Here is a 230,686-nt window from a genome sequence, read left to right on the forward strand (position 1 = left end):
TCTGTTCATACGTTACAGATTCGCGGTAGGCGGCAACAATGGCATCGGGCGATGGCACATTGGTACTGATACCTTGCATTTCGTAATACAAGGCATGCAAAAACAAAGAGGCTATATTACGGGTTAGCGGATCGCCGCCATTTAAATTAACCGCTTGCTTTAAGGTGCCGCTGTAGCCGTGTAGAAAAATGCTACTAAACTGTGTGTCCTGGTAAATCTTAATATTCAGCCAGGATTTGTGCCAATGGCTGAGCTTTACACCGCTACTCTTATAAAAAAAAGCACCTTTGCCATCTGCAGCACCGTATTTCTTTTTTTCGAAGTACAATTTAGCACTGCCATGCGAATCAAAGGTTTTCCGGCAGCTGTCGAATTTTTCCGGTTGCACCGATTGCATTTGCGAAGCGGTTTCACTTAAGGTGCAATTGAGCGTACTGCTGCCCCAAGCGGCTTTACTTTTCAGGGTAAGCAGCACCGGCAAACTGCCTAAACCAACACGCAGCAGAAACTTTCTTCTACCGCCTTGTGTCGTCTTTATATCCTTATTGTCAAACTGTTCCATTTGCCTGTTCCCTTAAACACACTGCCCGAAGTGTAGTGCTGCATCCATGCAAGATCAAATCCAATACTATAAACTCATGTTTTATAGCGCATAAACAATCAATACTTAGCTAAAACAGCGTGCATTGTAAAAAAATCTGACAATCAGCGGCTGCATTTAGGTAAGGCTGATGCTGCCTTACGTTCATTATAGGTTTTCATTGCCGCCGGCATTTTTTCGCGTAAGTCTTTGATCCGTGTTTCCGGCAGCGGGTGTGTTGACATAAATTCCGGCGTACCGCCACCGCCTGCTGCAGCCATATTTTGCCATAAGTTCACCGCCTGGCGTGGTTCAAAACCGGCTTTGGCCATCAAGTCCAGGCCAATAATATCAGATTCAGATTCATGCGCCCGGCTAAAAGGCAGCGCAACACCCAACTGTGCACCCAAGCCAAAAGCGGTCATTAGTTCCTGCTGATAGCGCACGCCGTAGGCTTTCATGCCGGCATCGCCTAACGCCAGTATGGTTTGTATGCCCTGATTAGTCGATAAACGCTCGTTACTGTGGCCGGCTATCACATGGCCTATTTCATGGCCAACTACCGCAGCCAGTTGGTCCTGATTTTCAGCTACTTTTAACAAGCCGGTATATACGCCTATTTTGCCCCCCGGCAGCGCAAAAGCATTGACCTGATCAGAGTCAAACACCACAATTTCCCAGCTTTGTGCCCTTGTGTTGTCAGGTGTTACCGCCAGTAAACTGTTGGCCACGCATTTCACATAGTTGTTGGTTTTTGCGTCCTTAGCAATCGGTGTTTCCGCTTTCATCGTTTCAAAAGTTTGCGCCCCCATCTTGCCCAGGTCAACATCGTTAAACAGCATAAGTTGCGACCGACCGGTTGGCGACTGGGCACAGGCCACGATCAGTACGCTGCAGGTTGCGCCAAGCAATAACTTTTTAAACATCAATATATCCTTATCCGTTGCAGTAGCAGGGAAAACGTTCTCAGCTTTTATTGTATCTGCTGAAAAACAAAAAACCACCTGCGGGTGGTTTTTCATTAGCGTTTAACTGGTTAAATCATCAAAGAACTTTTTCACACCATCAAAAAAGCCTTTTGATTTCGGCCGGTGCTTGGCCTCACCGTCTCCCGCCATACTGTCATCCAGTTGACGCAGTAAGTCTTTTTGCTTATCACTCAGGTTAACCGGCGTTTCGATCACAACCTTACAGACCAGATCACCCACGCCGCCGCCGCCACGTACCGACTGTACGCCTTTACCACGTAAGCGGAACATTTTTTCGGTTTGCGTTTCTGCCGGAATTTTCAGCTTAACGCGACCATCCAGCGTCGGTACATCAATTTCGCCACCCAGTGCCGCAATAGTGAAACTCAGCGGTACATCGCAGTACAGGTTATTACCATCACGGACGAAAATCGGGTGCTCTTTTACATGTACCTGCACGTAAAGATCGCCTGCCGGTGCGCCATGCATACCTGCTTCACCTTCGCCGGTTAAACGAATGCGATCGCCGGTGTCTACCCCGGCCGGAATTTTCACCGACAGGGTCTTGGTTTTCTCTACGCGGCCTTCGCCGTGACACTTGCTGCACGGATCGGGAATGATCTTACCGCGGCCATTACAGGTTGGACAGGTTTGCTGTACAGCAAAAAAGCCCTGACGCATGGTAACCTGGCCGGCACCGTGGCAAGTTGGACAGCTCTTGGCTGAAGTGCCTTTTTTCGCACCCGAGCCATCACAACTATCGCAACCGACCATAGTCGGTACTTTAATATCGACCGATTTGCCGCGTACCGCTTCTTCCAGGCTTAACTCCAGGTTGTAGCGTAAATCTGAACCGCGCTGCGCCCGCGATTGGCCACGACGGCCACCGCCACCGAAGATATCACCAAACACATCGCCGAAAATATCACCGAAATCAGCACCGCCAGCGCCACCTGCACCGCCACGGTTCGGATCTACCCCGGCATGGCCATAACGGTCATAGGCGGCGCGTTTTTGTTCATCCGACAACACCTCATAGGCTTCCTGGACTTCTTTAAACTTCTCTTCCATGGCTTTATCACCCTGAGTACGGTCGGGGTGAAATTTCATGGCAAGGCGTTTATAAGCCTTCTTGATGTCTTTATCGTCAGCGCCTTTAGCGACACCTAATACTTCATAATAGTCACGCTTGGACATAGTTCCCGCTCAGTAAATGTCTTAATGCCAAAAGGCTGGCACCAGGCCAGCCCTTATACTTCAGCCAGATTACTTCTTATCGTCTTTGACTTCTTCAAACTCAGCGTCAACCACGTCGTCGTTACCATCAGCTTGCTGGCCTGCATCGCCGCCACCCTGCTGGGCTTTGGCTTGTGATGCTTCCATCAACTTCTGCGAAGCCTGGATTAACGCCTGCGATTTTTCATCGATAACGGCCTTGTCGCTACCTTTCAGTACCGCTTCCAGCTCTTTGATTGCCGTTTCAATTTCTTCTTTATCATTTGCGGCTAACGCATCACCCACTTCTTCCAGCTGTTTGCGGGTGGCGTGAACCATCGCATCGGCCTGGTTACGGGTTTGCACCAGCTCTTCAAACTTTTTATCGTCTTCAGCGTGCGCTTCAGCATCACGTACCATGGCCTGAATTTCTTCATCGGTTAAACCCGAGTTGGCCTTGATGGTGATCTTCTGCTCTTTACCGGTGTCTTTATCTTTAGCCGATACATGCAAAATACCATCGGCGTCCAGGTCGAATACCACTTCAATTTGTGGCTCGCCACGGCGACCGCCGCGAATACCTTCCAGGTTAAACTGCCCCAGTGACTTATTATCAGAAGCGCGCTTACGCTCGCCCTGCAGCACGTGAATCGTTACCGCTGACTGGTTGTCTTCCGCGGTAGAGAACACCTGCGACTTTTTGGTCGGAATAGTGGTATTTTTCTCAATCAGCGCCGTCATTACGCTGCCCATGGTTTCAATACCCAGTGACAGAGGCGTAACGTCCAGCAACAATACGTCTTTTACATCACCTGACAGTACCGCGCCCTGAATCGCCGCACCTACTGCTACAGCTTCATCCGGGTTTACGTCTTTACGTGGCTCTTTGCCAAAGAAAGCGGTTACCGCTTCCTGTACTTTTGGCATCCGCGTTTGACCGCCCACCAGGATGATATCGTTAATTTCACCTACGCTTAAATCAGCATCTTTCAGTGCTTGCTTCAGCGGCTCGATAGTACGCTGAATTAAGTCTTCTACTAAAGATTCCAGCTTGGCACGGGTTACTTTGATGTTCAGGTGTTTCGGGCCTGAGGCATCAGCAGTAATGTACGGCAGGTTCACTTCAGTTTGTGATGCTGACGACAGCTCAATCTTGGCTTTTTCCGCAGACTCTTTTAAGCGCTGCATCGCCAATGGGTCGTTACGCAGGTCAATGCCCTGCTCTTTTTTGAATTCTTCAACTAAGTAGTTGATTAAACGGTTATCGAAGTCTTCACCACCTAAGTGGGTGTCACCGTTAGTGGCCAGTACTTCAAAAGTTTGCTCGCCATCAACATCGTCAATTTCAATGATAGAGATATCGAAAGTACCGCCACCTAAGTCATATACCGCAACTTTGGTGTCGCCTTTCTTTTTATCCATACCATAGGCCAGCGCCGCAGCGGTTGGCTCGTTGATAATACGTTTAACATCTAAACCGGCAATACGGCCGGCATCTTTGGTTGCCTGACGCTGTGCATCGTTAAAGTAAGCCGGTACCGTAATTACCGCAGCCGTTACCGCTTCACCTAAGAAATCTTCTGCAGTTTTCTTCATTTTTTTCAGCACTTCAGCTGAAATTTGCGGTGCAGCTAACTTTTTGCCTTTAACTTCAACCCAGGCATCGCCATTATCTGCTTTTACGATAGCGTAAGGCATAATTTTGATGTCGCGTTGTACTTCTTCGTCTTCAAAGCGACGGCCGATTAAACGCTTAATGGCGAATAAGGTGTTTTTCGGGTTAGTAACGGCCTGACGTTTTGCCGGCTGGCCCACTAATACTTCGCCGTCTTCAGCATAAGCAATAATAGAGGGCGTAGTACGGGTACCTTCAGCGTTTTCTAATACGCGAGGTTTGTCGCCGTCTAATACTGCTACACAAGAGTTGGTTGTACCCAAGTCAATACCGATAATTCTGCCCATAACTACACTCCACTTAATAATCTGAACAATCACAAATTGCGTTGAGCGATTAATGGGGATTAGCCCTGATCCATTCAAGGTTATTAGATTAAAAATTTTGCCATCTGCGCATTTAATCCGGTTTTAGCGCCGGTTTAACGCTGTTATCTGCCGATAACGGTTAACTTATCCAGCTTTACCTGCCTATAATAGCCGCCATCTGTAGCATTTATTTTGAGGGTGTTGTTATGCCATTACTCGACAGTTTCACCGTAGACCATACCATTATGAAAGCCCCGGCTGTGCGCGTAGCGAAGAAAATGAACACGCCTAAAGGCGATGCCATCACGGTATTTGATTTGCGTTTTTGCGTGCCGAATGAAGAAATTTTGTCGGAAAAAGGTATTCATACGCTGGAGCATTTGTTTGCCGGTTTTATGCGCGACCATTTAAATGGCAACGACGTAGAAATTATCGATATTTCGCCGATGGGCTGTCGCACCGGCTTTTATATGAGCTTAATTGGCACCCCGGACGAGCAACGTGTAGCCAAAGCCTGGCAAGCGGCGATGGATGATGTGTTGCATGTTGCCAGCCAGAGCGATATTCCTGAGCTGAATATTTACCAGTGCGGCACGGCGCAAATGCACTCGCTGGAAGAAGCTAAGCAGATTGCCAAGAATATTCTTGACCGTGGTGTTGGTGTTAACCGTAATGACGAGTTGGCCTTGCCGGCTGAGATTTTAAATAAGCTGTAATACTTAGCGGCGTCAGTTCAGGACATGTGTGTTGGCTTCAATTGCCAACAACACGAAAAGACGCGGCGAGACAACTGACAACTAAGAAAAGCGTCTGTGGCAGGGATGCCACAGAGGAGCCTACAGGGAGGTATCTACGGCGTCTTTTCGTGTTGTCAGTTGTCGACCCGAAGCTGAATCCCGATGACTCACTTCAGTTAAAAACCCGCTAAGAGCATTGATCCAGCAGATACACCAGATGCTGATATTCAATACCGCTATAGCGTGATAAACCAATTTCACAAGTCCGGCTGCTTGACACCCCTTGTGTACAGCCAGTTACCTGCTGCTGTAAACCAGACAGCGCCGAGGCATTCAACTGTGGCAGGACAAAACCTTTATCCCCGGCAAAGCCGCAGCAGCTAATACCTTCCGGTATCACGACGTTATTACTGCAGGCAACGAGCAGCCGCTGTAGTTTACCGGCCTGGCCCAACTGGCTGGCACTGCAGGTAATATGCAGCGCTACCGGCCCGGCAAGCGGCGTAATATCCAGCTTAGGCAGCACCTGATCATGCAGAAAGTCGACACTGTCATAGATCCTCAGCCGCGGGTCTAATTTGCCGCGCAAAGTTAAACTGCAGGGGCTGGTATCAGAAAACACCGCAATGTCGCCGTTATTACTCACCTTCAGCAGCCACTGCTCCAGCTCGCGCTGTTTAGCCTCTGCCGCAGCAAACTGGCCCTTGGATTGAAACGGCATACCGCAGCATTGGTTGCCAAGACCCTCCGGCACGATCAGCTGATAACCTGCCTTAGCCAGTAAGTGGGCACTCACCTGCTGCAAACTGCGTTTATCTTTGCTATTAGCCTGGGGCGCCATAACCCGGCCTGAGCAACTGGCCAGATAGATCAGCGGTTTTAATGCGGTGTCAGGAGCCGGTTTATTTGCTGCACTGCTGTAGTTCGCTGTTGGCATAGCGCTATGCCATTGCGGTAACAATTTGCCAAACACATTACCAAGGCGCAAACCCAACCGGCTGATACCGGCAACAGCACTAAAATGCCGGGCAAGAAAAGCCGCCAAACCTTGCCATGGCCGGTTATATTCTGCCCGCAACTGCCGGGTAAGGTCGCCGGTATTAATGCCCACCGGGCAGGCAGTACTGCACATGCCACAAGCGGCACAGGTGTCGTTACCGGCATACTGATAAGCTTTATTAAGTTCAGCCAACCGCTGCGGCTCATCACCATTGCGTTGTAAACGTGAAATCTCGCGCTGGGTAACTATACGCTGGCGTGGCGTTAGCGTTAATTTACGTGACGGGCACACCGGCTCACAAAAGCCGCATTCAATACATTTATCTACCAGCGGGTTAGTCGCCGGCAAGGGTTTTAAGTTTTGCAGATGCAACTGCGGATTATGGCTTAGCACCACCTCAGGGTTCAGAATATGCTGCGGGTCAAGCAAGGCTTTAATGCGCCACATCAGTTGGTAAGCCTCAGCGCCCCACTCCAGCTCAACAAAGGGCGCCATATTGCGGCCGGTGCCATGTTCAGCTTTCAATGAGCCGCCAAACTCTACCGCCACAAGTTGCGCTACTTCCTGCATAAAGGCGTCGTAACGGGCTACCTGAGTGGCATCATCAAAACTCTGGGTAAAGACAAAATGCAGATTACCTTCCAGCGCATGGCCAAAAATAATCGCCTCGGTGTAATAATATTTATCAAACAGCTGTTGCAGCCGTGACACCCCTTCTGCCAACTGCGCAACCGGAAAGGTAACATCTTCAATAATCACCGTAGTGCCGGTTTTACGCACCGCCCCTACTGCCGGAAAAGTGCCTTTTCGGATAGCCCATAACTGGTTATATACCGCAGGGTCGGTACTGAATTCCACTTGCTGCTCCAGCTCAAAGCCGGCCAGACTGGCCGAAATCTGCGCCAGTTGCTGCTGTAACACAGTGCCGTTTATTGCCGTACTTTCTATCAGCAAAGCACAGGCATTATCAGACAAGCCCTTTACCCACGCCGGCATACCCGGTTTATGCGCTACTGAGCGCAGGCTGCGCCGATCCAATAGCTCTACCGCCGATACCGGCTGCTGTTTTAATACAGTTACCGCACGGCAGCAGCTTGCCACCGACGGAAATACCAGCAGGCTGCTGGCCCGGTGCGGATAATCCGGCACGGTGTTGTAGGTTACGGCGCTGATAAAACCGAGGCAGCCTTCAGAGCCGACCATTAAATGGGTCAGGATATCAATTGGATCGGTAAATTCAGTTAACGCATTAAGTGAAAAACCGGTGGTGTTTTTTAAGCGGTATTTATGGCGGATTTTGTTGCTAAGCTCGCTGTTGGCCCGGGTTTGTGCACCCAGTTCAGCCAGTTCAGCCAGCAATTCACTGTGGCTGTGGCGAAACGCCGCCACGCTTTGCGCATCTTCAGTATCCAGCACGGTGCCGTCGAATAACACCAGTCGCATTGCTGAGAGCGTATTAAAGCTGTTATGCGCCGTGCCGCAGCACATGCCGCTGGCGTTATTAGCCACTATACCGCCGATTTTGCAGCTGTTAATCGATGCCGGATCGGGGCCGATTTTGCGCTGAAATTTTGTCAGTACACTGTTGGCTGCCGCACCAATTACACCCGGTTGCAGCCGTATTTGCTCACCTAAACCACGTACTTCACGCTGCTGCCAGTTTTCGCCCAGTACCAGCAGCACAGAATCGGTTACCGCCTGGCCGGATAAACTGGTGCCGGCGGCGCGAAAGGTTAGCGCCACCTTAAATTCGTTTGCCAGCTTTAGCAGCGCCACCACTTCGGCTTCGCTTTCAATCCGCAGCACTAACTTGGGCAGCAAACGATAGAAGCTGGCGTCAGTGCCGTACGCAAGCGTAGCGATAGGGTCGTCAAAATAACGCTCAGCCGGAATAAGCTGTTTAACGGCCTGGATAAACTGCGCTTGCATGCAAACCTCTGGCTGGAAACACTGAAGGTAGATTAACCGATAATACGGTATTCTCTTAAAGCTTGCATAAATTTTTTGCCATAAAAATCAATTTATGAATAATTTATTCAAATATACCATTGGTCAGCCGACGCGGTTCTACCTCGCAGGGCCGCGCCGGCACAGTTGCAGTGCTAAACCCCAGGGATCGCGTAGCATGGCCAGGTACGAGCCGTCGTTCAGGTGTACGTCGGTAACATGGCTGGCGCCGGCGGCGATTAAGCGGGCACTGTCGGCGACCGGATCAGCTGATACCAGCGCCAGATGCAAAATCAGCGGGTCCATACTGGCGTAATCAGGTACCTGATCGGCCGGGTTGCAGTAAATTTCTATCATCATGACGCCGCTGTCATCGGCGAGAAAATGTGTTTGCGCTGCATCATTTAATGCGCGTTTTAAACTAAAGCCCAGATGCTGCCTGTACCAGCTGGCCATTTGCTGCGGTTGAGCAACATTAAAAGCGACATGTTCGATACGCATAACTTAAGGTTCCTGTGGTTTGTTACCAGCCGGAATAAAGCTGTCCAGCCAGGCGTTGATATTGTCTGTTGGCACGTCCAGCGCGCGGTACACCGGTGCGATGTGCGGATAGCCCCCCACTTGCTGCTGGCTGTCGATAATGCGGCCATCACGGTTGAAATAACTTTGCACTATGCGCCGCTCAATAGCGTCGCGTTGCCAGTATCGTGCTCCAACAACAGGTAACAGCTGCTGTTCAACCTCTTTTGCCGGCATAACACTGATGCCCAGCGGCCACACCGGTGCTGCGGTTAAACGCTGTATCACGCCGGCAGTGTCGTACATGGCTTTGTCATCGAGGTTAAAGGTCAGGTTATCCTGCAGATAAGCATCACCGTGATAGGACACCAGGGCTAAATCTGAATAAGAATCGCGGCCATAGCGCAGCACATTACCGACAACTGCCACCTGCGGATTCTTTGGTGTATAAGCGGTATGCGTCCATTCGTTATCAATAAAACCCAGCTTTACGGCATTGGCGTCGGCGTTGTAAATAATATTGTTCAGCACCACGCCTGTGGTATGGGCTTTAAAGTACGGGTTACGCCGTGCGTTATGGGCAAACAGGTTACCAATAAAGCCAATGTGGTGGCTGAAATCATGCACCAGCGCGCCTTTACTGTGTTTGCCTTTAATATGACTGGCGTAATCCAGCGCTTCGGCCAGAATATTGTGGCGGAAGCTAATGTGCTTTGAGGTAGCCGCCGCGCCTTTATCGCGCGGGCCGGATGCTGACACCAGTTCGTCTGTGGCCCAGCTTATCGAGTTATGCTCTACCAACACATTGCAGGCTTTGCTGCCGGTTACCGCTATGCCATCAGTGTCCCAGCCGGCACGCTTGGGCAAACCGGCATCGCCCGGGCGGATATGTAAATGCCGTACTATGACATCATGGCTGATAATCCGCAGGCCGCCTTTAATCAGCGTAATGCCGGGATCCGGCGCAGTTTCACCGGCGATGGTCAGGTACGGCTGGTTTATTTCCAGATTAGTGCGCTGAAGATCTATCACCCCGGCCACTTCAAATACCACGATGCGCGGCCCGCTGTGTGCCAGCGCAGCAGCCAGAGAGCCGGGCCCGTTACGGTTCAGGTTGGTTACCTTCAGCACCACACCACCGCTGCCACCCGGCGTATCGAGGCCAAAGTTAGTGCAGTGCTTATCTGCTGCAGCCTGGTCATACTCTGTCAAAAACTCTGCCGCAACGCTTTGATACCAGCCATAACCGCGTTGGCGTTCCAGCGACACCCGGCTGACATCGCTGTAGGTTTGGCCGTCGCGGTCGAAGAATACCGGCTGACCGGTTTTAATGTCGTAAAAGCGGGACCAGATCACGCTGCCAGGGCTGTCGATCAATGACAAACGGCCCTCGCTGTCGCGGTGGCGGTCTTTGTCACTGATCTGCTTATCCCTCAACCAGTTGGCCGCCTCAGCCAGGCTTTGTGCTACGCTGGGGTAATCTGGCGCATAACGTAGCAACAACTGCAGAATTTTTGCACTTTCACTGCTAACCAGTGAAGCTTTCTCATACTTACGCGCCGTTACCGGCTCACCCGTTAACGGATGATGCTGCGCGCCCCACACAGTGCGCTTGCCGTCGACGACGACCTGATTAGCCAGCAACCAATCGACCGCCCGATAAAACGCCGCCGCAGCAGCGGTTTTAGTACTGTCGGCCAACATAGCAAAGCGCGGTTCATTGGCCACCTGCCACAGCAGTTGCATCAGCTGATACAGGGCATGGTCGTTCAACGTTATGGCATCATGATAACCACCACGTAGCGGATAAGATTGCGGGAAACCGCCATTGGGGTACTGCGCTTGTAACACCAGCGCCACACCACGTTCTATCGCCTGCACGATATGTTGTTGCAGTTGCGGTGTTGCTTGCGGGTAAAAGTCAGCCAGCCAGTGCAATTGTGTACTGGTGGCATCGTTATCAAAGGTAGGTACATACGTGGGTTCAGAGCCAAACTGCTGGCCGGATTGCCTGGCAATACGCATATCGGTGCGCTTGCTCCAGCCGCCGGATGGTGTTTGAAAGCTCAATACTGCTTCGGCTTCATTGGCATTGCTGATGCCGGTTAAGCCAAACTGATTGTGCTTTATTGCTGCTGTTGCCGGCCTGCCCTGCTGTTCGGCCGCCAGCGCTGTTGCATCTTGCTGCAGCACTTGCGCTGATTGGGCTAAATACTGCTGCCACTGTACAGATAACTGCTGCCCCTGCCAGTAATTGGCCGCCCAAACGGGCGACCACGGCAGCACACACAAGCAGAGTAGCAAACGGCTAATCTGAGCGTATGTGCCTGACATCAGAAAGAACCCCGTACACCGAGTAAGTATTGTCGTCCTGTTAGTAAATACTCATAAGGCCGCGGGGTATATACATCGCTCCATTGCGTATTGGCAGCGTTGGTCAGGTTAATGGCTTCAAAACTGAACGACAGAGTTTCACTGAATTTATAACGGGCAGAAAAATTCAGCTGAGCTTTATCATCAATTCCACGACCAAATAAGCCTTCATCACGGTACTTATTCAAATACTCTTTGATATAACGCTCACGGAAATTATACGAAAAACGGGCACTGAATTTTTCATACTCATAGTACAAGGTAGCATTGTAAGTACGTTTTGACGTTTCCTCAGCCATTAGTGTCACTTGCTCGCGGCTAAGCGGGTCCGTTACATCTTGCTCATAATCAATCAGCGTCAGGTTAGTTTGCAGACCAAAGCGATTAAATGGTGCCGGTAACATCGTAAAAGGCTGCTGATAAATAAACTCTAAGCCTCTTACAGTTTCACCCGGTGTATTAATCAGTTGCGACACATCCCAGGTGACCGTAGCCGGATCTCTGTCGCCAATGTCGATGCCTAATTGCGCCAGTTGTTGTGCACTCAGTACTTCTTGTCGCGTCCCCCTGCTCAGACCAGTCATATCCTTATAGAAGAAGGCCACAGCCAGTAGCGCTTCGTCGTCAAAATACCATTCCAGACCTAAATCCAGTTGATCTGCTTCGTAAGGCCGTAAGGTAGGGCCTGCGCCTAATTGTATCGTTGCGGTATCATTATTGGCGCTACTTGGCCGGGTTACTCTGATGGCTGATGCTAAATCACTTAATGGCGGCCGGGTAATGGCTTTAGATAAGCTAAAACGCCCGACTAAGTCATCGGTAAGATCATAAGCCAAATTCAGGCTTGGCAAGAAATCTTTGCCTTCACTAAGGGTATAGCGCCAACCATAACCGTCAGCAAAGTTAGCCCCTTCGCCACGGCCTGCGGTATAACCGTCGGCATAAATATGATCAAGATTAATAATGCCGGAGGTGTTTTTATTGTCCAGGTAACGGCCACCAATATTACCGCGCAGCTCGCGCCCCGCCAGTTCTAAACGGAAGTCCAATTGCAGGTAAGCACCGTTGACCCGCTCTTCAATATCATAAGTGCTGTTATAGCGCTCTTTGGCTGCAAAAAAGGCTTCATTTTTAAAGCCGTCATACACTTTACCGTAATCAGTGGTTAACCAACTGTCTGCCGATAAAGACGAATTAGCCGGCACTGTTGCCGCATTACCAAAATACTGTCCGGCTTGCGATAAGGTTAACGCATAAAGATTACCCGCCGTGCGGCTGGCATCAAGCTGTTGCACCATTACCTCGGCTACTTCACCGCTGGTGCGGTTGGTTTCCCTGTTCAGCGAGCGCCAACCATTGTCACGCTGTACATTAGCAGTATTAAAGGTACGGTGGTTTAAACCCCACTTTAAGGTGTATTGCTCGTTCAGTTCATAGGCAAAATGCAGTGACACATTTTTGTTTTCACTGCCAATTTGCTGATTGCGGTTACGCACCAAGCCTAAACTGTATAAATCAGGGTTTAGCATCAGTTGCTCTAACTCTGCCTTGCTATAGCTGCTACCAAAGGCTTGTGCCGGAGCAAAAGCAAAAGCCGGCATATTCATATTCATGCTGCCACTACCGATTGCTGTGCCGGTTTGGCCAATCAGGCTTATCGGGTCGATAGCACTGTCGTAACTATAGGCAAAGGTAGAATCGAAACTATCTAAGGCAAAGGTGCGCTGGTATGGAATATCCAAATCAGATTTACCCATGCCAAGCAGAAAATTCATCTTTAACTGTTCGCTCAGATACCAATCACCACTTAGCGTAAATTGCTTAAAGGTTGAGTTTGACACATCCTGCCGTGCTTCTGAGCGGATAGGTACACCGGAAAAGGTACCTGCAACAATGGTATTATTACCATCTACGATCAGGTTTTCAGCGTATATGTCCGTCTGGCTTGAGACGTTATTGCGGATCAAGGCTGAATACTGGAATTCATCCATCGTATTGTCCAGCGTGGCATACAGCACATCGAAATTCAGTGTTAAATCATCTATGGGCCGGTACTGAAACGCCGCAGTAATACCCAAGCGCTCTTGCTGCTTATTAAAAATGGAGTAACGTGGCAACCTGGGCAGCCACAGTCCTTCCATATTCTCATTGGTATAAACCCCTTTTGGCGAAAGCTGGGTAACTGGCGCCGCGGTGAGTTTATTCTCGCTGCCATCCACAGCCCAGGCCGGGTTATTTACCGTCCAGCGGCCGGTTGTTACCCCTTCACTTTGTACCAGGCCTTCTGAATAAGCTGCAGACACCAACACGCCAAACTTATTGTCCCAGTTCTTACTAAACATTAAGGAGGCGCGTGGCGTCACCTCTTCTGCCACATCGTTATAACGGGCGTTCAGGTTGTAAGCAAACTTAGTATCCTGATATTGAAATGGCCGTGCCGTTTGTAAATTGACATTACCGGAAATACCGCCGTCTTCTAATTCGGCAGACAAGGTTTTATTAATATCAATTTGGGTAAACAGCTCTGAGGCAAAAACGTTAAAATCAAAGGCGCGGCTTTTATTAGAACCACCGGCTGCATCGGTAGCAGCACCGGCTGACGCCGACTCCATCCCATTAATGGTGGTTTTAACGAAAGTAGCACCTAAACCACGTAAGCTGATTTGCCGGCCTTCCCCGGCATCTTGTTCAATGGCAATGCCCGGTACCCGGGCTAAACTGTCTGCCACGTTTAAATCGGGAAACTTACCCAAATCCTCTGCCAGGATCACTTCTTTGGAACCGACCGCATCGCGCTTGGCCATCAATGCCACATTTAAACTGCCTCTAAAACCGGAGACCTCGATAATCTCAATATCATCTTCCTGCAGTTCGGTTTTTGTTTCAGCTTCCTGTGCCACAGCCGGCGACGATGGAGCAAAAGCCAGCGCCGGCGCTAAAGCCAGCAAAACTGCAGTAGCCAGCTTGTTATATTTAACGAGTTTCTTCATATACCCTGTTGTCCTTTTTATTGTTTAAGTTACTCCGGTGTGCCTGGCAAGGTCCCGGTCTGACTACTGCATAACCCGCCAATGCCACCGGTAGCAAAAACGGGTAAATTGAAAACGGTTAGCCGGCCATTAAGCGGTTGGCTACTATCCCGGTCAAAATAAAAAGTCGGTCGATAAAAAGTGCGAACTGCGCGCTTTTACCATCTGTTTAACAAAGTCGATATCCGCTTGCTGATATTTCGCCGCCACTAAGGTAGGCGTAGAGAATTGACGCAGTGCATCCACCACCGACAGCGTACCTTCGGCGGAATCTTTGCGGCCGTTAAACGGAAAGCTGTCCGGCCCGCGTTGGCACTGGCTGTTGATATTAATGCGGCCGACCTGGTTAGCAAAAATATCTACCAGTTCACCCACTTGCTGCGGGTTTTGGCCAAAGATACTCAGCTGTTGGCCAAAATTAGAGTTCACCACATAATCAATTACTTCATTGATATCGTTATAGGGCACCACCGGTACCAGCGGGCCGAATTGTTCTTCGTTATACAGCCGCATACTGCTGTTTACCGGATATAACAGCGCTGGGGTAAACAATGAAGCAATGGTTTCGCCCCCTCCCGGGTTTTGCAACTTAGCGCCTTTACTTAGTGCATCTTGCAGCAACGCGGTTAAAAACTGTGTTTTGCCAGGCTCCGGCAGCGGGGTTATCGCTACGCCTTGCTGCCACGGCATACCGGCTTTAAGCTCGCCGATAGCGCTTGATAGTTTATCTACCAGCTCAGCGGCGCGGCTGTTATGCACAAATAATACTTTCAGTGCAGTACAACGTTGGCCGTTAAACGACAAGCTGCCGGCCACGCACTCCTTCACCGTGCGGTTCATATCGGCGTCGGGCAAAATAATGGCCGGGTTCTTGGCATCCAGCCCCAGCACAGCGCGCAGCCGGTGCGGTTTGGGGTGCATACGTTTTAAATCACTGGCACCTTTATTGGTGCCGATAAAGGCAAACAGGTCAATTTTGCCGCTTTCCATCAGCACACCAACAGTTTCGCGGCCACGGCCGTAAATAATGTTGATCACGCCGGGCGGGAAGCTTTGTAAAAACGCCTGCAGCAGTGGCTGAATAAGCAGCACACCGTATTTTGCCGGTTTAAAAATTACGGTGTTACCCATGATCAGCGCCGGGATCAGCGTGGTAAAAGTTTCGTTCAGCGGATAGTTAAACGGCCCCATACACAGTGCCACGCCTACCGGCACGCGGCGGATTTTGCCTAAACTGCCCTGCTCAATAATAAAGTGGCTGGCGTCTCTGTCCTGCTGTTTTAGTGCTTCGATGGTATCGCGGATATAGTCACAGGTACGGTCAAACTCTTTCGCCGCATCGGGGTAAGTTTTACCGATTTCCCACATTAACAGCCGGATCACTTCAGCGCGCTGCAGTTGCATTAGCCCAAGGAATTTCTCCACATGCTGAATACGTTCCAGCACCGCCATCGTTGGCCAGGCGCCACGGCCTAAGTCGTAGGCTTTTACCGCACTGTCGAGCGCTTTTAGTGCAGTTTCACCATCTAGTAATGGCGTATGGCCCAGCAACACTTGCTGTAAGCTGTCGCTATTTCGTATATAAATTGGACTGACCACCGGGCTAAGTTCACCCTGCCACTGCACCAACTCGCCGTTTAATAAATAGTCGCGCTGGGTTATCTCTCCTTTATGGGCAAACTCTGCCGGTATATCAGCGGCTTGCGGAAAAACTGTTGCTAAACTCATGCCTTGCTCCTTCTAACACTTATTGACTTGGTTGTTAGTCAGGGTCAGATGCGACGCTTGCCCGGCTTTAGCCAGATCTTGTTATGTTGCTTTGTACTGGTACCAATGCTGGCTTCACAGTTAAGGGAACGCAAAGACGTCGTGAATACCTCCCTGTAGACTCCTCTGCCGCATCCCTGCGGCAGACGCTTTGCTATACCCTTAACTGTTTCGCTTTGTTATTTCGGTGATACATCAATCGTTAGCTGTGCGCTTCGGGGTTCCAACCTGCTTCTGACGTTTTGCCACAGCGAGAATCGGTTTGCTGTAAGCTGACCGTTGAAGGCATGGATGCCTGAATCGAGCCTACAGGGACGTATTCACGGCGTGTCAGCGTGAGCAAACCGGTTCGTGCCGAAGCCACTAAACCCTCGGCTACTTCACAAACACTGAAGGCCGGTTCTGCGCCCAAAAGCCGTTAAAGTGATCCTTGCCGACAATAGCGCCGGTATGCTCAACAACAAAACCGGCTAAGCGAGCAGCAAACTTCACTGCATGCTGCGGTGCTATACCACCTAAACGCGCGGCCAGATAACCGCCGTTAAACGAATCGCCGGCTGCTGTGGTATCTACCACCTTCTTTACCGGGTGCGCCAGCGCAGTAAAACCCTGCTGCTGATAACGACCGTTAATACCGTTTTTGCCATCTTTAACAATAATCTCCGCCACACCCAGCTCCGTCAGCTGCGCTACCACATCACCCGTGCTTTGCGCTTCAAACAATACACGGTGATCGTCCAGCCCCGGCAGCGCCACATCGGCTAAGCTATAGGCCTGAATAAAGGCCGCTTTGGCCGCTTCAGCATTAGGCCACAGCGCCGGGCGGTAATTAGGATCAAACACAATCTGGCTACCATCGGCTTTTAACCGGCTTACCAGCTCAAACAATTGCGCTCTGTCGCTATCGGATAAAATCGCCAGCGTAATGCCGGAGAAATAAAACATATCGCAGCCTTTAATGGCATCGTAACTAAGCTGAGCATTAAAGCATTGCAATACCTGTTTAGCCGCCGAGCTGTCGCGCCAGTAGACAAAACTGCGCTCGCCAAAGGCATCGGTATTAATCATATACAGGCCGGGCCGGGCAGTTTTGGTGCGCAGCATCAGGCTGGTGTCAATTTTCTCCCGCTCTACCGCCCGTACCAGCTTGTCGCTGATAAGATCAGTGCCCACTGCAGTAAAAAACTGCACATCGACCGGGTTTTCACAGGTGCGCTTTAAATACACCGCGGTATTAAACACATCACCGGCAAAATTTTGATGATAGACATTGTCGACCAGCTGATACAGCTCGACCATGCACTCACCCATAATGACAATACGCTTGCTCATGCCGTGCTCCTTAAGCTGCGGTTTTAATCTGTCTGGCAGTAGCGGTTGCTTCAGCAGCCAGTGCGGTGATCTGGCTCCACTGCTGTGCTTTTACCAGATTAGCCGGCGTTAGCCAGGAGCCGCCCACCACAAACACATTTTTCAGCGCTAAAAACTCAGCCAGATTATGCTGGCCAATACCGCCGGTGGGGCAAAATTTTACTTGCTGGAATACACCACTCAGGGCTTTTAGCATTTCAATGCCACCGGATAAATGCGCCGGGAAAAACTTAACCTCGCGCAAACCATATTCGTACGCCATAGCAATTTCTGACGGTGTCGCCACACCCGGTGCCAGTGGCAGGCCGGTATCGATCATCGCTTCAAGCAACTTCGGCGTGCTGGCCGGGCTGACCAGAAACTGCGCGCCGGCATCTTTACAGGCATTGGCATCAGCTGCCGATAATATAGTGCCGGCGCCGACCAATAAATCCGGCAAGGCGGTGCGGATAGCGGTAATCGCTGCTAAGGCCTGGCGGGTGCGCAGCACGACTTCTACCGAGCCTACACCGCCATCGGCCAGTGCTTTGGCGATGGCGACAGCTTCATGCGGCGTGTCGGCCTGAATAATGGGTAATAATGCCGGCCCCCTGATCACAGAAGAAAGCACGGACGACAACAATGGGGGTAAAGACGACATCAAACGACTCCTGCAAAAGCGGCCAGCGCAGCGGCTGGTCGGGCAACTAATTGCTGATAAGCAGTATGCACTGCAGCAAAAAAGGTTTTATTTAAACTCAGTTCCGGCGGGAACACCGCATCCACCGCTAAAAACAGCGCCACGTCAGTATCGGCATTGCCATTGCACTGTGCTGCCACAGCCAGCAGTTGCTCTGCTAACGGGTCGACTAATTTTTCGTTATCACTATGGCGTTTAACAATAAAGCGGCACCAGGCTGCGATGGCAAACGCCAGTTTGTCGATCGCTTTACCGGCGGCCAAGTTGTCGCTAATGGCAGGCAAAATACGCATCGGTAGCTTTTGCGAGCCGTCCCAGGCAATTTGCGCCAGCAAATGGCGGATAGCCGGGTTACGAAACCGCGCTAATATATCCTCACTGTACTGCTTAACATCCAGCTCAGCCGGTGGCGTAAACGATGGCATAATCTCGTCGCTTATCATCTGCTGAATAAACTGCGTCAGCACTTCATCCTGCATGGCATCGAATACGGTTTCATAGCCAAGCAAACAGCCAACATAAGCCAGGGTGGAATGCGGCGCGTTGAGTAAACGCAGCTTGGCTTTTTCAAAAGCAGTGACATCCTGAGCGTAAATTACCCCGGCTTGCTGCCAGGCGGGTCTGTCAGCCGGTAAAATATCTTCGACAACCCATTGCACAAAGGCTTCGCGCTTAATCGGCCAGTTATCCTGTACACCCAGCACCTGTGCAACCTGCGCTTTAATGGCGTCGTCGGTGGCCGGAGTAATACTGTCGACCATAGTGCAGGGGCTGATCAGCTGCTGGCTTAACCAGTTAGCAATAGTGGGGTCTTTTTGCTCCGCAAAGGCGATGAGTGCATTACGCAGCTTATGGCCGTTGTCGGTAAGGTTGTCACAGCTGATCACGCAAAACGGCGCTATATTGGCCTGATAACGCGCGGCCAATGCGGTAAACAGCAAGCCAATGGCGGTTATCGGTTGGCCGCTACCGCTTAAGTCTTGTTGAATTTGGCTATGGTTTAAGTCCAGCTTACCACTGCCGTTTAAGCAGTAACCTTTTTCGGTAATGGTCATGGTCACGTATTTGGTGCTGGCGGCAGTTAAGCGCGCTAATACCTGGCCGTACTGCTCGCTGGCGATCAGCACTTCCTGCACCGAGCCGATCACCTGATAGCTTTGCACAGCATCAAGCACGGCCAGGGTATACAAACCATCTTGCGGCGATAATGCCTGGCTGACATCAGGTGAGCGCATTGATACGGCGCTGATGGCCCAGTCGCCGCCAAATTGCAGTGCCTGTTCGGTATACCAGGCCTGATGGCCGCGGAAAAAGGCGCCGGGGCCTAAATGCACTATGCCGATTTGCGGCTTTTGCTCTGCCAGCCGGTAGGCCGGAATTGGCAGCTTGCCGTTTAGACTCGCCAGAGTCTGATTATTTAGTTGTGTCATTTGTATCCTTGCCTTAGTCGCGCTGTCTGGTCTTGGCTCCGCGGTCAGACAGCACAGTAAGACTCGTTCATCTGCGGCTTCACTCAGTAACAGCACACAAAGACGCCGTGAACCCCTCCCTGGGGGGCTCCTCTGCCGCATCCATGCGGCAGACGCTTTGTTTAGCTGTTACTGAGCTTCGCGGCTAAGTCCGTGTGTTGCCCACAAAGCACATTACTTTAGTTGATACGCTTTCTTTACCAGGCCATAGGTCAGCTCGTAGGCTAACTCGCCGGCTTCTTCTTCGGTTAAACGGTGCTCGGCCACTAAGCCTGCCAGGAAGCGGCAGTCGATGCGCCTTGCTACGTCGTGCCGTGCCGGTATCGATAAAAACGCCCGCGTATCGTCGTTAAAACCCACAGTGTTATAAAAACCGGCGGTTTCAGTTACCTGATGGCGAAAACGCAACATGCCTTCCGGGCTGTCATGGAACCACCAGGCCGGGCCGAGTTTTAATGCCGGGTAATGGCCTGCCAACGGCGCCAGTTCACGGGCATATGTGGTTTCGTCCAGTGTAAACAGAATGATGTTTAAGCTGGCTTCGTTGCCGTATTTCTGCAGTAAAGGTTTCAGGTTTTGTACATATTCGGTCGGGCTGGGGATATCCGCGCCTTTATCGGCACCAAAACGCTCAAAAATCACCTGGTTGTGGTTACGGTGTGCGCCGGGGTGAATTTGCATCGTCATGCCATCTTCCAGGCTCATGCCGGCCATTTCAGTCAGCATCTGGCCGCGGAACAGCTCGGTTTCTGCCGGTGTGGCTTTACCGCTTAAACAGCGTTGAAACAGCGCGGCGGCGTCTTTCATTGGTAAATCGGCGGTAATAGCGGTTGGGTGGCCGTGATCGGTAGCGGTGGCGCCATGCTCGCGAAATACAGCGCGGCGCTTGCGCAGTGCTGCCAGATAACCCTGCCAGCTTTTTGTGTCTTCACCGGTAATTTCGCCCAGTTTAGCCACGTTAGCGGCAAAATCAGCGCGGTCGGCGTCAACAACATCGTCAGGGCGGAAGGTAGTAATAACGCGGGTTTCAAAGCCGGTGCCTTTTAGTTTGGCGTGGTGTTTTAAGTCGTTTAACGCACCTTCGGTGGTGGCAATCAGCTCGATATTAAAACGCTGCAACAGCGCCCGCGGCTTAAATTCCGGCTTAGCCAGTTGGGCATTAATGCTGTCGTAGTAATGATCAGCGGTTTCTTCGCACAGAGTTTCGGTTAAACCAAATACATCGTGAAATACCGTGTCGAGCCAAATGCGCGACGGTGTGCCACGAAACAGGTAATAGTGTTTGGCAAAAATATGAAAGATTTTGCGGTAGTCACCCTCAACTACGGCGCCGTCTTTACGGCGGATGCCGAGCTCTTCGAGCTTAATGCCCTGGCTGTACAACATACGAAACACATAGTGATCCGGCAGCAGCAATAACGCAGTGGCATTGTCCCAGTTGGCGTCTTCAGCAAACCAGCGTGGATCGGTATGGCCATGCGGGCTAACGATCGGCAAGTCTTTAATTTGCTGATATAAACGCCGGGCGATATCGCGCACCACCGGATCTGACGGAAATAAGCGGTCCGGGTGCAGTTCTAAACGACGACTCTGTGCCATTTTCAAGTCCTGTTATAAAAAGTGTTTAAATTCAATATCTGTTCTGATGTTACGTATCAGAGCGTCACGCCATTTTTCCAGATGGCAATTTCGCGGTTATCTGACTGCTCGTTGCGCGTAGCTTTGCCGGAAGCAACATCGATCAGATAACGGAAAAAGTCATGGCTGAACTGCTCGGCGTCCCGGCCTTTTTGCAGCAGGCCGCCGGCATCAAAATCAATCCACTGCGGCTTGCGTGATGCCAGCGAAGAATTGGACGAAATTTTAACGGTTGGTGCCGGAAAGCCCAGCGGCGTGCCGCGGCCGGTGGTAAACAGCAGCAAGGTTGCGCCGGCGGCGGTTAAGGCGGTGGATGACACCGCATCATTACCCGGCCCTTCCAGCAGGGTTAAGCCACTTTGGCTGGCCATATCGCCATAACGGATCACCTGGTTTACTACCGCCGAGCCACCTTTTTGAATGGCGCCGAGCGATTTTTCTTCCAGTGTGGTTAAGCCGCCGTCTTTATTGCCGGGGCTCGGGTTTTCATACACCGGCTGTTTGTTGTCGATAAAGTACTGCTTAAAATCATTTACCAAGGTCACAATATCGCCAAACACCTGCTCGTTTTGCGCCCGCGCCATAAACACCTGCTCGGCGCCAAACATTTCCGGCGTTTCGGTCAGTACTACTTTGCCATTACCGGCGGCGACTAAATCGGCAATGCGGCCGACCAGCGGGTTAGCGGTTAAACCGCTTAAGCCGTCAGAGCCACCACATTTCATGCCCATAACTAAATCTGACACAGGGCACGGCGTGCGTTTATCGCTGCGCATCTGCGCCACCAGCTCTGCTACTGCAGCTAAGCCCTGCTCTATTTCATCTTCCACCTGCTGGGCATTAAAAGAGCGGATGCGGCTTAGATCAACACCTTCACTTGCGGCCAGTAACTTGCTCAACTGGTTGTTTTCACAGCCCAGCCCCATCACCAACACCGCACCGGCATTGGGGTGTTGAATAAGCCCAGCCAGTAAACGCCGGGTATGGTCTAAATCATCGCCCAGCTGCGAGCAGCCAAACGGATGGGTAAAAGCATAAATACCGTCGATATCATCGCCGTACAATTTGCGTGCCTGTTCAGCCACCCGCATGGCGGCGCGGTTAACGCAGCCAACGGTGTTGATGATCCACAGCTCATTGCGGGTGCCCACTTTGCCATTGGCACGGCGATAGCCCATAAATTCAGTTGGTAAACTATCAGGAAACGCCAACGGCTGCGCCTGGCAGCCGTCGTAACGATAATCAACCTGGCCGCTGAGTTTAGTTGCCAGGTTGTGCGAGTGAATATGCTCACCGGCTTTAATATCAGTAGTCGCCGCACCGATGGCAAAGCCGTATTTAATGACACTTTCGCCTTTGGCAATATTCGTCAGCGCCACTTTGTGCCCGGCCGGTATGCTCTGCTGCGCGGTTAACTGCGCAAACGGCTCGGGCAGCGCCACACCCTGCGTCAGCGGTTGCAAGGCCACCACCACGTTGTCGCGTGGGTGTACCTGCAACACCTGCAATTGCTCGCCGATATCTGCCGGGGTATCCAGCCTGGTACTGCAACCTGGTTTTTGCTCTGTGCTCATATTCAGCCTTCCTGCACCTTGTCTAGCGGTGGCAAACTGGGGTTAAAAAAACGCGTTGTTCGGGACTGTAGCAGGTGGAAACCGGCTTGCCCTAAACCAACCGTTGACGGCATGGATGCCGGAATCGAGCCTACAGGGACGTATTCACGGCGTGTTGGTGTGGGCAAACCGGTTTTCGCCCCCGTGGCTGCAACCACACTCATACCAGTCATAATGTTAATGCTTCGCCATTTAAGGTTAGATCGACCGCATCAATCTGCGCGACATTCTCCAGCACACCCAGGCTGGCGGTCTGGTTAAACTGCACATGATGCAAACTGACACCGCTGATCGGCGCCCGCTCAAAACCACGCAGCAAAAACGCCCGCTGGGCTTTTTGCACGCGTAAATTACTGATATGCAAATTCTTTACCTGCGGCAAGTGCGAACCGGCATCGCCTTCTTCGTAGAAGAAGTTAATCACGATAGCGTCTTTTACTTCGCCGATATCAATATCGCGGATATAGATATTTTCGATTAAGCCGCCGCGTACCGAGTTGGTTTTAATACGAATGCCGCGCTCTAAATCCGGGCTGCTCATCCGGCAGCGGCGGGCGAAAATATTACGTGCGCCACCGGAAATTTCGCTGCCCAGCACCACACCACCGTGGCCGGCACGCATCATGCAATCCTGGATCACCACATTTTGTACCGGTGTTGCCAAACGGCGGCCATCGTTATTGCGGCCGGATTTCAGCGCAATACAATCATCACCGGTATCAAACAAGCAGTTTTCAATTAATACCCGGTTGCTGGACTCCGGGTTGCAACCATCAGAATTCGGCCCGTGGCTAACGCAGTTAACGCCGCGCACTATGACATCTTCTGACAGCACCGGGTTGATCAGCCAAAATGGCGAGTTACGAATAGTAATACCTTCAATCAATACCCGCTTACAGCGGTATGGCTGAATAAATGGCGGCCGTAAATAGTTGTTGGCAAATACACGCTGACTAACCGGTACACCAGCTTCAGCCATATCAAACAATGGCGTGCGGGTATTAGCCTGATCGGTTTTCGCGTCCAGCTGCCATGGCGTATGCTTCCATTTGCCTTTCCACGGCCACCACTGCGTATTGCTGCCATTACCCTCCAGAATACCCTCGCCGGTAACAGCGATGTTTTCCTGCTCAAAGGCGTAAATCAGTGGCGAATAGCCCATCAGCTCTACGCCTTCCCAACGGGTAAATACCGCCGGTAAGTAACGCGCTGGCTCAGGGTAAAACGATAACAACGCATCTTTTTGCAAGTGCAGGTTAACGTTCGATTTTAAATGCACCGGCCCGGTGTTAAAGCGACCGGCCGGCACAACCACGCGGCCACCACCGGCAGCGGCACAAGCGGCAATAGCCGCATTAATGGCGGCGCTACTGTCAAAATCAGTTGAAGCTTTGGCGCCAAACTCAGTAATCACAAAATCCCGTTTGGCAAACTGTGTCGGTGCTATGGCGGCAATAATGGCATCGGCCTGTTGCCACAGCACTGCATCGGCAGCGTCGCTGGCAGAGGTTGTTACAGCAGACACAGCCGAACAGCCACTTAATGACCATACTGATAAGCCCATTCCTGCCAGGCCTAAGGTTTTTAAATGTTGCCGCTTTTGTCTGTCTGTCATCGGTTACCTCTGGTGATGCTAAGCTGGCGTGCTCAGTCTGTTTCCGTTAGCAATTGTTACTATAATAACCAATTTGCCACCGGTGGCAAGTAAATCGGCAAACTTTTTGCCAACGGTGGCATAAAAGTTTGTTTCGTTTAAACGGTTAGCAAAGCGGCTTAGTCACTGCTGCCGGCTACGCGGGCAGTCGACTCACGTACCACTAAGGTAGGCGCCACTTTTGCTGCGACATTCGATGCAGCTTTGTCGTTGTTTTCTATCGACATAATCATTTTACTGGTGGCCAGCAATGCCATTTGCCGTACCGGCCGTTTAATGGTGGTTAATGCCGGTATCACGCGCGAGGCCAGCATATTGTCATCAAAGCCGGCTACCGATAACTGCTCCGGTACTTTAATGCCAAGACTGTGCGCCACCTTTAATACCCCGGCAGCCATTTGGTCATTATTGGCGAAAATGGCAGTTGGTTTTTCCTCTGCCTGCAGCAACTGGCGCGCGCATTCAATACCGGTCTCATAGGTGTTGTTACCTTCGATAATCCAGTCCGGGCGAATTTTAATGCCATAGGCAGACAGCCCTAACTGAAAACCTTCCATCCGTTCGGTTGACGATTTATAGCGCTGCGGCCCGCTGATAAAAGCAATACGTTCATGGCCAAGCTGGGCAAAATAACGTGCCATCTCCGCCGCCGCAGCCCTGTCGTCCGATACCACTATATGCTTGGCTTCATCCAGCGCCACTGAGCTTAATCGAACATAAGGGCTGCCGGATTCTTTTAACGCCTGCGCCAGGGTTTCAGACTCAGATACCGGCGGCAGTACAATAACGCCATCGAGTTTGGAGCGCTGCATAAAACGCAAACAGTCCTGCACCAGGGTTTCACTGCGATAGCGGCACGGGTGCACTACCAGCTCGTAGCCAAGGTTAGAACAGACCTCCAGCACACCACGCTGCACGTCATCCAGATAGAGTGCATCGGGGTTATCATAAATAAGGCCAAGCAGATAAGAACGGCTGGACGCCAGACCTCGCGCCTGGGTGTTGGGTGAATACTTTAACTCGCTGATCACTTTTTCTACCCGGGTACGGGTAGCATCACCAACACTGAGCGAACCGTTAATAACCCGTGATACCGTGCGTTTAGACACGCCGGCAATACGGGCAACATCGTTTATCGTGGCTTGTTTTTGCATAAGTCTCATCTTATTGACCACGCGCGCTGTTGCCGACCAATTGTGGCCGGTAAGTGCTGAGCGCGATATCGATTGCCGTTTGCTTTACGCTGGCAATCAGGTCGGTGTGGACTTTTTTTGCGAACAACGCCAGAGGCCCGGTAATGCCAACAGCTGCCACTACCGCCCCCTGACTGTCACGCACCGGTACCGCCAGGCAACGCACATCGTCGTGGTATTCCATTTCGTCGCTAGCATACCCGCGTGCCAGTACCCGCTGCAACTCTGTTGTTAACTCATTTGGTTGCACCAGGCTATGTGAAGTGCGGCGCTTAAATAAACCGGCGGCCGCTAAACTGTGTAATTGGTCAAAATGATGAAATGCCAGAAACACCTTGCCGGCAGCGGAGCAGTTAAAATCGGCAATGGTGCCGGGCCGGGCCGCCAACCGCAGCGGATTCGGGCTGTCGCATACCTCTACCAGCAAAGCACCCTTGGCATGGGCCAGGGCTAAATGGCTGCTTAGCCCGGTAGTCAGGGCCAGTTGCTGCAGCATCGGTAATGCCTGCTGCTGCAAACGCTGCGAGCTGAGCAAACTCAGGCCCATTTTAAACAACTGCGCCCCCACCAGATAGCGCTTACCGTGCTTTTCCAGCACCTGCTCCTGGCACAGCGTTTGTAAAATGCGAAATGCCGTAGTGCGCGGCACCGCTAAGCGCTGCTCCAGTTCGGTTAAACTCAGGCCCTGGTCCGACTCTGTCACCAGCGACAGAATACGACAAGCATTGGCCAGATTGGGGATCACGTAGCTTACCATCGGTTAACTCCTGAGTTTACCATCTGTTGAAAGCCCGCCGGGTTCACAACCCAGCCAGTTAAAAGCCAAACTGCTGTGGCAACCATTCACTGATCGCCGGTACATAGGTTACCAGCATCAACACCACAAACATTGCCAGATACAGCGGCATTAATGGCCGTATAATCGACTCAAGCTTGGTTTTGGCAATGGCGCAGCTGACAAACAGCACACTGCCCACCGGCGGTGACACCAGGCCGATGGATAAATTCAGCACCATCATAATGCCGAAATGCAGCGGGCTCATGCCCAGCTCTACCGCCACCGGCAGAAAAATCGGCGTGAAAATCAACACCGCCGGGGTCATATCCATAAAGGCGCCGACCAGCAATAAAATCAGGTTAATCATCAGCAGGATCAGCAACGGGTTGTCACTAACGGCCAGCATGGCAGCACTTATTGCCTGCGGAATTTGCTCATAAGATAAAATCCACGACATCGCCGACGAGGTAGCAATTAACGCCAGCACAATAGCCGTGGTTTCGGCAGCTTTCATTAAAATAGCCGGCAGCTCAGTGGTGTTAACTTCACGGTAAATGCCTACCGCCAGGATCAGCGAATACACCACCGCAATAGCACCGGCCTCAGTGGCGGTAAATACGCCGCTGACAATGCCGCCGATAACGAGGAAAATCATAAACAGGCTGGGCAAAGCTGCTGCTACCTTTTGTACCACCAGCTTCAGTGGTAAACGTGCTCCCACCGGATAACCCTTTAATTTGGCATACCCGGCACACACCAACATCAGCGATGCGCCCAGCAAAATACCCGGCAGATACCCGGCGATAAACAGCGCCGCTATCGACACCCCACCGCTGGCAATGGCATAGACAATCAAAATATTGCTCGGTGGAATAAGCATGCCGGTGGTGGCCGCGGCGGCGGTTACTGCCGCACTGTAATTCACGTCGTAACCCTGCTTTTTCATCTCCGGCAACATAAAGCTGCCAATAGCCGAGGTGGCGGCTACAGCTGAGCCGGATATGGCGCCAAAGAACATACAGGACACCACATTAACCAGTGCCAGGCCGCCCGGTAGCATGCCCACCAGCGCCATGGCGCATTCGATTAAACGCTTGGCAATGCCGCCGCGGCCCATAATAAGCCCGGACAAGACAAAAAACGGGATCGCCAACAGCGCAAAGCTGTTAATACCGCCGGCCATGCGCTGTGCCATCGTCGTCACCGCCGGCATAAAGTCGACGCTGAGCAGTATGGTCGCCAGAGTGGCTAAACCAATACAAAATGAAATAGGTACGTTTAACAGCAATAAGCCGAAAAATACCAGCAACAATACCAGAATGGCCATTTCCATCAGTGCATCCCCTCAACTTGCTGCATCGGCTTATGCGCCAGCATAAAGTACAGCTGGCACAGGCCATAAAACGCAATCAGCAGCCCGGATAGCGGCAGCACAGTGTAGATATATGCCATCTTAATATTCAGCGCCGCTGACATCTGGTTCAGCTCCCAGGTCAGCGCCACCAGGTTACCGCCGCCCACCACCATCACGGCGATAGCGAAAATTACCACCGACGCTGTCAGCACCATCGCCAAACGCCGCTGTATTGCCGGCGAAAACTTCTGCGTAACGATATCCAGGCCCAAATGCACCCCGGTACGATACGCAAAGGCCGCCCCTACCATACCAATCCAGATCAGTAAGGTGCGCGACAATTCTTCTGTTATCGAACTGGGCGCATTTAACACATAGCGTGACACCACCTGCCAGCACACTACCAACACTATGGCGGCCATTAACGACGCCAGAAACCACTTCAATACGCTATCAACCCAATGCACTAACTTAGTCATGGCTTTGCTCCATTTGCGCGCCCACTTCGGCAATTTGCTGCAACAAAGGCCCGATATCGGTTTGCTGTAAGCTTTGATGAAAGGGCGCCACAGCATCACGAAACGGCTGCTTATCCGGGTAAATCACCGTGACACCGGCGGCTTTTACCGCTGCTAAAGCATCATCAGATACCTGTTGCCAGGCGGCACGCTGATAAGCAATCGAATCATTTGCCGCCTGTTGCAGCCACTGCTGCTGCTGTGGGTTTAAATCCTGCCATACCGGCAAGCTGACAATCAGCACATCCGGCACCGCGGTGTGCTCGTCCAGGGTGTAGTATTTGCTCAGCTCATAATGGCGCGATAAGTAAAAACTCGGCGGGTTATTTTCTGCGCCATCAACCACGCCCTGCTGCAGCGCGGTGTACAGCTCGCCCCAATCTACCGGTGTGGCGGCGCCGCCCAGCGCCTCTACCATCCGCACCGCAGTTTGGCTGGCCAGTACGCGGAATTTTTTGCCACGCAAATCGGCCGGGGTATGAATTTCGGTATTGGTAGAGTAAAAACTGCGGCTGCCGGCATCGTAGTAGCCCAGGCCACGTAAGCGCGCCGGCTGCAACGCCAGCAACAGTTGTGTGCCGGTTTTACCGTTCAATATCCGCCACAGGTGGGCATTGTCATTAAAAATATAGGGCACGCTGAATACGCGCATTTGCGGTGCAAAGCTTTCCACCGAGCTGGCCGATACTTTGGTCATCGCCAAACTGCCAATTTGCAGCAGCTCAACTAATTCGCGCTCATTACCAAGCTGGCCGCCGCTGTATATCTCTATTTGCATAGCGCCGTTGGAATAGTGCTCAAGGCGCTCGCCCATCAGCACCATGGCTTTGTGTACTACATGTTCCTGATCCAGCGCATGCGCCAGACGCAAGGTGGTAACATCCTGCTGTGGCTTGCAGCCTGCCAGCAGCCCAAGGCTAACCAGCAGCATGGCGCAAGCCTGCCGGGTGAAATTTTTCATAACTCGTCCTACCCTGTTGCCGGGAGCGGCACGTCTTACTGCATGCCTTTACTTAATGCCTGCCAATGGCAGGCACGTATCAACGTGTTAGTGCAGCCATTACTTCATTGCACTGGCCGGGAATTTATCCATATCGTGGTAATCCAGGTTCTCACCGGCCATGCCCCAGATAAAGGCATAGTTGCTGGTGCCACACCCACTGTGGATAGACCAGGCCGGCGATACCACCGCCTGCTCATTGGCGACCCAAATATGCCGGGTTTGCTGCGGTTGGCCCATAAAATGGCACACACGCTGCTCATCACCGAGGTTAAAATAGAAATAGGCTTCCATCCGGCGATCATGCTGATGCGCCGGCATGGTGTTCCATACACTGCCGGGTTTGAGCACCGTTAAGCCCATTTGCAACTGACAAGTTTCAACCACGTCATTAATCATCAGCTGGTGAATAGCACGCTCATTCGAGGTTTCCAGCGCGCCCATCTGCAGCACGGTGCAGTTATCCATTGTCAGATGTTTAGTGGGATACGCATGGTGCGCCGGGGCGGAATTTAAATAGAATTTGGCCGGCTTGGTACTATCAGCACTGTGAAAGCTGACCTCACGTGCGCCCATGCCAACATACAGCGCTTCGGTATTTTTCAGCTCGTAATCCGTGCCATCAACCGTTACTGTGCCGCTGCCGCCAACATTGATAATGCCCAGCTCACGGCGCTGCAAAAAGTACTGTGCTTTAAGTGGCTCCGGTGCGTCCAGCTTAACCGCTGCTTTTACCGGCACGGCGCTGCCGACAATGACCCGCTCATAGTGGGTGTAACACAGCACCAGTTTGTCGGCCTGCATCAGGTTGTCTACCAGAAAATGCTGGCGCAGCTCGTCAGTATCGTAGTGCTTTACGTCATCCGGATGGGTCGGATAACGGCTCTCAAATAAAACAGTCATAAAAACCTCAATTTAAAAATAAAAAGTGTCAGCGAGCCAGCCAGCCGCCATCTACTGCTAATACATGACCATTGACGTAATTAGCTGCGTTGGAAGCCAAAAATACCGCCGCGCCGGCTAAATCTTCCGGCTCGCCCCAGCGACCGGCCGGAATACGCGCAGTAATAGCTGCATTACGCTCTGTATCAGCCTGCAGCGCTGCAGTGTTGTCGGTACTGAAATAGCCCGGTGCAATAGCATTAACCTGAATATTATGTTGCGCCCATTCATTGGCCAGCGCTTTAGTTACACCGGCAATAGCATGTTTGCTGGCCGTGTAAGCCGGCACGGTAATACCGCCGCTGTAGGATAACATCGAGGCGATATTAATAATTTTGCCCTGCTTGCGTTTAATCATCTCTGCGCCCAGGCGCTGGCTCAGTAAAAAAGCCGCATCTAAGTTCACTGCTATTACTTTATGCCACTCATTCATCGGGAACTGATGCGCCGGCGCACGAAAAATAGTACCGCCGCAGTTCACCAAGATATGCACCGGCCCTTGTGCCAGCGCTTGCTGCGCCAGTTGCTCTACTGCCGCTTCGTTACTTAAGTCAGCCGCCAACGCGCTGGCCTTGCCGCCGGCACTATTGATAGCTGCCACGGTGTCAGCGCTGCCATCTGCGGTGGAACTGGCACACAATACTGTGGCACCGGCCTGTGCTAAGGCTACCGCTATTGCCCGGCCTAAACCGCGACTGGCGCCGGTCACTAAAGCGGTCTGTCCTGCCAGTGAAAATAAGCTTGCCATAGGGCTCTCCTGTTAGCTCGTTTAGCCCGTTGCAGCAATAGAATTGTTCAAATATGGAACAACTCAAAAAATCAAATGCGGCAACAAACCTTTAAAATTAGTCACTTAAGTAAAATTGACATAATTCAGTTACAAATTACACTGATTTAACACCTATCAATAATTGACAGATTTTAGTTGATGGTGTTAGCTTTTTGCCATCGGTGGCACAAAATTGCAAGTTTTTTTTGCCACCGGTAGACAAAGCATATAAGCTGAATACAAAACAAGCAAATCGACAGGGAGCAGAAAGCTTTGCTCCGAAAAAAACTTAAAGCCCGGCATGACCCGGGCTACGACAACAAGTCAATTCAGGACGAGGTGAACACAGATGGCTTATCGCAATACACAATTTCGCCCGACTAAACTGGTACGGGCGCTTACCCTGGCCGGTTTAGCAACGATTCTCGGCGCGGCGCCGGCACTGCAGGCACAACAAGCAGAGCAGCAAACACCGGCACAAGTGCAGGAAGAAGATATCGAAGTGATCACCGTTACCGGTGGCTTTCGCGGCAGTTTAGCCAGCGCCCTGAACCAGAAGCGCTTTGAAACCGGCTCTACCGATACCATTAAGGCCGAAGATATCGCCGACTTCCCTGATTTAAACTTAGCTGAATCATTGCAGCGCATTCCGGGCGTGGCAATTAGCCGTGCTGCCGGTGAAGGCCGGCAAATTTCGGTGCGCGGCTTAGGCCCGGATTTTACCAGGGTGCGCATTAACGGTATGGAAGCCCAGTCTACCAGCGGCGGTACCGACCAAATTGGTGGTGCTAACCGTGGCCGTGGCTTTGACTTTAATACTTTCTCGTCTGATTTATTCAGCGAACTGACAGTACGTAAAACGGCTTCTGCCAATGTTGAAGAAGGCTCGCTCGGCGCCACGGTAGACCTGCGCACCGCGCGGCCGTTTGACTACGACGGCTTAACCTTTGCCGCTAACGTGCAGGCCGGTTACAACGATTTATCCGAAGAAGTCGACCCTAAAGCGTCGTTTTTAGTCAGCAATATTTTTGCTGACGGCAAATTCGGCGCCCTGTTTTCACTGGCGATGTCCGAGCGCAATGTCAAAGACGAAGGCGCCAGCACAGTACGCTGGGATAACGTTAACGACTTTGGCCGCTACCAGGGCGTAGAACCGACAGAAGCAAACCCGGTGATTCCGGAATTAGACGCTATTAACGACGCCTTCCGCCCGCGCTTACCGCGTTATGACTCATACACCCATAATGTAAAACGCACCGGTGCGGCAGCCGCCTTTGAATTCCGCCCCAGTATGGAAACCCGCTTTAATCTGGATATTCTGTACGCCAAAGACGATTCAACCCGTAATGAAATTTTTACCCAGGGTATTCTGAACGGTAACAGCCAGGCCGCACGCATGAACGTGCTGGACTACGAAATTGATGACAGCAATACCGCAACCTACGCGGCGTTTGAAAATGCCACTGTGCGCAATGAAAACCGTTACGACGAATTGGGCACCGAGTTTTTGCAATTTAGTTTAAGCGGCCAGCACCAACTAACCGACAACCTGAAAATTGATGGCATGATTGGCCGCGCCAAGTCCGAGTTTGACAACCCAATCCAAACCACTGTAGTGATGGAAAAAACCGGCGTTGATTTTAGCTATGACTACCGCGGAAGCAAGCGTCAGGCACCGGAGTTATTATTTGGTAGCGGCGTGTATCAGACGGATGACTGGACTATCAACAGTGTGCGCTTACGCCCGCTGGGCGCAGAAAATACCTTTGATAACGCTGCCCTGAACCTGGAATATGTGCTGAGCGAAAGCCTGACGCTACGCGGCGGCCTGCACTATAAAACCTTTGAATTTGAAACTCGGGAAGCGCGTCTTGGCAGTGAGGGTGGCCTGGCGGGTACGCCGGGTATAGCTATGCCGGCAGGTTTGATTACCAGCTACAACTCCGGTTTAGGCTCACAAGGTGCCTGGCTGGTACCGGATCTGAATGCCTTTGCAGCTGAATATGATATTTACAGCAATACCGGCGATTTTGAAGTCAGTATTGAAAACCGCCTGGTAGATAACTACTCTGCCGAAGAGAAAACCTTAGGCGCTTATGTACAACTGGCGTTTGAAACGGAAGTGGGCGATACCGTAATTCGCGGTGATGTTGGCGGCCGTTATGTAAAAACTGATCAATCCTCTACCGCTTGGGCAAAACTGGGTGGGGTGGATGAGTTAATTACCGCCAAGCATGACTACAACGACTTTTTACCGTCGTTAAATCTGGTGTTTGAACCTTTAGAAGACGTGATTATCCGCTTTGGTTATGCTGAAGTAATGGCCCGTGCCGGGTTAGGCAGCCTGCGGCCTAACGTGTCGGTGTCAGTATCCGGCGGCTCGCGCAGTGTCAGCGGCGGTAACCCGACGCTGGAGCCTACCAAAGCCAAAACCTATGACTTAGGCTTAGAGCTGTATTTTGACAACGAATCGCTGTTAGGTGTAGCCGTGTTCCGTAAGGAAATCGACAGCTATGTGCAGGGTCTGCGCGAAACCAAGCCCTTCACTGAAACCGGTTTACCGATTCAGGCAGCGATTGATGCCTGTAATGCCGGCCCGGGTTATGGCGAAGATTGTAATGAAAACGTAGAGTGGCAAACCAATACGCCGTTAAATGGCCCCGGCGGTAACCTGTATGGCTTTGAAGTACAGTACCAAATGCCGTTTACCTTTTTACCGGAGTTCTGGAACCGCTTTGGTTTTATCGGTAACTTTACCTATGTTAAAGCCCAGCTTGACTACGTAAATGCCGACGGCCAAATTCTGGCTACCCGAGACCTGCAGGGTTTATCAGAAAACACCCGCAGCGCCACACTGTACTACGAGGATGATAAGTTCAGTGCCCGGGTATCACTGACCGACCGTTCTGAGTATCTGACTAACGCTATCGGCCGCAACAATAATGATATGGAAGGCACCAACGCCACCCGTAATATTGATGCTGCGCTGTCGTATCAGCTAACCGACAAGTGGAAAGTCAGCCTGGAAGCACTTAACCTGACGGATGAGGTAGATGATCAATGGGTAGATTCCAGCGGTAACCGCTTAACCTACTACCATGCTACCGGTCGTCAGTATTACCTGGGCGCACAGTACAAGTTCTGAACCAGGTTCTGATGTAACAGCCGCTATGCCCGCCATAGCGGCTTTATTTACTCCCGAAAAACGCTGAGCCACGGCAGGCCGGTTTTATTTGGCATGGACGTACGAATTGTAATAACAGGTATTTTATGGCCCGCATTCTTTTTGGCAAAACCTTGTTAAGCCTGAGCATTGCCGCTGTTGTCAGCGCCTGCTCACCACAACCTGCAGCCACAGCACCAACGGCTGTTAGCAGCAACATTGCCAGCCTTAGTGTCAGTAATCCCTCGACCTTTGCACGTAAAGAGCAAATCCTGCTGCTGCCCTTTAGTGATCTTGGTGTAACTGCCGACCAGGCGCAGGCGCTGGTCGCAGTGAGTGGCAACAATACCGTGGCATCGCAACTGATAGACCACAGCGGCGATGGCAGCAAAGACAGCCTGCTATTACAGTTTGATTTAACCGCCGCAGAGCACAAACAACTGCAGATTGTGAATGATCAGGCGCGCTTTAGCGCACTACAGCTACCCAAACGCACGCAGGCAGAAATATCGCATAAAACCGGCGGCCAGTGGCAGGATGCTAAATACATAGGTGGTGAGTTTCAGAACGTCACTGAGCTGACGCCTCCGCCTCAGTATACCGATCATTCCGAATGGATCCGCTACGAGGGCCCTGGCATAGAATCCGATAAAGTCGGCTATCGCATTTATCTGGATTGGCGCAACGGCTTTGATGTATTCGGTAATAAAACCGGCCAGCCGGTGCTGCACCAGGTCGGGCTGGACGGCTATAAGTCGTACCATGAAATGGCCGATTGGGGCATGGACTTATTGAAAGTCGGTAAGTCGCTTGGTGCCGGTGGTTTTGGTTACTGGGATGGCGACAAGGTGCAACTGGTATCCAAACTCAGTGGCCACACCGCCAAAGTGATTGAAAACGGCGCTTTGTACTCTGCACTGCAAATTCAGTACAAAGACTGGCAAATTGCCGGCAAAACCACCAACTTAACCGCTAACCTGGGCATGACCGCCGGTAGCCGCTTAGTGCACACCCGGCTCTCACTTAGCGAGCCACTGGACAATATCGCCATTGGCCTGGTGCGGCTGCCCGATACCAAGGTGCTGCATGGCAAATCAGAAATTACCGGCCACAGCTGGACCTATCTGGCCACCTGGGGTGAACAAACGCTGACCGGCAGCAACGATAAACTGGGTATGGCGATTTTGTACAAGCGCGGTGCCAATAAACAGCTTACCGGCGATGAACACAGCCATGTTGCGGTAATGACGCCGGCCGGTACAGAGCTGGAGTATTATTTCCTCTCGGCCTGGGACGGTGAGCCGGGCGGCATTAAAACTGAAGCAGAGTTTGTTGAGTATCTTGAACAGGAAGTGGCAAAACTGACGCTGACGCCGAGGCTAACGCTGAAAACCGCCTTATCTGAGCAGCAAAAGTCCGGTGAGCTGACGGCAAAAGTGGCATTGGATTGGAGTGAGCGTTTAGCTGCCAGCGAAATGACGCGGCAAACACCTTACTATGCTTACGGTGGCTGGGATTATGAGCGTAAGCGGCCCAGCAAGTGGGAATATACCACCGGCCTGCAGCTGCAAGCCTATGACGATCTGCTGAAACTGCGGCCAAACCCACAGTGGCAACAAGTACTGAGCGATGTTATCGACTCTTTTATCACTGAGGATGGCGATATCCGTACTTACAAAATCAGCAACTACAATATCGACAGCTTAAACAGCGGCAATATGCTGCTGCGTGAATACCAGCGCAACCCTAAACCAGAGTATAAACAAGCGCTGGATTTGCTGCGTAAACAGCTGACTGAGCACCCGCGCACCAGCGAAGGCGCTTTCTGGCACAAACAGATTTACCCGCATCAGCTGTGGTTAGACGGTGTTTATATGGGCATGCCGTTTCTGGCAAATTACAGTAAAGCGTTTGAGCAAGGCCATGCCTTTGATGAAGTGGTGAAAGAATTTACCATCAGCCGTGACAAACTGCGGGATCCCAATACCGGCTTGTATTATCACGCCTGGGATGAAGCCCGCGCGCAGGATTGGGCTGATAAAGACACCGGCCTGGCCAGTCAGTTTTGGGGCCGCGGTTTAGGCTGGTTGGCGATGGCGCTGGTGGATGTACTGGAGATTATTCCTGAAGAGCAAACTGAATTGCGTCAGCCGTTGCTGGATATGAGCGCCGAATTAGCCGAAGCACTGGTAAAGGTGCAGGATGGCAAAACCGGTACCTGGCACCAGATTTTAGATAAACCCGCTGCACCGGGCAATTATTTGGAATCCTCGGCCAGCAGTATGTTTACCTACTTTTTTGCCAAAGGCGTAAATAACGGCTATCTGGATGCGCGCTATAAAGCGACAGCCATCAAAGCCTATCAGGGCCTGGTAGATGAATTTATTCTGGTGCATCCGGATAACAGCATAAGCTTAGTCAATACCTGCCAGGTAGCAGGCTTAGGTTTTGGCCGCGACGGCAGCTATAACTATTATATGAGCGAGCCGGTGTTTCGTAACGATGCCAAAGCCAACGGCCCCTTTATTATGGCCGGTGTGCAAATGGCTAAACTGCTTGGTACTGACTAAGTTTCTTCCTGTGTTTAGCCGGTAAATCACCTGAACGAGAACCGGCTTACCCTAAACTAACCGTTGAAGGCATGGATGCCTGAGTCGAGCCTACAAGGATGTATTCACGGCGTGTTAGTGTGGGTAAACCGGTTCGTGTCAGATGCTTAAAACTTGCCGCCGGCTGCCTTTTTTGGAACCTGATACTATGCAACTACGCCTCTGGTCTTTGTTATTTCTGCTATTTAGCACAACCAGCTTCGCCGATATAATCCGCCTGCAGGTGGCGCAAAGCGGCGACGCGCCGTTTCGCAGTATTCAGCAGGCGATAAACAGCCTGCCGGATAACGACACTCAAGCCATTATTCAGATTGGCCCCGGGGTGTATGCGGAAAAAATTTATCTGACCCGCAACAAGGTCGCGCTGATTGGCGCAGGAATGGATAACACCGAAATTCGCGTCGCCGAACTGCGCACTAACTGGCTAAAGCAGCACCCCAGCGATTGGGGCGCGGCGGTGGTCAATATCCGCGCCAGCGACATAGCGCTACTGAATATCAGCATTGTAAACAGCTATGGCGAGCTGACCGGTGATAACGAACACCAGTTTGCCGTGCGCGGCTTTGAGCAGGCCACCCGTATTATCACCGCCAATTGCCGTATTATTGCCGGCGGCGCTGATACCTTAAGCCTGTGGAATAAAACCGACGGCATGTATTACCACGACAACTGCTACTTTGAAGGCCATACCGATATGGTTTGTCCGCGCGGTTGGGCGTTTTTCAGTAACAGTACCTTTATCAATAAAAAAGCCTACGCTACTTTGTGGCACGACGGCGAGTTAAACCAGCAGCAAAAAATGGTGGTGCGCGACTCACGCTTTGACGGCGTGCCGGGCTTTATGCTGGGCCGGCGCCACTATGATGCGCAGTTTTACCTGATTAATAACCAGTACAGTGCCAATATGGCCGACAAGCCGATATTCCGCCACACCTACCCGACCGAGCCACAACGCGACCGCGCTAACTTGTGGGGCGATAGATATTACTTTAGCCATGCTGATGGTAAGCAAGTTCTTTATCCGTGGCTTAAAGCCAATTTGGCCGCGCATCCACAACAACTGTCACCGGAGCAGATCACTGCTAAGTGGACCTTTGCCGGGCGCTGGGATCCACAGCTGCAAGTCAAAACTCTGCTACAACTGAATAAGGAATAACAAATGAAATACCTGCTTATGTTGGCTTTATCCCTTGGCTTTACTCAGGTACAGGCCTCAGAGATTAAACCGCTAAAACTGCATCTGGTGGGTGACTCCACCATGTCGGATAAACCTAACCTGGCCTACCCAGAACGCGGTTGGGGCCAGCTGTTGCCGCAGTTTTTACTGCCGCAGTTAACCGTAGTTAATCATGCCGCCAACGGCCGCAGTACCCGGCGTTTTCTCAATGAAGGCCGCTGGCAGTTGCTGTTAAGTGAGCTGGGCCGGGGCGACTATGTGCTGATCCAATTTGGCCACAACGACTCAAAACAGTCAGACCCGGCGCGGTATGCCGCTTTTGACAGTGATTATCAGACATTTTTACAGCAGTTTATTGCCGATGTGCGTCAGCGTGGCGCCACGCCGATGCTGGCCAGCTCGATTTGCCGGCGTAACTTTGCAGAAGATGGCAGCTTAAAGCGTGATTTAGCCGACTATGCCAACGCCGCGGCGCAAGTAGCCAAAGCCGCAGAGGTCAGTTTTTTTGATCTGCAACAGCACAGCTGCGGTTTGTGGCAGCAACTGGGCAAAGACGCCAGCCAGCCGTATTTTATTCAGGTACCGGCCGGGTTATATCAAAAATTCCCCGACGGTAAAGTGGATAACACCCATCTGACATTGCAGGGCGCCAGCAAAATAGCGCAATTTTTTGTGCAGGAGCTGAAAAAACAGCAGCATCCGCTGGCCAATTACGTGTTCCGCGAATTGCTGTAACAACATAAGCTCAGCCAGGCGGGCAAAGCTTAATAATTGTCTCTGTACAACAAGTTAGGTACTATGGCGCGGCAGTAACCGGCTGTTAAAAAGGATAGTACATTATATGAAAGGTTTTCCCGCCATGCTGAAAATAGCAGTGTTCAGCATGCTTGCTTTTATGCTGCTTGCCTGCCAGTCTGACACCGCTAAAAATGTCACAACACTCACACTCAGCAGCAGCGATGTAACACTGGACACCGCTTTTCCGCAACGTTTTGCCACTGTTACTGCTACCGCACGCGACAGTGAAGGAAAACTGCTACGCAATGCCACTATTGAATTCAGCACTAACCTGGGTAGTTTTAGTGACAGCAGCTTAAGCCGCAGCGTTAAAGCCACCACCTCGCGCGGTGATGCCAGCGGCGAAGGTGAAGGCCAGGCTAAGGTCAGGCTGTATCCGGCAGCGGATGCAGGCACCGCCACGGTGACAGCCTATGTTAATGGCTACAGACAAAGCCTCGCTTTAACCATTGCAGGCACACCCACAACGCCGCAACCACAAACACCTGCCGGCGTTGCTTTAAACGTCACGGAAAAAGCGCTGCTGGTTGCCGGTGTCGGTGGCAGCGACAGCAGCTCTGTTACGCTGCGTTTACTGCAAAGCAATGGTGACCCTGCGCAAGATGCTGCCGAAGGCGTTGATAATCTGCAAGTCAGCTTTATCAGCCAACCAGGCGGCGGCGAATACCTTACCGGCCAGAACGCAGCGAACGAGGTAGTGCAAAGCGACAATGTCATTAGGGTAAATAGCAGAAACGGCACTGCGGTATTGACGCTGAATGCCGGCACCTTGCCCGGTGTAGTGGAACTACAAGCAGAAGCACTGGATAACAACGGCAACAGCTACTCACCAGCGGTGATCACTACAGTGTCTGCTGTCAGCATTGCTTCCGGTCCGGCGCATTCTATTGCTGTCAGTTACCCAATCCAGAATGCTATTACCGATCTGGGCAATGGTATCTACCGGCGTATAGGCGGCTTACTGGTTACCGACCGCTACGGCAATAAAGTGTCTAATGGCACTGTGGTTAACCTCGGTGTGCTGGACAGCGTAATGTTGTCCAACACTGCACCGGTAATTAACTATGGTTTTGCCAGCAGCGTTGCCGACAATGCGGCGACAACCAGTGCCGGTGTCAGTACTTTATCTGATGCCGGTAACAGCCTGTTCAGCAGTGCTTATATTACGCGCAACAGCAGCGAGCGCTATATCGAACCAAGCGACAGAGTACTGATATTAAACGCTCAGGCGGCAGATAAAAGCCGCTTTGTTGCTGCAAAACCACAACAGGTATCGGAACTGAGCGTTAACCGGCCCTATACCGCTAACGCCACAGAGCTGAGTTATATCGTCGGTGCGTCTTTGCTGGGTGCTCAGGTATCCGGCGTCGACCCGGACAAAACAGAACTGGTCAGCGGCCAGGCGGTAACCGTTGATGGCAATGCCACCTTCTACCTGACCTATCCGGCCAACCGCCATACTATTCTTACCGGCTGTATTGATCCACTGGTTGATACAAGGCATCAGCCGGCCGGTTCCGCTCAGGTTTGGCTGGTGGCCGGTGTCAGCAACAGTGGTGCCACCACGCTGAACAATCAGGCTTGTTTCAGCGCTATGCGCGGGCTGAAACTGCTTACATTGTCCGGCAACACTGATTTGTCAGAGTCGGCTACAGTACTGCTGCAGGCGCTGGATGCAACGGATATTGAGCTGCCGTTTTTGAACATTAACGCCACTGTTAGCTACAGCAAGAATGATGGTGGCTTAGATGTAGCGGTGGCCAATTGTCAAAGCAGAGCGGATAAGCGCACTGACCTGCAAGGGCAATGCAATTTGCCAGTATTGATTACTGGCGGCGCAAGCGGAGACAGCGCAGAGCTGTCATTAAGCATCGGCCAGGACACGCCACTGCAAATCAGCATTAAGATTCCGTAACAGCTTGATAGTACAGTTTAAGCAAAAAAACCGGCATCAAGCCGGTTTTTTTGTTGTAACAGATACTGTGGTTTAGTCCGGAGCTTTAGACACACCCACCATGGCCGGGCGCAATAAGCGGCCGTTTAACTCGTAGCCCTTTTGCATCACGAAAGTAACGGTATTAGGTGCCACGTCGGCAGATGGCTGAATGCTCATGGCCTGGTGATGCTCAGGGTTAAATGGCTGGCCCTGCGGGTCAATTTGGTTTACGCCATATTTGGCTACAGTATCGAGGAAGCTTTTCAGCGTTAGCTCAACCCCTTCCACCACCCCTTTTAAGCTGTCATCAGTACGGTCAATAAAGCCCAACGCCCGCTCCAGGTTGTCTACTACCGGCAGCAAGTCGCCGGCGAATTTTTCCAGCGCAAATTTATGTGCTTTTTCCACGTCCATACCGGCACGCCGGCGCACATTTTCAGATTCTGCCTTAATCCGCAGCAGCAGATCCTGCTGCTCTGCTACCTTTGCGTTAGCATCGGCCAATTCGGCTTCCAGTTTGGCAATTACCGCCTGCTCGCCCGACAGCTCTACGGTGTCGGCATGCTCATTGCTGGCCTGAGTTTGCTCTGTGCTGTTGTCAGTTGGCTGTTGTTGCTCTGTCATGCGTTACTACTCCCAAATTAAGTAGGTGTATTATGGGGATGCTTGCCGCCGATTCAAGTTTAAATTTAATTGTCGGGCACAGGCTTCTACTAAGGGTATCAAGCGCGCGTAGTTCATCCGCCGCGGTCCCAACAAGGCAATAAAGCGCTGTGGCTGGCTTTGATAACGCTGCGCTATCAGGCTGACATTGGCCAGCTCAATAAAACCGGACTCTTTGCCCAGTAATAACTTGGGTTTGTCATCCAGGGTCAGGCTTTGCAATAAACGAATTAAGCCCTCGGGCCGCTCCAGCATATCCATCACTTGCTGTAAGGCCGTATTTTGCTGATATTCCGGTGTTAACAACAGCTGGTGCTGGCCGAAAATAAGCGGCTGGTGCTGCTGCAGCTCATCTAAACTGAGCTGACCCAACACTTTTTGCAGCAATTGCTGACAAAGACCGGCTTCATTGCGCACTATAGCGCCCAGGCGCTCAATGCCATCCTGCCACTGGCCCCCACCACCGAGCGCGGCATTTAGCAAGCACAGTACTTTACTCAACGTGTTGTTATCTATCGCACTTTCGCAATGCAGTACGCGGTGCAAAATATCGCCGTCTTCATCAATTACCACCAGCAACAAGCGGTCACTGGCCAGGCGGACTAAATCAATTTGCCGCACAATACGGCCATCGGCCTTGGGCGCACTGACAATAGCGACAAAGCCGGTAAGGTTGGTCAGCAACTGGCCGGCCTGCTGGCATAATAGCGAAATAGGCAGTTGCGGTGTAATTTTACGCTGCAGTTCGTTAATCCAAAACCCTGACAACGGCTGCAACTGCAGCATTTTATCAATGAACAAACGAATCCCGGCCGTGGTAGGAATACGCCCGGCCGAGGTATGCGGCGAGCGGATCAAGCCTTGTTGCTCCAGCGCCATCATGGTATTGCGCACCGTAGCAGAGCTGACCGCCAATTGGACATTATCCGCCAGCAACTTTGACGATACCGGCTGACCGTCTAACAGGTACTGCTCTACTATCAGCTTTAAAATCAGCTCGGGTCTGCTCAGGCTTAACGTCATGCGCCACACTCGTTTTATTCTTGTCAACGGATATGGGGGCAGCAGGTTTTAATTCAAGCGCTACAAGCATCTGGTTTGCACCGCGTCCTGCCGTTATACTGCGTTAACGCCGTGCAAGGAAATCGTTATGCAACACGCCTTTACTACCGTTGGCCTGATTGGCAAACCACATCACCCGGGGGCTAACCACACCCTGGTTAGCCTGTACAATTTTCTGCAACAACAAGGCCTGACGGTCTATGTTGAAGAGCGGGTCGCCGAATCGTTGGCGCTGCCCGGCGTTGAAGTGCTGGATCTGGTGGAACTGGGCAAAAAGTGCGACTTGGCCATAGTGGTGGGCGGCGACGGCAATATGCTCGGCGCAGCCAGGGTACTGGCGCGCTTTGATGTGGCGGTATTGGGGGTAAACCGCGGTAACCTGGGCTTTCTCACTGATTTGGCGCCGGAAGATTTTCAACAACCGCTGAGCGAAGTACTGGCCGGTAACTTTGTTACCGAAAAGCGTAACCTGCTGGAGATCTCCGTACACCGTCACGGTACGGTAAAAAGCAGCAACAGCGCAGTAAACGAAGCCGTGCTGCACGCCGATAAAGTGGCGCATATGATTGAGTTTGAAGCCTATATTAATGACGAGTTTGTCTACAGCCAACGCTCCGACGGCTTAATCATCAGCACCCCTACCGGCTCTACCGCTTATTCGTTATCCGGCGGCGGACCGATTTTAACCCCGGATTTAGACGCCGTTTGTCTGGTGCCGATGTTTCCGCACACCTTAAGCAGCCGGCCACTGGTGGTGTCCGGCAGCAGTGAAATCCGCTTAAAAGTGGCCAGCACTAACGACGCCCACCTGCAAATCAGCTGCGACAGCCATGTTATCCTGGCGGTAATGCCCGGCGATGATATTTATATCCGCAAGCACCCAACGCCGCTGCGGCTGGTGCATCCGCCCGGTTACAGCTACTTTCATGTGCTGCGCAATAAATTAGGCTGGGGCAGCAAACTTTATTAACCGCCTGCTTGCTAAGTAGCCAATACCTGTATAAAGTTACTGTATAAATAAACACTGTTATTTTCACCAGTAACTTTAACCTGTTCAGGTCTGGAGCATCGCATGCTGTGTCATCTGCATATCAGTAACTTTGCCATTGTTCGCGCGCTGGAAATCGATTGGGCCGGCGGCATGTCTACCATTACCGGCGAAACCGGTGCCGGTAAATCTATCGCTATTGATGCGTTGTCGCTGTGTTTGGGCGAGCGTGCCGATGCCAGCGTGGTGCGGCCCGGCGCCGATAAGGCTGATATCGTCGCCAGCTTTGACGTCAGTAAACTAACGGCGGCGCAAAAATGGTTGGCAGAGCAAGACCTGGCCATGGGCAGCGAATGTATAGTACGGCGTGTGGTAAGCAATGAAGGCCGCTCGCGCGGTTATATCAACGGTGTGCAGGTACCGGCACAACAGTTAAAAGCGCTGGGTCAGCATTTACTCAGCATTCATGGCCAGCATGCGCATCAGCAACTGCTGAAAAACGATTACCAACGCCAGCTGATCGACGCCTTTGCCGGCCATGCCGACACTTTAGAGGCTACCCGTACCGCCTGGCGCGGCTGGCAGCAGCTGCAGCGCGAATACAGCGAGCTGCAGCAGTCGCAACAACAACGCGATGCCCAGCGCCAGCTACTGGAATACCAGGTAGCTGAACTGGATAATTTCGCACCGCTGGATGCTGAATATCCTGCCCTGGAAGCCGAACACAGCCGCTTAAGCCATGGCCATACTTTGCTTAGCCAAAGCCAGCAATGTCTGCAACTGCTGTATGACGATGAGCAGCAAAATATCTATCAGGCGCTGTCTGTCGCCGCCGCGCAGTTAGAACAGCTCAGTGCGCTGGACCCGGCGCTGCAAAACATTCAGCAAATGCTCAACGATGCCTTAGTGCAAACCGAAGAGGCCAGCCGCGAGCTGCGTCGCTACGCCGATAAAGTAGAATTAGATCCCGAACGCCTGCAGCAGGTAGATGAACGCCTTAGCCTGTGGCTGAATTTGTCGCGCAAACATCAGGTAGCACATGAAGAGCTGCCGGCACTGCATCAGCAATTGTCCGCGCAGTTGGCCAGCCTGACCGGCGATGATAAACGCCTGCTGCAATTGGCCGCAGATATCGACAGCGCCCAACAGCAGTATCTGGCACAGGCGCAGCGGTTAAGCGAACAGCGGCGCGAAGCGGCAGCAGCGTTAAGCCGCCAGGTCAGCAGCAGTATGCACGAGCTGAGCATGGCCAATGCGCGGTTTGAAATTGTGCTTAGCCCACTGGATGCTGAGCACGCCGGCGCTAACGGTACCGACGCTATTGAGTTTCAGGTATCAACTAACCCAGGCCAACCACTGCAGGCGATGCATAAAGTGGCCTCCGGCGGCGAATTGTCGCGTATCAGCCTGGCGATCCAGGTTATTTTGGCTGACAAAGTTACCACGCCGACATTAATTTTCGACGAAGTGGATGTTGGCATCAGTGGCCCGGTAGCGGCCGGTGTCGGCCGCTTATTGCGCCAGTTAGGCGACAGCACGCAAATTATTTGTGTTACCCATTTGCCCCAGGTCGCCAGCCAGGGCCATCAGCAATTGTTTGTTGAAAAGTACACCGATGGCATCGCTACCGAGACACGGATGCGCACCCTGAACGATGAAGAGCGGATCAGCGAAATTGCCCGTTTGCTGGCCGGTGAGAATATCAGCGCCAGCGCGCTGGCCAACGCCCGCGAACTTTTATGCGCACCGGTAGTCTGAAAGAAGGTTTTTCACCACGCTTGTCATAGGGTATGATGGGCGCAATCAGATAAAGCAGATGTGACAAATGAAAGCAGTGATTAAAACATTAGTATTGGTTGCCGGCTTAATCAGCCTTAGCGCCTGCAGCAGCTGGGTATACCGCATTGATATTCCGCAGGGTAACTTTTTAGAGCAAAAAGATATCGACAAACTGCGCGTGGCCATGACCAAAGAGCAGGTTAAGTATGTGCTGGGCTCACCGGTGGCCGACAATGCCTTTGACAATAATACCTGGCATTATTTTTACGCCCTCAAAGGCGGCCGTGGTAACAACTTTGAAAAACAACTGATCGTTGAATTTAAAGACAATAAGCTGCAAGACATTAGAGGCGACTTTAACAAGTCTGCCGACTTTAATACGCCGCTGGATATTTAACTGCGGCGGTTAAGCAAAGAATTAAGCAAAAAAACCAGCATTATGCTGGTTTTTTGTTATTCTGCGCCGGCTTTTACCTCGTGTGGCCGGCCACCGGTAACTTTATCGGCACGGCCCTCTTCTTTGGCTTTCTCGGCGCGGCGACGGCGCAAGTCTTTCGGATCCGCTATCAGCGGCCGGTAAATCTCCACTCTGTCGCCGGCTTTTAACCGCTCGTCCAGCTTGACCGGCCGGCTCCAAATACCTACTTTTTGCGCGTCGAGGTCTATGTCGGTAAATTGCTGCAATATGCCGGACTGTTCAATGGCTTCGCGCACCGTGCAGTGCCGGCTTACTGACAAGGTAAGTAAACTCTGGCGCTGTGGTAAGGCGTAGGCCACTTCTACCGTGATTTGCTCAGCCATGCTGCTCTCCGTATACCTGTTTGGCCCGCTGTGTAAAAGCCTGCACCATAGAGGCGGTTACCTCAGCAAAAATTTTGCCAAAGGCAAACTGCACCAGCTTGTTGGAAAACTCAAACTCCAGTTTCAGGATCACCTTGCAGGCGCTATCGTTTAGTGGTTGAAACTCCCAGCCGCCTTGCAACTGTTTAAACGGGCCGTCAACCAACTGCATGGCAATACGCTGATTCGGGTAAAGCGTGTTGCGGGTGGTAAAAGTATGGCCGATACCGGCCTTGGAAACGGTAAGCGATGCCACCATCTCTGTTTCAGACCGGCTGACAATGCGGGCAGAGCTGCAACCTGGCAAAAATTGCGGGTAGTCAGGTACGGCGTTGACTAAGTCAAACATCTGCTGCGCGCTGTAAAAAACCAACGCACTGCGCTCAATTTGTGGCATACTCTATCCCCTTAAAATCCGCCGCCGATTGTAACAGAATAACGCGCTGCAACAAGGCTTGAGCCATCGCTGACCCATAAAACAGAGCTGCGACAAATAACCAATTATGAGTAAAAAACAAGTTAGTAAAAACAAAAACGGCACCATAGCGCAGAACAGAAAAGCACGACACGAGTACTTTCTGGAAGACCGCTATGAGGCGGGCATGGCGCTGCAGGGCTGGGAATTAAAAAGTATCCGCGAGGGTAAAGTTAACCTGTCCGATTCTTATGTCATTTTACACAATGGCGAAGCTTTCCTGCTGGGCGCGCAAATTCAGCCGTTAAACAGTGCCTCCAGCCATGTAGTGTGCGACCCTGAGCGTAGCCGCAAGTTATTACTGCACAAACGCGAACTGGATAAATTAATTGGCTTAAAAGAGCGTGAAGGTTTTACCCTGGTCGCCACCGCCATGTACTGGAAAGCCTGCTGGGTTAAGCTGGAATTTCATTTAGCCAAAGGTAAAAAAACCTTTGATAAGCGTGACGATATTAAAGACAGAGACTGGTCACGAGAAAAAGAACGCATGATGAAACACAGTAAACGTTAAAAGATACTTGAAACTTCTGTCGCCCAACCCCATCTAACTAAGGCGACAGGAACAACGGCTAAGCGTTAAAGCAAAGTTGTACCAAGCTTCCCTTGTGTAAAGCAAGCCTGCTGCGTACAATAGCCAAACACTGTAAGTGTAAGTGTAACACCACAGAATTCGGGGCTGATTCTGGATTCGACGGGATTCACGAACTCTTAGGTGCATGCCGAGGTGCGGTAGGCCTCGTAAAAAAACCGCAAAAAACTAGTCGCAAACGACGAAACATACGCAATCGCTGCTTAATAGGCAGTAGATAGCTCTTCCCCTCACGCATGTCTGTAAGCTGAGACTCTGGAAGATCACCCCTAACAGAATCGCGTCGCGTCTTCGCCTGGAGACAACACGTTAAAACCAATCAGGCTCGCCCGACGAAAGCCTGCCATTCGGCGCTCATAGGGTTAACTAAATGAATGTGCTAAGCATGTAGTACCGACGATGTAGGTTTTTCGGACGCGGGTTCAACTCCCGCCAGCTCCACCAAATAGCACAAGGCCAGCAGCAATGCTGGCCTTTTGTTTTTCTGCTATTGCTACTTTGCTTGTTGCGCCCTGGCCGCTGATACCGCTGGCTTAGTGGTTACAAATTCTTAATTTTTTTACACGCCGGTTAACCTGAGGTTCTGTTATGGTGTGTTATAGCCATACTCCGACACCTGTGCGTCGGATAGCAGCGGAGTACTTAATGAAACCTGTAAATCTATTAACCGGGTTGTTTTTGCTGACGCTGGCCGGTTGTGCGGCTAAGCCGGAGCAAGCTGAAACTACAGCAGCTGAGGCTACGCAACTAACAGCAAAGCCTGCAGAGTTGTCGGCGGCAGAGCAGCTTAGCAGCGGTAAAACTACCACTATTGAAACATCGCAGGGCAGCATTGAAATTAAGCCTACTGTGGTGGATATGGCCAACCGCGACGACCCGGCAACGCCGGAAGATGAGGCGAAAGAGCAGTACAATGATCCGCTGGAAGGCTGGAACCGGGCCATATTCGGTTTTAACCATGTGGCTTACTCCTATGCGTTGATCCCGCTGGCAAAAGGCTACGAATATGCCGTACCGGATGTGGTACGCAGCAAAATAGGTAATGCGTTTCGCAATATCCGTGAGCCGCTGAGCCTGCTAAACAACCTGGCCGCCGGTGAGGTAAAAGATGCCGGCACTAACCTTGGCCGCTTTTTAATTAACAGCACAGTAGGCCTGCTGGGCTTGTTTGACCCCGCCACCGCCTGGTTTAACTTACCCACAGCGAAACAATCACTGGCCGACACCCTGGCGGGCTATAACGTAGGCCCTGGCCCTTATCTGGTGCTGCCGATACTGGGGCAGAATAATGTGCGCGGCTCTACCTCTGTGGTAAGCGAAGTACTGCTGGACCCATTGCGCCAGGTTACCTCGACACCGGATACCTATTATTTGCAGGGCGTTGACGCCGTTGACAACTTTTCTGACCGCGCCAGGGTGTACGAGACACTGTACCAACAGGCGGATGACCCCTACCTGTATTTTCGCAATCAGTTTTTACAGGGAGTAAAGCGCGATGACGCCTTCAACCAGCAGCAGGAATAACGTCGGCTTCAGCGCCTGGCTGGCACAGCGCATTGTGCAGTTACGGCTGGCAATACTGCTGTTATTTGCCGTATTAATCGGTGCCTCGGCATTTTTTGTGCAGCAGTTTCGCATTGATGCCTCAGCTGAAACCCTGCTGGTAAAAAACAATGCGCTGTATATTAAAACCCAGCAGGCTAATCAGCGCTTTTCACCGGACGAGTTTATTCTGGTGGCGTATAAACCGCGCAACGGCGAGCTGTTCAGTGCCGCAACTTTTGCCGATCTCACCACGCTAAGTGAGCAATACCGCAAACTGCCCAGGGTGCAAAGTGTTACCTCCATGCTCAACGTGCCCCTGCTTACCGATGCGTCTGTGCTGACCACAGATGCCGATGTGTCAGCGCTTAGCTGGCAACAGCAGCAGTATTCGCCGGCACAAATGCAGCAATTGCTCAGCGACCACCCTATTTTTACTGATCTGCTGCTTAATACCGCCGAAGCCGCCGCCGCCATGCAGATTGTGTTTAAACCCGACGCGCAATTAGTAGCGTTGGAGCGCGATATGCTGGCCATTGAGCAACACGCCTTACAGCGTGAACTGAGCGCAGAAGAAAATGCCGCCCTGGCACAGCTGCAAAAACAAGCCGACCCGCTGCGTCAGGCGTTGGTGAAACAGCGGCGCCGGGAAATTGCGCAGATAGAACAGATAAACCAACAGGTGCAGCAGCGCGCTGAAACCTTTAGCGGTGGCGCCTATGTGGTAGCGCAGCATCTGGTGGATATTATCAGCAGCGACTTAACCGTATTTGGCAGCGCCATCGCCATCATTATTGCCCTGCTGCTGTTATTGCTGTACCGCAGCCTGCGCTGGGTACTGTTTCCGCTGTTGGTGTGCACTGTCAGTGTTTGGCTTACACTTAGCCTGTTTGCGCTGTTGGATATTCGCGCTACCGTTATCTCGGCCAATTTTATTGCGCTGCAGCTTATTTTAACGCTGGCGGTGATGATCCACCTTATCGGTGCCTACCGCGATATCGCCCGCAATAACAGTACGGCCAGCCAACAGCAACGCGTAATCATGACCTTAGAGCAAAAACTGGCGCCGTGCTTTTATGCCACGCTAACTACCTCTGTCGGCTTTGGCTCGTTAATTTTCAGCGGTATTCAGCCGGTGGTTGATTTTGGCTATATGATGCTGATTGCCATGCTGCTGACCATGAGTGTCAGCCTGCTGCTGTTCCCTGCTCTGCTTAGCCTGCTGAAAGCTAAGGCCGAAACCGCCGACTACGCCATACTCAGCCGCCTGTTGCAAGCTGTCCGGCGTTTGGTAGCGCGTGCGCCGCTGCGTACGGTGTTTGCCGGCTTGCTGCTGTTTGCCTTGCTGCTGCCGGGTTCGGCGCAGTTAAATGTAGAAAACAGCTTTATTAATTATTTTGCCAAAGATACCCGGGTATACCGCGAACTTAAGTTTATTGATCAGGAGTTTGGCGGCTCTACGCCGCTGGATATTGTTATTAGCCTTGACCCGGCAAAAGCCAAAGCAGATTTACTGCTAAGCGCTGAGCAGTTTAATCAGCTGCACCTGGCCCACGCTGTGGTGGCAGAATTTGCCGCCAGCGGTAATGTAACCTCGCTGGTTAATTTTACTACCCTGGCCAGCCAACTGAACAATGGCAAACCGCTGACAGAGTACGAATTAAACTCTATCTACCTGTTGCTGGAGCAAAAGGTGGTAAACCAACTGGTGGGGGCTTATCTGGCTGAACAGCCGTTGCAGGTGCGTATTGCTACCCGTATTCAGGACACGACAGAGGGACTGAACCGCGAGCTGCTGATGCAACAGCTGCATCAGGATTTACAATCGGTGGGGCTGACAACCGAAGATTACAGCCTGACGAATCTGTTTGTGCTGTATCAGGACATTTTATCGCGCCTGTTTGACTCGCAAATTATGACTTTAGGTTTGGTGTACCTGGCCATGGCCGTTCTTTTGCTGCTGATTTTCCGTTCGTTAAAGATTGCGCTGATCGCGCTGGTGCCAAACATCTGCACTACGCTGGGCATTTTGGGCCTGATTGGCTGGTTGGGTATTCCGCTGGATATTATGACCATTACCATCGCCGCTATCGCTATGGGTATTGCCATTGATGACACCATTCACTTTGTACACAGCTATTTGCAGGCGCCGGCCGCTAAGGCACTGCAACATGCCTTTGCCCATACCGGGCTGGCTATGTTGTTTACTTCGGTGGTTATTGCCGCCGGTTTTGCCGTTTTTGGTTTTTCCGGCTTTTTACCCAGCGTGTATTTTGGCTTACTTACCGCCGCAGCCATGTTAATGGCGTTGGCCGCCGATTTAACCATATTGCCGGCGTTGCTAAGCCGTTTTGTGCCACCGGCAACCAAAGCAGCCTGATACAAAAAGCCGGCAATATTGCCGGCTCTGTTTTAGCATGGCTATGTTTATACGCTAACGTGTAAACGCACGTCGACATTACCGCGGGTAGCATTGGAGTACGGGCAAACATGGTGTGCTTTATCTACCAGCTGCTGTGCTGCAGCTTTGTCCATACCAGGCAGGCTGACGAATAAATCCACATCCAGGCCAAAGCCGCCTTCAATTTTACCAATACCCACTTCGGCGCGCAGGCTAAGATCAGCCGGCAGGGTTTGCTTGCTCTGGCCGGCAACAAACTTCATTGCACCGATAAAGCAGGCAGAATAACCGGCAGCAAATAACTGCTCAGGGTTAGTTGCACCGCCGCCACCGCCTAACTCTTTGGGTGCGGCCAGTTTAACTTCTAATAAACCATCATTGGATTTAGCTGCGCCATCACGGCCGCCGGTTGACGTTACTACTGCTTTATAAAGAATATCCATCGTTATTTCCTCAGTTAAGGTTACCGTTAGCGAACCACTGCATAATAGGCCTAATTAATCTTGCATGCAAGATATTTGCATATAACTTTATTGCCTGAAATATAATTAGTAACGCTATAGGGCTAACAACTAAGTTTGCTACACTGGCACAAAATTGCCGGGTTAATACAGATGAAAAAAACCTTACCACTGGAAGAACAGCTGTGTTTTGCGCTGTACAGTGCCTCTAATGCCGTAGTACGGCTGTACCGGCCGCTGCTGCAACCGTTCGATCTCACCTACCCGCAGTACGTGGTGCTGTTGGCGTTATGGCAACAAGATGATATCAGCCTGGGAGAACTGGGCAGTAAAACCCTGTTCGACTCCGGCACCTTAACGCCTTTGGTCAAAAAGCTGGAACTCAAAGGCTGGTTAAAACGTATGCCGTCAGCACAGGATGAACGGGTTAAAAAGGTCGTATTAACGGTTGCCGGAAAAAACCTGGAAACAAAGGTGGCTACGGTAATGCCGGCACTGCGCTGTCAAATTTCACTCAGTAACGAGCGCTTAATTCAGCTGCGGGCGCTGGCAAGACAGGTTCAGCATGATATTCAACAACTTGAGCAGTGTGCAATCAGCTAAACTTAAGCTATTGGGCTGCGGTATAGCATTTTTGACATTTCGCAACTGAATAACCGCTGAATAACATTTAATTACAGTCGTTAAAAAGTAAAGTTTTTTTCTTGTATTAAAATCATAACTTTAGCGCTGAAACCTTATAAAACCGCGTTTTTACGGCCTTTTCAGGTTTGACGTCTGCGCTAATCGAACGCATAGTAATTCCTGCCTGTGGCTTTGCAAAGGAATTGACTGCGTTTTACCCCCCGGATTTGGTGTTTTCAGGCATAAAGTTCACACAATGTACATATGACTGCCGGACAATAATGGTGGCATTAACCTTTTGGGGCGCGCAATGACTTTGCTTTCCGCAGTACACAATACTGCCTTTATACCATGGCTGGAGCCGGTGCAGATACCCGCAAACCGGGCCGACACGCCACTGCAATATTTTCCGCATTTTTTTCAGGCTGGTCTGGCGCAAAGCGCAGCACAACAACGCGACATCTTTCGTTTACGCCATAAGGTGTATTGTGAGGAAATGGCGTTTGAACCCTGCCGCGCAAATAAACTGGAGCAAGACAGTTTCGACCCGCGATCTTTGCATGCCGGCATCCGGCATTGCGATAAAGACACCCTGGCCGGCACCGTCAGGCTAATTACCTCTGAGAGCAAAGACGAGCTGCTGCCGATAGAGCAGTATTTCGGCCACTGTATTACTAATCCGGTACTAACACCGCATAACTTCGACCGCCGCCACATTTGCGAAATATCCAGGTTGGCAGTACCGATGGAAATCCGCTGTAAACAAAGCATTATGTCCACTGAACGCATAACAAGCCTGAACAGCCGCGAAAGCCAGTGCCGCAGTGCCGTAGCCGTGTCGCTGTACCTGGTGGCCATGCTGATGAGCCTGCAATCTAAGCGGCACCATGTGTTTGTGATGATTGAACCGGCGCTGGCCAGAGTATTAAAGCGGATTGGCATCCATTTCCAGCAAATTGGCGATGTGATCCACTTTAACGGCAAGCGCGCGCCTTACTACATAGATGCCAGAACCACTTACGACACCCTGCAACATGATTATGTCGAACTGGGTAAAGTATTGGCGCAGCAATTGTTTAACGAAAAACCAGCAGCGGCACAAACAGCAGAAAGCGCTGTGGCGGCTGAACTGTGTTTTAGTGCTGCAAGTTAATCCGTTAACACACAGAGCAGCGGCGGCAAATTAGCTTACACAGCTGCCGGACTAAGCGGCAAATACTTACCTTACCCAAGGAGCCGGCTGCGGCACACCTGCAGAATTTCATCTGCCAGCGCGGAATCGTCCGGACAGGCGCGTGACAACGCTATCGCCCCCACAACCTGAGCTAATGTCGCTATTCTGTCGGCTCGTGCTTCGCGCTGCGCACTTTCGCTCAAAGCAGCATCTTTATGCGCCATGGTTGCCAACTGATTTTCAATGCCGGTTAAAAATGCCGCTTTAAGTGACTCCGGCTGACGCGCGGTATCTGCGCACAGTGCAGCCATCGTGCAGCCGTCGCCCGGTGCATCACGGTGCTGCCTTGACAGATATAGCTGCACAAAGTCGGCGATATCAATGTCAGCGGTTTTCACTGCCGACTGAGCAAAACTGCAAGCCGCCGCTTCTGCCATCAAGTCGGCCTTGGACCCAAAGTGCTTATAGAAACCACCATGGGTAAAGCCAGCCGCTGCCATTAACTCGGCTACCCCCACGCCATCGTAACCGCGCTCGCGAAACAACACCGAGGCCGTCTCAACAATACGCTGACGGTTTTCCTGCACCTGTGCTTTTGTCACCTTCATCTTTGCGGCATCTCCTCACAAAATTATGGCCTCAGTATACTTTGATTATGGTCATAATCAAAGTATTTGACATTTTAGATTACAACCATCATCATTAAGGCCGTTCACCATCCATCAACCGGAAAACCTAAGACCACGCCGGGATGATTTAGATAAGGCGCGACAAGCCTTGCTTGCCGACATCAAGATGTCTGAAGCCGCTGAACGCTATAAAACCGCTTAATAAATAGAAATGTAACCGCCTCATACAGACGTTGAAAGGCTAAAAAACTTGTTCAAGGAGTTAAATAATGACCAACAAACTTATAGCGCTGGTTACCGGCGCCTCTTCAGGCATCGGCGAGGCCACGGCCATCAAACTTGCGGCAGCAGGCTACAGCGTCTATGGCACCAGCCGGCGCGGTGCTCAGGCAGGCCAGCATCCCTTTCCGATGCTGGCGCTTGATGTAACGAACGACTCATCCGTCGAAGCCGCTGTTGCTGAACTGCTGCGTCTGGAGGGGCATATTGATGTATTGGTAAACAATGCTGGTTTTGGTGTTGCTCCCGCCGCAGCGGAAGAAAGTTCAATCGAGCAGGCCAAAGCCATCTTCGATACAAACTTCCTCGGTATTGTGCGGATGACCCGCGCAATCGTGCCGCATATGCGCCGCCAGGGCAAAGGCCGGATTATCAATATCGGATCGATCCTTGGCGTAGTGCCCATGCCTTACTCGGCGCTTTATTCTGCCAGTAAACATGCTGTTGAAGGTTACTCGGAGGCGCTGGATCACGAACTGCGTACCTATGGGATTAGAGTTTCAGTGATCGAGCCAGCCTATACCAAGACCCAGTTCGAGGCGAACAACATCGAACCTGATGCAAAGCTCGACGAGTATCAGCAGGTTCGGACGCATGTTACCAAGGTCGTTAACCAGGCAATGTCGAACGCGGACAAACCTTCCGTGGTGGCTGAAGTCGTGTTGAAAGCAGTTCAGGCTCTGCACCCCAAGTTACGCTATACCGCAGGCAAAACAGCCGGCCAGCTGCAATTTTTACGCAGGTTCGCTCCGGCAGCTGTATTGGACAAGGGGCTACGTAAGAATCTGCAACTTGATACCTAAACGGAGAAAGAAAATGATATTCAAACACATCGCAATCTTTACGGCGCTTCTGTACCTCTCCCTAGCAGCCATCTTTATGTTTGCTCCCGATTTTATACTGTCAAGCTGGGGGGTTGATTTCTCATCCCCGGTCGGCTCGGTTGCCCGGCTTGTAGCAGCACTGTGTCGGGGGTAGAAAGATGAAAGCACTTGTCTTAAAACGTTATGGTAAATCCGATCAGCTCGCTTTTGCCGACATTCCAAAACCGACCATCAAGCCAAACGAAATGCTTGTTCAGATCTATGCTGCCGGTCTTAACCCCGTCGACAACAAGATCCCAACAGGCAACTACAAACCAGTTCTGCATTTCCAGCTACCAGCCACGATGGGCAGTGACTTGGCTGGCCTGGTAACTGAAGTAGGCAGCCAGGTGACGCGCTTCAAGCCGGGCGATGCCGTCTTCGCCAGCATCTTCGATCTTGGCACTGGATCACTCGCCGAATTCGCGGTGGTACCTGAAAGCGCAGCGGCGCTGAAACCTATCAATCTGGACTTTGTGCAGGCCGCCTCAATCCCGATGGTTGGCCTCACTTCATGGCAAGCACTGAAGGAACGAGCCAATATTCAGCCGGGTCAGAAGGTGTTTATCCCCGCAGGATCCGGTGGTATCGGCACCTTTGCCATCCAACTGGCCAAGCACTTTGGCGCCAAGGTGGGCACCACCACCAGTACCAGCAACCTTGCCTTAGTACGTAGCCTTGGTGCAGACGAAGTGGTTGACTATAAAAAACAAGAATTTGAAACAGTGCTGCATGATTACGATATGGTACTTGGCACCATTGAGGGAGATACAATCGAAAAATCTATCGACATCCTCAAGCCCGGAAGCAGGATTGTCTCTTTAGTCGGCCCCCTGGATGCCGCCTTCGCCCGGGTCAAGCGGCTGAACTTGGTGTTTAAGTTGGTATTCGGCTTGATGAGCCGCAAAATCAAGCGTCTGGCAAAAAAGCGGGATATCAGCTACTCATTTCTGTTCGTACGTCCTGACGGTGCTCAACTCAGCGAAATCGGCAAACTGCTCGAAGCTGAACAGATTAAACCCGTGATCGATAAGGTGTTTGCGTTTGAGCAAGCAAAAGACGCGCTGGCATATCTTGCTCAAGGGCGCGCCAAAGGCAAAGTGGTGATTAAAATAGTATGAATTTAATACTGTTTGTTCCCGGTTATTGCAGGGCAATATCCGGGGCAAAGTTATTGTTAAAATCTGACGTGCTGCGGTTATAAAGCCCGCTACATAACGCAGGCATTAATCAGCAAAACTGACCTTGCCCATAGTTACGCCCGGTATGCCCTCACGGGCATTGCTGAATTTTTGCTTACCGCCGACTAAACATTCATTCGCCAGTACGGCAAATAATACCGCTTCTTTGGCGTCAGGGTTGATGCCTAAATCTGCAGTGGTTTTAATGCTGACACCCGGCAGGGCCGCCTGAACCTGGCTCATTAACAGCGGATTGTGAATACCGCCGCCGCTGGCGTAAATAACAAACTTATCCAGCTTTGCTGTAGTTTGCTTAATGGCGCTGATGATCATGTCGGCGCTAAAGCAGTTTAATGTGGCCATAATATCAGCATGGCTTAACAGCTCTGTGCCGCTGACCTGTTGTGCGCGGGCCAGATAAGCCAGATTAAACACTTCCGGCCCGGTGGTTTTCGGAAAACCCAGCGCAAAAAACGGCTGTTGTTTTAATGCTTCGAGTAAAGACTCACTCACCTTACCGGCTTTAGCCAAGGCTGAGTCTGCATCAAAATACTTACCCGGGTAATGCTGCTGAATAAACGCATCCATCATGGTATTGCCAGGGCCAATATCGCTGCTAAACACAGCTTCGGCGTCCAGCGTTTGCGGCAACCAGGTGAAGTTAGCTATACCGCCGATATTCAGCATAATGCGGTTTTCTGCACTGCTGCTAAACAATAAATAGTCGCCGTATACCGCTAACGGGGCGCCCTCGCCGCCGGCGGCAATGTGCTTTTGCCGGAAATCACTCAGCGTAATAATACCGCTGGCCATCGCCAGATGATCGCCATCGCCGATTTGCAGCGTGGCATTGCCGTAATCAGGCAAATTATGCTGGCGCTTGGGGCAGTGAAATATAGTCTGGCCGTGGCTGGCAATAATATCGACATCAGCTGCGCTTAACTGCCACTGCGCCAGGCATTGGTTGATCATGCGGCCGTGCTCGAGGCCTATCCACGGGTTTAACAACGTAACCGCCTGCAGGTCTACCTCACGTTTGGAAAACACCGCCTTTACCCGCTGTTTGTAGCTGCTGTCGTAGTCTACCGTGGTGAATTGCAGCAGCTTAATGCCGGTATTAAGGCCATCGCCGCTAAGTTCACACAGTGCCACATCGAGGCCATCGAGCGAGGTGCCGCTCATCAGGCCTATTACCTTACGGCTGGGTTTAGCGGCAATAGCATACAACTGCTGAATATGACTGTGCATGGGCGTTTCCTGTGATGGTTAAAGCTGACAAGCAAACTGTAGCATGAATAATTTATCCGACAATAGCCGCAAAGTAACTAAATAAAATTGCACAAAGCGGTACATTGGGTTATATATTCAGTGAAACGCAAAATTAAACGTATAAAAAATTCATAAACCCTAACCGACATTTTGCCCAGCAACAGGGAGTATACCCGGATGACATCTTACCTCAGCAAAAAAACTCACAGCCAGAACCTGCGCCGTGCCTCTAAACTGGCATTGGCGATCAATCTGGCGTTATTCAGCCAACTTAGCATGGCACAGCAGGCAGACAGCACTGCCGGCGCAGAAAAGACCGAAGTAATCACCATTACCGGCTCGCGTATTGCCCGCACTGAACTGGTGTCTTCCAGCCCGGTGGCGTCGGTAGATGAGGTACAAATTCAGCTCGACCGCGCGGTAAACGTGGAAGACATTACCGCCAAATTACCGCAAGCCGCTGGTGGTGCCAATGCTACCGGCGCCACTGTGGGTGACTCTTTAGGCTCATCTACTATTGACCTGCGCAGCCTGGGCCAAAACCGTACCCTGGTGCTGATTAACGGCACACGCGCGGTACCGTTCAGCTTTCGTAACTCGGTAGATGTAAACATTATTCCGGCCGGTTTAATCAAGCGGGTTGACGTACTAACCGGCGGCGCAGCAGCAGTATACGGTGCTGATGCTGTAGCCGGCGTGGTGAACTTTATTATGGACGACCAGTTTGATGGTGTTGAACTGTCGGCCAGCTATGAAACCGCTGACGGCGGTGGTGAAAAACTCAATACCGAAGCTGTATTTGGCGGTGATATTGCCAACGGCCGTGGCCATATTACCGGCTATATTGGTTACTCTGAACGCAAAGCCCTGCTGGCAGGCGAGCGCAGCTGGGCCATGCAAAACAGCGGCAGCATGATTAACAGCGGCGGTTTTTATACCGACGTTGCCACGGGTAACAGCTTTGGTATCGATGATAACGGCGGCGTCACCGGCGAACGCAATACGGTAAATGTTACCGGTCAGCGCTACCTGACCCAACCGATGGACCGTTTATCAGCCGGGTTGTTCTTCGGCGCTGAACTGAACGATTATGTCGAGCTGTATGGCCGCGGCATGTACGCCAAAATAACCGTCACCGGCGCCGGTGCCAGCGGCCAAACGCCTGTTTCAGTCAATGAGCAGGTAACCTTAACCGCAGACAACCCGTTTATTCCTGCTGCGGCGCGTGATTTAATCAGCTTTGATGCCGACGGCAATGCCGTGGTAAATGTAGAGCGTAACCTCGGCCTGGGCCTGCAAACCACCGAAGCGGTGCGTGAGTCCAGCCAGTTCCAACTGGGGTTAAAAGGTGTGCTTACCGACAGCTTAAGCTACGACATTTACGCCCAGTATGGCCGTACCGACGAAACCTCCAGCATTAACAACAATGCCTATAAAAACAACAACAGCGGTGCCAGCCGTTTTGCGGCGCTGGCCAATACAGTAGATATTTTTGACCCGCTGCTGGATTTAAGCTCATTCAGCTCGCCTTTGCTGTACTCCAACCGCGAGCGCACGCAAAGTGTAATGGCCGCTACGCTGTCGGGTGATTCTGCGCCGCTGTTTGAATTACCGGCCGGCACCGTTAGTTATGCATTGGGTTATGAATACCGCAAAGAAACCGGTAAACAGCTGCCGGGCGACGCGTTCCGTAACGGCACCAGTTTTGCGGCAGTAAGTGTGTTTGATATGGACGCCGGCTTTGACAGTAAAGAAGTGTATGCCGAAGTACTGGTACCGCTGCTGTTTGATAAACCGTTTTTTGACCAGTTGGATTTTGAAGGCGCGTACCGCATTTCAGAATATTCCAATACCGATGCCGAAAACACCTGGAAACTGGGCCTGAACTGGGCGATCAACAGTGATGTGCGGCTCCGCGCCAGCCGCCAAACCGCCTTTCGCGCGCCTAATTTAGGTGAGTTTGCCAGCCCGATCACAGCCTTGTCGCTGGCGTTATTTGACCAAACCAGCGAACAGTTTGTGCCGCGCTTTGCCGGCCGCTTTGACGGCGACCCGTGCTTATTGGGCACCGGCAATGCGGAGCAGTGCGCCCGCTACGGTGCAGCGCCGGCCGGCACGCCATTTGATGCCGCTACCGCCAGCTACACCTTTGGCGGTAACCCGGACATTAAGCCGGAGCAGGCCGAATCCTCTACCCTGGGCGTGGTGTACACCCCGTCTTACCTCAGTGGTTTTGATGTTACGCTGGATTATTACACGATAAAAATTACCGATGCGGTAAGCCAAATTCAACCGGCAGCAGCACTGAAGAACTGTTATATCGACAACCCGGTAGCCGGCAACCCTTTGTGTGATGCAGTGCTGCGTGACCCGCAAACCGGCCTGATCAGCACCGCTATAGTAAATGACTTTAACCTGGCGGCTGTGCGCCAGGATGGTGTTGACCTGGCGGCTAACTATCGCTTTACCGCGCCGGAGGTAATGGGTGGCAGCATGAAGTTGGCGTATCAGGCCACTATTATTACCAAGCAAACACGGCAGAATAACGCCACTGTCGCTGCGATTGACTGTAAAGGCACCTTTGGCAGCGCTTGCTCCGGCGACTTTGCCAGCGTGCTGCAGGCTGACTACAAGCACCGCGTTACGCTGGACTGGAACCGCGACACTGTTGGCGTGCAGTTAGGCTGGCGCCGTATTGGTGAAGTAGAAAATGCGGCCGATCGCAGTATCAGTATCAGCGCACAAAACTACCTTGATCTGGCCGCATCCTGGCAAGCCAGCGATGAGCTGAGCCTGACCGCCGGTATCGACAACCTGCTGGATAAAGCGCCGCCACTGCCGTTATCCGGTGCCAACCACTTTAATACCGTAAGCGACTACCCGGTAACGGGCCGTACCTTAGGTGTTTCACTGCGTTACACACCCGCGTTCTAATCCCGGACCGGTGTTTCCCGGCCTGTATTGCAGGCCGGGCTTTTCAATTTGCTCCGGTCATAATAAGCTGCGGGTTAAAACCGTTTTATTACGCTGTGCTCTGTGCCGGCAAACAGGACTACCGGATGTCTGTACTTGATAAAATTGAAGCCCTGCGCGAGAAGTTTCCCCGCGCCGAACAACAACTGGCGGAATATATCCTCGCTAATCCGCAGCAAATCCGCGATATGCCATCGCAGCTACTGGCACAAATGGTCGGCATCAGCCAGGCCAGTGTGGTGCGTTTCAGCCAGAAGCTCGGCTATAAAGGTTACCCCGATTTTAAATTTGCCCTAAGCGACACCCTACACCTGCAAACCCCGGCTGACAGCACCGCTAAATTACACGGCGAAATTTCGCTGGACGACAATTTCAGTATCATGAGCCAAAAGCTGCTGGCCGGTAAAATTAATGTGCTGCAAAAAACCCATGCTGTTAACCCGCAAGCCAGTTATGAGCAAGCTACCGCACTGCTGCTGAATGCCAAACGCGTGCTGTTATGCGGTAAAGGCGGCTCAGCCCTGGTGGCAAAAGATTTTTCCTACAAACTGCAAAAACTGGGCATGGCCGCATTGGCCGAAACCGACACTCATGTGCAACTGGCCAATATTGCCAACTACACCGGCGAAGATGTGCTGGTGGTGTTAAGCGAGTCGGGCGAAACCGCCGACAGCGTAAAAATTACCGAGCAAGCCGCCATTAACGGCGTGCAGATTATCAGTATTACCGCCTATGGCAATAACAGCGTAACCAAACTGGCCGGGGTAAAACTTTATACCGTGGCTGATGAAAGCTCAGCGCGGTTATCATCGATATTAGCCCGTAATGCCCAGGAGCTGGTGATTGACACCCTGTTTATTCTGCTCACCCAAAGCTGCCCGCAAGGCCGCAAAAAGCTCGCCGCCTCTAACCTGGCGGTAGATACCTTTTTGGCGCGCAAACGCTGATAAATTCATATCTGCTAATATAAAACCACCAAAGCTTGATCCAGCGCATAAGCGCTGGCCGCCTGCGCTTGTATAGTGCTTTGGCTGTACTACTTTATAGGTACTGCCTCACATTAACCTGCGCGCGGAGTATGCAGATGGATATAGTAGACCTGTCACGGTTTCAGTTCGCCTTTACGGCAATGATCCACTTCCTGTTTGTTCCTCTTACCCTTGGCCTGGCCTTTTTGCTGGCAATTATGGAATCGGTCTATGTTATGACCGGTAAAACCATATACCGCGATATGACCAAATTCTGGGGTAAGTTGTTTGGTATTAACTTTGCACTCGGGGTAACGACCGGCATCGCAATGGAGTTCCAGTTTGGCACCAACTGGTCGTACTATTCGCATTATGTCGGCGATATTTTCGGTGCCCCCTTAGCCATTGAAGCCCTAATGGCGTTTTTCCTTGAATCTACCCTGTTTGGTTTGTTTTTCTTTGGTTGGGACCGCTTAAGCAAAGAAAAACACTTAGCGGTAACCTGGCTGATGGCACTGGCCACTAATCTGTCGGCACTGTGGATTTTGGTGGCGAACGGTTGGATGCAACACCCGGTGGGTTCGGTGTTTAATATTGATACCATGCGGATGGAGCTGACCAGCTTTAGTGAAGTAATTTTTAACCCGGTAGCCCAGGTGAAGTTTGTCCACACCGTATCGGCCGGCTATGTTACCGGGGCGGTTTTCGTGCTGGCCATTTCCAGCTGGTACCTGCTCAAAGGCCGGGATCTGGCCTTTGCCAGGCGCAGCTTTGCTATTGCCTCGGCCTTTGGCCTGGCCAGCGCTTTATCAGTTATTGTGCTGGGTGATGAATCCGGCTATGAGCTGGGTGATGTGCAAAAAGTAAAACTGGCGGCAGTAGAAGCCGAATGGCATACCCACCCCGCCCCTGCGGCATTTACCGCCTTTGGCATTCCGAATAAAGACACACAAACCACGGATTACGCGCTGAAAATTCCGGCCGCGCTGGGGCTGATTGCCACCCGCTCGCTGGACGAAGAAGTGGCCGGCATTAGCGAGCTGAAACAAAAACACTTAGCGCGCATTGTGCGTGGCCAGGAGGCCTATGTACTGCTGCTGCAATACCGTGGCGGCGATAAATCTGCTGCTACTGTGGCGCGCTTTAACGAAGTCAGCGCCGATTTAGGCTATGGCATGCTGTTAACGGCCTACACCGACGATGTTGCCAATGCTACCGCTGAGCATATAGCACAAGCGGTAGAAGACTCTATTCCCGAAGTCTGGCCGCTGTTCTGGAGCTTCCGCATTATGGTGGCCTGTGGTGTATCTATGCTGCTGTTGTTTGCACTGGCGTTTTGGCACAGCGCGCGGCGCACTGTGGATAAGCCCAAATGGTTACTTAAGTTCGCTCTGTTCAGCCTGCCGCTGCCCTGGCTGGCCAGTGAAGCCGGCTGGTTTGTTGCCGAGTACGGCCGCCAACCCTGGGCCATAGGCGAAATTTTACCGACCCATATGGCAGTGTCACAACTTAGTGTCAGCGATATCTGGTTCAGCCTGGGCTCGATAATGGTGCTGTACATCATCTTCGTGATTATCGAAATGTGGCTGATGACAAAGTACGCCAAACTGGGGCCGGCGAGCCTGCATACCGGCAAATACGATAGCGAAATTCCGGCCGCGAAGGAGGCATAATATGGACTACGAAGCACTGCGGTTTATCTGGTGGTTACTGATTGGCGTATTACTGATTGGCTTTGCGGTAACCGACGGTTTTGATATGGGCGTGGCGTCGTTGCTCAAGGTGATTGGCAATAATAATGATGAGCGCCGCGTAATGATTAACGCCATAGCACCGCACTGGGATGGTAATCAGGTGTGGTTGATTACCGCCGGCGGCGCTTTATTCGCTGCCTGGCCCACGGTGTATGCAGCCTCATTCAGCGGCTTTTATATAGCGTTAATGCTCACCTTGTTTGCACTGTTCTTACGGCCTATTGGCTTTGAATACCGTGCAAAAATAGACAATGAGCAATGGCGCAGCCGCTGGGATTGGGCGTTAACGGCCGGCTCTGCTGTACCGGCGCTTATTTTCGGCGTCGCCTTTGGCAACCTGCTGCAAGGCGTACCGTTTTATTTTGACGACATTTTACGCCTGCATTACACCGGCAGTTTTTGGGCGCTGTTAAACCCCTTTGCCTTGTTGGCCGGCGTATTAAGCCTGCTGATGTTTGTTAACCACGGTGCCACCTACCTGCAACTGAAAACCGAAGCTGAGCTAAAAGAGCGCAGCGAGAAATTGTCCGCTGTACTGGCACTGAGCTGTGCGGTTATTTTCCTGCTGGCCGGAGTTTGGCTGTATTTGGGTATAGATGGTTATGTGATCAACAGTGTAATAGACACCAACGGCGCGAATAACACCACCGGCAAAAGTGTGGCCATAGCGGCGGGCGCCTGGTTTAGCAACTATGGCAAATGGCCGCTGCTGTGGCTTATACCGGCACTGGGCGTGGCAGGCTTTTTGCTTTGCGCGCTGGCCAGTAAAACACAGCGCCATATCTGCGCTTTTATCAGTTCAGCGCTAGCGATGGCGATGGTTATTTTAACCGCCGGCATCAGTATGTTTCCGTTTGTGATGCCGTCCAGCACTATGCCGGCACACAGCCTGACCATGTGGGACGCCACAGCCAGTGAAACGACCCTGATGATCATGCTTGTGGTGGCCTGTATCTTTGTGCCGCTGATCCTGCTGTACACCGGCTGGAGCTATTTTGTTATGCGCGGGCGCTTAAATGAGCAGCATATCCGTGATAACAGCCATTCACTTTACTGATAATCAGTTGGAAAAAAGGAGCAGCATATGTGGTATTTTACCTGGATTTTAGGCGTGTTACTGGCTTGTTCGTTTGGCATTATTAATGCCATGTGGCTGGAGTTAAAAGGCTACGAAGGTGAGGAGAAACAAGCTGACTAGCGCGCCTGATACTGCAGGCCAGCTCAAGCAGCTGTTGCGGCCACAGCAGCGCCGCTTGCTTGGCGCCCTGGCACTGGCAGTTAGCGCCAGCTTGCTGTTTATCTGGCAGTGTTACCTGCTGTCAACGCTGTTTGCTACCTGGCTCAGCGGCAGTGAACAACAGCCCGGCACGCTGTTAAAAGCGGTCCTGCCCTGGCTGGCCCTGTGCCTGCTGGGGCGGCCGGTACTGCAATATTGCCGCGAGCAACTCAGCCTGCGCGCCAGCCAGCAGATCCGCAGCAACTTACGGCTGCAGTTGCTGACAAAGCTGGCTGCTGCCGGGCCGGGTAAAAGCCGCTACGGCAGTGACGGCAGTTTAAGCAGTAAACTGCTGGAGCAAGTCGATGCGCTGGACGGCTTTATCAGTCGCTACTATGTACAGCGTTATCTGGTATTGCTCAGCCCGGTGTTGCTGGTTGTCGCCACGGTTATTTACAGCCCGTTAGCGGCGGCTATCTTACTGATCACGGCTCCGCTGGTGCCGCTGTTTATGGTACTGCTGGGCAATGCCGCCACTGCGGCCAGCCAGCGCCAGTTGCAATTGCTTAGCCGCATGAGTGGCCGCTTTTTAGATCTGGTTCGCGGCATGGCTACGTTACAACAGCTACAGGCGACAGAGCGCGCCACCCAAGCTGTCGCCGATGCCGCTGAGCACTACCGTGACAGCAGCATGGGCGTACTGAAACTGGCGTTTTTATCCGGCGCTGTGCTGGAGTTTTTCTCTGCGCTGGCCATTGCTTTGCTGGCGCTGTATTTAGGCCTGGGGTTGCTGGGTATTCTGCCCTGGGCCAAAGGCGAGATACCGGTGCCCTACCAGGGCGCGCTGTTTATTTTACTGCTGGCGCCGGAATTTTACGCACCGCTGCGCCAGCTTGGCAGCGATTACCATGCCAAAGCGCAGGCCGAGGCTGCAATTACTGAGCTCAGCCCAATTTTGCACAGCCATGCCTGGCAACACCCGGGCACGCAGCAGCTGACGCTAAGCAGTGCGCCACAGATCACATTGCAACAGCTGCATATTTTAACGGCAGAGCAGCGCCTGCGGCTGGCACCGGTTAGCTTTAGCATACATAGTGGTGGCCGTATTGCCCTGCAGGGACCAAGCGGCTGTGGCAAATCCAGTTTGCTGCATGCGTTGCTGGGTTTTGTACCCTATCAGGGTGATATTCTGATTAACCAACATTCACTGCTGCAGCTTGGGCTTAACCACTGGCAACAGCAGCTGGGCTATATGGCGCAGCACAGCAGCATTGCCGCCGCCAGCATTGCCGATAACCTGCGGCTGGCCGCACCTGACGCCACTGAGCCACAGCTGATAACTGCGCTGCAACAGGTGGAGCTGTGGCCGTTGGTACAACAATTACCGTTGGGCCTAAATACCCTGCTGGGCGAGCGGGGCTTAGGTTTATCCGGCGGTCAGTTACAACGGCTGGCACTGGCGCAGCTGTTACTGCGTGACGCCAAAGTCTGGCTACTGGACGAACCCACCGCACATTTAGACGGCGCCACCGCCTACAGGCTGCATCAGCTGATTGGCACACTGAGCCAGGGTAAAACGCTGATTATCGTTAGCCACCAGCTCCACGGCCTGGACTGGCTGGATAATGTGATCCGGCTGCCCAACCCTGCAGTGGTAACAACCAACGGAGTGCAACATGCCAGCGCCTGAGCCCACTATACGTTTACGCCGTTTGCTGCACAGCCGGCGCAACGCCTGGCTGCTGGCGTTATTGCTCGGGTTGCTGACCTTACTGGCCGCAATCAGCTTGCTGGCGCTGTCCGGCTGGTTTATCAGTGCCGCGGCACTGGCTGGCCTGGCCGCTGTCGGCGCCTACGGCTTTGACTATTTCCGCCCCGCCGCCATTATTCGTCTGTGTGCCATTGGCCGTACCGCCGGGCGCTACGCCGAGCGTTTAACCTCGCACTATGCAGCCCTGGGTTTGTTGAAAGATTTAAGAGTACAGAGCTTTCGTACTCTGGCCGGCAGCCGGTACAGCGGGCGGCACTCTGCCGATACCCTGCAGCGGCTGGTGACAGATATTGATTTGCTCGATCAGTTACCGCTTAAAGTAGCTGCGCCCTGGCTGTGGGCCTGCAGCCTGACGGCGCTGCTATTGTTGTTCTGGTATCTGCTGGCACCGGCGCTGTTATTTGCTGCCGGCCCGCCGCTGCTTATGGCGCTACTGTTGCCGCTGGTTACGCTGCGCCGTGGCATTGCCCTGGCGGCACAAGATACCACTGCCGCCGCCAGCCGTCGCACCATGCTGCTGGAACCGCTGTCGATGCTGCCGGCATTACTGCTATGGCAACGCTGGCAGCATAAAACACAACAATTCAGTTCACAGGACCAGCTTTATCTGGCGCTGCAACTGCGCCAGCAGCAACTGGCCGGCCGCAGCGGCCTGGTACAACAAGGCCTGCTGGCACTCAGCCTGCTGGCACTGCTGTGGCAAGGCGGGCTATTGCTGGCACAACAAAACCTGAGCGTGCCGCTGCTACTCTCTGCGGTGCTGGCGTTGTGGGCGTTGCATGAAGTGTTACTGCCGCTGTGTCAGAGTTTTATTGCGCTGGGCCTGAGCATGGCCGCCCGTGACCGGCTGAACCAGCCGGCAGACACAGATACCACCAACGGCACAGACAAACCGCAGCCCACAGGGCCGTTGCAGTTAAACGTATGTCAGTTATCTGCGCGGCAACATAGCGCCCTGCATGGGCCGGATAATGTCAGCTTTAACTTGCACAGCGGTGAGGTGCTGTTAATCAGTGGCGCCTCCGGCAGCGGTAAAACCACCTTGCTGCAGGCCCTGGCCAATCAACTGGCTTTTAGCGGTGATATCAGCCTGAATGGCTTGCCTTACGCCGAATGGCAACTCAGTAATACTTTGGGGTATTTGCCACAACAGGCCGATATTTTTGATTTAACCCTGGCGCAAAACCTGCGTTTAGCCGCGCCAACCGCCAGCGATGCACTGCTGTGGCAGGTACTGCATGAGGTTGCACTGAAGGACTGGGTACAACAGCAGCCACAGCAACTGGATACCGTTATGGGCGAATACGGTGCAGCGGTGTCCGGCGGCCAGGCCAGACGCATTGCATTGGCACGCCTGCTGTTAACGCAGCGGCCGGTATTGCTGTTGGACGAACCCTTTGCCGGGCTGGACCCTGCCACCACACAGCAGGTGTTGCACGCCCTGCTGCAGCGTCAGCGCAGCGGCTTGTTGCTTATCGTCAGCCATCAGCAGCTTAATGTAGCCCACGCCAAACAGCTGCAACTAAGTGCAAAGTAAAAAACCCCGTACCAAACGGCACGGGGTTGTCAGATAAAAGACAAAGGACAAGGATAGACGTAGTTTGGTGGGAACGTTCAGCTCGCGGGAGAAGTAGCAGATCCTGCTGCTACCCCCCCGCTCACTCGCTCCCGGGAAGTTCCACCAACTCTTCCCGGGCTGCTTACTTTACCGACGCGACGAATTCAGGGTAGGCTTCTATACCACACTCTGACGCATCAACGCCTTCATACTCTGCTTCTTCGCTAACACGGATACCCATTGCCAGTTTCAGCACATACCAGACGATAAGGCTGCAGCCGAATACCCAAACAAAAATGGTTGCCGCTCCCACCAGTTGGCCAATAAAGCTGGTGCCTTCTTTGGTCAGTGGTACCAGTAACAGGCCTAACAACCCTACTACACCGTGTACAGAAATCGCCCCTACCGGGTCGTCGATTTTCAGCTTATCCAGGCCGATAATAGACGCGACCACTAACACACCGCCGATGGCACCGAATATGGTCGCCTGCAGCGCAGTGGGCGTAGAGGGCTCGGCAGTAATCGCCACTAAACCCGCCAGCGCACCGTTTAATGCCATGGTTAAATCCGCTTTACGGAACAACACCACCGACAGCGCCAACGCTGCTATTGCGCCGGCTGCAGCAGCGGCATTGGTGTTCAAAAACACTACGGCTACAGCGTTGGCATTGCTGATATCGCCCAGCTTTAATACCGAGCCACCGTTAAAACCAAACCAACCCATCCACAGTACTAAGGTACCTAAGGTTGCCAATGGCATATTGGCACCCGGGATGGCGTTCACTTTACCTTCTTTACTGTATTTACCTTTACGCGCCCCCAGCAGCAGCACCCCGGCAAGCGCCGCAGCAGCACCGGCCATATGCACTATGCCTGAGCCGGCGAAGTCAGAGAAACCAAAGTCATCGCCCAGTGAATACAAGCCAAATACCGCATTGCCGCCCCAAGTCCATGAACCTTCCATTGGGTAGATAAAGCCGGTCATGACTACGGCAAACGCAAGGAAAGCCCACAATTTCATCCGCTCTGCTACTGCACCGGAAACAATTGACATGGCGGTGGCGACAAACACCACCTGGAAGAAAAAGTCAGACGCGGTTGAATACACGGCAGCACCGGTGAAGCCGTCTTCACGTTCGGCAAAGCTGGTTAGCGTAGCGTCAACATCAACACCGCCAATGCCGCTTAAGAAGAACTCGCCGCCGTACATAAAGGCGTAACCGCATATCAGGTACATAATGCAGGCGATAGAATACAGGGCCACGTTTTTCGTTAAAATTTCAGTGGTGTTTTTTGCCCGCACCAAGCCTGCTTCTAACATTGAAAAGCCGGCCGCCATCCACATTACCAATACTCCGCACATCAGGAAGTAAAAGGTGTCCATCGCATATTGTAAGTGATAAATTTGCTCTTGCATGATAACAGCTCCTTATATGGCTTCAGCGTCAGATTCGCCGGTGCGGATCCGCACAGCTTGTTCCAGGTCGTAAACGAAAATTTTACCGTCGCCAATACGGCCGGTATGGGCAGCTTTCTGAATAGCTTCAATTAAGCGGTCTACCTGATCGTCCAGCGTGGCAATTTCCAGTTTTACCTTTGGCAGAAAATCAACCTGATACTCAGCACCACGATATAACTCGGTGTGTCCTTTCTGACGGCCGAAACCTTTTACTTCTGTTACCGTTAAACCTTCTACCCCAATGTCAGCAATGGCTTCGCGTACATCGTCCAGTTTAAACGGCTTGATGATGGCACATACAAGCTTCATAGCGTTTTCCTTTTACTTTTCTTGTGCGATTGCACAATAGACAAGAAAACCTTGTGCCACTTTTTCTTTTATATTTAATATCAATAAGATAAAAACATAAGCACAACTATCCGCTCAAAAAATGCACCACCATGGTGCAGTTAATCCCTTTGGCTGTGCAGCAAAAAATGCGGCAACTGCCGTATTGCACTGCAAGTAATTACTACTATGCTTAAGGCATTAACTACAGATACTTAACCGTGTCAGTACCCAAGGCTTTTGCTATGTACCGGGTTTTCACCAGGCAGCGCCCGTTATCATTGTTGCGGTTGGCTATCCTCACTCTGGCGCTGTCATTTCCGTTGTATCCGTCGGCTTACCCTGTATCACCATCGACATCACGTTTTGCGCGACTGGATATTCAGCACGGCTTGTCACAAACCACTGTCACCGCCCTGGCGCAGGATAACGCCGGTAATATCTGGATCGGCACACAAAATGGCCTGAACCGTTATGATGGCTTCGCGGTAACCGTGTTCCGCCCCGATCCAACGCTGAGACATGCTATCAGCGATAACTTTGTTACCGCACTGCAGGTGGATCAGCAAGGCGTGCTTTGGGTTGGCACCCTGAACGGCCTGAACAGGTTTGACCCCAAACAGGGCCGGTTTGAAAGTATCCGCCTGGCCGGTGCCGGGGCAGAACAGGTGGTGTTATCTTTGCATTTGGATACACAGCAACGGCTTTGGGTTGGCACTAATCAGGGCCTGGCGCTGTGGCATGCGCCTTCGCAAAGCCTGCAGCGGCAAAGGCATAACAGCACAGAGCCGGAAAACAGCAATATCATCGCCATATCTGCCGACAATGAAGGCCGGTTATGGCTTGGCACACCGCGTGGTTTAGCCCGTTTTACGCCGCACAGTAATCAACTTAACACCGTGCCGGACTTTCCTTTCCCGCATGCCTCGGTGATGGCATTACACCATGACAAAACCGGCCGGCTCTGGGTCGGGCTCGAACATGAAGGCTTGCTGTTGCTCGACCCCGTTAGTAACCACTGGACGCAGATTGCCGTTAACAGCAACGAAATTCGCAGTATTACCATGACAACCGACGGCGATGTCTGGGTTGGCAGCCAGCACGACCTGAGCCGGTTAAGGCTGGTTGACGGCCGCTGGCAACAGCAAACTAACTACTCTCATCAGCGCCATAATCCGGCCAGCCTTGGCAGCGGTAAAGTGGTGTCATTACTGGAAGATCGCGACGGCAGCATCTGGGTTGGCACCTGGAATGGCGGCGTATCGCGGCTTAACCGTGCCAATAACCTGTTTGCCAGTATTACGCCGGACTTGCCGTTAATGGCCGCCGTACGTAACCCCGCCACCATTAGTCTGGTTACCGATAAAGACCGGCTCTGGGCCGGCACCGCAGACGGCCTGTTTCAGCTTAATTTAGCCGATAGCAGCTTTACGCCGGTTGCGGATGACACACTGCGCTATACCTTTTACAGCGCCTGGCCCCGCCGGCAGCACCTTTGGTTTGGCCATGCGCGGGGCATCAGCACACTTAACAAGCAAAGCGGACAGTATCAGGATCTGCTGCTGCCGCCTTCTGTCAGTGCCGGCCCGGTACGGCGGATCTGGGCCAATGCCGGGCAGCTGTGGCTGGCGATAGAGCAGTTTGGTATTGTCATTTTGGACCACAGTGCCAAGCACCTGCTTGCACAATACCCGCTCAGCCGTGCTGTGACCTTTATCCAGCCGTTGGGGCAGCGTTATGTGTTGGTAGGCTCGTATAGTGGCTTATCCTGGTTTGATGCCCGAAGCGGCCGGCTGCTGTTTGAACACAAACTGGCTGCCGGTGGCGATAACAATGCCGCTACCCTGCCGTCGGCACCGATGGCGTACCTGGCCGGCGCGGACGGTCGCCATTGGTTGGCCAGCAATGGCAGTGGTTTATTAGAGCTGTTGGTGCACGACAGCGACATAACGCCGGCTAAAGTCAGTTTTAAGCAGTACGCTGAGCCACAAGGCCTGGCCAGTGGCCAGTTAAAAGCCGCGGCACTGGATAGCAACGGCAATATCTGGCTGAGCACGGCCTTTGGTATCTCGGTTTTTAATCCGGCTACCGCGCACTTTCGCAACTTTGGTTATCGCCACGGCACACTGCGCCGTGACTATATTAACGCCTCTGTTGCCAGCTTTGCCGACGGCACTATTGCCTTTGGCGGTATCGACGGCTTTACGCTGTTTCAACCAGAGCAGGTATTAGCTTATAACGCCAAACCAATTGCCGCACCGGCCATAGTGGCACTGGATATTAACGACGCCGGCGCACAACACAGCAGCCGCGAGGCGATACTGGCAGACATGCTGTATAAGCAGCATAAACTGACGATTCCTGCCACCGGCTCGCGCAGTTTCAGCGTCGGTTATTCTACCCGCGAATTTATTGAAACCGATCAGGTACAGTTTCAATACCGGCTGGATCCGGTATCCGACGATTGGCTCAGTCAGGATAGCGCGAACCGCAGCGCCAGCTTTGAGCGCTTGCCACCGGGACGATATCAGTTAAGGTTGCGCGCCGGCTTAGCACAAACGGGTTGGAGCGACGAAACCCGGCTTGACGTTGAAGTCCTGCCACTGTGGTGGGAAACCTGGTGGGCGCGGGTTTTGCTGCTTAGCCTGCTGCTGTCAGTGCTGCTGAGCTTACATTTTTTGCGTTTAATCCGGCTGAAAAAGCAGCAGGAAGAACTGGCCTGGCTGGTGCGGGCACGTACCGAAGCGCTGAGCGACAGAACCATAGCCCTGGAGGAGTCGAAGAACAAAGCCGAGCAAACGCTGCAACAGCTGGAATCGACGATGAAAGAGTTGGTACGCACGGAAAAAATGGCTGCGCTGGGGCAACTGGTGGCAGGTGTGGCACATGAGGTAAACACCCCGCTGGGTGTGGCATTAACTGCCAACAGCGTGGTGACGGAAGAAAGTGTACTACTACAGAAAAAACTGGCCAGCGGCAATATCCGCCGCCAGGAGCTGGAGGATTATTTGTATAAACTGATCCAGGCCGGGCGTTTGCTGGATCATAACCTGCAACGCGCAGCGCAATTGGTGGCAAACTTTAAACAAGTGTCAGTCGATCGCACCGCCGACAACCAGCGCCGGTTTAATCTGGCACTGTACTTAGACGAGCTGCTGGAGAGCTTAAGTTTAATGTGGCGCAGCCGGCATATCCGCTTACGGGTTAACTGCCCCGACGACATCGAAATGGATAGCTACCCGGGCACTATCGGCCAGATCATTACCAATCTGACGCAAAATGCTATAGTGCACGGCTTTAAAGACTGCGCCAGCGGCGAGATTATTCTCAGTTGCACCAATAAAGAGCAGTGGGTGGAAATTATCTTTGCTGATAACGGCGCTGGTATCAGCAGCGATAACCTGGAGCGGATTTTCGATCCGTTTTTTACCACCAACCGCCACCTGGGTGGTACGGGGCTGGGCCTGCATATTGTGTTTAATCTGATCACGCAAAAGCTGGGTGGCAGCATTACAGTGGACAGTACACAAGGCGCCGGCACCCGCTTTACATTGCTGTTACCCCGCCAGCTAAAACAGCCTTAACGTTGCTGCGTTAATCTGCCAGAAACTGCTGCCATTCGCGCAACAGTTTCAGTAAATCCTCCAGCCCACACTGCGTTTGCATGCCGTGCTCGTCCAGTTGTAAATCATCGTCGGCCAGCTTATCTTGCTGCCGCTGTGGCAACTGCTCAGTGCCGGTGTAAAACAGCGTGTTGTGGCTTAAGGTTACTTCGCCGTTTTCTACCTCCAGCAAAAACTCCCTGCCCTGATACTGCATACTCTGCCGCGGCTTAAGCGCGTTTAATTGCTGTAGCAGCGGCGTATAGGCGTCAGCTTGCTGGCCAAATTCGTCCAGCAGAAAACGGCCCAACACCTCATGCTCTGCCGCCAGCCTGATGCTGAACTGCAAGGTATTGCGATCGTAAATAAAGTCGTATTCCATACTTCTGTTCCATGTTTAAGCAGTAGATGGAGCTTTGCGCGAGCGCGCCTGCATACTCTGTCAGGCTCGCCACAGCAACTCGCCCTACTGCCTGCGGCAGGGCTCAGACACTCTGTGTCGCCCTGTCAGAGATCCAGACCCGCTAAGGTTGCGCAAAGTTGTGACAACCGAACGTTTATCTGTTTGATGGTCATAAAATTGTAGCTGTTCGCCATATATTAGCGAGCAGAAAAAAGGCCTGCAGTGGCAGGCCTTTAGCAGAACAGTGGCGATTACACCGCTTGCTGGATAATCACGTTATCCGCTTTTTTGGTGTACTGCTCCATCCGGTGAAAGTTCAGGTAACGGTAAGTATCGGCCGCGGTGGCGTCGATTTGCTTAGCGTATTCCAGATACTCGGCTACCGTTGGCAGCTTACCGATAATAGAGGCTACTGCCGCCAGCTCGGCTGAGGCTAAGTACACGTTTGCCCCCTGACCTAAACGGTTGGGGAAGTTACGCGTAGAGGTAGACACTACAGTGGATTTCTCCGCGACCCGTGCCTGGTTACCCATACACAGTGAACAGCCCGGCATCTCGGTGCGGGCACCTACTTTACCGAAAATGCTGTAATAACCCTCTTCGGTTAACTGCGCCTGGTCCATCTTGGTTGGCGGAGCTATCCATAAACGGGTTGGCAGCTGGCCTTTGTATTTGTCCAGCAGCTTACCTGCGGCACGGAAGTGGCCAATGTTGGTCATACAAGAACCGATAAACACTTCGTCGATCTTATCGCCTGCCACGTCAGACAGTAAACGCGCATCGTCCGGATCGTTCGGTGCACACAATACCGGCTCTTTAATGTCTGCCAGGTCAATTTCGATAATTTCGCTGTACTCAGCATCGGCATCAGCAGACATCAGCTGTGGATCTTTCAGCCAGGCTTGCATTGCGTTAATACGACGCTCGATAGTACGTACATCGCCGTAGCCTTCAGAAATCATCCATTTGAGCATAACAATGTTTGATTCTAAGTATTCAGCAATAGAGGCATCTGACAGCTTGATAGTACAACCGGCAGCTGAACGCTCGGCAGAGGCATCAGATAACTCAAACGCCTGCTCTACCGTTAAGTTTGGTAAACCTTCGATTTCCAGAATACGGCCGGAGAAGATGTTCTTCTTGCCTTTCTTATCGACGGTTAACAAGCCTTTTTGGATAGCAACGTACGGAATAGCATGTACCAGGTCACGCAGGGTAATACCAGGCTGCATTTCGCCTTTAAAGCGCACCAGCACAGATTCCGGCATATCCAGCGGCATAACGCCGGTAGCGGCAGCAAACGCCACTAAACCGGAACCGGCCGGGAACGAAATACCAATCGGGAAACGGGTGTGTGAGTCGCCACCGGTACCAACGGTATCAGGCAGTAACATGCGGTTTAACCAGCTGTGGATAATACCATCGCCCGGGCGCAGTGCTACACCGCCACGGTTCATAATAAAGTCCGGCAGGGTGTGGTGCGTATCAACGTCAACCGGCTTCGGATAAGCGGCAGTGTGACAGAATGACTGCATGGTTAAATCGGCCGAGAAACCTAAACAGGCTAAGTCTTTTAACTCATCGCGCGTCATCGGGCCGGTAGTATCCTGCGAGCCTACTGTGGTCATTTTTGGCTCACAGTAAGTACCGGGGCGCACGCCTTTCACGCCGCACGCTTTACCAACCATTTTCTGCGCCAGGGTAAAGCCTTTACCAGAATCCACTTTAGCTTGTGGCCGACGGAATTTATCTGAGTGGCCATGGCCTAAGAATTCACGCGCGCGGTCTGTTAAACCACGGCCGATAATCAGCGGAATACGGCCACCGGCGCGTACTTCGTCAATTAATACGTCAGTTGCCAGGCTGAACTCTGCCAGCACTTCGCTTGTGCCATGGCGCACCACTTTGCCTTCGAATGGCAGAATGTCGATCACATCGCCCATTTCCAGCTTGGAAACATCAACTTCAATTGGCAGCGCGCCTGAGTCTTCCATAGTGTTAAAGAAGATAGGGGCAATTTTGCCACCCAGTACAAAACCACCGCCGCGCTTGTTCGGCACGTATGGGATATCGTCACCCATAAACCACAGCACAGAGTTAGTGGCAGATTTACGTGATGAACCGGTACCTACTACGTCGCCCACATAAGCCAGCGGGAAGCCTTTTTTGTTCAGCTCGTCTAACTGCTTGATTGGGCCAACTGTGCCCGGCTGATCCGGGTTAATGCCTTCGCGGGCATTTTTCAGCATAGCTAAGGCATGCAGCGGGATATCCGGCCGTGACCAGGCATCCGGTGCCGGTGATAAATCATCGGTATTGGTTTCGCCCGACACTTTAAATACGGTAACAGTGATTTTTTCCGCCAGCGCCGGCTTGCTTTCAAACCACTCGGCATCGGCCCAGCTTTGTACTACTTGCTTAGCATGCGCATTACCGGCGTCAGCTTTTTCAGTGACATCATGGAAGGCATCAAAAATCAGCAAGGTGTGCGACAGTGCTTTGGCAGCAATAGGCGCCAGCTTGTCGTTGTCCAGCAGGCTGATTAACGGCTGAATATTGTAGCCGCCCATCATGGTGCCCAGCAGCTCTGTAGCATATTCGGCACTGATCAGGCTGCTTGACGCTTCACCGTTGGCCAGCGCGGCTAAAAAGCCGGCTTTAACATAAGCGGCTTCGTCTACGCCCGGTGGTACACGGTTTACCAGTAAATCAACTAAGGTTTCTTCCTCGCCTTTTGGCGGGTTCTTTAACAGTTCAACTAAGGCGGCTACCTGCTCTGCATTGAGCGGTTTTGGCGGGATACCTTGCGCAGCGCGCTCGGCCACATGTTCGCGATATTGTTGTAGCACAGTATGATCCTCTTGGTCGTTGCCGGCAGTCTTGCTACTGCGGCGTCATTCTTAGAATGAATGAGCGTAATTATATGAAAATTCGGGCCAGATTGACATCAGGCCGTTAACCACCCTACTTATAGTGGGTATAAATACGGTGAATACAAAACCGGATGTTATATATTCTTTGTTATAGTGGTCTGACCTCGGCTTGGCGCAAATCTATGTTTGCTCTACGATACCGGTTGCAACACCCGCTCCGGCTCGCCACAGCAACTCGCCCTACTGCCTGCGGCAGGGCTCAGACACTCTGTGGCGCCCAAATCGGGGTTCCAACCTCTATCTTGCAGAGTAGCCTGAAAACAAAAAGGCTGAGCACCTAAGTGCTCAGCCTGTGCATTGTAGCAGATTTTTATTACCCAATGGATTTCAACATGCACCTAGGCATTTTGAAAGACGACGGGTAAATTACCAGATCTTAACGCGCTGTTCCGGCGCAACATACATCGCATCGCCTTCTTTAATATCAAAGGCAGTATAAAACTCAGGAATATTCGGCAACACACCGATAACACGGTAATGTGCCGGTGAGTGTGGCCCGGTGCTTAACTGGCGCTTTAGCGCCTCTTCGCGGTACTGTGAACGCCATACCTGAGCCCAGCTTAAGAAGAAACGCTGCTGACCGGTAAAGCCGTCCAGTACCGGCGCTTCCTTGCCATCCAACGACAACTGATAGGCTTTCAGCGCTACCGTCATGCCGCCTAAGTCACCGATATTTTCACCCAGTGCCAGGGCGCCGTTAATGCTCAGGCCAGGCAAAGGTTCAAACTTATTGTACTGGCCAATTAACTTGGCACCGCGGGCCTGGAACTGCATTTTATCTTGTTCGGTCCACCAGTTACGCAGGTTGCCGTTACCGTCGTATTTAGCGCCCTGATCGTCAAAACCATGGCCGATTTCGTGGCCGATAACACCACCGATACCGCCATAGTTTACCGCATCATCTGCCGCCATATTAAAGAACGGTGGTTGCAAAATAGCCGCCGGGAACACAATCTCGTTATTCACCGGGTTGTAATACGCATTCACTGTTTGCGGCGTCATAAACCATTCGCTCTTGTCGATTGGTTTACCCAGCTTATTGATCATGTCGTCGTAGCCCCAATGGCTGGCGCGGACAAAGTTACCGACTAAATCATCGGTTTTAATTTCCAGGGCAGAATAATCTTTCCATTTATCCGGGTAACCGATTTTCGGTGTAAAGGTGCTGAGTTTTTCCAGCGCCGCAACCTTGGTTTCCTCTGTCATCCACTCCAGCTCTTTAATCGAGATTTCGTAAGCTTTAATCAGGTTAGCGACCAACTGTTCCATCCGCGCTTTGGCTTCCGGTTTAAAGTGGCGCTCTACGTACAGCTTGCCGGTCAACTCACCTAATACCTGGTCTGAGGCATCAACCGCCCGCTTCCAGCGTGGCTGCTGTTGCTCAATGCCGCTCAAGGTGGTGCCGTAAAAAGCAAAACGACGTTCGGCAAAGTTGCTGCTGAGTTTATCGGCGTAGCTGTTAATGGTTTTGCTGGTTAAATAATCCTGCCAGCTTTGTAAGTCTGTGCTGGCCAGCACCTTGGCAAAACCGTCGAAGTAGCCCGGCTGACGCACAATAATGTCAGTTACGCCGGCAAGTTTGGCACCGTTAGCAAAGGCAGCCCAGTCAAAGCTACCCATTTGGCTATCGAGCTCAGTTGCGGCAATTTTGTTATAGGTTTTATCAGCGTTGCGGCTCTCTACCCGCGTCCAGTGATGTTCGGCCAGCGCTTTTTCCAGCACATAAACGCGCTCAGCCGCGGCGGCAGCCTCAGTGTGACCGGCCAGGCTAAACATATCGGTCAAATAGGCTTTGTAATCAGCAATCAGCTTTAATGACGCTTCATCGTCTTTAAAGTAATAATCGCGATCCGGTAAACCCAGGCCGCCCTGGCTCAGATACACGGCGTACTCAGAAGAGTTCTTCGCATCGTTATTAACATACCAGCCAAACGGAATGGCCACACCATCGCGCTGTAAGCTGGCAAATAACGGCGCCAGTTGTGCTTTGTCTGTAACAGCTTTAATGGCGTCCAGTTGCGGTGCCAGCGGGCTTAGGCCCAACTTTTCAATAGTGTCTTCGTCCATAAAGCTGTTGTAGAAACTGCCCAGCTTTTGCTCATCAGAGCCGGCTTTTAAATCGGTACGGGCCGACACTTCATCAATAATGGCTTTAACTGCCTGCTGTGAATTGTCGTTCAGAATATGGAAGGAGCCGTAAGAGGCTTTATCGGCCGGGATCGGTGTTTCAGCCAGCCATTTGCCGTTTACTGCGAGGAAGAAGTCTTCACTGAATTTTACTGCCGGGTCAAAGTACTGCTGATCGATGCCGGATACCAGAGGTGCAGCTTGTGCTGCCGCTGTGTCCGTTTGCACCGCTGCGGTTTGAGTTTGAGTGGTATCCTGTTTGTTACATGCCGTAAGGCCAAGTGCCAGCGCTACTGATGCCGCGGCTAAGGTAAGCTTTTTCATTGTTATTATCCTGAGTGGGTTACATATGTTACGCCGCTCAATACTACGCTGTTGCTGCCAGGATGCCAAACCAGCGACAACACGAAGTTGTAACAAGTTATAAAAACGCTATGATGCTAGTTACTTAATACAAACAAGCCAGACCAATATGGATCAACTGCGCCGCGCCGATCAACTGTTACAGTGGACAGAGCAACAGCAACTCAACACTAACCAGCTGCAACAGGCCGCCGGCCGTTATGCGCTGCAACCGGCAACCGAACTCTGGCTGGCACTGGCCAACCGCGTGTTGCTGTTTAGCAGTGTGGTATTGCTAAGCAGCGCATTGATTTTCTTTCTCGCCCATAACTGGCCATTGATGCATTATTTTGCCAAATTTGCGCTGGCAGGCGCTGCTGTGCTGACAGCCGGTAGTGCCGCCTTTTTCAGCAAGGTGTACAGCCTGTTACAACGTGCCGCTTTGCTGGCTACGGCGATAATGACCGGAGCTTTGTTGGCGCTGATAGGCCAAACCTACCAAACCGGCGCTGATATCTGGCAGCTGTTTGCGCTGTGGGCAGCATTGATGACACCGCTGGTGCTGTTATCCGGCAGCCGCGCCTGTTATTTACTGTGGTTTATGCTGCTGGAGCTGGCGCTGGGCCGCTATCTGCACACTCAGACTGATTTCTTCTGGCTGCCGGCAAGCCCTGTGATGATACTGAATCTGGCATTGGCGAACCTGCTGCTATTGGTATTTGCCGAATTTGCCCTGCCCCGGCTCAGAGTTAAAGCCAATCAAACATTGGTTTGGCTGGCGGCGCTGTTGTTAATAGCGCCGTTAACTTACGGCGCCACTATTGGCGCATGGGACAGCGACTACCGGCCCAACTTGCTGGCTTATCTGCTGATTACAGCCATGCTGACGCTGTGGTATTTACACCGGCGCAGGGATGTACTGTTATTAGCCTTACTAACCTTCAGCGCTATTAGCGTTGCTACCTCGATGCTGGCGCAGTTGCTGGAAAGCGCTGATGAGTTTTTTGCCATGAACTTGTTAGCACTGTTTGTTATCGGCAGCAGCGCCGGCGCAGTGATTTGGCTGAAAAAGCTGCTGCAAGCCCCTGTAGAGACCAGCGTATGAAACCGAACCCAAAGCTTAACATACAGCTCACCACTGAACTCGCCACACAATTGCAGCAAGCCGGTATTGTTGACCAGGCCACCACAGCGCAGCTGCTTAATCCGGCCAGCCCCTGGTGGCTGCAAATTATGCAGGGTATCGCTGCCTGGATAGCATCGATATTTATTATCAGCGCCTTTGTCGGCCCGCTACTGGCGCTGGCAGGCAGCAACCTGGTGTACTTAGTTGCCGGCCTGCTGTTATTAACCGGCGCTATCTGGTTGGCGTTGCGGCCGCAAGAGTTTTTGCAGCATATGTCGGTCGCTGTAGCGTTGGCAGGCCAGGGCTTGCTGGTGTACAGCAGCTATGAACTGTTTGCGCATTCTATCGACGTACCGCGCTATGCTTGTGCCCTTAGCAGCGGGCTACTGCTGTTAAGCCCGCTTAACCGGCTGCATCAGCGCGCCAGTTTAAGCATTGCCATGCTATGTCTGTTGTCGTTAATTGACTCTGCGCCGGCAATAGCCGTTATCAGCTCAGTGCTGGCGGCGCTGGCGGTTGTGTTGTGGTGCAGCCGGCTGCAGTGGAGCGGCTTAGCTTTTGCCGGCCGGATAAAAAGCCTGCTGGAAGTTGCCACTCTGGCTGGGTTCGGCCTGAGCTTATTTGGCCAGTGCCTGCTGTTTATTGACAGCAGCCAGTGGCTGGACAACAAGCTGATGTTAGCCCGCGCCTTATGCAGTGCACTTGGCAGTGTACTGTTGATTGCTACCGTATTTTGGCTTAGCCGGCTGGCCACGGTGCCCAGTCGTCTGGCACTACTGACCTTAACCACACTGCTGTGTGTTTTGCTGTACCCGGCGTCGGGTTTATTGGTGAGCTGCGCCTTAATGCTGGCGTGTTTTTACGGCTGCAGCCGTCGCTGGTGCGCCCTGGCTTTACTTAGCATGCTGTTTGCCGTCAGCCAGTTCTATTACAGTCTGCAGCTTAGTTTGTTGCACAAATCCGGCCTACTGGCATTATCGGGCCTGCTGGTACTGGCAGCCTGGTTATTACTGCAACGCTACCAGCGGAGGTTAGCATGACATTAACGCTGCACAGGCTGGCCATTGCCGCCGCCGTGTTGCTTGTTTTAGCCACGGCCGGCGTGGCAATTGTGCAGTTTGAGCACACGCTGAGAACCGGCCGCGTGGTTAATATAGCTCTGGCGCCGCTGGACCCGCGCTCGATTATGCAGGGCGATTATATGGCATTGGCCTATGCCATTGACCGTGAATTACCCGAAGATGCCGCGCAGTATAAATATGCCTGGCTAAGGGTAGATGCCGAACAACGGGCCGCTTTACACAGCCTGAGTAACAGCTTGCCGCAAGAGCCGCAGTTGGTTGCCGTATTGCTGCGCCGGCGCGACGGTATAGTCAGTGTTGGCCCGAATGCATTCTTTTTTGCTGAGGGCTCAGGCGCACTTTATGAACAGGCACCGTATGGTCAATTGCGGGTAGATGCCGGCGGCAAAGCATTGCTGGTAAGCTTACTGGATGAAAATTTGCATGTATTGGGGGAGAATAGCCGCTGAAACCTGCTCTCTCCGAAGGTCGAATCGGTTTGCCCACGCCAACACGCCGTAAACCCATCCCTGGGGGCTCGTCTCAGCCCGTCCGGGGCTTCAACGGTTGGCTTAGGGCAAACCGATTCTCACTAAAATTATTCGTCGGCACGTTCACACTGATAACAGCCCGGACTACGCGGGCAACTGTTACCGCGCGCACAAATCAGCTGCACCGGCTTTTGTAAGCTGCGTGCCACCCAGTTAATATTCAGAATATTCGCCACACTGGTCAGGGCGGTTTGAATAACTTTGGGCACCCTGGCGCCACCGCTGCTGCCAACACACAAATGCTTTAACTCACCGGCCATACTATCAGCATCTACACCCTGCGCCAGCAGCGCCGGGTTCAAATCGATACCGGCACACAATACATGGGTATTACCGGCCAAATCGCTGACTTTAGTTGACTCGCAGCAGTAAATACGCGGCGCCCCGTTTACATCCAGCAACGACAACTGCGCGCTGCTGGCTACACCTTCTACATCAAACATCCTAAACACCGCCCAGTGCCGGCACGGATCTTCCACCTGGCGCATATTGCCCCACGGCAGCGGTATACCATTGCCGCGATACACCGCTTTAAGTTTACCCGGCGTATAAGCATCAAAATAGTGCCAGTGCGTATAGGGCGATACTGCTGTCATGCGGCGCATCGCCACAGACGCCGATACGCCGGCTTGCTGATGCGTGCTGATCTCATAACCATGGCGGTCCAACAGTTGGCGAAACGGTAACTTGGGACAAAGCAGCGCGCCGGCGAAAAAGCTCGATTCAAAATCGCGCCAGGCGTGCAAAATATCCTGCGGCTGCACCGCAGTAGAGCTGGATAGCTCGTCGTCATGCGCGCCACCTACTGTCATGCTGCTTTTAACGCCGTCTTTGTTGTGCAGCACCGCATGGCCAATATGTACCGCCAACTCGTATTTTAACCGCGTAGGAAAGGCTTTCAGCAGGCTGTTTAAATGCAAGGTAGTGGGTGGGGTAAAAAACGATGTGGAGACGTTTTTTGACAACACCCCCAGCTCATCCAGCAGCTCTTTCGGTGCTTCGGTAAACCAGCTGATCTGCAGCCCAAGCTGTTTTACGATCGCCAGCAACTCGTCTACACTCAGCGGCATACGTTTTTGGCCGACGTCTTCTGCCGCGCGCTCCAGCTCGGGAAAGTGGTTTTGATGGTGCTCCTGATGCGCCCGAATAAGCAACTGGGCAAACTGTTTACCACTGGTACCGGTTTGCGACAGCATTTCCGGAATGGCAATTTGTAAAATATCATTGGAGAACAGAAAGCCCGGCTCCAGCGCCATACCGCTGATACCACCACGGCTGCCTTTCTGTGGCGTTAAATCCTGGCCGTCGTCTTCACCATCGAGAAACCAGTCGATGTCTTTTTGAAATACTTCGGCAATGACCTGCAGCATTTCCACACCAGGCACCCGTTTACCACGTTCAATCATTGACAGATAAGACACCGACGGCGCCTGCTCCGGATCGACACGGATACAGCGGGTGGATAAATCTTCCATAGTTAAGTTATTGCGCTTTCTCAGGTTTCTGATCTTGGTTCCGAGAAAATGCGACTTTCTGAGCAGGCTTTTATTTGCTTTCATTTTGTAAAATTCACACTGTAAAATTTTTATTGTGAAATTATGCTTATTTTTAGCCTAGACTAGTTTTTAACCGATAGCAACTGGTCTGCGTTCTGACAAACGCGACAGAGGTGACGGTCCGGAATCCTGATAGCGCAGCCACAGAGTGTCTGAGCGAACGCGTAAGCGGCAGCGAGTTGCTGTGGCGAGCACAGCAGGAATTGCGGACCAAAGCTTTACACAATTACCAGCAACAAGAGCTGACAAGAGACGAGGATGACATCATGACTACATTGGCCCAACAACACTGCACTCCATCACAGAGCCATACCGCCTGGATGGCGACCGAGCTTAGCGTGATTAACGAGCTGAACCAGCGCCATGTCAAACAGGTAATGGATTACTCAAAAGGCTTTTTAGATAAAACCTTTCCGCTGCAGCAAGGCTCACACAAAGACGTATGCAGTTATGTAGTGTACTACCAACAACTGCTGGCATTTTTTGCCGACGGCAGCACCAGCGGCCTGCAAAACCCGGCGCAGTTTGTTGCCTTAAGCGGCCATCGCGAAGCGCCTTGCTCTATTGTACTGAACAATAATGGCCGCCACGTCGAGCTTATTTTAAACCGCAGCGGCATTAACGGTTGCCAGGATAAAGCCAGCATTGACGATATTCAGCTGCAAACCTCAGAGCCGGATTGCGTCTGGTTTAGCATGGTAACCGGCCGCCAGGTCAGTTGCGCCCACAAAGGCAATAAGCAGTTTACCTGCAAAGACGGCCTGCCGTATTCGCTGGCCTGAAAACTGCGCAGCGGTTAGCCGCCGGCTTGCCGCTGCGTTTAGTCCAGCCGCTTTTTAAAACGCAGTGTGGCAATAAATAGCCCGACCAATGTAAACCCGGCCAGATAAAGCACGTCATAACTGAGTGCCCACCAATGCGCATCACGCAGCACCACCGCACGAATCATCCGCACAAAATGCGTGGCCGGTAATACTTCAGCCAGCCACTGTGCGGCTACCGGCATAGCCGCATAAGGAAACATAAATCCTGACAGTAAAATAGATGGCAGTAAAATAAACACCGTCATCTGCATCGCTTGCAACTGCGTAGCGGCACGGGTAGAAATAACCAACCCCAATGCCAGGCTGGCCAGAATAAACAATAACGTTATCACCACTAGAGACGACCAATATAACGGAAACGGCACAGCAAACAGAAGATGGCCAAGCCCAAGAATAATGCCGGTTTGAATACAACCCACTGCAATATATGGCATAATTTTACCCAACATCAATTCCAGCGGTTGCATCGGTGTTGTGATCAGAAACTCCATATTTCCCTGCTCGCGCTCTCGCACCACCGCTGCCGAGGTAAACAGCACCATCGTCATCGTCAGGATCACAGCAATCAGGCCAGGCACTATATTGACCGCAGTGCGCTGCTCCGGATTAAAGTAGCTAACCACCTGCATCACCGCATCCGGACTGTTGCTGGCACTCATGCCCTGCAAGGTTAGTGGCGCCTGGCTCAGGCTGTTTACCGCCCCGCTTAATAATGGGTCGCTGCCGTCGGTGAGCCACTGCACCGCGGGTTGCAATGATACTCCTTCCTGACGCAGCACCAGACGGCGCTGAAAATCAGCCGGCAGAACAAGCACCGCAGCCACTGTTCCCAAAGTCAGCGCCTGCTCTGCCTGCACCACGCTGTCAAAGCGATGGGTAAACTGCACCACCTGTGATGCTTGCAGATCATATAGCAACTGCCGACTTTGTGCTGTGCCCGCTAAATCTACTACAGCAGAGGGCACCTGGCGTACATCGGTATTAATCGCATAGCCAAAGAGTACCAGTTGAATAAGCGGTATCATCACTATCATTGCAAAGGTAATACGGTCACGCGCCAGCTGGCGTAACTCCTTGAACATAATTGCATTAATTCTGCGCAGACTTGGCATAACCCACTCCGGTTGTAGCAACAAACACATCTTCCAGGTTGGCTGTCACCTGCTGCAACTTGACGCCGGGTACTTGCTGCTGCAACCAGTGTTCAGGCTGAGTCAGTCCCGGCACCAGCAGCACGCGCAGCGTATTACCAATCTGAGCAGTGGAGATAACTTCTGACAAAGACGCCAGCTGTTTGCCCAGTTGCCTGAGGTTTTCGCTCTGCAGCAGAAACACACTGGCGTTAAGCTGACGCATCAGTTGCTGCGGACTGCCATCGGCACGTTTTTGCCCCAGCTCCAGTATCGCCAGGCCATGACAACGTTCGGCTTCGTCCATATAGTGCGTAGACACCAGGATAGTAGTGCCGTTGTCACTGAGATCAAACAACCGCTCCCAGAACTCGCGCCGGTTCTCCGGATCGACCGCCGACGTCGGCTCATCCAGCAAGAGTAACGGTGGCTCATGCAAGGTGGCCGCTGCCAGCGCCAAGCGCTGTTTCTGCCCGCCACTTAAGGCGCCCGCACGTACCTGCTGCTTATCTTCCAGATGGTACAGTGCCAATAGCTGTTTTAGGCGCTGCTGGTACTGCTTTTTACCCAAGCCATAAATTTGTGCGACAAACTGCAGGTTTTCCCGCACACTCAGGTTGTCATACAACGAGAACTTTTGCGTCATATAGCCTATTTTCCGTCGCAGGGCTTCAGCCTGCTGCGGTAACTCACTGCCCAACACCTTTACTTGCCCGGCACACGGCGTCAGCAAACCGGTAAGCAATCTCATCGTAGTTGACTTACCACAGCCGTTCGGGCCAAGGAAGCCGTAAATCGTACCGCGACGAATAGTCAGGTCCAGATTGTTCACAGCACAGTAATCACCAAAATATTTAGTCAGACCTTGGGTTGTAATAACAATATCGCTCATGGCAACTCTACCCTTACCGGCGTGCCACTGCTAAGTGCCGATTCATCAGGCAAACTGATTTCTGTCAGATACACCAGACGACTGCGTTCCTGCTGATGCAGCGCAAAATGCGGGGTAAAAGCCGCGACAGTACTGATATAACGCACTGTGCCGATCACCGCCGCATCACGTCCCTCCGGCCAGACAGATACCTGCTGCCCCAGCGGCCAGTTAGCCAGTGCACTGGCCGGTAAATACAGCCGGGCATAGGCGCTACCCGCTACCGCCAGCGTCAGTAAAGTGTTGCCGGCTTGTACCCGCTCACCGCGGTAGCGCAGTACATCATCGATCACACCATCACGCTCTGCATAGGTACTTTGCTGCAGCAATTGCCACTGTAACTGCTTTAACCGCGCTTGTAGCTGCACTTCCTGTTGTTTGGCGCTTTCAATCTCCTGCTGCCGGTTGCCTGCCAGGGTCTCGGTCAACTGCTGCTGCGCCGCCTGTTGTTCGGCAAGCGCTATTGCCAGGGCTGCATCTGCCTGCTGCACTGCTGCTTCGGTATTCAGTTGTTGGCGCAATAATTCTGCCTGCCGCTGCTGCGTCAGGCGCGCATCGGCCAGTTTTGCTTCAGCCCTGGCCAAATTCGCCCGGGCCAGCGCTCGTTGCTCACTCCGGCTGCCCAATTGCAGCAATTCCAGTTCTGCCTGAGCCGCGGCCAGCCCGGCCTGCACCTGAGCAACCTGCAGTTTTTGCTCCGTTGTTTCTTGTTGCACTAACAGTTGACCGGCCTGCACCTGCTCGCCCTTTTTAACCTTAACGTCGGTTATTACACCGGCTGAAGCGGCATTAATCAGCAACACGTCACGCTCAACGGTGCCAAAAGCAGAGCGTGGCTCCTGCCACTGACACGCAACTAACCCGACGATAACACCTAACAGCAATAGATTACGCATCCGCGCCTCCTGTACTGCTGTTGGCTAAACCGGCAAACAGAGGAGCACTGCAATCGGCAATAGCACTTAACTCCTCCGAAGTGGCGCTGAATTGCAGGATCTGGCGCACCACGTCAGGAATTAAGAACGGAAATACCGCCATCGCCAGAGCACAAATAACCAGCGCCTGACGCCGGGTGCTACCGGCGGGTTCAGCATCACAGGTCAGTTGGGCCAGTAAGTGTTCAATGGCGCTGCGGATCACACCATTAAAAGTGGCGCTGACTATCTGATATTCTGCCGAACCCGGATTATGTAACGCGCGGAAAATCATCCGCGGCAATTCCGGGTACGGTGCCATCATGCGGTGATATTGCTGCACCAGCGCCAACATGTCCGGCTGCTGGCTTTGCTTCGGCACCGCCTGCATCAGGTTTAACATAGGTTGAATGGTTTCATGCAACACCGCCTGAAATAAGCCGGCTTTATTATTAAAGTAGTAACGGATCAGTGCCGGGTTAGTACCCGCCCGGCGCGCGATATTCCGGGTAGTTGTTGCTGCATAACCGCGTTTGCTAAATTGCTGCCGTGCTGCGCTTAGCAAGCGCTCCCGGCTCTGATTGTCTTCTGCAGCCAGCGGCCGTCCGGAGGTGTTTGCCATAATAAAATCAACTTAGTTAACCAAGTGATTAATAGCGTAGCGGCATTTTGCTGCGCCAGACAGCGAAATAATTATCCGGTAGGGCGTTGTTGATTAAAGGCGTTCGGATATCAGTCTTTAGCGGTGTTTCAAGCGCACAACCGCCTGAGACTGCTAAGGGTAGGCCAGTTGATAGCGTTGCAGTAAGGCGTTGTATGCGGCCGAGCTTTTATAGCGCAGCAACGCTTGATCAAACTGACTGACAAACTGTGGCGTAATACTGCTTTGCTTACTGAAGGCGAAGTAAATATCCACGTAGTCCAATGGCGGTTGCAAGACCCGGATTTTGTCGCCGGCTTGCTGTAATTCGGCGGCATGCTGTACATTAATTAATGATGCTATACCCTGCGGCAAGCGTCGCTTCAGCAACAGTTTAAACAACATTGGATCCGACTCCACCACAGCTATTTTGCTAAACACTGCCTGATCCAGCAGCGGTCCGTAGGAGAAATCACGTACCACCGCCACCGGCTGCTGCGCCAAACTCGCCAGATCACCGTCAAACCGTAGTTGGCAAGGCTCAGCACACAGCAGCACTATCGGGTCGCGTAAATAACTTTCGCTACTGTAGTAAAACTGAGCCTGACGCGGTTCCGTTTTATAAAACACCGTAATCACGTCAGCCTTGCCACTGGCAACATGCTGCACCACTCTGCTCCAGGGTAAACGCTGCCACTGCAGCGTAAGCCCCAGCTCGGCAGCCACCACCTGCAGCACCTCCACAGAAAATCCGCTTAGTGTATCGCCGTGTTGATAATAAAAAGGTGGGTAATCCTCTGCTGAAATGGCAACACGCAGAGCCTGAGCCTGTAACTGGCACAACATTAGCAACAGGCCGGCCAACAAAAAAGCACTGTGCCAGAGGATCCAGCGGCGTATTCGCTGTTGTGCGGTATTGCTGTCCATAGCCACAACCTCCTGTCAGGACATAGTTAAACTATAGCAGAGCACCGTGACACAGTTAAAACAATGACAAACCCAACTCGTCAGCCAGCAGGCTGATCAGTTGCATCGCCACCACCGAGTTACCAAAGCGGTTTAGCGGCGGACTCCACGCCGTTATTACACCAAATTGCGGCACTATCGCCACTATGGCACCGCCAACACCGCTTTTCGCCGGCAAGCCCACTTTAAAAGCAAACTCGCCGGACTGATCATACATACCACTGGTAGATAAAATAGCATTAACGCGGTGCGCATCACGCCGGCTACAGATGGATTCGTTACTGTGCGGCTGCACTCCACGATTGGCCAAAAACAGTAACGAGCGCGCCAACTGCTCGCAACTAATGGCGGTAGCGCACTGATGAAAGTAGTGTTCCAGCACCTGTGGTACTTCAGCTTCAATATTGCCAAAGCTTTTCATCAGATACGCCAGTGCCGCGTTACGGTTACCGTGCTCCAGTTCCGACAAATACACCTGCTGATCGGCATAAATGGCTTCAACTCCGGTTAAACGGCGCAAAAAAGTTAAAAACGCGGTTTTACTGGCCGAATAATGGCTTACCAACACATCGGCAACCAAAATGGCACCGGCATTAATGACCGGGTTGCGCGGTATGCCCTGCTCCCATTCCAACTGCACAATAGAGTTAAACGGCTGGCCGGATGGTTCCATATTAACCCGTTGCCACAACTCATCGCCCAGCCGGTTCATCGCCATAACCAGGCCAAAAATTTTGGAAATACTTTGCAGCGAGAAGTTCTGCTGTGCCGCCCCGGCACTATAGACCTTGCCATCCAGCGTCGCTACTGCCACCGCGGCTTGCTGCGGAGCGACCTGCGCCAGCGCCGGAATATAGTCGGCCACTTTGCCCTGGCTATACAGCGGCTGACATTGCGCTAATAACTGCTGTAACAAGGCATTCAGATCGGAGGATTTTTTCATCGACAATTGCCTTATCTGCGTTGTTCCTGTGGCCCGGCAGTATGCCACACCTAAGCAAAGATGTTATCTTGTTTGTCGTTACACCATTTTGCCAGTGGCTAAGCTTGCTGAGTGTGCCGGTTGCACTGTGTTGCTCTGCCTTATTGATGTATTGCCAGAACCTATTATATAGCCGACAGATATGGATTCATTAACACAATTAACCCTGGGAGCGGCCGTTGCCGTTGTCGCTCTGGGCAAACTGCCCGGCAGCAAGGTAAAGGTAGCGCTGACAGGCGCAGTGCTTGGCACCTTACCCGATTTAGATGTGATTATTGATTACGGCGATGTGATCAGTAACATGGTATTACACCGTACAGAAAGCCACGCTGTATTTTATCAAACCTTGCTATCACCGCTATTAGCCTGGCTGGCAGCCTTGTGCTGCAAACAGCAGCAATATTATTTGCGCTGGTTATTAGCGACCTGGCTTATTTTACTTACCCACACCGGCCTTGATGCCATGACGGTGTACGGCACCCAATTTGGTTTACCCTTTACCAATATCCCCTTTGCGGTTGGCAGCATTTTTATTATCGACCCGCTGTACACCTTGCCACTGCTTCTGGGGGTAAGTTGGTTTTTATTGTCACGTCTTAGCTGCGGCTATAAAGCCAATATAGCCGGCCTGGTGTTGTCGTCCGGTTATCTGCTGTGGAGTGTCGCGGCGCAGCAGCATGTCAGTACTATTGCGGCAAAAAATGCACAACAGCAACTGCCGGGTTATCAACAAATGTTGGTCACCCCGGCACCGCTGAATACCCTGCTGTGGCGCATAGTGTTGATGACAGAGCAAGGCTATGCCGAGGGCTTTTATTCATTACTTGATGCTACAGATCAGATTAGTTTTACGCTGGTACCGCAAGACAATACGCTGAAACACCAGTACGCCACGCTTAAGCCGGTGCAGCAACTGCAATGGTTCAGCCGTGGCTTTTATAGCCTGGCACAACACGGCGACAAGCTGTTACTGACAGATCTGCGCATGGGCCAGGAAGGCAGCTATGCTTTTCAGTTCGTGCTGGACCCGTTAACCCCTGCAGCAGTAACTCAGCTACCGATGCGACAGGACACCGCCCGGGCTTTGCCGTGGTTGTGGCAACGCATGCTGGGCACAGCGTTGCCATCGCCTTATGCTACGTCAGCACTTAACCAATGATGTTATAACCGTACCAGTCCGGCTTCATCGGTTGGCTTTGGCCGGACGGGGTCAGGTGAATGTACAAGCCCTGCAGTTGCTCTACAGCGAAGCAGTCATCCAGCTCCAGTAAATTATCTTTGTGCGGGCTGCCGGCACCGGGTAACAACAGCAGCTTTGCCTTGGCCTTCGCCTCAGCAGCCGAGCCGGCCACACACAACATAAAATCATGCTGTTCGGCTATTTTATCTGTGTGATAGCCACCAAAATTGACAAAATATAATTTAACATCAAGGTTTTGCGGCTCGCTCTGCACACTGACACTGTAACCGTCTATATGCTTTACCTGCATGTAACTGTCGATATGCAAGCCTTTTACGGTACCAAACCATTGTTGACACAGCTGCGTATAAGTATCCTCAATGCGCTCAGCTGCCACAAAACGGACATCGTGTAGCTCTATATTTGCACCCGGCGCAATACCGCCGAGATAAACTAAAAATAATGGCATCGTTTTTCTCATCCATGGGCAAAGCGCGCAGTATAACCACAGCTTAACTTTGCCACCAGCAGCAGTTGCGTTAAGCTGCTAAGCTAGCTGAATAAAACAACATTTACACAACTTTAGCCGGACGGAAATACCACAATGAAAGCTGCTCTGCCACACAACGAACAGCAACGATTAGAGAGCTTGTATCAGCTGGAAATTCTCGATACCGCGCAAGAAGACGCTTTTGATGCCTTAACACAGCTGGCCGGCATGATTTGCGGCGTGCCTATATCGGTTATCTCGCTGGTTGATAAAGACCGGCAGTGGTTCAAATCTAAACAAGGTATGAGCGACGTGCAAACAAGCCGTGATGTCTCTTTTTGTGCTCATGCCATTTTACAGCCTGAGCAAATCCTGCAGGTAGCCGATGCCAGCAAAGATCCACGTTTCGCGGATAACCCCCATGTGCTGGCGCCGGACGGGATACGTTTTTATGCCGGCGTACCGCTGGTGTTGGATCAGGGCTTAGCCCTTGGCACCCTGTGCGTGGTAGATACTGTATGCAAAACCCTGGCGCCGGCACAACTTACTGCTTTGCAACTGCTGGCACGCCAGGCCACCAAGCTGCTTGAAGCGCGTAAGCTGGCGCTGGATAACCAACATAAAAGCGCCTTACTGCAGCAAAGCGAACAACGTTACCGCTCTATGCTGGAAAACCTGCCGGGTATCGTATATCGCTGCCAAAACGATACCGACTGGAATATGTTGTTTATCAGTGACGAAGTCGAAGCACTCACCGGCTTTACTGCAGACGACTTTATTACTAACCGCGCCGTAAGCTTCACCCAACTAACCTTTGAAGACGATATTCCAAGGCTATACCACACCGTGCAGCAAGCCTTAGCGAAGCAACAAGGCTACGATGTGCAATACCGTATTACCACCCGTAATGGTGAGGTAAAATGGCTGCAGGAGTTAGGCCGCGGCATTTTTACAACCGATGGCCAGCTGCTATATCTGGATGGTTTTATTTGGGACATTACTGAGCAAAAAACCGTGGAGCAACTGAAGAACCAGTTTGTTTCTACGGTAAGCCATGAACTGCGTACGCCTTTGACTTCTATCAGCGGCTCTCTTGGCCTGGTACTGGGTGGCGTAGCCGGAAAATTACCCGACGCCGCTAACCAAATGCTGCAAATTGCCAACGACAACTGTGAACGGCTCACCCATCTGATCAATGATTTACTTGATATTGAAAAGCTGATGGCAGGTAAAATTCAACTTACTACTAATACGTTGCATGCGCATAGCTTACTGGAAAAGTGCCTGCAGCAAAACCAGCCTTATGCCAGAAAACACTTGTGTGAGCTGGAACTGCAACCCGGGCCGGAGCTCTGGCTGCAGGCAGATGAGCGTCGGCTGGAACAGGTTTTAACCAATTTACTGTCTAATGCCGCCAAATTTTCGCCGGCCAACTCCCGTGTGGTTGTCAGTGTTAGCCAGCACAATCAGCAGGCTGAAATTGCGGTGCTGGACCAGGGTCCGGGCATTGCGGATGGCTTTAAAAGTAAAATATTTCAAAAGTTTTCCCAGGCAGATGCTGCCGACTCGCGTTCAAAAGGCGGCACCGGGTTGGGGCTGGCGATATGCCGGGAGTTGATGCAGGCCATGCGGGGCGAAATAGGTTACCAAAATCTGCCTGGCGGTTGCCGGTTTTATATCCGGCTGCCGTTGGCTAACCCGCCGTTTGCGATTGCGCCAGAATAACGCGGTTGCGGCCGCTGGTTTTAGCCTTGTATAAGGCTTGATCGGCCTTTTCTATCACCACATCAGCTGCAGTACTGCCTGCTACTGCACTGATACCGGCGCTAAAGGTACAAAAAAAACGTTGCTCGTTGCTACTGAAGGGCAAACCGGCAAACAGTTCGCGTATCTGTTCAATTACCTCAAACGCCCGTTGCAAGGTGCACTCCGGTAACACCAGCAAAAACTCTTCACCGCCATAGCGCCCCACCAGGTCGGTTTTACGCAACTGTTGTTTCAGCAAATTAGCTAAGTTGGCTATAACCTGGTCACCTACCAGGTGGCCATAGTTATCGTTTACCTTTTTAAAATGATCGATATCCAGCATCACCACACTGACCGGCTGGGCGCTGCGCTCTGAGCGCAGCATCTCCAAAGCCAACCGCTCTTTAATGTGCGCGTGTTGTAATAAACCGGTAAGGCTGTCCCGAGTCATAATTTCCGCTAACTGCCGTGCCCGCTGTGCCCGGGCAAATACGGCCACCAGCAAGGCCGTGTCAGAAATAGGTTTGGTGATAAAATCATCGCCGGCTTTGATCAACGCTGCCAGCTGTTGCTCGCTGTCGGTTTCTGAAGACAGATAGATAATCGGTACACCGAGCCAGCTTTGCTGCAAACGCACCAGTTGGGCTAACTCCGGACCACTGCAAAACGGCATATTAACATCCAGCAGGATCACATCCGGATGGAAGCGGTTTAACGCATCAAAAATCTGTGCCGGTTGTGGCAAAATCTCTACCATCAAGCCGCCTTGCTGCAACACTATGGCATAGTGCTGTGCCAACATCTGATCATCATCAACCAGCATCACCCGAAAAGGCTCGCGCTCTGCTCCGGATATTTGTTTACGCACCCCGGCTTCCAACTCCGTTGTGTTCAGCGGTCGGCTATAGTATCCCACAGCACCAATGCGTACCGCATCAAGGTAACTGTTAAAGTCTGTTTTATGGCTCACCAGCAACAGCGGCAACGCCGTCTTTTGTTCGTGCTGGATTAATTGCAACTGAGCCACTGCGCCCGGTTGATCGGCATCCACAATTACAACAGCAGGACGTTGCATCGCTACCGCATCACGCAGTGCGCTAAAGCCGGTAAACTGGCGATTAACATAACCGAAGATATCCAGCATAATGCTGATTTGCTCTTTCAGAGCACTATCGGCACAACATAAATACACCGTTGCCGCTAACGGCTGCTGGCCGACGCTGACATTTAATACCGGTATCTCTGCAGCAGTGTCACTCAAGCGACTCAGCAAGGCTATTGCCGCTACAAAGTCACGGTAAGCCGCAACGTCGGGTTGAATACCGTCGTGCAACCAGTGTTTGAGTTGCTGTTCCAGTTGTTTTGCGCGGTCACCCAGTTGTGCCAGGCCAAAGGTACCGGCAGAGCCTGCCAGGGTATGTAAAGCGGCCATGAGTTGCGCTGCGTGTTGTTGCCACAGCTCTGATGGAGTCTCGGGTAATGCCTGTGCTTGTTGCAGTAGCGCCGGCAAATCCTGTCGCAATCGGTCAACATATGCCAGCCGCAAAGTTTCAAGCTGTTGTTGCAGGTCCGTAGTCGGTGCCGTCATATCAGAGCCATTAGTTTCAGTACTTTGTTTATCCGCTGCCGACGCGTTTGCTGAATTCGGGGCATGGCGCAGATCTGCAATTTATTACAACAAGTGAATGATTAAACTGCGTTAAATTTAGCGCATAAGTGCTAAAGATGCTATACATTGCAGTTACGCAGCCGGGGTTATTTGTACTGAATCTGAGCTAATACGGAGCGCTGTTTGCCCTTATGCATATTGAACTACAACATATTTTAGCGCAGATAAGCCTGAACCCTGATATTGATAAGGGTGACCTTGCGGCCAGTAACAGGCTTATTTTACAGGGTATTACCAGCGGGCTGGCCACTGATCGCGCCAGCGTTTGGTTAATGTCAGACGACCGCCGGCAGATGCGCTGTGCCTATCTGCTGGACTGCGATACCCATTATGCTGAACCGGATATAATCCTGTCACGGCAAGATTTTCCGCATTATTTCACGGCGTTGGACCAGGAACGCAATATCGTTGCGCAAGACGCTCACACTCACCCACAAACAAGCGAGTTTTCAGAGCCTTACCTTAAACCATTGCAAATATGCTCGATGCTGGATACGCCAATCCGCCACCATGGTGTGATGGTAGGTATCATTTGTATTGAACATCGCCAACCCAAACACTGGCAAACAGACGAAATTGTTTTTGCCGGCTTCCTCGCCGACATTTATGGCCGGGCGCTCAGTGCCTCTGAGCGGATGCGGTATCAATGTGAACTGGAACAGCTGAACAGCGGCCTTGAACAGATTATCAGCCAACGCACTCAGGAACTGACGCAGTCGCTGGAGCAGCTGCAACATACACAGCGACGTCTGATTGAAGTGGAGAAGATGGCCAGCCTGGGCCGGCTGGTCGCCGGTATCGCACATGAAATTAATACGCCACTGGGAGTAGCGGTTACCGCCAACAGCCATGCCGAAACCACCTTATCGGCATTGGAAAAGCTGTTTCAGGCCGGCCAGCTTACCCGGCAGCAGTTCAGCCAAAGCGGCGCGGCCATTAAAAGCAGCATTGCCATGGTAAATACTAACCTGCAGCGCGCGGTCGATTTGGTTAACAGCTTTAAACAAACCGCAGCCGGCGGTGCCGGGCAGCAGCCGGAATCGCTGCAGCTTAGTCGCTTCGTGCCTAAGGTATTGTCCAGCGTTGAATCCTTGTTGAAACAACATCAGGTTGAAGTACAGCTGCAATTGCCGCGCGGATTAACTATTCAAAGCTTTGCCAGCCCGTTGGCAACCATTCTGACACGGCTGATTGAAAATGCCTGCCAGCATGCGTTTACTGCGCAAGGCCCCCGCACCATTGTGATCCGTGCCAGCAAAAATGCCTACAGCTGGCAGCTGGAAGTGGCAGATAACGGCAGAGGCATGACAAGCGATGAACTAAACCGGGCGTTCGAGCCGTTTTTTACCACGCAGCGTAATCGTGGCGCCAAAGGCCTGGGGCTGACACTGGTGTTTAATCTGGTGTCACACTTACTGCAAGGTGAAGTCAGCCTGCGCAATACCGACGCAGGCTGTGTCGTTAGCTTAACCTGTCCACTGCAGATTGATACTACAACCTGACCGTTAAACCGTCAGCCAACGCTTTGCGGTAGGCCAATATGCCAGGCAACGTTGCCAACAGCGCCGATAACAACAAAATGCCGGCAGCCCAATACAATGTAGTCAGTTTAACAATGTTGAGGCTGATAAACAGGCCAAAGTCTGCCGCCAGCGTATCTTGCAGCAGATACAAACTCAGTAGCAGTAAACCTGCAGCCGATAACATAGACAACAGCGTTACCAATAATACCTCAAGCTGAATAAGCACAAACAAATACCACGGGTGCGCTCCGGTGGCACGTAAAATGGCCATCTCACGTTGCCGTTCTTTCATTGATGCTAACAAGGTAGTGATCATGCCCACCAACGCCGCCAGCAACACCAGCAAGCTGATCAGCAACAACAGGTTTTCTACCATACTGAGCATTTGCCACAGCTCGGCCAACGCCACGCCGGGTAAAATAGCTGACAGCGGTTCGTTTTTGTATTCGTTAATTTGCCGCTGCAACGTAAAGGTAGCCATGCGCGATTTTAAACCCACCATAAAAGCGGTAATAGATTTTGGCGTTAAATCCATTGCCAATACCTGGTCGCTGCTCAGCTGTCTGCCGGGCATAGGCGCCCCCTGTTGCCAATCGAGGTGAATAGCTTCTATCGCTTCCAGGCTAACATGCACGGTTTGGTCTACCGGCGTGCCGGTAGCTGCCAAAATGCCGGCCACGGTAAAGGGTTTATCTTTGTGCTGACTAAAACTGACGACACCGACACCATGCGACAATTCTATTTGCTCACCCAACTTATAACCTAACTTCACCGCCACTTCGGCGCCCAGCACCGTATCAAATACTCCATCAAATGCCTTGCCCTGCGCCAGCACCAATGGCTGGCTGTTGGCATAGCGGTAATGGTTAAAATAGTCGCCGTTGGTACCCATCACGCGGTAACCCCGATGTGAGTCGCCCAGCGATATCGGAATGCTCCAGCTTATTTGCGGGTGCTTAATGATACGTTGATAAGCCGGCCAGCTGATATTGGCCGTCGCATTACCGATGCGAAATACCGAATACAGCAACAAATTCAGCTGGCCGGAGCGGGCGCCAACAATTAAATCGGTGCCGGATACCGTGCTGGTAAAGCTGTTTTTAGCTTCAGTGCGTAAATGATCTATGCCCAGCAATAAGGCAATGCTTATCGTCAGTGACAACCAGGTCATCAGCACAGTGCCGCGCCGGTTCCATAAACTTAACCGCGCCAGTTTCATCAGCATGGCTGCACTCCTTTGGCTAACTGCTGCATATCCAGCTGAGTATGAAAGTACTGTGTCAGGCTCTGATCGTGGCTGACAAAAATAACAGTGCAACCATTGGCATCGGCTTCCGCCAGCATTACACGCATAAAAGCATCGCGGTTGTCACTGTCCAGTGCCGAGGTAGGCTCATCAGCTATCAACAAGGTCGGTTTTGGCAATAATGCCCGCGCAATAGCCACCCGTTGTTGTTGGCCTACGCTGAGCTGGTTAGCTGTTTTATGCCATAAGTCCTGTTGCAGCCCGAGGCGTTGCAATAAGGTTTTAGCACGGCTTAGCGCTTCGGTTTTGTTTTGCCCGGCAAAATGACTGCTTAGCAGCGTATTGTCCAACACCGATAAATACGGGATCAGGTTGAGCTGTTGAAACACTACGCCTATGTGTTTTGCCCTTAAGTTATCGCGGGCACGGCTGCTTAAGGTATGTAACGGCTGACCGTTAACATACAGCTCACCGTTGGCCGGCCGGGTAATACCGCAAAGTAGATTCAATAAGGTGGTTTTACCGCTGCCGGAGGCACCACGCACGAATAAATGCTGGCCGCGGGCTAAAACCAACTGCGGCAGATACAGCTGCCAACCACCGCTTTGGTAGTAAAACAGCAACTGTTTGAGCTCAATAGCAGGAATTTTCGGCTTGTCAGTCACAGGCGCTCTCAGTGTCATGTTATGATATCAGCGTTTTTTGCCATTATGCCAACTTAGGGAGGCGAGCTCCAATGCTACGGACGTTATCTGTTGCGTTATACCTGACACTGGTCGCATGTTTTTCTGTCGCACTTAGTGCAAGCGAGGTTAAAACCCTTGAGTGGACGGATTTGATGCCGGAAGAAGATTTAAAGCTGTTAGAGCAAATGCCGCAAGTGCAGCACGATTACAGCCAACCATCACCGTTTGACGATGACTACCAGGGCGACGATCCGGCCGCACAGCAATGGCAACAAATTATGAACTCCGCCAAGGTGGTGGAAAAATATAATAATACCAAGGTGCGGGTACCGGGTTTTATTGTACCGTTAGAATTTGATGGCGAGCAAAATGTTACCAGCTTCTTTTTAGTGCCCTATTTTGGTGCCTGTATTCACGTACCACCGCCACCACCAAACCAGATGATTTTCGTCAACGGCGCCAAAGGCCTGAAAGCCGACATGATTTACTCGCCGTTTTGGATCAGCGGCACCCTGACCACTGATGTAATGACACATGATTTAGGCCAGGCGGCTTACAGCCTGAAAGTAGATAAAGTAGAAGAGTATACCTACTGAGAAAACGGCAGCTTTAGCTGCCGTTTTTATTTCAGCCTTACTGAAAACGTATGGTACTGCTGCTTAATGCTGCCTGTGATGCACCTTGCTGGCCGTTAAGAATCCATTGAATGTCTATTTGCTCCAACATCGGAACCAAGCTGAAAATAGTTAACTGTAACTCGTTCAGCCGTGCCGGGCGCTGACATAACAGCTGATAATTGGCATAAAAATCGGCATGGCCTTTATTGGCCTGTAGCTCCGTCAGATCGGTACTGGCTTCTGCCATCACCAGCTCGCAGTTGGCGTCGGTATTAAAACTGAACCACTGTGCCTGATTAAACACCTCTATGGCCGCTGTCACTTCCTGCTGTTGCTCTGTTGTGCGGGGCTTGTGCTCAAACCCCACTATACTTTGCGCTGCCGACTGAAACGCCAATTGCATTTCATTGCCTTCCAGTACCAGGGTTAATACTGCATGGCCATGCACATGCGCGCCCAGCGCCACCATTTCTGTCTCGTCATCATGCTGGTGATCATGCTCTTGGTCATGTTCGTGCTCGTGCTCGTGATCATGTTCGTGCTCAGATACTGCATGCTCTGCCGGCACCTGGTGCGCTGTCACTACGGCAGTGTTAAAGCCGGCTGCTATCAGCATGCAAGCCAATAAAGATAACTTCATAGCCTAAAGTCCTTCATCATATTATTTATGTGACAACATAACACAAAGCAGTTTCTCTGTGCTACGACCTGATCGCCATACCACTACCCGGCGTAAAGCCAACATCATCAGTAAACCGTGGTTATTATGGCCAATCTTATTGTTATTTTGGGTGATCAGCTTAGCCCTGCGCTATCGTCTTTGCGCCTGGCAACACCGAACAATGTTATTTTAATGGCAGAAGTCGGTGCAGAAGCCAGCTATGTAAAACATCACAAGCATAAAATTATTCTTATTTTCAGTGCCATGCGCCATTTTGCTGCCGTATTGCAGCAGCAAGGCGTACAACTTTGTTATATCAGGTACGGTGCAGTACCTGACGTCTACAGCATGACAGATGCGGTACGTTATGCGCTGCAACAGCACCCGGAAATTGATGGCCTGCTGGTTACACAATGCGGCGAGTACCGCTTACAACAGGAAATAAACAGCTGGCAGCAGCAGTTTTCGCTGACACTGCAAATAGCAGATGACGACCGCTTTATTTGCAGTGCCGCGCGGTTCAATGCCCGGGTCCGGGATAAAAAACAGCTGCGGATGGAATATTTTTACCGCGATATGCGTCGCTACACCGGCCTGCTGATGCAAGGGGATACACCTGAAGGTGGCAAGTGGAACTATGACGCTGATAACCGTAAAGCCTGCCCGGAGGATTTAAGCCAAATTCCGCCGCTGCGTTTTGCCCCTGATGCTATTACCCTGGAGGTGATAGCGCTGGTTAATCAGCAGTTTGCCGGCAATATGGGCAATGGCGACAACTTTAGCTATGCCGTAACCGGTAAAGACGCACGCCGGGCTTTCTTGCATTTTGTCGAACAGCAACTGCCGGTGTTTGGCGACTATCAGGATGCGATGCTGCTGGAGCAGCCGTTTTTGTTTCACAGTATTTGCTCGATGTATTTAAACTGCGGCTTGTTGGATGTGCGCTGGATGTGCAACAAAGTGCAGCAGGCTTACCAGCAAGGCCTGGTGCCGTTAAACGCCACTGAGGGTTTTATCCGCCAGTTAATTGGTTGGCGTGAATATGTTCGCGGCCTGTACTGGCTGCTGATGCCGGCTTACAAACAGCATAACGCGTTAAACGCTGAGCGCGCTCTGCCAGGGTTTTACTGGCATGGCAACACCCGAATGCGCTGTATGCAGCAAGCCGTGCAGCACACTATTGAGCATGCTTACTCGCACCATATTCAGCGCTTAATGATCACCGGTAATTTTGCCTTACTGGCCGGCTTGTCGGTTGAGCAGGTAACCGACTGGTATCTGGCCGTTTATGCCGACGCCTACGAATGGGTAGAGCTACCCAATACTCTTGGTATGGCACTGTTTGCCGATGGCGGCGTGCTGGCCTCAAAGCCCTATGCCGCCAGTGGCGCCTATATTAACCGCATGAGTAACTACTGTAAAAACTGCGCTTATAACGTTAAACGTACTACCGAAACCGATGCCTGCCCGTTTAATGCGTTGTACTGGGATTTCCTCAACCGTAACCAACAACAGCTGGGTGCTAATCCGCGGCTGGCGCTGCCGTTTGCCAACTGGCATAAACGCAGCGACAACGATAAGGCGGCTATTTTGGCGAAAGCCGCCGACACACTAAACCGGCTGGAGCAGTTATGAGTGTCAGCTTAGTTTTACTAAATGACACCTTACGCCTGCATGACAACCCGCTGCTTAATAGCTGTGCCGGGCCCAAAGCCGTAAACGTCCGCTGGCTAAGACAGCATTAAATCGTCAGCAGCTGAGTTTTGACTGGTGGTCAGCGTTGAGCCGCACGCAAAGTTTGCGGCGAATGCTGCTCAAGCCACTGTACTGTCTGCCAGATAGCGCTGATGGCCATCTCAAGGAAATCCGGTTCAATACGCTGCCAGGTGTCGTCAGGTGTGTGGTAATGCGGGTGCTCCTGGCCACCAAAAAACAAATACGGTATGCCGGCGCGATAAAAAGGCCCGTGATCACTGGCATTGGGCCAGTCATAGCGCGGGTTATTACGCGCCATACGACCAGGCCCGCGATGGTGTAAAAACTGCAGTTTGCTAAAGTCCTTTGCCAACTGCGCTGTTAAAGCCGGATAGCGTCTGGCTCCGGTCAGGTACAGCCTGCCACGCCGGTCAGCGCGGCTAATCATGTCCAAATTCAGGTTCAGCACTATGTTTTCCACCGGCACCGGCGGTGCAGCAACAAAGGCTTTGCTGCCATGTAAACCGTCTTCCTCTGCATCAGTAGCAAGGAAAATATACGAATAAGCAGGGCAAACGGCACTTAACCTGGCGGCCAACTCCAGCATAGCAGCCACACCTGAGGCGTTATCATCTGCGCCATGGAATATTTTGCGGCCCTGTGTACCCAGATGATCATAATGCGCCGTTACCACTATATACTGCCCGGGGTAGGTGCAACCCGGCCGCCAGCCCAGTACATTGATACCGCTTTTTTCAGGCCAGGTGGAATAAACAAACGCTTGCTGGTATTTGTCGCTTGCACTGTTATCAAACCCGGCTAATTGCAGTTGAGCAAAGCGTGCCGCAATAAACTGCCGTGCAAGCTCTGCTCCGGCGCTGCCGGTTTTACGGCCCTGCATATCGGCAGCACTTAGTTGCTGTATGTCGTCCAATAAGCTTGCCCGACAGATAAAACTGTATTGCAGCGCAAGCAGCAAAGATACCCAAACCAGAAGATTAAATCGCATCCTCGTCTTCTTCGCCAGTACGGATCCGCACCACGCGTTCTACTTCAAACACAAAAATCTTACCATCGCCAATGCGGCCGGTTTGTGCGGTTTTCATAATGGCTTCTACACAACGCTCTACCTGCTCATCCGGCACCACAATCTCCAGCTTCACCTTGGGCAGAAAATCCACCATATACTCGGCACCGCGATACAGTTCAGTGTGGCCTTTTTGCCGGCCGAAGCCTTTGACCTCTGTGACTGTCATACCGGTAATACTGATATCTGCCAGCGCTTCACGCACATCATCCAGCTTAAAAGGTTTAATAATGGCTTCAATTTTTTTCATTGTAGTTTCCGTCTGTTAGGCAGCAGTGTTCACCGCAGTATAATACAAGCTACTATGCTGTTCAGTAGTTAATCGCTAAGAATCACTTGATCTGCCAAGGGTAAAGCGCGGTAAGATAGTGTGATACTTTCAGCAGAGGCCACAATACTATGAATGCAGCCGGCATCATCAAAGAAATGCGGGTTTTACCGCAGATAGACCCAGAATTCGAGATCCGCCGCCGGGTCGACTTTATTAAACAACGCCTGAGCGCGTCCGGTATGAAAACTCTGGTGCTGGGCATCAGCGGCGGCATTGACTCCACCACCTGTGGCCGATTGGCGCAACTGGCGGTAGATGAGTTAAACCAAAGCGGCAGTGGTTATCAGTTTATTGCGGTGCGCCTGCCATATGCCACGCAAAAAGATGAAGCTGAAGCCCAAATGGCGCTGGATTTTATTCAACCCACGAAAGCGTTATCCGTTAATGTACAACCCGGTGCCGATGCCATTCACCAAGCCACCTGGAGTGCGATGGCGGCACAGGAAATGGCTACCGCTACTGATGCTCAGGCAGATTTCGCCAAAGGTAACGTTAAAGCCCGTACACGGATGGTTGTTCAGTATCATATTGCCGCCTTGCTGGGCGGTTTGGTGTTGGGCACTGACCATTCCGCTGAAAACATTACCGGCTTTTATACCAAATGGGGCGATGGCGCCTGTGATTTAGCGCCGCTGTTTGGCTTAAGCAAACGCCAGGTAAGGCTGGTGGGTAAAACTTTGGGTGCACCTGAGCTGCTGGTTGGTAAAACACCTACTGCAGATCTGGAATGTATGGCACCGCAAAAGGCGGATGAAGCAGCACTGGGGCTAACCTACGAGCAAATAGATGATTTCCTCGAAGGTAAAGCCGTTGCCGCTGATGTCAGTGCTAAGTTAATCGCCATTTACCAGAAAACCCAGCACAAACGTCAACCTATCCCCACCCCTTACGACTAAGCCGGTTGCAGCATTAAAACATTTAATGCTGCATTTATTTTACATTTATTCAATAAATACTATGCTTTTTGCATTGCACCGCTGTTGCTGAGAAGCTGCTATGCCACAACCACTACGACAAGGATTCAGCCTGATTGAATTGCTGGTAACCTTAGCCGTGCTGACCATTCTGATCAGCAGCGCTATGCCGGCACTGACAGAGTTTATTGAGCGGCAACGCGCCAACGCTTATGTACGCCAGTTCAGCCAACATTTGGCCTACGCCAGGGTGGCGGCCACCAGCAGTAATTTACCGGTGCAGTTGTGTCCCTATGAAGAGGGTGAATGTACAGCAGACTGGCAGCACCTGCCGCTGCAGCTGAATTTGCTGTATCCGGGTGCTGAACAAAAAACACTGTTACGGGAGATTGCGCCGGTACATGCTGCCCATAGCTTGCACTATAACCGCAGTGCGCTAACGTTTCGTCGTGATGGCAGTTTGAATGGTTTTGAAAATGGTACTTTTTACTATTGCCCGCAAACTCAGTATCGATGGCATTACCGTATGACACTTAACCAGGCCGGGCGTGGCCGGCTAACCGAGTTAGCGGAACCCTGCCCGGCTAACTAATCCCAACAGGTCAGGCTGTGTGGATATTGCACATTACGCTGACCAAACTGATTAACGCTATAGAACAAACAATTACTATCTGAACGCTGTAACCCTGCGGCCTCTGCCGTTATTTCAAACGCCAGATTGGCTTCTGACAGCAGGATTTGAAACTCATAACGCTCAGACAGGCTAAGCGCAGCGCCACCCAACACAGAAAAATCGTCAGTATAGACACCATAATCCGCCAGATACTGCTCCTGTGCCGCAGCCAGTTGCAATAGTTGCGCTGTCGCTTCGGCGCGGTAAGCTCTTAATACATATTGTTGATAAGACGGATAACATATTGCTGCCAGTATACCCAACACCGCCATGGCAACCAGTAACTCGATCAAACTAAACCCGCACCGAACATTACGCATTTAATGTGCTCCTTGTTCCGTCTGGTAGGTAGCAAGCCACAGAGTAACGGGAAACTGCGCCGCCGTTAGTGGTGCCACGCAATCTGCACATTCATCAGTTATGGCTTTTAAGTCAGTTAATAAAAGCTGCTGTTGCTGCTCATGCTGCAGGCTAAGTTCAAGCTCTCCGCTGCTATTCTTTTGCAATACCAGCTCACCGTTATCTATAGCACTGATGTCCCACTGCCTTCTGGCATAAACTAAACCGGCATGATGCAAATGTATCGCGTACAGCTGAGATACCGCGTCATCGGCCAAACTACAGTCAGCCCTGAGCTGGGTTTCAGCGGCAGAGGTCAGATAAATTACCCCGGCGTATACCTGAGGTAGTGCAGTTAAGCGCTGCTCCAGCTGTATAAACCAACCAGCACCTTGTTGCATTTGCTGCCATAACTGTTCAGTAATACCGTAGCGTTGTTCATCGGCACTAATGGCGGTTCTGTCAGTTAGATCAGCCAACTGCAACGCGCTGTGTCTTTGTCTCTGGTGCTTAACAGCCAACAGTAAATCGCCGGCGGGCATCGTCGCTGTCAACAACAACATGGTTTGCTGTTGCATCCTGCCACCGCTGTCCGGCGCCAGCATTTGCACCAGTTGTAATGGCTGCGTAAACCGGGCTTGCGTATCGCTAAAGTCCGCCAGTAACTCTACCGCTTCGAAACCCCGGCTGTTTATCGTTACAAACCACAGCAACCCGCTGCTGTCCACTACGTAGAGGGCATCTGCGTTACCATCATAATTATGATCCAATACGACCGGCTGAGCTTTGATGCTGCTGATTTGTCCCGTCGCTGTCGGCCAATCTGTCAGCTGATCAATCAACATAAAACTGTCGGCGCTATGTATTTTAAGCACACCGTCAGCTTCCGGCAGTTCAAGCTGAACATTGTTGCTCATTAGCACGCGCCTTGGCTGTTCGTTAGCATTACCGGCGGCCAGATTTGCCGCAACAGGCTCCGGTTCGTTTAAATTGCAGCTGTTGGCCGTGGCGGTTAACAGCAAACTGAACAGCGTAATAAGGTACCTTGATGCCATCTTAGTCAACCTTCTGTGCCAGGCGTTGTCTTAACAGCAAACTGCTATAGCCGGCATAAAAATGCCGGCCGCCGGAGTAGGTTTCTGTATCTACCCGTAATAGCTCGCACTGCACAGCATTACCAGACCAGGCGGCATAGCTTGCCGGGCAATCAGCCATTAACTCTGCGGCCGGAAGTTCGCCTGCCGGCAGCGATGCCAGCTGCGATAAATGCTGCCTCAATGCTAACTGTGACGTTTGCAATTGTTGCTGTGCAGCATATGCCGTCTTATGACTTAACTGGCTAACCAGTAACATGGCAGACACTAGTAAGGCCATCACCAGTAAAAATACCAGCACCACGATCAGTGCCATTCCTTTATTTATTGCCATCTCCGGCTCCTAAAGCACTGCGTTTTGAAAAAAGATCGTACTGCTGACCAACAACCGGCGATAATGATCACCCGGCGCAACAAAGCGGTGCGCTCCCATATCATAACGCTGTTGATTGATGTAGTTCGGGTCTGACTGACGCGCACGTAGCAACAAGTGGTATCGCAGGCTGATAATACGGGCATTATTTTGCTGCCACAGTTGCGCAGACATTTGCTCTGTCGTTAGTTGATAATCCAATTGACCATCGGCATCAGCGTCAATACCAAATTCAAAGTGCATACGTTCAACGCCGTCCAGCACGGAATCGGTGCTGATCACAGCTTGCCCGGCTTGATTCCTGCTAAGGCGTTTGCGCATTAATACCGGTATTGGCTTGCCATCAAGCCGTTGCTGCTGCAGATAAAACACCAAATGCTGGTAGGGGAAATAATCATATTCGGCCGTTAAACCCGGGCTGTTGCTGTCAACAAAGCGGCTATGCTGCCATCCGCTTTCCAGATAAAACCGGTTCTGCCGCATATCTGCAATAGCCGTTTTCTGGCCAAGTAAGCGTTTTATCTGTAGCAGTTCAGTTTGCGAGATAGCGCCGGCCAAACAGTTTAGCTGGCGCCCGGCACCAATGGTGCGGGCATATAAGGTTACAAAGCTTTGCGCCGGTTGCGGGAAGCTGCCACTGTCCAGTGCGGCTTCAACGCAATCCCCTGCCGGTGCCTCCGGCAGAGTCAAGCTCGCCGCTAGCTGTGGCGCTGAGCGACCGCCCCAGAAACCGGTGTTAGTCAGCTCATTTTGCAGAATACTCATCGCCAGTTGTGCATTTTGCTGCAACTCAGCCAATTGCTGAGTTTGCCGGGCCGATCGGCTAAGACTGCTAAAAGCCGTTAGTGTCAGGGTCATCAGAATCATGCCTAACAGCATGGCAATCAGTAATTCAGTCAGCGTAAAGCCGGGTACACGGCGCATAATTACCAACCACCGCCTTGTATGACAAAACCACTGCGGCCTGCGGTTACCTCACAAGGCCCGGCATTATTTTGTGCAGCATGTAGCCGTTGCTGCCAACTGACACTCAACCGCACTGCACCGCCCGCCTGCTGCAGACAAAACTCTGCATCATTCAAGCCGGCGCCTGCAGCAGGCTGCAACTGGCTAAACCAACTTTGCAATTGCACTGCCGCCATTTGCTCTGCATTACAGGCGACGTCGGGGCTGCAATCCGGTGCGGCAGGGATCTCAGACTGTGAGTTTAACTGAGGGCCGATAAGATCTGCCAAACGCCGGTTGGCGCGTATTTCATTGAATAAACTGTTGCTTAAAGCTACCGCATGAGTACGCTGTATCGCCCCTTGCAGCTGACGTAAAGTCAACGCTTGAGCAGCTAACACACCTAATAACCCCACTTTCAGGATTAATAATGTAACGAGTACTTCAACCAGGCTAAATCCATGTTGTAACCGCATATCCGTATGCCACAAACATTTTATTTAACCTTAAAGTTACAACAATATTTCAATTGGTCAAATAAAAAACAATAAAAAATCCGATAGGAATATAACTACCTGTTAGTAAACAATAATTTAATCTGGTACTCCGGCAGCAGCCTCTGCTACACTGCGGTTATTCTCAGTAACAAAATGCAGGGGCATATTGTGCGGCAGTCAGCAGGCTTTACGTTGTTAGAACTTATGGTAGTGGTAGCAATAGTTGCTATTCTTGCCGGTGTAGGTATTCCTGCCATGAACAACTTTCTTGAAAACTCCAGGGCTGAAGCCAGGTTAACCGAGTTGTCCAGAATGTTCGCTTTTGCGCGTTCTCAGGCTGCATCAACAAAGTCCCCCACAACTATTTGTCCGCTGGTTAATGATGTTTGTACCGCAAACTGGCAAGGACAGGTCAGTGTATTCAATGACCCAAACAACAACCGCCAGTTAGACGCTAACGAGACCATATTGCGAGTGATCGAGCCTGTGGCAGCTAATGACACAATTAATTTTGCTATTGCCGGAGTGAGTTTCGCTGCCAATGGCACCGCCAGTGCCAACGGCGTGTTGTCTTACTGCCCGTCTGGCGAGGCAAACAGAGGTGCACAGCTCACATTGTTACAATCCGGCCGCTCACGGGTTAGCAAAAATGGTGTAGTGTGCCCCTGATGCTGCACTGCAAATGCATAAAAAAACGCCGGTTAACCGGCGTTTTTTATTAGCTACAAGTATTGCCTGCATCTAGCGTAGCGTAGTTCTGTCTAATTCACGCGCTTTAGCTTTACTAAACTCAGCATCGCGCTCAACACACTCGAAAACCTGTGTAATAGCCAAACGCTGGCCTTTTTCAACTGCAGCCTGTTCAGATTGCAACATACGCTCCAGATTACGGTTTTGGTTTCTCGGTTGATGACGATAATCCCGGATTACCTCGCGCTTATCCGCCAACGCTAAATGACATTTATAGCTATAAAGCCCTGCGCTGTCGCTGCGTTTTGTCTGTTGTGCCTGCACTGTCAGCGCTGACAACGCACAGAGGCTAACTACTAATAAAAGCGGTTTCATATTATCTCCAGCAGTTCTGGGCCGACGCCGTTCTAGCACCGGTCTGATCAATATTCATCGTTACACAGGCATCAGTAGCCTGCACGCCTAGCCCGGTTGCAGTCAACGTAAAGTTTCGGGCGGCGGCGGCCGTCACCTGAACCTGGTATAGGCCGTTTTCTGTCAGTGTCGTCACATCCGGGAACCCCAGCTCGGTTAAATCAACCGCATAACGGCGGTTATCAGCAAAAAACTGTTCCTGCATATTGGCAAGCCTTACCAACTCGTTCATTGCTTCACTGCGGTTACTGCGTTGCACGTACTGCGTATAACTTGGATAAGCTATCGCCGCGATGATGCCGATAATCGCGACGACGATCATCAGCTCAATTAAGGTTATTCCGCGTTGTTTCATTCGACAGCTCCGTTATAAATTTTCGTCGATAACAAGATACTGACGCATCGGCCTGTTGCTGCTACTGTCCTCTTTCAGCTCAGGGATCAGATCACAATTTTCCTTACAGGTTACCTTTTCCGGTTCAGGACTTAATATCATTATATCGCCAGGCTGTGATTTACAATCTTCACCTTCACATGGTTTATCGCAGTCCTCACCAACACAAGTAATAAATACTTCGGGTGTGTCAGGAATTCTTGGTATTTCGATTATTGTTGACGTTAGAATGCCATAATTTAAGCTAAAGGCATAAATTCGCCCAAGTCCACCGCTCAAGCTGCAGCTGTCTTCTGTTTGTTCCACTGTCGGAACGTAACTTGTAAAGAACGCGATGCCTTGCAGTACAACTGCCGGCGACAGCGATTTTTCTGACGCCGCCAGCTGATAGTACCAACCCTTTGTTGCAGTAAGGTCTTTTTGCAACTCTTCCATTTGCTCAATAGTGGTTCTGGGCTGAGTATCAGTTACCTGATAAAGATCAGTCACTGTTATTGCTGCAGGAACATCATCTACTGCAAACAGACGGCTTACCGTATTCATATCTCTCAACATGAACAACATATCCTGAGCGCCTTCGTACAACGGGTGCGGGCGACTACCACTGCCGATAACCACTGCATCAAAAGGTACATCGGCCTTGGTTGTTACCTTTACCGTTTCGCCTTCGATAGAGGTTGTTACTTCTTGCACCTGCCGCATCTCCATGCGCGCAACTACCGGTTCATTGAAAAACCTGCGATCACTGCTCTGTATAGAGTCGGCTAAATCAGCAAATTTGAACATGGTCCACTTTGATTTGTCAGCGCCAACCAAATCAGCACGCCAAATATTGCCGCCGGTATCAGCAAAGTACAGACGATCTGTATAACCATCATAATCACTATCCAGAGTTGATACTGAGCCCGGCACGCTATGTTCAATACCATATTCAGAACCAAATGACTTAACAAGAGAGCCGGTTTGTGCATCTACGATGAAAACACCGCGACCTTCATTGTCTGGTGTTGCCACGCTGGTGCTGTCTTTATTTGGGCTAAAACCTGCACCAAAAATCAACACTGGCTTGTCACCTTGAGTTTCTATGTATGCAACATTTGGTGTAGACCAACTTTGCCCCAGCTCACCAAAGCCTGCAGTATTACTATCAATTTTCCACATTAACTCGGGTTTATCAGGATCGGTGACATCCAATGCATAGTATGACGTGCCCCCGCGACGTAAACCAAAAAACACCCATACCTTATCTTCACTGCCAATAACACCGTCCCCATCTTTGTCTTTAAAGAATGTAACCGGACTACCATCCACTCCATAGATTTTCGGGTTACCATTTTGGTTGAGTCTTAAGTCAGGAATATTCTTCATTAATTCCTGCGGCATAAAAGCCCAGCTCTCCTCAACAGTATCGCCACTGTCTTTAAACATATGAAGAAAGCCAGCGTTAGTACCTATCAGAATCCGGATATCATTAGTTCCGTAGGTCAACACCAGTGGTTTGGAATGTAATGGATCGCCCATTAAATCATCACGTGTATCTGTTGTGCTACCGTTGTTATTGTCATCGTCGACATCAACCCCTCTGGCCCAAGCAATATGCTGAGCCTGAACCTCTTCATCGGTACCCAACAAATTGTCGATAATGTTGCCAGCAAAGGCTTCAGGCTTTAGTTCTGTCAGGCTGGTGCCGATATCAACCAAAAAATTTCGTTCGGTTTGACGTTGTAACTGAGCAAGTACGCCACCTTCAGGTACATTATTGCCATCAGGGGAATCTGTAGCATTCCAGAATGTCACTGCACTATCAGATATAGACCCGTTGCCATCTAACGCAGGCGCATCATTTTTATCTGTCAGCACATCGCCTTTTAATTTCAATTTCTTTAAATTTCCTGTCCATCGCGTCCCCGAGTCAGGCAAAAACATGGCGTAGTAAACACTATCCAGGCTGCGTGTTCTGTCAAAGTTGTTACTGGCGACAGAAGGTGATGTAAATGTTGTATTGACGCGTAAGATTTCCATCAGACTAGCCTGTAATGCAGTGGCCAGAGCAGCGGAGTTGCGTGCCGCATAATACTTGCCGCCACCATTCTTTGCTGCCAGAGCCAGCAATTCACCAGCGTCATTTACGGCATCATCACCAAAACCTATAGTGAATAATTTAGCCGTCTGCTTACCTGTTAGATTTGCATTTACATCTTCAGTAGCCATCCATTTCGCCAGTACCGGCAGGTAGTTGGTTCTGCCATTGTCAAAGCGATATGGGCTTTCATTGCTCAAAGCTCTAATTGCTGCATCAGCGTGAGCATCAACCGTCGGCTCGCCATCGGTGATTAAAATGGTATAAACAACATCTGAACATTTGTCGTAGGGTGTAATATAACTTCCGTTTGACTCTATGCTGGTATCTCTGGGGGGAGTATTACCGTCATAGCTATTGCCATAGTCTTTGTCTTTTTTACCGTAATCAACATTATTGCCGGCATAATAGCGCTTGGCTTCCATTAAGCTTTCACACAATGGTGTATTAGTTTCTGCATCAACGTTTTGCAAAGTACCAAGCAGCGCCGCCCTGCTGGCATCAGTCATTTTCTTGATGCCATTAACTATACGGCCACCATCCCGATCGCCTTCGTTTGGATAATTCATATTAAATAGCATCATGCCAAAATCAACGCCGGGTGTAGCTGTCAGTAACTCGTTAATGGTTTCCTTGGCAATTTCCAATCTGGTTTTGCTCTCTGTGCCAACGTCACTTGTTGTAGCGTGGTAGTAGTTAATGTAATTAGATGTATACAGGGTTACCGGCTGCCCACCCTGCAAAGCAGAACTTTGGCTATTGGCCAGGGCCCAATCGGTGGTGTAAGCCGTGTTTTCCAAATCAGTTTTCGCATTACCAGAGCCATTGTAGGGATAACGATCATTGGGAATTTGGGTGTATTTGCTACTGTAAGTGCCGTTTTTTGACTTCTTATTTACGATATCATCGTAACAATCCACAGGATTATTAGTACTAAGACCCATTTCCGCAGGTAACGGCTCCCAAGAGCCTGAATTGCCCTTAACCTGATACTCGCGTAGGTAACCAGTGTAGTAACCCACTGTACGCAATTTTTCCCAAGCAGTTTCACAGCCTAATATAGCTTTATTAAAGCGCCGTGAGTCGCTGTGGCCATTAGGTACTACGCCTGCGCCGTCATCTACATTTTCACCACGACTAAAGTAAATCGCTTCAGAGCTGAATTCTTCATAGCCTTTGGTGGTGTATGTCTTCGTTGTATCATAGGCTTTTTTAACTTCTTCCAGCGTTCGCATAGAGCCTGAGTTATCAAATATAATCAGCACTTTAGCATTAGCACCTTGACGATAACTTTCACTGCCAACATAAATTTCAATATCTTCGGCCATTAATGGGGACACCAGAGTTATACCCAGCGTACTCATTGTTAAATAGCGTTTAAGTTGTTTCATTATTTCAACCTCTGCTTAATTAAGTACACGCTGTGCAACGACAGATTGAACTTGGATCGTTTGCCCAACTTCGCCAAAAGTGGTTGTTGTCACAACTCTGTTGAAAGTGCAGGCGATAGCTTTACTGCTACCAGTGTCAGAATTCGGACAATTTGTCGGTGTAGGTATTGTGCTGTATGCAGTAATGCCACCAACAGTATTGGCACGGGTTTCTTTTGCTGGCAAAGTTGTCCCTACCGGAATGTCGAGACTAAACTGATTACGACCACCCATTTGAAATTCTTCGCGACTATAAGCTTCATCATGAGCACCTTTGGCCTCGTTAATCGCTATTTCAGCCTCCTGCGCAGATGACATCATTTTGTTGTCCACACCGGAGCTGACTAACAAAGCAACAGCAACACCGGTAACAGCTATTAACATTATCATTGCGACAACAAGCACAAAGCCGGCTTGTTTAGTTGGTTTTTTCATTATTAACACCCCGCTACTAATTCACTAAACTGATGGTGGTTGAAAACAACATGCGACGAAAGTTGTCATCTGGTACAAAGGCAACGCCATCGCCTAAGTCGTAGCTGTTGTTGTTCTGATAATTGACATCGGGTCGGGTAGCTCGAACTAACACAAATACCTTTACAGCACGCACCTTAGTATCAGCCTGCCATAAAGCGGCCGGCATATTATTGGCGCCAAGATAGCTGTCGATAACAGTGTCGTCATTTAAATCAACCCCGTAATAAAACCGTACCCGTTCTATGCCATCCAATAACATGGTTTGGCGCATTACAGGTCCACCGTCGTTACGCAGTTCCATTCGCGATAACACCGGAATAGTCTGGCCATCAAAGACTTCATTTGTGACAAAATACACATGATGCAAATAGGGCCATATCTCACCTAAATTCAGTCCTGTTGCCGCTGCAGTTCCTGGGAAAATTACGCCCTGATTTGCATTACTCTCCAGATAAAACCGATCGGCCTGCAATGCAGCCGGCACAATCGCCGGCCCTGCACCACGTTTTATTTGAATAATATCGCTGTTCGCTACGGCACCTGCCACGCAACCTATTGCAGCACCACCGCCAGCCAACGTTCTTCCCCATATCGGCGGAAAATTACCGAGTCCGGCCTGCGGAAAACTGCCACCATTTAAGCCCCAGTTGCAATCAGCGGCAAACGGAGCCGGCGCTGTCATGTCGCTGGTAAATTTGGGCAACATGCCGCGAAACCCGGCTTGCTGAATATCAGTTGTCAGCAACGATAGCGCCATACGGCCGTTTTGCTGCATCTCTGACAAAGCAATAGTTTCAGTTGTAGTAGAACGCATAGCCAAATATGCCGCCGTTATACCACCCAGCAAAAAAACACCAATGGCCATCGAAATCATCAGTTCAACCAAGGTCAGACCGGCTTGCTTTATGTTCTGCATTTTTATCGTTCCTATTGCCATATAAAGGTATCCACTACAACCTGGCGTCTTTCGGCACCGGCAGCGCCACAGCCTACTTGCCCGGTGGTTGCAGCGGCATCGCTTATAGCGTCCCGGCCCAACCAGGATACCGTGACAGTAAGATCACCATTTGCGTTAAAATTAACGCAGCCGGTGGCACCGGAAATACCGCCGGCATTATCTTCACCGCGCATAACGTCCGTACCCAGCAGCCGCTGGTCCCATTCAAACCTGTCATTCAAAGAAATTTGCGCAGCAGTACAGTTGGCACCGGCGGCATTGCAACGCGGATTCGGCGCACCTATAGCACCTGTGCCGTAGTTATTGCCATTGTAATTAACAGCTTCGGTATCGTTTGCTCTGATCCGGTCGATGATGTCATTCGCCATAGCCAGTGCCTGGGCACGTTGGGTGGCGTCATAGCTGTTGCGTTTAGCTACCGCTTGCATAGCAACAGTACCGATAAGGCCGGTTGCTAAAATAAAGAAAGCAATCAGTACTTCGATAAATGAAAAACCTTGCTGATGACGTCTCATCATAGTGTTAATGCTCCGCTGTAAATCACAGTCGTTGTTTTTGTACTGCCTTACCATAAAATACCGGTAGCAGAAAACAACTGTTGTCTGGATAAGCGGTCGGTTTTTCCGACAAGCGGCTAAACCGTTTGGAAGATAAGCTGCTTCAGGCGGGATGCTTCGCGTCTGCTGACATCGAGCTCTACACTGCAACCTTTAAGACGCAGGCTATATTTGCTCTCCGGCTGCGCTATCAAACTATCAAATCGTTGCCAGTTGACCAGAGTATGGCGGTGGATGCGTTGTAGTTTATCCGGATATTTTTGTTCAAGTTGTTGCAGGCTGGTTTCCAGCAGTGCCTCACCACCGTCAAACACCACTTTGACATATTTATCATCAGCGACAAAATACTGTATTCGGGCAAAATCGACCTGACGACTGGCGCCGGCAATTTGGTAGCTGAGTTTGCTCTCTGACGGCTCCTTGTTATGCGCCCGGGTACGTAAACCGGCTTTTTTCAGTGCCAGTTGTAACCGCTCGGCCGTTACCGGCTTTAACAGATAATCTGCTGGGGATACGGCATAAGCATCCAGCGCATGTTCGGGATGTGCTGTTACCAGAATAACGGCTGGCGGCACCTGCTGTGCCAGTAATTCACTGGCAAAAGCTAAGCCGTCTTGCTCCGGCATCTGAATATCCAGCAACAGAATATCAACCGTCTGTCGTTGCAGAATAGCCGCGGCTTCCCGGGTGTTAGCCGCTTCGCCTACCAAACGAAAGCCGGCAATTTCTGAGAGCAAGCGGCGCAGGCGGCTACGGGCCAGCGGCTCATCATCGACTATCATAATATTCATCGTTGTGTCCTGCTAAATGCCAGTGGCAATACCAGCTTTACCCTGTACTGTCCGCCGATAGCGGCACAGCTCAGACTGGCGTTATGATCAAACTGCAATGCCAGGCGCTGGCGAATATTATCTAAAGCAATGCCATTGCCTTTGACATCTGATAACCGGCCGGACAGCGGATTAACCAGCAGAATAACTATTTGCTTTGCATGCTGTGTTACAGACACTTCTATAGTTCCCCCAGCTGTTAATGGTTCTATACCGTGGCGGATAGCGTTTTCCAGCAGTGGTTGCAGTAACAGTGCCGGCACGGCAAAATCGGGGACCGGATCCGGCAATTGCCAACTTACCTGCAAACGCTCACCCAGCCGCCATTGCTCCAATGCCACATATTGCTGTGCCAGTTTAAGCTCTGCTACCAAAGTGCTGTTGTCACCGGCATGCAGCGCCGCGCGAAATAACGCGGCAAGATCCAATAATGCTTGCTCGGCGGCATTGGCATCCTGCTGTGTCAATTCAGCAACGGTGTTTAAGCTATTAAATAAAAAATGCGGCTGAATACGGGCTTGTAGCGCTACCAGCTCAGCGCGGGATTGCGCCGTAATGCGCTGATGTCGTTCGGTATGCAGCATAAAAAACTGAATCGCCATTAAGCCGACAATCAATGCCAGTAACAAATTCTGCACTAAAAATCGTCCGCTTGACAGCGGGTTAAACCACAAGCTTTCTGCCAATACCGCATGAGACACTAAACTGACGATAGCGGTGACAATTAACAAAATGGCCATCACCGCCATACCCAAGCGCAATGCAGGCAAGCTGTTAAGCTGCGCTCTGAGAATACAGAGTGCTGCGCTGGTCATCAGCATGATCCATTGCACAAACAGCGAAACAAAACCAAGGCGTAGCCATGGGTCGTCAGCCGCTCCCGGTGCAAAAGCCAACACTATAGCAACAGCCTGAGCCAATACTAAGGCCCTTAGAATGACAGGGCCGCGGCAAAAGGCAGGAAGAAGTAATGCACTGGAGGAAGAGAGCGCCATAATGTTGTCAGCCAGGTAAAGTTAAATAAACTATACCCTATTCTGCCGGCTAACGACTATGGCGGAGAATAACTTTGTCTGCTCAGTGGCTTAGCGCAGCTCTGCCGGAATAGCAAACACCACATTTTCTTCGCGGCCGGGGTTTTCGCTTACTGTTTTACCGCCCCATTGCTGCAGTTGTTTAACCACCTGCTGCACCAGCACTTCAGGCGCCGAGGCTCCGGCAGTTACGCCCACCGCTTTTATACCCTCAAGCCAGGCTTGCTGAATATCGTTGGCGGTATCAATTAAATAGGCGGTGCAGCCCATTTTGTCAGCCAGTTCACGCAGGCGGTTGGAGTTACTGCTGTTTTTTGCTCCCACCACCAGCAGCAAATCGGCTTTAGCCGCTAAATCGCGAACCGCATCCTGGCGGTTTTGCGTAGCGTAGCAAATATCATCTTTGCGCGGGCCTTCAATATCCGGGAAACGTGCGCGCAACGCATCAATCACATCCGCAGTATCATCCACCGATAAGGTTGTCTGGCTGCTGAAACACAGCTGCACCGGGTTTTTCACTTTAAGCGCCGCCACATCATCGACCGATTCGACCAGATAAATACCGCCTTGCGGATTATCATACTGGCCCATGGTGCCTTCCACTTCGGGGTGGCCGGCATGGCCAATCAGAATACACTCTATGCCTTTGCGGCTGGCGCGAGTGACTTCCATATGCACTTTAGTGACCAGCGGACAGGTGGCGTCAAATACTTTTAAGCCGCGCTGTTTGGCATTTTCACGCACCGCCTGAGATACACCGTGAGCACTGAAAATAACGATATTGCCATCCGGCACTTCGTTCAGCTCATCGACAAACACCGCGCCACGGCGGCGCAGGCCGTCTACGACAAACTTGTTGTGCACTACTTCGTGGCGCACATAAATCGGTGGCTCGTACAGCTCCAGTGCGCGCTCAACAATGCTGATGGCGCGATCTACGCCGGCGCAAAAACCGCGCGGATTGGCTAATAAAATATCCATACTCAGCTTACCTGTACTATTTCAACGCTGAAGGTCAGCGTCTGCCCCGCCAGCGGATGGTTAAAATCTATCGTCACCGACTCGCCTACCACTTCGCGTACCAGGCCCGGCATTTCCGAGCCATCCGGCATGGTAAAGCCAATAATCATGCCGGCTTTAGCCGGTGCATCAGCAGAGAACTTACTGCGGTCAACATAGTAAATATTATCCGGGTTTGGCATGCCGTAGGCATCTTCCGGCGCCAGCGTAAAAGTTTTCTTATCGCCGGCTGTCAGGCCATTTAGCTGCGCTTCAAACGCCGGTGAAATACTACCATCGCCCATTTGCAGTTTGGCTGGCTTGTTATGCACCCGGGTGCTTTCTGCCGCGCTGCCGTCTGATAACTTAATATCAAAGTGAAAAATTACGCTGCTGTTGGCGCCTATTACTGCGTTTGTCACTTTTTCACCTCGTTATTGCTAAAGCTGTCCCAAATAAGTAAGGCTGCACCAATACAGATGGCCGAGTCAGCAATATTAAACGCCGGATAATGCCAGTTCTGATAGTACAGGTGGAAAAAGTCTATTACGTAGCCATAAATACTGCGATCAATCAGGTTACCCACAGCACCGGCCAGCACTAAAATCAACGCCAGGTTCAGCTTTAACTGCGTTTTGCTGTTGCGTGCCAGCCATACCGCCAGCACACAGCTGATAGCTACGGCAATAAAGGTAAAGAACCAACGCTGCCAGCCACCGGCGTCACTTAAAAACGAGAAAGCCGCGCCATAATTACGTACATAGGTAAAATTAAAGAACGGCAGCAGCTCAATCGAATCAAACAACTGCATATTAGCAATAACTACTTGCTTGCTAACCTGATCGGCTACCAACACCAATAGCATTAACCACCACAACCGCCAACCGCTATCTCTGAATAATGCCATTATGCAAATGCCCGCAATTCGCCATCGCCTTCTACGTTGCTAACGCAGCGCAGACACAATTCAGCATGCGCTGCATTGGCCCCCACATCATGGCGGTGATGCCAGCAGCGGCCGCATTTGGCTGCCGTTGAAGCCGCAACCTGCACGCTTAAGCCGGCTAACTCGGTTTGCACCGCATCGGCAGGGGCTGTTTCTGTGCTTACCTGCGCCGTAGAGGTGATCAGTACAAAGCGCAGCTCATCACCCAGTTTAGCCAAATCGGCCGCCAGTGCCTCTGAGGCATATAAAGTGACTTCGGCCTGCAGTGAAGCGCCGATTTTATCTTCACGCCGTGCCGCTTCCAGCACCTTGTTAACTTCGTCACGTACCTGCAGCAATTGCTGCCAGAAGGCATCGTCAAACTTACCACCGGTTACACCGTTAAAGCCGGTATACCAGACATCAGTAAAGACAAACTCCTGCTGTTGGCCCGGCAGTTCCTGCCAAATTTCCTGGGCAGTAAAGCTCATTACCGGCGCCATCCAGCGCACCATTGCCTGGGCAATATGGTACAACGCGGTTTGGCACGAGCGCCGCGCCACGCCATCGCTGTGCGCGGTGTATTGGCGATCTTTAATCACATCGAGATAAAAACTGCCCAGCTCTACGGTACAGAAGTTCATCAGCTTCTGGCTTACCTGATGGAACTGATAGTTATCGTAAGCGGCGATAATTTCCTGCTGCAATTTAGCCGCACGATTTACTACCCACAAGTCCAGTTCAACCATCTTATCAAACGGCACTAAATCGGTAGCCGGATTAAAGCCGTTTAAGTTTGCCAGTAAAAAGCGCGCGGTATTGCGGATACGGCGGTATTTGTCGGCCGCACGGTTTAATATTTCATCCGACACCGTCATCTCTGACGTGTAATCAGTAGTAGCCACCCATAAACGCAGAATGTCGGCGCCTAATTTATTCATCACGTCTTGTGGTGATACCACATTGCCTAAAGACTTCGACATCTTGCGGCCATCACCGTCAACGGTAAAGCCATGCGTAAGCACTTGTTTGTAAGGTGCTTTATGTTTGATGCTGACACCGGTCATCAGGGAGGACATAAACCAACCACGGTGCTGATCTGAACCTTCCAGGTACAAATCGGCCTGATCGGCGCCGCCAAACTCCGGTCGTACATCAACCACGCAGGCATGAGTCACACCGGAGTCGAACCAGACATCCAGCGTATCGCTTACTTTGACATATTGTTTTGCATCATCGCCCAGCAGAGCTTCAGCGCTTAAATCAAACCAGGCCTGAATACCGTCTTGCTCTACCAGCTTAGCCACTTGCTCCATTAACATCTGAGTATTCGGGTGCAATGCGCCGGTGTCTTTATCAACAAACAGTGCTATCGGCACCCCCCAGGTGCGCTGGCGTGAAATACACCAATCCGGCCGGCCTTCTACCATTTTTTCAATCCGCTGCTGGCCCCAATCCGGGATCCAGCGGGTTTGTTCAATTTGCTTAAGCGACGTAGCACGCAGGCCCTGCTGTTCCATGCTGATAAACCACTGCGGTGTAGCACGGAAAATTATCGGTGTTTTATGCCGCCAGCAGTGCGGGTAGCTGTGCTTATAAGCCTTGTGCACCAGCAGCGCACCGGCTTCTTTTAACGCTTCTACTACGCTGTCGTTAGCTTTAAACACATGCTGGCCGGCAAACAGTGGCGTGTCCGGCAGGTAAACGCCGTTCGCGCCCACCGGGTTGGCCACTTCAAGGTTATAGTGCTTACCGACAATAAAGTCTTCCTGGCCATGGCCGGGCGCCGTGTGTACACAACCTGTACCTGAATCAGTGGTAACGTGCTCACCCATGATCAGCGGTACAGTAAAGTCATACAGCGGGTGCTGTAACTGTACTAATTCCAGTGCCGCGCCCTTGGCAAAGCCCAGCGCATGGTAGTGCTCAATACCGGCACGCGCCATCACGTCTTTTACCAGGTCAGTCGCAATAATTAAGCGCTCAGCGCCCAGCGGGCCCTGCTCTACCTGTACCAGGCTGTAATCCAGCTTGGCGTTTAATGCTACCGCACGGTTAGCCGGAATAGTCCATGGCGTGGTGGTCCAGATCACTACCGATACCTTGCCGCTGCCACGTTTACTTTCAGGATGATCAAAGCGGTCTACCGCCGCTTCATCTGCCACAGCAAAACGTACGTCAATCGCCGGTGATACTTTATCCTGATATTCCACTTCCGCTTCAGCCAGCGCTGAGCCACAGTCGGTACACCAATGCACCGGCTTAAAGCCCTGCTGTAAATGGCCATTATCAATGATTTTGCCCAGCGAACGGATGATATTAGCTTCAAAGCCGTAATCCATGGTGCGGTACGGGTTTTGCCAATCGCCCAGCACACCTAAACGGATAAAGTCGGTGCGCTGTGCATCAATTTGTGTGGCAGCGTAGTCACGGCATTTCTGCCGGAATTCGGCAGCGGTTAACTTAGTGCCCGGCTTACCGTATTTTTTTTCTACTACCAGCTCAATCGGCAGGCCGTGACAGTCCCAACCCGGTACATAGGGCGCATCAAAATCGTCCAGCGTTTTGGCTTTAACGATAATGTCTTTCAGAATTTTGTTAACTGCATGCCCGATATGAATATTACCGTTAGCGTAGGGCGGGCCGTCATGCAAAATAAAGGTTTTCTTACCTTTTTTTGCTGCACGGATTTTGCCGTACAAATCGGCTTCGGTCCATTTGGCCAGCATTTGCGGCTCGCGCTGCGCCAGATTGGCGCGCATCGCAAAAGCCGTTTCCGGCAAATTCAGGGTATGCTTATAGTCGCTCATCCGTTGGGTTCCGTCTTATCAATAGTGGCATGCGCTGGTGTTGAAACGCCATGCTGAAAAAATGCTTTTGCTGCTGTCACATCAGCAGCAATTTGTTGTTGTAATGCGGCTAAACCGTCGAAACGTTGTTCGTTACGCAACTTATGCTGCAATAACACTTCTATTTGGCTGCCGTACAAATCGCCTTTAAAATCAAACAAATGCGCTTCAAGCTGCTGGCGTTGGCCCTGTACAGTCGGCCGGTTGCCAATATTGGCTACGCCGTAATAACTGCCAAATACCGTGTTCGCCGTAATAGCATACACGCCGGCTACCGGCAGCTTGCGCCGGTATAAAAATACGTTCGCCGTCGGAAATCCCAGATCGCGGCCTAATTTGCGGCCATGCCGCACACGGCCGGTTAAAGCAAAAGGCCGGCCCAGCATTTCTGCGGCCAGGGTTAACTTATCCTCTGCCAGTGCCTGACGGATCAAGGTACTGCTGATGCGCTGCCGGCCTAACACTAAACTTGACGTGCTGCACAAACTGAATTGGTATTGCTCCGACGCCAACGCCAATAGCTCAAAATTACCGCTGCGCTGACTGCCAAAGCGAAAATCATCGCCAACAATTAAATGCTCTACGCCCAGCTGTTTTAACAACAACTGCTGAATAAACTGCTCCGGCGCCTGCGCAGCAAAAGCGGGCGTAAAATTAACGCATAACAGGCGGTTGATACCCAGCTGTGCCAGCGCGTGGTACTTCTCGCGAAACCGCGTTAAGCGTGCCGGCGCTGCGGTGCCGGCAAACAACTCCAGCGGCTGAGGTTCAAACAGCATCACGCAGGACGGCAGCTGCATTTGTTTGGCAATCGCCACCACCTTATGCAGCACCGCCTGATGGCCCAAATGCACGCCATCAAAATTACCGATGGTAAGCACACAACCGCGATGCCGGGGCTGAATATTGTGTAAGCCGCGAATTAACTCCATGCCTGCCGTTTCTGAGTGCTGATTATAAACCGCGCATTATAACCACTTAATCAATTGCTTTCAGCAACAGAATTGGCTTTAAAATGTCGCAAACGTACACCAAGCAACCACAACAGGGCAAAATACCCCGTTACCGCCAGGCCACACAGCGCGCTTAACCGCCACAGCTGAGCAGTAAAACTCAGTTGTACCCAAGCTGTCAGAGTCGGTGTTTGCCAATACAGTAAGGCCGCCATTACCAGGCTGGCGATAACCAGTTTCAACAAAAATACCCGGCTGGTTTTACTTAATTGGTATACGCCTGCCAGTTTTAAACCACGATACAATAAATACGCATTTAAACTGGCCGACATTGCGGTGGCCAGCGCCAGACCAACATAACTTAAAAACGGTGCCAGCATCAGGTTAAACGCCATATTCGCTACCATGGCAATAATACCAATGCGTACCGGCGTTTTAATGTCCTGGCGCGCATAAAACCCGGGCGCCAGCACTTTTATCAACATATAGCTAAGTAAACCGGTGCTGTAGGCAATTAAGCTGTACGACACCATCAGTACATCGTTTTGGCTGAACTCGCCACGCATAAACAGCAAAGCGATAATCGGTTGTGACAACACCATTAAACCTGCCATAGCCGGAATGCCGAATAAGGCGACAAAGCGCAATGACCAGTCCAGTGTCTGGCTAAAGCGCTCTGTATTGGCACCGGCATGGTGCCTGGATAAATTCGGTAAAATTACTGTGGCTATGGCAATGCCAAACAACCCCAACGGAAACTCTATTAACCGGTCGGAATAGTACAGCCAGCTTACTGCGCCGGTAAGTAAAAACGAGGCGATAACGGTATCGAGCAATAAATTAATTTGGCTTACCGACACACCAAACAGCGCCGGTAGCATCAGTTTACGAATTTTAGTGACATTTTCATCACGCCAACCCCATTTGGGCCATACCAGCAAACCGGCTTTAGCCAAAAACGGCAGTTGAAACAATAACTGCACCACCCCACCGATAAACACGCCCCAAGCCAGTGCCAGTGCTGGTTCATTAAGTGTGGGTGCCATATACACCGCACAGGCAATAATGGCGATATTTAAAAATACCGGCGTAAAGGCCGCCACGGCAAAGCGGTTATAGGTGTTAAGCACAGCGCCGGATAACGCCACCAGGCTGATAAACCATAAATACGGAAAAGTAATTTTCAGCATCAGGCTGGCCAGCTCAAATTTATGTGCTTCCGGGCCATCATTCAGCCATTCGACAAACCAGCCCATGCCAAATAACATCGCCACCAGCGGCGAGGCAATCACGCCAAACAACGTTACTACAGTGACAACAATGCCGAGGCTGCCGGCCACTTTTGCCAGCAGTTCGCGTACAGCATCATCGCCATGTTTGGCTTTTACCTCGGCCAGCACCGGCACGAAGGCTTGCGAAAAAGCGCCTTCCGCAAATAAACGCCGCAGAAAATTCGGAATACGGTTAGCAAAAAAGAACACGTCGGCCGCCGCACCGGCGCCGATAAAGTTCGCCACGACTACGTCACGTACCAACCCCAGCACGCGGGAAATTAATGTCATAAAGCTGACAATAAGGCCTGATTTTAATAACTTTGCTGACACTAAAACTTCCTTCTTGTTACCAACGGCTATTTTGCCCCTTTACCGTAACGGATTACCAGTAGGTTATCGGATTAAAATCTGTGACTTTACCGTTAAAGCATTTGACAACGGGCCATTAAATAGGCATATTATGCGGCCTTTGATGGGTCCGGTTTAGTTTTTTAGGAGTGTTACCTTGGCTAACATTAAGTCTGCTAAGAAGCGCGCAATTCAATCAGAAAAACGTCGTCAGCAAAATGCTTCGCAACGTTCTATGATGCGTACTTTCATAAAGAAAACCTACGCGGCGGTTTTAACTGCTGACGTAACTGCTTCAACTGAAGCATTCAAGAAAATGGTGCCTGTTCTTGATCGTATGGCCTCTAAAGGTCTGATCCACAAGAACAAAGCAGCACGTCATAAAGCTCGTTTAAATGCACATGTAAAAGCATTAAGCGCTGCTTAAGACACAGTTCCAACAAAAAAGCCGGCTTACGCCGGCTTTTTTGTTGCTGTTATTCTGTAGCGTTCAGGCATCATCCGAGCAATATAGCTTGTGCATCAAGGCAATTAAGGCTTCGGCTTCTTTACTGTTCAGACTGTAAAATACGGTTTGCGCTTCTTTGCGGGTTTTTACCAGCTTATGCCGGCGTAACAGCGCTAAATGTTGTGACAGTGCTGACTGGCTAAGCTCCAACTTTTGGTTCATTTCTCCGACTGACAGTTCCCCTTCCAGCAAGTGGCAAAGGATCAGTAACCGCCTTTCATTCGATACTGCCTTGAGCAGCTTTACGGCTTTGGCGGAATTTTTCAACATATCCTGTAAATTCATTACACTTACACTCTGTCTGTCCGGATGGACTAATATTACCGATTTAGGGATATAGCGACAATATAATCATTGTTGTTTAACAAAGAATAACGATTTTCGAAAAAATATATCCGGCCAGCAGGCTCAGTGCAGCAGTGGCCGCACCAGGCTGTTAATACGACTGGCGGTAAAAGGCTTAATTACAAAGGCTTTGGCGCCGTTCTCAATCGCTTGTTTCAGATTTTCCACACTGGAAAATGCCGACACCATAAAGATGACAGTATGCTGATCTTGTTGCTTAAACAATTTTAATAACTGCTGGCCGTCAATATCCGGTAGCTGAATATCCAGAAATACTAACTGAGGCTGATGTTGGCTAAACAACTGCGTGGCCGTGTTGCCATCCGCCGCTTCGATAACCGACGTTATGCCCAACTGCTGCAAAATTTGACTGATATAACTACGTACAGCAGCTACATCATCTACGATAAGCGCACTAAGCGATTGAGGCATTCCTTGCATCCTTACTACCTGATGTCATTCCGTCCGACCAGCTACCGTTTTTAACCTTGCCCTCTGTAGAGCATGATAAAAAGGTGTTAGAGTCGGCAATACTTTAACAATAGCGGGACAAAATGAAAAGATGAAATTGTGGCTAACAACAATAACTGCGGCACTGAGCCTGAATTTAGCGGCGAATGAACTGACACTGGATAATACCCTGGCGTATCAACTTACCGAGTCTTTAACGGTAGAAGTAGGACAACGCCTTGCCGGTAGCGAGGCTGATGCCAGAGCAGTCGCCTGGGCAGAGCAGAAATTTAAACAACTTGGTTATGACAAAGTCTGGACCGAGCCTTTCACCATGCAATACTGGCAGCGTGGCAACGCCAGCCTGGCCGTTAGCGCACCCTTCCATCAGAATCTGGTGGTGACTGCGCTTGGCGGCTCAATCGGCACGCCGTTTGATGGCATCAATGCCCAGGTCGTGATGTTTGACAGCCTGGAACAGCTAAAACAAGCTGATGCCGCCTTAGTCAAAGACAAAATTGTCTTTATCAATAAAAGCATGGGTAAAGATAAACTGGGTACCTTTTACGGTTCAGTGGTCGGTGCCCGCGCCCAGGGCGCTGTGGAAGCTGCAAAGCTGGGGGCCAAAGCCATTATTATCCGCTCTGTCGGCACCAGCATTAACCGTTTCGCTCATACCGGTATTATGCGCTACAGCGACGAAGTAGCACGAATTCCTGCTGCCGCGATTTCAGTACCGGATGCGATACAACTGGACAAAATGCTCAGCCGCCAGCCGGAATTAAGCCTGCATTTACAAATGCAGAATAAATTACCGGGTGAAGTCGTAAGCCATAACGTTATAGCGGAAATTACCGGCAGCAAACGGCCGGACGAAATAGTGCTGATCAGTGCCCACCTTGATTCGTGGGACGAAGGCACAGGTGCACTGGATGACGGCGCCGGTGTTGGCATAGTAATGGCCACCGGCGCTTTACTGAAACAGCAGGGCCGTCCCGAGCGCACAGTGCGGGTGGTGTTGTTTGGTAATGAAGAAGGCGGTTTAGTGGGTGCCCGCGCTTATGCTGCTAAACATGCCGCTAATCTGAAAAACCATGTATTTGCCTCTGAATCAGACTTTGGCGCCGGCCGTATCTGGCGGCTGGATACCGGCTTTGGTGAGAAGGCATTGGCTTTTGGCAGCACCTTGCAACAGAAGCTGGCTCCGCTGGGTGTAGAGATGGGTGACAATACCGCATCAGGCGGCCCGGATGTATCAGTGTTAAAAGCCCAGGGTGTACCGGTAGTCAGCTTGCAGCAGGATGGTACCGATTACTTTGACTATCACCACACGCCAAACGATACCATGGATAAAATAGACCCTGCCGCCATGCAGCAGAATGTTGATGCCTGGCTTATTACTACCCGCGAAGTGGCAAACAGCAAAGTAGATTTGCGCCGCTGATTTACCGCAGCTTCCGGCTGACAATTTAACCGCGTGAACGCAACGGCCTGGTATGTAGTACCGGCCGTTGATGCTTACGATAACTGCCACGCAACAACCACAACTGCATACCTATCACCAGCAGTATCATGGCTGACGGATAAAAATAGATATTGTTACTCAACGCAAAAAGCAGCAGCGCCAGCATAAAATAGCTAAACGGCAGCAACTCGTAACACCAGAACGGCAAGATTCCGCCATATTTAGTACTGGCGGCTTTAATATCAGAGCGGCGGTTATCTGAGCGTAGCACCCACACAATGGCGCCGGCACATACCATTAAAAAACCACACACTACCAATAGCCATGCATTAGTCGCCAGCATTACCGCACTGCCGACAGCCACATAAGCATAAGGCAAAACTTCGTATATTTTATCCGGTATCATAGCTGGCTCCTGCTTTTTCAGCCTGAACTAAGTGTAGAACAACTTTTTCGCCACATTTAACAATTCACCACAATCCATCAATTTAACTAATCTGAAAACCACAAAATTCCTCAGTTGAGTAAAACAGATCCGGCCAGCATAATGCGCACAAATTTTAACCGCTGTAGTATGCAGGAAAGCGCCATGGAAAATATCGTGTTCGACGTGATCAGCTGGGTTGGGCTAACGATTTGTATTGGTGCTTTTTTTATTAAGGATGTGTTCTGGTTACGTCTGACAACCCTGGTAGGTTGTAGCCTGCTGTTTGTTTACTACAGCCACATTGCTATCCCACAGGGCGTTATCTCAAACTTATTAGTATTACTAATTAATGCTTACTATTTAATCCGCTTTGCCAAAGCCCGCAAAGCTGAGCAAACCGCCCAACAAGCCACACCGGTGAGCCTGACTGCGCAAGCAGAGTAAACACCGTAAAACTTTTGTCTGACGCTGCGGCAGGCTATAATTGCCGCCCGACATACAGGAGTACCCGCTATGCAAAACGAAGAAGTCGAGTTGTTTCTGCAGGAGATGTCCGGCGTTAAGCCCCTGTCACAAGATGCCGTACTACCGGAGCAGGGAGAGTTTAATCCCAGCCTGGCGCAACAAGCCAGACGCAAAGCGGCAGAGCAGGAAATGGAATATGATCCGAATTACCTCAGCATGGAATATGTTGATCTGGTAAAGCCGGACGAGCCCTTCACCTATAAAAAAGATGGTGTGCAAGATGGCGTGTACCGCAACCTGCGCTTGGGCAAATATCAGCTGGACGCCACACTTAACCTGCTGGGTAAAAGCCTTAGCGACGCCAGACGCGAACTGTTTTATTTTATAGACGACTGCCATAAGCGCGGCATACGTACCTTGCTTATTCACCACGGCATGGGCCGCAACAGCAAACCGCATCCGGCCATACTGCGCAGCTATGTGTTTAAATGGTTACCGCAAATTCCTGTTGTACTGGCCTGCAATACCGCACAAAAGCAACATGGCAGCTACAGCGCAACTTATGTGTTACTGCAGAAAAATGCGGAACAAAAGCGTGAAAACCGTGAGTTACACAGTAAACGCGGCGCGCAGAAATAACTAACCCCCGGCAAGCCGGGGGTTAGGGTTAGTCAATCCGTTTGACTGCATTCGATTCCTGCTATCCACCACACAACAGGCAGACAGCTTCGGCTTTGGTCAAAAATGCCGATAACGCCATTAAACACACAACAACGGCGATTGCGGTAAAGCCAAAACCACGACTGGACGCTTTACTCATAACTAACCTCAGTAACGCTTTTTATTATTCTATTTAGCAAGTTGGCCTAAGTTTCCCCAAACCGGCGTTAAGTGTAGTTAAGTTGTAATAAAGTTACAATAACTGTATATTTAACCAGCATTTTTACTGTGATGTGCCAGGGCAGAATAAACAAAATCTGCCGCTAATAAGCGGCTATCATTCAGCTGCGGTAAAGCTTCTGTAGTGGTTTCTGTATGCGTAATGCTAAAACCGGCATGTTGGTAATTTTTCAACGCCGACGGATGATCGGCACTGCAGGTATGCAGCCAGATTTTGCCGGCCTGCCACTGTGCTGCCTGCATCACTGCAGCTTGGGCCAGCTTTAAACCTAAGCCACGGCCGATAAACTGCGGCACTAAACCAAAGAACTTAATTTCCACACTTTGATCAGCATGCTTCAACAGCTCAATATAACCGGCCGGCGTTCCCTTTACCCATAACAACCAGGTACGCACCTGTTGTTGCGTCAGATAATCCAGCCATTGCTGATAATTCCAGCTTAAACGGCTAAACCAGCGCCAGGGGCCGCCCACTGTTCTGAACATAAACTGGCTAAGCTCCGGACTGGCAACTTCTGCCTCAACTAACTGCACGCCCTGCGGCCAGTCAATATGCGTTGGCGGCGCATCGTCAAACTGCAAAAACCAGGTAGTCACTTCAGTATGATTTGTTGTCGTCATCTTAATAACCCCGCCCCATATCAACCGGATTACGCAGCGGCTCGCCGCCCTGACTACGGCGATAATTCTCCGCGATTTGCTCAACAACCGTTGCGACATTGGTTACGGCCGACACATGCGGGGTAATTAAAATAGCCGGATGCTGCCAAAACGGGTGCTCTGCCGGCAAAGGCTCCTGGCGGAACACATCCAGGCATGCCGCCTGCACGTGCCCGCTATCCAACGCGGCTAACAAGGCGTCGTCATCAACAATAGCGCCACGGGCAACATTAATAAAAATAGCACCGGGTGTTAAGCGGTTAAAAAAGTCTGCGGCCAGCATATTTTCTGTCGCGGCAGTAAGAGGCAGCAGGCAAATCACTATATCTGCCCCGGCTACAGCGCTACCGAGCTCCTCAGTGCCACTGTAACAACGGACATGCGGCAGTGCCTTTGGCGTTCTGGCCCAGCCGCTGACGCTGTAGCCCAAAGCGGCAAAATGGGCGGCTACCGCCGCGCCTAATTCGCCCAGCCCCAACACGCAAATATGCGCAATACGCCGCGGGCTTTTCGGCTGCCATAACGCTTGCTGTTGCAAAGCACTGAACAAATCCAACCGCAGCCGGTAATAGCTGAGCACACCATCTAAATAATGCACCATGGTTTGTGTCAGGCTGGGGTCAACAATGCGCGCTATCGGCAAGGCCGGCAAGCCAGGATCGGCCAAAATAGCGTCGACACCGGCGCCAAAACATTGAATAGCCTTTAAATTTGGCAACGCCGCCAGGCTGCCGTGCGGTTGTTTCCACACTACCGCAAATTCGACATCTTCCGGCTTCGCAATATCCGGCCAGATTTCTATGTTGGTATCGGCTAATGCCAGCGCTAAACGCTGTTGTAAATCATCAAGTTTGCGATCAGGAATGATCAGGGCAAGGCTCATAGGTCACCAAAGCTTCAAAAAATCGTCATACCACTGACACAGCGGGCACCGATGCTGGCAGCGCTTAAAGATAACATGGTACCGACGATGCTGAACTGCCGCACCATTTTTTTATCTGACGTTCATCTGGGTTGCAAAGACTGCCGCGCCGATTATCTGCTCAGCTTTCTTGAACAAAGCCAGGCCAGTACCATTTATTTGCTGGGCGATATTGTTGACCTGTGGGCCATGCGTAAGCAAGTGCACTGGACGCCTGCTCAAAACAAAGTGCTGCGTTGCCTGTTAGACAAAGCAGAGCAAGGGGTAGAAGTGGTGTATATTCCCGGCAACCATGATGAAGCCATGCGGCTGTACGCAGGTAAAAGCTTCGGCAATATCCGTATTGCGCTGCGCGGCTGCCATACCACGCTGCAGGGCAAAAAATTGTTACTGCTGCACGGCGACGAATTTGATAAAGAGGTCAACTTTGGCCGTGCCCACGCCTGGTTGGGTGACAACCTGTATGATTTCCTGCTGTTTTTAAACCGTTGGTACAACCGTGTACGCCGGCTTACCGGCGGCAGTTACTTCAGCCTGGCGGCTTACATAAAAAGTAAGGTGCCGGGGGCAAAAAAAGCTATAGCGCGCTATCGCGCTGCCGCTATAGCTAAAGCAAAGCGCGGCGGCTTTGACGGTGTGGTCTGCGGCCATATTCATCATCCGGAAATCCGCCTGGAACAAGGCATTATTTATTGCAATGACGGCGACTGGATAGACAGCTGCACTGCCCTGGTAGAGCAACTTGATGGCAGCCTGGCGCTGTATCACTGGACAGAGCAGGCAGAGAAGATTGCCGCCCTGCCCCTTGCTGTCAGCGGTAAAAAAGCCGCCTGAAATTTCAGCAAACTGCCATAAATCCGACACCGAACTGTCATACAACCACTTTAGCCTGAGCCCAGCCTACTGCAGTGCTATCGGAGCTCAATATGATCAGTGTCGACCAGGTACTTAGCCAAAACCTTCCGCAGTTAACCAACAAGCCCTGGCTGTACCGGCCGGTAAAAGGCGCCCTGCGCCGCCTGTTGCATGAGCAGGACTTTATTGACTTCGCCGCGCGCTATCCGCACTTGCAGGGGCTGGAGTTTGTTGAGCAAGTGCTGGATTACTTCAACTTTCGTTATTCTGTACGCGACAACGAAGTAGAACGTATTCCGGCCAGTGGCCGTGTGGTGATTATTGCTAACCACCCTATCGGCTCGCTGGATGGTCTGGCCTTGTTAAAGTTAGTCAGTGATATTCGCCCCGACGTTAAAGTAGTCGCTAACCAACTGCTGATGGCATTGGAGCCGCTGCATAACCTGCTACTGCCGGTAAACAATATGTATGGTGGCACCGAGCGGCGGGCGCTGGATAATATTCAGCAACATTTAGCTTCAGAAGGCGCTCTGATCCTGTTCCCTTCGGGTGAGGTTTCGCGTCTGCGACCGGAAGGCATTCGTGATGGCAAGTGGCACAGTGGCTTTTTACGCTTTGCTGCCAACGCTAAGGCGCCGATATTGCCCATTTATATCGATGGCCGTAATTCGGCACTGTTTTACGGCGCGTCTATGTTGTACAAACCGCTGGCGACTATGCTGCTGGTACAGGAAATGTTTAACCAACAGCGTAAAAAGCTGGAAATGCGCATTGGCGAACAAATCCCATACGAAGCCTTCGCTAACTTAGCACTGGAAACACAGGCCAAAGTAAAACTGTTTAAAAAGCACCTGTACCGGCTGGCAAAAAATAAGCCGCCGCTGTTTATTACCCAAAGCGCTATTGCCCACCCGGAAGATCGTATTACGCTGAAAAAAGCCGTAGAGAGCTGCGAGCTACTGGGGCAAACCAGCGACGGCAAACAAATTTACCTGTATTGCCACCAACAAAGCTCGCCGGTACTGCGTGAAATTGGCCGGCTGCGCGAATTTGCCTTTCGCGCCGTAGGTGAAGGCAGTGGCCAGCGCCGCGATATCGACCGTTTTGACAGCTACTACGAACAATTGATCCTGTGGGATAAAGACGACTTGGAAATAGTCGGCGCCTACCGCTTTGCCAATACCCGTAGAGTGCTGGCGCAGCATGGTGAAGCCGGGCTTTACACCGCCTCGCTGTTTCAGTTTGATGCCAAGATGCAGCCGTATCTGGATGCCGGGCTGGAACTGGGGCGCAGCTTTGTGCAACCGAAATATTGGGGCAAACGCAGCCTGGAATACCTGTGGTACGGCATTGGCGCTTATTTGCGGCGTAATCCGGATATCCGTTATTTGTTTGGTGGTGTCAGTTTGTCGAACAGCTATCCGCAAGCCGCCCGCGATCTGATGGTGTATTTTTACAGCCTGTACTTTGGCGACAGTGCCTGCGCCGCGGTATCAAAACAACCTTATCAGCTGCCGCAGGCTATCTTGTCTGAGTTACAACAGCACTTTAGCGGCAACGATTACCTGAATGACTTTACCCAACTGAAACACCTGCTGGCCAATATGGGCGTGAGTGTGCCAACCCTGTATAAGCAGTACAGCGAACTGTGTGAGCCCGGCGGGGCGAAATTTCTCGCCTTTGGTACCGACCCCGCCTTCGCCAACTGTGTTGATGGCCTGGTGCTGGTGGATATGACCATGTTAAAAGCCAATAAGAAAGCGCGCTATATCGACACAGAGTAACAGCTCTGCCGCTAATATAAACCGGCAGCTTTGGTTGCCGGTTGTGCTGTGTAAAGGTTCCGTAAAGTTCAGTTTCAATTCAGCCAAATCCGCCTATAAGCTATACACTGTATAAAAAGTCGCCTGTCATGTATTGTAATGCCAGCGGCTTAAACTGAGGATAGCAAGATGAAAAACCTGATGCTGCAACTAAGCCGCGCTTTGGCCGTCTGCGTGCTGTTGGTTTGCCAGACGGTGCAGGCAGAAGATGACAGCTGGTCTGAAGCGGAACTGGACCAAATGCTGGCGCCGGTCGCGCTGTACCCGGACACTGTGCTAACCCATGTTCTGATTGCGGCCACTTATCCATTAGAGGTAGTGCAGGCCGCACGCTGGGTGAAAGATAACCCCAAACTGAGCGCTGACGATGCCGTACGCGCGGTAGAAAATAAAGGCTGGGACCCGAGCGTTAAAGCGCTGGTGGCCTTTCCGCAACTGTTGGAACGCCTGAGCAACGACCTGGACTGGACGCAACAACTGGGTGAAGCCTTTTTAGCCGATGAAACTCAGGTACTGGCCAGTATCCAAACGCTGCGACAAAAGGCCTATGCCAACGGCTCGCTGAACGATAATAAACACGTGGTGGTAGAGCGCGAACGTGAAGTTATTGTCATTGAACCGGCAAGGCGCGAGGTGGTCTATGTGCCGGTTTACAATACCCGCGTAGTTTACGGTGACTGGTGGTGGCCGTCTCATCCGCCGGTGTACTGGCATACTGCCGGCGTGTATTACCGCAACAGTCCGTTCCATTGGGGCGTAAGTGTTAATGTACGGCCCTGGTTCTACTTTGGTATCTTTGATTGGCGCCATCGTCATGTGATAGTGCATCATCATTATTATCACAAGCCACCACGCTATTATCCGAGACGCCACAAGCATTATGTTGATGCCCGCCGCTGGCAGCACAATACCGAACATCGCCGTGGTGTACATTATCGCCATGAGCGCTTAAACCGCGATTACAATGCCGGCTATGGCTACCGCCAACCTACCAGCGAAATTCAGGGTAAGCCGGTGCGCCATACCAGGGTAGACAACAATGTAACAGTGCGCGAGAGCAAACAGTTGTACCAGCGCAAAACCGCAGAGCAAGTGCGGCTGCCTGAACGGCAATACCAGAGCCATGACAAAAACCCGCGTCAGCACAATGAAGCTCTGCGCCAGCAACGTAATGCTGTTACTACAGAGCAACGGCTACGCACTACTGAAGTTAACCGTGATGAGCGGCGCCAGCAGGTAAACCAGCAACTCAAACAGCCGGCGGTGCAGCACGAACGCGTAACAACCACAGAGCAGCAACGCCAGCCGCAGGTTATCAGTACCGAGCAATTGCGCCAGCGCCAAACCGTGCGCGAAGCACAACCGAAACAGTACCAACAACCGGCCGTGCAACAGCACCGCCAGCCAGAGCGGCAAAGCGTTCAGGTACAACAACGCCCGGCTCCTGTGCAACAGCGTCAGCAGGCTCAGCCAACACGTGAATACCGCCAACCGCCGCCGCGGCAAACCACTACGGTGCAACGCCACGAGCGTCGGCAAATCGACTAAGCGGTACTTTATTGATACAAAACAAATTACGGGGCTGAATTTATCTCAGCCCCGTTTTTTTATTGATCCAGGCCAATATTCTTTCCGGGCCAAAGCGGACAATGACCGCAGACCTTATCTGCGGAGTTTATTATGAAAACCACCTTATCTGTACTCACTCTTGCCGCTGCACTGGCCGCGGCCCCCGTTTATGCCGACTTTGCCATTAACGTTGGCGCCATTACTGTCGCCCCGGACGACAGCAGCTCCAGCCTGAATGTTATTGAACAAGTCGCCGGGCTGCCGACAGGCTCTACTGCGGTAGGCGTTAATACTAATACCCAGTTGGGCCTTACTTTCGACTACCGGATTAACCCCAACTGGGCAGTACAGCTGATTGCCGCCACACCGTTCAGCCATGATATAAAAGTAAAAGGCTCGGCGATTGACGGCTTAAAAGTGGGTAAAACCAAGCACTTACCGCCTACTTTACTGGCGCAATATCATTTTATGCCACAACATCAGACCTTTGACCCCTTTGTTGGTGTCGGCCTGAATTACACGGTATTTTTTGACGAGCAAATTGACAGCCAGCTTGAAGGCGCGCTGGATGCGTTAAACGTAACCGGTGCCAATGACAATGTCGCTCTGAAGCTGAAAAGCTCCTACGGCCTGGCACTGCAGGCGGGAGTGAATATCAAACTGACTGACAGTTTGGGTATTCACGCTATGCTAAGCAAGATGGATATTGATACCACCGGCCGTGTGCAGGTAAACGGCAATACTGTTCAAAGCGTTAATGTAAATATTGACCCTTATGTTGCGATGATTGGTCTGCGCTGGACCTTGTAAGACTGCAGCGTTAATCAACCAGACTAAAGGCGACTGTATAAAGGTCGCCTTTTTGTTTTACACTGTGCCGCATTACACCGTGACACAACAAGCCTTGCGCCGGATGGGTTATGAGCAAAACAACAGATAAGCTGAACTGGCAACAGCTGTTAAAATCGGGCGACCGTATTTTTATCGGCTCGCACGCAGCCACACCAACGGCACTGATTGATCACTTAATCAGCAATGCCAAACAGCTGCATGACATTGAAATTGTTCAGGTGTATTCCTTATCCGACAACAAATGGGCAGAACCGGAATATCAGCAGTTATTTAAAGTAAACGCCTTATTTATCGGTGGCGACCAGGTACGCCGCGCTGTAGCCGAAGGCCGTGCCGATTACACGCCTTGTTTTATGTCGGATATACCGTCGTTATTCAGTGACGGCATTTTGCCGCTGGATGCCGCACTTATTATGGTGAGCCCGGCTGACGAACACGGTTATCACTCGCTTGGCGTATCGGTGGATATTGTTTCCGCCGCGGCCAAAGCAGCAAAAAAGGTCATTGCTCAGGTTAATCCCTCCATGCCCATCACCTATGGCCAGGCTTTTATTCATAAAGATCAGATCAGCGCTTATTTTTATGCCGAACAGCCGATAGCGCAAATGCCGCAGCTAAAGCCGGATCCGGTTACTGAGCGGGTTGGCCAGTATGTTTCACTACTGGTAGAAGATGGCGCCACCATTCAGATCGGTGTCGGAAAAATGTGCGATGCCGTGCTGCGCTATCTGGGTAACCATAAAGATCTGGGTATTCACAGCGAAATGATCACCGATTCAATGATGGAGCTGATAAAAAAAGGCGTGGTCACTAACCGTAAAAAAACCTTTCATCCGGGCAAAACCGTTGCCAGTTTCTGTGTTGGCAGCAAAGCGCTGTACGACTTTGTCCACTGTAATCCGCATATGGGTTTTTACCCCAGTGAATACGTGAACTCGCCGGCCAATATCGCCCGTAACGACAATATGGTGTCGATAAACAGCGCTATTGAAGTCGATCTAACCGGTCAGATTGTGTCCGACTCCATTGGCCATCTGTTTTACAGTGGCATTGGCGGCCAGGTCGATTTCAGCCGCGGCGCTTCAATGAGCAACGGCGGTAAACCCATTATTGCCCTGCCCAGCACGGCAAAAAACGGCACCATATCCCGCATTGTGGCGCATTTAAGCCCGGGTGCCGGGGTAGTAACGTCGCGCGGCCATGTGCATTATGTGGTAACCGAATTTGGTGTGGCATCCTTGCGCGGTAAAAGTATCCGTGAACGCGCGCTGGAGCTTATCCGCGTGGCGCATCCGAAATTCCGCCAACAGTTGCTGGAGCAAATCCGCCTGCAGTTCTGGGTGCCGCACTACCAGTTGCATACCCCCACGGAAGTGCCCGAGCTGGGCAGTGTTGGTTTTAAAGAACTGCATATCGACGGCGAGGAGTTTGATTTAAGGCCATTAAATCCGTCCGACGAGCGCCGGTTGCAGGAGTTTTTTTACTCGCACACCAAAGAAACGCTGCAACTGCGTTACAGCGCCGTACCAACCCAGATGAGCCGTGAGAAATCCTGTACCCTTGTCGGCGTCGATCAATCGCGCGATTTAGCGCTGTGTATCGTGAAACAAAAAGGTTCAGCGGTGCAAATTCAGGCCGTGGGGCGCTACTACTTACTCAACGATAACCTGGGCTGTGAAGTGGCCTTTGTCACGCGGGAAAAATATCAGGGCAAGGGTATGGCCAAACGTCTGCTGCAAGAGTTAATTAACATTGCAGAGCTGCGCGGCTTAACCAGCATGACAGCCTATGTACGCGCAGAAAATAAGGCTATGTTGGCAGTATTCCAAAAAGCCGGCTTTGGTCGCCTGCCCGGCGACGACCCGGCTGAAGTATACCTGCAACTGCGCCTGCCGCGCTCAGCCCATATAGCGGAGACAAGCTGATGGCCATTACTTTATTTAGCCACCCCAGCTGTTATTTGCACCAGGCCGGTGACGATCATCCGGAGCAACCGGCCAGGCTTAGTGCCGTTAATGACCAGCTGATCCGCTCCGGGCTGGAGTTTGTTGTGCAGCAGCGCGATGCCAGCCCGGCAGCAGCAGCAGATTTATACCCGGTGCACAGCAAGTTGTACGTGGATGAAATTTACGCCAAAGCGCCAACAGATGGCCATATCTGGTTAGACCCGGACACACAGATGATGCGGCATAGCCTGAATGCCGCCTTGCATGCCGCCGGCGCCGCAATTAATGCGGTAGACCAGGTTATGGCTGATGTAAACCAGCAGGCATTTTGCAATATACGCCCGCCTGGCCATCATGCTACCCGCGACCAGGCCATGGGCTTTTGTATTTTTAACAATGTCGCCGTTGCCGCCGCCTATGCATTGCAAAAGTATCAGTTAAGCCGTGTCGCCATTGTCGATTTTGATGTACATCACGGCAACGGCACCGAGGATATTTTCGCCGGCGATGATAGAGTGCTGTTTTGCTCATCGTTTCAGTATCCACTGTATCCCAATACCGGCGATACACCATCGGGCGATAATATCGAGAACCTGCCGTTGCCGGCGTTATGCAAACCGGCCATCTGGCGCGAGCAAATCGTTAAACATTGGCTGCCGCGCATTAATGCCTTTCAGCCGCAGCTTATTCTGGTGTCAGCCGGTTTTGACGGCCATCGCGAAGATGATATGGCGCAGTTTCTGCTGACAGAAGATGACTACCATTGGATAGCGCAACAGTTGAAACAGCTGGCAGATCAACACTGTCAGGGACGCATCGTAGCGGTACTGGAAGGTGGCTACGCGCTAAGCGCACTGGGGCGCAGTGTGGTGGCGTTTTTAAAAGGGCTGATGTAACTGCTACAGCCGCGCGGCCTGTACATGCATCCAATCATAATTTCGGCTGCGGCCTAAACTTACCCAGCCTTCATCTTCCCAGCACTGCCACCAGTAGTTGTACTCCGGCCGGGCAAAACCGGCTTTGCTGCTGTTCCATTTCAGTTGGTTATGCTGTGGATCAAAGTCAAAGGCAATGCCCCAGCTGTGGGTGGATAAACTGCTGCCACCACGTTTGGCCCGTAGGTTAAAACCACCGCCGTATGAGTCTAAACGCAGTTGTTGCACAGCATCGAAGCCGTAATACAGCAGCACCTGTTCCAGCACCTTTTGCAAACTGGTTGCCACTTTTTGATGACATTGCGTGCTGAGCACCGTGCTGGAGAGATCCCATGCCAGTCGCAGCGGATAAGGCAAACTTAGCTTAACCAGCTGACTGCCCGGCTCGCCATAAAATGCCCGCAGTTCAGCTTCTCTGTCCAGTGGCCACTGGTTAGGGTTAGCCGGCGTGGTAAAACTGTCACGCCACGCCGGTGGCGGTTTGCCTTGTTGTTGTATGGCAGCTAACTGCTCAGCGGCGTAAGCAGTTTGTGGCCCCCACCAGCCATCCGGCTCGCCCGGGTTCAACCCGGCTTGGCGGCAACACAGCTGCAGGCATAATACGGCCTGGCGCTCTGCCGGCCAACTTTGCCAGTTTAATGCCCCGGCAGATGCCGCATTGGTTTGCAACCACTGTAAGCACGTTGTTAGCGTATAAGTATTCAGAGCACCGTTGACATGCTCGTCATTAAGCTGCAACGCTTGCTGTAAGGCAATAACCACGGATTTTTGCATAGCCACCTCAGTGACCGGTAAGAGATAAGCTGAAATGCCAGTAAGTGTAGTTGCTGCCACACGGCGTTGCCGGAATTTTATGACGCAGAAAAATCGGCCAGTGTTGAATTGAAGGGCTGAAAAAAACAACCCTGCCGTAGCAGGGTTGTTTAGTGTGTTGCCGGTTTAACCTAACCAGACGCGGGCGTTACGGAACATTCGCATCCAAGGGCTGTCTTCCTGCCAGCCGTCCGGCTGCCAGGAGTTGGCCACCGCGCGGAATACCCGCTCAGGGTGTGGCATCATAATAGTGACGCGGCCATCCGTAGTGGTTAAAGCCGTAATACCGGCGGCCGAACCGTTCGGGTTGTGCGGGTATTGCTCTGTGACCTTGCCGTAATGGTCAATAAAGCGCATCGCTACCGTGCCACTGTGGTTAGCTTTAACGAAGGCTTCGTTGCTGGCAAATTCAGCATGGCCCTCACCGTGCGAAACGGCGATAGGCATACGCGAACCGGCCATACCGCTAAACAGCAGCGACGGGCTTTGTTGAATTTCAACCTGGCTAAAGCGTGCTTCAAAGCGCTCAGATTTATTGCGTACAAAGTGTGGCCACAGCTCTGCGCCCGGGATCAGGCTCTTTAAGTTCGACATCATTTGACAGCCGTTACACACCCCCAGTGAAAAGGTGCTTTGGCGGGCAAAAAACTCTGCAAACTGCTTGCGGGCAATATCGTTAAACAATACTGACTTCGCCCAACCTTCACCGGCACCTAAGACGTCACCGTAGGAGAAACCACCGCAGGCTACCAGGCCGTTAAAATCAGCTAACTTAGCGCGGCCGGCTAAGATGTCGCTCATATGGACGTCAACCGCGCTAAAACCGGCACGGTTAAAGGCAGCAGCCATTTCCACATGCGAGTTAACACCCTGTTCGCGCAAAATTGCAATTTTAGGTGCTGCGCCTTTTAAGATGAAAGGCGCAGCCACATCTTCGTTGATATCAAAGCTGAGTTTTACATTCAGCCCAGGATCGGCAGCATCAGCTTTGGCAGCAAATTCTTGTTTAGCCCCTTCCGGGTTGTCACGCAGCGCTTGCATCTGGTAAGTGGTTTCGGCCCAGATACAACGTAAGCGGGTGCGGCTGTCGCTTAACACCACGTTATCGCCACGGCTGAATACCAGCTCGTCATGGCTGTTTACCGCACCAATCACATGGCTGCAGTTGCCCAGCTGATGCTGCGCCAGTACTTGCTTAACGTACTCAAGCTCACTGTCACTGACCTGAATTACTGCGCCCGGCTCTTCCGAGAACAACACTGCCATATCATCGTTACCCAGAGCGCTGATATCAGCACGCACACCGGCTTTACCGGCAAAGGCCATCTCGGCCAGAGTAACAAATAAACCACCGTCGGAGCGGTCATGGTAGGCCAGCAGTTTTTGCTCACGCGTTAATTGCTGTACGGCGTTAAAGAAGTTAATCAGCAGCTGCGGGCTGTCTAAATCAACCGATGTCTGGCCCAGTTGCTTATACACCTGGGCTAAACACGAAGCGCCTAAGCGGTTCTGGCCCTGGCCTAAGTCAATCAACACCAGGCTGGTGGTGCCCTTGTCGGTACGCAGCTGTGGCGTCACGGTTTTGCGAATATCCTCTACCCGGGCAAAAGCGGTGATCACTAAAGATAGTGGCGAGGTTACGGCTTTTTCTTCACCGTTTTGCTGCCATTTGGTTTTCATCGACATTGAGTCTTTGCCCACCGGAATTGTTACTTCCAGCGCCGGGCATAACTCTTCACCTATGGCTTTTACCGCAGCATATAAGCCGGCATCTTCGCCAGGGTGGCCGGCAGCTGCCATCCAGTTGGCCGATAACTTAATGCGCTTTAAATCGCCAATGTCAGTGGCGGCAATATTGGTAATGGCTTCAGCCACCGCCAGGCGCGCCGAGGCGGCAAAATCCAGCAGCGCCACCGGGGTGCGCTCGCCCATGGCCATAGCTTCACCGTGATAAGTATCATAGCTGGCTGCAGTAACACCACAGTTAGCTACCGGCACCTGCCAGGGCCCAACCATCTGGTCGCGTGCTACCAGGCCGGTTACGCTGCGATCGCCAATAGTCACCAGGAAGGTTTTCTCAGCAATCGCCGGTAAGCGCAGTAAACGCTCAGCGGCATCTTGCAACGTTACACCGGTTAAATCCAACGATTTACCCGCGGTTTGTGCGCTTTGCACATCGCGGTGCATTTTGGGTGCTTTGCCCAGTAGTACGTTTAGCGGTAAATCAATCGGTGTACTGCCAAAATGGGTGTCGGTCAGGGTTAAATGCTGCTCTGCCGTGGCTTCACCCACTACGGCAAAAGGTGCGCGCTCGCGCTTACAGATCTGCTCAAATACCGGCATTTTATCCGCCGGTATCGCCATCACATAACGCTCTTGCGACTCGTTACACCAAATTTGCAGCGGCGACATGCCTGGCTCATCGTTCGGTACCTTGCGCAGTTCAAACTTACCGCCTACGCCACCGTCGTTCACCAGCTCGGGAAAGGCATTGGATAAACCGCCGGCGCCAACATCGTGGATAAACACGATAGGGTTATCGGCACCCAGCTGCCAGCAGCGATCGATCACTTCCTGACAGCGGCGTTCTATTTCCGGGTTTTCGCGCTGTACTGAGGCAAAGTCCAAGTCTTCTGCTGATTGACCGGATGCCATTGAAGAAGCAGCACCGCCACCCAAGCCGATATTCATCGCCGGGCCGCCCAGTACCACTAACTTTGCCCCTACCGGCAAATCGCCTTTTTGTACATGATCAGCACGGATATTGCCTAAACCACCGGCTAACATAATCGGTTTATGATAACCGCGTACTTCTTCTCCGTTATGGCTGGCTACCTTTTCTTCATAGGTACGGAAGTAACCGTTAATCGCCGGCCGGCCAAATTCGTTGTTAAACGCCGCGCCGCCCAAAGGGCCTTCCAGCATAATATCCAATGCCGATACGATGCGCTCCGGTTTGCCAAAATCGGTTTCCCACGGCTGTTCAAAGCCCGGAATACGTAAGTTCGACACCGAGAAACCTACCAGGCCCGCTTTGGGCTTAGAGCCCACGCCGGTAGCACCTTCATCACGAATTTCACCGCCTGAACCGGTAGCTGCGCCCGGGTAAGGTGAAATGGCGGTTGGGTGGTTATGGGTTTCCACCTTCATCAGTATATGAATAGGCTCATGGTGATACTGATAAGTTAAATTACCGGGCTGGGCAAAAAAGCGGCCTGCAATGGAACCTTCCATTACCGCGGCATTGTCTTTATAGGCCGACAACACATAATCCGGTGTTTGCGCAAAGGTATTTTTAATCATTTTAAACAGCGATTTAGGCTGTTGTATGCCGTCGATGGTCCAATCGGCGTTAAAAATTTTGTGCCGGCAATGCTCAGAGTTAGCCTGAGCAAACATATACAGCTCGATGTCGTTCGGGTTACGGCCCAAGGCGGTAAAGTTATCGAACAGATAATCAATTTCATCATCGGCCAGCGCCAGGCCCATCTCAATGTTGGCGTTGGCCAGTGCGGTACGGCCGCCATTGATAATATCAACCGAGCTAAGCGGTGCCGGTTCTGCTTTGGCAAACAAGGCCTGCGCCTGAGTTAATTCGGTAAACACCGCTTCCATCATGCGGTCATGCAGCAGTGCGGCAACCTGCTGCAGTTGTTGTGTATTCAGTGCCGTTGGCGCTTCAATATAGTAAGCAATACCACGCTCTAACCGCATTACCTGCGTTAAACCACAGTTGCGGGCAATATCTGTCGCTTTAGATGACCAGGGCGAAATAGTACCCGGCCGCGGCGTAACCAGCAACAACTGACCGTGTGGCTCATGGCTGGCAATGGCCGGGCCATAAGTCAGTAGTTTATCCAGCGTTTGTTGCTGTGCGTCAGTCAATGCGCTGCTGACATCAGCAAAGTGCATAAACTCAGCATAAATACCGCTGATGGTTAAGCCACTTTGGGCGCATTGGTCGAGTAACTTTTGAATTCTGAATTCGGACAGTGCTGGCGCACCACGCAGGATCAACATAGGCTTTCTTTTCCCGTGGGTTGAACGACGATGGAACCTGAAACAGGCGCGCCATTATAAAGAAATTTCTGCCCAAGTGGTATGAGTAAACACTGACGTAGCGACAGAAGTTTGCTATAACAGCGCAGATTAAGCAGTAACAGGTGGATGCGAATGCAGAAAAGTTTGGGCTGGTTATTGTTGTTGCTCTGCCTCGCAGGTTGTACCCCCGAGCCAACACAAAGCCAGCTTTATGATATATATCAACGAGATAAGATAAAGGTCGGCATATTGCACGGCCCCACCAGCTATTATATCGGCACCGACGGTCCCACCGGTTTTGAGCTGGAACTCAGCCAGGCACTGGCAGATAAGCTGGGGGTTGAATTAGCGCTTTTTCCCAGTTATCACCTCGATGAACTGCTGCTAAAACTGCAAAACGGCCAGGTGGACTACATCGCCGGCGGTTTAACACTGACCGGACAGCGCCGGGGTATGTATCGCGCTTCACCGGCTTATCGTTGGATTAACGAAGTATTAGTATTTAAGCAAGGCAACACCTGGCCGCGGGCGTTAAAAGACGTCACTGACAACATTATTGTGGTTAAAGACAGCAGCCACGCCGAAACCTTGCAACAGCTTAGCCTTGACCACCCCGACCTTAACTGGCAGCAGCACCCGACTTTGGATGCCGACGAAATTTTGCAGCAAGTGATTGACGGCAATATCGCTTACACCATAACGGACTCAAATCAGCTGGCATTGAACCGGCGCTTTTACCCTAATCTGAGTATTGCCTTTACCGTCAGGGATAATCTGCCGGTTAGCTGGCTGCTGGCCGACAACAGCGATGACTCGCTCTATGCTGTGCTGATCGAATTCTTCGGTGCCATGTACCAAAGCGGTGAACTTATCGCATTGGAAGACCGCTATTTTGGCCACGTGCAACAATTCGACTATGTTGATACCCTCGCTTATATCGAAGCGATAGAAACCAGCTTGCCGGATTTAAAAGCCTGGTTTGTACAATATGCCGGCGAACTGGACTGGCGCCTGCTGGCGGCACTCAGTTATCAGGAATCACACTGGGACCCCAAAGCCAAAAGCCCTACCGGGGTACGCGGCCTGATGATGCTTACGCTACCCACAGCACAACAGATGGGGGTTGCCAGCCGGCTGGACCCGGAGCAAAGTATTCGCGGGGGCAGCCGCTACCTGCACCAGTTAGTCACCCGTATACCGGAGCGTATCGCCATGCCGGATAGGCTTTGGTTTGCTTTGGCGGCTTACAATGTAGGCTGGGGCCATGTTGAGGATGCGCGTATTCTTACGCAGCAACAAGGGGCAGATCCGGATAAATGGCTGGACGTAAAACAGCGCCTGCCGCTACTGCGGCAAAAAAGCGTATACCAAACCACCAAATACGGCTATGCCCGTGGCGATGAAGCGGTTAGCTATGTAGAAAATATCCGGCGCTACTATGACACCCTGCTGTGGGTAGACGAGCGCCAACAGGCAGAGCAGCGCTTAGAGCTGCAAAAACAAAGGCTGACAGACCAAATTAGTACAGAAAGATTGCCGGATGCACAGCGGCAAGACACACCACCCGGCTCTTGAAAGTTTGCCATTGCAGGCTCATAGTAACGGCATATTCAGTAAAAAAGAGATGCTATGTTAAAACGTAAAAAACCACGGCTCAGCAGCCTGCGTCGTCGCCTGGTAGATGTTGCCGCCAGCCGGCGCCGTATTAAACGCAATATCGCGGTAACCAAACTGCATCAGCGCCGGCGCCACTATCTGAGCTTTTTTAATCAGGCAGATGAGGCCGTTTAGCTGCCTTTTGCTCCAGCCGCCGCCGCTTAAAAAACGCAGATAACTGTGTAGCACATTCAGCAGCTAACACGCCGGGCACCACTTCAAGCTGATGATTAAACTGCGCATGCTGCACCAGGTTCAGCACTGAGCCGGCGGCGCCGGTTTTTAAATCCGTGGCACCAAATACCAGGCGTTTAATCCGGCTGTGCACCATTACCCCGGCGCACATGCTGCAAGGTTCCAGTGTCACGTATAAGGTGCAGTCCGGCAAACGGTAGTTGCCCATTTTGGCTGCAGCGTCGCGTATTGCCTGCATTTCGGCATGGGCTGACGGGTCGTTCAGGCTAATCATCTGGTTCCGGCCCTCCCCCAGCAGTATATTATCTTTAACCAACACTGCCCCCACCGGCACTTCGCCCTGCAGTTCGGCTTTAGCGGCCAACGCAATAGCATGCTGCATCCAATCTTCGTCAGTCATAATGCTTTACAATTAATTGCTGGATTGATGGCAAAGTTTACCACTATATTATGGTGAAATTGGCTAAACTTTTGTTTTTTTGCCGATAAGATCGTCTGACAAGTACAAATAAGTGCATGATATAAAATGCTTTAATTAGTTGGCATCAGCTTTGCTTTAATTTAAATAACATGAAAAACAACCGGAGAACACACAAATGGGACCTTTTGAAATTGCAGCCATAGCTATTATCGGCGGCCTGGGATACTCAGCATATGACTCTTACAATAAAAACAAAGGCAAGGCCGGCAGCAAAGATGTGGCAGAGCTAAAAACAGAGATGGAAAAAATGAAACAACGCATTGCCACATTAGAAAGCATTGTTACAGACAAAAGTTACCAGTTAAAAGAACAAATTAACCGGTTATAAACTACGGCATTTTCATTCCCTTGCACTGTATGGCACTACGTGGCAGTTAAGCTTTGTTATGGTACACTGCCGGTAACTGCTGACAGGAGCTGACAATGTCGACGGAAACCCTGGTTAACCGCGCCCGCGTTATTTGTGAAAATAACGGCGCCCGTTTTACATCAATACGCGAAAAAGTGTTTCGCCTGCTGGCCAATCTTAATGGTGGTATTGGCGCTTATGAATTGCTGGAACAGTTGAAACAAACTGAACCCGGCGCCAAGCCTGCCACCGTGTACCGCGCGTTGGAGTTCCTGACTGAACAAGGCTTTATTCATAAAATAGAGTCGAGCAATGCATTTCTACTCTGTCATCATTTTGGCCAGCATCATCCGGCGCAGCTGTTGATCTGTGACCAATGTGGTAACGTAACCGAGTTACACTCAAGTTTGTTGCAAGACGAGTTTAACCGTCAGGCAGTAAGCCATGGTTTTGTTATTAAGCATCAAACCATCGAAGCACATGGCCTTTGTGCCGACTGCAAAGTAACTGAATAAAGCATACCGGAAACAAGACTATGGCTTGTGCATCTGGTAAAAGATTCCTAATCTTAAGCAAGCTTTATCCCGGGTCCCGTTTTCTTTGATAGGCATTGATATGAATGTTGAATTTATAAACCCGTTTTTATCCTCGTTAGTAAATGTGCTCAACACCATGGCCAATACCACCATAGTTCCGGGCCAACCCAGAATCAAAAAAGACGAACTGGCCCGTGGCGACGTGTCCGGCTTAATAGGTATGGTAAGCCCGCAAACCAAAGGCTCTTTTTCTATTACCTTTGAAGAGTCTTTAGCGGTAGAAATTATGTTTCGCATGTTAGGCGAGCGGCCAAAAGGCATTACGCCGGATGTCACCGATATGGTGGGTGAAATTACCAATATGGTTACCGGTGGCGCTAAGCGTGTGTTGGGTGAAAAAGGTTATGACTTCACTATGGCCACACCTGTGGTGGTGTCCGGTAAAAACCATACTATTTCGCATAAATCAGAAGGCGCAAAAATTTTAATGCCGTTTGATTCTGATTTTGGCAAGGTGCATATCGAAGTCAGCTTTGATAAATAGCCGCTATTTTTGCAGCAAAACGCCGGCCTGGTGTTAATGCACACTTAGCGCCGGCGTTTTTGTTTTAATGTGATGTATTTATATAACTAAATAGTACCCTGCTGGTGATATTACACAGCAGCTCATAAGGAATGGTATCAACACAGCGCGCCAGCTGCTCTACCGGCAAGTCGCTGCCCCACAGGATCACTTTATCACCTATGGCTACCGCTTCGTTGCCGATATCGACGGTAATCATATCCATCGACACCCGGCCGACAATCGGTAAGCGTTTGCCGTTAATCAGCACATCAGCATTATTACCGGCTGCGCGCGGGTAGCCATCACCATAACCCATCGCCACCACCGCCAAACGGCTGTTATGTGCGGCTATCCAGCTGCCGCCGTAACCAACCGCATCACCGGCGTTTACCTCGCGTACCGCAATAACACTACTGCTGAGTGTCATTAACGGTTTCAAACCATGATCCGTGCCTACAGCATCTGCCATTGGCGATACGCCATACAGCATTAAGCCGGGCCGCACCCAATCGCCATGGCTTTGCGGCCAGTTTAGTACGGCGCCGGAGTTGGCCAGCGAATGCTCACCGGCACTGCCCCGGGTAATGTGCTGAAATAACATCAGTTGATTAGCGGTAGCAGCTTTATCCGGCTCATCTGAGCTGGCAAAATGGCTCATTAACCGCAGCGGCCCCTGCACATTGCGGCTTTGGCTTAAGCGCTGATACAACTCGTTAAATTCGTGCGGGTAAATACCCAGCCGGTGCATACCGGTATCAACTTTTAACCATACCCGCACCGGCGCATCCAACTGCGCCGCCAATAAGGCTTCGGCCTGGTCGCGATGGTGTATTACCAGTTGCAGGTTAGAAGCAACAATTTGTGCCAGCTCATCAGCATGAAAAAAGCCTTCCAACAGCACTATCGGCCGGGCAATACCGCCGGCGCGCAGTGCTAAGGCTTCATCCAGCCGCGCCACGCCCAGCGCATCAGCCTGCTTTAACGCCTGGGCCACCGGCAACATGCCATGGCCATAAGCATTAGCTTTTAACACCGCCAGTACTTTGCTGTTAGGCGCAAGTTGCTTTACGCGCGCGAAGTTATGCTCAAGCGCCGCTAAATCTATGGTGGCCTGCGGTCGGCGGCTGGGCATTAATCGTCCTCAAACCTGGCGCTACCGGCGTAGTTATCAAAGCGCGAATAACGACCGTGGAAGGTTAGCCGCACACGGCCAATCGGGCCGTTCCGCTGCTTGCCGATGATTACTTCTGCCGTGCCTTTATCCGGGCTGTCGTCGTTGTACACTTCGTCGCGGTAGATAAACATAATTAAGTCGGCATCCTGCTCAATAGAGCCGGACTCACGCAAGTCGGAGTTTACCGGGCGTTTGTCGGCGCGTTGCTCCAATGAACGGTTTAGCTGCGACAGTGCCACTACCGGTACTTTCAGCTCTTTGGCCAGTGCTTTTAACGAGCGTGAAATTTCGGCAATCTCTAAGGTACGGTTTTCACTCATACCAGGCACTGTCATTAACTGTAAGTAGTCGACCATGATCATGCTTAAACCACCATGCTCGCGCGCAACGCGGCGTGCCCGTGAGCGCACTTCGGTTGGCGTTAAGCCCGAGCCGTCATCGATGTACATTTTGCCTTTGGTGTTTAACAGCTCAATGGCAGAAGACAGCCGCGCCCAGTCTTCATCTTCCAACTGGCCGGTACGGACCTTGGTTTGGTCAATGCGGCCTAAGGACGCCAGCATACGCATCATAATTTGTTCGGATGGCATCTCTAAGCTGAAAATAAGCACCGGCTTATCTGAGGTAATGGCCGCATGCTCACACAGGTTCATCGCGAAGGTGGTTTTACCCATCGACGGACGGGCCGCGACAATGATCAGGTCTGACGGCTGCATACCGTTGGTCATTTTATCTAAATCGACATAGCCGGTAGATACGCCGGTAACACCGTCGTACGGCGAACGAAACAGCTCGTCAATTTTTTCGATGGTTTTGGCCAGGATGCTGTTGATTGGCTCCGGGCCCTCATTGGCATTGGTGCGCTGTTCGGCAATTTTAAAGACTTTGGTCTCAGCAAAGTCTAAAAGCTCGGCTGAGGTGCGCCCCTGAGTGTCGTAACCGGCGTCGGCAATATCGTGCGCCACCGAAATCATATCGCGCACCACGGCGCGCTCACGCACAATTTCAGCGTAAGCCAGAATATTAGCGGCACTGGGGGTATTTTTGGCAATTTCACCCAAATAAGCAAAACCGCCGACATCGTCCAGTTGCAGGTTGGCTTCTAAATCTTCAGATACGGTAATAATATCAATGGGCTGGGTGGCTTCCGCCAGACGCGACATAGCCGCGAAAATAAAGCGGTGCGCGCGCAGGTAAAAATCCTGCTCGACGACTTTTTCTGCCACGCGATCCCAGGCTTCATTATCCAGCATTAAGCCGCCAAGCACGGATTGCTCAGCTTCTATCGAATGGGGCGGCATTTTAACCGCAGCAACCTGCTTGTCTTTGATACTACTCATAACACCTGTTTCAGTTGGCGAAAACAGCATAATGCTAACCTGCCTAAGGCAGATCACAAAGCGAAGTGTCAGATATTTTTAATGGGTTTACAAAATGACAACGGGGAAAACAGAGGAAAAAGCGCACTGCAGATACAGTGCGCTTTAAAGCTTATTAAGCTTCTGCGATTACCACAACTTTTACAGTTGCAGTAACTTCAGCGTGTAACTGAACGTCGATATCGAACTCGCCAGTTTCACGTAAAGTACCGGTAGGCAGTTTAACTTCTGCTTTAGATACTTTAACGCCGGCTTCAGTGATCGCATCTGCGATATCACGGGTGCCAACTGAACCGAACAGCTTGCCTTCATCACCGGCTTTAGAAGCGATAGTCACTTCACCCAGCGCAGCAAGTTTAGCAGCACGGTCGTTCGCAGCAGTTAAATCAGCAGCTAATTTAGCTTCTAATTCAGCGCGGCGGGCTTCGAATTTCTCGATGTTAGCCTTAGTAGCCGGAACTGCTTTACCCTGTGGGAATAAGAAGTTACGCGCATAACCAGACTTAACAGTTACATTGTCACCTAAACCACCAAGGTTAGAGACTTTGTCTAACAGAATAATTTGCATTGCTTATACCCCTTCTGTATTAACTGTGTGAGTCGCTGTAAGGCAGCAGAGCCAGGTAGCGTGCGCGCTTGATAGCACGAGCCAGTTGGCGCTGATACTTAGCGCTGGTACCAGTAATACGGCTAGGTACGATCTTGCCGCTTTCTGTAACGTAGTTTTTCAGAACAGCGGTATCTTTGTAATCAATCTCTACAGTGCCTTCTGCAGAAAAACGGCAGAATTTACGGCGACGGAAAAAACGTGACATTTGCCTGTCTCCTAACTTATATGTTCAATTTGTTGCGCATGCAGCACCAGCTTTGCTTGTCCGCTGCGGCTTTGGTGGCGGTTTAAAAAACCTGTCACCTTTACCATGTTGCCCAACGTTAACTGTCGGGTATGTTGTGTTAGTGCAGTTCCGGTCAGTACTACCTGTATCCTGACATAGGCCTGGCGGTTTAAACCGGCTTCCATCTGGTTACTGCGGTGTTCTAACACCAGAACCGTATGCGGTATGCCCGCAGGACTTTCGCTGTGCTCCGGTTGACGGCAGATACTGCCAACCAGTACGGTGCTATTGTCCATTAACAACAACTTACTCTTCGTTTGCTACTTGCTCTTCATTTTCGCGAGGAGCACGTTCACGACGTTCATCACGTACTTTAGCCATTGGTGATGGCTCAACTACGGCACTGTCTGTGCGCATAATCAGGTTACGTAATACTGCGTCGTTGTAGCGGAAGTTAGTTTCCAGCTCATCAATCACAGTTTGTGGTGCTTCTACGTTCATCAGAACATAGTGAGCTTTATGCAACTTCTGGATTGGGTAAGCCAGTTGACGGCGGCCCCAGTCTTCCAGACGGTGAATAGAACCACCCGCTTCTTTAATTGAGCCAGTGTAACGCTCAATCATGCCAGGTACTTGTTCACTCTGATCAGGGTGAACCATAAAAACGATTTCGTAATGACGCATTGTAGCTCCTTACGGTTAGTAAGCCTCGGGGGAACTCGGCCGGGGTTCTCATGGAGGCAAGGAACGTTAGTGTATGGCCGAAGGTCGCGTATTTTACGGAGTTAGCGGGTAAATAACAAGCAGAAAGCAGCGAAATTGATATACAAGGCAGGGAAATGTGATTGATAGCACAGCCACAAACCCATTTCGCGTAAGCGAAGGCGGCGGACAAATTCGTCGGGAACGAATTTGGTAAGCCCGGCTGAGCCGCCTCACTGAGGGCAGGATTGCCCGAGGTGTCGTTGTGGCGAGCATAGCACTCACTTTTACCGGCCAGAAAACAGCAAGGTAAGCTATTTCGCTGTGCTCGCCACAGCAACTCGCTCGCCGCTTACGCGCTCACTCAGACACTCTGTGGCTGCGCAATCGAAACACCTAACCTTTGCTATCGCTCAAAAGCAATCATACATTTAGCTTATTGACGTTGGCGCACGGCTTCGAATAAGCAGATACCGGCGGCAACCGATACGTTAAGGCTGGATACGCTGCCAAACATCGGAATTTTTACCAGGCTATCGCAGGTTTCGCGTGTTAAGCGGCGCAGGCCTTCACCTTCAGCCCCCAATACCAACGCCAGCGGTCCTTTAAAATCGGCCTGGTAAATGCTGGTATCGGTTTCACCGGCGGTGCCGACTAGCCACACACCGGCATCCTGCAATTCGCGCAAGGTACGGGCTAAGTTGGTTACAGTGATAAAAGGCACGCTCTCCGCTGCGCCACAGGCTACTTTACGTACCACTGAGGTTAGCTTTACTGAACGATCTTTTGGCGACACCACAGCATGTACACCGGCCGCATCGGCGCTGCGTAAAATCGCGCCTAAGTTATGCGGGTCGGTTACGCCATCAAGGATCAGAATAAAGGGTTTTTCCTGCTGCTCAACAATGGCGGCTAAATCCGCTTCGCTGCCGCTGCTTTGTAGGCGGGCTTTGGCGATAATGCCCTGATGCTGGCCGCCAACCATATCGTCCATAGTTTTGCGGTTACAAAACTGCACCGACACACCGTTTTGCCGTGCCTGCTGGATTAACGGCTGCATGCGCTTGTCGTCGCGATCTTTCATCACAAACATTTCCAGCACATCCTGCGGTGCGCGCTGCAATAATGCTCCTACCGCATGAATACCAAAGACCAGATCTGCGCTCATTGTTAACCCTTAATGCCGACACTTAAAAAAGGCCGGCAGTTTACCTTAGATTCCGAAATTAGCGAACCAGTATGCTCTAAGCCAACCGTTGAAGGCATGGATGCTGACAAATTCGCCTGGAGCGAATTTGAACAGCTCCGCTGGTCCGCAGGATAAACTTCATGGATGAAGTTTATAATCGAGCCTATAGGGACATATTCACGGCGTGTTGGCGTGGGCATACTGGTTCGTTAGTGCATAAGCTGATTATCACTTGGCTTTACGCCGTGGCTTTTTACGCGCCGTAATATTACGCGCGCCTTTGGGTTTAGCTTCTGCACCTTTTGCTGCCGGCGCAGCTGGCTTGCCGGTAGCACGCTTGCCACCTTTGGCTGCACCTTGCTTTGACGCTTTAATTTGCTCTTTGCTGACAATGCGTTTGGGCTCGCCCACTAGGACTAAATCAATTTTACGTGCTTCCAGGTTAACCGCAGCAACCTTCACTTTCAGCAAGTCACCCATCCGGTACACGACTTTACCATGCTCGCCACTTAACGTATGGCGCTCGGCATCAAAGTGGTAGTAGTCGTTTTGCAAGGACGTAACATGCACCAGGCCTTCGATATACAGCTCGGTTAAGCGCACAAACAAGCCAAAGCTGGTAACGGTAGCCACTACGCCGTCAAATTCAGCGCCTAAGTGGTCCTGCATATATTCGCATTTAAGCCAATCAGCCACTTCGCGGGTGGCATCATCAGCACGGCGCTCTGTCATCGAGCACTGCTCGCCCAGTGGGGTGATTTCGGCTTCAGAATATTCACGGGCACCGGTTACCTTTTGGCCTTGTTTTGCCAGTAAAGCTTTAATACCACGGTGCAGCACTAAATCCGGGTAACGGCGGATGGGCGAGGTAAAGTGGGCATAAGCTTCCAGCGCCAAACCAAAGTGGCCCTGGTTATCGCCCTGATACACTGCTTGTTTCATCGAACGCAGCATAGTAGTTTCAATCAGTTCACGATCCGGCCGGTCGCCGATTTTTTCCAGCGTTTGCGTTAATTCCAGCGGTGTCGGTTCTGCTGACAAATTCGCTTCTATACCCAACTCAGCCAAGAAGCGGCGGAAGTTGTCAAAGCGGTCGGCATCCGGCCGTTCGTGTACGCGAAACAGCGTATGGGCTTCGTGTTTTTCAATAAAGCGTGCGGCGGCCACGTTGGCCATAATCATGCACTCTTCAATGATTTTATGCGACTCTACACGGTGCACCGGTACAATCTGCTCAATTTTGCGATGGCTGTTAAATACAAAGCGGGTTTCTACCGTTTCAAATTCAATAGCACCGCGTTGGCCGCGCACCTTGGCCAGCTTTTTATACAGGCTGTTCAGCGTTTCAATATTGGTCAGGTTAGCCGCATATTGTTGACGCAGCTCAGGGTCACCCTGCAGTATTTTATGCACCTTGTTATAGGTTAAACGCGCACTGGAGTGCATTACCGCTTCATAAAACTGGTAGCTGTCGAGTTTGCCGCTGGCGCTGATATGCATATCAGCAACTAAGCATAAACGGTCGGTATGCGGGTTAAGCGAACACAGGCCGTTAGATAATGCCTCCGGCAACATGGGCACCACATGATCGGGGAAATACACCGAGTTACCGCGCTCTATTGCCGTGTTATCCAGCACCGTATACGGCAGTACATAAGCACTGACATCGGCTATGGCTACCCACAGACGCCAACCGCCGTTTTCTTTGGCTTCAGCATAAACAGCATCGTCAAAGTCTCGCGCATCTTCACCATCAATGGTGATTAAACCTAATTGGGTTAAATCGACGCGGCCTTGCTTGGCTTCTGCCGGCACTTCTTCGCCGTATTTAGCCACTTGTTTTAGTACGGCATCAGAAAACACATGCGGAATCTGATGGTTACGAATAGCAATTTCGATTTCCATGCCGGGCGCCATATGCTCGCCCAGTACTTCAGTTACTTTGCCAATGCCGTTAACACGCTTGGATGGCCGCTGAGTTATCTCAACCAACACCACCTGACCATGGCGGGCTTCGCCCTGTTCACCGTCAGGGATAACAATATCCTGGGTAATACGCGGGTCGTCAGGTACGACTACACCTAAAGCGAAGTCTTTATAATAACGACCGACTATCGGCTCGCTGCGTGGCTCTAATACCCGCACTACGCGCGCTTCAATTTTATCTTTACTGTTTACGCTTTGAGCTGTCGCCAGCACGATATCGCCGTGCAGTAAGCGCTGCATTTCAAAATTGGGGATAAACCAGTCCGGCCCGCCTTGTTCCAGCTTTAAAAAGCCGAAACCTTCGCGGTGGCCCAACACCGTGCCTTTTACCAGGTCCATATTATCGACCAGGCCATAGCGGCGGTTTTTGGTATAAATTAACTGGCCGTCACGCTCCATGGCGCGCAGGCGTTTTTTCAGCGCAAAAATAGCATCGTCATCGGTTAAGCCCAGCTCTTCAACTAATTCTTCAAAATAAGCGGGGCTCTGGCGTTTTTCGATATGCTCGAGAATAAATTCACGGCTGGGGATAGGGTTGTCATATTTTTCCTGCTCACGCGCAAGATGCGGATCATTTACCGTCATTAAGTTATCTTTTGTTTCCTAAATTGTGTTAAGTGTAACAGCTAAACTGCCTTATGAGTATGAACTTCATTTTACCGGCCGTTTAGCGTTTGCCACCACCCGTGGTGGCATCTTTTGCGCTAACTGGCCAAGCAGTTGCTGTATTTTTTTGTGTGTAGCGCCATCGGCGGTAATAGCATGGTGCAACCAGCGGTAGCTTTGTTCAAAATCAACCGGACTGCCATGGCCGTCAACCAATATTTGCGCTAAACGCAATTGGGCTTTTAAGTTACCCAGCGCCGAAGCCTCACGCAGATACACGATGGCTTTATCCACATCCGGCTGCACAAAGCGGCCAATATGATAATAGCGCCCCACTTGCTCCAAACCTTCCGGCAGGCCCTGAGCAGCGGCTTGCAGCATTAAATCCCAGCCACGCTCTACGTTGCGTGGCACACAGACCGCATACGCCAGCATATCACCGTACAAAAATTGATAAGCCGGCAACTGCATAATATCGGCACGGGCTTCAATATCACGCACCAGCTGACAATCATCATCACGCACCCGCTTAAGATGGCTGTTGGTTTGGATTAACGCCAACAGCTCGTCCTGAGTGTACAGTTGCACTGCTTCGAGTTCCTGCGCCTGTACTTGTACCTGTGCAACCGCCGGCAATAATAACCATGCCGCTATGATCCAATATTTGTTACTCATCTTTTGCGCCTGTAAATTGTCACTTTAGCCTTATCGGCCGCTACCGGCCTTTTTAAAGCAAGTTTCGCGCCTGTTATTGCTCGTTGTTTAAAACCCAGGGCGCTGCCAAGCGCGGTTCAACGGCTTTTGCCTGCATTGTAGCAGCACTCACTGCAACATCACTGCAACGGCCGCTGGCAATATAGCTAATCGCTTCAGCATATAAAGCATCCCCTGCGACACCCCAATCACCGGTAATAGCATCGGCTACCGGACAATTCGGTATCAAGCCGTCAAAATAATCCCCCTGATCTAACGCATTCACGGATTGGAAGTTAATAGCTGATAATACATAATCATCAATATAAACTGATTGCATACCAACAGGTTTGCCACAGGTAGTTTCACCTACCTGTACTACTTCTATAAACGGGTTTAATGAGTTAATCACCATTTCACTCGCAGAGCAGCTACCCTCAGTTGTTAAAATCAATACCCGTTCTAAATTCAATGAAGTCTGGCCCTTGCCAAGCGAAAACAAAGTGGTGCTATTTTGAGATGTGTTTTTATCATTGTAGCGATATTTTATGAAAACCTGATCGCGAACAAAATTTTGGGCTATCTGCGTACTTAGCTGATTAGCAACGCGAATATAGCCTCCGCCATTGTAGCGTAAGTCCAGGATCAGCTCGTCAATACTTTGCTGCGCAAAATAGCTAAATGCCTGCTCCAGTTCAGTTTCGGACAGCTCAATAAAACTATTAAACACCAGATAGCCAACACGCTTATCACCTTGAGTACTGACCGAGCGGTGCAATACCGTATTGGTAGTAACATCAGTTTTAATAAAGTCCGCAGACAGTTCAGTATTATCGGGCTTTTGCCAGACGAAGTTGCGCATAACACCGGCTTCATTCGGACCATACACATCATTATTAGTGGCAGTACCGGCATCAAGCCGGCTTAACCACTGCGCTACGCTAACGCCTTCAATCTCGGAGATTTTATCACCGCGGCGCAAGCCGTTTTGTGCGGCAGAGCCATCGTCATAGACATAAGCTATTTGCAACGCTGTATTATTATCCGCCCGGACAGAAGAGAAGCCGTAACCAAAAAAAGTCGCATTAACAAAACGGTCTTCATATTCCTGCCGTGTCGTGATATAGCTGTAGCGGTCCTGCGGCGCGGCCACAGCGTTCAGCATGGCTGCCGGCGAGGTATAAGCGCCCAGATTAATATCTTCCGGTAGATCGCGATACCACAGGTAATCCTGCTGCAATGCGCAAAATACCTGAGAATTAATGTCCGTACGCTGACATGCAGCCGTTGCTGTTGCCGCATCGTCGCGACTACTGCCGCCACAGCCACTCAGGGCAAATAACGCGGTAATCAAAATCAATGTACGCATAGCCATAACTCCATCTGCTGCTGTTTTGACCAGCATAAAACAAAAACGCTGCCTGGTGGCAGCGTTTTTTATCGTGTTATTGCTTTACGTTAGCATCAGGCAAATGGATGACGTAATACGATGGTTTGTACGCGATCCGGTCCGGTAGAAACAATATCAATCGGCACACCGGTCAACTGCTCTAAACGGCTGATATAGTCACGTGCCGCTTGTGGCAGTTTATCTAACTGTTGCACACCGAAGGTGCTTTGCTGCCAGCCCGGCATTTCTTCATATATCGGTGTTACCAGCTCATAGCCTTCTGCTGCCATGGGTGGAATGTCGGAAATATTGCCGGCGGCATCTTTATAACCGGTGCAAATCTTTACTTTATCCAAGCCATCTAATACATCCAGCTTGGTTAAGCAAAATCCGGAAATACTGTTTAATTGCACCGCACGTTTAACTGCAACGGCATCGAACCAACCACAGCGACGCTTACGACCGGTAGTAGCGCCAAATTCGTGGCCTTTAACACCTAAGTGTTCGCCAACAGCACAGTCCAGCTCAGTCGGAAACGGGCCTGAACCAACACGGGTAGTGTAGGCTTTAACAATACCCAGCACGTAGTCGAGGTAGCGCGGACCAAAACCGGTGCCGGTGGCTACACCGCCGGCGGTGGTGTTGGACGAGGTAACATAAGGATAAGTACCGTGGTCGATATCCAGCAAGGTACCCTGGGCACCTTCAAACATAATTTCCTGCCCGGCCTTGCGGGCCCGGTCCAGCAAATCTGTGACGTCGACAACTAACGGCTTTAATATTTTCGCGATAGCCAGCGCATTATCCAGGGTGGTTTGATAATCCACCGCCGGCACTTTGTAATACTGTGTCAGCGTAAAGTTGTGTAACTCCATTACTGTTTTTAGCTTCTCAGCAAACAATTCAGGGTTAAACAAATCGCCAACGCGTAAACCACGACGGGCCACTTTATCTTCATAAGCAGGGCCGATACCACGGCCGGTGGTGCCAATCGGCTTGTCGCCACGCGCCAGTTCACGCGCTTTATCCAGCTCAACGTGAAACGGCAGGATCAACGGACAGGCTTCACTTAGCAGTAAACGCTCTTTTACCGGCACGCCACGCTGCTCCAGCATGGTCATTTCCTTTAAGAACGCTTCAGGAGATAACACTACACCATTGCCGATTACGCATTTAACGTTTGCACGTAAAATACCTGACGGAATTAAATGTAATACGGTTTTTTCACCGTCGATAACCAAGGTATGCCCTGCGTTATGGCCGCCTTGATAGCGCACCACAAAACTGGCTTTATCTGTTAATAAATCGACGATTTTACCTTTACCTTCGTCACCCCATTGGGTGCCGAGCACTACTACGTTCTTGGCCATGGTTCCTACATCATGGAAAAAATCAGGCGTGGATTCTACCAAATAGCCGGGCAAGTTTCAGCCGTCCGGATGAAAAAAAGCCGCTTTTTTCGCAGCGGCTTAATTAATGGTTTTTAATCAGCTAGTTAACCGGCAGTCGTGGCCAGGCAACTCAGGTCGTACTGCGCACTGTTATGGTATAAAGCAAAGCCAAAGCGTAAACGGTCCGCTCTGTAGTCCGTTTCAATGCCGGCACGCTTAAGCTGCGCAGCCAATTCGGCCACCTCCGGCACACTGCCCGGACGAAAGGTCAAAAAGTGGCCATGGTTAGCAAGATCATGCATCACCAGATTATCAGCATGTAATTTAGTATGCTGCACAGCCGCCAGTTTTTGCAAAAATACCTGCTGCAGCTGCTGGACATACTGATGAATACGGCCAACGCTGATGCCCTGCTGTTTAAATAAACGCAGCACCGCATTCAGCCGGTACAGCGCTGAGAAATCCATGGTTGCACCGGCAAAACGATAACCGTCTTCACTGTACAATACGGTAGCTGATTTCTCTGCGGCTAAAGTACCAAACTCAGCAAACCAACCGGTATACAGCGGCCGCTCTGTGCTGCCTACCGGCACCGCCATAAAACAACAGCCCTCGCCGCCCTGGGCATACTTATAACTGCCGGCCAGATAAAAAATACGTTCGGCAATGGCAGATAAATCGGTCGGCAACGCCATAAAACCATGATAACCGTCGATTACGATCATCGCCTCACTGACAGCGGCAATTTGCTGTACAAAGCCGGTTAAATTGCTGACCGCTACGCCGGAGTTAAAAAACACCTGGCTGCAAAAAATCAGCTGATACTGATTTGTTGCCGCAGCATCGGTAAAACGCTGCTCAAAACCGGCAAAGGGCTCAGTAGCAATAATGTCCACCTGCACATTGTCATATTCTGCCAGCCGTTTGACCTGACGCGAAAAACTGTAAAACTCACTATCGGTAGTTAAAATGCGCAGCGGTTGGCGTAAATCAAAACAGCTGAGTAAGCGCATCACTAATTCATGCGTATTGGGCGCAAACACAATTTGCTCCGGCTGCGGCAATTGCAGAATATCGGCGATTAGCTGCTGGGTTTGCGGCACTTTTTCGCCGAAAATATAGCGCCACTTGTCATCTACCAGCCGTGCGGTGTCATCCCAGTATTCCAACATGGCATCGCGGCTGACATCCGGCCAGTAATGATGCGAATGGCAGGCAAAGTGTTGTTTGCCCTGGTTCGCCTGCAAAAAGCGCTGATAAAATTGTTGATACATGGCTCCCCCGGTTCGCGTTACAGACAAAAAAGGCCCTTTCGGGCCTTTTTCAGTACTGCCAGCAGTTAATTCTGCACCTTATCTGACTTCATATATTTAAAGAAGTCATTGTCCGGCTGTATTACTAACACATCATCCTTGCTTTTAAAGCTGTTCTTATAAGCTTCGAGGCTGCGGATAAAGGAGTAAAACTCGGCATTTTTGTTAAAGGTTTCGGCGTACACATTAGCAGCTAATGCATCACCTTCACCGCGCACACTACGTGAGTTACGCTCAGCGTCAGCCACCATTACGGTAACTCTGGCATCAACATCGGCCCGGATAATTTCGGCTTCTTCCATACCTTTAGAACGGTGCTCCCGCGCTACAGCATGACGCTCGGCTTCCATCCGCGCAAAGATGGAGCTACTGACTTCCTGCGGCAGGTTAATTTGCTTTACCCGCACGTCAACTACATCAATACCCAATTCTTTTGCCGCTTCGCCGGCTTGTTGTAACGCTCTCTCCATTAACTGTGTACGCTCACCGGAGACAATTTCCTGAATGGTTCGGGCACCAAATTCAGTGCGTAAACCGTTGTTAATATACTGCTTTAATAACACTTCAGCTTGTGCCGTATTGCCACCGGTAGAGAGAAAATAAGCACCAAAGTCTTTGATACGCCATTTTACATAGCTGTCTACCAATAAGTCTTTCTTCTCTGCCGTAACAAAGCGATCCTGAGCGTCATCCAGCGTTTGCACCCGTGCATCCAGTTTGCGAACCGTTTCAATTAACGGCAACTTGAAATGCAGGCCGGGTTCATACACCACGACATTTTGCTCAGCGTCACGCTGAATTTTACCAAACTGAATAACAATGCCGCGCTGGCCTTCCGGCACCACAAACAATGCCGACAGGAAAATAAAACCAACAACTACAATAATGGCAACTATAAAATTCTTCATTGCTTACCCCCTGCCACTGCGCGTTGTACCGGCACGTGAAGTATCAGTGCGGTTTGGACTATTGTCCGTAGTACTACGCGACGGAATTAATGGCATAGCACCTGATGACGGTGCGGTACCGCTACTACCCTGATTCAACATTTTATCCAATGGTAAGTACATAATGTTATTACCATTTTTCACATCAACCAGTACTTTGGATGTATTGCTGTATACCTGTTCCATGGTTTCCAGATACATACGGTCGCGGGTTACTTTCGGCGCAGCCAGATATTCCGGTAACAGCTTTTCAAAGCGGGCCACTTCACCCTGGGCTTTTAACACGATTTGCTGCTTATAAGCTTCAGCTTCCTGCATTACGCGGTTAACCTGACCACGGGCACGCGGTTCAATTTCACGCGCATAAGCCTGAGCTTCCTGGATAAAACGTTCCTGATCTTCCTGTGCTTTAATGGCGTCATCAAAGGCGTCACGCACTTCTTCAGGTGGCCTGGCGTCACGGAAGTTAACATCTACCAGTGCAATACCCATGTTGTAGGGCTCAATGATACCTTCCAGTTCCTGGCGGGTATTTTGCCGCACCACTTCGCGGCCGCGGGTTAATACGTCATCCATAATGGAGTGACCAATAACATAACGCAGAGCCGCATCGGTGGCCTGATGCAGGCTGCTGTCGGCGTCAACTACCGAGAACTTGTACAAGCGTGCATTAAATACACGGTACTGAATTTCAAAGGTAACCCGCACCAGGTTTTGATCCTGTGTCAGCATAAAGCCGTCGCTGCGTAAAGAGCGCACACTGGTAACATCAACCGGCAACACATTGTCGATAAAAGTAGGCTTCCAGTGAATACCAGGCCCCACTTCACTGTGATACTGACCAAAACGCAGCACTACGCCACGCTCAGATTCTTTAATGGTGTAAAAACCACTAAAGGCCCACACCAGGGCCGCCACAATTAACACCAGTATCAGTGCTGCTGATGCGCCACCGTTACTGCTGCCACCTGAAGATTTGCCTCCACCGAAAATGCCACCGAACTTTTTGCCTAAGTTACGAAACACTTCATCTAAATCGGGCGGGCCTTGATCACGACCACCCTGTTTCCAGGGGTCGTTATTCTTGCCGTTGTTGCCCGGCTCATTCCAAGCCATGCTCTACTCCAGTTTTAAGTTGTAAAATAAGGGCTAATGTATCAAATAACCGCTGCGCTGACGACATAGTTTTCTAATGCCCCCTGCGATTGCTTTACGCTGCGTTGCCAGACTGACTCACCCAGTCTGAGCGTTAACTGACAATTGCCATCTGCGTCGAACTGCTCTTGCGTTATGCAGTGCAGTTGATGAAAACGGGCACGCCATACCGCCTGTTCCGGCGGCAAGGACAAATTGATATCGATATAACGCTCTGACAGCAACTGCGCTATGGCCTGCATCAGCAGTTCAATACCATCGCCGGTTACCGCAGAAACATACACCGCGGCCGGCTGATTATATTCGTTGTATTCAATACGTGGCTGTTGCTCAAGCAGGTCAATTTTATTGTATACCACTAACTGTGGTAAGTGATCTGCTTCAATCTCCTGCAATACTGCGGCTACCTGCTGCATATTGTCAGTTTTACGCGCATCAGCCGCATCAACGACATGCAATTGCAAATCCGCTTCGCGGGTTTCCTGCAGCGTCGACTTAAATGCAGCAACTAAATCGTGCGGTAAATGACGGATAAAGCCCACGGTGTCAGCCAGTACTATCTCGCCAACCCCCTTAAGCTTTAGCTTGCGTAAAGTAGGATCTAAAGTAGCAAATAATTGATCTGCCGCGTAAACATCGGCTCGGGTAATGCGGTTAAACAGCGTTGACTTACCGGCATTGGTATAGCCGACTACCGACACCACCGGCACCGCTGAGCGTTGTCGTGCGCGCCGGCCTTGTTCACGTTGCCGCTCCAGTTTATCCAAACGCAGCTGCAACGCTTTTACCCGTTCGCGCAGTAAGCGCCGGTCGGTTTCCAGTTGGGTTTCACCAGGCCCACGTAAGCCTATGCCACCCTTTTGCCGGTCGAGACTGTCCCAGCCACGCACCAGACGCGAGGCTAAATGCTTTAACTGAGCCAGCTCTACCTGCAGCTTGCCTTCAAAAGTACGGGCACGCTGGGCAAAAATATCCAGAATAAGGGTGGTACGGTCAATCACACGGCTCAGACACAATCGTTCTAAGTTACGGGTTTGTGCCGGACTTAACGCATGATTAAAAATAACCACCGTCGCCTGATGCTGCTCTACCAGGTCGGCAATGTCCTGTGCTTTACCTGAACCGACAAAAAACTTCGGATCAGGCGCGCTGCGATTGGTGCTAACCACTTCTATGCTGTTAACACCGGCAGAAGACACCAATAGCTTAAGTTCAGCTAAATCTTCACTGGTATGCTGCTGCGAAAAGTTCACATGGACAAGGATCGCTTGTTCCGGTACGGCGTTAATGTCAGACAAGCGAACAACCCCTGTTGTTATTCTGTGTCGTCTTCGTCATTCTGGCCATTGCTTTGAGCAACCATAGTATTGACAGCTCGCGCCGGCACTACAGTGGAAATGGCATGTTTATATACCATCTGGCTCACGGTGTTTTTCAGCAGTATCACAAACTGATCAAAAGACTCGATTTGACCCTGAAGTTTAATGCCATTCACCAAATAAATTGATACCGGAATACGTTCCCGTCTCAAGGTGTTTAAAAATGGGTCTTGTAAAGATTGGCCCTTTGCCATGTGCCGCTTTCCTTTTTTTATTAGTCCGACTTATATTGGTATTATTTTTTTTATTTCAAGTTGTTAAAACGTCTTTTTTATCCATCTTGTTTAGCTTAGCGAAGATAAAACCGCTTGCAAGTTTTCTGACATGGGCGCATCACTTTTTAACCATGTAAGGTCGTGCCAGCTTCTCAACCAGGTAAGTTGGCGTTTTGCCAGTTGTCTGGTTGCCGCTATGCCACGCAATGTCATCTCTGCATAACTGCATTCGCCGTCCAGATATTGCCACATCTGCCGATAGCCGACACAGCGCATGGATGGTAAATCAGGATGCAAATCAGTACGTTGCTTTAGCTTTATAACTTCCTGTTCAAAGCCTGCTGCCAACATCTGCTCAAATCTTTGCGCTATACGTTGGTGCAGCACTGCGCGATCTTCCGGCGCAATAGCAAATTGGTGTACCGGAAAGCCAAAAGGTTCCCCTTTCTGTGCAGTAAGTTCCGTTAAAGTACGTCCGCTAATACGGAAGACCTCTAACGCGCGGTTGATACGCTGCGGATCATTCGGATGGATCCGCAGTGCCGATACCGGATCAACTGCTGCCAGTTCGGCATGTAACGCCGGCCAGCCTTTCTCTGCCGCTTCCTGCTCCAACTGCTGCCGCACCAGCGGATCTGCTTCCGGTAATGGTGATATACCTTCCAGCAAAGCTTTGAAGTACAGCATAGTACCACCAACCAGGATGGGAATGTTACCACGATGTTGAATTTCTGCAATTAAACGCAACGCATCTGCACGGAAGTCTGCCGCAGAATAGCTGTGTGCCGGATCACGGATATCCAACAAATGATGTGGTGCTAACTTCAGCTCTGCTGCCGTGGGCTTAGCTGTGCCAATATCCATACCACGGTAAATCAAGGCACTGTCTACACTGACCAACTCTGACGGCAAGCGCTGATACAGCTCTGTTGCCAATGCGGTTTTACCCGACGCAGTGGGCCCCATTAAAAAAATCACCGCTGTGCTGTTGTTACTCATACGGTTTGCTCCTGTAACAGCGCCAGGGTTGCATCTAATTGCAGCGGCACGGCCAGCCGGTCACTGTCGCCGGCTATATGCGGGCAGTAGTCTAACAAAAGCGCCGCGTCCAGCCCATTAGCGCTAAGTAGCATAGACACTAAGCTGTGCAGAGGTTTAGCGTCTGCCGTTTGTGCCAGTTGGCTCAACCACAATGGGATCCAATGGCTTAACGTAGTGTGCCGTAGCCAGCCCGGCACAGCGCGGATAATTAATATCGCATCGGTTAACAGCATATCAAAACCGGCCTGGTTCAGCTGCCGCGCATGATGCGTTAATACATTCATTTGCGCAGCATCGAGTGTCAGCCGCTGCGGCAGTAATAACGGCACCGGCGTAATCTGCTGTGCTGCGCTGTAAGCGGCTATAGCAGCAGCAAGATCAATCAATGCCACATCTGCACCCTGTTGCTGCAGTAAATAGCGGTTGCGGGCAATTAACGGTCTGGCCGGCGTGAGCTCAGTGGCTGTCGGCGCCGATGCAAGCGATGTGTCAGATGGCACCGCCTTGTGGCTATGTTGCCAGTAAGACAACTCACGGCCAACCTTTGCCGCAGCAGGCTGGCGCGGTTGATAACTGCCGCCGCTTTGCACGCGATAAGCAGATGTTGCGCTTTCCTGCACATTATTTGCAGTATGGCCGTTAGCAGCATTAGCTGTGGGGTTATCAGCCGGGCTTAACTGCGCTAAAGCGTCGCTTAGTGCTGAGACCACAAAATCGTGAATTAAGCGCGCCTGATGAAAGCGTACTTCATGCTTAGCCGGATGCACATTCACATCGACTTGGCGCGGGTCCAGCTCCAGATACAATACAAAAGCCGGTTGCTGCTCCTGACTTAAGCTGTCGCCGTAGGCCTGGCGGATAGCGTGGTTCAGCAGTTTATCCCGCATCATACGGCCATTTACATAACTGTATTGGCATTGCAACTGTGCAGAGCAGGCTTGCGGTTGCACTATCCAACCCCAGATCCGTACATCGCCGTAACGGTTTTCGATAAAGGCTGCCTGTTCGGCAAAAGCGCGGCCACATAACGCCGCCACCCGTTTTTGCCGTTGCTCGTCTGTCGTGGCAGCTTTTAACCGGCGCACGCTCTGGCCGTTATGCGTTAACTGCCAGCTCACATCATAGCGGCTTAGCGCCAGGCGCTTTACCAGCTCATCAATATGACCAAATTCGGTTTTATCGGTACGCATAAACTTGCGCCTGGCCGGGGTGTTAAAAAATAAATCCAACACTTCAATACTGGTACCCACCGGATGCGCTGCCGGGCGTACCTCTACCTGCATCTCGCGTCCGGCGGCACTGGCCTGCCAAGCTGCACTTTGCTCAGGCGTTTTCGATGTCAGCGTAAGCCGCGATACCGAGCTGATACTGGCCAGGGCTTCACCGCGAAAACCTAAACTGCTGATGGCTTCCAAATCGTCAAGATCGGTAATTTTACTGGTGGCATGCCGGCTCAGTGCTAACACCAACTCTTGCTCTGCTATACCGCTGCCGTTGTCGCGCACGCGGATCAGTTTGCTGCCGCCTTTTTCTATATCAATATCAATATGGCTGGCACCGGCATCGAGGCTGTTCTCCACCAGTTCCTTTACTACTGACGCCGGACGTTCAACAACTTCACCGGCCGCAATCTGGTTAGCCAACTGCGGCGGTAAGATACGGATGGGCATAATTAGGGGATCCGCAGCATCTGGCCAACACGAATACTATCGTTCGCCAGTTGATTATGGTTACGTAAATCATCCACCGAGACATTGTAACGCTGCGCCAGCAATGACAGCGATTCGCCGGCACTGACTTTATGCTCACGGGCTCGTTGCTGAGCAAACAGTGAATCTGCCGGCGCTGACTTTTCAAAATGACGTTTCAGCGCAGCAAACAGCGATTGCGCCAACTTAGTTTGATAGGCCGACGAGCGAAGCTGCCGCTCTTCCTGCGGGTTAGAAATAAAGCCGACTTCGACCAAAATCGACGGGATATCCGGCGCTTTCAGCACACCTAAACTGGCCGCCTGCGGCTCTTTCTTATGTAAATGCGCTACCTTACCCAGCTCCTGCAACACTTCATTTGCCGCCTGATAGGCCGTAACCATCGAATGGTTCATTGATAAATCCAGCACCGTTTGCGCCAGATAACGCTCGTTAGCCGAGTCTTTAATAATTTCCGCTACACCACCCAGCAGCTCCGAATGGCGCTCGGTTTGCTCCAACATCCGGCCAACCTCAGATGTGGCACGCCGCAGCGATAACACCCACACTGAAGCACCACGTGGCTGTGGTGTGGTAAAGGCATCAGCGTGAATGGAAACCAGTAAATCGGCCTGCTGGCCGCGGGCAATTTCGGTGCGCCGGTTAACATGAATATAGTAGTCATTAGTGCGCACCATCATGGCTTTCATGCCGGGCTGACGGTCAATTAACTGCGCCAGTTGTCTGGCGATAGGCAAGGTAATGTTTTTTTCATAAAACCCACTGGGGCCAATGGACCCGGGATCTTCACCACCATGGCCGGCATCAATGGCGATAACAATATCGCGCGCCGCCCGAATGGCCGGTGGCGGTATATTTTTCGCCGGCTGATCGTCGGGTAAGTCGACCACTAAACGATGGCCATAAGGCGGCGTGGGCGGCAAGGTAAACACGTTAGCCTTAGTCTGTTTGGTTAAATCCAGCACGATACGCATGCTGTTAGCATCGCCACTGCTGCGGATAGCTTTAATTAACGCTGACTCACCGGATATCGCCGGCAAACTGCTGCCGCCTTTAATATTACTTAAATCAATCACCAGCCGGTCTGGTTTATCCAGGCTAAAACTCTTATGCTCAGGCGCTGCGGACATATCAAACACCACCCGGGTGTTATCCGGCGATGGCCAAACCCGCACACTTTGCACCTGATTCGACGCCAGTACAGCAAAGCTATGCAACGCAAGGCTCAGCAGCAAACAGCTTTTGATTTTGTAATAATTATTTTTCATCATCCGCTACAGCTTTCAATATTTGGTCACCGGCAGCAGTATTGGCTGTCAATTCAGCCCGCCGGTGTTCCTGGTCAAAAATTAAGTGTATGTCGAGATCCGCCACAGGTAAATATCCACAACCCCGCTCTGGCCATTCAATAAAACATAGACTATCGGCACGAAAATAATCGCGAATACCCATAAACTCCAGCTCTTCACTGTCGCGCAAGCGGTACAGATCAAAATGATACACCGCCAACTGCGCTAACTGATAAGGCTCTACCAGGGTATAAGTCGGGCTTTTTACTGTGCCTTTGTGCCCCAAGGCATTAATCAGGCCGCGACTGAAGGTAGTTTTACCGGCGCCCAATTCACCATGCAAAAAAACTGTCAGACCGCCGCTAACATAACGGGCTACCCGCTGCGCCAGCAATAAGGTTGCTGCCTCATCCTTTAACACATACTGAAATTGCGCCACTTATCACCACTTATACTGTTGCCAGGCCGTTATCAGCGCTATGTTAACAAATTAATCACCCGCTGAGCCAGCAAAACTGCCGGCCGTGTCTATGACTCAGCGCAATGCTGCAAGGTTCCCGCCCGGCACCCGCCTTAGTGTACTATATGCAAAATTGCACTGTGATTTCCTAACCAACAACATGACTACAGATTACGCCGCTTTAGCGCAGCAGATAAAACAATGGGCAAAAGAGCTTGGTTTCGCCCAATTGGGTATTACCGGCGTGTCTCTGCCCGATGCCGAACGCCAGTTGCAAAAATGGCTTGATGCCGGTTACCACGGTGAAATGGACTATATGGCCAGCCACGGTATGTTGCGCGCCCGTCCGGCAGAGCTGGTACCGGGCACATTAAGGGTACTAAGTGTGCGCATGGATTATCTGCCGCAAGGTGCCGGTTTTGCTACCAACCTGGCCGACCCGACACAAGCCTATATCAGCCGCTATGCACTGGGCCGCGACTACCATAAATTAATCCGCAACCGGTTAAAACAGCTGGGCGAGCGCATCAACCAACAGGTGGCTGAGCTGGGTTACCGGCCTTTTACCGACTCAGCGCCCGTTATGGAACGGCCGCTGGCACAGCAAGCCGGGCTTGGCTGGGTTGGTAAACACAGTTTATTACTCAACAACGAGGCCGGTTCGTGGTTTTTTTTAGGTGAGTTGCTGGTTAACCTGCCTTTACCCATCGATACACCGCACCAGGGTGATTGCGGCAGCTGCGTCGCCTGCATTACCAGTTGCCCCACCGGCGCTATTGTTGAGCCCTATGTCGTCGATGCCAGACGCTGCATTTCTTATCTGACCATTGAGCTTAAAGGCGCGATACCGGAAGAATTCAGGCCACTTATCGGCAACCGGATCTATGGCTGTGACGACTGCCAACTGGTGTGCCCGGAAAATCGCGCCGCGCCGCTGAGTATTGAAGGTGACTTTCAGCGCCGGCCACAGTGGCAGAGCCAAAGCTTACTCAGTTTATTTGCCTGGCAGCAGCATGAATTTTTAAGCTATACCGAAGGCAGTGCCATCCGCCGCATTGGCTATGAACGCTGGCAGCGTAATATTGCCGTCGCTTTGGGTAATGCGCCTTATCAGGTTGAAATAGTACAGGCGTTAACAACTAAACTTGATAGCGCCAGCGAACTGGTGGCCGAACATATTCACTGGGCGTTAGCACAACAAAAACGCAAAAGCTGGCAGGCAGAGTCTTTATTGCCGCGCAGCACAGAGCGGTTGGTACGGATTATTCAAAAAGGCTTGCCGCGGGACGCATAACCGTAGCTGTCGCCTCACGCTGCGTCATACGCCGGGCTGCCTGTCGTAAAATTTGCTCACGCCGCCATACATCTGCAGTGTGCCACTCCATGATTTCCTGCACCAAACGGCCGCAGCCCAGGCAACAGTCTTGCTGATCCAAACAACAATTGCGCACACAAGGAGACTCAGACATAGCGGGCCGGCAGTGTGTCAAACATGACTTAACTATATCGCAGAAAACAAAAAACCGCACTGTGCTTGCGCAAGGTGCGGTTTCTTATCGAATTTGGAGCGAGTAACGAGGTTCGAACTCGTGACCTCGACCTTGGCAAGGTCGCGCTCTACCAGCTGAGCTATACTCGCATCAACTAACGTTGTTACGTCGTGATGGCGCGCATTTTACAAAATCAGTTAGCTTATGCAAGTACTTTATTGCGGTAATTTGAAAAAATGCTCGCGATAGGTCACTAATTCAGCAATCGACTCCCGAATATCGTCCAGCGCCAAATGGCTGCCGGCTTTTTGTACTTTTTTCAGCACTTGCGGGTGCCAGCGCCGCGCCAGCTCTTTCACTGTGCTGACATCTAAATTACGGTAATGAAAAAATGCTTCCAGTGTGGGCGCATATTCTGCCAGAAAACGCCGGTCCTGGCCGATACTGTTACCACACATCGGTGATTTACCGGCAGCTACATACCGGCTTAAAAACGCTATAGTTTGCTGCTCAGCATCGGCAAGGCTTACTGTGCTGGCCCGGCAGCGTGCGGTTAAGCCGCTTTTACCGTGTTGTTCAACACACCAGGCGCTCATATTGTCCAGTACCTCGTCCGGTTGCTTAATAGCAAATACCGGCCCTTCTGCAAGGATATTCAGCTGGCTGTCGGTCACTATGGTAGCCATTTCCAAAATGACATCGGTTTTGGGCTCCAGCCCGGTCATTTCCAAATCCAGCCAAATCAAATTATTGTCATTTACGCTCATGAAAAACCCTTACGCAGCTTGCTGCTTTGTTCATTTACAGAATACAGGTATCATACACGCCCTAAGCTTAGCAGTAATAGCATCCTTTAGATCAGAGCGATAAAAGCAGCAGTGACCAAGAAAAAACATCTTACCCAGCGCCAGCAACAGCGCATTGTCGACAACGCCGGCAAGCGGCTGCGCGCGCCGAAAAATAAAGGTGTCGAATCGGTTGATGACACCAGCTTTGCTGCGCCCGAAACCGGGTTAATCCTCAGCCGTTTCGGCCAGCATGCTGATGTTGAAGACAACGAGGGCACAGTGGTGCGCTGTAATATGCGCCGCTCCGTAGCCTCCCTGGTTACCGGCGATCGGGTGGTCTGGCGCCGTGCGCTGCACCCCACCGGCGGGGTTGATGGTGTAATAGATGCGGTAGAAGAGCGCAGCTCAGTGCTGCTACGGCCGGATTTTTACGACGGCTTAAAGCCGGTGGCGGCCAATATTGATTTAATGATTATTGTCTCTGCGGTATTACCGGCCTTATCGCTGAATATTATCGATCGCTACCTGGTGGCCGCAGAAATGACCGGCATTAAACCGCTGTTGGTGATCAACAAGGTAGACTTACTCAGTACTGCAGAGCTGGCGGATGTAGAGCAGCAACTGGCACTGTACCAAAAGTTGGGCTATGACTTTTTAGCGGTCAGTGCCAAAAGCGGTATGGGTATGCAACAGCTGCTGAATTATTTACACAGCGGTACCAGTATCTTTGTCGGCCAGTCCGGGGTGGGCAAATCCTCGTTGATGAACAACCTGATGCCCGGGCTTGAAGCCCTGACGCGGGAAGTGTCCAGCAACTCCGGCCTTGGCCAGCACACGACTACAGTATCGCGCTTGTATCATTTGCCCGACGGCGGTGATTTAATTGACTCACCGGGTATTCGCGAGTTTGCGCTATGGCATTTAACAGCAGAAGAAGTTACCCAAGGCTTTACTGAATTTACCCCCTGGCTCGGGCGCTGCAAGTTTCGCGATTGCAAGCATATCTCCGACCCCGGCTGCGCCATTCAGCATGCAGTTGAAAACGGCGACGTCAGCCGGGAGCGCTACGACAGTTATCTGAAAATCCTCGCCAGTATGGCGCAGGACAAACCGAATCACTTTTAACCTTTTACGAGACCACGATGGATAATTTAAAAATTACCCTGCAATACCTGTTACCTAAACATTTAATTTCGCGTCTGGTGGGCAAACTGGCAGCGGCAAAGCTGGGCTGGTTTAGCCATTTTTTAATTAACCGTTTTATTAAAGCCTATGGCATTAATATGGCTGAAGCGCAGTTTGAACGGGCACAAGACTACGCCAGTTTTAATGAGTTTTTCACGCGGCCGTTAAAAGACGGTATCCGCCCGCTGGCAACAGAGGCTAATATTGTTGCGCATCCGGTAGATGGCACTATTAGCCAGCTTGGCCCTATCGTCGATGGCAAACTTATTCAGGCAAAAAACCACAATTATTCGCTACAAGCCCTGTTAGGCGGGGATAGCGCCACGGCATTGCCGTTTCAAAACGGCCACTTTGCTACTATTTATCTGGCGCCAAAAGACTATCACCGTATTCATATGCCTGTTCGTGGCACCTTGCGCCAGATGATTTATGTGCCGGGCGAGCTGTTTTCAGTTAACCCGTTAACTGCAGAGTGTGTAAAGGATTTATTTGCGCTGAACGAGCGCGTAGTAACCATTTTCGATACTGAGCTTGGCCCTATGGCATTAGTGCTGGTAGGTGCAACGATAGTGGCCAGTATTGAAACTGTCTGGGCCGGCACTGTTACGCCGCCGGCGGGTAAAAATGTATTCCGTTGGACTTACCCTGCACAGGGTAAAAATGCCATTACGCTGGAAAAAGGCGCCGAAATGGGCCGCTTTAAATTAGGCTCTACTGTGGTACTGGCTTTCCCGGCGAATAAACTGCAGTTTTTAGCCGACCAGCAAGCAGGCACCATCACCCGGATGGGTGCACCTTTTGCTGAAGTTCTGGCCAAAAATTTAGACTAATATATGTCAATGCATCAACACCAGCGAGCACGGATGTATTTTTATCAGTGACCGTTGAAGGCCCGGACGGCCTGAGACGAGCCCCCAGGGATGGGTTTACGGCGTGTCACGGATAAAATATACGCAGTGATTGCTGGTCCGTCTACGAAGAACAGGCAGGCAAACAGTATTATGCAAATCATTGCTCATCGTGGTGCCAGTGGTGACTATCCGGAAAATACTCTGCTGGCCATTGATCAGGCCATAGCCCAGGGCGCTGACGCCATCGAAATAGACGTATTCGCGGTACAGGGCGAACTTATTGTCATTCATGATCATCACTTAGCGCGTACCACCAATGGCAGCGGCAGCATTTATCAATACAGTGTAGCGCAGCTGCTGCAGTTAGATGCCGGCCGCGGCGAGCGTATTCCTACGCTGTGGCAGGTATTACAACGCCTGCAAAGCACCACACTGTGGCTTAATATTGAATTAAAAGGCGACAACACCGTAGCACCATTGCTGGCCTTGCTGGATAAAGCACAGCAAGAGCTGCAGTTTGACAGCCAGCGGCTGCTTATCTCATCTTTTAACCATCACCTGCTGGCAGAACTTAAACAGCACAGGCCAGAGTTAAAACTTGGCGCACTTACTGCCAGCTTAGCCATCGACTACGCTGCTTTTGCGCAGCAACTGCAGGCTTATTCAGTCAATTGCGATGTCAGCTTTATCAATCAGGCTTTTGTTGATGATGCCAAAGCGCGGGGTTTAAAAGTGTACGTGTATACCGTGGACCAGGCAGATGATATCGCCCGTATGCAGCAATACGGCGTAGACGGCATTTTCAGTAATTATCCGGCCAGAAGCCGGCAGCGATTGGCAGAAAAGCCCTAACGCCAGAAAGTAAAAATCCCGCCGCAGCGGGATTTTTTATAAATTCCGGTACCTAGTGATCATGACAGCTCTTGCAGCTGTTACACAACCGCATATTCATCACATGCGCCAACACCACCAGGGACGCGCCAACAATCAACACCGCATGTTCATATTCGTGGCCCCACACATCGCGCTGCCAATAAATAAACACACCTAAAAACAAAGAATAAAACGGGTACAGCTTGCGATGATAGCGGTGGAAACCAATAAACAAAGCAATAAAGCCCAGTACTATAGTAACCAGCAACATCACGCGCTCAAAAGCATGATTATGGCCAACGCTGAGGCCGAGTAACGGCAGAACCGGCAAAATGATCGGCAGCATAATGCAGTGAATGGCGCAAAGCGACGTCACCGTGATGCCTACTTTATCAAATACGTTTCTAACCGTTGCTAACACGATACTCACTCTGGCAGCTGAATTAAAGAAACGAGATAATATAACAAAACGTTAGTTAAAGAAACGCCCGGTGAAAAAAATACTCTGCTTGTACTGCTATCAGGCTAACTCTGCTGAAGCGGCGCCGGCCTTGTGGCATAATAGCGCCACTTTTTTCAGCGCAGTCGTATTATGGATACTTTACTTAACCAACTTGATGACAATTTAAAAGAGCTGTACCGCAAAGCACTGGACGCCGATGCCCTGCTCGACAGCCTGCAACAACAGGGCCATGCCAAACATCAGCGTATTTTTGCCGACAATAAACTGTTTCAGGTATCTGCTAACCGTTTTATGCCTTATCTGGCAGAAACCGCTGAGCAAGTGGCAGCCATGCGGCAAAGCCAGCAGTTTAATACCGCTACGTTACAGAAGGTTGTGCAGCAGTTAAAGCAGTTACACAGCACCCTGGCGGAGTTTCGCGCTGTTATAACCAAATAAAATAACCTTTTTCTTTTGGTCACAAAATAATCTAACGCCGCCTGGCGCCTGCACTAGTCTAAAAAGATGATTGGAGGTGGTTATGTCCGCGATAAGTGTAAGCCCGCCGGTTGCAGTAAATCGCAGCGCTGCGCAGCCTGGCCAACAGGTTGTTGCCGGCAGCAACAGTACTAATATCGCACCTACCCTGCTTAATGCATCAGCCCCAGCCATAAACAGCAGTACTGATGCTGTTACGGCTGAAAACAATGGCAGTGAATCGATAAGAGTCTCCAGCAGTATCGGCCGTGCCGCTTCTGCCGGCCAGTTAAGCAGGCAGGAAGCGTTAGACATTTACCGCCAGATAGCTAATCTGCTTTAACCTGGTTAGTACTCACTTTTGGCAACGCCGACGCATGCTGTTCTACTTTCGGCAGTAATTCTTTATCAAACCAAGTGTTTAACATCTGCTTTTCGTAGCGGAACTCTTCGTTGTCACTAACAGAGCGTATTGAATGCATAAAGCCCATATCACGCAGCTTTTCTTCATTGCTGATGACCTCTTCACCATGCTTATCACGCAGCACATGGTTAAACTTAATCGCCGGCGAATAAATATCTTTGACGATCCGCAGCGCATTACCGGCACCGCTGGCGAAGTAGTCAATATCACCGGCCAGATCAATGTCCGTTACCGTAACCTGCCAGCTGTAGCCCTCGGGTAATTTCGCAGCCATCTCAGCAAAAAAACCGTCAAATTTTTTCATTATCCGTTCACGGTATGCTTTACGGCTGTCATTGGCGGGGCGGATATCAGTAAATTTTTCCGGCTCCTGCCATTGTACTTTTACTTCTGCAGCCTGTACGGCACCGGCAGCCAGTGCAGCTATGCTGCAAGCTATCAGAATATTACGCATTGCGACCTCCTGAAACCTGATGTAGTTTCGCTGTTATAGCTAAAGTTAGAGCAAACTATGGCAGATAAGTTTATTGTTAACTGTAACTATAGCGCCAAATGCTGTGCAATAACTGTATGGTTTTGTATTAAAGTGTAGCCAGGCCGGCGCATAAAAAACAAAACCCCGGCACAAGGCCGGGGTTTTGCTGGAGCAAAATATGCGGCCTTATGCCATCACATCATGCCGCCCATACCACCCATGCCGCCCATATCAGGCATTGCAGGAGCATCGTTCTTCGGCAACTCAGTTACCATCGCTTCAGTGGTAATCATCAGTGAACCAACAGACGCCGCGAACTGCAGGGCAGAACGGGTTACTTTAGTTGGGTCCAGAATACCCATCTCCAGCATATCGCCGTACTCACCGGTAGCCGCGTTGTAACCGTAGTTACCGCTGCCGGCTTTCACGTTGTTTACTACTACTGACGGCTCTTCACCGGCGTTATCAACGATTTGACGCAGCGGTGATTCCATGGCGCGCAGCGCAATTTTGATACCGTGGTTTTGATCTTCGTTGATACCGCGCAGGTCAACCAGCTTGGCCGCTACACGCACCAGAGCTACACCACCGCCAGGCACCACGCCTTCTTCTACTGCAGCACGGGTTGCGTGCAGCGCATCTTCAACGCGGGCTTTTTTCTCTTTCATTTCAATTTCAGTAGAAGCGCCTACTTTGATAACCGCGACACCGCCAGCCAGTTTGGCCAAACGCTCTTGCAGTTTCTCTTTGTCATAATCTGACGTGGCTTCTTCAATTTGCTGACGAATTTGCTTCACACGGCCATCGATAGCACCTTGCTCGCCGGCACCGTCAATAATGGTGGTGTTATCTTTAGTGATAACCACACGCTTAGCAGTACCTAATTCTTCCAGGCCGGCTTTTTCCAGCTCCATGCCGATTTCTTCAGAAATCACAGTACCACCGGTTAAGGTAGCAATGTCTTGCAGCATGGCTTTACGACGGTCGCCGAAGCCAGGCGCTTTCACGGCAGAGATTTTCACGATGCCGCGCATATTGTTCACTACTAAGGTAGCTAAGGCTTCGCCTTCTACGTCTTCAGCAATGATCAGTAACGGCTTACCGGATTTCGCCACGCCTTCCAGCACAGGTAACAGCTCACGGATGTTAGTGATTTTCTTATCAACGGTCAGAATGTACGGGTTATCCAGTTCAACCTGGCCGGCTTCCTGATTGTTGATAAAGTACGGAGATAAGTAACCACGGTCGAATTGCATACCTTCAACCACGTCCAGCTCATTGGCTAAACCCTGGCCTTCTTCAACGGTAATTACGCCTTCTTTACCTACTTTATCCATGGCGCTGGCAATGATTTGGCCAATTTCGTCATCAGAGTTCGCAGAGATAGTACCTACCTGGGCAATGGCTTTGCTGTCGGCACAAGGCTGAGACAGTAATTTCAGCTCGGCAACGGCTGCGATAACCGCTTTGTCGATACCGCGCTTTAAGTCCATCGGGTTCATGCCGGCGGCAACCGCTTTTACACCTTCGTTGATGATGTTTTGCGCTAATACTGTTGCCGTAGTAGTACCGTCACCGGCTTCGTCATTGGCTTTAGAGGCAACCTCTTTCACCATTTGCGCGCCCATGTTTTCGAATTTATCTTCCAGCTCAATTTCTTTCGCTACCGATACACCGTCTTTGGTGATCATCGGTGCGCCGAATGATTTGTCCAGAATAACGTTACGGCCTTTCGGGCCTAAGGTTACGCGTACAGCGTTAGCCAGAATATTTACGCCTTTAAGCATTTTGTTACGGGCTTCATCGCCGAAACGTACGTCTTTTGCTGCCATTTTCTTGATCCTTTAATTCGGTTAATACGTTGAACAGTTCGGGTAAAGTTAGCCTAAGATCACACCTAAGATATTGTCTTCTTTGGTGATCACATATTCTTGGCCATCAACTTTTTCGGTGCGCTCTACATAGGCGCCGAACAGCACTTTATCGCCAACTTTAACGTCTAACGGTTTGATCTCACCGTTGTCTAACACGCGGCCATTGCCAACAGCGACCACTTCACCACGGCTTGATTTTTCCGCTGAAGCGCCGGTTAAGACGATGCCACCTGCTGATTTGCTCTCAGCTTCTAAACGTTTGATGATGACACGATCATGTAATGGACGAATATTCATGCTCTATCTCCTAAAGCTATTTTTGTGTTTTAACATGGGTGTTAAATTGTCTGGTCGGTATATGGGGCAGCCGGGAAAAAAACCCAAGGGCAAAATAAAAATTTCTTCATCTTGCCTTAAGATTTGCCGGCTAATTTTAGCGTGGTTGAAATAACACGGCTGTGCATCTGGTCTGTGCAAAAGTGCATATAAGCGCAGCCACTAAGCTGGGTTGCCGCTATTACCGTACTATTACTCTACAGCCAACACATGTTAGTCTGGCGGCGTAACAACGCTGAGGCGTTTAAGAGGAAGTATAAGCTGATGTATAAAGTGTTTTTTCTGCCATTTTTACTCTGGTTCACCCTGCTGGCACTGCCGCCGGCGCAGGCACAACAAAATTCAGTGCTTAACAGTCTGCTGCAGGCCAATGATGGTTTTTTGCCGGTTGAACAAGCCTTTGTGTTTGACTTTGTACAACAGCAGGATCAATTGCTGATTAGCTGGACCATTGCCGACGGCTATTATCTGTACAAAGATAAACTTAAATTTGGTGGCATAGCCGTCAGTTTTTCCCATCCCACTTACCCGGCAGCCATGACAATTGAAGATGAGTTCTTCGGCGTCAGCGAAGTATATTACCATCAGCTAACGTTGCGCATACCGCTGACCGACGTGAGTGAAGATGCGGTATTTAAAATTCAGTATATGGGCTGTGCTGAAGCCGGCTTATGCTATCCGCCGGTAACCAAAGAGCTGCCGTTATCCACCCTGACTTCAGCAGGTAACAGCTCAGACAGTGGCGGCGATGGCCAAAGCAGCATGCCGGTATCAAGTCAAAACACCCTGGCGGCTAAACTGAGTGACGGCGCCGGCTTAGCTACCCTGGCCGGCTTCTTTTTACTCGGCTTAGGCCTGGCCTTTACGCCCTGCGTATTCCCGATGTACCCTATTTTAACCAGCATTATTGTCGGTCAGGGCAAACAATTATCTAACAAACGCGCTTTTACGCTGTCGTTCTCCTATGTGCAGGGTATGGCCATTACCTACTCGGCTTTAGGCTTAGTGGTAGCCAGTTTGGGCGTGCGCTTTCAGGGCTATATGCAACACCCTGCGGTGCTGATTGTAGCCAGTGTGATTTTCGTGTTGCTGGCGCTGGCAATGTTTGGGGTGTTTAATCTCAGCCTGCCATCCGCCTGGCAGGAAAAAATCAGCAAAGTCAGCAATAACCAGCAAGGTGGCTCGCATAAAGGTGCCTTTACCATGGGCGCGCTATCCGGTCTTATTGCCTCACCCTGCACCACAGCACCGTTATCGGCGGCCTTGCTGTATGTGGCACAAAGCGGTGACTTACTGCTGGGCGCCGTAACGCTGTATATCTTAAGCCTGGGCATGGGGTTACCCTTATTGCTGCTGGGCAGCTCCGGCGGCAAACTGCTGCCCAAAGCCGGCAACTGGATGAACGCGGTAAAAACCGCCTTTGGCTTCCTGCTGCTGGCCGTGCCACTAATTCTGCTCGAACGCATGTTGCCATTTAGCTATGTGTTAGCGGCGGGCTCATTGCTACTGCTGTGTTTTGTTATTTACCTGTACCGCACCCTGTTTACTTTAAACAATGCCACGGCTAAAGCGGCAGTGCTGATTATCGGCCAGGTACTGCTAATTGGCGCCGTTATGCTAAATGTACGCTACTGGTGGCCCGCCCCGGCAGCAATTGGCGCGGTAGTTAACGCCAACCAACAGCAAGGCTTTGAACTGGTTAGCTCACTGGAAGAACTACAACAAAAGATTGCCGCCAGCGGTGAGCGCTTCACCCTGGTCGACTTATACGCGGACTGGTGCATTGCCTGTAAAGAGTTTGAACACTTAACCTTCCCTAAAGCTGAAGTACAGGCGCAGATGCAAAATATGCAACTGATCAAAGTCGACGTGACGAAGATGACGCGCAAAGATCAGGCACTGTTGGATAATTACCAGGTATTGGGCCTGCCCACCCTGCTGTTTTTCAGCCCGCAAGGGCAAGAGCTCAGCAGTGCCCGGGTTACCGGTTTTATGAACGCTACCGACTTCGCCGCCCACCTGCAGCAACTGCAACAGTAATTTTATGGCGGCGCTTTCGTCCGGCGCCGCCTACTGCCACCTGACTCCCGGCTGATAAGACCAGTATTTTGCTGCCATTTGTCACGATTTCACTATAATAAGTCGCTATTGTTAAGCTAACGGCTCTGCGTACGACAGAATTTTGTCAAACAGATGCAATTCGCACTTAGCTTTGGCAAGATAGTGCCGGATCAAAACAATTAGCGGGAATAACGCACAAATGGCGGCAACTTATCGAATTTTAGTGTTGAACGGCCCTAACCTGAATATGTTGGGCGTGCGTGAACCGGCGGTATATGGTTCTGCCACCCTGCAACAGATTATTACCGACCTGACGGAACAGGCAGCGGCGAAAAGTGTCGAACTGACGCATTTACAATCTAACGCCGAACACGACCTGGTCACTGCCATTCAACAAAGCCTCGGCCAACAGGATTATATCCTGATTAACCCCGGTGCTTTTACTCATACCAGCGTGGCGATTCGTGATGCACTGCTGGCAGTAGCCATACCTTTTATTGAAGTACATTTGTCTAATGTACATGCCCGCGAAGCATTCCGCCGGCACTCGTATTTATCTGATATCGCCAAAGGGGTGATCTGTGGTCTGGGGGCCAAAGGTTATCACTACGCACTTGATGCGGCGGTAGCAGCGTTACAAACAACCAAACAGTAATAACTAAATCAGGCTAAGAAGACATGGATATTAGAAAGATTAAAAAATTGATCGAGCTGTTAGAAGAATCTGGTATTAACGAGCTTGAGATCACCGAAGGCGAAGAGTCAGTGCGCATCAGCCGTAATGGCCCAACGCCACAGTATGCACCAATGCAACATTACGCGCCGGCACCACAGCAATATGCACCGGCTCCGGCCGCCGCGCCTGCTGCTGCACCGGCAGCTGCTGCCCCTGCCGCCGTCAGCGGTCATGTAGTTAAATCACCTATGGTAGGTTCTTTCTACCGCGCCGCCTCACCTACCGCGAAAAACTTCGTTGAAGTGGGCCAAAGCGTCAAAGCAGGCGACACCCTGTGCATTGTTGAAGCAATGAAGATGATGAACCAGATCCAGTCTGACAAGGCCGGTGTGATCAAAGAAATTCTGGTAGAAAACGGCGAGCCGGTTGAATTTGACCAGCCACTCTTTGTGATTGAATAACGCAAAAGGCAGACTGATGCTAGAAAAAGTACTGATTGCCAACCGCGGCGAAATTGCACTGCGCATACTGCGTGCGTGTAAAGAACTGGGTATTAAAACGGTGGCTGTGCACTCCACCGTTGACCGTAATTTAAAGCATGTGCTGCTGGCCGACGAAACCATTTGTATTGGCCCGGCGCCGTCACCGCAAAGCTATTTAAATATTCCGGCGCTGATTGCCGCTGCTGAAGTGACCAACGCCCAGGCGATTCACCCGGGCTACGGCTTTTTGGCCGAGCGCGCTGACTTTGCCCAACAAGTGGAAGAAAGCGGCCTGGTGTTTATCGGCCCGCATCCGGATTCTATCCGCTTAATGGGCGATAAAGTCTCAGCCATTGAAGCGATGAAAAAAGCCGGTGTACCTTGTGTACCGGGCTCTGACGGTGCAGTAGGCGATGATGCCGCCACCAACAAAGCCATTGCTAAACGTATCGGTTACCCGATTATCGTTAAAGCCGCCGGCGGCGGTGGTGGCCGTGGTATGCGCGTGGTTCGTAGCGAAGAAGAGCTGGTTAGCTCTATCGAAATGACCAAGGCTGAAGCGAAAGCCGCTTTTGGTAATGACATGGTGTACATGGAGAAATTCCTGGAAAACCCGCGTCATATCGAAATTCAGGTATTAGCCGATGGCCAGGGCAATGCCATTCACTTAGGCGAGCGCGACTGCTCTATGCAGCGCCGCCACCAGAAAGTGGTAGAAGAAGCACCGGCTCCTGGTATTACACCCGAGCTGCGTGCCTTTATCGGCGGCCGCTGTGTTGATGCCTGTAAGGTGATGAATTATCGCGGCGCCGGTACCTTCGAGTTCCTGTTTGAAAACGGCGAGTTCTTCTTTATCGAGATGAACACCCGGATTCAGGTAGAGCACCCGGTAACGGAAATGATCAGCGGTGTCGACCTGATTAAAGAGCAGTTACGTATTGCCTCCGGCATGCCGCTGACGCTGAAGCAGGAAGATATCATTATTCGCGGCCATGCCGTTGAATGCCGTATTAACGCTGAAGATCCGAAAACCTTTATGCCATCGCCGGGTAAAATTACCCGCTTTCACCCTGCCGGGGGCAATGGTATTCGCTGGGATTCGCACATCTATGCTGAGTACACCGTGCCACCAAACTACGATTCAATGGTTGGCAAGCTGATTACTTACGGCGAAACCCGTGACATTGCTATCGCCCGGATGCGTAACGCACTGGACGAATTGCTGGTAGAAGGCATTAAAACCAACATCGCACTGCATAAAGACATTATGCGCGATGAAGGCTTCTGCAAAGGCGGCACCAATATCCACTATCTGGAACATAAGTTGGGTATTAAGTAATACAGCATGCTACAGATTAAAGGCCGCTTTTGCGGCCTTTTTGCTATAATGCGGCAAATTTTTTAAGCGAGACTGATTATGCCCTGGATCCAACTGCGCGTTAGCACCACTGAAGAAAAAGCCGAACAGGTCAGCGATATGCTGATGGGCTGGGGCGCCCAGGCTGTAAGTTTTCTTGATGCACACGACACGCCTATTTACGAGCCGATGCCGGGCGAAGTGATCTACTGGACTAACACCGTGGTAGTGGGTTTGTTCGACGCTGAGCATCCGATGGACAAGGTGGTAAAGCAGTTACAGCAGGTGTCTTTCTTTAAAGATGGTGTCGATTACAAGCTGGAGCAGTTGGAAGACAAAGACTGGGAGCGCGAGTGGATGGATAACTTCCACCCGATTAAATTCGGCAACCGGCTGTGGGTATGCCCCAGCTGGCGCGATATCCCTGATCCAACCGCAGTAAATGTGATGCTGGACCCGGGCCTGGCGTTCGGCACCGGCACCCACCCTACTACTGCGCTGTGCATGCAGTGGTTGGATGCAACGATTCAGAGCGAGCAGACGGTAGTCGATTTTGGCTGCGGCTCCGGCATTTTGGGTATAGCGGCATTAAAGCTCGGCGCTAAGCGGGTAATTGGTGTCGACATTGACCCGCAAGCAATAGAAGCCAGCAGCGCCAATGCCAAACGCAATAATGTTGAAGGCCGGATAGAGTTGTATTTACCCAAAGACCAGCCCAGTAATTTTCAGGCCGATGTAGTGGTAGCGAATATTCTTGCCGGCCCGCTGGCTGAACTGAAACAGGTGATCAGTGCTTACGTGAAACCGGGCGGCCAATTGGCGCTGTCAGGCATTTTGGCAAGCCAGGCGCAAAGCGTGATAGATGCCTATAGCGACGAATTCAGCTTTGACCCCATTGCCGTGCAGGATGAATGGGTGCGTTTAAGTGCTTGCAAGCACAGCGGCTAGTGCACTACGTCAGCCGCTATACTGCCCGCACACCTTGCACAAATTTGTGGGCAGGCAGCTAAATTAACCCGGTTGGCTACGACAAACGCTATAAACCGGCAAACTGAAATGCCGCGGCTTTTTTAAACTGCTTAATGGTATTGCCGGCATAGGTCTGGTTTTTGTCCAATGCCAGTTTACGTACCGGCTGTCCGGCACGAAAATCAGCTTGTGTTAATTCAACCCAAAACGTATTGGGCGTAAATACCGTTTCAAAGTAATAACGCAGCGATTTATGATCGGCCACTGAGCGCCAGCGGGTGGAGGAAATATTCGGTTCAGTAGGCGACGAAATACCATAGGGTACTGAGGTATTGCGGATCAGGCTAAACACACTGGCTGCTGCCAGCACAGGATCATTGGTTTGCGGTAGCGCATTTAAGTAAAACGATGCCCGGACAAAACGGTCTGCTGCGCGGTTGGTACCAGGCAACATAGTAGTACCGCCCAACTCCTGCCAGTATTCATTTATCGCCAGTTGTTTCTCAAATACCGGCGAGTTGGTCATTACGGTGTAAGACGGGTCATGATGGATCACCAGCTTGCCATCAATATATTCAAATACAGCATTGTCTCCGCTGGCATCAGACAACGACAAATGCACGGTGGTAAAGCGGTCAGTGCCCGGAATGTCAGATGACACCAGTACAAAGGGTTCTGCCTGCATTGCACTTACCGCTTCAGCCACATTGGCAAAGTTATCCAGCATATACTGTACCCAAGCTGCCACTGTTAAGCCGGGTTGTTTACCGTCATATTCCGGATAACGTGACTCCACCAGCCAGAGCAAATTGGCTGCCAAGCCTTTTTCATTCATACCGTCGGCACTGGCAATATCAAAGGCACTGGCTATTACACTGCCATATTTCGACGTCCAGCGTATTGAGTTGGCCCCTACCTCGCCCTGACGTTGCATGCCGCGCGGAAACAACCACAGGTTAACCGGGATCTCATCACGCCAGTCCATCGAGCGGGCAGTAAGGATAAGGTTATCCTGGCCTTTATATACCGCGCGGGTACAGGCGTCAGAGACAGGTGCAATAGCAATACTAAGTAAAGCGCTTAACAACAATACGGATGTTTTCATCATGTGATCCCTGCAGGCTGGTAGCTTTAATCAAACTAAAGTAAAGCAACTATTTTACAAAATGAAAACAAAAGTGCAGATATTCCGCGCCAGCATCTCACAACGCTGCCAGAAAACGCCCGCTACGTGGCAGGTAATAGTTATCATAATCCAGCGAAAACAATACACTGCTGGCCCGGCCAACAATTTCATTACGCGGCACAAAACCAATTACACGCGAATCGGCACTGTTATCGCGGTTATCACCCAGTACCAGATAGTGGCCTTGTGGTACCCGTACCGGTGCAAAACTGTCACGCCCGGTGGCAAAAGAAGCCAGCTTGACGGTATGGGTAATACCGCCCAGTTGCTCACTCAGCAGCCGGCTGCTCTCGTCAGTAGCTGAATAGGCCTGCAATGCCTGATCCGACTCGTTATATGCCAGTTGCGCACCATTAATACTCAGCACATTGTGTTGCATCGCCACCACATCGCCCGGCACACCCACAACACGTTTTACCAGCCGGTCATCAGCGGCTTCAGAAGCAAAAATCACAATATCGCCACGCTGTGGATCGGCGCGTTTTACCAGCGACACTGTGGTAAATGGCAGGCGCAGATCGTAGGCCATTTTATTCACCAAAATACGATCGCCAATCTGAATGGTCGGCTGCATAGAGCCGGTAGGCACATCATTCCAATCCGCCACGGCACTGCGAAATACAAACATTAAGCTTAAAAAAACGATAATGCCGCGGTTATCCCGCCACAGTTGCTTGATTTTACTCATGACTTACTCCGTTAAGTAACCTGCACGCTAAGACCCGGGCCCGGCCACAGAGTTCAGGACCGCGCAGTTAAAGTTGTTATAGCCACTACATAATTTGTGCCTTGCGGTTGCACTAAGGCGGTTATTTTCGCAAAGTAGCAGCCAGTATTCATCAGGCTGAGCTTTGTATGCCAATATCGTCCGAACTTCGTACCCTGCTGGTAGGCTATGGCTATGCCGGTAAAACCTTTCACGCACCGCTGTTGCAGGCAGCCCCGGGCATTAAGCTGACGCATGTGGCGTCATCGCAAGCCGAACAGGTTAAGCAACAGCTGGGCGCGAACATAACAGTATTAGCTGACTATCAAGCCGCCGTGCAGCAGCCGGATATTGCTCTGGTAGTGATTGCCAGCCCGAACGACAGCCATGCGCCTTTGGCAGAGCTGGCACTGCGCGCCGGTAAGCATGTAGTAGTCGATAAACCCTTTGCGCTTACGTTTAACGAAGCCAAAGCGTTAACGGCGCTGGCGACAGAGCAAAAACTATTGTTATCGGTATTTCATAACCGCCGCTTTGATGCCGACTTTCTCAGCCTGCAACACCTGCTAAACAGCGGGCAGCTCGGTCAGGTGGCGCATCTGGAATCACGCTTTGACCGTTTCCGGCCACAGGTGCGCCAGCGCTGGCGTGAACAAGCCGGCCCGGGCGCCGGGTTATGGTTCGACTTAGGCCCGCACCTGCTGGACCAAAGCCTGGTGTTATTTGGCCTGCCACACAGTATTACTGCCAGCTTAAAAACGGTACGGCCAGATGCCACAGCAACAGACTGGTTCTCGGTGCAACTGGATTACGGCCACTTTAGCGTAACCCTCGGCGCCTCTATGCTGGCCGCCGCACCATCGGCACGCTTTACGCTGCAGGCTCAACATGGCAGCTGGCAAAAGTTTGGGTTGGATATTCAGGAGGAGCAGTTAAAACAAGGCTTAACGCCGGCCGCTGCCGGCTGGGGCATCGAGCCGCAACCCGGTTTACTGTACCAGGCAGAACAGGTTATGCCGTACAGCCCGGCGATGGGCTGTTATCAGCATTATTATGCCGCTATTGTTGCGGCTATAAATGGCAAAGGTCCAAACCCGGTACCGCCGCAACAAGCCTGCACAGTAATGCAACTGCTTGAACTGGCTGAGCAATCAGCTGCTGAGGGCAGAACCTTAGCAGTTGCCGCTGCTGCATAGCGGCGCATATTGCCAATTCAAACGTTATGGCTAACACTGAAGCGACCTGATATTAAATAAGGATTGTTACTATGCCCCGCTTTGCCCTGCGTAACCTGTATTTTCTGCCGTTGCTGTGCTGCCCGCTAACGGCACTGGCTCAATTTGACCAATGCGCTATCGACACCCCCTCTGCGGTTTACGGTGCCCAAACCTGGTTGGAGCTGGGCCATCCGCTGAATATGACCACAGAGCGTCTCGGCCGCTTGCCAAACAGTGCAGGCGCTAAGCTGATTGCCTTGGCCTATCAGGGCTGGCAGCAAGGCAAAGCCGGGCAGCAAATCAGCAGCGAAGTCACCGCACTGTGCCAAACCTTTACGGCCGACGCCCTGCTGGCAGACATAGTAGAAAGCCCCTGGCCGGTGCTGCGCACAGTGTGTGGCGATGCCAGTGAAAACCTGGTAACAGCTCTGAACGAGGCCGGCGCAGCTAACACCAGCGCAGCCTCAGTGCTGTTTTATCTGAAAGGCGAAGAGCCGGCACCAAATTTACTGCCACTGGCCGAACAGGCAGTGGCACTTAAACAGCAAAATACTGCCGATATGCAGATGCTGGAGCAGCTTTATGCCAACTGCGCTACCAAAGATAACGCTTATAAAACCGCGCTGGGTAAAGAAATATATGTTGAGTAACCAGCGCTTTATTAAGTGTTAGTTCGCTACCGGCTAAGCCCGCTAATACTGCCGTTGGTTAAATCCAGCATAAAGTGCATATCGTTTTCGCCGTGGCTAAAAGCCTGCAGTAGCTGAAACACACCACCAAACTGCCCGGCGAAGCCGCTGCTGTCGCTTGCAGCTTTGGCCGCCAGTAAACGGCTAAGCAGCTGATACTGCGCCAGCCGCTGCGGGCTGATATCCTGCAACGCCAGGCTGCCGGCATTACGCAGCCGGTAAAAATCCAGCGCCAAATCAAAGCCACTCCAGCCGGCAAACTGCTGCAGCGTAAAGCCGGCATCTATCACCAATGCATCGGCTGCCTGTAACGCCTGCTGCCAGTGTGGGCTGTGCTGCAAGGCCGGCAGTGCAGCCGGTAGTTGGGCTAATGGCGGTAAGTTTTGCAGTTGTGATAACAGCAGCAGTTGCCGGCCATCTAAGGCCAGCAATGCCTCACGCAGCGGTGCCGGCCAATCTTGCGGTAAAAAACGTTGCCGCGTTAATTCACTCAGATGCCAATTGGTAAACTCGCGGTAGTTTTTTGCCGTTAATATTGCTTTATTCCACAACGGTGCGCCCTGTTTTCTCAGAGTGTCATGTTCCTGCTGATAATGCTGAAACAGCTCGTTGTAGCGCGGTATATCATCCAGCACCACAGTGTGCACTGTAACTTTTTGCTGCGGCTGAATGCTAACCAGTTTATAGGCCGGCACATAAGCTGCCAGCGACGGTGCCTGTACATTCACCAGCACTTTGCCATCCGCACTGCGGCTAACGCCGGTGTCGTTAAAATGCATATGGCCGCCAATATGCAGCTTTAAACCGGTAGCGGCCAGCAAGTTAGTTACACTGTCAGCCGGGCGGCGCGCCAGCTGAAAACTGTCGGCGCCAAATTGCGCGGCTATCGCATCCGATTGGCCATTGTAAAACTCTGTCATCGGGTAATGGCTAAAAGCAATTAAGGTTTTACCGGCTTGCTCTGCACGCTGCACCACCCGCGCTATCCAGTCGGTAACCTGAGTTTTATGGCTAAACATTCTGTTATAACCTGCATTGCCAGCCCCGGCGTAACCATCGCCGGTTGCCTGCGGTAAATACACGTTCGCATCTATTGCCAACAACCATACGCCGGCCACCGGCTCGACCAGATAACTGCTGTCGGGCACCATACTACATTGGCTGTAACCGGGCTGTTTATAGCGCCCGCCGGTGCCCTGGCGGCATATTTCATATTGGCGCTGGCTGTAAGCGGCCTGCTCGCTGGCCTGCTTAAAGTTGTAATTAAGCTCGCTGTAACTGCTGTACGGCGTTTCCCAATACAGATAACCGCGCTGCGGGTAAAAGCCAAACGGCGCCAGCTGCGCCATAATCTCCAGGTAGCCCAGCTCTTTTACCTCGTCGCTGCAAATGGTGCGCAGTGGGGTGTGGCTTTGTACTGCCGGCAAACCGGCACAGGCGTCAGTGCCCGGGCTGTAAATGGGCTGTGGGTAACCGCCTGCACCTGAATAATCACTTTTACCGGCCGGGCGGCTATAGGGTCGCACCGGGTCGTGGTTACCCGGCGCGGCAAAAAACTGCATGCCGTAACTGGCGCTGTAATGGTGCAAAATGGCTGCCAGGCCACGCACATGCAGCGGCTGGCCATCGTCGCTGAAGTCGCCCGGCAGCGCTATCAGCTTAACGCCGCGCGCGGCCGCGTCGTCCAGTGCTGCCAGCAAGGCAAAGTAGTTTTCGTTAAATAAGCGCGTCGATTGCAGCTGTGCCGCCATAGTGCGGATAGTGGCATTTTTGCCGCTTAGGCTGTTAGGCAAGCCGGCAAAAGCCCCATCGTTAAAATTGGCGTAAATATCGTGAAAATGAATGTCTGGCATAAAAGCAATTTGTAACTGCGTTGCGCCGCTGCTGTCTGTAACAGCTGGTGCGGCCAGGCTGCTGAAGCTCAGTAACACCGCCAACATAGGGCTGACTCGGGGGATCAGTAACATAAGCTCACCTTGTTTACCCATAAAACAGCCGGCACTACAGCATAAACTGCAGTACCGGCCGGCGTGGCTTAGAAATCTGCGCGGATGCCTAAGCTGATACGGCGTCCGGAGAACTCATTCATCACCGGGAATTGCGGCGTTAAGGTATAACCGGTGGTGGCTTCGTCGGTAATATTAATACCTTTTAAGCTCAGTTTAATATTATCGGTCAGGTTATAACCAATGGCGATATCGGTTTGGCCATAGGCGTCGCGATACACCGGATACAAGTTACGTTCAATCACTTCAACATACTTATCTTTGTAGTTATAAGAAATGCGCGCATCGAAGCGGTCATTCTCATAATACAGCGTAAAGTTGTAAGTGCTGTCGGCCAGGCCTTCCGGCGGCGTAGGGATATCCAAACCGGATGAGCCGGTTAAGGAGTTATCCAGCATGGTGTAGTTAGCATTAACACCAAAGCCGTCTAACAGTGGATGCAGCATACTAAGCGGTAGTTGCGCTATCAGCTCCAGGCCGGTGACTTTATAAGAGCCATCAGCATTAACCGGCTGATAAACATCGAAATCATAGTAACCATCCAGAGTACCGTTGGCATTGCGTTTTTCTACATTCTCAACCACACCGGTCAGTTGTTGCCGCACCACGCCTTCAATATCTTTCCAGAAATAAGACGCCGCCAGAATACCACCGTTCTGCAGATACCATTCCAGCCCGGCTTCCCATTGCTTAGCATAGGTAGGCTGTAGATCCGGGTTACCGTCGGTAAAACGGAACTCATTCCAGCTGACCGAACGCTTATAGGCAATATTGGTCAGAGCTGGGCGCATCAGCGTTTCAGACGCCGCAGCGCGAAACAGCACGTCATCCAGAATCTCTACCGTCATATTCAGGCTGGGCAGCACATCGGTGTAGCTGCCCTTTTTCGAGATCGGCGTATCGGTGTAGCCATTAGAGCCATCTTCGTTCTGCACCTGATGGTAACCAAATGACAGCACAGAAGTATCTACGGCCCGCACCCCGGCATTCAGTGTTACCGGTTTACCGGCCAGGTCAAAATCCAGGTTGGCCATCGCATACAGGCTTAATGCTTCTTCATCTACACGATAGTAATCGCCATCATTAAACGGCGTGCTAAAACCTGCATAACGGAAGGTGCTGCGGGCGTAATCGTTCGATACCTGCATCCAGTTCAGATCTTTGGCTTTATAGGCGCCGCCGGGGACTATATCGGTTACCCATTGCAGCTCGCTGTCGGCCAGGGTACGGCTATTAACCCAGGAAGCATCACCGGCGGCCGGGCCCTGAATTTTTACACCGCCAAATTCACGCTGTTTCGATTTATCGGTATAACGCACACCAAACTGCACACTGCTCAGCGCCGGCATAAAGTCCAACTGCAGGGCTTTTTTAAAGTCGAGCTGGGCTGCATATTTATCGTCGCTAACCTGCTCCAACTCGGTCTCGTAGGCCTCAAACAGGTAGCTTTGCGGCGAGTTGTACATATCGATACTGGCCGGATTAGCGCTGATAATCGTTTCGCCACCGCTGGCATTCCAGCGCGAACGGGACGGCGCATAGGCCACGTGTTTCAGGTTGGCGTAATCCTGTGATTTTTTGGCACCGGAAAAGCCTACCAGGCCGTTGATATCCCAACCATGGGTGCGCCAGTCCAGCGCCAGGCTGTACTGCGAGTAATCGGTGTTATTAATACGCTGTTTGCTTAAAAACTCGTGCTGGGTAGCGCTGTAAGACACGTCGGTCAGCACAATAATGCCGTACTGCGCCAAAGTAGTGTCGTCATAATCGTGAATCGTTTCCAGCGTACTGCGGCTGGACGCGGTATAAGCTGCGGCATCGTACTCATCTTCGGTTACATCATAGCCGCCTTTCATCGCATCAAAGGTCAGGCTGAAATCATTGCCTGGCTTATACTGCAGCGACGCAGTAGCGCCCCACTTATCCTGGTCATTCAGGTACAAACGGTCACCGACTTTATCCTGGAAGATAATCCGGTTGGTTTCGTTTTTATCACTGCGATCGGCTACCACTACACCGGCATCGCGTTCCAGCACCGCCGCGGCCTGATCAGAGCGCGGCCCTGTTGCTTCCAAAAAGCGCCCCATCGGCCGGAAGTTAATGCCGGAGTTCGAATCGGTTCTGTTAGTACGGCTGGCTTTAGAGAACGACACTAACGCGCCCCAATCCCCAAAGGTGTCGCTGGCTAAAAAAGAGAACTTAGGATCAATTTCTTCTGAAATAGAGTTATGCGCGCCTTCGGCAGATACAATCAGTTTGCGCTCGCTGTAATCAAACGGCCGCGCAGTAGATATCATTACCGAGCCGGCAATACCGCCCTCTTCATCTGCTGCCGTTGGCGATTTTTGCACCGTTACGCTTTGAATAATTTCCGAGGCAAAAATATCAAATTCAACATCGCGGCCACCGCTGCCTGAGGCTGTCGCCAGGTTGTTAATAGACACATGGGTAAATTCACTCGGTAAACTGCGCACGTTAATTTTACTGCCCAAGCCTTTATTACGCTCAATGGTTACGCCAGGCATACGCTGCAGCGCTTCGGCCAGGTTTTGCTCAGGGAAATCGGCTACATCGGTAGCAACAACCGAATCAGAAAAGCCGATATTCGACTTTTTCAGATCTACCGCTTGTTCCAGGCTGCGGCTGTAACTGCCGGTTACCGAGATAACTTCCACGGCTTGCTCTGTAATGTTATCCGCCGTTTGTGCCTGCAGCGGGGCTGCGGCTACGGCCAGCGCACCGCCCAGCAGTATTTGCTGCACGGCACGGCTTAATGGTGTTTGGTGTAATTTGCTGATGTCGTTGTGTTTAATAGAGGACTGCATGTGTTTACCCACTGCTAATAGCTATCGCCGGCCCGGCCGCTGTTATAGCAACCCGGCCTGGCGTGCACGGTTATTATCGGATTTACTGTTATCTGCTCCTGCGCCAGCACAATTAAACTCAATAGCGTGGCACTGCGTCCTGCTATCAGGAACGCGGTTACGCTACAGCAGCTGTGTGATGTTTTTTTTACAGCAAGATTAATGATTTACGACAGCAATACAGCGGGGTAACCGGCTACAGCGCGCTTAGCGCAGCCAGCGTACGTTCAATCTCCGGTTCATTGTTGAGCAGACTTGGTGCAAAGCGGACGTAAGACTTACGATAAGGTGTGCTGCTGATAATAATGCCTTTGCTGTGCAACGCTTTTACTACATCGTCCGGCGCCATGGTTTTATAATCAAAACACACCATTCCGGATGACAGCTCAGCCGACATCGGCGTATGTAGCTTTACACCTTTGATTTGTTGTAAACCTTGTTTGGTCAGGCTGTTTAACTGATGAATACGCTGTTGCACCAAGGCTTTATCCAGCTGCAAATGCAGCTTAAATGCCTGCGGCAAAGCCCAGCGGTGTTCAAACGAGTGAAAGCCGCCCGGCGTCATATGTTCGCCCGGCGGTACCTGATCCTGCGTGCTGCCACCTAACCAGACGTCATAAGAGCGGCTGAAGCTTGGGATCACGGCTTTACATTGCGCCCAGCCTTTATCACTGCCCCAGATAACGCCGGTGCCGCGTGGACCAAACAGCCACTTGTGCGCACCGGCAATAAAAAAGTCACAGCCCAGCGTCGATACATCAACATTTTCAATGCCAAAGCCATGCACACCATCAACACAAAATAAGATTTGATCTGCTGCTGAGCGCTGCTTATTTTGCTCTGCCAGCACATCGGCCATCGCCCGTATCGGCAGTTTTACACCATTACACGAGTGTACCCAGGTTACCGCCACTACTTTGGTAGCAGGTTTAATCGCCGCGGTTAGTCTGGTCAGCACTTCATCAACCGATACCTGTGACGGCGTATCATACAACGCTACCCGACGCAGTGTGGCACCGGTACGTTCAGCCCGTAGCTGCAGCGATAAATCGGTCGAATAGTGATCATGCTCCGTTTGCAGAATTTCATCACCGGGGCGCAGTGTCAGGCCGCTGTATACCAGCGCCAGCCCCATAGTGGTACTGTCGGTCAGCGCAATTTGTGCGCCGTGGCCGCCCATATACCCCGCTGCAGCGGCCGCTACCTCGCCATCGATAGTCATAAAATGTTCGTGCCAATAATCGGCCGGGTTGGCATCAAAAGCCCGCCGGTGCTGCTCTATCGCCTCCGCCACAGGCTTGGGGTGCGACGCCAGTAAAAAGGTGGCTAAATGAATATAGTCATAACTTAAAGCAAACAGTTTACGCAAGCCGGCCCAGTCGCCCGCCTTTAACAACGTCGCCCCGGCGCTTGGCTCAGAACCGGCCTGCACCAGCGCAGGCAAAGACAGCATGCTGCTGCCAAGCACTAAGGAAGTTTTAGTCAGAAATTCACGCCGCTGCATAGCCATCACCACTGATTAAATTTTAATCAGTATAGTGCATCTGCCACAACACGCCGTGCGTCGTTTTATTTGGCATAGTTTCTGCTTTATTTCGGTACAGGCAAAAATCTACCTTAGCGGAGCGCATCCTATGACAGTGTCAGGCCTTAGCATTAATAACTACCAATTGCAGTATCAGCTGTTAAAACCCGAAACTGACGTTGCCGACAACAGCGCAACGCGGCAAGATATTGCCGCCATAGCCACGCCTGCGGCAGCACCGGCAACGCAGCAAGCGCCACAGCCGCAGGATGAAACCAGCAAACAGCAACAAGCGTTTTTAACCCAGATGATGGAACAAATGCTGGCCAACCGTATCGGGCTGGATAAACAAAAGTACGATGAAATACAACAGAAAATAGCAGAAGCTCAGGCCGAAAAAGATGCTCTGCAACAGCAGCCGCAAAGCCCCGGGCGCGACGGTAAAATAGCCGCCTTAGATGCCAAGCTGGATAAACTCGGCAAAGCCCTCGAAGGCCTGATAGCAGAGGCCAACCGCAACCGCGAAGCGAAAGAGCGCGAACAGCAAACAGTAAATGCGGTACAGCAATACCAGCTAACGGCGCATGCCGATAACGTCGGAATTAATACAGCTAAGAAACCAACGCTGTTTTTGTAATCTGAGTACCCCGGGCAGCCCAAAACTGCCTGCTTAACAGCCGCTTTAGCTGAAACCTGCAAAGGCTTGTTAAGGCGCTATTTTCACATCTGTTTCACAGCACTACGGCTAGGCTGCGATAAGTTTATCCAGCAAGAGTAACCGTTATGCCGGCATCCGCGGTAAGTCGCATTGAATTAACCAATGTTAGTCAGTCATTCACGCACCATGCGCAGCAGGTTCAGCTGTTCAGTCAGCTAAACCTTTCTATAAAGCAGGGGCAGTCCTATGCCATTACCGGCCCTTCCGGCTCGGGTAAATCCAGTTTGTTGATGCTGATGTCCGGGCTGGAACAACCTACACAGGGCCAAACCAGTTACATACAAGACGGCCGCATACTGCCGCTTAGTCATTTGCGTGCAGATATTGGCTTTATTTTTCAGCAGTTTCACTTACTACCGGAATTAACGGCACTGCATAATGTGGCGTTGCCACTTAAACTGCGCGGCCAAAAACAGGCCGAACAACAAGCCAAGGTATGGCTGGAGCACGTCGGGCTTGGCCACCGGCTGCAGCATAAACCACAGCAGCTAAGCGGTGGCGAGCAACAGCGGGCAGCAATTGCCAGAGCCCTGGTGTTTGAACCGCGCTTTATCTTTGCCGATGAACCCACCGGCAATCTGGATACGCAAAGTGCCGCAGAAATAGCGGACTTGCTGTTTGCCTGCTGTCAGCAAAAAGGCGCCGGCCTGGTGATGGTAACCCATAGTGAGCAACTGGCGGCCCGTGCGCAGCATGTTTTCAGCTTTAACCATGGCAGCACTGCACTGGTTGAACAAGCCCGGCCGGAGGTGCAATGTGTTTAGCCATAACCTTGCTCTGGCCTGGCATTTTTTCCGCCAGCAACGGCAGCACCGCCATCAGCGCTTACTACGCTGGGTGCAAACCATTCTGATGGTGTTTATTGTCGCGTTAAGCCAAACCAGCGCCGGCATTCAGGCTTATCTGAGCCAAAACTTAAATAACTTGCTCGGCGCCGATCTGGTGCTTAGCCAGCCGCAAGCTTTAAATGACAGCCAACACACAGAACTAACGGCTATGTCACAACAGATAGTGCTGACCAGGAGTCTGACCACCACCCTGACCCACAACGGCGCCTGGCAGCGCGCAACGCTAAAAGCGGTGGCCGCAGATTACCCGTTGCACGGTGAACTGCGCGCATCAACTGCGCTGGCCGGCAGCGAAACCCTGTCCTCTGCAGGCCCGGCAGCGGGTGAAATCTGGCTGGATTCACGGCTGTTAACCAGCTTAGCGCTGCGCATCGGTGAGAGCTTAGCCATTGCCAACCAAAAGCTAACGGTGACGCGGATTTTGCAGCACGAGCCGGACCGCTTAATGGAAGGGCATAACGTCAATATGCGCGCCTTAATGCATAGCCGGGATTTTGATCGCTTTAATTTTGCCGCCGACAGTGTGCAGCACCGTTACCTGGTTGCGGCCAACCAGGCACAAATAAAGCAGATTATCGCCTGGCAAAAAGCCAGGTTACCGGCCGCGCAACTGCAGCACAAACAAGGCGCGCATCCGCTGGCGCTGTTTTGGCAACGTACCGAAAACTTTATTGGTCTGGCATCCATTATTCTGTTTTTTATGGCGGCAATTGCTATCCAACAACTAACCCAACTGCAAATGCGCAAAGAGCAGTTTTTCAGCGCGGTTTGCCTGAGCCTGGGCGCGTCCAACAGCAGCGCTGTGCAAGTTTCTGTTATCAAGTGGCTGTTAGGGTTGTTGTTTTTGCTGCCTGCAGTGCTGCTGATATCTGCCCTGTGCCATTGGGCGCTTATCCGGTGGCTAAGCCCCACCTTCGCCGGACTGACATGGCAATGGCATAACCTTTTGGCAGCACAAACTCTGCTGGCCACCGCCGCTATGTTCTGCGTGTTTCAGCTGCCGGTGTGGGCCGGGCTGTACCGCACCTCCGTGGCTCAACTTATTCATAACACGCAGCATAAGTTCAGCCATGGTTTGTCTTCAGGCTGCGCCTTACTGGTGTTACTGGCCGTTGCGGTGGCCTACTCAGATAACGGTTTATTAACTACCATGCTATTAACGGCGATGGCGGTAACTATTGGGCTGATGTTAGTCAGCAGTTGGCTACTGTTGTCGATAGGCGAAAAGTTAACCAGCAACATCTCCGGCATACTGCCGTTCGCGCTGTATATGATGAAACAACGTTTACTGAGTAAAACCACGCAGATTTTAGGCGTGGGTTTGTCTGCCTTTTTATTGCTGTTTAGCCTGATGCTGCTCAAAGATCTCGGTAGCAGTATGCAAGCGTATCAGCGCCAGCACGATGGCAATCTGCTGGTGTCGCAAGCCAGTAGTGAGCAAATGGCCGATATAGCCACATGGGCGGCAAAGCACAACGTGGTAATACGCCAGCATAAGCCGTTTATCTACGCCAAACTAACTAAGGTAAACGGCCAGCCTCTGGCTGACTTTAGCCAAACACCCAGCGATAGCCTGGCCAGCTTTAGCCAGCCGGTGCGGCTACACTGGAGCGATGCTGTGCCCGCTAACAACCGTATTGTTGCCGGCCAGTGGTGGCAGCCGGAGGATAACAACTGGCAGCAGGTTGCGGTGGAACAAGAGGTAATGACCGATCTGGGGTTAAAGTTGGGTGATCGCTTAAGCTTGTTTATTGCAGGGCACAGCATCGGGCTGGTTATTGTTGCCAGCCACGCCTACAAACCCGGTGCCGGCTCGATCACTTTCTGGCTGCAAATGCCAGGCTCAGCACTTCAGCATATAGCAGCGCCGCACTACGCTATGGCCAGCCTGGAGTTGGCGGACGGGCAATTTGCTCTGCTGGCTGAATTGTGGCGGGCGCACCCCTCGCTGCGCATGGTGTCACTGCAGGAAATGACCCACCGCTTTGATACTACGCTGGCGATGGTGACTCAGGTGATCAGTGGCTTTTCCGCCTTGATTATTATGCTGGCAGCTATCGTTATTGTGTCCTCTGTGCATGCGCAGGAAGCCAGAGAAAAACAAAAGAACAGCATTATTCTCAGTTTTGGTTTTTCCCGCACTACTTGCTTAAAGCTTAACGCCATTGAGTGGCTGGTTACCGGCGCTATTGCCGCAACCGGCGCCATCATCGGTACCTGGTTGGCGGGGTTACTGATTTATCAATCGCAGTTTTCACTGCCGTATCAGCCTGATTTTATCTGGTTGCTGGCCACCCTCGCCGTCATTTTAGTGCTGGTAACGGCATTGGGCATTGCCGCCGGCAAACATAGCCTGGCCGGCTCGGTTCGCCAGCTGATGGCGGAATAAGCCATCAGAAATCGATTAGCAGTTTTCATCTTTCACATGGCTTTCACAGCCGGGTTGGCATGCTGCTCGCTGAAACCCAAAACGACCGAAACTCAATGTGTAAACGGAGACATTATTATGCAATTACTTAAAGGTTATTTATTGCCGTTCATCTTACTGTTGGCGTTACTGCTGATGGCCGCCGGCACAGCGGCGCAGCCGGACAACAAGCGTATTCTGCTGGTGTTAAGCGGCTACGGCCAACAACAGGGACAGCAAGCGCCCGGCTATGAATTTGATGAATTTGCCAAAGCCTATCTGGTGTTTAAAGCGCACGGCATTGATGTTGACATTGCCAGCCCGCAAGGTGGCGCGGTGGAAGCCGATGAGTACGACCCGGCCAAGCCGTACAATCAGCAAGTGCTGAATGACCCGACGATTATGGCGAAGCTGGCTGACACCCTGGCCACGGCGCAATTGGCTGCCGCTAACTACAATGGCATTTTTATTGTCGGCGGCAAAGGCGCCATGTTTGACTTACCAAAAGACAGCGCGCTACAGCAACTGATTGCCAGTATTTATCAGCAACAAGGCTCGGTCGCGGCCGTCTGCCATGGCCCGGCGGCGCTGGTAAACGTTAAGTTAGCCGATGGCAGCTATCTGGTCGCTAACAAAGCGGTTAACAGCTTTACCAATGAAGAAGAGCAGTTATTTGGTAAAAAGTGGCTGCCAAAATTTGAATTTTTATTGCAGGATAAACTGATCGAGCGTGGCGGCATCTTTCAAGCCAGCCCTATTATGCTGAATCATGTGGTGGTGGATAACCGGCTGATCACCGGCCAAAACCCTACCTCTACCGTTGCCGTGGCCACAGCACTGGTCAAGTCGCTTGGCATTACGCCACTTGTTATGCCGCCACATAAAGATGATTACACCCTGGCCTTAGTGGCAGCCTTACTCGATGGCCATCCTGGCGCAGCACAGGCGTTAGCATCGAACGCGGAGCAGCTGCATATTGAACTGATAGGCATGTATGGTTACTACTTTTTTACTACAGCCAACAGCGCAACGGCATGGCAACATGCGCTGACACTGATGCAACTGGGCCAAAGCGCGATCAATAATCCGGCGTTGGATCTGCAAATTGCTAAGGCGCAGCAGAAGCTTGGCGATAAAGCTGCCGCTGCGGCAACGCTGCAGCAGATATTAGTCAACAAACCTGAGTTTGAACCTGCTAAAGTCATGCTAAACAGCATGTCGCTGTAGTGCATTAACGTAAATGGAAACCAGATGGAAACTGCGCTAACCCCATCCTCAGCCCTGCATGTGCTGCTGATTGAAGATCAGCTGAATATTGCCAAAAATATTGCTGAGTATATGGAGCAAAAAGGCCATGTGTTTGACTTTGCTGTCAAGGGCACGCAAGGGTTGGCGTTAGCGCTGCAGCACTATTACGATCTGATTATTCTCGATTTAAACCTGCCGGCCATGGATGGCCTTGAAGTATGCCGTCAGCTAAGGCAGCAGGCGGAACGGCATATTCCGCTGTTAATGCTCACCGCCAGAGACAGCATTGATGATAAAGTCGCCGGTTTTCATGTCGGCACCGACGATTACCTGACCAAACCCTTTTCGTTACAAGAGTTGGAAGTGCGCTGCCTGGCATTGTGCCGCCGGCACCGCTTACAAGGCAAAACCCCGGTACAGCTTGGCCCTTTGCTGCTGGACAAAACACGCAAAACCGCAAGCCGTGATGGCAAACCGCTGCAGCTGACCAGTATGGGCTATAAAATTCTGACGGTACTGGCGGATGCCTACCCGCAAGTGGTTAGCCGCTCTGAGCTAAGCCGCAAGCTGTGGGGTGATGAACCGACCGACTCCGACGCGCTACGCTCGCATATTTATCAATTGCGCGCCGTGCTGGATAAACCTTTTGCCTACCCGATGGTAAAAACCGTGTTTGCCGTCGGCTTTAGCTTAGAGATAAGTACTTTGGAGGTAGTAGAAAAGTGATGTCTGATGTAACTAAGCTAAATAAGCCAGGACAAGAATTCCATAGTTTAAGCCGGCGTATCGTCTGGCAGTTCTGCATTTTTACCCTGCTGATCTCAGCGCTGTACAGCTTAATCTCCTTTACGCTGATGTACACACTGGAAGACAGCTTTATCGAAAAAGATCTGCAACGCGAAGTCGCCTACCTCAGCAACCACTACCGGGAAAACGGTAACTGGCCGGAACCAAGAAGCAATACTATGCAGTTGCATTTTTCCAGTGCCAGCTACCCGGATGACATGCGTGCCTCAGCCCTGGCCGAGCCGGAGCGTAAAGAGTTTTACGGCCAACAGGGCCGGCATTATCACTTGTATCATTTGCCTGCGCACCCGGGTGTGTCGCTGCTGGCAGAGGTAAGCACTGAGTTACTGGTACGGCCCATTCGCGGCGGCGTGCTGCAATTTTTAGCTATCAGCGGCCTGCTGATCAGCAGCATTGCTTGCCTGCTGGCCTGGCTGGTCAGCAGGAACACCACCCGGCCGCTAAAACAACTGGCACAGCTGGTCGATGGCGTAGCGCCGCAGCAGCTGCCGGACAACTTCTCACGGCAGTTTCCCAATAATGAAGTGGGTATTTTGGCACGCACGCTGGAACATACGTTTTGCCGGATGGCTCAGGCCTTAGAGCGCGAAAAATGCTTTACCCGCGATGTCAGCCACGAGCTGCGCACGCCGCTGGCGGTAATAAAAAACGCTGTTGAACTGTGTCACAGCCGGGCCGTCAGCAGCAGCGCCGACAACGCCGTGCTGCAGCGCATTTATGATGCCGCCGATCAGATAGAAAAAGCCGCCCACACGCTGTTAATGCTGGCCAGAGAGCAACATACCCCCGGCCAGCACAGCGCGACCAGGCTGATGCCGCTGCTGGAAAAAGCCATTTTGGATAACCGCATACTGTTAAGTGGTAAGCAGATAGAGATTGATATCAACGACAACTGCGATGTCAGTCTCAACGCCAACGCGGATATGCTAAAAGTGTTGCTGGATAACATTTTAAGCAACGCTTTTAAATATACTGAGTCCGGCACAGTTCACATCGCCTTTATTGCTAACCAATTGCAGATCCGCGATACCGGCCCGGGCATAGAACCGGCGATCTGCGGCCACATCACCGACGCCGGCGTTAAAGGCAGCCAAAGCACCGGCTTTGGTTTTGGCTTATCGATTGTAAAACGCTTGTGCGAACACCAGGGTTGGCAGATGGCGGTGGAAAGCACTAACGGCACTACTGTGACGGTGTTTTTCCCGCCATAGCGAGGTAAGTGTGATTTACCCCGTATCACTGCCCTACATAGTGATAATCGGAAAAACTAACCGTCGATACTTCATCAATAGTGCTGAAAAACGCGAAGCGGCCTTTCATCGTCAGCTCCTGCCGCGCAGGCAGTACCGCAGCATCAATTTTAATAAAATCAAGCGTTAGCTTAAACTCTTTAATCTCGGCGCTGAATAGCGGCGAGAAGCTGGCGGTATTAGTAATTTCAATACTTTCAATATAGTGCTGCTGTTTATCAAAGATAAGGCTTCCCTGCAGATGCTGTGACGCCTCTGCCCCCAACTGACTGAGATACACAGCAAAACCGGCGTGAAAGCGCTGCGTGTTGTTTGATAACAGCTGCAAGCTGTCAAGTTGAATAAGGTCACGCAGCTTCACGGAGAAGCTCTGTTGCCCGCCGTTTTCTGTCTGTTTTTGCTTAGTCTCTGCCAGTTTTTTTTCCGCAAACTTGCGCAGTTGCTTATTGTCAGGCGGCTGGCCATTAAGGCTAAGCAAGGTCCATTGCTGACCCGTTGCTTTGGTTGGCTCGAACAGTGCAATACTGCTGCTGATCTGCCCTTCTTCGTTTTCATAGCGTGACACGCGATAAGACCAGTCGGCACGGCCGCGTTGTTCAAAGTCAGCAATAGCCCGGCTGATAAGCTGGCCGATACTGTGTTGCCCGTCAACTGGCGCAGCCGGCGCAGTATCAGTTAAAACGTGCTCTATCCGCTGCGGCTCAGCCGCCAGAGGCGGCGCTACTAAGCCGAGACAAAGATACAGCGCGCGATACTTTGTATAAAGAACAGTATGCATAACATGCCTTTTTGTTAAGACAAACAGGCATTAAATTTACCGACAGCCGCGTGAAAGCAGTGTGAAATCTGTTGGCTCACCCGCTGCCGCGAAAACAAAGAGCAGGCGCTGTTTTGTAAAGTGGCGCTTAGCTGTGCTATTTGAAATACTGAATATTTTCTGTTACCCACGCTTTAAAAGATTTTGCCGGCCGGCCAATAATCTGTTCCACCGTTGGCGTGATAGTGAAACCTTGCGCCGGGGTATTGCCATACCACTGATATAAATAATCCATGGTGGCTTGCGGCAAGCCCCACTCTTGCCACCTGGCCCGGGTTTGTTGCTCATCCAATTCAATAAAGGCTATATTCCGGCCTAAGGCCGAGGCAATTTGCTGCACTTGTTTTTTTGGCGTGAGCACTTCCGGCCCGGTTAGCGTGTAGATCTGTCTCGCGTGTCCGCCGTGCAGTAATATTTCCGCAATCACCGCCCCCACATCGGCTTCATGAACAGCTGCTGTTGGTCTGTCGCCGAAGGGCTCCTGCACCTGATCCTGATGTTTAACCGATGCTACCCAGCCAAGCGCATTCGCCATATATTCCTGTGGCTGCAAGATAGTCCAATCAATGCTGCTGTGCTTAATGGCTGTTTCAAGCGAGCTTTCGTTGCCTTCGCCATTCCAAAGAATAGTAACGCGCTCAACCCCGGCCTGTTCTGCCAGCTTAACCAGCTGCCCGCCATTGGCTAAAGGCGTGTAACTTTCGTCACCAAAGGATATCAGGTGCAGGCCTTTTACACCGTTAAGCGCATCTTTTAATGTATCCGCCTGGTTAAGATCGCCGGCAACAACTTCTACACCCTTTGCATCATTAACTGCAGCAGGATTTCTGCTTAGCAACCGCACTTTGCACTGTGCTTTCAACAGCATGTTTATAACCTGGCTGCCAATTGTGCCGGTGCCTCCTGTGACTAAAAATATCTGCTCTTTCATGCTTTAAGCCCTTGTTGTCGATTAAATGCCTATGCTGTGTGCCGCACAGATGACAAGCATAAAAGCTAAACATAAGTTGAGGTCAACTATTGGAGGCAGCACAACCGCCGATGTTGTTGCTATGACATTAAACTCAGACCGCAGCCGCCCGGCGTGTGATCTCGGTTTCAGCCAGGCCAAGGGCTTTTTTCAACCGGCCGTCCTGAAACTCCTCATACCCGACACGGATAAACCCGACACTACGCAGGCCAATAAAGCCGAGCATGGTCATCAAGTGCGGTTCCAGAAAGTTCATCTGCGCCAACGGGCCTCCGGGTAACAGATCGCCATCTCCCACTGAGACGATGACGGTGACCGGTTTGTCGGCCAGCAGTGGCTGATAAGGCTGCTCTGCTCCCGGGTTAAACTGAAATGAACGACCGGCGCGGATAATCTGATCAAAATAGGCTTTTAATTGCGCCGGGACGCCAAAATTATACATAGGAACCCCCATCACCAGCGCATCTGCAGCTTCAATCTCTGCCAACAGCATCTCGCTTTCCGCTAACACAGCCTCCATCGCCGGCGAACGTTCCTCAGCGGGCGCAAATGCACTGGCAATCCAGGCTTCGTTAACTGGTGTGGGAAGATGCAATGTCAGATCCCGTTCACACAATACGCCACCGGGATGAGCTGCCAGCCAGCTCCCGGTAAATTGTCTGGTTAAACGTCGGGTGATTGACCGGGTGTTGCGGCCACTGGAGTTTAGAACTAATAACTGTGCCATGGAATAAACCTTCTGTGACTGAACAAGGTGAAACGAACCGTTGCATTATTCATGTCCTCAGATATTGGATCCACGACCAGGATAGTGAGCAAGTCACTAAATTGTGAGTGGCTGCTAACGTCCGTTACAGGCGGTTTGCCCTATACTGCAGATAGGATTCCCCCCACTCGTCAAGGCTATTCAATACTTTGCATAAGGTAGCCCCAAACTCAGACAAGCGGTACTCTACCCGGACAGGCACTTCCGCATACACATCACGTTCTATCAAACCATCCGCTTCCAACTGTTTGAGTTGCGTCGTCAGCGCTTGTGGTGAAATACGTGGTAGCGCGCGTTGCAATTCCGAATACCTGCGGGCTTGTTCTTTTAACTCATGCAAAATAGAGGGTTTCCAGCGCCCGCGAATAATATCCAGTGCGGCCCGCACCGGACAATTTTCCTGCAAGCTGCCAAATTTCTGCTGATAATCAGACAATTGATCATAGTCCCGCGATAATGGTTGACCCATAGTGACCTCTTATAATGCTGCTACTCTGCAAATCGTATGGATGGCTGCACTGAGCCAATCCCTGATTCCAAATCATAGTACTTTTCCGGTAAGGCGGCAGAGGCTAATCCAATTGAACTCCGGGATAGCAACCACTCTTTTCGCCACTAACTGTCAGGCCTGCTCACACTCCTGCTTGCCGGTGTTAGCTTCAAGTGGCCTCAGTGCAGTAGTCGTTGCCAACGCCAACAGTACAAAAACTACACTACTAAAAATAGCCACCACTTGCATACCTTTATTGAAGGCCAATCTGGCGACGTTATGTACCTCTGCGGACAGTGAGTCTGCCGCGGCTTCAACGGCCCATAACCCCTGTTGTACCAGCTGCATGTCCACTACCGCGGAGGATGCATACTGACCCGTTACATGCAATTGATAGACAAACAACGCTAAGCTGCCCAGTAGCGCTACTCCCAGCGCAACACCCAACTCTTGTGCCATTTCAGACATCGCAGATGCTGAGCCGGCTTGTTCCGGCGGAGCAGAGCTGACTACCAAATCCGTACCAAGCGCAGCCAGTGCTCCCAAGCCAAAATAAATCAGTGAAAACCCTGACACCACCAGACCAACTTGCAGTTGGGCCGGATCGGCTATGGCAACCAGGCCAGAGCCGGCGCTGGCCAACATTAATGCTGCGGCCAGCACCGTTGCCGGGCTAAAGCGCCCGGCTAAAAGCGGCGCCACCAGACCGGCTAATACCATCATCAACGCCGGCGGTCCCAGCCAAAGCCCGGCCACTACCGGGCTAAAACCGGCAATCAGTTGCAAATACTGCGTCACAAGCAGCATCATGCCGGCAACCCCGATTAAGCCGGTAAGCAATACCAACAGCGCAAGATTGAAGGTTTTGTTGCAGAAAAGCCGCAAATCAAGTATCGGCGTGCCTATAACGCGCTGCCGTTTAATAAATAGCAGCAAGCCTATGATACCCAAGCCAAAATAACCGATAAGCGCAACGGATAAACCGGATCTTGATAACTCTTTGAAGCCATAAATGATGGGCAAAATACCCAACAACGATAAAACAACACTGCCTAAGTCCGGCTTTGCCCGGGCGGGATTTTTATACTCCGGTAAAAAAACGGGCGCAGCGCAAAGCAGGACAATAATAACAGGCACTGCGACTAAGAAGGCAGAGCCCCACCAATACCGTTCCAGCAATACTCCGCCAACCACCGGGCCAAGCGCCATACCCAGCGCAAACATGGTCGCCCAGATCCCGATAGCCAGAGCGCGCTGTTTGCCAACGTGAAACAAATTACTGATTAACGCCAGGGTCGACGGCATCAGAGTAGCGCCAGCAATACCAAGTAGTGCTCTGGCAAGAATTAATATTTCAGCCGTTGGCGCATAAGCGGCAAAAATTGAAGCTAAAGCAAAACAAAATGCGCCGATCATTAACAGCTTGCGCCGGCCGATCCGATCACCTAAAGCGCCCATAGTGACAAGAAAACCGGCGATCATAAAACCGTAAATATCCATGATCCAAAGCACTTGCGTGCTGCCCGGCTGTAACGCCTCAGCAAGCGCGGGCAACGCCAAATACAGAATAGTGATATCTAAACCCAGTAACAAGGTCGGCAATGCTAACACGGCCAGTCCTATCCATGCTCTGACCCCGGCCGTAACATGATGCGGCGCCACAGCGGCGTTTTCAGCAGAATTAAATGACATACTTCCTCCCATTTCAATTGAACTGCCGGCATTGTCCCTCTACATTTATCCGGTTACAATATGTCAATTTATCCCATTACTAACGGTAATTGCATGACAAAGCAAAGACTTAACCGAATGAAAAGTGAACTGACTGACTTTTTGCTACATCATCGGAACAAGTTAAAGCCAGCAGATGTCGGCCTTCCCGGCAGCCACAGAAGACGCACACCAGGCCTCAGGCGGGAAGAAGTTGCCACAATCGCGGGGGTCGGGCTTACCTGGTATACCTGGTTTGAACAGGGGCGGGATATTCAGGTATCCGAATCATTCTTACTTAATATCGCCAAAGCGTTAAAGCTGAATGACGCAGAATGCTGTCATCTTTTTCTGCTGACGCATCACCGCCCACCGGCACTGGATACGTTTCAGCAGCAAAGCATTGACAGCTTAACCCAAGCGATAATGGATGAATTAGCCATGCCGGCTTACATCATGGACTTGCGCTGGAATATCATTGCCTGGAACCGTTCTGCCGACGAACTGTTTTCATTCACAGAGCGCACATTGCCTGATCGCAACCTGCTGAGAATGGTGTTCACTGACCCACAACTGCGCAGCCGGCTGCCCGACTGGCAGCAAGATGCAGCTAAGCTGGTTGCCCAATTTCGCTGCGATATGGCAGCGTATCCGCAAGACCCCGTAACACAGAGTCTGGTGGCTGAAATAAAACAACTATCGCCGGCTTTTAATCAGTTATGGGCAACTGCAGGTATCGCCAATTACAGCAGAGGTATTCATGCAATGCTGGATAAAGCGCTGCAGCGAAAGAATTTTCAGCATAAAGTGCTGGCGGTGGAAGAGTATAAAAACCTGAATATGATTATTTACTTTGTAATATAGCGGCATATCAAGCAGCACTGCCGTTTCGCGCTGCTTGCTGCCGGACGCGGTGTTTACAGGCCCTGCTTATTAAGCAGGGCCTGTTGTGTTACTTATTGCCGGTTAGTGTATTAAAGCTGTTGATCAGGTTGCGGTAATCCGGAATGTGGTTGGAAAACAATGCACCTAAGCCTTCAATATCGTTACGCCAATCACGGTGTAATTCGCAGGCGGTACCGAACCACGTCATTAGCTGGGCACCGGCGCTGGTCATTCTGTCCCATGCCGCATCGCGCGTCATGGCGTTAAAGGTGCCCGACGCATCAGTAACGATAAACACCTCATAGCCTGCTTCCAATGCTGACAACGCCGGGAAAGCGACACAGACTTCTGTTACCACACCGGCAATAATCAGCTGCTTTTTACCGGTTGCTTTAACGGCTTTAACAAAATCTTCGTTGTCCCAGGCATTAATTTGCCCGGGCCGCGCTATATAAGGCGCCGACGGAAACATGTCTTTTAGCTCCGGCACCAACGGGCCATTAGGGCCTTGCTCAAAGCTGGTGGTTAAAATGGTTGGCAGGCCAAAATATTTAGCCAGATCAGCCAGGGCTAACACGTTGTTTTTGAATTTATCCGGGTCGATATCACGCACCAGTGATAATAAGCCGGTTTGATGATCTACCAACAACACTGCGGCGTTGTCTTTATCCAGGCGAACGTATGGCTTGGTCATAGTCAGGTCCTCTGTGTGTGTGCAGCCTAAGCTGCGTTTAGTCAGCCGGCTAAGTTTAGTCGCCGGCCCGTGAAATGCATTGTCAGATCTGGCTTAAATTGCTGCCGAAAGGCTTAATGCAATCACTATAAATAATTAACTTATCCGCCGGTAGTTAGCTAAAATGGACCTCAGTGTTCTATTAACAGAACAATCGCTGCGAGGCCTTATGCAAGATCTGAATGATTTGTACTTCTTCGTCAAAATTGTCGATGCCGGCGGCTTTGCTGCGGCAGAGCGGGCGCTGAATATTCCCAAATCAAAACTAAGCCGCCGTATAGCCGGGCTGGAGCAGCGATTGGGTGTAAGATTAATTACCCGCTCAACCCGGCACTTTGCTATCACCGATGTTGGCCAGCGCTACTATGAGCATTGCCAGGCAATGCTGGTGGAAGCCCGGGCTGCGCAACAGGCTATAGATGAATTGCGGGCAGAACCTTGCGGCACCCTGCGGCTAAGCTGCCCTATCGGTTTGTTGCACTTTCATATCAGCGAGATGCTGGCGGATTTTATGCTGCTGTATCCGCAAATTAAGGTGCAACTGGATGCCACTAACCGCCGGGTCGATGTGCTTGGCGAGGGTATAGACCTGGCAATCCGCGTACGGCCGGCACCACTGCAGGATTCTGATTTGGCCATGCGGGTGTTGTCCGACAGAGGCCAGTGTCTGGTAGCCAGCCCGGCCTTAGTGCAGCAACTGGGCATGCCGGTTTCGCCGCTCGAGCTGGCGAAGTGGCCAAGCTTAGGCCGCGGCACACCGCACGAGCAACATACCTGGTTTTTAACCTCGCCCCAGGGCGCTGAAGTGCAGGTAAACTACCAGCCCAGGCTGATCACTACCGATATGCTGGCAGTAAAAACAGCCGCTCTGGCCGGCGTTGGTGTGGCGCAATTACCCCTGCTGATGGTTGGCCGCTATATTGAAAGCGGCCGCTTGGTCCGGCTACTGCCGGACTGGGCTATCAGAAGAGAAATTATCCATATCGTATTCCCGACCCGGCGCGGGCTGCTGCCGTCGGTACGGGCTTTTATTGATTATCTGGTACAGCGCTATGCCATTATTAATGAAGACTAAGTCAGACAGTAGCGCCGGATATTATCCGGCCAGTAATTCATTTCGCACAATCTCTGCCCCTGCCGCTAAGGCATTCAGCTTGCCGCTGGCAACGTCACGGGATAACGGCGCCATACCACAGTTAGTGCAGGGGTAAAGCTTATCAGCGTCAACATACTGCAGTGCTTTTCTCAGCGTCGCCGCCACTTGCTCCGCTGTTTCTATAGTGTCAGTTGCCACATCAATGACGCCTACCATCACTTTTTTACCGCGGATAAGCTCCAGCAGCTCAAGCGGCACATGCGAGTTATGACACTCCAGCGATATAATATCGATATTGGATTGTTGCAGCTTGGGGAATACCGCTTCGTATTGCCGCCACTCAGAGCCCAAGGTTTTTTTCCAATCGGTATTGGCTTTAATGCCGTAGCCATAGCAAATATGTACCGCCGTTTCGCATTTAAGCCCTTCGATGGCGCGCTCTAAACACTTAATGCCCCACTCATTTACCTCATCAAAAAACACATTAAAGGCCGGCTCATCAAACTGAATAATATCCACCCCGGCAGCCTCTAAGTCTTTTGCTTCCTGGTTCAGTATTTTGGCAAATTCCCACGCCAGTTGCTCACGGCTTTTATAATGGTCATCGTACAGCGTGTCGATCATCGTCATTGGGCCAGGCAGCGCCCATTTTATCGGCTGGTTGGTTTGCGCGCGTAAAAACTTAGCATCTTCAACAAACACCGGCTTTGGCCGCGACACCGGGCCCACCACTGTTGGCACACTGGCATCATAGCGGTTACGGATTCTGACGGTTTTACGCTGGTTAAAATCCACACCGCTTAAGTGCTCGATAAAGGTGGTGACAAAGTGCTGCCGCGTTTGCTCGCCATCACTGACAATATCAATGCCGGCCAGTTGTTGCTGCTGTAATGACAGCCGCAGTGCGTCCTGTTTACCATCAGTCAGTTCGTCACCCTGCAGTTTCCACGGTGACCAAAGTGTTTCCGGCTGTGCCAACCAGGATGGCTTCGGTAAACTGCCGGCCGTTGAGGTAGGTAATAATGTTTTTTGTAGTAAATGCTTGTTCATAATTCGTATTTATTCCGGTTATTAAGCGTAGTTAGCCGACCATTGTTCCAGCGTTGCGCGGTGCGGTTTAATAAAGTGCTCTTCAGCAAACCGGCCCTGGGCTATAGCTAACTTGCTGCGCTCTTCGCGGTCATACACAATTTGCGTAATAGAATGATCCTGATTTTTTAAATCCGGTTTATAGCTTTTACCTGCTACCGCATTGGCGTTATAAATCTCCGGCCGGTAAATCTTTTGAAAGGTTTCCATGGTGCTGATGGTGCTAATCAGCTCAAGGTTGGTGTAATCGTTAAGTAAGTCACCAACAAAATGGAAAGCCAAAGGCGCCACACTGTTTGCCGGCATAAAATAACGCACCTGCAGGCCCATCTTTTTAAAATACTGCTCGGTTAACGACGACTCGTTTGCCAGGTATTCCACGCCCAATACCGGATGCTGGTTTTCCGTGCGCTGATAGGTTTTGTTATCGGAAACACTCAGGCAGATAACCGGCGGCTTGCTAAAATGCTGCTTGTAAGCACTTGAGTTAACAAAATATTTGAACAGCTTGCCATGCAGCTCGCCAAAATTCTCCGGAATGCTGAATTGCGCTTGCTGCTTATTATGCTCCAGCAGCAATACGCTGAAATCATAGTCCCGCACATAAGAGGAGAAGTTATTGCCCACTATACCTTCGATGCGCTCGTTGGTTTTATGATCAACAATATTGGTTTTTAGTACTTCAATCGACGGGAAGCCGGCGCCATTGCCGTCAATATCCACATCAACCGAAACGATATCCAGCTCGACAGAGTAACGATCGGCTTTGGGGTTGTCCCATTGCGCTAACGCATTAAAACGGTTGTTAATCATCGTTAAAGCATTACGCAAATTCTGCTGGCGGCACTCACCTCGTGCCAGGTTGGCGAAGTTGGTGGTGATACGGGTACTGTCCGCCGGCTGATAATGTTCATCGAACCGAATACGCTTAATGGTAAAAGTGAAGTCTTTGTTCATGCTGTGCTATCCCCTTTGCTAATCCGCCGCGATAAAAACATCCAGACGTCTAGACTTGAAGCCATATGTAAGTTATACACCCGGGGCTGCATGAATAAAAATGATATTATTTCATTAACCCATGAGAAAAAGTCATAGTTAAGGCATTTCGAACGCTTAGCAGAACACTGGCCGGCTATCAGACGCTGCTGTCAGCAGCATAAAGAGGTCGCGGAATTGACGCCCCCTAAGCAAAAGGGGGCTGGTTGGTATGTAAATGCGTTGGCTAACTTATGTCATCGAGTGCAGGCCGATTAAATTACCTTCAGAGTCGCGCACTACGGCGCAGAAACCATGTTCACCAATCGACATTTTCGCCTGCTGTATACTGCCGCCATTGGCTTCAGCACGGGCCGCCTGCACTGCACAATCATCACAGCCAAAATACACCAAAGTGCCACCGCCACCGGGAGTAAAACCGGCCATCTTCACCAGGCTACCACCGGCTCCGTAGTAACTCATGCCGTTTTCTTTATCCATCGGGAAGAACCACATTTCCATCTCAACCTCCGGCGTGGGTGACGGCATGTGTTCCAGCTTGATATCAAACAGCGCCTGATAAAACGCTTTGGCGCGATCCATGTTTTCTACGTAAATTTCAAAATGCACTACCGGGTTAAATTTCATCGTGTTGCTCCTAAAGTTGGCAATACCCTGCCACAGCCAGCTGATGCTGCAGTAAAGGTAGCAGTTATTAACTCACGTTAGTTAGTCGGATGGGGAAGGTAAAGATCGACAAGCGTTTGGCAGAATTCTAGAAACACCTATTAGGTTATTGTTTTATATCAAAAATTGTAAACATTCACTCTATTCCAATCACCTCAGCGTAAGCAGCCATGAGTTTCGCAAGAAGCCTTTGTACAAACACAGCAACCGATACTATGTAGTCATAAAATGCCTTTTTTTAACAATAACACAGGCACTCTACCTGCCGGCGGTGTTGCAATGCAGCGTGAAACCAGTTGCGCTGTTAGCAAAGAGGAAAGGAGCCAAAAGGTTAATTTTGTTTGACTCTAACCATTCATTAGTTCATTCAGCTCGTAAAACTAATTAATAACTCGACCTTTCAGTGGTTGAACATTCCTTGCTTCATAGTAGCCTCTAGAATTGCGAATTAAAGTAAAGCTGACTTTTACTGAAGATATTTCATGCGATAACGTACTTAAACTTTCGGACTCCTTAACTAAATAATCTGAGGGATGGTCTTTCACTAAGCGTGTGATATACCATTTATTACCTTCTTTGCTCCTATTGGCCGTACCAACACATTTGCCAAAAATTTCACCACCATCCGATTCAACGTTAACATCTGCGGGCACAATTGAATTAGCTAAAAGAAGTCTAGTATCTCCAACCTTTAGTTTAAAATTTACGTACAAGCCTTTGAATAGTTTTGGAGCAATGATTTTATCGACAACCTGCATAGAGAAACCATAATCATATGGATAACTCGCAGCCAAATCCCCAACCCTCTCTATCATGTTAAGACTATTATCGTCTTTAAAAACTTTAATGTATGAAGTGTATGTTTTATCAAATATACTTTCGGGTCTCCTAGTTATCTTCTCTGCAAGTGCAGTCGCAGTCAATATCTCCACACTGTCTTCTTTAAAAATCTGACTAGCGAGGGAAGTTGGAATACGAGGGTGGTTGTAACTCCCTCTCTTGGTTGGAATAGCTTTTCCTTCGTCTGTTTTACGTTCAATTTTCTTTGCTGCTCCCAGCCCCATCGTAGAAAAAAGGTCCAGAAACCTTCGAGGACCTACACCAGTGAATGCTGAAAAAACGACCTTTCCGCTACTTTCCTCCTTCATAGAAATAGAGTCTTGGTGCAGATGCATCGCTTTACTCTTGGGGTAGGGTTCAATATATTCAACGCGTTCAATTCCACTTGCTATTATATGCTTCGCACAATTGTGACAAGGAAAGGTCGTACAAAATAAGTGCCCTCCGACAACGCTTATACCGTTTCTAGATGCGCTCATGATGGCGGATAATTCTGCGTGAACAACTCGACCAAACTCCGTAATATCCTTAAGGCCAGTTTTCTTACGTAACGTTTTGGCTAACTCATTTTCATCAATCCCTGAAAGCTCCGGCATAAAGGTAATAAGTGCATCAGCAATTTCAGATGAGAGTTGTAATATAGTTTCAGCATTTGCATCATATCCATTAGATGCGTCTCGTTTGTCCTCGTAAGTATTGAAGTGCTCTTCCAAAAGTGGCTTGTAGACTTCATCTGGCCAGTATTTCCCACCTCCGGATTTCTGGACATCGTTTGAGCCTGTCGCGATGATATCTTGATGCTTTGAGGAAATCACAGCACCTACTTGTCTTGATAAATCCGCAGAGTTGACTGAGGCCATAAAAGCCATAAACATTGAGTATTCTGAGTGCGTCGGGCTAACATTAGGAGCACCGAATACTAGATCAACAAATCTATCAATTGTATTAGTGCCAGTGATTGACGCATTTATAAAAAAATCTGAATTAACGAAAACTTTTTCAATTTCGTTCTTGTCTATTCGCTGAGCAGCTTCACGAGCGAAGTTTTGCTCTTGGGTAGTATTAAAATCTTCCGATCTAAATAACTGATCTAAATTTTTTCTTCTATTTTCTTCACTGTCAGTTATCCCAATCTGGTAATAAGCATTACTATAAAATTCTCTTAGTTGCTCTGAATCCTTGTCATCAAGGAGCATATTAACAATATACACAACTCCAAAAGTTCCATCTTCTCTGCATTTTTCTTGCTGTTCGTCGCGGCGATTCTTAATGTGCCAGATAGTAATTGCCGCATTTAGTGACGTTAAGTAATTTTTTTCTCCATACTCTTTTAAATACTCGCCTTGCTTAGCCGAGATGCGAAATGCCGTCAGGCCAGTTTCTTGTTCTCTACTACAAGAAAACCTTGACTCATTAAGTACTAAAGAAGAAGTATTAACTAAGTGTGGGGACCAGTTATGCGCAGCTATTTGTAGTTCCAGTTGCTGGATAATTGCCGAACAATCAACCCCTATAGGGGCAGTCAAGCCAAATACTAATTCTGAATATTGATTATCTACCAACTTAAAAACCTTTTATAAATAGAGCTATATTATGACCGATAATAACTAGCTATTCATAGCCATGTAAAGAACTTGTGCTGGAATACGCCCATTTTTAATTGACGCTAAAATTAGAAGGTTGTGTTATTAAAAACCTGTTTGTATTTCAGTGGTATGCCACCAATTTTTGTAAAACTAGAGCTATTCTAGTCGCATACTCTTACGATTTGGCAATTCTTCTGAAGTAATATTAATTAACCGTTCGTAGCTAATTGTGCGGTTGTACTGTTCCACAGCATGGGGTGAACCAGAAAGATAATGCAGAAAGAAGAAAGTAGGCTAATTTTGCTTTGCCCTAGAATTAAGCTGTTTCTGCATGATCATACACTTTGAATGGAGTATTACCTCTTCCTTGCGAAATGAACACCCTTTGGAATTTTTGATTGTTGATAACCTGTAGAGGCCCGAGATGGAATATGCATAACCTGCTTCTCCGTTGGCTCAACTTCCTCTCCCAACAGTTGAATTCCATGTGCTTCCGCTTGCATTCTTACATAACCACGGAGCATTTTTTCTCGATAAGAATATAACCCAGGTTTAGTTTCAGCAATAAGCACCTCACCATTACTCTTGCTTTTCAAGCTACGGACTCTTGAGCAGTACTTGTCATAGCTAAGAGGCTCCTTACAAGGTAATTGCTTCATTACATACTGATAGGATGAGTACATTTCCTTCAAATATCGGTGAAGAAATTCAGAATCTGCTGTTGACCAAAGTACCTCTTCGTAATCACCTGTTCGCTGATTAACAGCGGTTTCATAAGGCCTCTTCAACTCTGCAGAAATACTATCTATCGCTTCTCTCAAAGCAGCTTGATAATGTTCATTGGTTACCTCGGTGACATTCTTTTTATCCTCATATAAACACCAAAATAACTTCTCAGTTATTAGGTGAACATAATATGGATACCCATCGCTTACAGCGGCTATCCTCACGCATAACTCGTGATCGACTCTAATACCAAATTCTTTGGCGACATCCTTTACAATAGCCCATCGAGCGTCCCAACTCAGCTTTGGCAGTTCAATTGTTTCTAATTGACGAATTGCCGACTGATGTGCACCAAGTAACTCGTCAACGGTCTTTGAGATCCCTGTAAAAATAAATTTAATGGGAACTCTTTTATCACCAAGCTGTTTAATTACGTCCGCAAATAAGTTGCGTTCGCTTAGAGAATTCATCCTGTCGAACTCGTCCAAAACTATAATTGGACGTTCTGAATGCAAGGCTGATACCTCCTTCAGAACTTCCACGGCGTCATTTAAATTATTGATTTCTTCGTAAAGATTTTTTCCACCCTTATTAATCACTTTTTCTACGCTTAGAAACTTAAAATTAAGACTCGCTTTCTCTTGAGCAGTGCTATTAACTATGCGGCTATTTTTTAATGCGTTATAGGCAATATTTACAACAATAGACTTAACAGAAGCATCAGGTGAGCAAGATACATCTATGTATTCCGCATCGGAGCTTTGATACTGATTTGCAGCCGTTGCAGCAAGTGAAGATTTTCCTACACCACGATCTCCATATATAAAAATATGACGTCCAGACGCATACAAAGCCTTTTCAATTTTATCAAGCTCTTTAGACCGGCCGAATAAGTGTTCAATACTATCAATCGGCCGAGAGGGGAAAACTAAAGAGTTTAATTTTCTACCAAATTCATCACGCGTAAATCCATCAATTGCCATAAAATCCTATTCATACCTACTAGGCGAAATAACACAATCAACTATTCATAAAATGATGCAATATAATAAGTACAAGTACATCAATCAAGTTTTAATTTTACAACAGGCAAAGCTCTATCAGCACCACCACCACTATATTTCGAAAAAAGCACTTTATCATTTATTTTCGGTTTGTAACCATATACACAATCATAGTGAAAAAAAACATCTCTTCCAGATAAAGAAATGAAACCCCACGAATTGTGTTTTATATCTCTGACAAAACCAACATAACGATCACTCACTTGGTAACAAAGATCTGAACACATCACCACAAGATTATCAGCAGTTGGTCTTTTAGCAGGATCCAAGTTGAGACATGATTTTACAATTTCCATGAGTTGCTGTGTTAATATTGCAAACTGCGGATTACTTGATACAAATTCTGGGAATTGTTCATATTGCCCAGTAAGGATTTTCCCAACAGCTTTTAAGCCAGAACCGAAAGGCTTTTTACCGCTTATCAGTTCATAAAGTATAGCTCCCAATGACCAAACATCAGCTGCAAGCCCAACATCCTTGGGTGTATCTATAGCCTCCGGAGCCATATAGGGCAGTGCTCCCACCGCAGTTGCTGAAGCACTGATAGTGTCAGAGCCTCCTTCTGCAGCATCAATTAGTTCATCTTCGGCAAGTTTTGCTATTCCAAAGTCTGTAATTTTAACATCATGAAAATTAAAACCTCCGGTAACCATTATATTTGTTGGTTTTAGATCGCGATGAATTACCCCTACATGATGTGAGGCTGCAAGGCCTTTACTCAAACAATGGAAGATTCTCGCTGCTAGTGAAGGATCAAGATACTCCGCCTTAGTCAAGGCCGCTTTTGACAAATCTTCACCTTCAACAAGTTCTTCAATTAAGTATTGATGCCCCGACTCTTCAACATAATCAAGTGTTTTCGCAACATTAGGATGGTTCACTTTGGCAGATACTATTGCACTTCTATGAAATCTTTTTTTCGCAGAATTATTTTTTGGTGTCTTAAGTGCAACAAATTTATCAAGAACGATATCTCTCGACTTATATACATGCTGCATGCCACCTTCACCAATGAAACTTACAATTTCATATCTAAGAGCAATAGTGAAACCCAGGTTTAATAGTCCACTCAAAGCATCACCTCAGGATTAGATACATCAAAAGTTATATATTTTCGTGCACTTCCTCTATTAGGAGCCCCAAGGGTAACGACACAAGCTCCGGGGATTATTATCTCAGTAGTAACAGGTGAGTTGTTCAGGTACACTTCTCCAACTGTATTTTTCACTCTAAAATCATATCCAGTGTAATGGAGCTCAAAACTACCTACCGATGGCAGGGATATCTTAACAAATTTATTTTTCTCATTGAGAATAAACGACTTATCATTGAAAACTGCAAGCGCTTGGTGTTTCCATTTCAAAATATTTTTTTCTATTACAGCCTTAACTTCTTCAATATCAGGACGTAACATAAAATTATGACTCGCGCATCGAAACAGCACTTGTATTATTTCAGGATAGTTATCTAAGATACTGCCTTGGAAGTCTTCTAAGGCTAAAGGTAAAGGCGGTATAGACCGAAGCTTATCTGGAATTTCATTCTTTAACAAAAACAATGCCAAAACGCTAAATGAATACAAGTCTATCTTATTAGTAAGATGAACAGTGCCGTTAGAATATTGCTCAGGGGCGGAAAAATAAAAAGTCCCTTTGAAACCTATAGTTTTTGCATCAACTACAGAGTCTTTTGCCAAACCAAAATCAAAAATCTTCAGTATCCCTTCTGAATCAATTTTCATATTATTTGGCTTTATATCACGATGAATAAGCCCGGACTTATGAATATCAAATATTCCGGATGCTATCTGCCACAATAATTTCAGCTTGTCTTTTTCATGCAATATTTGAAAATCTATACCAAATAAGTCTTGCCCCTCAATAAACTCCATCACTATTCCAATACCATCCTCCAAATTGATAATATCGTAAACTTGAACTACATTTTTTGACCGCATTTTTAAGAGTGAAGATACTTCATCTTTAACTCTGGCAACTTCCTCCTTCTCTTTAATAGTTTTTATTGCAACTTTACGTTGCAGATTGTTATCCATGCAAAAAAAGACTTGGCTAAAACCTCCTTCACCAAACTCACCTGTGTAGGTATAGCGAATAGAAAGATCATTCGACTTTTCATTTATCATCGAAATCGATCCTTAGCTGTGGTTTTTTCTTGGTCTTGGATTCATCTAATGATTTAGGCTTCCTCCTGCGCTTTGGTCTTGTCTCCGTCTCTTTAACATATTCAGTTGTAGGGTTTTCTGATAGAGGTGTATCTGGAAATGATGTTGTTATTTCGTCAGGTTCATTTGTTGGATTCGATTTTTCGACTCCGAGCAAAAAAACTTCACCAAAATGGTCCCAAATCTGAATTGTTCCAGAGTATGAATCGTTGACTTCATTGAACAAAGTAGTAATTTCAGAGATGACAATTGCACTGAGGTTATCATGCCCACCGCACCATTTAGCAACATGAACTAAACGCCTGCATAGCTCTACGGGAGTAATATTCTGCTTAGCCAAGCTACCAAGGGTATTCTGTTCAATATAATGAATTCCATCGCTAGTAAGGATGATTCTTGAACTGGACAGAAGGTGATCAATACTTAAAGTTTCCAACTCCAAGTCAGGGCCCATTCCGATATACTGAATTAGTTTACCACCAAGATGATCATCGTCACGATTTCTGCCAAGTCTTGCAGCTATGGTGTCATCAACTGATACTTGAATTAGCTCATTTTGATGAACATGATAGATTCTACTATCTCCTACATTTATAGCAGCTAAGTTCTGATCGCTATCTATAATTACGGCAGAAAGCGTTGCCCCACCATTACCCTGATATAATGTGTAAATATCTTCATTTGCTTCTTGAGTTGCTTTTATTAACCGTTCTCTTAGTGGCGCATTCCTATTTTTTATGCAGCTGCTTAGAAAGGTTGCTACCGCAGAAGTTGCACATTTAGAACCTTGCTCCATACCGCCCATACCATCACATAGCACTGCAATCATAAAGCTCTTAGTTTTAGATACTTGGGCTTTAAGGACTGCAACTCGATCTTGGTTCTCACTGCGCTTGGAACCTATATCTGAGGCTACTGCAACAGGAAAATCTGCGACTTCACGAGCAAAGCCATTAGGAGCTCGCCTAGAAAGCCATTTAATTAGTTGAAACTTAATATTAGTTAATTCCATGCTCTGGCGACATAATTAAGAAAAGGGATTCATCAAATTCTGTAGTCAGTTTAGAAATTTTATGCATCAGATTTATCTAACCCTGAGTTTCTAAATTTGACACGGGCAAGCAATTACAAAACGCAAAGTAATAGCAATTACTGATAAGTTAGCTTGGATGCATAACTCAAACAACAATTATTTTCGAATGTGTATATTCGTAACAGTATAAAAATTAATTGCTTAACCTTTAAACTTAGTCAAGTGAACGGGATTGGTGCCTAGGGTCGGACTCGAACCGACACGGAGTTTCCCCCGGCGGATTTTGAATCCGCTGCGTCTACCGATTTCGCCACCCAGGCACTGAGGGATATTTTGAGGTAAACGCCTGCATTATACGACGCGAATGGCGATGCGCAAGCGAATTTATGCCACAGCGGCTTAGTTGCGCAAAATTGCAGCAGCTTCGAAAAAACAAAGCTGCATGCTACACTTGCGCGGTTTTTTACTGGCGGATAACACTATGTTTGCTGATGCACCCCGGGCCGGGTTAATTCGCCGTTTGGCGGCGATGCTGTACGACTGGTTAATTTTAGCCGCACTGTGGATGGCGGCGATGATGCTGGCCTTGTTGCTGGTTACGCTGCTAAACAGCATTGGCGTAATTTCACTGGCTAACTACACCGACCATGCCGACTTTATTGCCCAACATAAAATCTGGTTTCAGCTGTATTCGCTGCTGTGGTTTTTTTGGTTTTATCTGTACTTTTGGTACAAAGGTGGCCAAACCCTGGGTATGCGCGCCTGGCGTTTGTTGTTAGTGCAGCAAAACGGTGCTGCTATCAGCTTTAAACAGGGTTTGTTGCGCGCCCTTACGGCGTTATTAGGCTTAGGTAATTTATGGCTTTGGCTGCGCTGGGGTAAAGGCCTGGCACTGCAGGACCAGTTAACCAATACTCAGGTAATAGTGCTGACCAAAGAGCAAAGCAAATTATTGAACCTGCATAAAGCAGCGCGGTGATTGAGTACTATCAACCCGATTGCACACACCAACACGCCGTGAATATGTCCCTATAGGCTCGATTCACGCATCCATGCGTTCAACGGTTGGTTTAGCGCAATCGGGTCTATATTGCGAGTTTGACTCAGACCTTCTTACGCATTAAATACACCGATAAGGCAATAAACAGCGTGCTGGGTACTATGGCGCCGGCCAACGGTGGCAGCTGGTATACCAGGGCTACCGGGCCGAATACTTCGTTACTCATATAAAAAGCAAAGCCGGTTAAAATACCCATCAGCACGCGGGCGGCCATGGTAACGCTGCGCAGCGGGCCGAAGATAAACGACAAAGCCATTAATAACATAGCGATAATAGTCAGCGGTTGCAGCGCTTTGCGCCAAAAGGCTAATTCGTACCGGCTGGAGTCCTGGGCATTTTGCTGCAAATAATCCACATAGTCATTTAAACCGCTTAACGACAGCATTTCCGGCTTAATGGTTACCACACCCAGTTTGTCCGGCGTTAAAGACGAGCGCCAGCCCTGCTCCGGCCACTGTTGTTTAACCACCCGCAGTTCGGTTAAATCCAACCGCTTTACCTGCTGCAGTTGCCAGGCGTCGCTGCTGTACACCGCGCTGTCGGCACTGGTTACCGACACTAACTGCAGTTGGCTGTCGAACTGATAAATAACAATACCTTCGAGGTTACCGAAATCGTCTACTTTGCGGATATTAACAAACTGGTCGCCATCTTTGGCCCAAATGCCCTGCTGCGCCGCAAACAGGCTGCCGTCAGAAATGGCTTTGGTGCGCAGCTCGCGGGCGGCCCTGTCGCTTACCGGCGCGCCCCACTCGGCTACTGCCATAACAAATAACATCATAATGACGGCGGTTTTCATCACCGAACTGATGATATTAAAGCGCGATAAACCGGCAGCCTGCATCACCACCAGCTCACTGCTGCTGGCTAACATGCCCAAACCAATTAAACCGCCGATAAGCGCTGCCATCGGGAAAAAGGTCACCAGGTCGCCCGGTACGCTGTACAACGTAAACAAAGCGGCGTGCACCATGTCGTAATAGCCGCGGCCGACCGAGCGCATCTGGTCGATAAACTTAAACATCGCCGATATAGCCAGCAATACGCTCAGTGTTAACATCGAGGTGTTTAAAATAGTGCGGCCGATATACAGATCAAGAATTTTTAACATCTCAGCCCCTACCCGCCAGCCAGGCGCGCAAGCGCTGAGCACTGCTGCGACTGTTCATAATAAGCGCCGTACCCAGCAGCAAGGCGCTGCCATGCAACCACCACATGCCCAGAGCCGGCGGAATTTTGCCATCTTCCAGTGCCGACCGGGCAATAATTAACAGCGAATAGTAGCCCAGGTACAACAGCAGCGCCGGTAACAGGCGGCCAAATTTACCCTGGCGCGGATTAACCCGGCTTAGCGGCACAGCGATTAGCGCTAACAGCGGAATAGACAGCGGTATGGCAATACGCCAATGCCACTCGGCAATGGCTTCACTGCTTTGCATGGTTAACAGCTCAGCGGTGGGCACACTGCCCAGCTTGCGCCGGCGCTGTTCTACTTCCTGCTCGCGGATCTGAATTTGGTAGCGCTCAAACTCGGTAATTTCAAACGCCGGCGACACGGCATCACCGGCATACCGCCGGCCCTGCTCCAGTTGCAATACCTGGGCACCGCTGGCGTCTTCTTTTACATTACCGCTTTGCGCATACACGATAGAATGGCCTGGTTCGTCGCGGGCATTACTTTGCGCCACAAACACGCGGGATAATTCGCCGCTGCTACTGCCACGGCCAACGTCATGCACGAAGATCACCGCTTTTTCATTTGAGGTATGCTGAAACCGGCCGGGTACTACCGATAACAAACCGGCATTGGCGTCGGCCCGTTCCAGAATGCGGTATTCCTGCTCGGTAGCCCAGGGGCTTAAAAACAACGTAACACTGCCGGCCAGCACGGCCATTAACAGCGATAGCATCAAGGTTAGCCGCGTAACATACCACTCGCTTACGCCGGTGGCGTGCAATACGGTCATCTCGCTGTCGGCATACACGCGGCCATAGGCTACCAAAATGCCGATAAAGGCACTGAGCGGCAGAATAATTACCGCCAGCTGTGGCAGCTTCAGCGCCACTATGGTCATTACCAACTGTCCCGGGATTTCTCCCTCAGAGGCATCGGCCAGAATTTTAACAAAGCGCTGGCTAATGATAATGGTCATCAGAATGATAAAAACCGCTAACTGAGACTTAAACACCTCACCCAACAGGTAACGAAAAATAATCAACGCGCCCCCTAAAAACCTGCCTTTTTACTGGAACCCTGGCGATTTTTCAGTAAACTTGATATTTATAGCAATTATTATCGACCAAACGGCGTAGAAAACCGAGCTTTTTTATGAATTCACGGTAGAATTTGGCCATTAATGTGTCGGCTTATGTTAGCACAATCTCTTAGAATCAGGAGTTAGCATGGAGTTCAGCGTAAAAAGCGGAAGTCCGGAAAAACAACGCAGTGCATGCATTGTTGTCGGCGTGTACGAACCGCGTCGTCTTTCCGCTGTAGCAGAACAACTGGATAAAATCAGTGAAGGGTACATCAGCAACCTGCTGCGCCGCGGCGATTTGGAAGGCAAACCCGGCCAAATGCTGTTGTTGCATCATGTACCTAACGTTTTAAGCGAACGCGTATTATTGGTTGGTTGTGGTAAAGAGCGTGAGCTGGACGAGCGCCAGTACCGGCAGATTATTGCCAAGACGATCAGCACGCTAAACGAAACCGGTTCAATGGAAGCGGTATGCTTTTTATCGGAATTGCATGTAAAAGGCCGCGATACCTACTGGAAAGTGCGCCATGCGGTGGAAACCACCCAGGACTGCCTGTACGTATTTGACCGCTTAAAAAGCAAAAAAGATGAAACCCGCCGCCCGCTGCGCAAAATTGTGTTTAATGTGCCGACACGGCGCGACCTGACCATTGGCGAAAAAGCGGTAGAACAGGGCCTGGCCATTGCGGCCGGCATTAAACAATGTAAAGACGTCGGCAATATGCCGCCGAATATCTGTACGCCGCAGTATCTGGCCGACCAGGCGCTGCTGCTGGCTGAAAGCTCAGCCAAAATCAGTGTTGATGTATTAGGCCCGGAAGAGCTGGCCGCACACGGCATGAACTCTTACCTGGCGGTAGGCCGCGGCTCGGTTAACGGCCCGCGCATGGCGGTTATTAAGTACAACGGTGCCGGTAACGACAGCGCGCCGGTAGTGCTGGTAGGTAAAGGCTTAACCTTCGACTCCGGCGGCATCAGCTTAAAACCCGGCGATGGCATGGACGAGATGAAATACGATATGTGTGGCGCCGCCTCTGTGCTGGGTACCATGCATGCCGTAGTGCAGCTTAACCTGCCGGTGAACATTGTGGCCGTATTGGCGGCAGCGGAGAACATGCCGGATGCTAACGCCTACCGGCCGGGTGATATTTTAACTACTATGTCCGGCCAGACGGTGGAAGTATTAAACACCGATGCTGAAGGCCGCTTAGTGTTGTGCGATGCGTTAACCTATGTTGAGCGCTTTGACCCCGAGCTGGTAATAGATGTGGCCACCTTAACCGGTGCCTGCGTTATCGCGCTGGGTAAACATGCTACCGGTTTGCTGAGTAACCATAACCCGTTGGCGCATGAGATTTTAAATGCGTCCGAGCAAAGTGGTGATCGCGCCTGGCGCCTGCCGCTGTGGGATGATTACCAGGATCAGCTGGAAAGCCCCTTTGCCGACTTCAGTAACTTAGGTGGCCGCGCCGCCGGTACTATTACTGCCGCCTGCTTTTTATCGCGTTTTACCCGCAAATATAACTGGGCGCACCTGGATATTGCCGGTACCGCCTGGCGCAGTGGCGGCAAAGATAAAGGCAGCACCGGCCGGCCGGTGTCGTTGTTAACCCAGTTTTTAATTAACCGGGTTGGCCAACAGCAGGATCATTAATGCAAGTCAGCTTTTATCTGCTAAGCGACACGCCGGCAGAAGATCAAGCGAGACAAAATGAGCTGAGCAGCACGCCAGCTCATTTTGCTTTAGCATGCCGGCTGTGCGCCGACTTGTACCGCGCCAAGCAGCGGGTTTTCGTTTATACTGCCGACCAACAACAGGCCGAAGCGTTTGACGAACTGCTATGGCAGTTTGATGCCGAACGCTTTGTACCGCATAACTTAAGCGGTGAAGGCCCGAAATACGGCGCACCGGTAGAAATAAGCTGGCAGGCGCCACGGCAAAACCGCCAGGTGCTGATTAATTTAGCCACTGAGATCCCGGCTTTTGCCAACCGCTTTAGCCAAATCATCGAATTTGTTCCCGCCGCCGAGCATCTAAAAGTGCAGGCGCGGGACCGTTTTAAGCAATATCGTCAGTTGGGCGTTAACCCGCAAACCGTTAACGCCGGCTGAGCACAGGTACTATCATGGAAAAAACGTTTAACCCCAGTGAAATAGAACAGGCGATGTATAACGCATGGCAAGCCAAAGGCTACTTTGCGCCACACGGCGATCAGAGCAACGGCAACTACTGCATTATGATCCCGCCGCCAAATGTTACCGGCAGCCTGCATATGGGCCATGCCTTTCAGCAAACCATTATGGACGCCCTTACCCGCTACCAGCGTATGCAGGGTAAAAACACCCTGTGGCAGGTAGGTACCGACCATGCCGGTATTGCCACCCAAATGGTAGTAGAGCGTAAACTGGCGGCAGAAGGCTTACCTGGCCGCCATCAACTGGGCCGCGATGCGTTTATTGAAAAAGTCTGGCAGTGGAAGGAAGAGTCCGGCGGCACTATTACCTCGCAAATGCGCCGCTTGGGTAACTCGGTAGACTGGCAGCGTGAGCGCTTCACCATGGATGAAGGCTTATCCAATGCAGTGCAGGAAGTATTCGTGCGCTTGTATGACGACGAGCTGATTTACCGTGGCAAACGCCTGGTAAACTGGGACCCGAAACTGCACACCGCCATCTCTGATCTGGAAGTAGAAAACAAAGAGCAAAAAGGCCAGATGTGGCACTTGCGCTATCCGCTGGCCGACGGCGCCGTAACGGCCGATGGCAAAAACTACCTGGTTGTAGCCACCACCAGGCCGGAAACCATGCTCGGTGATACCGGCGTAGCGGTAAACCCGGAAGATGAGCGTTATCAGGCACTGATTGGCAAAGCCATCGAATTGCCATTGGTAAACCGCCGCATTCCTATCGTTGCCGATGAGCATGCCGATATGGAAAAAGGCACCGGCTGCGTCAAAATTACTCCGGCGCACGATTTTAACGACTATGAAGTGGGCAAGCGCCACCAGCTGCCGATGATTAACGTAATGACACCGGATGCGACTATCCGCAGCGAAGGTGAAGGCTTCCACTGCAATGGCGAGTTAAACCCGGCGCTGGTGGGTGTTATTCCTGCGCAGTATCAGGGGCTGGACCGCTATGCCGCGCGCAAAGCTATAGTTGCTGCCTTTGATGCCGCCGGCTTGCTGGAAAAGGTAGAAGATCATAATAACACCCTGCCGTACGGCGACCGTAGCGGCGTGGTGATTGAACCGTTGTTAACCGATCAGTGGTATGTGCGGGTTGCGCCACTGGCGAAAACCGCGACTGAAGCGGTAGAAAGCGGCCAGATTGAATTTGTACCCAAGCAATACGAAAACATGTATTACAGCTGGATGCGCGACATTCAGGACTGGTGTATCTCGCGCCAGCTATGGTGGGGCCACCGTATTCCGGCCTGGTACGACCAAAACGGTAAAGTCTATGTCGGCCGCAATGAAGCTGAAGTGCGCGCTAAACATCAGTTAGCCGACAGCGTTACGCTAAAGCAGGATGATGACGTATTAGACACCTGGTTCAGCTCGGCGCTGTGGACCTTCTCTACCCTGGGCTGGCCGGACGATACCGAAGCGCTGCGCACCTTCCACCCTACCAATGTATTGGTTACCGGTTTTGACATTATTTTCTTCTGGGTTGCCAGAATGATCATGATGACCATGCACTTTATTAAAGATAAAGACGGCAAGCCGCAGGTACCGTTTAAAACGGTCTATGTTACCGGGCTGATCCGCGATGAAAACGGCGACAAGATGTCAAAATCCAAGGGCAACGTGGTTGACCCGCTGGATATGATCGACGGCATTACGCTGGACGAGTTACTGGCCAAACGCACCAGTAATATGATGCAGCCCAAAGATGCCGAGAAAATTGCCGAGCGCACCCGCAAGCAATTCCCTGACGGCATCAGTGCCAGCGGTACCGACGCGCTGCGTTTTACCTTAGCGGCGCTGGCATCTACCGGCCGTGATATTAACTGGGATATGAAGCGCTTAGAGGGCTACCGTAATTTCTGCAATAAACTGTGGAACGCCAGCCGCTATGTGCTGATGAACACCGAAGAGCAGGATTGCGGCTTTAACGGCGGCGATATGCAGTTATCGCTGGCCGATAAGTGGATATTGGCGCAGTACCAGCAAACGGTTAAGCAAGTGCGGCAGTACTTTGATACCTACCGCTTTGATTTAGCCGCCACCGCCTTGTACGAATTTACCTGGAACCAGTTCTGTGACTGGTATTTAGAGCTGACCAAGCCGGTGCTGTTTAAAGGCAATGAAGCACAGCAACGCGCAACGCGCCATACGCTGGTTACGGTGCTGGAAAGCCTGCTGCGCTTAATGCACCCAATCATGCCGTTTATTACCGAGACCATTTGGCAGTCGGTAAAACCGCTGGCTAACATCAGCGCCGACAGCATTATGCTGCAAGCTTACCCGCAAGTGGATGACAGCCTGGTTGATGCCACCGCCACTGCTGATCTGGAGTGGTTAAAAGCGGTGATCACCGCCATTCGTAACGTGCGCGGCGAGATGAATATTGCCCCGGGTAAGCCGCTGAGTATATTGCTGCGCAATGTAAACAGCGAAGAGCAGCGCCGTTTAAGCGAAAACGAGAGCTTTTTGATGAACCTGGCCAAGCTGGAGCAAATCACTGTACTGTCTGCTGATACGCCGGCGCCAACCTGCGCCACGCAGTTAATCGGCAGCATGGATTTACTTATTCCAATGGCCGGTTTAATTGATAAAGACGCTGAGCTGAGCCGCATTGCCAAGCAGTTGGAGAAAACCCAACAGGAACTGGCCCGTGTCGCCGGCAAGCTAAGCAATCAAGGCTTTGTTGCCAAAGCGCCGGAAGCAGTACTGGAGAAAGAGCGCGCCAAGCAAGCTGAGCTGGAGCAGGCCGTGGTTAAGCTGCACGCGCAGCAAGCCGAAATCGCGGCGCTGTAATAGCGCTGTTGCCGAAAAAACCGGGCCTTAGTGTCCGGTTTTTTTATTGCCGCAAGCTTGAGCAAAGCATTACCGGCCAAGGGCCGGCAAAAGATCTCAGTTGTAGAAAACAAAATTTTTGCTATGATTGCGCGGTATTTCGGCAACTGGCTGACTATACGCTTGCACTGCGTATTTATGCAGTAAAGTCTGGGGTTTAGCGCCGGTGTTTTTTGCGCGCAGCACAGCTGAATAAATGCAAGGAACCGCTCCGTTGAGTTGGGTTATCTGCTGCAACGGTTCACTTAACTTTTATCCGGCGTGCCGGAGTTAACTTTGAGAATAATAAATGATGTCAGCAGATACCCTGGTTGAGAGTCTCGCCGAACCTGTTGCAGCGGCGGCCGAAGCGGCCGCTGTCAGCCCAACGGCGCTGAGTTTAATTCCACCTCTTGTTGTTCTGGCGTTTGCTATCTGGCTAAAACGGCCAATACTGGCACTTATTTTGGGTGCCGCCGCCGGCTTATTGTTATTAGGCAGCCCAAATGAGGCGCTGTTTAATCTGGGGGAGACCTCGGTTCGCGTAATGCAGGATGAAACCATCGGCTGGCTGATTCTGGTTTGTGGCGGCTTTGGCGCTTTAATTGCGCTGTTGGTGCACACCGGCGGCGCCTTTGCTTTCGGCCGTATGGCACAGCGCTATGCCAGCGGGCGCAAACCGTCATTGTTTATGACCTATCTGCTGGGGCTGATTATCTTTATCGATGATTATCTGAATGCCCTTACCGTTGGCGAAACCATGAAGCGCATCACCGACAAATTTAAAGTGTCGCGTGAAATGCTGGCTTATGTTGTCGACTCCACTGCCGCGCCGATGTGTGTGCTGGTACCCATTTCAACCTGGGCAGTGTTCTTTGGCGGCTTGTTGGTGGCCAATGGCATAGCACCGGTAGACGACCCCAATGGTATCAAAACTTATATCTCTGCCATCCCCTATATGTTATATGCCTGGCTGGCACTTATCCTGGTACCCTTGGTTATTTTTGGCATTATGCCGTTAATAGGGCCAATGAAAAAAGCTGAGCTGGCGGCACAGCAATCCAGTTTTATCAGCGATGCACCGGAGGAAATAGCCTCTTCACATACTCATACCAGTGATGACTTTGCCGTAGAGGCCTTTGAAGAAGAGTTTGATGCCTCAGATAAGAATACAGGTAAACTGTATAACTTCTTATTGCCAATGCTGATGCTGATTGCTTTTACCATCTGGTTTGATGCCGAAATATGGCCGGCGCTGATCCTGACATTTATCATCACCATTCCAATGTATATGGTGCAGCGGTTAATGCCCTTTACCGAGATGATGGAGCTGATGATGCATGGTTTTAAAACCATGTTACCGGCTATTTGTACCGTGATCGCCGCCTTTACCTTTAAAGATGTCTGCGACCAGCTGGGTTTGCCGCAATATGTTATTGAGAACCTCGCGCCCTATATGAGCGCGCAACTGCTGCCGGCCTTGGTGTTCTTCTCGATGGCGATCCTGGCCTTTGCTACCGGCTCGTCCTGGGGTATTTTTGCTGTGTCTATTCCGATTGTGATGCCACTGGCGTTTGCGGTAGAAGCCAATATTCCGCTGGTAATAGGTGCGCTGTTATCGGCCAGCTCTTTTGGTAGCCAGGCTTGTTTCTACAGCGACTCTACCGTACTGGCCGCCCAGGGCTCAGGCTGTAACCTGATGAGCCATGCGTTAACCCAGTTCCCCTATGCCTTTATGGCAGCGGTACTGGCGTTTTTTGGCTTTCTCGCCTTGGCGTAAATAACGCTGCAGACAACAATACGGATAAAGGCGCTTATTACAGCGCCTTTATCTTATCCTCAACAAACAAAGCGGCGCAGTTTCAACACTTTGTCACTTTTTTATCCCTGACAAAATGCCGCTACACTGTTACCTTATATAGCAACCTTATATAACAACCTTATACAACAACTTTATACAGCCTGTTTACCGGAGCCTTTATGCTTACCTTAGTGGCTAAAATTCTGAAAGTACTTAACTCTGAAGCCTCACCCTGGCAAATTGGCTGGGCCATTGCACTGGGCCTGTTTGCCGGCATATTGCCGTTTGGCCTGCTTACCTTACTTATCATCTTAATTGTCTGCCTGCTGACCATTAATTTGTCGACCTTTATCGTGGTATGGGGCCTGACTTCCGGCCTGATGTTACTGTTTGCCGACCCGCTGGAGCGCCTGACCTGGCAGTACGCGCAACACGACAACTTGTTGCAACTGTTAGCCAACACCGAAACGCTGCAGCTGCTGCATTTACACCACACCCTGACATTAGGCGCCTTTGTGCTGGGCGCAGTACTGCTGCTACCCATTGCCTGGCTAAGCAAAACCCTGGTAATGCAATACCGGGTACGGGTGATGAACAGCGTGCAAAAATGGAAGATTATGCAGATGCTCAAAGCCAGCAAGCTGTTTGCATTGTACGAAAAATTAAATTAAGGAGCACAAAATGATCCGTAAATCCGGTTGGTTAGTCTTTATTGTGTTCTTCGCCGCCTTGCTGGCGCTGGTGTATCTGCTTGCCGGCCCGGCCATTCGTATTGGTATGGTGTATAGCCTGGAAAAAGCCGTCGGTGCTGAGGTGAATATCAGCAAGGTATCGCTTGAGCTGGCGCCGCTGGCGCTGCGGGTGAACAACCTGCAAATAACCGACGCGGCACAGCCCACACACAACAGTCTAAGCTTTGGCCACGCCCGCGCCGCGCTGGAGTTGTGGCCGGCCCTGCTGGGTTATTATGTTATTGAAGAGCTGACGGTAGATGGCCTGCAATACGGTGCACAGCGTAGCAGTGAAGGTGCCGTGTACCGTAAACCCGGCGTTGAGGGCGAAAAAGTTGATATAGCCAAACTGCTGCAGGTTGATTTACCCGATGCCGATGAGCTGATTGCCAGGGCTAACCTGCAAACCCCGGCCAAAGCCGAAGCATTAAAACAGTTAGCCGCAACAGAGCAACAACAACTGAAAGGCCTGCAAGACCAATTGCCGACCAAAGATACCCTGGCGCAGTACCAGGCCGAAGTAAAAGCCCTAACCGACAGCAAAATTGCCGACGCCGCCGATTTGGCCGCTAAAGCACAACAACTGCAACAGCTGAAAGACAAGTTAAACGCCGAAAAAGCCAAACTGCAACAGGTAAAACAGCAACTGACGCAAAGCAAAAACAGCCTGCAGCAGGCCGTTGCTGAGCTAAAGGCGGCCAGCAGCGCGGATTACGCCAAAGTGCAGCAACTGGCTAATTTAAGCGACGGCGGTTTAGCCGGCATCAGCCAGATTTTGCTCGGCGATTTATGGGGCCAGCGCATTGCCCAGCTGCAAAGCCTGTATCTGTTAGCCAAACCCTATTTACCGGACAGCCTGCCGCAAGGCAGCGAGGATAGCCCAACTGAACCGGAAGTGGTCTTGCCCAACCGTATTTTACCGTTGCCGGGCCAGCCCTACCCCGATTTTTGGGTAAAACAGGCACGGGTTAACTGGCTGATTGGCGGCGGTGAAGCCACCATAGCGCTGCAGGATATAACGGCGCAGCATGCGCTGATTAACAGCGCGACTAAGTTCTCGCTGGATGTAAAACAGCTACCGCAACTGGCAGCGTTTAACTTAAGCGGCGACTTTGCCATTTTAGAGCAAATGGTGACTAACCTGAACTGGCAGCTTGATGGCTTAAACCTTAAGCCGATGACCTTAGGTAAAGGTGACAGCGCGCTGGATCTGGCGGCTGGGCTTATCAGCTCCGGTGGCAAACTAAACCTGACCGATAACCGGATTAAACAACAAGCCAATGTCGTATTAAGCGCGGCAAACTTTAACAGCAGCGGTAATAAGTATCTGCAGCAACTGGCTTCGCTGCTAAACCAGCAACAGCAAATTCCGCTGAATATTGCCACCACCGGCTTAATCAGTGCCCCGGAGGTGAGTATCCGCTCCTCGTTAGATAAGCTGCTGGGCGACGCGCTGCTGGGTGAAGCCAAACAAAAAGTAGCCGCTTACCAAAGCGAGTTACAAGCTAAACTGAACAGCCAGCTGCAAAGCGGTCTGGCCGGCCAACAAGACTGGGCGGCACTGCTGACACAGCAAGATGGCGCAGTAACAGATGCCGGCAGCAGTATTGACACTATGCTGAATGCCAAACTGGCCGATGTAAAAGATCAGGCCAAAGACAAGCTGAAAGACAAACTGCTGAATAAACTCGGTGGTGGTAACTAAGCTGCTCTACTTACAAGCTGTAACCGGGTGTTACAGCTTGTAAGGCTTTATTAATACGCCCCCGCCGGGCGCATAATTGCCTCCGTTTACCCCATCGCTATCGCTTTTATTCTGCCAACGCTTAGATTTCAGGCCACATAAGTGCATGGAATCACGCAGCATGAACCTTACCCGCGCGGCACTGAAAAGCCCGGCCAGTATTATTGTTATCGCCATTCTGATTTTACTGTTTGGTGTGATTAGCCTGTTGAAATTACCGATCCAGATCACACCGGATATTGAACAACCGCAAATATCGGTATTTACCGGCTGGCGCTCGGCAGCGCCGCAGGAAGTGGAAGCGGTAATTATTGAGCCGATAGAAAACGCCATTAAAAATACCCGTGGTGTGGTGAAGGTAGAAACCAACATTCAACGCGGTTTTGGCTCCATTACGCTAACCTTCGATGTCGGCGCTGATATGCAGCAGGCTACGCTGGATGTGATTAATAACCTGAACCAGGCTCCCCCCTTACCACTGGATGCCTTCGAACCCACAGTAGTAGCCGGCGGTGGCCAGAACGCACCTAATGCCGCTTCGCTACTGATCCGGCCATTGCCCGGAAATAACATCCGCGATGTCGCGCAGTACCAACAGCTGATAGAAGATGTGGTGTATCCGCGTTTAAGCCGCATTCAGGGCGTAGGTCAGGTTAATTTAAACAGCCAGCGCCCGCGTGAGCTGCGCATCAGCTTTGATCCGCAGCGGGCCGCAGCGCTGGGCTTGAGTATTAACAACATAGCCACGCAAATCCGCGCGGCCACGGATACCTCCGGCGGCTTTGCCGATGTTGGCCGGCGCCAGTATACCGTGCGTTTTGCCGGCCAGTTTACCCCGCAATCGCTGGGCGATATGATCCTGGCTTACAGCGGCGAAAGGCCGATATACCTGCGCGATGTTGCCACCGCA

The 230,686-nt window shown here is 50.9% G+C and carries 202 protein-coding genes, 2 tRNA genes and 1 other RNA gene (2 of these 205 cut by a window edge); 81 read left to right on the forward strand and 124 right to left on the reverse strand.

What is annotated here, in order from left to right; genetic code table 11:
* From ACTZWV_RS12825 to dnaK, 4 genes are all read right to left on the reverse strand, one after another.
* Window positions 1-562: the 5' portion of a hypothetical protein gene (locus ACTZWV_RS12825; protein WP_444786920.1), read on the reverse strand. It extends 53 nt beyond the left edge of the window; only the first 562 of its 615 coding nucleotides appear in the window; the start codon lies at window positions 560-562; its stop codon lies beyond the left edge, outside the window.
* A 143-nt stretch (window positions 563-705) separates the two neighbouring features.
* Window positions 706-1,506 (reverse strand): M48 family metallopeptidase, encoded by an 801-nt coding sequence (locus tag ACTZWV_RS12830; protein ID WP_444786921.1) that lies wholly within the window; start codon window positions 1,504-1,506, stop codon window positions 706-708.
* Between the two features lie 102 nt (window positions 1,507-1,608).
* Window positions 1,609-2,745, reverse strand: a complete 1,137-nt coding sequence (gene dnaJ / locus ACTZWV_RS12835; protein WP_444786922.1) for a molecular chaperone DnaJ — start codon at window positions 2,743-2,745, stop codon at window positions 1,609-1,611.
* A 69-nt stretch (window positions 2,746-2,814) separates the two neighbouring features.
* A complete protein-coding gene (dnaK, locus tag ACTZWV_RS12840) occupies window positions 2,815-4,725 on the reverse strand; it encodes a molecular chaperone DnaK (RefSeq protein WP_444786923.1) in 1,911 nt (636 codons plus the stop codon).
* A 227-nt stretch (window positions 4,726-4,952) separates the two neighbouring features.
* Here dnaK and luxS point away from each other — a divergent pair, with 227 nt between their 5' ends.
* Window positions 4,953-5,462 carry an S-ribosylhomocysteine lyase gene (luxS, locus tag ACTZWV_RS12845; RefSeq protein WP_444786924.1) on the forward strand — a complete coding sequence of 170 codons (510 nt, stop codon included), beginning with the start codon at window positions 4,953-4,955 and terminating at the stop codon, window positions 5,460-5,462.
* Between the two features lie 208 nt (window positions 5,463-5,670).
* On the opposite strand, the gene ACTZWV_RS12850 is transcribed toward luxS, so the two are convergent.
* From ACTZWV_RS12850 to ACTZWV_RS12935, 18 genes are all read right to left on the reverse strand, one after another.
* Window positions 5,671-8,412 (reverse strand): FAD-binding and (Fe-S)-binding domain-containing protein, encoded by a 2,742-nt coding sequence (locus tag ACTZWV_RS12850; protein ID WP_444786925.1) that lies wholly within the window; start codon window positions 8,410-8,412, stop codon window positions 5,671-5,673.
* A 138-nt stretch (window positions 8,413-8,550) separates the two neighbouring features.
* Window positions 8,551-8,931: a VOC family protein gene (locus ACTZWV_RS12855; RefSeq protein ID WP_444786926.1), complete on the reverse strand. Its 381-nt coding sequence runs from the start codon at window positions 8,929-8,931 to the stop codon at window positions 8,551-8,553.
* Between the two features lie 3 nt (window positions 8,932-8,934).
* The gene (pelA, locus tag ACTZWV_RS12860) at window positions 8,935-11,283 is read right to left on the reverse strand and encodes a pectate lyase (RefSeq protein ID WP_444786927.1); all 2,349 of its coding nucleotides are present in this window, start codon (window positions 11,281-11,283) and stop codon (window positions 8,935-8,937) included.
* Entirely contained in the window at window positions 11,283-14,312 is a 3,030-nt protein-coding gene (locus ACTZWV_RS12865; protein WP_444786928.1) for a TonB-dependent receptor, read from the reverse strand. Before ACTZWV_RS12865 ends, pelA begins: the two co-directional genes overlap by 1 nt.
* 153 nt (window positions 14,313-14,465) lie before the next feature.
* Window positions 14,466-16,079: an NADP-dependent glyceraldehyde-3-phosphate dehydrogenase gene (locus tag ACTZWV_RS12870; protein ID WP_444786929.1), complete on the reverse strand. Its 1,614-nt coding sequence runs from the start codon at window positions 16,077-16,079 to the stop codon at window positions 14,466-14,468.
* Window positions 16,080-16,493: 414 nt separating this feature from the next.
* Window positions 16,494-17,450 (reverse strand): sugar kinase, encoded by a 957-nt coding sequence (locus ACTZWV_RS12875; RefSeq protein ID WP_444786930.1) that lies wholly within the window; start codon window positions 17,448-17,450, stop codon window positions 16,494-16,496.
* Window positions 17,451-17,460: 10 nt separating this feature from the next.
* The gene (gene eda, locus ACTZWV_RS12880) at window positions 17,461-18,129 is read right to left on the reverse strand and encodes a bifunctional 4-hydroxy-2-oxoglutarate aldolase/2-dehydro-3-deoxy-phosphogluconate aldolase (protein WP_444786931.1); all 669 of its coding nucleotides are present in this window, start codon (window positions 18,127-18,129) and stop codon (window positions 17,461-17,463) included.
* Window positions 18,129-19,598, reverse strand: a complete 1,470-nt coding sequence (locus tag ACTZWV_RS12885; protein ID WP_444786932.1) for a mannitol dehydrogenase family protein — start codon at window positions 19,596-19,598, stop codon at window positions 18,129-18,131. The genes eda and ACTZWV_RS12885 overlap by 1 nt, the downstream gene beginning before the upstream one ends.
* 213 nt (window positions 19,599-19,811) lie before the next feature.
* Window positions 19,812-21,236 (reverse strand): glucuronate isomerase, encoded by a 1,425-nt coding sequence (uxaC, locus tag ACTZWV_RS12890; protein ID WP_444786933.1) that lies wholly within the window; start codon window positions 21,234-21,236, stop codon window positions 19,812-19,814.
* Window positions 21,237-21,292: 56 nt separating this feature from the next.
* Window positions 21,293-22,849, reverse strand: coding sequence for a UxaA family hydrolase (locus tag ACTZWV_RS12895; protein ID WP_444786934.1), 1,557 nt, complete (start codon window positions 22,847-22,849; stop codon window positions 21,293-21,295).
* A 208-nt stretch (window positions 22,850-23,057) separates the two neighbouring features.
* Entirely contained in the window at window positions 23,058-24,503 is a 1,446-nt protein-coding gene (locus tag ACTZWV_RS12900) for a glycoside hydrolase family 28 protein (protein WP_444786935.1), read from the reverse strand.
* A 158-nt stretch (window positions 24,504-24,661) separates the two neighbouring features.
* Window positions 24,662-25,696 carry a LacI family DNA-binding transcriptional regulator gene (locus tag ACTZWV_RS12905; RefSeq protein WP_444786936.1) on the reverse strand — a complete coding sequence of 345 codons (1,035 nt, stop codon included), beginning with the start codon at window positions 25,694-25,696 and terminating at the stop codon, window positions 24,662-24,664.
* A gap of 10 nt (window positions 25,697-25,706) precedes the next feature.
* Window positions 25,707-26,492: an IclR family transcriptional regulator gene (locus ACTZWV_RS12910; protein ID WP_444786937.1), complete on the reverse strand. Its 786-nt coding sequence runs from the start codon at window positions 26,490-26,492 to the stop codon at window positions 25,707-25,709.
* A gap of 58 nt (window positions 26,493-26,550) precedes the next feature.
* Window positions 26,551-27,846 (reverse strand): TRAP transporter large permease, encoded by a 1,296-nt coding sequence (locus ACTZWV_RS12915; protein ID WP_444786938.1) that lies wholly within the window; start codon window positions 27,844-27,846, stop codon window positions 26,551-26,553.
* Entirely contained in the window at window positions 27,846-28,346 is a 501-nt protein-coding gene (locus tag ACTZWV_RS12920) for a TRAP transporter small permease (protein ID WP_444786939.1), read from the reverse strand. The genes ACTZWV_RS12915 and ACTZWV_RS12920 overlap by 1 nt, the downstream gene beginning before the upstream one ends.
* Window positions 28,339-29,346, reverse strand: a complete 1,008-nt coding sequence (locus tag ACTZWV_RS12925) for a TRAP transporter substrate-binding protein (protein WP_444786940.1) — start codon at window positions 29,344-29,346, stop codon at window positions 28,339-28,341. Before ACTZWV_RS12925 ends, ACTZWV_RS12920 begins: the two co-directional genes overlap by 8 nt.
* 99 nt (window positions 29,347-29,445) lie before the next feature.
* Window positions 29,446-30,288: a 5-dehydro-4-deoxy-D-glucuronate isomerase gene (gene kduI / locus ACTZWV_RS12930; protein ID WP_444786941.1), complete on the reverse strand. Its 843-nt coding sequence runs from the start codon at window positions 30,286-30,288 to the stop codon at window positions 29,446-29,448.
* A gap of 28 nt (window positions 30,289-30,316) precedes the next feature.
* Entirely contained in the window at window positions 30,317-31,075 is a 759-nt protein-coding gene (locus ACTZWV_RS12935; protein WP_444786942.1) for an SDR family oxidoreductase, read from the reverse strand.
* 370 nt (window positions 31,076-31,445) lie between these two features.
* Here ACTZWV_RS12935 and ACTZWV_RS12940 point away from each other — a divergent pair, with 370 nt between their 5' ends.
* From ACTZWV_RS12940 to ACTZWV_RS12960, 5 genes are all read left to right on the forward strand, one after another.
* Entirely contained in the window at window positions 31,446-34,241 is a 2,796-nt protein-coding gene (locus tag ACTZWV_RS12940; RefSeq protein WP_444786943.1) for a TonB-dependent receptor, read from the forward strand.
* A gap of 125 nt (window positions 34,242-34,366) precedes the next feature.
* Window positions 34,367-36,829 (forward strand): glycoside hydrolase family 88 protein, encoded by a 2,463-nt coding sequence (locus ACTZWV_RS12945; RefSeq protein WP_444786944.1) that lies wholly within the window; start codon window positions 34,367-34,369, stop codon window positions 36,827-36,829.
* Between the two features lie 187 nt (window positions 36,830-37,016).
* Window positions 37,017-38,024, forward strand: coding sequence for a pectinesterase family protein (locus ACTZWV_RS12950; RefSeq protein ID WP_444786945.1), 1,008 nt, complete (start codon window positions 37,017-37,019; stop codon window positions 38,022-38,024).
* Window positions 38,025-38,027: 3 nt separating this feature from the next.
* A complete protein-coding gene (locus tag ACTZWV_RS12955) occupies window positions 38,028-38,780 on the forward strand; it encodes a rhamnogalacturonan acetylesterase (protein WP_444786946.1) in 753 nt (250 codons plus the stop codon).
* A gap of 106 nt (window positions 38,781-38,886) precedes the next feature.
* Window positions 38,887-40,758 (forward strand): hypothetical protein, encoded by a 1,872-nt coding sequence (locus ACTZWV_RS12960; RefSeq protein ID WP_444786947.1) that lies wholly within the window; start codon window positions 38,887-38,889, stop codon window positions 40,756-40,758.
* Window positions 40,759-40,830: 72 nt separating this feature from the next.
* Here the strand turns inward: ACTZWV_RS12960 and grpE are convergent, their stop codons facing one another.
* Together grpE and hrcA are read right to left on the reverse strand one after the other, a co-directional pair.
* Complete coding sequence (gene grpE / locus ACTZWV_RS12965; protein ID WP_444786948.1) at window positions 40,831-41,403, reverse strand: nucleotide exchange factor GrpE; 573 nt, start codon at window positions 41,401-41,403, stop codon at window positions 40,831-40,833.
* 30 nt (window positions 41,404-41,433) lie between these two features.
* On the reverse strand, window positions 41,434-42,465 hold the full coding sequence (gene hrcA / locus ACTZWV_RS12970; protein WP_444786949.1) for a heat-inducible transcriptional repressor HrcA: 1,032 nt from the start codon (window positions 42,463-42,465) through the stop codon (window positions 41,434-41,436).
* A gap of 127 nt (window positions 42,466-42,592) precedes the next feature.
* Here hrcA and nadK point away from each other — a divergent pair, with 127 nt between their 5' ends.
* The 3 genes from nadK to ACTZWV_RS12985 all read left to right on the forward strand — a co-directional run bounded on the left by nadK (window position 42,593) and on the right by ACTZWV_RS12985 (window position 45,668).
* Complete coding sequence (gene nadK / locus ACTZWV_RS12975) at window positions 42,593-43,474, forward strand: NAD(+) kinase (RefSeq protein WP_444786950.1); 882 nt, start codon at window positions 42,593-42,595, stop codon at window positions 43,472-43,474.
* 102 nt (window positions 43,475-43,576) lie between these two features.
* Window positions 43,577-45,250 (forward strand): DNA repair protein RecN, encoded by a 1,674-nt coding sequence (gene recN / locus ACTZWV_RS12980; RefSeq protein ID WP_444786951.1) that lies wholly within the window; start codon window positions 43,577-43,579, stop codon window positions 45,248-45,250.
* A gap of 67 nt (window positions 45,251-45,317) precedes the next feature.
* Window positions 45,318-45,668: an outer membrane protein assembly factor BamE gene (locus ACTZWV_RS12985; RefSeq protein ID WP_444786952.1), complete on the forward strand. Its 351-nt coding sequence runs from the start codon at window positions 45,318-45,320 to the stop codon at window positions 45,666-45,668.
* A 56-nt stretch (window positions 45,669-45,724) separates the two neighbouring features.
* Here the strand turns inward: ACTZWV_RS12985 and ACTZWV_RS12990 are convergent, their stop codons facing one another.
* Complete coding sequence (locus ACTZWV_RS12990; protein WP_444786953.1) at window positions 45,725-46,072, reverse strand: RnfH family protein; 348 nt, start codon at window positions 46,070-46,072, stop codon at window positions 45,725-45,727.
* Window positions 46,065-46,508: a type II toxin-antitoxin system RatA family toxin gene (locus ACTZWV_RS12995; protein WP_444786954.1), complete on the reverse strand. Its 444-nt coding sequence runs from the start codon at window positions 46,506-46,508 to the stop codon at window positions 46,065-46,067. The genes ACTZWV_RS12990 and ACTZWV_RS12995 overlap by 8 nt, the downstream gene beginning before the upstream one ends.
* 106 nt (window positions 46,509-46,614) lie before the next feature.
* On the opposite strand from ACTZWV_RS12995, the gene smpB reads away from it, so the two are divergent.
* The 4 genes from smpB to ACTZWV_RS13015 all read left to right on the forward strand — a co-directional run bounded on the left by smpB (window position 46,615) and on the right by ACTZWV_RS13015 (window position 51,097).
* Complete coding sequence (smpB, locus tag ACTZWV_RS13000) at window positions 46,615-47,097, forward strand: SsrA-binding protein SmpB (RefSeq protein WP_444786955.1); 483 nt, start codon at window positions 46,615-46,617, stop codon at window positions 47,095-47,097.
* A 161-nt stretch (window positions 47,098-47,258) separates the two neighbouring features.
* Window positions 47,259-47,619, forward strand: a transfer-messenger RNA (tmRNA) gene (ssrA, locus tag ACTZWV_RS13005).
* A 201-nt stretch (window positions 47,620-47,820) separates the two neighbouring features.
* A complete protein-coding gene (locus tag ACTZWV_RS13010) occupies window positions 47,821-48,699 on the forward strand; it encodes an MlaA family lipoprotein (protein ID WP_444786956.1) in 879 nt (292 codons plus the stop codon).
* Window positions 48,671-51,097 carry an efflux RND transporter permease subunit gene (locus ACTZWV_RS13015; RefSeq protein WP_444786957.1) on the forward strand — a complete coding sequence of 809 codons (2,427 nt, stop codon included), beginning with the start codon at window positions 48,671-48,673 and terminating at the stop codon, window positions 51,095-51,097. Before ACTZWV_RS13010 ends, ACTZWV_RS13015 begins: the two co-directional genes overlap by 29 nt.
* Window positions 51,098-51,144: 47 nt before the next feature.
* Here ACTZWV_RS13015 and ACTZWV_RS13020 read toward each other — a convergent pair whose 3' ends face one another.
* A complete protein-coding gene (locus ACTZWV_RS13020) occupies window positions 51,145-51,561 on the reverse strand; it encodes an organic hydroperoxide resistance protein (protein WP_444786958.1) in 417 nt (138 codons plus the stop codon).
* A gap of 171 nt (window positions 51,562-51,732) precedes the next feature.
* Between ACTZWV_RS13020 and ACTZWV_RS13025 the strand changes: the two genes are divergently transcribed.
* Together ACTZWV_RS13025 and ACTZWV_RS13030 are read left to right on the forward strand one after the other, a co-directional pair.
* Window positions 51,733-52,182: a MarR family winged helix-turn-helix transcriptional regulator gene (locus ACTZWV_RS13025; RefSeq protein WP_444786959.1), complete on the forward strand. Its 450-nt coding sequence runs from the start codon at window positions 51,733-51,735 to the stop codon at window positions 52,180-52,182.
* Between the two features lie 331 nt (window positions 52,183-52,513).
* On the forward strand, window positions 52,514-53,356 hold the full coding sequence (locus ACTZWV_RS13030) for a PEP-CTERM/exosortase system-associated acyltransferase (protein WP_444786960.1): 843 nt from the start codon (window positions 52,514-52,516) through the stop codon (window positions 53,354-53,356).
* Between the two features lie 71 nt (window positions 53,357-53,427).
* On the opposite strand, the gene ACTZWV_RS13035 is transcribed toward ACTZWV_RS13030, so the two are convergent.
* Window positions 53,428-53,985, reverse strand: coding sequence for a TetR/AcrR family transcriptional regulator (locus ACTZWV_RS13035; protein ID WP_444786961.1), 558 nt, complete (start codon window positions 53,983-53,985; stop codon window positions 53,428-53,430).
* A gap of 290 nt (window positions 53,986-54,275) precedes the next feature.
* On the opposite strand from ACTZWV_RS13035, the gene ACTZWV_RS13040 reads away from it, so the two are divergent.
* Together ACTZWV_RS13040 and ACTZWV_RS13045 are read left to right on the forward strand one after the other, a co-directional pair.
* Window positions 54,276-55,088, forward strand: coding sequence for an oxidoreductase (locus tag ACTZWV_RS13040; RefSeq protein ID WP_444786962.1), 813 nt, complete (start codon window positions 54,276-54,278; stop codon window positions 55,086-55,088).
* Window positions 55,089-55,267: 179 nt separating this feature from the next.
* Window positions 55,268-56,269 (forward strand): NADP-dependent oxidoreductase, encoded by a 1,002-nt coding sequence (locus tag ACTZWV_RS13045; protein ID WP_444786963.1) that lies wholly within the window; start codon window positions 55,268-55,270, stop codon window positions 56,267-56,269.
* Window positions 56,270-56,374: 105 nt separating this feature from the next.
* Here the strand turns inward: ACTZWV_RS13045 and ACTZWV_RS13050 are convergent, their stop codons facing one another.
* Window positions 56,375-57,577 carry an anhydro-N-acetylmuramic acid kinase gene (locus ACTZWV_RS13050; RefSeq protein ID WP_444786964.1) on the reverse strand — a complete coding sequence of 401 codons (1,203 nt, stop codon included), beginning with the start codon at window positions 57,575-57,577 and terminating at the stop codon, window positions 56,375-56,377.
* Between the two features lie 198 nt (window positions 57,578-57,775).
* On the opposite strand from ACTZWV_RS13050, the gene ACTZWV_RS13055 reads away from it, so the two are divergent.
* The 7 genes from ACTZWV_RS13055 to ACTZWV_RS13085 all read left to right on the forward strand — a co-directional run bounded on the left by ACTZWV_RS13055 (window position 57,776) and on the right by ACTZWV_RS13085 (window position 67,817).
* On the forward strand, window positions 57,776-60,532 hold the full coding sequence (locus ACTZWV_RS13055; protein ID WP_444786965.1) for a TonB-dependent receptor domain-containing protein: 2,757 nt from the start codon (window positions 57,776-57,778) through the stop codon (window positions 60,530-60,532).
* Window positions 60,533-60,657: 125 nt separating this feature from the next.
* Window positions 60,658-61,518 carry a MurR/RpiR family transcriptional regulator gene (locus tag ACTZWV_RS13060; RefSeq protein WP_444786966.1) on the forward strand — a complete coding sequence of 287 codons (861 nt, stop codon included), beginning with the start codon at window positions 60,658-60,660 and terminating at the stop codon, window positions 61,516-61,518.
* A gap of 137 nt (window positions 61,519-61,655) precedes the next feature.
* Entirely contained in the window at window positions 61,656-63,212 is a 1,557-nt protein-coding gene (locus tag ACTZWV_RS13065) for a cytochrome ubiquinol oxidase subunit I (RefSeq protein WP_444786967.1), read from the forward strand.
* A 1-nt stretch (window position 63,213) separates the two neighbouring features.
* Window positions 63,214-64,350: a cytochrome d ubiquinol oxidase subunit II gene (cydB, locus tag ACTZWV_RS13070; protein ID WP_444786968.1), complete on the forward strand. Its 1,137-nt coding sequence runs from the start codon at window positions 63,214-63,216 to the stop codon at window positions 64,348-64,350.
* A gap of 27 nt (window positions 64,351-64,377) precedes the next feature.
* Complete coding sequence (gene cydX / locus ACTZWV_RS13075; RefSeq protein ID WP_444786969.1) at window positions 64,378-64,491, forward strand: cytochrome bd-I oxidase subunit CydX; 114 nt, start codon at window positions 64,378-64,380, stop codon at window positions 64,489-64,491.
* Window positions 64,469-66,199 carry a thiol reductant ABC exporter subunit CydD gene (cydD, locus tag ACTZWV_RS13080; protein ID WP_444786970.1) on the forward strand — a complete coding sequence of 577 codons (1,731 nt, stop codon included), beginning with the start codon at window positions 64,469-64,471 and terminating at the stop codon, window positions 66,197-66,199. The genes cydX and cydD overlap by 23 nt, the downstream gene beginning before the upstream one ends.
* Complete coding sequence (locus tag ACTZWV_RS13085; RefSeq protein WP_444786971.1) at window positions 66,186-67,817, forward strand: amino acid ABC transporter ATP-binding/permease protein; 1,632 nt, start codon at window positions 66,186-66,188, stop codon at window positions 67,815-67,817. The genes cydD and ACTZWV_RS13085 overlap by 14 nt, the downstream gene beginning before the upstream one ends.
* Window positions 67,818-67,980: 163 nt before the next feature.
* On the opposite strand, the gene ACTZWV_RS13090 is transcribed toward ACTZWV_RS13085, so the two are convergent.
* Window positions 67,981-69,255: an ammonium transporter gene (locus ACTZWV_RS13090; protein WP_444786972.1), complete on the reverse strand. Its 1,275-nt coding sequence runs from the start codon at window positions 69,253-69,255 to the stop codon at window positions 67,981-67,983.
* Between the two features lie 12 nt (window positions 69,256-69,267).
* Window positions 69,268-69,606 carry a P-II family nitrogen regulator gene (glnK, locus tag ACTZWV_RS13095; RefSeq protein ID WP_008217600.1) on the reverse strand — a complete coding sequence of 113 codons (339 nt, stop codon included), beginning with the start codon at window positions 69,604-69,606 and terminating at the stop codon, window positions 69,268-69,270.
* Window positions 69,607-69,869: 263 nt separating this feature from the next.
* Here glnK and ACTZWV_RS13100 point away from each other — a divergent pair, with 263 nt between their 5' ends.
* On the forward strand, window positions 69,870-73,208 hold the full coding sequence (locus ACTZWV_RS13100; RefSeq protein WP_444786973.1) for a two-component regulator propeller domain-containing protein: 3,339 nt from the start codon (window positions 69,870-69,872) through the stop codon (window positions 73,206-73,208).
* 10 nt (window positions 73,209-73,218) lie between these two features.
* On the opposite strand, the gene ACTZWV_RS13105 is transcribed toward ACTZWV_RS13100, so the two are convergent.
* From ACTZWV_RS13105 to ACTZWV_RS13115, 3 genes are all read right to left on the reverse strand, one after another.
* The gene (locus tag ACTZWV_RS13105; RefSeq protein WP_444786974.1) at window positions 73,219-73,608 is read right to left on the reverse strand and encodes a YacL family protein; all 390 of its coding nucleotides are present in this window, start codon (window positions 73,606-73,608) and stop codon (window positions 73,219-73,221) included.
* Window positions 73,609-73,880: 272 nt separating this feature from the next.
* On the reverse strand, window positions 73,881-76,478 hold the full coding sequence (acnB, locus tag ACTZWV_RS13110; RefSeq protein ID WP_444786975.1) for a bifunctional aconitate hydratase 2/2-methylisocitrate dehydratase: 2,598 nt from the start codon (window positions 76,476-76,478) through the stop codon (window positions 73,881-73,883).
* Window positions 76,479-76,928: 450 nt separating this feature from the next.
* A complete protein-coding gene (locus ACTZWV_RS13115) occupies window positions 76,929-79,013 on the reverse strand; it encodes a M13 family metallopeptidase (protein ID WP_444786976.1) in 2,085 nt (694 codons plus the stop codon).
* Between the two features lie 148 nt (window positions 79,014-79,161).
* On the opposite strand from ACTZWV_RS13115, the gene ACTZWV_RS13120 reads away from it, so the two are divergent.
* The 3 genes from ACTZWV_RS13120 to ACTZWV_RS13130 are packed head-to-tail and all read left to right on the forward strand — an operon-like array spanning window position 79,162 to window position 81,688.
* Complete coding sequence (locus ACTZWV_RS13120; RefSeq protein WP_444786977.1) at window positions 79,162-80,136, forward strand: DUF2157 domain-containing protein; 975 nt, start codon at window positions 79,162-79,164, stop codon at window positions 80,134-80,136.
* Complete coding sequence (locus tag ACTZWV_RS13125; RefSeq protein WP_444786978.1) at window positions 80,133-81,197, forward strand: DUF4401 domain-containing protein; 1,065 nt, start codon at window positions 80,133-80,135, stop codon at window positions 81,195-81,197. Before ACTZWV_RS13120 ends, ACTZWV_RS13125 begins: the two co-directional genes overlap by 4 nt.
* Window positions 81,194-81,688: a GDYXXLXY domain-containing protein gene (locus ACTZWV_RS13130; RefSeq protein ID WP_444786979.1), complete on the forward strand. Its 495-nt coding sequence runs from the start codon at window positions 81,194-81,196 to the stop codon at window positions 81,686-81,688. The genes ACTZWV_RS13125 and ACTZWV_RS13130 overlap by 4 nt, the downstream gene beginning before the upstream one ends.
* Before the next feature lie 128 nt (window positions 81,689-81,816).
* Here the strand turns inward: ACTZWV_RS13130 and ACTZWV_RS13135 are convergent, their stop codons facing one another.
* Entirely contained in the window at window positions 81,817-83,328 is a 1,512-nt protein-coding gene (locus ACTZWV_RS13135; RefSeq protein WP_444786980.1) for a DUF3612 domain-containing protein, read from the reverse strand.
* A 263-nt stretch (window positions 83,329-83,591) separates the two neighbouring features.
* Here ACTZWV_RS13135 and ACTZWV_RS13140 point away from each other — a divergent pair, with 263 nt between their 5' ends.
* A complete protein-coding gene (locus ACTZWV_RS13140; protein ID WP_444786981.1) occupies window positions 83,592-84,107 on the forward strand; it encodes a malate synthase in 516 nt (171 codons plus the stop codon).
* Between the two features lie 38 nt (window positions 84,108-84,145).
* Here ACTZWV_RS13140 and ACTZWV_RS13145 read toward each other — a convergent pair whose 3' ends face one another.
* From ACTZWV_RS13145 to glsB, 6 genes are all read right to left on the reverse strand, one after another.
* On the reverse strand, window positions 84,146-85,261 hold the full coding sequence (locus ACTZWV_RS13145; protein WP_444786982.1) for an ABC transporter permease: 1,116 nt from the start codon (window positions 85,259-85,261) through the stop codon (window positions 84,146-84,148).
* Complete coding sequence (locus ACTZWV_RS13150; protein WP_444786983.1) at window positions 85,239-86,171, reverse strand: ABC transporter ATP-binding protein; 933 nt, start codon at window positions 86,169-86,171, stop codon at window positions 85,239-85,241. Before ACTZWV_RS13150 ends, ACTZWV_RS13145 begins: the two co-directional genes overlap by 23 nt.
* Window positions 86,168-87,106, reverse strand: a complete 939-nt coding sequence (locus ACTZWV_RS13155; RefSeq protein ID WP_444786984.1) for an HlyD family secretion protein — start codon at window positions 87,104-87,106, stop codon at window positions 86,168-86,170. Before ACTZWV_RS13155 ends, ACTZWV_RS13150 begins: the two co-directional genes overlap by 4 nt.
* Complete coding sequence (locus ACTZWV_RS13160) at window positions 87,099-87,746, reverse strand: TetR/AcrR family transcriptional regulator (RefSeq protein WP_444786985.1); 648 nt, start codon at window positions 87,744-87,746, stop codon at window positions 87,099-87,101. The genes ACTZWV_RS13155 and ACTZWV_RS13160 overlap by 8 nt, the downstream gene beginning before the upstream one ends.
* A gap of 153 nt (window positions 87,747-87,899) precedes the next feature.
* On the reverse strand, window positions 87,900-88,691 hold the full coding sequence (locus tag ACTZWV_RS13165) for a substrate-binding periplasmic protein (RefSeq protein ID WP_444786986.1): 792 nt from the start codon (window positions 88,689-88,691) through the stop codon (window positions 87,900-87,902).
* A gap of 55 nt (window positions 88,692-88,746) precedes the next feature.
* The gene (gene glsB / locus ACTZWV_RS13170; RefSeq protein WP_444786987.1) at window positions 88,747-89,673 is read right to left on the reverse strand and encodes a glutaminase B; all 927 of its coding nucleotides are present in this window, start codon (window positions 89,671-89,673) and stop codon (window positions 88,747-88,749) included.
* Between the two features lie 181 nt (window positions 89,674-89,854).
* Here glsB and ACTZWV_RS13175 point away from each other — a divergent pair, with 181 nt between their 5' ends.
* Entirely contained in the window at window positions 89,855-90,871 is a 1,017-nt protein-coding gene (locus tag ACTZWV_RS13175) for a metal-dependent hydrolase (protein ID WP_444786988.1), read from the forward strand.
* On the opposite strand, the gene ACTZWV_RS13180 is transcribed toward ACTZWV_RS13175, so the two are convergent.
* Window positions 90,861-91,361 (reverse strand): DUF1543 domain-containing protein, encoded by a 501-nt coding sequence (locus ACTZWV_RS13180; protein ID WP_444786989.1) that lies wholly within the window; start codon window positions 91,359-91,361, stop codon window positions 90,861-90,863. The genes ACTZWV_RS13175 and ACTZWV_RS13180 overlap by 11 nt on opposite strands.
* 135 nt (window positions 91,362-91,496) lie before the next feature.
* Between ACTZWV_RS13180 and ACTZWV_RS13185 the strand changes: the two genes are divergently transcribed.
* A complete protein-coding gene (locus ACTZWV_RS13185) occupies window positions 91,497-93,107 on the forward strand; it encodes an ATP-binding protein (protein ID WP_444786990.1) in 1,611 nt (536 codons plus the stop codon).
* Here the strand turns inward: ACTZWV_RS13185 and ACTZWV_RS13190 are convergent.
* Window positions 93,076-94,716, reverse strand: coding sequence for a diguanylate cyclase (locus ACTZWV_RS13190; protein ID WP_444786991.1), 1,641 nt, complete (start codon window positions 94,714-94,716; stop codon window positions 93,076-93,078). The genes ACTZWV_RS13185 and ACTZWV_RS13190 overlap by 32 nt on opposite strands.
* A 212-nt stretch (window positions 94,717-94,928) precedes the next feature.
* On the opposite strand from ACTZWV_RS13190, the gene ACTZWV_RS13195 reads away from it, so the two are divergent.
* On the forward strand, window positions 94,929-96,299 hold the full coding sequence (locus ACTZWV_RS13195) for a sensor histidine kinase (protein ID WP_444786992.1): 1,371 nt from the start codon (window positions 94,929-94,931) through the stop codon (window positions 96,297-96,299).
* On the opposite strand, the gene ACTZWV_RS13200 is transcribed toward ACTZWV_RS13195, so the two are convergent.
* Together ACTZWV_RS13200 and ACTZWV_RS13205 are read right to left on the reverse strand one after the other, a co-directional pair.
* Complete coding sequence (locus tag ACTZWV_RS13200) at window positions 96,289-97,545, reverse strand: ABC transporter permease (protein ID WP_444786993.1); 1,257 nt, start codon at window positions 97,543-97,545, stop codon at window positions 96,289-96,291. The two genes, ACTZWV_RS13195 and ACTZWV_RS13200, sit on opposite strands and share 11 nt — an antisense overlap.
* Entirely contained in the window at window positions 97,539-98,231 is a 693-nt protein-coding gene (locus tag ACTZWV_RS13205; RefSeq protein ID WP_444786994.1) for an ABC transporter ATP-binding protein, read from the reverse strand. Before ACTZWV_RS13205 ends, ACTZWV_RS13200 begins: the two co-directional genes overlap by 7 nt.
* Window positions 98,232-98,302: 71 nt before the next feature.
* Between ACTZWV_RS13205 and ACTZWV_RS13210 the strand changes: the two genes are divergently transcribed.
* Window positions 98,303-98,848 (forward strand): DUF3299 domain-containing protein, encoded by a 546-nt coding sequence (locus tag ACTZWV_RS13210; protein WP_444786995.1) that lies wholly within the window; start codon window positions 98,303-98,305, stop codon window positions 98,846-98,848.
* A gap of 37 nt (window positions 98,849-98,885) precedes the next feature.
* On the opposite strand, the gene ACTZWV_RS13215 is transcribed toward ACTZWV_RS13210, so the two are convergent.
* A complete protein-coding gene (locus ACTZWV_RS13215; RefSeq protein ID WP_444786996.1) occupies window positions 98,886-99,509 on the reverse strand; it encodes a ZrgA family zinc uptake protein in 624 nt (207 codons plus the stop codon).
* 126 nt (window positions 99,510-99,635) lie between these two features.
* On the opposite strand from ACTZWV_RS13215, the gene ACTZWV_RS13220 reads away from it, so the two are divergent.
* Complete coding sequence (locus ACTZWV_RS13220) at window positions 99,636-101,165, forward strand: cryptochrome/photolyase family protein (RefSeq protein ID WP_444786997.1); 1,530 nt, start codon at window positions 99,636-99,638, stop codon at window positions 101,163-101,165.
* 139 nt (window positions 101,166-101,304) lie between these two features.
* On the opposite strand, the gene ACTZWV_RS13225 is transcribed toward ACTZWV_RS13220, so the two are convergent.
* Both ACTZWV_RS13225 and glnB read right to left on the reverse strand, forming a co-directional pair.
* Window positions 101,305-102,234, reverse strand: coding sequence for a M28 family peptidase (locus ACTZWV_RS13225; protein WP_444786998.1), 930 nt, complete (start codon window positions 102,232-102,234; stop codon window positions 101,305-101,307).
* The gene (gene glnB / locus ACTZWV_RS13230; protein ID WP_444786999.1) at window positions 102,224-102,562 is read right to left on the reverse strand and encodes a nitrogen regulatory protein P-II; all 339 of its coding nucleotides are present in this window, start codon (window positions 102,560-102,562) and stop codon (window positions 102,224-102,226) included. Before glnB ends, ACTZWV_RS13225 begins: the two co-directional genes overlap by 11 nt.
* 149 nt (window positions 102,563-102,711) lie before the next feature.
* Between glnB and nadE the strand changes: the two genes are divergently transcribed.
* Both nadE and ACTZWV_RS13240 read left to right on the forward strand, forming a co-directional pair.
* Window positions 102,712-103,539, forward strand: a complete 828-nt coding sequence (nadE, locus tag ACTZWV_RS13235) for an ammonia-dependent NAD(+) synthetase (protein WP_444787000.1) — start codon at window positions 102,712-102,714, stop codon at window positions 103,537-103,539.
* A gap of 100 nt (window positions 103,540-103,639) precedes the next feature.
* Window positions 103,640-104,149 carry a GspH/FimT family pseudopilin gene (locus tag ACTZWV_RS13240; protein WP_444787001.1) on the forward strand — a complete coding sequence of 170 codons (510 nt, stop codon included), beginning with the start codon at window positions 103,640-103,642 and terminating at the stop codon, window positions 104,147-104,149.
* Here ACTZWV_RS13240 and ACTZWV_RS13245 read toward each other — a convergent pair.
* From ACTZWV_RS13245 to pilV (ACTZWV_RS13265), 5 genes are read right to left on the reverse strand one after another with little or no spacing between them, the layout of a single operon-like run.
* Window positions 104,146-104,550, reverse strand: coding sequence for a type IV pilin protein (locus ACTZWV_RS13245; protein WP_444787002.1), 405 nt, complete (start codon window positions 104,548-104,550; stop codon window positions 104,146-104,148). The two genes, ACTZWV_RS13240 and ACTZWV_RS13245, sit on opposite strands and share 4 nt — an antisense overlap.
* Window positions 104,551-105,624 carry a hypothetical protein gene (locus ACTZWV_RS13250; protein WP_444787003.1) on the reverse strand — a complete coding sequence of 358 codons (1,074 nt, stop codon included), beginning with the start codon at window positions 105,622-105,624 and terminating at the stop codon, window positions 104,551-104,553.
* A gap of 1 nt (window position 105,625) precedes the next feature.
* Window positions 105,626-105,997: a hypothetical protein gene (locus ACTZWV_RS13255; RefSeq protein WP_444787004.1), complete on the reverse strand. Its 372-nt coding sequence runs from the start codon at window positions 105,995-105,997 to the stop codon at window positions 105,626-105,628.
* A gap of 9 nt (window positions 105,998-106,006) precedes the next feature.
* Window positions 106,007-106,960 (reverse strand): PilW family protein, encoded by a 954-nt coding sequence (locus ACTZWV_RS13260; protein ID WP_444787005.1) that lies wholly within the window; start codon window positions 106,958-106,960, stop codon window positions 106,007-106,009.
* Between the two features lie 2 nt (window positions 106,961-106,962).
* Window positions 106,963-107,457, reverse strand: a complete 495-nt coding sequence (gene pilV, locus ACTZWV_RS13265; RefSeq protein ID WP_444787006.1) for a type IV pilus modification protein PilV — start codon at window positions 107,455-107,457, stop codon at window positions 106,963-106,965.
* A gap of 189 nt (window positions 107,458-107,646) precedes the next feature.
* Here pilV (ACTZWV_RS13265) and ACTZWV_RS13270 point away from each other — a divergent pair, with 189 nt between their 5' ends.
* Entirely contained in the window at window positions 107,647-108,147 is a 501-nt protein-coding gene (locus tag ACTZWV_RS13270; protein WP_444787007.1) for a GspH/FimT family pseudopilin, read from the forward strand.
* A gap of 72 nt (window positions 108,148-108,219) precedes the next feature.
* On the opposite strand, the gene ACTZWV_RS13275 is transcribed toward ACTZWV_RS13270, so the two are convergent.
* The 14 genes from ACTZWV_RS13275 to murJ all read right to left on the reverse strand — a co-directional run bounded on the left by ACTZWV_RS13275 (window position 108,220) and on the right by murJ (window position 123,672).
* The gene (locus tag ACTZWV_RS13275) at window positions 108,220-108,543 is read right to left on the reverse strand and encodes a TapY2 family type IVa secretion system protein (protein ID WP_444787008.1); all 324 of its coding nucleotides are present in this window, start codon (window positions 108,541-108,543) and stop codon (window positions 108,220-108,222) included.
* Window position 108,544: 1 nt separating this feature from the next.
* Entirely contained in the window at window positions 108,545-108,937 is a 393-nt protein-coding gene (locus tag ACTZWV_RS13280; protein WP_444787009.1) for a type IV pilin protein, read from the reverse strand.
* 12 nt (window positions 108,938-108,949) lie between these two features.
* Window positions 108,950-112,447, reverse strand: a complete 3,498-nt coding sequence (locus ACTZWV_RS13285) for a pilus assembly protein (protein ID WP_444787010.1) — start codon at window positions 112,445-112,447, stop codon at window positions 108,950-108,952.
* Window positions 112,448-112,462: 15 nt separating this feature from the next.
* Window positions 112,463-112,921 (reverse strand): pilus assembly PilX family protein, encoded by a 459-nt coding sequence (locus ACTZWV_RS13290; RefSeq protein ID WP_444787011.1) that lies wholly within the window; start codon window positions 112,919-112,921, stop codon window positions 112,463-112,465.
* 16 nt (window positions 112,922-112,937) lie between these two features.
* Window positions 112,938-113,879 carry a PilW family protein gene (locus tag ACTZWV_RS13295; protein WP_444787012.1) on the reverse strand — a complete coding sequence of 314 codons (942 nt, stop codon included), beginning with the start codon at window positions 113,877-113,879 and terminating at the stop codon, window positions 112,938-112,940.
* Between the two features lie 11 nt (window positions 113,880-113,890).
* Window positions 113,891-114,439: a type IV pilus modification protein PilV gene (pilV, locus tag ACTZWV_RS13300; protein WP_444787013.1), complete on the reverse strand. Its 549-nt coding sequence runs from the start codon at window positions 114,437-114,439 to the stop codon at window positions 113,891-113,893.
* A gap of 116 nt (window positions 114,440-114,555) precedes the next feature.
* Entirely contained in the window at window positions 114,556-115,269 is a 714-nt protein-coding gene (locus ACTZWV_RS13305) for a LytR/AlgR family response regulator transcription factor (RefSeq protein WP_444787014.1), read from the reverse strand.
* Window positions 115,266-116,228, reverse strand: a complete 963-nt coding sequence (locus ACTZWV_RS13310) for a sensor histidine kinase (protein ID WP_444787015.1) — start codon at window positions 116,226-116,228, stop codon at window positions 115,266-115,268. Before ACTZWV_RS13310 ends, ACTZWV_RS13305 begins: the two co-directional genes overlap by 4 nt.
* A 165-nt stretch (window positions 116,229-116,393) precedes the next feature.
* Window positions 116,394-117,323, reverse strand: coding sequence for a 4-hydroxy-3-methylbut-2-enyl diphosphate reductase (gene ispH, locus ACTZWV_RS13315; RefSeq protein WP_444787016.1), 930 nt, complete (start codon window positions 117,321-117,323; stop codon window positions 116,394-116,396).
* Between the two features lie 2 nt (window positions 117,324-117,325).
* Window positions 117,326-117,763, reverse strand: a complete 438-nt coding sequence (fkpB, locus tag ACTZWV_RS13320) for an FKBP-type peptidyl-prolyl cis-trans isomerase (RefSeq protein ID WP_068228648.1) — start codon at window positions 117,761-117,763, stop codon at window positions 117,326-117,328.
* Window positions 117,760-118,248 (reverse strand): signal peptidase II, encoded by a 489-nt coding sequence (lspA, locus tag ACTZWV_RS13325; protein ID WP_444787017.1) that lies wholly within the window; start codon window positions 118,246-118,248, stop codon window positions 117,760-117,762. Before lspA ends, fkpB begins: the two co-directional genes overlap by 4 nt.
* Entirely contained in the window at window positions 118,248-121,076 is a 2,829-nt protein-coding gene (gene ileS / locus ACTZWV_RS13330; protein ID WP_444787018.1) for an isoleucine--tRNA ligase, read from the reverse strand. Before ileS ends, lspA begins: the two co-directional genes overlap by 1 nt.
* Window positions 121,073-122,047 carry a bifunctional riboflavin kinase/FAD synthetase gene (gene ribF, locus ACTZWV_RS13335; protein WP_444787019.1) on the reverse strand — a complete coding sequence of 325 codons (975 nt, stop codon included), beginning with the start codon at window positions 122,045-122,047 and terminating at the stop codon, window positions 121,073-121,075. Before ribF ends, ileS begins: the two co-directional genes overlap by 4 nt.
* 50 nt (window positions 122,048-122,097) lie before the next feature.
* Window positions 122,098-123,672 (reverse strand): murein biosynthesis integral membrane protein MurJ, encoded by a 1,575-nt coding sequence (gene murJ / locus ACTZWV_RS13340; protein ID WP_444787020.1) that lies wholly within the window; start codon window positions 123,670-123,672, stop codon window positions 122,098-122,100.
* Between the two features lie 175 nt (window positions 123,673-123,847).
* Between murJ and rpsT the strand changes: the two genes are divergently transcribed.
* Window positions 123,848-124,117, forward strand: coding sequence for a 30S ribosomal protein S20 (rpsT, locus tag ACTZWV_RS13345; RefSeq protein WP_027670768.1), 270 nt, complete (start codon window positions 123,848-123,850; stop codon window positions 124,115-124,117).
* Window positions 124,118-124,180: 63 nt separating this feature from the next.
* Here rpsT and ACTZWV_RS13350 read toward each other — a convergent pair whose 3' ends face one another.
* A complete protein-coding gene (locus ACTZWV_RS13350) occupies window positions 124,181-124,468 on the reverse strand; it encodes an ArsR/SmtB family transcription factor (protein ID WP_444787021.1) in 288 nt (95 codons plus the stop codon).
* A gap of 138 nt (window positions 124,469-124,606) precedes the next feature.
* Window positions 124,607-124,975 carry a response regulator transcription factor gene (locus ACTZWV_RS13355; RefSeq protein WP_444787022.1) on the reverse strand — a complete coding sequence of 123 codons (369 nt, stop codon included), beginning with the start codon at window positions 124,973-124,975 and terminating at the stop codon, window positions 124,607-124,609.
* A gap of 130 nt (window positions 124,976-125,105) precedes the next feature.
* Between ACTZWV_RS13355 and ACTZWV_RS13360 the strand changes: the two genes are divergently transcribed.
* A complete protein-coding gene (locus tag ACTZWV_RS13360) occupies window positions 125,106-126,437 on the forward strand; it encodes a M20/M25/M40 family metallo-hydrolase (protein ID WP_444787023.1) in 1,332 nt (443 codons plus the stop codon).
* Between the two features lie 25 nt (window positions 126,438-126,462).
* Here the strand turns inward: ACTZWV_RS13360 and ACTZWV_RS13365 are convergent, their stop codons facing one another.
* A complete protein-coding gene (locus tag ACTZWV_RS13365) occupies window positions 126,463-126,864 on the reverse strand; it encodes a hypothetical protein (RefSeq protein ID WP_444787024.1) in 402 nt (133 codons plus the stop codon).
* 183 nt (window positions 126,865-127,047) lie between these two features.
* Here ACTZWV_RS13365 and ACTZWV_RS13370 point away from each other — a divergent pair, with 183 nt between their 5' ends.
* The gene (locus ACTZWV_RS13370; protein WP_444787025.1) at window positions 127,048-127,329 is read left to right on the forward strand and encodes a hypothetical protein; all 282 of its coding nucleotides are present in this window, start codon (window positions 127,048-127,050) and stop codon (window positions 127,327-127,329) included.
* A 69-nt stretch (window positions 127,330-127,398) separates the two neighbouring features.
* A complete protein-coding gene (gene smrA / locus ACTZWV_RS13375) occupies window positions 127,399-127,989 on the forward strand; it encodes a DNA endonuclease SmrA (RefSeq protein WP_444787026.1) in 591 nt (196 codons plus the stop codon).
* 291 nt (window positions 127,990-128,280) lie between these two features.
* Here smrA and ACTZWV_RS13380 read toward each other — a convergent pair whose 3' ends face one another.
* Both ACTZWV_RS13380 and ACTZWV_RS13385 read right to left on the reverse strand, forming a co-directional pair.
* Window positions 128,281-128,871: a GNAT family N-acetyltransferase gene (locus ACTZWV_RS13380; protein ID WP_444787027.1), complete on the reverse strand. Its 591-nt coding sequence runs from the start codon at window positions 128,869-128,871 to the stop codon at window positions 128,281-128,283.
* Window position 128,872: 1 nt separating this feature from the next.
* The gene (locus ACTZWV_RS13385) at window positions 128,873-129,793 is read right to left on the reverse strand and encodes a 2-hydroxyacid dehydrogenase (protein WP_444787028.1); all 921 of its coding nucleotides are present in this window, start codon (window positions 129,791-129,793) and stop codon (window positions 128,873-128,875) included.
* Window positions 129,794-129,844: 51 nt separating this feature from the next.
* Here ACTZWV_RS13385 and ACTZWV_RS13390 point away from each other — a divergent pair, with 51 nt between their 5' ends.
* The 6 genes from ACTZWV_RS13390 (at window position 129,845) to ACTZWV_RS13415 (ending at window position 137,773) form a co-directional block, all read left to right on the forward strand.
* Entirely contained in the window at window positions 129,845-130,666 is an 822-nt protein-coding gene (locus ACTZWV_RS13390) for a UDP-2,3-diacylglucosamine diphosphatase (RefSeq protein WP_444787029.1), read from the forward strand.
* 92 nt (window positions 130,667-130,758) lie between these two features.
* Window positions 130,759-132,471 (forward strand): bifunctional ornithine lipid synthase OlsF, encoded by a 1,713-nt coding sequence (locus tag ACTZWV_RS13395; RefSeq protein WP_444787030.1) that lies wholly within the window; start codon window positions 130,759-130,761, stop codon window positions 132,469-132,471.
* Window positions 132,472-132,639: 168 nt separating this feature from the next.
* Window positions 132,640-134,058: a DUF3300 domain-containing protein gene (locus ACTZWV_RS13400; protein ID WP_444787031.1), complete on the forward strand. Its 1,419-nt coding sequence runs from the start codon at window positions 132,640-132,642 to the stop codon at window positions 134,056-134,058.
* Between the two features lie 132 nt (window positions 134,059-134,190).
* Window positions 134,191-134,889 carry an OmpW/AlkL family protein gene (locus ACTZWV_RS13405; RefSeq protein ID WP_444787032.1) on the forward strand — a complete coding sequence of 233 codons (699 nt, stop codon included), beginning with the start codon at window positions 134,191-134,193 and terminating at the stop codon, window positions 134,887-134,889.
* A 110-nt stretch (window positions 134,890-134,999) separates the two neighbouring features.
* Complete coding sequence (locus ACTZWV_RS13410; protein ID WP_444787033.1) at window positions 135,000-136,856, forward strand: GNAT family N-acetyltransferase; 1,857 nt, start codon at window positions 135,000-135,002, stop codon at window positions 136,854-136,856.
* Window positions 136,856-137,773 (forward strand): histone deacetylase family protein, encoded by a 918-nt coding sequence (locus tag ACTZWV_RS13415; RefSeq protein ID WP_444787034.1) that lies wholly within the window; start codon window positions 136,856-136,858, stop codon window positions 137,771-137,773. The genes ACTZWV_RS13410 and ACTZWV_RS13415 overlap by 1 nt, the downstream gene beginning before the upstream one ends.
* A gap of 3 nt (window positions 137,774-137,776) precedes the next feature.
* On the opposite strand, the gene ACTZWV_RS13420 is transcribed toward ACTZWV_RS13415, so the two are convergent.
* A complete protein-coding gene (locus tag ACTZWV_RS13420; protein WP_444787035.1) occupies window positions 137,777-138,586 on the reverse strand; it encodes a M15 family peptidase in 810 nt (269 codons plus the stop codon).
* 165 nt (window positions 138,587-138,751) lie between these two features.
* A complete protein-coding gene (gene purL / locus ACTZWV_RS13425; RefSeq protein ID WP_444787036.1) occupies window positions 138,752-142,645 on the reverse strand; it encodes a phosphoribosylformylglycinamidine synthase in 3,894 nt (1,297 codons plus the stop codon).
* A gap of 153 nt (window positions 142,646-142,798) precedes the next feature.
* On the opposite strand from purL, the gene mltF reads away from it, so the two are divergent.
* Together mltF and ACTZWV_RS13435 are read left to right on the forward strand one after the other, a co-directional pair.
* The gene (mltF, locus tag ACTZWV_RS13430; protein WP_444787037.1) at window positions 142,799-144,241 is read left to right on the forward strand and encodes a membrane-bound lytic murein transglycosylase MltF; all 1,443 of its coding nucleotides are present in this window, start codon (window positions 142,799-142,801) and stop codon (window positions 144,239-144,241) included.
* A gap of 54 nt (window positions 144,242-144,295) precedes the next feature.
* Entirely contained in the window at window positions 144,296-144,457 is a 162-nt protein-coding gene (locus ACTZWV_RS13435; RefSeq protein WP_444787038.1) for a hypothetical protein, read from the forward strand.
* Here ACTZWV_RS13435 and tadA read toward each other — a convergent pair.
* Window positions 144,432-144,917 (reverse strand): tRNA adenosine(34) deaminase TadA, encoded by a 486-nt coding sequence (tadA, locus tag ACTZWV_RS13440; RefSeq protein WP_444787039.1) that lies wholly within the window; start codon window positions 144,915-144,917, stop codon window positions 144,432-144,434. The genes ACTZWV_RS13435 and tadA overlap by 26 nt on opposite strands.
* Window positions 144,918-145,113: 196 nt before the next feature.
* Between tadA and ACTZWV_RS13445 the strand changes: the two genes are divergently transcribed.
* The 3 genes from ACTZWV_RS13445 to ACTZWV_RS13455 all read left to right on the forward strand — a co-directional run bounded on the left by ACTZWV_RS13445 (window position 145,114) and on the right by ACTZWV_RS13455 (window position 146,427).
* Window positions 145,114-145,326: a hypothetical protein gene (locus ACTZWV_RS13445; protein WP_444787040.1), complete on the forward strand. Its 213-nt coding sequence runs from the start codon at window positions 145,114-145,116 to the stop codon at window positions 145,324-145,326.
* 95 nt (window positions 145,327-145,421) lie between these two features.
* Window positions 145,422-145,862, forward strand: coding sequence for a transcriptional repressor (locus ACTZWV_RS13450; RefSeq protein WP_444787041.1), 441 nt, complete (start codon window positions 145,422-145,424; stop codon window positions 145,860-145,862).
* Between the two features lie 100 nt (window positions 145,863-145,962).
* Window positions 145,963-146,427: a chemotaxis protein CheX gene (locus ACTZWV_RS13455; RefSeq protein WP_444787042.1), complete on the forward strand. Its 465-nt coding sequence runs from the start codon at window positions 145,963-145,965 to the stop codon at window positions 146,425-146,427.
* Between the two features lie 64 nt (window positions 146,428-146,491).
* Here the strand turns inward: ACTZWV_RS13455 and alr are convergent, their stop codons facing one another.
* The 20 genes from alr to tsaE form a co-directional block, all read right to left on the reverse strand.
* Entirely contained in the window at window positions 146,492-147,580 is a 1,089-nt protein-coding gene (alr, locus tag ACTZWV_RS13460) for an alanine racemase (RefSeq protein ID WP_444787043.1), read from the reverse strand.
* Window positions 147,580-148,962 carry a replicative DNA helicase gene (dnaB, locus tag ACTZWV_RS13465; RefSeq protein WP_205311380.1) on the reverse strand — a complete coding sequence of 461 codons (1,383 nt, stop codon included), beginning with the start codon at window positions 148,960-148,962 and terminating at the stop codon, window positions 147,580-147,582. The genes alr and dnaB overlap by 1 nt, the downstream gene beginning before the upstream one ends.
* A 154-nt stretch (window positions 148,963-149,116) precedes the next feature.
* Window positions 149,117-149,569, reverse strand: a complete 453-nt coding sequence (gene rplI / locus ACTZWV_RS13470) for a 50S ribosomal protein L9 (RefSeq protein ID WP_444787044.1) — start codon at window positions 149,567-149,569, stop codon at window positions 149,117-149,119.
* A 19-nt stretch (window positions 149,570-149,588) separates the two neighbouring features.
* Window positions 149,589-149,816: a 30S ribosomal protein S18 gene (rpsR, locus tag ACTZWV_RS13475; RefSeq protein ID WP_008218940.1), complete on the reverse strand. Its 228-nt coding sequence runs from the start codon at window positions 149,814-149,816 to the stop codon at window positions 149,589-149,591.
* An 11-nt stretch (window positions 149,817-149,827) separates the two neighbouring features.
* A complete protein-coding gene (gene priB, locus ACTZWV_RS13480) occupies window positions 149,828-150,133 on the reverse strand; it encodes a primosomal replication protein N (protein WP_444787045.1) in 306 nt (101 codons plus the stop codon).
* A gap of 10 nt (window positions 150,134-150,143) precedes the next feature.
* Window positions 150,144-150,521: a 30S ribosomal protein S6 gene (gene rpsF / locus ACTZWV_RS13485; RefSeq protein WP_444787046.1), complete on the reverse strand. Its 378-nt coding sequence runs from the start codon at window positions 150,519-150,521 to the stop codon at window positions 150,144-150,146.
* A 454-nt stretch (window positions 150,522-150,975) separates the two neighbouring features.
* On the reverse strand, window positions 150,976-151,707 hold the full coding sequence (gene rlmB / locus ACTZWV_RS13490; RefSeq protein ID WP_444787047.1) for a 23S rRNA (guanosine(2251)-2'-O)-methyltransferase RlmB: 732 nt from the start codon (window positions 151,705-151,707) through the stop codon (window positions 150,976-150,978).
* 249 nt (window positions 151,708-151,956) lie between these two features.
* Window positions 151,957-154,299, reverse strand: coding sequence for a ribonuclease R (rnr, locus tag ACTZWV_RS13495; RefSeq protein ID WP_444787048.1), 2,343 nt, complete (start codon window positions 154,297-154,299; stop codon window positions 151,957-151,959).
* 66 nt (window positions 154,300-154,365) lie between these two features.
* Window positions 154,366-154,995, reverse strand: a complete 630-nt coding sequence (locus ACTZWV_RS13500; protein ID WP_444787049.1) for a tetratricopeptide repeat protein — start codon at window positions 154,993-154,995, stop codon at window positions 154,366-154,368.
* A gap of 73 nt (window positions 154,996-155,068) precedes the next feature.
* Window positions 155,069-156,382 (reverse strand): S41 family peptidase, encoded by a 1,314-nt coding sequence (locus tag ACTZWV_RS13505; RefSeq protein WP_444787050.1) that lies wholly within the window; start codon window positions 156,380-156,382, stop codon window positions 155,069-155,071.
* A gap of 95 nt (window positions 156,383-156,477) precedes the next feature.
* The gene (locus ACTZWV_RS13510) at window positions 156,478-157,773 is read right to left on the reverse strand and encodes an adenylosuccinate synthase (protein ID WP_444787051.1); all 1,296 of its coding nucleotides are present in this window, start codon (window positions 157,771-157,773) and stop codon (window positions 156,478-156,480) included.
* Between the two features lie 125 nt (window positions 157,774-157,898).
* On the reverse strand, window positions 157,899-159,068 hold the full coding sequence (locus tag ACTZWV_RS13515; RefSeq protein ID WP_444787052.1) for an aminotransferase class V-fold PLP-dependent enzyme: 1,170 nt from the start codon (window positions 159,066-159,068) through the stop codon (window positions 157,899-157,901).
* A gap of 65 nt (window positions 159,069-159,133) precedes the next feature.
* The gene (gene hflC / locus ACTZWV_RS13520) at window positions 159,134-160,015 is read right to left on the reverse strand and encodes a protease modulator HflC (RefSeq protein WP_444787053.1); all 882 of its coding nucleotides are present in this window, start codon (window positions 160,013-160,015) and stop codon (window positions 159,134-159,136) included.
* A 3-nt stretch (window positions 160,016-160,018) separates the two neighbouring features.
* Window positions 160,019-161,170, reverse strand: a complete 1,152-nt coding sequence (gene hflK, locus ACTZWV_RS13525; protein WP_444787054.1) for an FtsH protease activity modulator HflK — start codon at window positions 161,168-161,170, stop codon at window positions 160,019-160,021.
* Between the two features lie 41 nt (window positions 161,171-161,211).
* Complete coding sequence (gene hflX / locus ACTZWV_RS13530; protein WP_444787055.1) at window positions 161,212-162,507, reverse strand: ribosome rescue GTPase HflX; 1,296 nt, start codon at window positions 162,505-162,507, stop codon at window positions 161,212-161,214.
* A gap of 17 nt (window positions 162,508-162,524) precedes the next feature.
* Window positions 162,525-162,782 (reverse strand): RNA chaperone Hfq, encoded by a 258-nt coding sequence (gene hfq / locus ACTZWV_RS13535; protein WP_444787056.1) that lies wholly within the window; start codon window positions 162,780-162,782, stop codon window positions 162,525-162,527.
* Window positions 162,783-162,872: 90 nt separating this feature from the next.
* The gene (gene miaA / locus ACTZWV_RS13540) at window positions 162,873-163,802 is read right to left on the reverse strand and encodes a tRNA (adenosine(37)-N6)-dimethylallyltransferase MiaA (protein ID WP_444787057.1); all 930 of its coding nucleotides are present in this window, start codon (window positions 163,800-163,802) and stop codon (window positions 162,873-162,875) included.
* On the reverse strand, window positions 163,799-165,514 hold the full coding sequence (gene mutL / locus ACTZWV_RS13545) for a DNA mismatch repair endonuclease MutL (protein WP_444787058.1): 1,716 nt from the start codon (window positions 165,512-165,514) through the stop codon (window positions 163,799-163,801). Before mutL ends, miaA begins: the two co-directional genes overlap by 4 nt.
* A gap of 2 nt (window positions 165,515-165,516) precedes the next feature.
* Window positions 165,517-166,824, reverse strand: coding sequence for an N-acetylmuramoyl-L-alanine amidase (locus ACTZWV_RS13550; RefSeq protein ID WP_444787059.1), 1,308 nt, complete (start codon window positions 166,822-166,824; stop codon window positions 165,517-165,519).
* Window positions 166,811-167,281: a tRNA (adenosine(37)-N6)-threonylcarbamoyltransferase complex ATPase subunit type 1 TsaE gene (gene tsaE, locus ACTZWV_RS13555; RefSeq protein ID WP_444787060.1), complete on the reverse strand. Its 471-nt coding sequence runs from the start codon at window positions 167,279-167,281 to the stop codon at window positions 166,811-166,813. The genes ACTZWV_RS13550 and tsaE overlap by 14 nt, the downstream gene beginning before the upstream one ends.
* 181 nt (window positions 167,282-167,462) lie before the next feature.
* On the opposite strand from tsaE, the gene queG reads away from it, so the two are divergent.
* The gene (gene queG, locus ACTZWV_RS13560; RefSeq protein ID WP_444787061.1) at window positions 167,463-168,596 is read left to right on the forward strand and encodes a tRNA epoxyqueuosine(34) reductase QueG; all 1,134 of its coding nucleotides are present in this window, start codon (window positions 167,463-167,465) and stop codon (window positions 168,594-168,596) included.
* Here queG and ACTZWV_RS13565 read toward each other — a convergent pair.
* The 3 genes from ACTZWV_RS13565 to orn all read right to left on the reverse strand — a co-directional run bounded on the left by ACTZWV_RS13565 (window position 168,565) and on the right by orn (window position 169,559).
* Window positions 168,565-168,771 carry a DUF1289 domain-containing protein gene (locus tag ACTZWV_RS13565; RefSeq protein WP_444787062.1) on the reverse strand — a complete coding sequence of 69 codons (207 nt, stop codon included), beginning with the start codon at window positions 168,769-168,771 and terminating at the stop codon, window positions 168,565-168,567. The genes queG and ACTZWV_RS13565 overlap by 32 nt on opposite strands.
* Window positions 168,772-168,865: 94 nt before the next feature.
* A tRNA-Gly gene (locus tag ACTZWV_RS13570) sits at window positions 168,866-168,941 on the reverse strand.
* 66 nt (window positions 168,942-169,007) lie between these two features.
* Window positions 169,008-169,559 carry an oligoribonuclease gene (gene orn / locus ACTZWV_RS13575; RefSeq protein ID WP_444787063.1) on the reverse strand — a complete coding sequence of 184 codons (552 nt, stop codon included), beginning with the start codon at window positions 169,557-169,559 and terminating at the stop codon, window positions 169,008-169,010.
* Between the two features lie 111 nt (window positions 169,560-169,670).
* On the opposite strand from orn, the gene rsgA reads away from it, so the two are divergent.
* From rsgA to ACTZWV_RS13590, 3 genes are all read left to right on the forward strand, one after another.
* Complete coding sequence (gene rsgA / locus ACTZWV_RS13580) at window positions 169,671-170,705, forward strand: small ribosomal subunit biogenesis GTPase RsgA (protein WP_444787064.1); 1,035 nt, start codon at window positions 169,671-169,673, stop codon at window positions 170,703-170,705.
* Between the two features lie 17 nt (window positions 170,706-170,722).
* The gene (asd, locus tag ACTZWV_RS13585) at window positions 170,723-171,595 is read left to right on the forward strand and encodes an archaetidylserine decarboxylase (RefSeq protein WP_444787065.1); all 873 of its coding nucleotides are present in this window, start codon (window positions 170,723-170,725) and stop codon (window positions 171,593-171,595) included.
* Between the two features lie 171 nt (window positions 171,596-171,766).
* Window positions 171,767-172,468 carry a glycerophosphodiester phosphodiesterase gene (locus ACTZWV_RS13590; RefSeq protein ID WP_444787066.1) on the forward strand — a complete coding sequence of 234 codons (702 nt, stop codon included), beginning with the start codon at window positions 171,767-171,769 and terminating at the stop codon, window positions 172,466-172,468.
* A 52-nt stretch (window positions 172,469-172,520) separates the two neighbouring features.
* On the opposite strand, the gene ACTZWV_RS13595 is transcribed toward ACTZWV_RS13590, so the two are convergent.
* A complete protein-coding gene (locus ACTZWV_RS13595) occupies window positions 172,521-172,919 on the reverse strand; it encodes a MerC domain-containing protein (RefSeq protein ID WP_310208309.1) in 399 nt (132 codons plus the stop codon).
* Between the two features lie 162 nt (window positions 172,920-173,081).
* Between ACTZWV_RS13595 and ACTZWV_RS13600 the strand changes: the two genes are divergently transcribed.
* Together ACTZWV_RS13600 and ACTZWV_RS13605 are read left to right on the forward strand one after the other, a co-directional pair.
* Window positions 173,082-173,390 (forward strand): prephenate dehydrogenase, encoded by a 309-nt coding sequence (locus tag ACTZWV_RS13600; protein ID WP_444787067.1) that lies wholly within the window; start codon window positions 173,082-173,084, stop codon window positions 173,388-173,390.
* Window positions 173,391-173,472: 82 nt separating this feature from the next.
* Window positions 173,473-173,751 (forward strand): hypothetical protein, encoded by a 279-nt coding sequence (locus ACTZWV_RS13605; RefSeq protein ID WP_444787068.1) that lies wholly within the window; start codon window positions 173,473-173,475, stop codon window positions 173,749-173,751.
* Here ACTZWV_RS13605 and ACTZWV_RS13610 read toward each other — a convergent pair.
* The 3 genes from ACTZWV_RS13610 to ACTZWV_RS13620 form a co-directional block, all read right to left on the reverse strand.
* A complete protein-coding gene (locus tag ACTZWV_RS13610) occupies window positions 173,738-174,286 on the reverse strand; it encodes a DUF3016 domain-containing protein (protein ID WP_444787069.1) in 549 nt (182 codons plus the stop codon). The genes ACTZWV_RS13605 and ACTZWV_RS13610 overlap by 14 nt on opposite strands.
* A 215-nt stretch (window positions 174,287-174,501) precedes the next feature.
* Entirely contained in the window at window positions 174,502-176,139 is a 1,638-nt protein-coding gene (gene groL / locus ACTZWV_RS13615) for a chaperonin GroEL (protein ID WP_444787070.1), read from the reverse strand.
* Between the two features lie 48 nt (window positions 176,140-176,187).
* Complete coding sequence (locus tag ACTZWV_RS13620; protein ID WP_305555774.1) at window positions 176,188-176,478, reverse strand: co-chaperone GroES; 291 nt, start codon at window positions 176,476-176,478, stop codon at window positions 176,188-176,190.
* A gap of 303 nt (window positions 176,479-176,781) precedes the next feature.
* Here ACTZWV_RS13620 and ACTZWV_RS13625 point away from each other — a divergent pair, with 303 nt between their 5' ends.
* The 5 genes from ACTZWV_RS13625 to prmA all read left to right on the forward strand — a co-directional run bounded on the left by ACTZWV_RS13625 (window position 176,782) and on the right by prmA (window position 182,041).
* On the forward strand, window positions 176,782-178,557 hold the full coding sequence (locus tag ACTZWV_RS13625) for a protein-disulfide reductase DsbD (protein ID WP_444787071.1): 1,776 nt from the start codon (window positions 176,782-176,784) through the stop codon (window positions 178,555-178,557).
* A gap of 220 nt (window positions 178,558-178,777) precedes the next feature.
* Window positions 178,778-179,233 carry a type II 3-dehydroquinate dehydratase gene (aroQ, locus tag ACTZWV_RS13630; protein ID WP_305555780.1) on the forward strand — a complete coding sequence of 152 codons (456 nt, stop codon included), beginning with the start codon at window positions 178,778-178,780 and terminating at the stop codon, window positions 179,231-179,233.
* Window positions 179,234-179,256: 23 nt separating this feature from the next.
* Window positions 179,257-179,715, forward strand: coding sequence for an acetyl-CoA carboxylase biotin carboxyl carrier protein (gene accB, locus ACTZWV_RS13635; RefSeq protein WP_444787072.1), 459 nt, complete (start codon window positions 179,257-179,259; stop codon window positions 179,713-179,715).
* A gap of 16 nt (window positions 179,716-179,731) precedes the next feature.
* Window positions 179,732-181,075: an acetyl-CoA carboxylase biotin carboxylase subunit gene (gene accC, locus ACTZWV_RS13640; protein WP_444787073.1), complete on the forward strand. Its 1,344-nt coding sequence runs from the start codon at window positions 179,732-179,734 to the stop codon at window positions 181,073-181,075.
* 78 nt (window positions 181,076-181,153) lie between these two features.
* The gene (gene prmA, locus ACTZWV_RS13645; protein WP_444787074.1) at window positions 181,154-182,041 is read left to right on the forward strand and encodes a 50S ribosomal protein L11 methyltransferase; all 888 of its coding nucleotides are present in this window, start codon (window positions 181,154-181,156) and stop codon (window positions 182,039-182,041) included.
* 88 nt (window positions 182,042-182,129) lie between these two features.
* Here the strand turns inward: prmA and ACTZWV_RS13650 are convergent, their stop codons facing one another.
* Window positions 182,130-183,170, reverse strand: a complete 1,041-nt coding sequence (locus ACTZWV_RS13650) for a linear amide C-N hydrolase (protein WP_444787075.1) — start codon at window positions 183,168-183,170, stop codon at window positions 182,130-182,132.
* Window positions 183,171-183,264: 94 nt separating this feature from the next.
* Window positions 183,265-183,936, reverse strand: coding sequence for a signal peptidase I (lepB, locus tag ACTZWV_RS13655; protein WP_444787076.1), 672 nt, complete (start codon window positions 183,934-183,936; stop codon window positions 183,265-183,267).
* Window positions 183,937-184,103: 167 nt separating this feature from the next.
* Between lepB and ACTZWV_RS13660 the strand changes: the two genes are divergently transcribed.
* Entirely contained in the window at window positions 184,104-185,150 is a 1,047-nt protein-coding gene (locus tag ACTZWV_RS13660) for an oxidoreductase (RefSeq protein ID WP_444787077.1), read from the forward strand.
* Between the two features lie 71 nt (window positions 185,151-185,221).
* Window positions 185,222-185,821 carry a hypothetical protein gene (locus ACTZWV_RS13665; RefSeq protein WP_444787078.1) on the forward strand — a complete coding sequence of 200 codons (600 nt, stop codon included), beginning with the start codon at window positions 185,222-185,224 and terminating at the stop codon, window positions 185,819-185,821.
* Window positions 185,822-185,847: 26 nt separating this feature from the next.
* Here ACTZWV_RS13665 and ACTZWV_RS13670 read toward each other — a convergent pair whose 3' ends face one another.
* The 3 genes from ACTZWV_RS13670 to ACTZWV_RS13680 form a co-directional block, all read right to left on the reverse strand.
* The gene (locus ACTZWV_RS13670; protein WP_444787079.1) at window positions 185,848-187,827 is read right to left on the reverse strand and encodes a metallophosphoesterase; all 1,980 of its coding nucleotides are present in this window, start codon (window positions 187,825-187,827) and stop codon (window positions 185,848-185,850) included.
* Between the two features lie 68 nt (window positions 187,828-187,895).
* The gene (locus ACTZWV_RS13675) at window positions 187,896-190,691 is read right to left on the reverse strand and encodes a TonB-dependent receptor (RefSeq protein ID WP_444787080.1); all 2,796 of its coding nucleotides are present in this window, start codon (window positions 190,689-190,691) and stop codon (window positions 187,896-187,898) included.
* Between the two features lie 235 nt (window positions 190,692-190,926).
* A complete protein-coding gene (locus tag ACTZWV_RS13680; RefSeq protein WP_444787081.1) occupies window positions 190,927-192,234 on the reverse strand; it encodes an aminotransferase class V-fold PLP-dependent enzyme in 1,308 nt (435 codons plus the stop codon).
* 130 nt (window positions 192,235-192,364) lie between these two features.
* Between ACTZWV_RS13680 and ACTZWV_RS13685 the strand changes: the two genes are divergently transcribed.
* The 6 genes from ACTZWV_RS13685 (at window position 192,365) to ACTZWV_RS13710 (ending at window position 199,494) form a co-directional block, all read left to right on the forward strand.
* Entirely contained in the window at window positions 192,365-192,892 is a 528-nt protein-coding gene (locus ACTZWV_RS13685; protein WP_444787082.1) for a hypothetical protein, read from the forward strand.
* Between the two features lie 146 nt (window positions 192,893-193,038).
* On the forward strand, window positions 193,039-193,737 hold the full coding sequence (locus tag ACTZWV_RS13690) for an ABC transporter ATP-binding protein (RefSeq protein ID WP_444787083.1): 699 nt from the start codon (window positions 193,039-193,041) through the stop codon (window positions 193,735-193,737).
* A 2,086-nt stretch (window positions 193,738-195,823) separates the two neighbouring features.
* Window positions 195,824-196,210 (forward strand): FtsX-like permease family protein, encoded by a 387-nt coding sequence (locus ACTZWV_RS13695; RefSeq protein ID WP_444787224.1) that lies wholly within the window; start codon window positions 195,824-195,826, stop codon window positions 196,208-196,210.
* A gap of 117 nt (window positions 196,211-196,327) precedes the next feature.
* Window positions 196,328-197,455, forward strand: a complete 1,128-nt coding sequence (locus tag ACTZWV_RS13700; protein ID WP_444787084.1) for a type 1 glutamine amidotransferase domain-containing protein — start codon at window positions 196,328-196,330, stop codon at window positions 197,453-197,455.
* A 24-nt stretch (window positions 197,456-197,479) separates the two neighbouring features.
* Window positions 197,480-198,202, forward strand: a complete 723-nt coding sequence (locus tag ACTZWV_RS13705) for a response regulator transcription factor (protein ID WP_444787085.1) — start codon at window positions 197,480-197,482, stop codon at window positions 198,200-198,202.
* On the forward strand, window positions 198,202-199,494 hold the full coding sequence (locus ACTZWV_RS13710; RefSeq protein ID WP_444787086.1) for a sensor histidine kinase: 1,293 nt from the start codon (window positions 198,202-198,204) through the stop codon (window positions 199,492-199,494). The genes ACTZWV_RS13705 and ACTZWV_RS13710 overlap by 1 nt, the downstream gene beginning before the upstream one ends.
* Before the next feature lie 25 nt (window positions 199,495-199,519).
* Here ACTZWV_RS13710 and ACTZWV_RS13715 read toward each other — a convergent pair whose 3' ends face one another.
* The 5 genes from ACTZWV_RS13715 to ACTZWV_RS13735 form a co-directional block, all read right to left on the reverse strand.
* Window positions 199,520-200,311: a hypothetical protein gene (locus ACTZWV_RS13715; protein ID WP_444787087.1), complete on the reverse strand. Its 792-nt coding sequence runs from the start codon at window positions 200,309-200,311 to the stop codon at window positions 199,520-199,522.
* Window positions 200,312-200,447: 136 nt separating this feature from the next.
* Window positions 200,448-201,281, reverse strand: coding sequence for an NmrA family NAD(P)-binding protein (locus tag ACTZWV_RS13720; protein ID WP_444787088.1), 834 nt, complete (start codon window positions 201,279-201,281; stop codon window positions 200,448-200,450).
* Between the two features lie 133 nt (window positions 201,282-201,414).
* Window positions 201,415-202,047, reverse strand: a complete 633-nt coding sequence (locus ACTZWV_RS13725) for an FMN-dependent NADH-azoreductase (protein ID WP_444787089.1) — start codon at window positions 202,045-202,047, stop codon at window positions 201,415-201,417.
* Between the two features lie 124 nt (window positions 202,048-202,171).
* Entirely contained in the window at window positions 202,172-202,555 is a 384-nt protein-coding gene (locus tag ACTZWV_RS13730; RefSeq protein WP_444787090.1) for a winged helix-turn-helix transcriptional regulator, read from the reverse strand.
* A gap of 153 nt (window positions 202,556-202,708) precedes the next feature.
* Window positions 202,709-204,268 (reverse strand): MFS transporter, encoded by a 1,560-nt coding sequence (locus tag ACTZWV_RS13735; RefSeq protein ID WP_444787091.1) that lies wholly within the window; start codon window positions 204,266-204,268, stop codon window positions 202,709-202,711.
* Window positions 204,269-204,361: 93 nt separating this feature from the next.
* On the opposite strand from ACTZWV_RS13735, the gene ACTZWV_RS13740 reads away from it, so the two are divergent.
* Window positions 204,362-205,150 (forward strand): helix-turn-helix transcriptional regulator, encoded by a 789-nt coding sequence (locus tag ACTZWV_RS13740; RefSeq protein WP_444787092.1) that lies wholly within the window; start codon window positions 204,362-204,364, stop codon window positions 205,148-205,150.
* Window positions 205,151-205,238: 88 nt separating this feature from the next.
* Here ACTZWV_RS13740 and ycaC read toward each other — a convergent pair whose 3' ends face one another.
* Window positions 205,239-205,865 (reverse strand): isochorismate family cysteine hydrolase YcaC, encoded by a 627-nt coding sequence (ycaC, locus tag ACTZWV_RS13745; RefSeq protein ID WP_444787093.1) that lies wholly within the window; start codon window positions 205,863-205,865, stop codon window positions 205,239-205,241.
* Window positions 205,866-206,073: 208 nt separating this feature from the next.
* Between ycaC and ACTZWV_RS13750 the strand changes: the two genes are divergently transcribed.
* On the forward strand, window positions 206,074-206,979 hold the full coding sequence (locus tag ACTZWV_RS13750) for a LysR family transcriptional regulator (protein ID WP_444787094.1): 906 nt from the start codon (window positions 206,074-206,076) through the stop codon (window positions 206,977-206,979).
* Between the two features lie 21 nt (window positions 206,980-207,000).
* Here ACTZWV_RS13750 and ACTZWV_RS13755 read toward each other — a convergent pair whose 3' ends face one another.
* The 9 genes from ACTZWV_RS13755 to ACTZWV_RS13795 form a co-directional block, all read right to left on the reverse strand.
* Window positions 207,001-208,050, reverse strand: a complete 1,050-nt coding sequence (locus ACTZWV_RS13755) for a methionine synthase (RefSeq protein ID WP_444787095.1) — start codon at window positions 208,048-208,050, stop codon at window positions 207,001-207,003.
* A 21-nt stretch (window positions 208,051-208,071) separates the two neighbouring features.
* Window positions 208,072-209,046, reverse strand: a complete 975-nt coding sequence (locus tag ACTZWV_RS13760; RefSeq protein WP_444787096.1) for a DUF1852 domain-containing protein — start codon at window positions 209,044-209,046, stop codon at window positions 208,072-208,074.
* A gap of 270 nt (window positions 209,047-209,316) precedes the next feature.
* Window positions 209,317-209,712: a VOC family protein gene (locus tag ACTZWV_RS13765; protein WP_444787097.1), complete on the reverse strand. Its 396-nt coding sequence runs from the start codon at window positions 209,710-209,712 to the stop codon at window positions 209,317-209,319.
* Between the two features lie 419 nt (window positions 209,713-210,131).
* Window positions 210,132-212,153 (reverse strand): deaminase, encoded by a 2,022-nt coding sequence (locus ACTZWV_RS13770; RefSeq protein WP_444787098.1) that lies wholly within the window; start codon window positions 212,151-212,153, stop codon window positions 210,132-210,134.
* 380 nt (window positions 212,154-212,533) lie between these two features.
* Window positions 212,534-213,886: an AAA family ATPase gene (locus tag ACTZWV_RS13775; RefSeq protein ID WP_444787099.1), complete on the reverse strand. Its 1,353-nt coding sequence runs from the start codon at window positions 213,884-213,886 to the stop codon at window positions 212,534-212,536.
* Between the two features lie 80 nt (window positions 213,887-213,966).
* Window positions 213,967-215,040, reverse strand: a complete 1,074-nt coding sequence (locus ACTZWV_RS13780; RefSeq protein ID WP_444787100.1) for a protein kinase domain-containing protein — start codon at window positions 215,038-215,040, stop codon at window positions 213,967-213,969.
* Entirely contained in the window at window positions 215,037-216,110 is a 1,074-nt protein-coding gene (locus ACTZWV_RS13785) for a serine/threonine-protein kinase (protein WP_444787101.1), read from the reverse strand. Before ACTZWV_RS13785 ends, ACTZWV_RS13780 begins: the two co-directional genes overlap by 4 nt.
* A complete protein-coding gene (locus tag ACTZWV_RS13790) occupies window positions 216,100-217,161 on the reverse strand; it encodes a PP2C family protein-serine/threonine phosphatase (RefSeq protein WP_444787102.1) in 1,062 nt (353 codons plus the stop codon). The genes ACTZWV_RS13785 and ACTZWV_RS13790 overlap by 11 nt, the downstream gene beginning before the upstream one ends.
* 254 nt (window positions 217,162-217,415) lie before the next feature.
* Window positions 217,416-217,502, reverse strand: a tRNA-Leu gene (locus ACTZWV_RS13795).
* Window positions 217,503-217,663: 161 nt separating this feature from the next.
* Between ACTZWV_RS13795 and ACTZWV_RS13800 the strand changes: the two genes are divergently transcribed.
* Window positions 217,664-218,161: an RDD family protein gene (locus ACTZWV_RS13800; RefSeq protein WP_444787103.1), complete on the forward strand. Its 498-nt coding sequence runs from the start codon at window positions 217,664-217,666 to the stop codon at window positions 218,159-218,161.
* 124 nt (window positions 218,162-218,285) lie between these two features.
* Here the strand turns inward: ACTZWV_RS13800 and lptG are convergent, their stop codons facing one another.
* Entirely contained in the window at window positions 218,286-219,353 is a 1,068-nt protein-coding gene (gene lptG, locus ACTZWV_RS13805; protein WP_444787104.1) for an LPS export ABC transporter permease LptG, read from the reverse strand.
* A 1-nt stretch (window position 219,354) separates the two neighbouring features.
* On the reverse strand, window positions 219,355-220,461 hold the full coding sequence (gene lptF, locus ACTZWV_RS13810) for an LPS export ABC transporter permease LptF (protein ID WP_444787105.1): 1,107 nt from the start codon (window positions 220,459-220,461) through the stop codon (window positions 219,355-219,357).
* Window positions 220,462-220,645: 184 nt separating this feature from the next.
* Between lptF and pepA the strand changes: the two genes are divergently transcribed.
* The 7 genes from pepA to ACTZWV_RS13845 form a co-directional block, all read left to right on the forward strand.
* Window positions 220,646-222,154 carry a leucyl aminopeptidase gene (gene pepA, locus ACTZWV_RS13815; protein ID WP_444787106.1) on the forward strand — a complete coding sequence of 503 codons (1,509 nt, stop codon included), beginning with the start codon at window positions 220,646-220,648 and terminating at the stop codon, window positions 222,152-222,154.
* Window positions 222,154-222,612: a DNA polymerase III subunit chi gene (locus ACTZWV_RS13820; protein WP_444787107.1), complete on the forward strand. Its 459-nt coding sequence runs from the start codon at window positions 222,154-222,156 to the stop codon at window positions 222,610-222,612. Before pepA ends, ACTZWV_RS13820 begins: the two co-directional genes overlap by 1 nt.
* Window positions 222,613-222,626: 14 nt before the next feature.
* Window positions 222,627-225,482, forward strand: coding sequence for a valine--tRNA ligase (locus tag ACTZWV_RS13825; protein ID WP_444787108.1), 2,856 nt, complete (start codon window positions 222,627-222,629; stop codon window positions 225,480-225,482).
* Window positions 225,483-225,810: 328 nt separating this feature from the next.
* On the forward strand, window positions 225,811-227,280 hold the full coding sequence (locus tag ACTZWV_RS13830; protein ID WP_444787109.1) for a Na+/H+ antiporter NhaC family protein: 1,470 nt from the start codon (window positions 225,811-225,813) through the stop codon (window positions 227,278-227,280).
* Between the two features lie 200 nt (window positions 227,281-227,480).
* The gene (locus tag ACTZWV_RS13835; RefSeq protein ID WP_444787110.1) at window positions 227,481-227,972 is read left to right on the forward strand and encodes a TIGR03546 family protein; all 492 of its coding nucleotides are present in this window, start codon (window positions 227,481-227,483) and stop codon (window positions 227,970-227,972) included.
* Window positions 227,973-227,982: 10 nt separating this feature from the next.
* Complete coding sequence (locus ACTZWV_RS13840) at window positions 227,983-229,737, forward strand: TIGR03545 family protein (protein WP_444787111.1); 1,755 nt, start codon at window positions 227,983-227,985, stop codon at window positions 229,735-229,737.
* Window positions 229,738-229,882: 145 nt separating this feature from the next.
* A protein-coding gene (locus ACTZWV_RS13845) for an efflux RND transporter permease subunit (protein WP_444787112.1) crosses the window boundary here: on the forward strand, window positions 229,883-230,686 show its beginning. Its footprint extends 2,310 nt past the window's final position; only the first 804 of its 3,114 coding nucleotides appear in the window; it begins with the start codon at window positions 229,883-229,885; its stop codon lies beyond the right edge, outside the window.

It is taken from the genome of Rheinheimera sp. NSM, from assembly GCF_052380015.1.
Taxonomy (GTDB): domain Bacteria; phylum Pseudomonadota; class Gammaproteobacteria; order Enterobacterales; family Alteromonadaceae; genus Alishewanella.

Excerpts from the sequence above, each read along its gene's own strand:
- ACTZWV_RS12830 (WP_444786921.1), bottom strand. The coding sequence starts at position 1,506 with ATGTTTAAAAAGTTATTGCTTGGCGCAACCTGCAGCGTACTGATCGTG.
- dnaJ (WP_444786922.1), bottom strand. The coding sequence starts at position 2,745 with ATGTCCAAGCGTGACTATTATGAAGTATTAGGTGTCGCTAAAGGCGCT.
- dnaK (WP_444786923.1), bottom strand. The coding sequence starts at position 4,725 with ATGGGCAGAATTATCGGTATTGACTTGGGTACAACCAACTCTTGTGTA.
- luxS (WP_444786924.1), top strand. The coding sequence starts at position 4,953 with ATGCCATTACTCGACAGTTTCACCGTAGACCATACCATTATGAAAGCC.
- ACTZWV_RS12850 (WP_444786925.1), bottom strand. The coding sequence starts at position 8,412 with ATGCAAGCGCAGTTTATCCAGGCCGTTAAACAGCTTATTCCGGCTGAG.
- ACTZWV_RS12855 (WP_444786926.1), bottom strand. The coding sequence starts at position 8,931 with ATGCGTATCGAACATGTCGCTTTTAATGTTGCTCAACCGCAGCAAATG.
- pelA (WP_444786927.1), bottom strand. The coding sequence starts at position 11,283 with ATGTCAGGCACATACGCTCAGATTAGCCGTTTGCTACTCTGCTTGTGT.
- ACTZWV_RS12865 (WP_444786928.1), bottom strand. The coding sequence starts at position 14,312 with ATGAAGAAACTCGTTAAATATAACAAGCTGGCTACTGCAGTTTTGCTG.
- ACTZWV_RS12870 (WP_444786929.1), bottom strand. The coding sequence starts at position 16,079 with ATGAGTTTAGCAACAGTTTTTCCGCAAGCCGCTGATATACCGGCAGAG.
- ACTZWV_RS12875 (WP_444786930.1), bottom strand. The coding sequence starts at position 17,450 with ATGAGCAAGCGTATTGTCATTATGGGTGAGTGCATGGTCGAGCTGTAT.
- eda (WP_444786931.1), bottom strand. The coding sequence starts at position 18,129 with ATGTCGTCTTTACCCCCATTGTTGTCGTCCGTGCTTTCTTCTGTGATC.
- ACTZWV_RS12885 (WP_444786932.1), bottom strand. The coding sequence starts at position 19,598 with ATGACACAACTAAATAATCAGACTCTGGCGAGTCTAAACGGCAAGCTG.
- uxaC (WP_444786933.1), bottom strand. The coding sequence starts at position 21,236 with ATGGCACAGAGTCGTCGTTTAGAACTGCACCCGGACCGCTTATTTCCG.
- ACTZWV_RS12895 (WP_444786934.1), bottom strand. The coding sequence starts at position 22,849 with ATGAGCACAGAGCAAAAACCAGGTTGCAGTACCAGGCTGGATACCCCG.
- ACTZWV_RS12900 (WP_444786935.1), bottom strand. The coding sequence starts at position 24,503 with ATGACAGACAGACAAAAGCGGCAACATTTAAAAACCTTAGGCCTGGCA.
- ACTZWV_RS12905 (WP_444786936.1), bottom strand. The coding sequence starts at position 25,696 with ATGCAAAAACAAGCCACGATAAACGATGTTGCCCGTATTGCCGGCGTG.
- ACTZWV_RS12910 (WP_444786937.1), bottom strand. The coding sequence starts at position 26,492 with ATGGTAAGCTACGTGATCCCCAATCTGGCCAATGCTTGTCGTATTCTG.
- ACTZWV_RS12915 (WP_444786938.1), bottom strand. The coding sequence starts at position 27,846 with ATGGAAATGGCCATTCTGGTATTGTTGCTGGTATTTTTCGGCTTATTG.
- ACTZWV_RS12920 (WP_444786939.1), bottom strand. The coding sequence starts at position 28,346 with ATGACTAAGTTAGTGCATTGGGTTGATAGCGTATTGAAGTGGTTTCTG.
- ACTZWV_RS12925 (WP_444786940.1), bottom strand. The coding sequence starts at position 29,346 with ATGAAAAATTTCACCCGGCAGGCTTGCGCCATGCTGCTGGTTAGCCTT.
- kduI (WP_444786941.1), bottom strand. The coding sequence starts at position 30,288 with ATGACTGTTTTATTTGAGAGCCGTTATCCGACCCATCCGGATGACGTA.
- ACTZWV_RS12935 (WP_444786942.1), bottom strand. The coding sequence starts at position 31,075 with ATGGCAAGCTTATTTTCACTGGCAGGACAGACCGCTTTAGTGACCGGC.
- ACTZWV_RS12940 (WP_444786943.1), top strand. The coding sequence starts at position 31,446 with ATGGCTTATCGCAATACACAATTTCGCCCGACTAAACTGGTACGGGCG.
- ACTZWV_RS12945 (WP_444786944.1), top strand. The coding sequence starts at position 34,367 with ATGGCCCGCATTCTTTTTGGCAAAACCTTGTTAAGCCTGAGCATTGCC.
- ACTZWV_RS12950 (WP_444786945.1), top strand. The coding sequence starts at position 37,017 with ATGCAACTACGCCTCTGGTCTTTGTTATTTCTGCTATTTAGCACAACC.
- ACTZWV_RS12955 (WP_444786946.1), top strand. The coding sequence starts at position 38,028 with ATGAAATACCTGCTTATGTTGGCTTTATCCCTTGGCTTTACTCAGGTA.
- ACTZWV_RS12960 (WP_444786947.1), top strand. The coding sequence starts at position 38,887 with ATGAAAGGTTTTCCCGCCATGCTGAAAATAGCAGTGTTCAGCATGCTT.
- grpE (WP_444786948.1), bottom strand. The coding sequence starts at position 41,403 with ATGACAGAGCAACAACAGCCAACTGACAACAGCACAGAGCAAACTCAG.
- hrcA (WP_444786949.1), bottom strand. The coding sequence starts at position 42,465 with ATGACGTTAAGCCTGAGCAGACCCGAGCTGATTTTAAAGCTGATAGTA.
- nadK (WP_444786950.1), top strand. The coding sequence starts at position 42,593 with ATGCAACACGCCTTTACTACCGTTGGCCTGATTGGCAAACCACATCAC.
- recN (WP_444786951.1), top strand. The coding sequence starts at position 43,577 with ATGCTGTGTCATCTGCATATCAGTAACTTTGCCATTGTTCGCGCGCTG.
- ACTZWV_RS12985 (WP_444786952.1), top strand. The coding sequence starts at position 45,318 with ATGAAAGCAGTGATTAAAACATTAGTATTGGTTGCCGGCTTAATCAGC.
- ACTZWV_RS12990 (WP_444786953.1), bottom strand. The coding sequence starts at position 46,072 with ATGGCTGAGCAAATCACGGTAGAAGTGGCCTACGCCTTACCACAGCGC.
- ACTZWV_RS12995 (WP_444786954.1), bottom strand. The coding sequence starts at position 46,508 with ATGCCACAAATTGAGCGCAGTGCGTTGGTTTTTTACAGCGCGCAGCAG.
- smpB (WP_444786955.1), top strand. The coding sequence starts at position 46,615 with ATGAGTAAAAAACAAGTTAGTAAAAACAAAAACGGCACCATAGCGCAG.
- ACTZWV_RS13010 (WP_444786956.1), top strand. The coding sequence starts at position 47,821 with ATGAAACCTGTAAATCTATTAACCGGGTTGTTTTTGCTGACGCTGGCC.
- ACTZWV_RS13015 (WP_444786957.1), top strand. The coding sequence starts at position 48,671 with ATGACGCCTTCAACCAGCAGCAGGAATAACGTCGGCTTCAGCGCCTGG.
- ACTZWV_RS13020 (WP_444786958.1), bottom strand. The coding sequence starts at position 51,561 with ATGGATATTCTTTATAAAGCAGTAGTAACGTCAACCGGCGGCCGTGAT.
- ACTZWV_RS13025 (WP_444786959.1), top strand. The coding sequence starts at position 51,733 with ATGAAAAAAACCTTACCACTGGAAGAACAGCTGTGTTTTGCGCTGTAC.
- ACTZWV_RS13030 (WP_444786960.1), top strand. The coding sequence starts at position 52,514 with ATGACTTTGCTTTCCGCAGTACACAATACTGCCTTTATACCATGGCTG.
- ACTZWV_RS13035 (WP_444786961.1), bottom strand. The coding sequence starts at position 53,985 with ATGAAGGTGACAAAAGCACAGGTGCAGGAAAACCGTCAGCGTATTGTT.
- ACTZWV_RS13040 (WP_444786962.1), top strand. The coding sequence starts at position 54,276 with ATGACCAACAAACTTATAGCGCTGGTTACCGGCGCCTCTTCAGGCATC.
- ACTZWV_RS13045 (WP_444786963.1), top strand. The coding sequence starts at position 55,268 with ATGAAAGCACTTGTCTTAAAACGTTATGGTAAATCCGATCAGCTCGCT.
- ACTZWV_RS13050 (WP_444786964.1), bottom strand. The coding sequence starts at position 57,577 with ATGCACAGTCATATTCAGCAGTTGTATGCTATTGCCGCTAAACCCAGC.
- ACTZWV_RS13055 (WP_444786965.1), top strand. The coding sequence starts at position 57,776 with ATGACATCTTACCTCAGCAAAAAAACTCACAGCCAGAACCTGCGCCGT.
- ACTZWV_RS13060 (WP_444786966.1), top strand. The coding sequence starts at position 60,658 with ATGTCTGTACTTGATAAAATTGAAGCCCTGCGCGAGAAGTTTCCCCGC.
- ACTZWV_RS13065 (WP_444786967.1), top strand. The coding sequence starts at position 61,656 with ATGGATATAGTAGACCTGTCACGGTTTCAGTTCGCCTTTACGGCAATG.
- cydB (WP_444786968.1), top strand. The coding sequence starts at position 63,214 with ATGGACTACGAAGCACTGCGGTTTATCTGGTGGTTACTGATTGGCGTA.
- cydX (WP_444786969.1), top strand. The coding sequence starts at position 64,378 with ATGTGGTATTTTACCTGGATTTTAGGCGTGTTACTGGCTTGTTCGTTT.
- ACTZWV_RS13085 (WP_444786971.1), top strand. The coding sequence starts at position 66,186 with ATGCCAGCGCCTGAGCCCACTATACGTTTACGCCGTTTGCTGCACAGC.
- ACTZWV_RS13090 (WP_444786972.1), bottom strand. The coding sequence starts at position 69,255 with ATGCAAGAGCAAATTTATCACTTACAATATGCGATGGACACCTTTTAC.
- glnK (WP_008217600.1), bottom strand. The coding sequence starts at position 69,606 with ATGAAGCTTGTATGTGCCATCATCAAGCCGTTTAAACTGGACGATGTA.
- ACTZWV_RS13100 (WP_444786973.1), top strand. The coding sequence starts at position 69,870 with ATGTACCGGGTTTTCACCAGGCAGCGCCCGTTATCATTGTTGCGGTTG.
- ACTZWV_RS13105 (WP_444786974.1), bottom strand. The coding sequence starts at position 73,608 with ATGGAATACGACTTTATTTACGATCGCAATACCTTGCAGTTCAGCATC.
- ACTZWV_RS13115 (WP_444786976.1), bottom strand. The coding sequence starts at position 79,013 with ATGAAAAAGCTTACCTTAGCCGCGGCATCAGTAGCGCTGGCACTTGGC.
- ACTZWV_RS13120 (WP_444786977.1), top strand. The coding sequence starts at position 79,162 with ATGGATCAACTGCGCCGCGCCGATCAACTGTTACAGTGGACAGAGCAA.
- ACTZWV_RS13125 (WP_444786978.1), top strand. The coding sequence starts at position 80,133 with ATGAAACCGAACCCAAAGCTTAACATACAGCTCACCACTGAACTCGCC.
- ACTZWV_RS13130 (WP_444786979.1), top strand. The coding sequence starts at position 81,194 with ATGACATTAACGCTGCACAGGCTGGCCATTGCCGCCGCCGTGTTGCTT.
- ACTZWV_RS13135 (WP_444786980.1), bottom strand. The coding sequence starts at position 83,328 with ATGAAAGCAAATAAAAGCCTGCTCAGAAAGTCGCATTTTCTCGGAACC.
- ACTZWV_RS13140 (WP_444786981.1), top strand. The coding sequence starts at position 83,592 with ATGACTACATTGGCCCAACAACACTGCACTCCATCACAGAGCCATACC.
- ACTZWV_RS13145 (WP_444786982.1), bottom strand. The coding sequence starts at position 85,261 with ATGCCAAGTCTGCGCAGAATTAATGCAATTATGTTCAAGGAGTTACGC.
- ACTZWV_RS13150 (WP_444786983.1), bottom strand. The coding sequence starts at position 86,171 with ATGAGCGATATTGTTATTACAACCCAAGGTCTGACTAAATATTTTGGT.
- ACTZWV_RS13155 (WP_444786984.1), bottom strand. The coding sequence starts at position 87,106 with ATGCGTAATCTATTGCTGTTAGGTGTTATCGTCGGGTTAGTTGCGTGT.
- ACTZWV_RS13160 (WP_444786985.1), bottom strand. The coding sequence starts at position 87,746 with ATGGCAAACACCTCCGGACGGCCGCTGGCTGCAGAAGACAATCAGAGC.
- ACTZWV_RS13165 (WP_444786986.1), bottom strand. The coding sequence starts at position 88,691 with ATGGACAGCAATACCGCACAACAGCGAATACGCCGCTGGATCCTCTGG.
- glsB (WP_444786987.1), bottom strand. The coding sequence starts at position 89,673 with ATGAAAAAATCCTCCGATCTGAATGCCTTGTTACAGCAGTTATTAGCG.
- ACTZWV_RS13175 (WP_444786988.1), top strand. The coding sequence starts at position 89,855 with ATGGATTCATTAACACAATTAACCCTGGGAGCGGCCGTTGCCGTTGTC.
- ACTZWV_RS13180 (WP_444786989.1), bottom strand. The coding sequence starts at position 91,361 with ATGCCATTATTTTTAGTTTATCTCGGCGGTATTGCGCCGGGTGCAAAT.
- ACTZWV_RS13185 (WP_444786990.1), top strand. The coding sequence starts at position 91,497 with ATGAAAGCTGCTCTGCCACACAACGAACAGCAACGATTAGAGAGCTTG.
- ACTZWV_RS13190 (WP_444786991.1), bottom strand. The coding sequence starts at position 94,716 with ATGACGGCACCGACTACGGACCTGCAACAACAGCTTGAAACTTTGCGG.
- ACTZWV_RS13195 (WP_444786992.1), top strand. The coding sequence starts at position 94,929 with ATGCATATTGAACTACAACATATTTTAGCGCAGATAAGCCTGAACCCT.
- ACTZWV_RS13200 (WP_444786993.1), bottom strand. The coding sequence starts at position 97,545 with ATGCTGATGAAACTGGCGCGGTTAAGTTTATGGAACCGGCGCGGCACT.
- ACTZWV_RS13210 (WP_444786995.1), top strand. The coding sequence starts at position 98,303 with ATGCTACGGACGTTATCTGTTGCGTTATACCTGACACTGGTCGCATGT.
- ACTZWV_RS13215 (WP_444786996.1), bottom strand. The coding sequence starts at position 99,509 with ATGAAGTTATCTTTATTGGCTTGCATGCTGATAGCAGCCGGCTTTAAC.
- ACTZWV_RS13220 (WP_444786997.1), top strand. The coding sequence starts at position 99,636 with ATGGCCAATCTTATTGTTATTTTGGGTGATCAGCTTAGCCCTGCGCTA.
- ACTZWV_RS13225 (WP_444786998.1), bottom strand. The coding sequence starts at position 102,234 with ATGCGATTTAATCTTCTGGTTTGGGTATCTTTGCTGCTTGCGCTGCAA.
- glnB (WP_444786999.1), bottom strand. The coding sequence starts at position 102,562 with ATGAAAAAAATTGAAGCCATTATTAAACCTTTTAAGCTGGATGATGTG.
- nadE (WP_444787000.1), top strand. The coding sequence starts at position 102,712 with ATGAATGCAGCCGGCATCATCAAAGAAATGCGGGTTTTACCGCAGATA.
- ACTZWV_RS13240 (WP_444787001.1), top strand. The coding sequence starts at position 103,640 with ATGCCACAACCACTACGACAAGGATTCAGCCTGATTGAATTGCTGGTA.
- ACTZWV_RS13245 (WP_444787002.1), bottom strand. The coding sequence starts at position 104,550 with ATGCGTAATGTTCGGTGCGGGTTTAGTTTGATCGAGTTACTGGTTGCC.
- ACTZWV_RS13250 (WP_444787003.1), bottom strand. The coding sequence starts at position 105,624 with ATGGCATCAAGGTACCTTATTACGCTGTTCAGTTTGCTGTTAACCGCC.
- ACTZWV_RS13255 (WP_444787004.1), bottom strand. The coding sequence starts at position 105,997 with ATGGCAATAAATAAAGGAATGGCACTGATCGTGGTGCTGGTATTTTTA.
- ACTZWV_RS13260 (WP_444787005.1), bottom strand. The coding sequence starts at position 106,960 with ATGCGCCGTGTACCCGGCTTTACGCTGACTGAATTACTGATTGCCATG.
- pilV (WP_444787006.1), bottom strand. The coding sequence starts at position 107,457 with ATGCGGTTACAACATGGATTTAGCCTGGTTGAAGTACTCGTTACATTA.
- ACTZWV_RS13275 (WP_444787008.1), bottom strand. The coding sequence starts at position 108,543 with ATGAAACCGCTTTTATTAGTAGTTAGCCTCTGTGCGTTGTCAGCGCTG.
- ACTZWV_RS13280 (WP_444787009.1), bottom strand. The coding sequence starts at position 108,937 with ATGAAACAACGCGGAATAACCTTAATTGAGCTGATGATCGTCGTCGCG.
- ACTZWV_RS13285 (WP_444787010.1), bottom strand. The coding sequence starts at position 112,447 with ATGAAACAACTTAAACGCTATTTAACAATGAGTACGCTGGGTATAACT.
- ACTZWV_RS13290 (WP_444787011.1), bottom strand. The coding sequence starts at position 112,921 with ATGAAAAAACCAACTAAACAAGCCGGCTTTGTGCTTGTTGTCGCAATG.
- ACTZWV_RS13295 (WP_444787012.1), bottom strand. The coding sequence starts at position 113,879 with ATGCAGAACATAAAGCAAGCCGGTCTGACCTTGGTTGAACTGATGATT.
- pilV (WP_444787013.1), bottom strand. The coding sequence starts at position 114,439 with ATGATGAGACGTCATCAGCAAGGTTTTTCATTTATCGAAGTACTGATT.
- ACTZWV_RS13305 (WP_444787014.1), bottom strand. The coding sequence starts at position 115,269 with ATGAATATTATGATAGTCGATGATGAGCCGCTGGCCCGTAGCCGCCTG.
- ispH (WP_444787016.1), bottom strand. The coding sequence starts at position 117,323 with ATGGATATTTTATTAGCCAATCCGCGCGGTTTTTGCGCCGGCGTAGAT.
- lspA (WP_444787017.1), bottom strand. The coding sequence starts at position 118,248 with ATGGCATTATTCAGAGATAGCGGTTGGCGGTTGTGGTGGTTAATGCTA.
- ileS (WP_444787018.1), bottom strand. The coding sequence starts at position 121,076 with ATGAGCGACTATAAGCATACCCTGAATTTGCCGGAAACGGCTTTTGCG.
- ribF (WP_444787019.1), bottom strand. The coding sequence starts at position 122,047 with ATGGAGTTAATTCGCGGCTTACACAATATTCAGCCCCGGCATCGCGGT.
- ACTZWV_RS13350 (WP_444787021.1), bottom strand. The coding sequence starts at position 124,468 with ATGTTGAAAAATTCCGCCAAAGCCGTAAAGCTGCTCAAGGCAGTATCG.
- ACTZWV_RS13355 (WP_444787022.1), bottom strand. The coding sequence starts at position 124,975 with ATGCCTCAATCGCTTAGTGCGCTTATCGTAGATGATGTAGCTGCTGTA.
- ACTZWV_RS13360 (WP_444787023.1), top strand. The coding sequence starts at position 125,106 with ATGAAATTGTGGCTAACAACAATAACTGCGGCACTGAGCCTGAATTTA.
- ACTZWV_RS13365 (WP_444787024.1), bottom strand. The coding sequence starts at position 126,864 with ATGATACCGGATAAAATATACGAAGTTTTGCCTTATGCTTATGTGGCT.
- ACTZWV_RS13370 (WP_444787025.1), top strand. The coding sequence starts at position 127,048 with ATGGAAAATATCGTGTTCGACGTGATCAGCTGGGTTGGGCTAACGATT.
- smrA (WP_444787026.1), top strand. The coding sequence starts at position 127,399 with ATGCAAAACGAAGAAGTCGAGTTGTTTCTGCAGGAGATGTCCGGCGTT.
- ACTZWV_RS13380 (WP_444787027.1), bottom strand. The coding sequence starts at position 128,871 with ATGACGACAACAAATCATACTGAAGTGACTACCTGGTTTTTGCAGTTT.
- ACTZWV_RS13385 (WP_444787028.1), bottom strand. The coding sequence starts at position 129,793 with ATGAGCCTTGCCCTGATCATTCCTGATCGCAAACTTGATGATTTACAA.
- ACTZWV_RS13390 (WP_444787029.1), top strand. The coding sequence starts at position 129,845 with ATGCTGGCAGCGCTTAAAGATAACATGGTACCGACGATGCTGAACTGC.
- ACTZWV_RS13395 (WP_444787030.1), top strand. The coding sequence starts at position 130,759 with ATGATCAGTGTCGACCAGGTACTTAGCCAAAACCTTCCGCAGTTAACC.
- ACTZWV_RS13400 (WP_444787031.1), top strand. The coding sequence starts at position 132,640 with ATGAAAAACCTGATGCTGCAACTAAGCCGCGCTTTGGCCGTCTGCGTG.
- ACTZWV_RS13405 (WP_444787032.1), top strand. The coding sequence starts at position 134,191 with ATGAAAACCACCTTATCTGTACTCACTCTTGCCGCTGCACTGGCCGCG.
- ACTZWV_RS13410 (WP_444787033.1), top strand. The coding sequence starts at position 135,000 with ATGAGCAAAACAACAGATAAGCTGAACTGGCAACAGCTGTTAAAATCG.
- ACTZWV_RS13415 (WP_444787034.1), top strand. The coding sequence starts at position 136,856 with ATGGCCATTACTTTATTTAGCCACCCCAGCTGTTATTTGCACCAGGCC.
- ACTZWV_RS13420 (WP_444787035.1), bottom strand. The coding sequence starts at position 138,586 with ATGCAAAAATCCGTGGTTATTGCCTTACAGCAAGCGTTGCAGCTTAAT.
- purL (WP_444787036.1), bottom strand. The coding sequence starts at position 142,645 with ATGTTGATCCTGCGTGGTGCGCCAGCACTGTCCGAATTCAGAATTCAA.
- mltF (WP_444787037.1), top strand. The coding sequence starts at position 142,799 with ATGCAGAAAAGTTTGGGCTGGTTATTGTTGTTGCTCTGCCTCGCAGGT.
- ACTZWV_RS13435 (WP_444787038.1), top strand. The coding sequence starts at position 144,296 with ATGTTAAAACGTAAAAAACCACGGCTCAGCAGCCTGCGTCGTCGCCTG.
- tadA (WP_444787039.1), bottom strand. The coding sequence starts at position 144,917 with ATGACTGACGAAGATTGGATGCAGCATGCTATTGCGTTGGCCGCTAAA.
- ACTZWV_RS13445 (WP_444787040.1), top strand. The coding sequence starts at position 145,114 with ATGGGACCTTTTGAAATTGCAGCCATAGCTATTATCGGCGGCCTGGGA.
- ACTZWV_RS13450 (WP_444787041.1), top strand. The coding sequence starts at position 145,422 with ATGTCGACGGAAACCCTGGTTAACCGCGCCCGCGTTATTTGTGAAAAT.
- ACTZWV_RS13455 (WP_444787042.1), top strand. The coding sequence starts at position 145,963 with ATGAATGTTGAATTTATAAACCCGTTTTTATCCTCGTTAGTAAATGTG.
- alr (WP_444787043.1), bottom strand. The coding sequence starts at position 147,580 with ATGCCCAGCCGCCGACCGCAGGCCACCATAGATTTAGCGGCGCTTGAG.
- dnaB (WP_205311380.1), bottom strand. The coding sequence starts at position 148,962 with ATGAGTAGTATCAAAGACAAGCAGGTTGCTGCGGTTAAAATGCCGCCC.
- rplI (WP_444787044.1), bottom strand. The coding sequence starts at position 149,569 with ATGCAAATTATTCTGTTAGACAAAGTCTCTAACCTTGGTGGTTTAGGT.
- rpsR (WP_008218940.1), bottom strand. The coding sequence starts at position 149,816 with ATGTCACGTTTTTTCCGTCGCCGTAAATTCTGCCGTTTTTCTGCAGAA.
- priB (WP_444787045.1), bottom strand. The coding sequence starts at position 150,133 with ATGGACAATAGCACCGTACTGGTTGGCAGTATCTGCCGTCAACCGGAG.
- rpsF (WP_444787046.1), bottom strand. The coding sequence starts at position 150,521 with ATGCGTCATTACGAAATCGTTTTTATGGTTCACCCTGATCAGAGTGAA.
- rlmB (WP_444787047.1), bottom strand. The coding sequence starts at position 151,707 with ATGAGCGCAGATCTGGTCTTTGGTATTCATGCGGTAGGAGCATTATTG.
- rnr (WP_444787048.1), bottom strand. The coding sequence starts at position 154,299 with ATGACGGTAAATGATCCGCATCTTGCGCGTGAGCAGGAAAAATATGAC.
- ACTZWV_RS13500 (WP_444787049.1), bottom strand. The coding sequence starts at position 154,995 with ATGAGTAACAAATATTGGATCATAGCGGCATGGTTATTATTGCCGGCG.
- ACTZWV_RS13505 (WP_444787050.1), bottom strand. The coding sequence starts at position 156,382 with ATGCGTACATTGATTTTGATTACCGCGTTATTTGCCCTGAGTGGCTGT.
- ACTZWV_RS13510 (WP_444787051.1), bottom strand. The coding sequence starts at position 157,773 with ATGGCCAAGAACGTAGTAGTGCTCGGCACCCAATGGGGTGACGAAGGT.
- ACTZWV_RS13515 (WP_444787052.1), bottom strand. The coding sequence starts at position 159,068 with ATGTATCAACAATTTTATCAGCGCTTTTTGCAGGCGAACCAGGGCAAA.
- hflC (WP_444787053.1), bottom strand. The coding sequence starts at position 160,015 with ATGAAGAATTTTATAGTTGCCATTATTGTAGTTGTTGGTTTTATTTTC.
- hflK (WP_444787054.1), bottom strand. The coding sequence starts at position 161,170 with ATGGCTTGGAATGAGCCGGGCAACAACGGCAAGAATAACGACCCCTGG.
- hfq (WP_444787056.1), bottom strand. The coding sequence starts at position 162,782 with ATGGCAAAGGGCCAATCTTTACAAGACCCATTTTTAAACACCTTGAGA.
- miaA (WP_444787057.1), bottom strand. The coding sequence starts at position 163,802 with ATGAGTAACAACAGCACAGCGGTGATTTTTTTAATGGGGCCCACTGCG.
- mutL (WP_444787058.1), bottom strand. The coding sequence starts at position 165,514 with ATGCCCATCCGTATCTTACCGCCGCAGTTGGCTAACCAGATTGCGGCC.
- ACTZWV_RS13550 (WP_444787059.1), bottom strand. The coding sequence starts at position 166,824 with ATGATGAAAAATAATTATTACAAAATCAAAAGCTGTTTGCTGCTGAGC.
- queG (WP_444787061.1), top strand. The coding sequence starts at position 167,463 with ATGACTACAGATTACGCCGCTTTAGCGCAGCAGATAAAACAATGGGCA.
- ACTZWV_RS13565 (WP_444787062.1), bottom strand. The coding sequence starts at position 168,771 with ATGTCTGAGTCTCCTTGTGTGCGCAATTGTTGTTTGGATCAGCAAGAC.
- orn (WP_444787063.1), bottom strand. The coding sequence starts at position 169,559 with ATGAGCGTAAATGACAATAATTTGATTTGGCTGGATTTGGAAATGACC.
- asd (WP_444787065.1), top strand. The coding sequence starts at position 170,723 with ATGGATAATTTAAAAATTACCCTGCAATACCTGTTACCTAAACATTTA.
- ACTZWV_RS13590 (WP_444787066.1), top strand. The coding sequence starts at position 171,767 with ATGCAAATCATTGCTCATCGTGGTGCCAGTGGTGACTATCCGGAAAAT.
- ACTZWV_RS13600 (WP_444787067.1), top strand. The coding sequence starts at position 173,082 with ATGGATACTTTACTTAACCAACTTGATGACAATTTAAAAGAGCTGTAC.
- ACTZWV_RS13605 (WP_444787068.1), top strand. The coding sequence starts at position 173,473 with ATGTCCGCGATAAGTGTAAGCCCGCCGGTTGCAGTAAATCGCAGCGCT.
- ACTZWV_RS13610 (WP_444787069.1), bottom strand. The coding sequence starts at position 174,286 with ATGCGTAATATTCTGATAGCTTGCAGCATAGCTGCACTGGCTGCCGGT.
- groL (WP_444787070.1), bottom strand. The coding sequence starts at position 176,139 with ATGGCAGCAAAAGACGTACGTTTCGGCGATGAAGCCCGTAACAAAATG.
- ACTZWV_RS13620 (WP_305555774.1), bottom strand. The coding sequence starts at position 176,478 with ATGAATATTCGTCCATTACATGATCGTGTCATCATCAAACGTTTAGAA.
- ACTZWV_RS13625 (WP_444787071.1), top strand. The coding sequence starts at position 176,782 with ATGTATAAAGTGTTTTTTCTGCCATTTTTACTCTGGTTCACCCTGCTG.
- aroQ (WP_305555780.1), top strand. The coding sequence starts at position 178,778 with ATGGCGGCAACTTATCGAATTTTAGTGTTGAACGGCCCTAACCTGAAT.
- accB (WP_444787072.1), top strand. The coding sequence starts at position 179,257 with ATGGATATTAGAAAGATTAAAAAATTGATCGAGCTGTTAGAAGAATCT.
- accC (WP_444787073.1), top strand. The coding sequence starts at position 179,732 with ATGCTAGAAAAAGTACTGATTGCCAACCGCGGCGAAATTGCACTGCGC.
- prmA (WP_444787074.1), top strand. The coding sequence starts at position 181,154 with ATGCCCTGGATCCAACTGCGCGTTAGCACCACTGAAGAAAAAGCCGAA.
- ACTZWV_RS13650 (WP_444787075.1), bottom strand. The coding sequence starts at position 183,170 with ATGATGAAAACATCCGTATTGTTGTTAAGCGCTTTACTTAGTATTGCT.
- lepB (WP_444787076.1), bottom strand. The coding sequence starts at position 183,936 with ATGAGTAAAATCAAGCAACTGTGGCGGGATAACCGCGGCATTATCGTT.
- ACTZWV_RS13660 (WP_444787077.1), top strand. The coding sequence starts at position 184,104 with ATGCCAATATCGTCCGAACTTCGTACCCTGCTGGTAGGCTATGGCTAT.
- ACTZWV_RS13665 (WP_444787078.1), top strand. The coding sequence starts at position 185,222 with ATGCCCCGCTTTGCCCTGCGTAACCTGTATTTTCTGCCGTTGCTGTGC.
- ACTZWV_RS13670 (WP_444787079.1), bottom strand. The coding sequence starts at position 187,827 with ATGTTACTGATCCCCCGAGTCAGCCCTATGTTGGCGGTGTTACTGAGC.
- ACTZWV_RS13675 (WP_444787080.1), bottom strand. The coding sequence starts at position 190,691 with ATGCAGTCCTCTATTAAACACAACGACATCAGCAAATTACACCAAACA.
- ACTZWV_RS13680 (WP_444787081.1), bottom strand. The coding sequence starts at position 192,234 with ATGCAGCGGCGTGAATTTCTGACTAAAACTTCCTTAGTGCTTGGCAGC.
- ACTZWV_RS13685 (WP_444787082.1), top strand. The coding sequence starts at position 192,365 with ATGACAGTGTCAGGCCTTAGCATTAATAACTACCAATTGCAGTATCAG.
- ACTZWV_RS13690 (WP_444787083.1), top strand. The coding sequence starts at position 193,039 with ATGCCGGCATCCGCGGTAAGTCGCATTGAATTAACCAATGTTAGTCAG.
- ACTZWV_RS13695 (WP_444787224.1), top strand. The coding sequence starts at position 195,824 with ATGGTGACTCAGGTGATCAGTGGCTTTTCCGCCTTGATTATTATGCTG.
- ACTZWV_RS13700 (WP_444787084.1), top strand. The coding sequence starts at position 196,328 with ATGCAATTACTTAAAGGTTATTTATTGCCGTTCATCTTACTGTTGGCG.
- ACTZWV_RS13705 (WP_444787085.1), top strand. The coding sequence starts at position 197,480 with ATGGAAACTGCGCTAACCCCATCCTCAGCCCTGCATGTGCTGCTGATT.
- ACTZWV_RS13710 (WP_444787086.1), top strand. The coding sequence starts at position 198,202 with ATGTCTGATGTAACTAAGCTAAATAAGCCAGGACAAGAATTCCATAGT.
- ACTZWV_RS13715 (WP_444787087.1), bottom strand. The coding sequence starts at position 200,311 with ATGCATACTGTTCTTTATACAAAGTATCGCGCGCTGTATCTTTGTCTC.
- ACTZWV_RS13720 (WP_444787088.1), bottom strand. The coding sequence starts at position 201,281 with ATGAAAGAGCAGATATTTTTAGTCACAGGAGGCACCGGCACAATTGGC.
- ACTZWV_RS13725 (WP_444787089.1), bottom strand. The coding sequence starts at position 202,047 with ATGGCACAGTTATTAGTTCTAAACTCCAGTGGCCGCAACACCCGGTCA.
- ACTZWV_RS13730 (WP_444787090.1), bottom strand. The coding sequence starts at position 202,555 with ATGGGTCAACCATTATCGCGGGACTATGATCAATTGTCTGATTATCAG.
- ACTZWV_RS13735 (WP_444787091.1), bottom strand. The coding sequence starts at position 204,268 with ATGTCATTTAATTCTGCTGAAAACGCCGCTGTGGCGCCGCATCATGTT.
- ACTZWV_RS13740 (WP_444787092.1), top strand. The coding sequence starts at position 204,362 with ATGACAAAGCAAAGACTTAACCGAATGAAAAGTGAACTGACTGACTTT.
- ycaC (WP_444787093.1), bottom strand. The coding sequence starts at position 205,865 with ATGACCAAGCCATACGTTCGCCTGGATAAAGACAACGCCGCAGTGTTG.
- ACTZWV_RS13750 (WP_444787094.1), top strand. The coding sequence starts at position 206,074 with ATGCAAGATCTGAATGATTTGTACTTCTTCGTCAAAATTGTCGATGCC.
- ACTZWV_RS13755 (WP_444787095.1), bottom strand. The coding sequence starts at position 208,050 with ATGAACAAGCATTTACTACAAAAAACATTATTACCTACCTCAACGGCC.
- ACTZWV_RS13760 (WP_444787096.1), bottom strand. The coding sequence starts at position 209,046 with ATGAACAAAGACTTCACTTTTACCATTAAGCGTATTCGGTTCGATGAA.
- ACTZWV_RS13765 (WP_444787097.1), bottom strand. The coding sequence starts at position 209,712 with ATGAAATTTAACCCGGTAGTGCATTTTGAAATTTACGTAGAAAACATG.
- ACTZWV_RS13775 (WP_444787099.1), bottom strand. The coding sequence starts at position 213,886 with ATGGCAATTGATGGATTTACGCGTGATGAATTTGGTAGAAAATTAAAC.
- ACTZWV_RS13785 (WP_444787101.1), bottom strand. The coding sequence starts at position 216,110 with ATGATAAATGAAAAGTCGAATGATCTTTCTATTCGCTATACCTACACA.
- ACTZWV_RS13790 (WP_444787102.1), bottom strand. The coding sequence starts at position 217,161 with ATGGAATTAACTAATATTAAGTTTCAACTAATTAAATGGCTTTCTAGG.
- ACTZWV_RS13800 (WP_444787103.1), top strand. The coding sequence starts at position 217,664 with ATGTTTGCTGATGCACCCCGGGCCGGGTTAATTCGCCGTTTGGCGGCG.
- lptG (WP_444787104.1), bottom strand. The coding sequence starts at position 219,353 with ATGTTAAAAATTCTTGATCTGTATATCGGCCGCACTATTTTAAACACC.
- pepA (WP_444787106.1), top strand. The coding sequence starts at position 220,646 with ATGGAGTTCAGCGTAAAAAGCGGAAGTCCGGAAAAACAACGCAGTGCA.
- ACTZWV_RS13820 (WP_444787107.1), top strand. The coding sequence starts at position 222,154 with ATGCAAGTCAGCTTTTATCTGCTAAGCGACACGCCGGCAGAAGATCAA.
- ACTZWV_RS13825 (WP_444787108.1), top strand. The coding sequence starts at position 222,627 with ATGGAAAAAACGTTTAACCCCAGTGAAATAGAACAGGCGATGTATAAC.
- ACTZWV_RS13830 (WP_444787109.1), top strand. The coding sequence starts at position 225,811 with ATGATGTCAGCAGATACCCTGGTTGAGAGTCTCGCCGAACCTGTTGCA.
- ACTZWV_RS13835 (WP_444787110.1), top strand. The coding sequence starts at position 227,481 with ATGCTTACCTTAGTGGCTAAAATTCTGAAAGTACTTAACTCTGAAGCC.
- ACTZWV_RS13840 (WP_444787111.1), top strand. The coding sequence starts at position 227,983 with ATGATCCGTAAATCCGGTTGGTTAGTCTTTATTGTGTTCTTCGCCGCC.